192 protein-coding genes and 2 other RNA genes (2 of these 194 running past the window's edge) are annotated in these 230,686 nt (G+C 30.7%); 102 read left to right on the forward strand and 92 right to left on the reverse strand.

Annotation, left to right across the window (positions count from 1 at the left end):
- Together JM80_RS13105 and JM80_RS13110 are read left to right on the forward strand one after the other, a co-directional pair.
- On the forward strand, positions 1-1,627 hold the 3' portion of the coding sequence (locus JM80_RS13105) for a carboxypeptidase-like regulatory domain-containing protein (RefSeq protein ID WP_144710484.1). The gene continues 530 nt to the left of window position 1, outside the view; the window shows 1,627 of its 2,157 coding nt (coding positions 531-2,157); its start codon lies beyond the left edge, outside the window; it ends in the stop codon at positions 1,625-1,627.
- Between the two features lie 112 nt (positions 1,628-1,739).
- On the forward strand, positions 1,740-2,378 hold the full coding sequence (locus JM80_RS13110; protein ID WP_013622312.1) for a hypothetical protein: 639 nt from the start codon (positions 1,740-1,742) through the stop codon (positions 2,376-2,378).
- Between the two features lie 36 nt (positions 2,379-2,414).
- On the opposite strand, the gene JM80_RS13115 is transcribed toward JM80_RS13110, so the two are convergent.
- From JM80_RS13115 to JM80_RS13160, 10 genes are all read right to left on the reverse strand, one after another.
- Complete coding sequence (locus tag JM80_RS13115; protein WP_013622311.1) at positions 2,415-4,001, reverse strand: NADP-dependent glyceraldehyde-3-phosphate dehydrogenase; 1,587 nt, start codon at positions 3,999-4,001, stop codon at positions 2,415-2,417.
- Between the two features lie 156 nt (positions 4,002-4,157).
- Positions 4,158-5,408 carry a threonine ammonia-lyase IlvA gene (gene ilvA, locus JM80_RS13120; RefSeq protein WP_144710486.1) on the reverse strand — a complete coding sequence of 417 codons (1,251 nt, stop codon included), beginning with the start codon at positions 5,406-5,408 and terminating at the stop codon, positions 4,158-4,160.
- A gap of 70 nt (positions 5,409-5,478) precedes the next feature.
- Complete coding sequence (gene ilvC / locus JM80_RS13125; RefSeq protein ID WP_013622309.1) at positions 5,479-6,954, reverse strand: ketol-acid reductoisomerase; 1,476 nt, start codon at positions 6,952-6,954, stop codon at positions 5,479-5,481.
- A 46-nt stretch (positions 6,955-7,000) separates the two neighbouring features.
- The gene (gene ilvN, locus JM80_RS13130) at positions 7,001-7,528 is read right to left on the reverse strand and encodes an acetolactate synthase small subunit (protein ID WP_013622308.1); all 528 of its coding nucleotides are present in this window, start codon (positions 7,526-7,528) and stop codon (positions 7,001-7,003) included.
- A 58-nt stretch (positions 7,529-7,586) separates the two neighbouring features.
- Positions 7,587-9,320: a biosynthetic-type acetolactate synthase large subunit gene (gene ilvB, locus JM80_RS13135; protein WP_013622307.1), complete on the reverse strand. Its 1,734-nt coding sequence runs from the start codon at positions 9,318-9,320 to the stop codon at positions 7,587-7,589.
- Positions 9,321-9,401: 81 nt separating this feature from the next.
- Complete coding sequence (ilvD, locus tag JM80_RS13140) at positions 9,402-11,078, reverse strand: dihydroxy-acid dehydratase (protein ID WP_075695508.1); 1,677 nt, start codon at positions 11,076-11,078, stop codon at positions 9,402-9,404.
- A 410-nt stretch (positions 11,079-11,488) separates the two neighbouring features.
- Positions 11,489-13,252 (reverse strand): hypothetical protein, encoded by a 1,764-nt coding sequence (locus JM80_RS13145; protein ID WP_144710488.1) that lies wholly within the window; start codon positions 13,250-13,252, stop codon positions 11,489-11,491.
- A gap of 10 nt (positions 13,253-13,262) precedes the next feature.
- Complete coding sequence (locus JM80_RS13150; protein WP_089119304.1) at positions 13,263-14,486, reverse strand: DUF4249 domain-containing protein; 1,224 nt, start codon at positions 14,484-14,486, stop codon at positions 13,263-13,265.
- A gap of 6 nt (positions 14,487-14,492) precedes the next feature.
- A complete protein-coding gene (locus JM80_RS13155; RefSeq protein ID WP_144710492.1) occupies positions 14,493-17,261 on the reverse strand; it encodes a TonB-dependent receptor in 2,769 nt (922 codons plus the stop codon).
- A gap of 10 nt (positions 17,262-17,271) precedes the next feature.
- Entirely contained in the window at positions 17,272-18,024 is a 753-nt protein-coding gene (locus JM80_RS13160; RefSeq protein ID WP_089119306.1) for a hypothetical protein, read from the reverse strand.
- Positions 18,025-18,287: 263 nt separating this feature from the next.
- Here JM80_RS13160 and JM80_RS13165 point away from each other — a divergent pair, with 263 nt between their 5' ends.
- From JM80_RS13165 to JM80_RS13200, 8 genes are all read left to right on the forward strand, one after another.
- On the forward strand, positions 18,288-18,731 hold the full coding sequence (locus JM80_RS13165) for a hypothetical protein (protein WP_013622305.1): 444 nt from the start codon (positions 18,288-18,290) through the stop codon (positions 18,729-18,731).
- A gap of 165 nt (positions 18,732-18,896) precedes the next feature.
- Complete coding sequence (locus JM80_RS13170; RefSeq protein ID WP_089119322.1) at positions 18,897-19,541, forward strand: SGNH/GDSL hydrolase family protein; 645 nt, start codon at positions 18,897-18,899, stop codon at positions 19,539-19,541.
- Between the two features lie 4 nt (positions 19,542-19,545).
- On the forward strand, positions 19,546-20,553 hold the full coding sequence (locus tag JM80_RS13175) for a glycosyltransferase family 2 protein (RefSeq protein WP_089119307.1): 1,008 nt from the start codon (positions 19,546-19,548) through the stop codon (positions 20,551-20,553).
- Between the two features lie 53 nt (positions 20,554-20,606).
- On the forward strand, positions 20,607-22,529 hold the full coding sequence (locus JM80_RS13180; RefSeq protein WP_089119308.1) for a BatA domain-containing protein: 1,923 nt from the start codon (positions 20,607-20,609) through the stop codon (positions 22,527-22,529).
- Complete coding sequence (locus JM80_RS13185) at positions 22,526-23,782, forward strand: dihydroorotase family protein (protein WP_144710494.1); 1,257 nt, start codon at positions 22,526-22,528, stop codon at positions 23,780-23,782. The genes JM80_RS13180 and JM80_RS13185 overlap by 4 nt, the downstream gene beginning before the upstream one ends.
- Positions 23,783-23,850: 68 nt before the next feature.
- The gene (locus JM80_RS13190; RefSeq protein ID WP_013622300.1) at positions 23,851-24,273 is read left to right on the forward strand and encodes a hypothetical protein; all 423 of its coding nucleotides are present in this window, start codon (positions 23,851-23,853) and stop codon (positions 24,271-24,273) included.
- An 80-nt stretch (positions 24,274-24,353) separates the two neighbouring features.
- Positions 24,354-24,677 (forward strand): hypothetical protein, encoded by a 324-nt coding sequence (locus JM80_RS13195; RefSeq protein ID WP_013622299.1) that lies wholly within the window; start codon positions 24,354-24,356, stop codon positions 24,675-24,677.
- A 1-nt stretch (position 24,678) separates the two neighbouring features.
- On the forward strand, positions 24,679-25,338 hold the full coding sequence (locus JM80_RS13200) for an alpha/beta hydrolase (protein ID WP_144710496.1): 660 nt from the start codon (positions 24,679-24,681) through the stop codon (positions 25,336-25,338).
- Positions 25,339-25,410: 72 nt separating this feature from the next.
- On the opposite strand, the gene JM80_RS13205 is transcribed toward JM80_RS13200, so the two are convergent.
- Together JM80_RS13205 and JM80_RS13210 are read right to left on the reverse strand one after the other, a co-directional pair.
- Positions 25,411-25,902, reverse strand: a complete 492-nt coding sequence (locus tag JM80_RS13205; RefSeq protein ID WP_144710498.1) for a hydrolase — start codon at positions 25,900-25,902, stop codon at positions 25,411-25,413.
- Between the two features lie 11 nt (positions 25,903-25,913).
- Positions 25,914-26,663, reverse strand: coding sequence for an MBL fold metallo-hydrolase (locus JM80_RS13210; protein ID WP_232228758.1), 750 nt, complete (start codon positions 26,661-26,663; stop codon positions 25,914-25,916).
- 106 nt (positions 26,664-26,769) lie between these two features.
- Between JM80_RS13210 and JM80_RS13215 the strand changes: the two genes are divergently transcribed.
- On the forward strand, positions 26,770-28,215 hold the full coding sequence (locus JM80_RS13215) for a hypothetical protein (RefSeq protein WP_013622295.1): 1,446 nt from the start codon (positions 26,770-26,772) through the stop codon (positions 28,213-28,215).
- Positions 28,216-28,254: 39 nt separating this feature from the next.
- On the opposite strand, the gene bcp is transcribed toward JM80_RS13215, so the two are convergent.
- Positions 28,255-28,707 carry a thioredoxin-dependent thiol peroxidase gene (gene bcp / locus JM80_RS13220; RefSeq protein WP_013622294.1) on the reverse strand — a complete coding sequence of 151 codons (453 nt, stop codon included), beginning with the start codon at positions 28,705-28,707 and terminating at the stop codon, positions 28,255-28,257.
- Between the two features lie 52 nt (positions 28,708-28,759).
- Here bcp and nth point away from each other — a divergent pair, with 52 nt between their 5' ends.
- The gene (gene nth / locus JM80_RS13225) at positions 28,760-29,422 is read left to right on the forward strand and encodes an endonuclease III (protein ID WP_013622293.1); all 663 of its coding nucleotides are present in this window, start codon (positions 28,760-28,762) and stop codon (positions 29,420-29,422) included.
- A 228-nt stretch (positions 29,423-29,650) separates the two neighbouring features.
- On the opposite strand, the gene JM80_RS13230 is transcribed toward nth, so the two are convergent.
- The gene (locus JM80_RS13230) at positions 29,651-30,232 is read right to left on the reverse strand and encodes an RNA polymerase sigma factor (RefSeq protein WP_013622291.1); all 582 of its coding nucleotides are present in this window, start codon (positions 30,230-30,232) and stop codon (positions 29,651-29,653) included.
- Positions 30,233-30,486: 254 nt separating this feature from the next.
- On the opposite strand from JM80_RS13230, the gene uvrA reads away from it, so the two are divergent.
- Positions 30,487-33,264 carry an excinuclease ABC subunit UvrA gene (gene uvrA, locus JM80_RS13235; protein ID WP_144710500.1) on the forward strand — a complete coding sequence of 926 codons (2,778 nt, stop codon included), beginning with the start codon at positions 30,487-30,489 and terminating at the stop codon, positions 33,262-33,264.
- A gap of 118 nt (positions 33,265-33,382) precedes the next feature.
- Positions 33,383-34,591 (forward strand): hypothetical protein, encoded by a 1,209-nt coding sequence (locus tag JM80_RS13240; RefSeq protein ID WP_144710502.1) that lies wholly within the window; start codon positions 33,383-33,385, stop codon positions 34,589-34,591.
- Positions 34,592-34,653: 62 nt separating this feature from the next.
- Here JM80_RS13240 and JM80_RS13245 read toward each other — a convergent pair whose 3' ends face one another.
- The 4 genes from JM80_RS13245 to JM80_RS13260 all read right to left on the reverse strand — a co-directional run bounded on the left by JM80_RS13245 (position 34,654) and on the right by JM80_RS13260 (position 40,204).
- Positions 34,654-36,123, reverse strand: a complete 1,470-nt coding sequence (locus JM80_RS13245) for a lipopolysaccharide biosynthesis protein (RefSeq protein ID WP_034644612.1) — start codon at positions 36,121-36,123, stop codon at positions 34,654-34,656.
- The gene (locus JM80_RS13250) at positions 36,107-37,393 is read right to left on the reverse strand and encodes a glycosyltransferase family 4 protein (RefSeq protein ID WP_144710504.1); all 1,287 of its coding nucleotides are present in this window, start codon (positions 37,391-37,393) and stop codon (positions 36,107-36,109) included. Before JM80_RS13250 ends, JM80_RS13245 begins: the two co-directional genes overlap by 17 nt.
- The gene (locus tag JM80_RS13255; RefSeq protein WP_144710506.1) at positions 37,393-39,831 is read right to left on the reverse strand and encodes a YfhO family protein; all 2,439 of its coding nucleotides are present in this window, start codon (positions 39,829-39,831) and stop codon (positions 37,393-37,395) included. Before JM80_RS13255 ends, JM80_RS13250 begins: the two co-directional genes overlap by 1 nt.
- A 103-nt stretch (positions 39,832-39,934) precedes the next feature.
- A complete protein-coding gene (locus JM80_RS13260; protein ID WP_013622285.1) occupies positions 39,935-40,204 on the reverse strand; it encodes a DUF4834 family protein in 270 nt (89 codons plus the stop codon).
- Between the two features lie 103 nt (positions 40,205-40,307).
- Here JM80_RS13260 and JM80_RS13265 point away from each other — a divergent pair, with 103 nt between their 5' ends.
- Both JM80_RS13265 and JM80_RS13270 read left to right on the forward strand, forming a co-directional pair.
- Positions 40,308-41,330: a transporter gene (locus JM80_RS13265; RefSeq protein WP_144710508.1), complete on the forward strand. Its 1,023-nt coding sequence runs from the start codon at positions 40,308-40,310 to the stop codon at positions 41,328-41,330.
- 84 nt (positions 41,331-41,414) lie between these two features.
- Positions 41,415-42,533, forward strand: a complete 1,119-nt coding sequence (locus JM80_RS13270) for a hypothetical protein (protein ID WP_013622283.1) — start codon at positions 41,415-41,417, stop codon at positions 42,531-42,533.
- Between the two features lie 57 nt (positions 42,534-42,590).
- Here the strand turns inward: JM80_RS13270 and JM80_RS13275 are convergent, their stop codons facing one another.
- From JM80_RS13275 to JM80_RS13285, 3 genes are all read right to left on the reverse strand, one after another.
- Positions 42,591-43,850 (reverse strand): aminotransferase class I/II-fold pyridoxal phosphate-dependent enzyme, encoded by a 1,260-nt coding sequence (locus JM80_RS13275; RefSeq protein WP_013622282.1) that lies wholly within the window; start codon positions 43,848-43,850, stop codon positions 42,591-42,593.
- Between the two features lie 123 nt (positions 43,851-43,973).
- The gene (locus JM80_RS13280) at positions 43,974-45,014 is read right to left on the reverse strand and encodes a PLP-dependent cysteine synthase family protein (protein ID WP_013622281.1); all 1,041 of its coding nucleotides are present in this window, start codon (positions 45,012-45,014) and stop codon (positions 43,974-43,976) included.
- A 74-nt stretch (positions 45,015-45,088) separates the two neighbouring features.
- The gene (locus tag JM80_RS13285) at positions 45,089-47,227 is read right to left on the reverse strand and encodes a S9 family peptidase (protein ID WP_144710510.1); all 2,139 of its coding nucleotides are present in this window, start codon (positions 47,225-47,227) and stop codon (positions 45,089-45,091) included.
- Between the two features lie 69 nt (positions 47,228-47,296).
- Here JM80_RS13285 and JM80_RS13290 point away from each other — a divergent pair, with 69 nt between their 5' ends.
- The gene (locus JM80_RS13290) at positions 47,297-47,623 is read left to right on the forward strand and encodes a YbaB/EbfC family nucleoid-associated protein (protein ID WP_013622279.1); all 327 of its coding nucleotides are present in this window, start codon (positions 47,297-47,299) and stop codon (positions 47,621-47,623) included.
- A 41-nt stretch (positions 47,624-47,664) separates the two neighbouring features.
- Positions 47,665-48,120 carry a thioredoxin family protein gene (locus JM80_RS13295; protein WP_144710512.1) on the forward strand — a complete coding sequence of 152 codons (456 nt, stop codon included), beginning with the start codon at positions 47,665-47,667 and terminating at the stop codon, positions 48,118-48,120.
- 227 nt (positions 48,121-48,347) lie between these two features.
- Here JM80_RS13295 and JM80_RS13300 read toward each other — a convergent pair whose 3' ends face one another.
- Positions 48,348-49,448: an OmpA family protein gene (locus JM80_RS13300; protein WP_013622277.1), complete on the reverse strand. Its 1,101-nt coding sequence runs from the start codon at positions 49,446-49,448 to the stop codon at positions 48,348-48,350.
- 240 nt (positions 49,449-49,688) lie between these two features.
- Here JM80_RS13300 and JM80_RS13305 point away from each other — a divergent pair, with 240 nt between their 5' ends.
- A complete protein-coding gene (locus JM80_RS13305; RefSeq protein ID WP_013622276.1) occupies positions 49,689-50,012 on the forward strand; it encodes a YegP family protein in 324 nt (107 codons plus the stop codon).
- Here JM80_RS13305 and JM80_RS13310 read toward each other — a convergent pair.
- The gene (locus JM80_RS13310) at positions 49,998-51,020 is read right to left on the reverse strand and encodes a low specificity L-threonine aldolase (RefSeq protein WP_144710515.1); all 1,023 of its coding nucleotides are present in this window, start codon (positions 51,018-51,020) and stop codon (positions 49,998-50,000) included. The two genes, JM80_RS13305 and JM80_RS13310, sit on opposite strands and share 15 nt — an antisense overlap.
- Positions 51,021-51,038: 18 nt before the next feature.
- On the reverse strand, positions 51,039-53,438 hold the full coding sequence (locus JM80_RS13315) for a zinc-dependent metalloprotease (protein ID WP_144710517.1): 2,400 nt from the start codon (positions 53,436-53,438) through the stop codon (positions 51,039-51,041).
- 89 nt (positions 53,439-53,527) lie between these two features.
- On the opposite strand from JM80_RS13315, the gene prfB reads away from it, so the two are divergent.
- The 4 genes from prfB to JM80_RS13335 all read left to right on the forward strand — a co-directional run bounded on the left by prfB (position 53,528) and on the right by JM80_RS13335 (position 58,076).
- A protein-coding gene (gene prfB / locus JM80_RS13320; protein ID WP_013622273.1) for a peptide chain release factor 2 occupies positions 53,528-54,626 on the forward strand; the annotation gives its coding sequence in 2 pieces (ribosomal slippage) (positions 53,528-53,590 and positions 53,592-54,626; 1,098 coding nt in all).
- 17 nt (positions 54,627-54,643) lie between these two features.
- On the forward strand, positions 54,644-54,985 hold the full coding sequence (gene arsC / locus JM80_RS13325) for an arsenate reductase (glutaredoxin) (RefSeq protein ID WP_013622272.1): 342 nt from the start codon (positions 54,644-54,646) through the stop codon (positions 54,983-54,985).
- A gap of 107 nt (positions 54,986-55,092) precedes the next feature.
- Positions 55,093-55,566: a hypothetical protein gene (locus JM80_RS13330; protein ID WP_013622271.1), complete on the forward strand. Its 474-nt coding sequence runs from the start codon at positions 55,093-55,095 to the stop codon at positions 55,564-55,566.
- Positions 55,563-58,076, forward strand: coding sequence for a TonB-dependent receptor domain-containing protein (locus JM80_RS13335; RefSeq protein ID WP_144710518.1), 2,514 nt, complete (start codon positions 55,563-55,565; stop codon positions 58,074-58,076). The genes JM80_RS13330 and JM80_RS13335 overlap by 4 nt, the downstream gene beginning before the upstream one ends.
- A 169-nt stretch (positions 58,077-58,245) precedes the next feature.
- Here the strand turns inward: JM80_RS13335 and JM80_RS16460 are convergent, their stop codons facing one another.
- Positions 58,246-58,419: a hypothetical protein gene (locus tag JM80_RS16460; protein ID WP_013622269.1), complete on the reverse strand. Its 174-nt coding sequence runs from the start codon at positions 58,417-58,419 to the stop codon at positions 58,246-58,248.
- Positions 58,420-58,689: 270 nt separating this feature from the next.
- Between JM80_RS16460 and JM80_RS13340 the strand changes: the two genes are divergently transcribed.
- The gene (locus tag JM80_RS13340) at positions 58,690-61,122 is read left to right on the forward strand and encodes an outer membrane beta-barrel family protein (protein WP_089118837.1); all 2,433 of its coding nucleotides are present in this window, start codon (positions 58,690-58,692) and stop codon (positions 61,120-61,122) included.
- A 113-nt stretch (positions 61,123-61,235) separates the two neighbouring features.
- A complete protein-coding gene (gene fumC, locus JM80_RS13345) occupies positions 61,236-62,633 on the forward strand; it encodes a class II fumarate hydratase (protein ID WP_013622267.1) in 1,398 nt (465 codons plus the stop codon).
- A 73-nt stretch (positions 62,634-62,706) separates the two neighbouring features.
- Here the strand turns inward: fumC and JM80_RS13350 are convergent, their stop codons facing one another.
- On the reverse strand, positions 62,707-63,594 hold the full coding sequence (locus JM80_RS13350) for a hypothetical protein (protein WP_013622266.1): 888 nt from the start codon (positions 63,592-63,594) through the stop codon (positions 62,707-62,709).
- A gap of 166 nt (positions 63,595-63,760) precedes the next feature.
- On the opposite strand from JM80_RS13350, the gene JM80_RS13355 reads away from it, so the two are divergent.
- Positions 63,761-64,228: a GNAT family N-acetyltransferase gene (locus JM80_RS13355; RefSeq protein ID WP_144710520.1), complete on the forward strand. Its 468-nt coding sequence runs from the start codon at positions 63,761-63,763 to the stop codon at positions 64,226-64,228.
- 6 nt (positions 64,229-64,234) lie between these two features.
- The gene (locus tag JM80_RS13360; RefSeq protein WP_144710522.1) at positions 64,235-65,023 is read left to right on the forward strand and encodes an MBL fold metallo-hydrolase; all 789 of its coding nucleotides are present in this window, start codon (positions 64,235-64,237) and stop codon (positions 65,021-65,023) included.
- A gap of 70 nt (positions 65,024-65,093) precedes the next feature.
- Here JM80_RS13360 and ettA read toward each other — a convergent pair whose 3' ends face one another.
- The 3 genes from ettA to JM80_RS13370 form a co-directional block, all read right to left on the reverse strand.
- Positions 65,094-66,785 (reverse strand): energy-dependent translational throttle protein EttA, encoded by a 1,692-nt coding sequence (ettA, locus tag JM80_RS13365; protein WP_144710524.1) that lies wholly within the window; start codon positions 66,783-66,785, stop codon positions 65,094-65,096.
- Between the two features lie 87 nt (positions 66,786-66,872).
- Positions 66,873-67,049, reverse strand: coding sequence for a CAL67264 family membrane protein (locus JM80_RS16465; protein ID WP_013622262.1), 177 nt, complete (start codon positions 67,047-67,049; stop codon positions 66,873-66,875).
- Positions 67,050-67,114: 65 nt separating this feature from the next.
- Positions 67,115-68,098, reverse strand: a complete 984-nt coding sequence (locus JM80_RS13370; protein WP_034644622.1) for a Gfo/Idh/MocA family protein — start codon at positions 68,096-68,098, stop codon at positions 67,115-67,117.
- Positions 68,099-68,190: 92 nt separating this feature from the next.
- Here JM80_RS13370 and JM80_RS13375 point away from each other — a divergent pair, with 92 nt between their 5' ends.
- Together JM80_RS13375 and JM80_RS13380 are read left to right on the forward strand one after the other, a co-directional pair.
- Entirely contained in the window at positions 68,191-69,819 is a 1,629-nt protein-coding gene (locus tag JM80_RS13375; protein WP_013622260.1) for an acyl-CoA carboxylase subunit beta, read from the forward strand.
- 23 nt (positions 69,820-69,842) lie between these two features.
- Complete coding sequence (locus JM80_RS13380) at positions 69,843-71,105, forward strand: MFS transporter (RefSeq protein WP_144710526.1); 1,263 nt, start codon at positions 69,843-69,845, stop codon at positions 71,103-71,105.
- 41 nt (positions 71,106-71,146) lie between these two features.
- Here JM80_RS13380 and JM80_RS13385 read toward each other — a convergent pair whose 3' ends face one another.
- The 15 genes from JM80_RS13385 to JM80_RS13455 form a co-directional block, all read right to left on the reverse strand.
- The gene (locus JM80_RS13385) at positions 71,147-73,237 is read right to left on the reverse strand and encodes a von Willebrand factor type A domain-containing protein (protein ID WP_144710528.1); all 2,091 of its coding nucleotides are present in this window, start codon (positions 73,235-73,237) and stop codon (positions 71,147-71,149) included.
- A 5-nt stretch (positions 73,238-73,242) separates the two neighbouring features.
- Positions 73,243-73,839 carry a carboxypeptidase-like regulatory domain-containing protein gene (locus JM80_RS13390; protein WP_144710530.1) on the reverse strand — a complete coding sequence of 199 codons (597 nt, stop codon included), beginning with the start codon at positions 73,837-73,839 and terminating at the stop codon, positions 73,243-73,245.
- Positions 73,840-73,931: 92 nt separating this feature from the next.
- Positions 73,932-74,987, reverse strand: coding sequence for an AMP-binding protein (locus tag JM80_RS13395; RefSeq protein ID WP_144710532.1), 1,056 nt, complete (start codon positions 74,985-74,987; stop codon positions 73,932-73,934).
- The gene (locus JM80_RS13400) at positions 74,974-75,912 is read right to left on the reverse strand and encodes a CPBP family intramembrane glutamic endopeptidase (RefSeq protein WP_144710534.1); all 939 of its coding nucleotides are present in this window, start codon (positions 75,910-75,912) and stop codon (positions 74,974-74,976) included. The genes JM80_RS13395 and JM80_RS13400 overlap by 14 nt, the downstream gene beginning before the upstream one ends.
- The gene (locus JM80_RS13405) at positions 75,903-76,952 is read right to left on the reverse strand and encodes an o-succinylbenzoate synthase (protein WP_144710535.1); all 1,050 of its coding nucleotides are present in this window, start codon (positions 76,950-76,952) and stop codon (positions 75,903-75,905) included. The genes JM80_RS13400 and JM80_RS13405 overlap by 10 nt, the downstream gene beginning before the upstream one ends.
- Positions 76,953-76,963: 11 nt before the next feature.
- Entirely contained in the window at positions 76,964-77,644 is a 681-nt protein-coding gene (locus JM80_RS13410; RefSeq protein WP_034644629.1) for a metal-dependent hydrolase, read from the reverse strand.
- A gap of 22 nt (positions 77,645-77,666) precedes the next feature.
- Positions 77,667-79,697, reverse strand: coding sequence for a sensor histidine kinase (locus tag JM80_RS13415; protein WP_144710537.1), 2,031 nt, complete (start codon positions 79,695-79,697; stop codon positions 77,667-77,669).
- 403 nt (positions 79,698-80,100) lie between these two features.
- Positions 80,101-80,847, reverse strand: coding sequence for a LytTR family DNA-binding domain-containing protein (locus tag JM80_RS13420; protein ID WP_013622251.1), 747 nt, complete (start codon positions 80,845-80,847; stop codon positions 80,101-80,103).
- 36 nt (positions 80,848-80,883) lie between these two features.
- Positions 80,884-81,789: a 1,4-dihydroxy-2-naphthoate octaprenyltransferase gene (gene menA, locus JM80_RS13425; RefSeq protein ID WP_089118829.1), complete on the reverse strand. Its 906-nt coding sequence runs from the start codon at positions 81,787-81,789 to the stop codon at positions 80,884-80,886.
- A 1-nt stretch (position 81,790) separates the two neighbouring features.
- Positions 81,791-82,399 carry a sporulation protein gene (locus JM80_RS13430; protein WP_013622249.1) on the reverse strand — a complete coding sequence of 203 codons (609 nt, stop codon included), beginning with the start codon at positions 82,397-82,399 and terminating at the stop codon, positions 81,791-81,793.
- 149 nt (positions 82,400-82,548) lie between these two features.
- The gene (locus JM80_RS13435) at positions 82,549-83,376 is read right to left on the reverse strand and encodes a S1 RNA-binding domain-containing protein (RefSeq protein WP_013622248.1); all 828 of its coding nucleotides are present in this window, start codon (positions 83,374-83,376) and stop codon (positions 82,549-82,551) included.
- A gap of 87 nt (positions 83,377-83,463) precedes the next feature.
- Positions 83,464-83,808, reverse strand: a complete 345-nt coding sequence (locus tag JM80_RS13440) for a DUF2853 family protein (protein WP_013622247.1) — start codon at positions 83,806-83,808, stop codon at positions 83,464-83,466.
- 41 nt (positions 83,809-83,849) lie between these two features.
- Complete coding sequence (menD, locus tag JM80_RS13445; protein ID WP_144710539.1) at positions 83,850-85,607, reverse strand: 2-succinyl-5-enolpyruvyl-6-hydroxy-3-cyclohexene-1-carboxylic-acid synthase; 1,758 nt, start codon at positions 85,605-85,607, stop codon at positions 83,850-83,852.
- A gap of 65 nt (positions 85,608-85,672) precedes the next feature.
- Positions 85,673-86,782: a chorismate-binding protein gene (locus tag JM80_RS13450; protein ID WP_144710541.1), complete on the reverse strand. Its 1,110-nt coding sequence runs from the start codon at positions 86,780-86,782 to the stop codon at positions 85,673-85,675.
- A gap of 4 nt (positions 86,783-86,786) precedes the next feature.
- Positions 86,787-87,212, reverse strand: a complete 426-nt coding sequence (locus JM80_RS13455) for a PaaI family thioesterase (RefSeq protein ID WP_144710542.1) — start codon at positions 87,210-87,212, stop codon at positions 86,787-86,789.
- 92 nt (positions 87,213-87,304) lie between these two features.
- Between JM80_RS13455 and JM80_RS13460 the strand changes: the two genes are divergently transcribed.
- Together JM80_RS13460 and JM80_RS13465 are read left to right on the forward strand one after the other, a co-directional pair.
- Positions 87,305-87,952: an alpha/beta hydrolase gene (locus JM80_RS13460; protein WP_034644634.1), complete on the forward strand. Its 648-nt coding sequence runs from the start codon at positions 87,305-87,307 to the stop codon at positions 87,950-87,952.
- Positions 87,949-88,515 (forward strand): GNAT family N-acetyltransferase, encoded by a 567-nt coding sequence (locus tag JM80_RS13465; RefSeq protein ID WP_034644635.1) that lies wholly within the window; start codon positions 87,949-87,951, stop codon positions 88,513-88,515. The genes JM80_RS13460 and JM80_RS13465 overlap by 4 nt, the downstream gene beginning before the upstream one ends.
- Positions 88,516-88,518: 3 nt before the next feature.
- Here JM80_RS13465 and JM80_RS13470 read toward each other — a convergent pair whose 3' ends face one another.
- The gene (locus JM80_RS13470) at positions 88,519-89,421 is read right to left on the reverse strand and encodes a hypothetical protein (RefSeq protein ID WP_144710544.1); all 903 of its coding nucleotides are present in this window, start codon (positions 89,419-89,421) and stop codon (positions 88,519-88,521) included.
- Positions 89,422-89,586: 165 nt separating this feature from the next.
- Entirely contained in the window at positions 89,587-91,491 is a 1,905-nt protein-coding gene (dnaK, locus tag JM80_RS13475) for a molecular chaperone DnaK (protein ID WP_013622240.1), read from the reverse strand.
- A 235-nt stretch (positions 91,492-91,726) separates the two neighbouring features.
- Here dnaK and JM80_RS13480 point away from each other — a divergent pair, with 235 nt between their 5' ends.
- The 3 genes from JM80_RS13480 to JM80_RS13490 are packed head-to-tail and all read left to right on the forward strand — an operon-like array spanning position 91,727 to position 95,516.
- Complete coding sequence (locus JM80_RS13480) at positions 91,727-93,151, forward strand: L-serine ammonia-lyase (RefSeq protein WP_144710546.1); 1,425 nt, start codon at positions 91,727-91,729, stop codon at positions 93,149-93,151.
- Between the two features lie 25 nt (positions 93,152-93,176).
- Positions 93,177-95,021, forward strand: coding sequence for a Xaa-Pro dipeptidyl-peptidase (locus JM80_RS13485; RefSeq protein ID WP_144710548.1), 1,845 nt, complete (start codon positions 93,177-93,179; stop codon positions 95,019-95,021).
- A 3-nt stretch (positions 95,022-95,024) separates the two neighbouring features.
- Positions 95,025-95,516, forward strand: a complete 492-nt coding sequence (locus tag JM80_RS13490) for a hypothetical protein (RefSeq protein WP_144710550.1) — start codon at positions 95,025-95,027, stop codon at positions 95,514-95,516.
- A gap of 2 nt (positions 95,517-95,518) precedes the next feature.
- On the opposite strand, the gene JM80_RS13495 is transcribed toward JM80_RS13490, so the two are convergent.
- Positions 95,519-95,971 (reverse strand): nuclear transport factor 2 family protein, encoded by a 453-nt coding sequence (locus tag JM80_RS13495; RefSeq protein WP_144711220.1) that lies wholly within the window; start codon positions 95,969-95,971, stop codon positions 95,519-95,521.
- Between the two features lie 115 nt (positions 95,972-96,086).
- Between JM80_RS13495 and panB the strand changes: the two genes are divergently transcribed.
- Entirely contained in the window at positions 96,087-96,905 is an 819-nt protein-coding gene (panB, locus tag JM80_RS13500) for a 3-methyl-2-oxobutanoate hydroxymethyltransferase (RefSeq protein ID WP_013622235.1), read from the forward strand.
- A gap of 40 nt (positions 96,906-96,945) precedes the next feature.
- On the forward strand, positions 96,946-97,644 hold the full coding sequence (locus JM80_RS13505; RefSeq protein ID WP_034644638.1) for an RluA family pseudouridine synthase: 699 nt from the start codon (positions 96,946-96,948) through the stop codon (positions 97,642-97,644).
- Between the two features lies 1 nt (position 97,645).
- On the opposite strand, the gene JM80_RS13510 is transcribed toward JM80_RS13505, so the two are convergent.
- Positions 97,646-99,190, reverse strand: coding sequence for a hypothetical protein (locus JM80_RS13510; RefSeq protein ID WP_013622233.1), 1,545 nt, complete (start codon positions 99,188-99,190; stop codon positions 97,646-97,648).
- Positions 99,191-99,336: 146 nt separating this feature from the next.
- Between JM80_RS13510 and JM80_RS13515 the strand changes: the two genes are divergently transcribed.
- A complete protein-coding gene (locus tag JM80_RS13515) occupies positions 99,337-100,509 on the forward strand; it encodes a 2-isopropylmalate synthase (RefSeq protein WP_144710552.1) in 1,173 nt (390 codons plus the stop codon).
- Between the two features lie 2 nt (positions 100,510-100,511).
- Positions 100,512-101,630, forward strand: coding sequence for a 3-isopropylmalate dehydrogenase (leuB, locus tag JM80_RS13520; RefSeq protein WP_144710554.1), 1,119 nt, complete (start codon positions 100,512-100,514; stop codon positions 101,628-101,630).
- Here leuB and JM80_RS13525 read toward each other — a convergent pair.
- Positions 101,623-102,864, reverse strand: a complete 1,242-nt coding sequence (locus tag JM80_RS13525; protein ID WP_144710556.1) for a peroxiredoxin — start codon at positions 102,862-102,864, stop codon at positions 101,623-101,625. The two genes, leuB and JM80_RS13525, sit on opposite strands and share 8 nt — an antisense overlap.
- 126 nt (positions 102,865-102,990) lie before the next feature.
- Here JM80_RS13525 and pheT point away from each other — a divergent pair, with 126 nt between their 5' ends.
- Positions 102,991-105,417 (forward strand): phenylalanine--tRNA ligase subunit beta, encoded by a 2,427-nt coding sequence (gene pheT / locus JM80_RS13530; protein ID WP_144710558.1) that lies wholly within the window; start codon positions 102,991-102,993, stop codon positions 105,415-105,417.
- A 13-nt stretch (positions 105,418-105,430) separates the two neighbouring features.
- Here pheT and JM80_RS13535 read toward each other — a convergent pair whose 3' ends face one another.
- Both JM80_RS13535 and JM80_RS13540 read right to left on the reverse strand, forming a co-directional pair.
- Positions 105,431-105,985, reverse strand: a complete 555-nt coding sequence (locus JM80_RS13535) for a fasciclin domain-containing protein (RefSeq protein WP_034644641.1) — start codon at positions 105,983-105,985, stop codon at positions 105,431-105,433.
- A 123-nt stretch (positions 105,986-106,108) separates the two neighbouring features.
- The gene (locus JM80_RS13540) at positions 106,109-107,731 is read right to left on the reverse strand and encodes an ABC-F family ATP-binding cassette domain-containing protein (RefSeq protein WP_013622227.1); all 1,623 of its coding nucleotides are present in this window, start codon (positions 107,729-107,731) and stop codon (positions 106,109-106,111) included.
- 169 nt (positions 107,732-107,900) lie between these two features.
- On the opposite strand from JM80_RS13540, the gene JM80_RS13545 reads away from it, so the two are divergent.
- Positions 107,901-109,295 (forward strand): hypothetical protein, encoded by a 1,395-nt coding sequence (locus JM80_RS13545; RefSeq protein ID WP_013622226.1) that lies wholly within the window; start codon positions 107,901-107,903, stop codon positions 109,293-109,295.
- Positions 109,296-109,378: 83 nt separating this feature from the next.
- On the opposite strand, the gene fsa is transcribed toward JM80_RS13545, so the two are convergent.
- The 3 genes from fsa to ffs all read right to left on the reverse strand — a co-directional run bounded on the left by fsa (position 109,379) and on the right by ffs (position 111,099).
- On the reverse strand, positions 109,379-110,032 hold the full coding sequence (gene fsa, locus JM80_RS13550) for a fructose-6-phosphate aldolase (RefSeq protein WP_013622225.1): 654 nt from the start codon (positions 110,030-110,032) through the stop codon (positions 109,379-109,381).
- A 77-nt stretch (positions 110,033-110,109) separates the two neighbouring features.
- Positions 110,110-110,919 carry an SDR family oxidoreductase gene (locus tag JM80_RS13555; protein ID WP_013622224.1) on the reverse strand — a complete coding sequence of 270 codons (810 nt, stop codon included), beginning with the start codon at positions 110,917-110,919 and terminating at the stop codon, positions 110,110-110,112.
- Between the two features lie 82 nt (positions 110,920-111,001).
- Positions 111,002-111,099: signal recognition particle sRNA small type (gene ffs, locus JM80_RS13560), an RNA gene on the reverse strand.
- 88 nt (positions 111,100-111,187) lie between these two features.
- On the opposite strand from ffs, the gene JM80_RS13565 reads away from it, so the two are divergent.
- The 7 genes from JM80_RS13565 to JM80_RS13595 all read left to right on the forward strand — a co-directional run bounded on the left by JM80_RS13565 (position 111,188) and on the right by JM80_RS13595 (position 117,940).
- On the forward strand, positions 111,188-112,240 hold the full coding sequence (locus JM80_RS13565; protein ID WP_144710560.1) for a glutaminyl-peptide cyclotransferase: 1,053 nt from the start codon (positions 111,188-111,190) through the stop codon (positions 112,238-112,240).
- Positions 112,241-112,243: 3 nt separating this feature from the next.
- Complete coding sequence (locus tag JM80_RS13570; RefSeq protein ID WP_013622222.1) at positions 112,244-112,636, forward strand: thioesterase family protein; 393 nt, start codon at positions 112,244-112,246, stop codon at positions 112,634-112,636.
- Between the two features lie 460 nt (positions 112,637-113,096).
- Complete coding sequence (locus JM80_RS13575; protein ID WP_013622221.1) at positions 113,097-113,828, forward strand: LytTR family DNA-binding domain-containing protein; 732 nt, start codon at positions 113,097-113,099, stop codon at positions 113,826-113,828.
- Positions 113,829-113,966: 138 nt separating this feature from the next.
- Positions 113,967-114,383, forward strand: a complete 417-nt coding sequence (locus JM80_RS13580) for a hypothetical protein (RefSeq protein ID WP_034644643.1) — start codon at positions 113,967-113,969, stop codon at positions 114,381-114,383.
- 90 nt (positions 114,384-114,473) lie between these two features.
- Positions 114,474-116,453: a sensor histidine kinase gene (locus tag JM80_RS13585; protein WP_013622219.1), complete on the forward strand. Its 1,980-nt coding sequence runs from the start codon at positions 114,474-114,476 to the stop codon at positions 116,451-116,453.
- A 23-nt stretch (positions 116,454-116,476) separates the two neighbouring features.
- Entirely contained in the window at positions 116,477-117,142 is a 666-nt protein-coding gene (locus tag JM80_RS13590; RefSeq protein ID WP_013622218.1) for a response regulator, read from the forward strand.
- 153 nt (positions 117,143-117,295) lie between these two features.
- Entirely contained in the window at positions 117,296-117,940 is a 645-nt protein-coding gene (locus JM80_RS13595; protein ID WP_013622217.1) for a hypothetical protein, read from the forward strand.
- A gap of 57 nt (positions 117,941-117,997) precedes the next feature.
- Here the strand turns inward: JM80_RS13595 and glyA are convergent, their stop codons facing one another.
- On the reverse strand, positions 117,998-119,269 hold the full coding sequence (gene glyA / locus JM80_RS13600) for a serine hydroxymethyltransferase (protein WP_013622216.1): 1,272 nt from the start codon (positions 119,267-119,269) through the stop codon (positions 117,998-118,000).
- Positions 119,270-119,380: 111 nt separating this feature from the next.
- Here glyA and fahA point away from each other — a divergent pair, with 111 nt between their 5' ends.
- Positions 119,381-120,664: a fumarylacetoacetase gene (gene fahA, locus JM80_RS13605; RefSeq protein ID WP_013622215.1), complete on the forward strand. Its 1,284-nt coding sequence runs from the start codon at positions 119,381-119,383 to the stop codon at positions 120,662-120,664.
- Between the two features lie 218 nt (positions 120,665-120,882).
- Entirely contained in the window at positions 120,883-122,067 is a 1,185-nt protein-coding gene (locus JM80_RS13610) for a hypothetical protein (protein WP_144710562.1), read from the forward strand.
- Positions 122,068-122,128: 61 nt separating this feature from the next.
- Here JM80_RS13610 and ytxJ read toward each other — a convergent pair whose 3' ends face one another.
- A complete protein-coding gene (gene ytxJ / locus JM80_RS13615; RefSeq protein WP_013622213.1) occupies positions 122,129-122,521 on the reverse strand; it encodes a bacillithiol system redox-active protein YtxJ in 393 nt (130 codons plus the stop codon).
- Between the two features lie 168 nt (positions 122,522-122,689).
- Between ytxJ and clpB the strand changes: the two genes are divergently transcribed.
- The 3 genes from clpB (at position 122,690) to JM80_RS13630 (ending at position 126,641) form a co-directional block, all read left to right on the forward strand.
- Positions 122,690-125,278 carry an ATP-dependent chaperone ClpB gene (gene clpB, locus JM80_RS13620; RefSeq protein WP_144710564.1) on the forward strand — a complete coding sequence of 863 codons (2,589 nt, stop codon included), beginning with the start codon at positions 122,690-122,692 and terminating at the stop codon, positions 125,276-125,278.
- A gap of 100 nt (positions 125,279-125,378) precedes the next feature.
- Positions 125,379-125,975 carry a TetR/AcrR family transcriptional regulator gene (locus JM80_RS13625; protein WP_013622211.1) on the forward strand — a complete coding sequence of 199 codons (597 nt, stop codon included), beginning with the start codon at positions 125,379-125,381 and terminating at the stop codon, positions 125,973-125,975.
- A 120-nt stretch (positions 125,976-126,095) separates the two neighbouring features.
- Positions 126,096-126,641, forward strand: coding sequence for a phosphoglycerate mutase family protein (locus tag JM80_RS13630; protein ID WP_144710566.1), 546 nt, complete (start codon positions 126,096-126,098; stop codon positions 126,639-126,641).
- Here the strand turns inward: JM80_RS13630 and JM80_RS13635 are convergent.
- Positions 126,628-127,365 (reverse strand): DUF6503 family protein, encoded by a 738-nt coding sequence (locus JM80_RS13635; RefSeq protein WP_255436806.1) that lies wholly within the window; start codon positions 127,363-127,365, stop codon positions 126,628-126,630. The genes JM80_RS13630 and JM80_RS13635 overlap by 14 nt on opposite strands.
- An 85-nt stretch (positions 127,366-127,450) precedes the next feature.
- Here JM80_RS13635 and smpB point away from each other — a divergent pair, with 85 nt between their 5' ends.
- Complete coding sequence (smpB, locus tag JM80_RS13640; RefSeq protein ID WP_034644707.1) at positions 127,451-127,912, forward strand: SsrA-binding protein SmpB; 462 nt, start codon at positions 127,451-127,453, stop codon at positions 127,910-127,912.
- On the opposite strand, the gene JM80_RS13645 is transcribed toward smpB, so the two are convergent.
- A complete protein-coding gene (locus JM80_RS13645) occupies positions 127,909-128,550 on the reverse strand; it encodes a protein-L-isoaspartate(D-aspartate) O-methyltransferase (RefSeq protein ID WP_013622207.1) in 642 nt (213 codons plus the stop codon). The two genes, smpB and JM80_RS13645, sit on opposite strands and share 4 nt — an antisense overlap.
- A gap of 173 nt (positions 128,551-128,723) precedes the next feature.
- On the opposite strand from JM80_RS13645, the gene JM80_RS13650 reads away from it, so the two are divergent.
- Both JM80_RS13650 and JM80_RS13655 read left to right on the forward strand, forming a co-directional pair.
- Positions 128,724-129,302 carry an alkylphosphonate utilization protein gene (locus JM80_RS13650; protein ID WP_144710568.1) on the forward strand — a complete coding sequence of 193 codons (579 nt, stop codon included), beginning with the start codon at positions 128,724-128,726 and terminating at the stop codon, positions 129,300-129,302.
- 30 nt (positions 129,303-129,332) lie between these two features.
- Entirely contained in the window at positions 129,333-130,073 is a 741-nt protein-coding gene (locus JM80_RS13655; RefSeq protein WP_075695474.1) for a tyrosine-protein phosphatase, read from the forward strand.
- Between the two features lie 52 nt (positions 130,074-130,125).
- Here the strand turns inward: JM80_RS13655 and JM80_RS13660 are convergent, their stop codons facing one another.
- The 4 genes from JM80_RS13660 to JM80_RS13675 are packed head-to-tail and all read right to left on the reverse strand — an operon-like array spanning position 130,126 to position 136,399.
- Positions 130,126-132,504, reverse strand: a complete 2,379-nt coding sequence (locus JM80_RS13660; protein WP_144710570.1) for a tyrosine-protein kinase family protein — start codon at positions 132,502-132,504, stop codon at positions 130,126-130,128.
- 34 nt (positions 132,505-132,538) lie between these two features.
- Complete coding sequence (locus tag JM80_RS13665; RefSeq protein WP_038506539.1) at positions 132,539-133,324, reverse strand: polysaccharide biosynthesis/export family protein; 786 nt, start codon at positions 133,322-133,324, stop codon at positions 132,539-132,541.
- Between the two features lie 16 nt (positions 133,325-133,340).
- Complete coding sequence (locus JM80_RS13670; RefSeq protein ID WP_075695473.1) at positions 133,341-135,275, reverse strand: nucleoside-diphosphate sugar epimerase/dehydratase; 1,935 nt, start codon at positions 135,273-135,275, stop codon at positions 133,341-133,343.
- Positions 135,272-136,399, reverse strand: coding sequence for a DegT/DnrJ/EryC1/StrS aminotransferase family protein (locus JM80_RS13675; protein WP_144710572.1), 1,128 nt, complete (start codon positions 136,397-136,399; stop codon positions 135,272-135,274). Before JM80_RS13675 ends, JM80_RS13670 begins: the two co-directional genes overlap by 4 nt.
- A gap of 443 nt (positions 136,400-136,842) precedes the next feature.
- On the opposite strand from JM80_RS13675, the gene JM80_RS13680 reads away from it, so the two are divergent.
- Genes JM80_RS13680 through JM80_RS13730 form a run of 11 tightly spaced genes read left to right on the forward strand, consistent with a single transcriptional unit; the run spans position 136,843 to position 148,893 of the window.
- On the forward strand, positions 136,843-137,841 hold the full coding sequence (locus JM80_RS13680) for an SDR family oxidoreductase (protein WP_051456053.1): 999 nt from the start codon (positions 136,843-136,845) through the stop codon (positions 137,839-137,841).
- A gap of 22 nt (positions 137,842-137,863) precedes the next feature.
- Positions 137,864-139,150 (forward strand): nucleotide sugar dehydrogenase, encoded by a 1,287-nt coding sequence (locus tag JM80_RS13685; protein WP_144710574.1) that lies wholly within the window; start codon positions 137,864-137,866, stop codon positions 139,148-139,150.
- A 40-nt stretch (positions 139,151-139,190) separates the two neighbouring features.
- Entirely contained in the window at positions 139,191-140,714 is a 1,524-nt protein-coding gene (locus tag JM80_RS13690) for a lipopolysaccharide biosynthesis protein (RefSeq protein WP_186439771.1), read from the forward strand.
- 6 nt (positions 140,715-140,720) lie between these two features.
- Positions 140,721-141,887, forward strand: a complete 1,167-nt coding sequence (locus JM80_RS13695) for a glycosyltransferase (protein WP_144710578.1) — start codon at positions 140,721-140,723, stop codon at positions 141,885-141,887.
- Positions 141,888-141,890: 3 nt separating this feature from the next.
- Positions 141,891-143,000, forward strand: coding sequence for a polysaccharide pyruvyl transferase family protein (locus tag JM80_RS13700; protein ID WP_144710580.1), 1,110 nt, complete (start codon positions 141,891-141,893; stop codon positions 142,998-143,000).
- Between the two features lie 3 nt (positions 143,001-143,003).
- The gene (locus JM80_RS13705; RefSeq protein WP_144710582.1) at positions 143,004-144,116 is read left to right on the forward strand and encodes a glycosyltransferase family 4 protein; all 1,113 of its coding nucleotides are present in this window, start codon (positions 143,004-143,006) and stop codon (positions 144,114-144,116) included.
- On the forward strand, positions 144,113-145,231 hold the full coding sequence (locus JM80_RS13710; RefSeq protein WP_144710584.1) for a glycosyltransferase family 4 protein: 1,119 nt from the start codon (positions 144,113-144,115) through the stop codon (positions 145,229-145,231). The genes JM80_RS13705 and JM80_RS13710 overlap by 4 nt, the downstream gene beginning before the upstream one ends.
- Before the next feature lie 6 nt (positions 145,232-145,237).
- Positions 145,238-145,810: a serine acetyltransferase gene (locus JM80_RS13715; RefSeq protein WP_144710586.1), complete on the forward strand. Its 573-nt coding sequence runs from the start codon at positions 145,238-145,240 to the stop codon at positions 145,808-145,810.
- Between the two features lie 2 nt (positions 145,811-145,812).
- On the forward strand, positions 145,813-146,901 hold the full coding sequence (locus JM80_RS13720; protein WP_144710588.1) for an EpsG family protein: 1,089 nt from the start codon (positions 145,813-145,815) through the stop codon (positions 146,899-146,901).
- A 10-nt stretch (positions 146,902-146,911) separates the two neighbouring features.
- The gene (locus tag JM80_RS13725; RefSeq protein WP_144710590.1) at positions 146,912-147,805 is read left to right on the forward strand and encodes a glycosyltransferase family 2 protein; all 894 of its coding nucleotides are present in this window, start codon (positions 146,912-146,914) and stop codon (positions 147,803-147,805) included.
- Positions 147,802-148,893, forward strand: coding sequence for a glycosyltransferase (locus JM80_RS13730; protein ID WP_144710592.1), 1,092 nt, complete (start codon positions 147,802-147,804; stop codon positions 148,891-148,893). Before JM80_RS13725 ends, JM80_RS13730 begins: the two co-directional genes overlap by 4 nt.
- A 1-nt stretch (position 148,894) precedes the next feature.
- Here the strand turns inward: JM80_RS13730 and JM80_RS13735 are convergent, their stop codons facing one another.
- Positions 148,895-149,953 carry an acyltransferase gene (locus JM80_RS13735; protein WP_144710594.1) on the reverse strand — a complete coding sequence of 353 codons (1,059 nt, stop codon included), beginning with the start codon at positions 149,951-149,953 and terminating at the stop codon, positions 148,895-148,897.
- Positions 149,954-150,098: 145 nt separating this feature from the next.
- A complete protein-coding gene (locus JM80_RS13740) occupies positions 150,099-152,177 on the reverse strand; it encodes a right-handed parallel beta-helix repeat-containing protein (protein ID WP_144710596.1) in 2,079 nt (692 codons plus the stop codon).
- 389 nt (positions 152,178-152,566) lie between these two features.
- Between JM80_RS13740 and JM80_RS13745 the strand changes: the two genes are divergently transcribed.
- The 17 genes from JM80_RS13745 to JM80_RS13825 all read left to right on the forward strand — a co-directional run bounded on the left by JM80_RS13745 (position 152,567) and on the right by JM80_RS13825 (position 172,645).
- A complete protein-coding gene (locus tag JM80_RS13745; protein ID WP_186439772.1) occupies positions 152,567-153,721 on the forward strand; it encodes a glycosyltransferase family 4 protein in 1,155 nt (384 codons plus the stop codon).
- A 105-nt stretch (positions 153,722-153,826) separates the two neighbouring features.
- Positions 153,827-155,137: a phenylacetate--CoA ligase family protein gene (locus JM80_RS13750; protein ID WP_144710598.1), complete on the forward strand. Its 1,311-nt coding sequence runs from the start codon at positions 153,827-153,829 to the stop codon at positions 155,135-155,137.
- Between the two features lie 20 nt (positions 155,138-155,157).
- Positions 155,158-156,186, forward strand: coding sequence for an ATP-grasp domain-containing protein (locus JM80_RS13755; protein WP_144710600.1), 1,029 nt, complete (start codon positions 155,158-155,160; stop codon positions 156,184-156,186).
- A gap of 184 nt (positions 156,187-156,370) precedes the next feature.
- Positions 156,371-157,432: a hypothetical protein gene (locus JM80_RS13760; RefSeq protein WP_144710602.1), complete on the forward strand. Its 1,062-nt coding sequence runs from the start codon at positions 156,371-156,373 to the stop codon at positions 157,430-157,432.
- Between the two features lie 39 nt (positions 157,433-157,471).
- Entirely contained in the window at positions 157,472-158,086 is a 615-nt protein-coding gene (locus JM80_RS13765) for a sugar transferase (RefSeq protein ID WP_034644672.1), read from the forward strand.
- Between the two features lie 105 nt (positions 158,087-158,191).
- On the forward strand, positions 158,192-159,886 hold the full coding sequence (locus JM80_RS16610) for a NeuD/PglB/VioB family sugar acetyltransferase (RefSeq protein ID WP_084470693.1): 1,695 nt from the start codon (positions 158,192-158,194) through the stop codon (positions 159,884-159,886).
- A 5-nt stretch (positions 159,887-159,891) separates the two neighbouring features.
- Positions 159,892-160,923, forward strand: a complete 1,032-nt coding sequence (locus JM80_RS13775; RefSeq protein WP_144710604.1) for a GNAT family N-acetyltransferase — start codon at positions 159,892-159,894, stop codon at positions 160,921-160,923.
- A gap of 46 nt (positions 160,924-160,969) precedes the next feature.
- On the forward strand, positions 160,970-161,794 hold the full coding sequence (locus JM80_RS13780; protein WP_051456056.1) for a cupin-like domain-containing protein: 825 nt from the start codon (positions 160,970-160,972) through the stop codon (positions 161,792-161,794).
- Positions 161,795-161,851: 57 nt separating this feature from the next.
- Positions 161,852-163,012, forward strand: coding sequence for a GNAT family N-acetyltransferase (locus JM80_RS13785; RefSeq protein WP_034644674.1), 1,161 nt, complete (start codon positions 161,852-161,854; stop codon positions 163,010-163,012).
- A gap of 247 nt (positions 163,013-163,259) precedes the next feature.
- The gene (locus tag JM80_RS13790; protein WP_246864764.1) at positions 163,260-164,591 is read left to right on the forward strand and encodes an MBOAT family protein; all 1,332 of its coding nucleotides are present in this window, start codon (positions 163,260-163,262) and stop codon (positions 164,589-164,591) included.
- Positions 164,592-164,595: 4 nt separating this feature from the next.
- Entirely contained in the window at positions 164,596-165,543 is a 948-nt protein-coding gene (locus tag JM80_RS13795) for a hypothetical protein (RefSeq protein WP_144710606.1), read from the forward strand.
- 22 nt (positions 165,544-165,565) lie between these two features.
- The gene (locus JM80_RS13800; protein WP_144710609.1) at positions 165,566-166,816 is read left to right on the forward strand and encodes a GNAT family N-acetyltransferase; all 1,251 of its coding nucleotides are present in this window, start codon (positions 165,566-165,568) and stop codon (positions 166,814-166,816) included.
- Positions 166,817-166,824: 8 nt separating this feature from the next.
- Entirely contained in the window at positions 166,825-167,769 is a 945-nt protein-coding gene (locus JM80_RS13805) for a GNAT family N-acetyltransferase (protein WP_144710611.1), read from the forward strand.
- A 25-nt stretch (positions 167,770-167,794) separates the two neighbouring features.
- Positions 167,795-168,988, forward strand: coding sequence for a GNAT family N-acetyltransferase (locus tag JM80_RS13810; RefSeq protein ID WP_144710613.1), 1,194 nt, complete (start codon positions 167,795-167,797; stop codon positions 168,986-168,988).
- Between the two features lie 2 nt (positions 168,989-168,990).
- On the forward strand, positions 168,991-170,172 hold the full coding sequence (locus JM80_RS13815; RefSeq protein WP_144710615.1) for a GNAT family N-acetyltransferase: 1,182 nt from the start codon (positions 168,991-168,993) through the stop codon (positions 170,170-170,172).
- An 80-nt stretch (positions 170,173-170,252) separates the two neighbouring features.
- Positions 170,253-171,461 (forward strand): GNAT family N-acetyltransferase, encoded by a 1,209-nt coding sequence (locus JM80_RS13820; protein ID WP_144710617.1) that lies wholly within the window; start codon positions 170,253-170,255, stop codon positions 171,459-171,461.
- Positions 171,462-171,481: 20 nt separating this feature from the next.
- The gene (locus tag JM80_RS13825; protein ID WP_038506481.1) at positions 171,482-172,645 is read left to right on the forward strand and encodes a GNAT family N-acetyltransferase; all 1,164 of its coding nucleotides are present in this window, start codon (positions 171,482-171,484) and stop codon (positions 172,643-172,645) included.
- Positions 172,646-172,659: 14 nt separating this feature from the next.
- Here the strand turns inward: JM80_RS13825 and JM80_RS13830 are convergent, their stop codons facing one another.
- From JM80_RS13830 to JM80_RS13875, 10 genes are all read right to left on the reverse strand, one after another.
- Positions 172,660-173,610 (reverse strand): hypothetical protein, encoded by a 951-nt coding sequence (locus tag JM80_RS13830; protein WP_144710619.1) that lies wholly within the window; start codon positions 173,608-173,610, stop codon positions 172,660-172,662.
- 4 nt (positions 173,611-173,614) lie between these two features.
- Positions 173,615-175,063 carry an MBOAT family protein gene (locus JM80_RS13835; protein ID WP_144710621.1) on the reverse strand — a complete coding sequence of 483 codons (1,449 nt, stop codon included), beginning with the start codon at positions 175,061-175,063 and terminating at the stop codon, positions 173,615-173,617.
- Positions 175,064-175,083: 20 nt separating this feature from the next.
- Positions 175,084-176,265 (reverse strand): OmpA family protein, encoded by a 1,182-nt coding sequence (locus JM80_RS13840; RefSeq protein ID WP_144710623.1) that lies wholly within the window; start codon positions 176,263-176,265, stop codon positions 175,084-175,086.
- A gap of 109 nt (positions 176,266-176,374) precedes the next feature.
- The gene (gene bshA, locus JM80_RS13845) at positions 176,375-177,520 is read right to left on the reverse strand and encodes an N-acetyl-alpha-D-glucosaminyl L-malate synthase BshA (protein ID WP_144710625.1); all 1,146 of its coding nucleotides are present in this window, start codon (positions 177,518-177,520) and stop codon (positions 176,375-176,377) included.
- An 18-nt stretch (positions 177,521-177,538) separates the two neighbouring features.
- Positions 177,539-180,475, reverse strand: coding sequence for a glycoside hydrolase family 3 N-terminal domain-containing protein (locus tag JM80_RS13850; RefSeq protein WP_144710627.1), 2,937 nt, complete (start codon positions 180,473-180,475; stop codon positions 177,539-177,541).
- 88 nt (positions 180,476-180,563) lie between these two features.
- The gene (locus JM80_RS13855; RefSeq protein WP_013622166.1) at positions 180,564-181,046 is read right to left on the reverse strand and encodes a hypothetical protein; all 483 of its coding nucleotides are present in this window, start codon (positions 181,044-181,046) and stop codon (positions 180,564-180,566) included.
- Between the two features lie 68 nt (positions 181,047-181,114).
- Entirely contained in the window at positions 181,115-181,906 is a 792-nt protein-coding gene (locus JM80_RS13860; RefSeq protein ID WP_144710629.1) for a (Fe-S)-binding protein, read from the reverse strand.
- A 19-nt stretch (positions 181,907-181,925) separates the two neighbouring features.
- Positions 181,926-183,260: a (Fe-S)-binding protein gene (locus JM80_RS13865; protein WP_034644694.1), complete on the reverse strand. Its 1,335-nt coding sequence runs from the start codon at positions 183,258-183,260 to the stop codon at positions 181,926-181,928.
- A gap of 17 nt (positions 183,261-183,277) precedes the next feature.
- Entirely contained in the window at positions 183,278-184,243 is a 966-nt protein-coding gene (locus tag JM80_RS13870) for an MlaD family protein (RefSeq protein WP_089119059.1), read from the reverse strand.
- A gap of 33 nt (positions 184,244-184,276) precedes the next feature.
- Positions 184,277-185,545, reverse strand: a complete 1,269-nt coding sequence (locus tag JM80_RS13875) for an N-acetylmuramoyl-L-alanine amidase (RefSeq protein WP_144710631.1) — start codon at positions 185,543-185,545, stop codon at positions 184,277-184,279.
- 103 nt (positions 185,546-185,648) lie between these two features.
- Between JM80_RS13875 and JM80_RS13880 the strand changes: the two genes are divergently transcribed.
- The gene (locus JM80_RS13880) at positions 185,649-188,348 is read left to right on the forward strand and encodes a putative LPS assembly protein LptD (protein ID WP_255436815.1); all 2,700 of its coding nucleotides are present in this window, start codon (positions 185,649-185,651) and stop codon (positions 188,346-188,348) included.
- 62 nt (positions 188,349-188,410) lie between these two features.
- Positions 188,411-188,791 (forward strand): RidA family protein, encoded by a 381-nt coding sequence (locus tag JM80_RS13885; RefSeq protein WP_144710635.1) that lies wholly within the window; start codon positions 188,411-188,413, stop codon positions 188,789-188,791.
- An 81-nt stretch (positions 188,792-188,872) separates the two neighbouring features.
- On the opposite strand, the gene JM80_RS13890 is transcribed toward JM80_RS13885, so the two are convergent.
- From JM80_RS13890 to JM80_RS13905, 4 genes are all read right to left on the reverse strand, one after another.
- Positions 188,873-189,724 carry a hypothetical protein gene (locus tag JM80_RS13890; RefSeq protein ID WP_013622159.1) on the reverse strand — a complete coding sequence of 284 codons (852 nt, stop codon included), beginning with the start codon at positions 189,722-189,724 and terminating at the stop codon, positions 188,873-188,875.
- Between the two features lie 86 nt (positions 189,725-189,810).
- Entirely contained in the window at positions 189,811-190,812 is a 1,002-nt protein-coding gene (gene gap, locus JM80_RS13895) for a type I glyceraldehyde-3-phosphate dehydrogenase (RefSeq protein WP_013622158.1), read from the reverse strand.
- Positions 190,813-190,833: 21 nt separating this feature from the next.
- Entirely contained in the window at positions 190,834-191,820 is a 987-nt protein-coding gene (gene pfkA / locus JM80_RS13900; protein ID WP_144710637.1) for a 6-phosphofructokinase, read from the reverse strand.
- A gap of 206 nt (positions 191,821-192,026) precedes the next feature.
- Positions 192,027-196,409 (reverse strand): translocation/assembly module TamB domain-containing protein, encoded by a 4,383-nt coding sequence (locus JM80_RS13905; RefSeq protein WP_144710639.1) that lies wholly within the window; start codon positions 196,407-196,409, stop codon positions 192,027-192,029.
- Positions 196,410-196,491: 82 nt separating this feature from the next.
- Between JM80_RS13905 and tsaD the strand changes: the two genes are divergently transcribed.
- The 5 genes from tsaD to JM80_RS13930 are packed head-to-tail and all read left to right on the forward strand — an operon-like array spanning position 196,492 to position 201,226.
- Complete coding sequence (gene tsaD / locus JM80_RS13910) at positions 196,492-197,520, forward strand: tRNA (adenosine(37)-N6)-threonylcarbamoyltransferase complex transferase subunit TsaD (protein ID WP_144710641.1); 1,029 nt, start codon at positions 196,492-196,494, stop codon at positions 197,518-197,520.
- A gap of 27 nt (positions 197,521-197,547) precedes the next feature.
- A complete protein-coding gene (locus JM80_RS13915) occupies positions 197,548-198,255 on the forward strand; it encodes a 16S rRNA (uracil(1498)-N(3))-methyltransferase (protein ID WP_013622154.1) in 708 nt (235 codons plus the stop codon).
- A gap of 34 nt (positions 198,256-198,289) precedes the next feature.
- Entirely contained in the window at positions 198,290-198,940 is a 651-nt protein-coding gene (locus JM80_RS13920; RefSeq protein WP_013622153.1) for a DUF4159 domain-containing protein, read from the forward strand.
- 7 nt (positions 198,941-198,947) lie between these two features.
- Positions 198,948-200,036 (forward strand): AI-2E family transporter, encoded by a 1,089-nt coding sequence (locus JM80_RS13925; protein ID WP_013622152.1) that lies wholly within the window; start codon positions 198,948-198,950, stop codon positions 200,034-200,036.
- Positions 200,037-200,044: 8 nt separating this feature from the next.
- Complete coding sequence (locus tag JM80_RS13930; RefSeq protein WP_144710643.1) at positions 200,045-201,226, forward strand: class I SAM-dependent methyltransferase; 1,182 nt, start codon at positions 200,045-200,047, stop codon at positions 201,224-201,226.
- 2 nt (positions 201,227-201,228) lie between these two features.
- Here the strand turns inward: JM80_RS13930 and JM80_RS13935 are convergent, their stop codons facing one another.
- The 3 genes from JM80_RS13935 to JM80_RS13945 all read right to left on the reverse strand — a co-directional run bounded on the left by JM80_RS13935 (position 201,229) and on the right by JM80_RS13945 (position 204,486).
- The gene (locus tag JM80_RS13935; RefSeq protein ID WP_144710645.1) at positions 201,229-201,957 is read right to left on the reverse strand and encodes a M15 family metallopeptidase; all 729 of its coding nucleotides are present in this window, start codon (positions 201,955-201,957) and stop codon (positions 201,229-201,231) included.
- Between the two features lie 99 nt (positions 201,958-202,056).
- On the reverse strand, positions 202,057-202,764 hold the full coding sequence (locus tag JM80_RS13940; RefSeq protein WP_013622149.1) for a gluconate 2-dehydrogenase subunit 3 family protein: 708 nt from the start codon (positions 202,762-202,764) through the stop codon (positions 202,057-202,059).
- Between the two features lie 3 nt (positions 202,765-202,767).
- Positions 202,768-204,486 (reverse strand): GMC family oxidoreductase, encoded by a 1,719-nt coding sequence (locus JM80_RS13945; protein ID WP_013622148.1) that lies wholly within the window; start codon positions 204,484-204,486, stop codon positions 202,768-202,770.
- Positions 204,487-204,926: 440 nt separating this feature from the next.
- Between JM80_RS13945 and JM80_RS13950 the strand changes: the two genes are divergently transcribed.
- The 6 genes from JM80_RS13950 (at position 204,927) to JM80_RS13975 (ending at position 214,215) form a co-directional block, all read left to right on the forward strand.
- Positions 204,927-207,731, forward strand: a complete 2,805-nt coding sequence (locus JM80_RS13950; protein WP_144710647.1) for a pitrilysin family protein — start codon at positions 204,927-204,929, stop codon at positions 207,729-207,731.
- Positions 207,732-207,734: 3 nt separating this feature from the next.
- On the forward strand, positions 207,735-209,111 hold the full coding sequence (locus JM80_RS13955) for a TlpA disulfide reductase family protein (protein WP_144710649.1): 1,377 nt from the start codon (positions 207,735-207,737) through the stop codon (positions 209,109-209,111).
- 131 nt (positions 209,112-209,242) lie between these two features.
- A complete protein-coding gene (locus tag JM80_RS13960; protein ID WP_144710651.1) occupies positions 209,243-210,637 on the forward strand; it encodes a TlpA disulfide reductase family protein in 1,395 nt (464 codons plus the stop codon).
- A 228-nt stretch (positions 210,638-210,865) separates the two neighbouring features.
- Entirely contained in the window at positions 210,866-212,848 is a 1,983-nt protein-coding gene (locus tag JM80_RS13965) for a cytochrome c biogenesis protein CcdA (protein ID WP_144710653.1), read from the forward strand.
- A gap of 46 nt (positions 212,849-212,894) precedes the next feature.
- Positions 212,895-213,344 (forward strand): protein-disulfide reductase DsbD domain-containing protein, encoded by a 450-nt coding sequence (locus JM80_RS13970; protein WP_034644350.1) that lies wholly within the window; start codon positions 212,895-212,897, stop codon positions 213,342-213,344.
- 157 nt (positions 213,345-213,501) lie between these two features.
- A complete protein-coding gene (locus tag JM80_RS13975; RefSeq protein ID WP_013622143.1) occupies positions 213,502-214,215 on the forward strand; it encodes a YebC/PmpR family DNA-binding transcriptional regulator in 714 nt (237 codons plus the stop codon).
- A gap of 76 nt (positions 214,216-214,291) precedes the next feature.
- Here the strand turns inward: JM80_RS13975 and JM80_RS13980 are convergent, their stop codons facing one another.
- The 7 genes from JM80_RS13980 to JM80_RS14010 all read right to left on the reverse strand — a co-directional run bounded on the left by JM80_RS13980 (position 214,292) and on the right by JM80_RS14010 (position 220,792).
- Complete coding sequence (locus tag JM80_RS13980) at positions 214,292-214,828, reverse strand: 1-acyl-sn-glycerol-3-phosphate acyltransferase (RefSeq protein ID WP_034644485.1); 537 nt, start codon at positions 214,826-214,828, stop codon at positions 214,292-214,294.
- A 50-nt stretch (positions 214,829-214,878) separates the two neighbouring features.
- A complete protein-coding gene (locus JM80_RS13985; protein WP_144710655.1) occupies positions 214,879-216,012 on the reverse strand; it encodes an FAD-dependent monooxygenase in 1,134 nt (377 codons plus the stop codon).
- A gap of 92 nt (positions 216,013-216,104) precedes the next feature.
- The gene (locus JM80_RS13990) at positions 216,105-217,184 is read right to left on the reverse strand and encodes an iron-containing alcohol dehydrogenase family protein (protein WP_144710657.1); all 1,080 of its coding nucleotides are present in this window, start codon (positions 217,182-217,184) and stop codon (positions 216,105-216,107) included.
- An 80-nt stretch (positions 217,185-217,264) separates the two neighbouring features.
- A complete protein-coding gene (locus JM80_RS13995; RefSeq protein WP_089119234.1) occupies positions 217,265-217,969 on the reverse strand; it encodes an HAD family hydrolase in 705 nt (234 codons plus the stop codon).
- Entirely contained in the window at positions 217,960-218,688 is a 729-nt protein-coding gene (gene kdsB / locus JM80_RS14000; protein ID WP_013622138.1) for a 3-deoxy-manno-octulosonate cytidylyltransferase, read from the reverse strand. The genes JM80_RS13995 and kdsB overlap by 10 nt, the downstream gene beginning before the upstream one ends.
- 12 nt (positions 218,689-218,700) lie before the next feature.
- Positions 218,701-219,270: a DUF4126 domain-containing protein gene (locus JM80_RS14005; RefSeq protein WP_144710659.1), complete on the reverse strand. Its 570-nt coding sequence runs from the start codon at positions 219,268-219,270 to the stop codon at positions 218,701-218,703.
- Positions 219,271-219,352: 82 nt separating this feature from the next.
- Entirely contained in the window at positions 219,353-220,792 is a 1,440-nt protein-coding gene (locus tag JM80_RS14010; RefSeq protein WP_034644359.1) for an ATP-dependent RecD-like DNA helicase, read from the reverse strand.
- Between the two features lie 103 nt (positions 220,793-220,895).
- Between JM80_RS14010 and JM80_RS14015 the strand changes: the two genes are divergently transcribed.
- From JM80_RS14015 to JM80_RS14025, 3 genes are read left to right on the forward strand one after another with little or no spacing between them, the layout of a single operon-like run.
- Entirely contained in the window at positions 220,896-221,549 is a 654-nt protein-coding gene (locus JM80_RS14015; protein WP_013622135.1) for a hypothetical protein, read from the forward strand.
- Complete coding sequence (locus JM80_RS14020; RefSeq protein WP_013622134.1) at positions 221,527-222,354, forward strand: DUF3822 family protein; 828 nt, start codon at positions 221,527-221,529, stop codon at positions 222,352-222,354. The genes JM80_RS14015 and JM80_RS14020 overlap by 23 nt, the downstream gene beginning before the upstream one ends.
- Complete coding sequence (locus JM80_RS14025) at positions 222,354-222,905, forward strand: RsmD family RNA methyltransferase (protein ID WP_013622133.1); 552 nt, start codon at positions 222,354-222,356, stop codon at positions 222,903-222,905. The genes JM80_RS14020 and JM80_RS14025 overlap by 1 nt, the downstream gene beginning before the upstream one ends.
- Here JM80_RS14025 and rnpB read toward each other — a convergent pair.
- Positions 222,905-223,217, reverse strand: an RNA gene (rnpB, locus tag JM80_RS14030) — RNase P RNA component class A. The two genes, JM80_RS14025 and rnpB, sit on opposite strands and share 1 nt — an antisense overlap.
- 120 nt (positions 223,218-223,337) lie before the next feature.
- On the opposite strand from rnpB, the gene JM80_RS14035 reads away from it, so the two are divergent.
- The gene (locus JM80_RS14035) at positions 223,338-225,137 is read left to right on the forward strand and encodes a DNA polymerase III subunit gamma/tau (protein WP_144710661.1); all 1,800 of its coding nucleotides are present in this window, start codon (positions 223,338-223,340) and stop codon (positions 225,135-225,137) included.
- A gap of 191 nt (positions 225,138-225,328) precedes the next feature.
- Complete coding sequence (locus JM80_RS14040; protein WP_144710663.1) at positions 225,329-226,720, forward strand: hypothetical protein; 1,392 nt, start codon at positions 225,329-225,331, stop codon at positions 226,718-226,720.
- A gap of 65 nt (positions 226,721-226,785) precedes the next feature.
- On the opposite strand, the gene JM80_RS14045 is transcribed toward JM80_RS14040, so the two are convergent.
- Positions 226,786-227,511, reverse strand: coding sequence for a ThuA domain-containing protein (locus JM80_RS14045; RefSeq protein WP_144710666.1), 726 nt, complete (start codon positions 227,509-227,511; stop codon positions 226,786-226,788).
- Between the two features lie 455 nt (positions 227,512-227,966).
- Between JM80_RS14045 and JM80_RS14050 the strand changes: the two genes are divergently transcribed.
- The gene (locus JM80_RS14050; RefSeq protein ID WP_013622129.1) at positions 227,967-228,548 is read left to right on the forward strand and encodes a tRNA-(ms[2]io[6]A)-hydroxylase; all 582 of its coding nucleotides are present in this window, start codon (positions 227,967-227,969) and stop codon (positions 228,546-228,548) included.
- 3 nt (positions 228,549-228,551) lie between these two features.
- Here JM80_RS14050 and JM80_RS14055 read toward each other — a convergent pair whose 3' ends face one another.
- A complete protein-coding gene (locus JM80_RS14055) occupies positions 228,552-229,448 on the reverse strand; it encodes a Ppx/GppA phosphatase family protein (RefSeq protein WP_013622128.1) in 897 nt (298 codons plus the stop codon).
- Positions 229,449-229,458: 10 nt separating this feature from the next.
- Positions 229,459-230,686 carry the 3' portion of a polyphosphate kinase 1 gene (gene ppk1 / locus JM80_RS14060; protein ID WP_013622127.1) on the reverse strand. It continues 848 nt past the right edge of the window, so 1,228 of the gene's 2,076 nt are visible here — the last part of the coding sequence; its start codon lies beyond the right edge, outside the window — the gene reads right to left on this strand; the stop codon is at positions 229,459-229,461.

Genomic DNA, 230,686 nt, shown 5'->3' on the forward strand with positions numbered 1-230,686 from the left:
TCCTTACTCACCTACAGCAAATAATATACCTACAAGAGGTAGGCTGTCTCCTTTTTTATTTAAAGGAATAACTTTTTCTACTGGCGGATACTCTGCAGAATACGGACAAGCATTATCTAGTGTTTTACTTTTAAATAGTATTGATGAGCCAGAGGAAGAACGTACAGACATATCTTTAATGACTGTTGGTTTAGGCATAGGAAATACACAAAAATGGGAGAAAAACTCTTTAAGTGTTAATGCTTCTTATATAAATCTACAGCCTTACCAAGAACTTTATCCAGATAATAATGAATGGCATAAACCGGTACAGTCTTTTGGTGGTGAAGCTGTATACAGACATAAAATTAATACTGATGGTTTACTTAAGCTATATGGAGCTTTTAGCACTGTAAATTTTGATTTAACACAAGAAGATATAAACATACAAGAAGGTATACTCTTTGGTATGAAAAATAGAAATTTATACTTTAATGCATCCTATAAAGACTTTTTAAAAAATGATTGGAGCATACAAACTGGCTTGTCTTATGCCAATGATTATTCTGATTTAGATATTATAGAAGATACTGTAAAAGACACAGAAAACGCTGCTCATTTAAAATTAAAGTTAAGTAAATTTTACAACAGCAGATTTCGTTTAAATTTTGGAGCAGAATATTTTATTACCAGTTTTAATGAAGACTATACTGCATTAAATGAGGATACTTATAATTATACGTTTAATAACAATATTACTGCATCTTTTGCAGAAGCAAATATTTTCTTTTCTAAAAAATTAGCCGCAAATATTGGTTTACGTGGCGAGTATTCTAGTTTATTAAATGAGTTTACCGCCTCACCTAGAGCTTCTGTAGCATATAAATCTGGTGCTAACTCTCAGGTATCACTAGCATATGGACAATTTTACCAAAACCCTAAAAATGAATATTTAAAATTTAACACCAATTTTTCTGCAGAAAATACATCACATTTAATTGCCAATTATCAATATGTAAAAAACAAGCAAATATTTAGGGCTGAAGCTTATTACAAAGATTATAATAACCTTGTTAAATACAACACAGAACAACCACTACCCACAGCAAAATATAGCAATAATGGTGGTGGTTTTGCAAAGGGTGTAGATTTATTTTGGCGAGATAATAAAACAATTAAAAATACAGAATACTGGGTTTCTTACTCGTATTTAGATACCAAACGAGATTATAAAAATTACCCAACCAAAGCTACACCAAGTTTTGCATCACAACACAATGCTTCTGTAGTTCTAAAACACTTTATAAGTAATTTAAAAAGTCAGGTTGGAGTAAGCTATAATTTTGCTTCTGGGCGTAACTATACAGACCCAAATAAAAGTGGTTTTTTAAATAGTAAAGCAAAAAATTACAATGCTGTAAATGCCAATTGGGCATACTTAATTAGTCCTCAAAAAATACTTTATTTTTCTGTTAGTAATGTTTTTGGTACTCAAAATGTAAACGGATATCAATTTAAAAACCAAGCAAATACCAACGGCGTTTTTGAAAGTAGAACTATTAAACCTGCTGCAGACCGTTTCTTTTTTGTTGGTTTCTTTTGGACCATTAGTGATAATAAAAAAGATAACCAGTTAGACAATTTATAAATATACATTTCAGCTACTTAATACTACAGCTGAGTAACTTAAAAATGCATAACTAGCCAAAGGTTATGATATTTGAATAAAGAAATAAACAACAATATAAAACCTTAAAAAAATGAAAAAGATTGCCTTATTATTAGCCTTTATATGTGTAGCAAGTTTAAGTGCACAAACACAATATGAAAAAGGAATGACCAAAGCTTTTGAACTATGGAAAAATAACGAGAGTGCAAAAGCAGTACAAATGTTTGAGCGTATTTCTAGTGTAGAAAAAGACAATTGGTTACCGCCATATTATGCAGCTACCGTAGAAATTATAAGTGCTTTTGGTATAAAAGATGAAGCAGAACTAACTGCTAAACTAAACAAAGCAAAAACATTTTTAGATGCTGCTGACAAACTATCTGAAAATAACCCAGAAATATTAATGTCATATGCGTTATTAAACACAGCATATATTGCTTTTGACGGACAAAAATACGGAATGACATTATCTGGTAAAAACGTAGCTATTTATAACAAAGCATTAGCAATTGCACCAAATAACCCAAGAGTAGTTTTAGGTAAAGCAGAATGGGATATGGGAGCTGCAAAGTTCTTTGGACAACCACTAGAACCGTTTTGTAAAGATGTAAAAAGAGCTATAGAATTATTTAAAAAAGAAGAACAAACAATTAAATTTTACCCGTATAGTGGTTTAGAAAGAGCTAAAGAGATATTAGAAAACTGTGAAAAAAAATCCTCTCAAAATTAATTGAGAGGATTTTTATATAACTTAAAACCTTAGGTCTTATAAAATATAATCTGTGCTAATAAAGTTAGATAATCTAGTCTCTAACAATTGCTCTATAATTTCATTATTAATATCATTGTCTTTAGACGCTACAAACGTACGTACAGAGAAAGAACGCAAAGCATCATGTACACTTAATGTTGCTTGTGCAGAGTCTTTACGGCCTGTAAAAGGGTAAACATCTGGTCCTCTTTGGCAAGAGCTATTTAAGTTAACTCTACATACCAAGTTTACCAAAGTATCTATTAACGGAGCTAATGTATATACATCTTTACCAAACAAACTAACTTGCTGTCCGTAATTAGAGGCAGCCATATCATCTAAAGGTTCTTCAATATTACTAAAAGAAACTACTGGTACAACTGGTCCAAACTGCTCTTCTTGGTACACACGCATATCTTTAGAAACTGGATATAATACTGCTGGCCAAATATAATTATCTGTAGTTTTACCTCCTTTTTTATTTAAAATTGATGCTCCTTTTGCTTTAGCATCATCTATAAGTTCTTGTATGTAAGCAGGCTTATTTGGCTCTGGTAATGGTGTTAGTTTAGCGCCATTATCCCAAGGGTTACCAAATTTAAGCTCGTCTACACGTTTAGCAAAACGTTTATTAAACTCATCTGCAATACTCTCGTGTACATAAACAACTTTTAAAGCTGTACAACGCTGACCGTTAAAAGACAACGTACCAGCTATACATTCATCTATAGTTAAATCTAAATCTGCATCTGGTAAAATAATTGCGGGGTTTTTAGCTTCTAAACCTAAAACCAAACGTAGCCTGTTACTTTTTGGGTGCTGCTCTTGTAATGCATTTGCAGATTTACTGTTACCAATTAAAGCAAGCACATCTACCTTTCCTGTTTTCATAATAGGACTAGCAACTGCTCTACCTCTACCAAAAATAATATTTACAACACCATTAGGGAAAGATGATTGAAAAGCCTCTAACAAAGGAGTAATTAATAAAACACCATGTTTAGCAGGCTTAAATATTGTAGTGTTTCCCATTATTATTGCTGGTATTAGCAATGCAAATGTTTCATTTAACGGGTAATTGTAAGGCCCTAAACAAAGTACTACGCCTAGTGGCCCCCTACGTATATGAGCATAAACACCATCGTTTTTTTGAAACTTAGCCGCATCCCTATCTAACTGTTTATAGTCTTCAATAGTATCTTTAATATATATTACTGTACGGTCAAATTCCTTTTCTGAATCTGGTAAAGACTTACCAATTTCCCACATTAAAAGTTTTACAACTTCATCACGCTTAGTAATCATTTTTTCTACAAACTTCTCCATACAATCTATACGCTCTTTAACACGCATAGTTGGCCAAGCACCTTGACCTTGGTCATACGCCTTTAAAGCAGCATTTAATGCATCTAAAGCTTCTTCTTCTCCCATATCTGGAATACTACCTAATAATGTAGGTTTGTATTCTTCTGTAGATGATATTGTAGAAAATACTTCTGTTGTTGCGCCATCCCATTTTTTAAGATCGCCACCAACTAAGTATTCTTTTTGCTCTATTAACTCTGTAATTTTATATTCTTCAGGTATCGTTGTTGTGCTCATTTTTATCAATTTATAGACTATTTCTAGTATCTTGAATAGTGAATTTACTAAATCTTACGCTTAAAATTGAGGTTCTAAAGCAATATATTTATTGCTTTAGATACGAAAACGTTTTCAATTTCATTTTTTAATAAAAATTTAGTAAAATGTGTCTTTTTATACTAAATATTGAAACAGGTCTGGTTTATTATTTAAGTAGTCGCCAAAGAAATTATTTTCTTTCATTCTAGCAATTAATGGCTCTAAATCCTCAGGTTTTTTCAACTCTATACCAACTACAGCAGGAGCATTTTCTTTACTAGATTTTTTAGAATACTCAAAATGAGTAATATCATCTGTTGGTCCTAAAATTTCTGCAACAAACTCTTTTAAAGCTCCAGGACGTTGCGGAAAACGTACAATAAAGTAATGCTTTAAATTGGCAAATAACAAAGCACGTTCTTTAATTTCTGCTGTTCTAGTAATATCATTATTACTACCGCTTACAACACAAACCACATTTTTACCTTCTATTTGTTTTGTATATTGGTCTAAGGCTGCAATAGTTAAAGCTCCCGCAGGTTCTACAACAATAGCATCTCTATTATACAAGTCTAAAATAGTTTGACATACTTTACCTTCTGGTACCGTAATAACAGCATCTAAATAATCTTTACAAATCTCAAAAGTTAAATCGCCCACGCGTTGTACTGCAGCACCATCAACAAATTTATCAATTTGTACAAGCTCTGTATTTACTCCGTTTTCTATACTGGTTTTCATAGATGGTGCACCAGCAGGCTCTACTCCTATAATTTTAGTAGTAGGAGATAACGCTTTAAAAACACCACATAAACCAGCAGCTAAACCACCACCGCCAATAGCCACAAAAATATAGTCTATTGTTTTTTTAGATTGATGAATGGCTTCTAAACCAACTGTAGCTTGCCCCTCAATAGTTTTTGGATCGTTAAAAGGGTGTACAAATACCTTTTGATGCTCCTCACAAAATTGAAGAGCTGCTTTAGAAGAATCGTCAAAAGTATCGCCTTCTAAAACAATAGTAACCCAATCTCCACCAAACATTTCTGTTTGCTCTACTTTCTGTTTTGGCGTAACTGAAGGCATATAAATTGTGCCTTTAATTCCCAAATGGTTACACGCAAAAGCTACACCTTGCGCGTGATTTCCTGCACTTGCACAAACAACACCTTTTTGTCTTTCTTGTGCAGATAATGAGCTTATTTTATTAAAAGCTCCTCTTATTTTATAGGATCTTACACGGTGCAAATCTTCTCTTTTTAAAAGAATATTAGCATTGTATAACTTTGAATAACGTATACTGTCTAATAATGGTGTGGTGTCTGCAACTGCACTTATAGTACCAGCCGCTTTGCGGATGTTTTCTATGTTAGGAAAATAGTTCATTTTTAATAAAAAATAAAAACCTGCCTAGTTTCTAAAAAACCAGACAGGCTATAGAATAGTTTGGTTGGGTTTACACTATAGGTTTCATTGCAGTCATAGATGCTCTTAATCTTGCACCAACAATTTCTACCGGATGCTCTCTTAATGCCTTGTTAACTGCAATTAATTTAGCATTATCTACACCATTACCTGCATCTGCAGCATATGGTTTGCCAATAACAGAAGTATTCACTTTAGCCATAAAATCTTTTAATAAAGGCTTACAAGCATGATCAAATAAATAACAACCGTATTCTGCTGTATCAGAAATTACTCTGTTCATTTCAAATAATTTTTTACGGGCAATGGTATTGGCAATAAGCGGTGTTTCATGTAACGACTCATAGTACGCAGATTCTTCAATAATACCAGAATCTGTCATAGCTTCAAAAGCAAGCTCTACACCAGCTCTAACCATAGCAATCATTAACACTCCATTATCATAAAATTCTTGTTCAGAGATTTCTACATCACTAGCCGGAGTTTTTTCAAAATTAGTTTCTCCTGTAGCAGCTCGCCAATCTAGTAAGTTTTTATCTCCGTTAGCCCAGTCTTCCATCATAGTTTTAGAAAACTCACCTTCCATAATATCATCCATATGTTTTTGGAATAATGGACGCATAATATCTTTTAATTCTTCTGCTAACTCAAAAGCTTTTATTTTGGCAGGGTTAGACAAACGATCCATCATATTAGTAATACCACCATATTTAAGACCTTCTGTAACAGTTTCCCAACCATACTGTATAAGTTTAGAAGCATAACCTGCATCTATACCTTCTTCAACCATTTTATCAAAACAAAGTATAGAACCAGTTTGTAACAACCCACAAAGTATGGTTTGTTCTCCCATTAAATCTGACTTTACTTCTGCTACAAAAGAAGATTCTAAAACACCAGCTTTATGTCCGCCTGTAGCAGCTGCATATGCTTTAGCCTGAGCCAAACCTTTGCCCTCTGGATCGTTTTCTGGGTGTACAGCAATAAGTGTTGGCACACCAAAACCTCTTTTATATTCCTCTCTAACCTCTGATCCTGGAGACTTTGGTGCCACCATTATAACAGTTAAATCTTTACGTACTTGTGTACCTTCTTCAACAATATTAAAACCGTGAGAATAGGATAATGTAGCACCATTTTTCATTAAAGGCATTACAGTATTAACTACGTTAGTATGTTGTTTATCTGGTGTAAGATTAATTACTAAGTCTGCCGTAGGTATTAACTCCTCATAATTACCAACAGTAAAACCATTTTCTGTTGCATTGTTGTACGATGCTCTTTTTTCTTTTATAGCAGCATCACGCAAAGCATAAGAAATATCTAAACCAGAATCTCTCATATTTAATCCTTGGTTTAAACCTTGTGCTCCACAGCCAATAATTACTATTTTTTTGCCTTTTAATGCTGTTACCCCATCAGAGAATTCTGCAGTATCCATAAATCTACATTTACCCAGTTGGGTTAACTTGTCTCTTAATGATAAGGTGTTAAAATAATTTGACATTTTCTGTACTCTTTTTTATCTCAGTATATAAACTAAGAATGATTAATTAATTATGTTGAAATTCTTCTAATAAACTACTAATACGCATTTCTGCTTTACTCACTGCAATTCTACCAGAGCGTACAAATTGCATTATACCATAAGGCTCTAACTGCTCATGCATTTTATTTATTTCTTCTCTTTTTCCTGATTTAGAAAGCACAAAAAAATCGCGTGCAACAGTAACTATTTGCGAGTTATTTTCTTTGATGATGTTTTGAATATTACGCTCATCAAACAATAAATCTGATTTAATTTTAAACAAGGCAGACTCTTGATAAATAATTTCTTCATCATTATGATAAAATGCCTTAATAACCTCTACTTGTTTTTCTATTTGACCAACAATATTTTTAACCCATTGTTCTGTTGTATTTACAACAATTGTAAATTTAGAAACGCTATTAATTTCAGATTTTGAGACATTTAAAGCCTCTATATTTATATGTCTTTTTAAAAATATGCCCGATATTCTGTTTAACAACCCAACGTTGTTTTCAGAATAAACCGATATGGTATACCAATTATTTTCCATTTTTTTATTGCCCCAATTTCACTTAATTTAAAGTTCCTTTGGAATTTTTTAATTAAACTTATTTTAACCTAACGTCTGATACTGAAGCTCCTGAAGGAATCATAGGAAACACATTATCCTCTTTTTCTACCTTAACTTCTAAAAAATACGGATCTTTTGATGCCAACATTTCTTCTATAGTAGATTTTAATTCGCTACGCTCACTAACTCGTTTAGATTTAATGTGATAGCCCTCTGCTATTTTTACAAAATCTGGATTCACCATTACGGTAGATGCATACCTTTTATCAAAAAATAACTCTTGCCATTGGCGTACCATTCCTAAATGATCGTTATTTAAAACAATAATTTTTACAGGTACATTGTGCTGAAAAATTACGCCCAACTCCTGTATTGTCATTTGATAGCCACCATCACCAATAATAGCAACCACTTCCCTATCCATAGCTCCCATTTTTGCCCCTATAGCAGCTGGTAAGGCAAAGCCCATAGTACCTAAACCACCAGATGTAATGTTACTTTTTGTTTGGTTAAACTTTGCATATCTACAAGCTATCATTTGGTGCTGACCAACATCACTAACAATAACAGCACTGTTGTTAGAAGCAATATTAATTTGCTCTATAACCTCACCCATTGTTAATTTTTCTTTAGTAGGATGAATATCTTTTTCTATAACTGTAGTAAATTCTACTTTGTATTTTTCTTTAAAAACGTTGTGCCAGTCTGTATGTTTATTGTCATTTAAAAGCGGAATTAATGCTTCTAAACTATCTTTAGCATTACCCAATACAGCAACATCTGTAGGAACATTTTTATTTATTTCTGCAGGATCAATATCAAAGTGTATAATTTTAGCCTGTTTAGCATAGCTATCTAAATTACCAGTAACACGATCATCAAAACGCATACCAATAGCAATTAAAACATCGCACTCATTAGTTAATAAATTTGGCGCATAATTACCGTGCATACCAACCATACCAACGTTTAAAGGGTGCTCACTATCTAAAGCTGCTACACCTAAAATTGTCCACGCTGCTGGGATTCCTGCTTTTTCTATAACTGTTTTTAATTGAGCTTCTGCCTCTCCCAAAATTACTCCCTGCCCAAATACTATAAATGGTTTTTTTGCTGAGTTAATTAATGCAGCTGCTGCCTTAACTTGGTTAACATCTACCTTAGGGTACGGATTATAACTACGCACACCTGTACAGGCTTCATAGCTAAAATCTAACTCATCAAATTGGGCATTTTTTGTAATATCTACAAGTACTGGACCAGGCCTACCAGATTTAGCAATGTAAAATGCTTTTGCCAGTATTTCTGGAATTTCTTCTGCCCTAGTAACTTGATAATTCCATTTAGTAACAGGAGTAGATATACCAATAATATCTGTTTCTTGAAAAGCGTCTGTACCTAACAGTTGCCTAGGAACTTGTCCTGTAATACAAACCATAGGAGTAGAATCTATCTGTGCATCTGCCAGCCCTGTAACTAAGTTTGTTGCTCCCGGACCAGAAGTTGCCATAGCAACACCTACTTTACCAGAAACTCTTGCGTAACCTTGTGCAGCGTGTGTTGCTCCTTGCTCATGACGAGTAAGAATATGTGTTAGTTTATCTTGAAACTTGTATAATTCGTCATAAACAGGCATAATTGCTCCGCCCGGATAACCATAAATTAAATCTACACCCTCTGCTAATAAACAATGTATAATAGCTTCTGCTCCACTAATTTTTATGGTTTTATTATTTTTTGATGTTATCTTTTGTTCTTTTACTGTTTCCATTTTCAAAGAGTTAAAGTAAAAAGTGTTATTGTACTGTTTTAGAGCTTAGACAATAGTACTTTTTCAATTTTTTATTTTTTATTAAAACTCATCTGTAACACAACCTTGGGCTGCAGATGATACTGAACGAGCGTACTTGTACAATACACCTTTTTTAAATTTTAATTCTGGAGCCACCCAAGCAGCTTTACGTTTAGCCAATTCTTCTGGTGTAACATCTACATTAATAGCATTAGTTTCTGCATCTATTGTAATAATATCACCGTCTTTTACAAGAGCAATAGTACCACCATCTTGAGCCTCTGGCGCAATATGACCTACAACAAAACCGTGCGTACCTCCAGAGAAACGACCGTCTGTAATTAAGGCTACGTCTTTACCCAAACCAGCACCCATAATTGCAGCTGTTGGCTTAAGCATTTCAGGCATTCCTGGTCCGCCTTTTGGTCCCTCATACCTTATGACGACTACATCACCTTTTTTAACTTTACCATCTCTAATACCATCATTAGCATCATACTCACTATTAAAAACCTTTGCTGTTCCTTTAAAAAGTAATCCTTCTTTACCTGTAATTTTTGCTACAGAACCATTTTCTGCCAAATTACCATAAAGCATACGTAAGTGACCAGTTGCTTTTATTGGATTTTCTAGAGGACGAATAACATCTTGTCCGTCTATTAAGCTTGGTACATCTTCTAAGTTTTCTGCTAGCGTTTTACCTGTAACAGTTAAACAATCGCCATGTAATAATCCGTTTTCCAATAAATATTTTAATACTGCCGGAATACCACCAATACGGTGTACATCTTCCATTAAATATTTACCACTAGGTTTTAAGTCTGCTATAAAAGGCGTGGTATCACTAATTTTCTGAAAATCCTGAAGCGTAAAATCAATGTCTGCAGCTCTTGCAATAGCTAAAAAATGTAATACTGCATTTGTAGACCCACCCATTATAGTTACCAAACGAATAGCGTTTTCTAAAGATTTCCTTGTAACGATATCTAAAGGTTTTATATCATTTTTTAGTAAGTGATACATTTGTTTACCAGCTGCTACACACTCTTGCTTTTTTTCTTTTCCAATAGCTGGGTTTGATGAATTAAAAGGTAAAGACATACCTAAAGCCTCAATTGCAGAAGCCATAGTATTTGCAGTATACATGCCACCACAAGCACCCGCACCAGGAATTGCTTTTTTAATAATACAGCCAAACTCCTCTTGTTGCATTGTACCTGCTACTTTTTCTCCCCATGCCTCAAATGCAGAAACAATATCTAGTTTTCTATCATTGTGGCAACCAGATGCAATTGTACCACCATAAACTAATATAGATGGTCTATTTAAACGAATCATTGCCATTAAGGCACCTGGCATATTTTTATCACAACCTACAACAGTAACTAAACCATCATAAGACATACCTTGTACAACAGTCTCCATAGAGTCTGCAATAATATCTCTAGATGGTAAAGAAAAACGCATACCAGGAGTACCCATAGATATACCATCACTAACACCAATTGTATTAAATATTAGACCTACAGATTCGTTTGTATTAACACCCTCTTTAACCTCTTTAGCCAAATCATTTAAGTGCATATTACACGGGTTACCTTCGTAACCAGTACTTGCAATACCCACAATTGGTTTACTAAAATCTTCATCTTTAAAACCTATACCATACAACATTGCTTGTGCGGCAGGTTGCGTAGGATCTTGTGTTACATTTTTACTGTACTTATTTAACTCCATTTGGCTATATCTTGTAATTCTTATTGTTTATTGAATATAATTTACTATTCAAATATAATTCTTTCACTTTCTTCATTTTTTTAACATTGTTTTTTAGTATAAATTCAACTTCCTATATATTAATTTAATTAACTGATTTACAGTAATATAAAACCATATTTTGTATCACATTCAGCTATTTTATTTCCTTTAATAGTTTAATTAGATAATGGTTGTAATAAAGTTGAAAACAAAAAAAAGCCTGTGTCAATTTTATATGACACAGGCTTTTCTTAAAATCAATATAAGACCGTATCATCCCCAGAGAGAGATAATAATGACTAATACGATAATAATTATGTTGTTTGCTTTCATTCTTGGAACAATATTAAATATAATTTTTTAAAATATTACCTAATATTTTAAAAATATTATTCAACTATAAAATTCTTTTCTATAGAAACTTCCTTGCCATTTTCTGTAAACCCTTTAAGAGTAAGTTTAAAATTTCCTTTTACGTCTGACGTAAAGAACTCTATTTCTTTAGTTTTTAAATCTTGAAAAGTAATGTTTGGTTCCCATAACAATTGATATCTAAAATCCGGAATATGCTTATTAGTATCTAATTCATCATACTTAGGCTTGTAATAAATTATGTGTTTTGTAGGAGTAGGTAAATCATAGTTTAAAATACCTAGCTTTGAGTAAGGCAATTTAAAATCTCCCTTTTTTGTAAAAATTTCAATTATTCCCTGGTAAATTTCTTCTCCATAAACATACTTATTTCTAACAATTTTTATACTTTCTATGGTTCTTGCGTCATAATTCATTAGTATAGTATGGTCCTGAACCATTATACCATCAACAATTACAAGTGCTTTTATATTAGAATAATCAAAATAATCATTAGTACTATTTTCCATTCTTACTTGAAAAATATATTTATCATTATTTATTTTTTTAGACCATACATTGTTTACTATTTCAACTAATGTTTCTCTTAAGGTTTTAAAACGAGTATAATCATCTAACTTATAAACAAGTTTATTTTTCATAGTAAACTGCATACTCTTGTTTCCTACTAAAATAGAATCTGGTTTTAATTCAAAATATGCATTTTCTATTTGATTATGAACACTCCTACTACGAATAAATGGAATAGAAGAATATGGTATTGATAATTTTTTATAAATCAAAGATGATGACTCTATACCTTTATGCTGGTTAATACTTATGGTATAGTTTTCTTTATTCTCATTAAAAACTTGAATGATAGCCTTAGACTCATCATATTTTTTATCTAAAATAAATTTAAACTCTCCTAAATTATTAGTTTTAGAATTTTTAAAGAAATATCCGTTGCTATTTGGTATAGATATAGAAACAGAAATATTATTAATTGGTAGAGTATCAATAATTGATCTTATACTTCCCTCTATAATTTCTCCTCGTAATTCTGGTAAAGTAATTTTTTTTTCTTCTTTTAAATTTACATAAGCATCTTTCTCATCTTTAAAGTCGTTATAATTATTTGAATACTCTTCAGGATTTACAATAATAGAATTGGTTTTATGTATAGACAAGGAATACGTGCCATTAATATGCTTTTTTTGGGGATATAGTGATAATTTTACTTTTGACCTTTTCTTGTATACATTATTGGCTAACTCTACATTCAATTCTCCTTTGTCTACATTATTTTTAATAACAGAAAAATTGTTAGAAGGTAAACTATCTTTTAAAAGAAAGTTTACCTTTTGACTATCTTGGTAGGGATTAATAATGTTAATGTCTCCTGAAAAAAAAGTTGAGGCCTTGTTATTTTTCATCCAATTTGTATAACCAATAATCTTATAGTTTCCACTAGCCACATTAATTGGTATAAAAAAATCTCCTCTTCCTATACCGTTTTCTAAATAAACTTTTTGACTTACAATTACAGTATTACCTTTACCTATTAATTCTACATAACCTATTTTACTAATTTTACTAGGTTTTTGATCTTTTAAATACGTGCAATACATAGTATAATGTGCATACTCACCAACAAATAGCAATTTAGAATTATAATGAATGTAAACTTTTTCTTTTAAAGCTATAGAAAGATTTTTGTCTCTATTATTTTCTTGACTAACTAAAACATTACAAAAATGAACTAGAAAGCAGAAAATAAAAATTTTGTATATTTTTTTCATTAACTATTTTTTATTCTTCCCAAAAATCTGGGACTATACCACTACTAAAAACTGTACAATCTCCACAAGCAATAGAAACATATACATTAGGACCTGAGGCTATATTACCATAGGGGCAATATTCAATAGCACAAAGTTCAGGCTCATCTGTAACCCATGCGTGTGTTTTGTTCTTAAGAATATTAATAACCCCACTTATTTCTTCCGGAGCAATAAAAGAACAGCTAAAAGGATATTTTGCTCTTGAAACCTTGTCGGTAAAAATATCGTTATATTCAAAAAAAATTCTTTTAGCAGATACAGAGGAAACCTCAAAGAAACCTATTACTTTTTCACTTTCATCATTGATGTTTTCTATATTTCCTTTTAAGAAACCGGGTTGAATTTGAGAAAATAAATTATCTGAACTAGAAAAGTCGTTTAGGGTTTTATAAAAAGTATGTGCTTCTCTAGATATAACATATTGTTTTGCTAAAATTGAATAACGGTTAGAAATCTTATAATCATCTCTTTCTAAAAATCTTAATGAGAAATCAACCAATTGTCCATTATTTAATCCTTCTGTTGACCCCAAAATCAAAGAAGAAGACTTATTTGTACTATAGCAAACTTTACCTATTTCATCTGGTTTATATTCGATTTCTATCTTAGGAGGATCCTCAGATACTATTACAGCTTTTCTATTTCTATACCAAGGTGCAATTATCTTATGAGTTTCTTCATACTCATATCTATAATATTTTGCTGCTCCAGAAGTTTCTTGAACATTAACAACAAAAGAAACTCCTTCTTCTTGATTTGAATTTGTTGCTATTTTACCAAATAAGTTAGTAATACCGTTACCTGTATTTAAATTAGTTGGTGTAGATTTATATTCATCTCCATTAGCCGTCTTTATATACAATTGATAGTCTTTTTTTTCTGCTTTGAAAGCTATATCAGATACATATTCTCCAGGTTCTATTTCACTATAACTATACTTATTATTTAAATTATCTGTAATAAAAATTTCAGCTTTCTCTTCTCTTTTAGCACCTTCATCTTCAAACTTAAAAGTTCTACTTAATTTTATTTTTTGATACTTGTATTCATCTGTTAACACTGCCTCAACTACTAAAAGGCTCTCATAGTCTTTTGTTTCAGGAGTAAATTCTTCTATACAACCAACTAATAAAACGCCTGTAATTAATAGTGAGTATATGACTTTATATTGTTTTATGATATTACTTTTCATTAAACTTTAAAATTTTATATTATAAGTTATTGTTGGAATTGGAATAGAAAAAATTGAGCTTTTGTATGCTTTCACTTCTCCATTTTCTGTAACAAAATAAACAGAATAGGGATTGTTCCTTCCTAATACATTATATATAGATATATTCCAAAAACTGTGACCTAATTTTTTAAGTTTATGATTTCCCTCTACGTTAAAACTTAAGTCTAATCTATAATAATCTGGTATTCTAAATTTATTACGTTCACTGTAGGTTGTATAATTAGACCCTTGATATGTAAAATTACCTGTAGGATAGGTTACTGGCCTGCCTGTTTGATATGTAAAATTACCCGAAAAACTAAATCGTCTCGTTATTTTATAATTAGAAACTAAATTAAAGTTATGAGGTTTATCATAATTTGTAGGAAAATAATCACCTCCATTAACTTCTTCTTCTGAATACTCGCTGTTTAGCTTTAAAAAAGATCTAGAATATGTATAGCTTAACCAACCATTTACATCTCCTGCATTTTTACGTATTAAAAATTCTACTCCGTATGCTTTCCCTTTTCCTTGTAAAATTTCAGTTTCTATATTTTCATTTAAGTTTAACTGAGCTCCTGTTTTAAAATCTGGCACATTATTAGATAATTTATAATAACCTTCTAAACTAATTTCATAATCATTACCATCTATATTTTTATAAAAACCTAAAGCAAACTGTTGCGCTTTTTGTGGTTTAATGTTATAGTCTGACAATTTCCAGGTATCAATGGGAGAAACAGTTGTATTGTTTGACAAGGTATGTATATACTGAAACATTTTATTATAACTAGCCTTTACTGACAAATTATCTTTTAATAAGTATCTAGCAGCTACTCTAGTTTCTAACCCTCCATAAGTTTTTACTTTTTCGTTATTGCTGAAATTTAATTCTTTATCTACTGTTTCATCACTTTTAGGCTCTCCTTCTCTGTAAACCCTTGTGGTGTTTTTGCCTAAAGCTGTAAAAGTTGAATATCTAACTCCTAAATTAAACATCAATTTATTATTTACTTCAAAATCATCCGCTAAGAAAATGGCAGATTCTAGTCCTTTTTCTTCATCTAAATTAATTTTTTCTATATCAGAATCCTCTCCTAACGGTTCTTTATTACCAGGGTTTACATTATATAACTTACTAGTAATACCATAATTAAATTTGTGCTTGTTATTATATAAATAAGTTATTTTATATTTAAACCCTGTTTCTACTATTCCATAGTCATAAGCAAAATCATTATTTGTATCTCCATCATAATCTATATTAAAACCATAATGAGTATTAAATAGAGATAAACTTCCTATATTTTTACTATTAAGCTTATTATCCCAATTTAAAGAAAATACAGCATTATTATAACTATATAATGAATCTGAAGTTATACTAAAAACATCTTTACTGTAATATGCAGTAGTTTTAATATCATTCTTATCATTAATTTTATGGTTATATTTTACTATTAAATCATAAAAATTTGCCTTACTTTTTTTTAAGTCATCATCATCTAATGATTTAAGAACCCAATCTGAATATGTAGACCTACCACCAACCATAATTGATGATTTACTCTTAATAACAGGGACCTCTAATGCAATATTATTTGTAATTGGACCTATAGATGCCTCTCCTTTGAATTTATCTACACTACTTTCTTTAGATTTTATATCAAAAACAGAGGACAAACGCCCACCAAATTCTGATGGAATACTACCTTTATAAACTTTTAAACTTTTTGTAGTAAATGGATTTAGGGCTTGAAAAATGCCAAAAAAATGAGAGGGATTATAAATCACTGCATCATCTAAAAGTATTAAATTTTGATCTGTTTTTCCTCCTCTAACATTAAAGCCTGTAGCTCCTTCACCTGCTGTTGTTATACCAGGCAATGTAGCTGCTACTTTTAAAATATTTCTTTCTCCTAATACTAAAGGTATGTTTTTAGACTCTTCAGAATCTATCTCAGAAGTACCCATTAAAGCTTCTTCTATATTTTCATCTTGCTCACCATCTAAAACTATTTCATCTAATTCTTCTACATCTTCAAATAAATTAAAATTTAATTGTCCATCATTAAACATTAAAACTCTTTTCACTTGTTTTTTAACTCCTATAGAGCTAACCTCTATTAAGTTTTCTCCTTTAGGCAATTCCAATTTATAATACCCATTAGTGTTGGTAGAGACTCCTACATTTCTATTTTTAACATAGACAGTTACATTAGGTATTGGCAAATTACTTGATAGTTGTTTAATGTAGCCTGTTAAGATATATTTGCTTCTTAAGTTTTTTAAATTAGATTTTCCAATCCTAACAGTTTCAATAAAACTATTATCTAGATCACTATTTTTTTTATTGTAAAAAACAGGGGTTATAGTATTAGTTTTTTTCTCTTTAATGCTAGCAGTATCACTTATTGGAGCAGAAAAACTCTTAGGTAGCTCATTGTATACAATTCTATTCTGTAAAACATAAACATTTGTTTTATCAATGAAATAATTTAAATCAGTATTTTTAAAAATGTCTTCTAAAATGGTTGTTAATTTTTCGTCTGTATAAGTGCCAGATACTTTTCCATTATTAAACCATTTAATAGAAAAATAAAATGTATACTGGGAGGTGTTTTCTAATTTTTTTAAAGCTTCTTCTATTGATAAATCGTTAATTTCTAAAGAAAACAAATTTTCTTTTTCTTGCGAATAAATTGAACCGTAAAAAGTAAATATTAACACTAAAATTATATATTTTTTCATTTATAAAGAATTAGTGTTTAACCATTAATAAGCTTAATCTTTTCAATACAGCTATATTATTCTCTTCATTATTTCTTTTACCATTTAAATACTCTCTAATAGTACTTTTATATTCAGGAAAAATTTTTAATAATTGCCTCTTGTTTTTTAACTTTATCAATGCATTCTTGTAATATAAAAAATCTAGTGTTTTATAAGTAAATTTGTATTCTAACTTACCACTAGACCAAATTTCATTTTTTTGTTTAAAATGTTTTCTATAAAAATTAAAATTCTCTGTTTCTAATAACACTTCAACATACCCTTTTTTCTGTATACCCTCATTTTGTAAATAGTTAAGGTTTATAAATTGCTTTTCATCAATAAAAAAACTTTTTACTTTATTATTTAATGGTTTAATAGTTCTTAAATTATTATTACTATTTTTTAAAGTAAGTAGTAAACTTTCTTCAAATAAATCATATTTAATATTAATGTTATTAAAGAACTGATTATCATAAATTAATGATCCTTCATAAAAATCAAACTGATTATAGTACCTATGACTATCCTTATAAGCATTTTCTTTCTCAAAATAACCATCACCATCATCTAAATATCCATTATATAATACTGTATTTTCTAGCCCAATTTGTTGATCAAACCATCGGTAAATAGCCTCATTGTGCTTTGTAAGTTTACTACTTGATGACTGACTGTATAGGTGAAGTGGAACAGTAAACATAGTAATAAACACTATGTATAGTGTGGTTTTATAATTCATTTGTATACTAATAAATTTGGTTGGCTATTCAAATATAAATTTTCAATAATAATTTAGCTTATTTTTAACAAATATTCATAATAATTTAACAATAATCACTATTTTATATTTCATTAGAATCAGGCATAAATTATATGTTAATACCTAAAAAGTGTGCATTTCATCTAAAAAGCAAAAACTTGTGTGTATTTCATCGAAACGTAAATAATAAACCTAAAAAAGCACGGTTATAATAATCCCAAACCTTATTAAACCTACTATTAATGACATGTTTAGAATGTAAGAAAGAGCTAAGCTATATTGACCATAAAAATGCTATTGATGCATTTGGAGTTGAGTTATGTGCAAAGCATCAAGTGAGATTAAACAGGCTTATTATAAAAAACAATACGCCTAAAGAAGCTATACAGTTATACTATGGTCTTAAAGAAAGAGGCTTAACACCAATGTTAGAATGGTGGGATGGTAAAAAATCTATAGACATTGCTATTTCTAGAGTTAAATTAAATATAGAAATAGATACAGAGTACCATATGCTAACTCATGAACAGGCAATAAACGATTTAGAAGAAGCAATGCATTCTTTTAAAAATGGCTTTACAACTATTCGCATCCCCAACGATTTAATTAAGCATCATTTTACAGAAACTATAAACAACATTCTTGGTATAGTTGAAGGTTTAAATGCTAACATTAAAAAAATATAATAACATATATTCTTATAAAAACTGTATATAAATAGTAATACGTACCTACACCTATTATTTATTTATATACAGTTATTTTTTTCATTTTTTAGTACCTTGGTACTTTAATTAACCTATAAGATGAAAAAAGTAACTACACTTTGTTTTTTAATTTTATGTTTTTTTATGTCATGTACCTCTCAAGCTCAAGACTGGGCCAATTTAAATAAATATAAAAAAGCTAATAAAGAACTAAATACTACTACACCTACAAATAATAATAGAGTTGTTTTTATGGGTAACTCTATTACAGAAGGCTGGAGTAATGCAATGCCTAGCTTTTTTGAAAATAAAAATTATATTAACAGAGGTATAAGCGGGCAAACCACACCCCAAATGCTTATACGTTTTAGGCAAGATGTTATAAACCTAAAACCTAAAGTTGTTGTAATACTAGCTGGCACAAATGATATTGCTGGTAACACAGGCCCTACCACATTAGATGAAATTACCAACAATATAAAAAGTATGGCAGAACTTGCCATTACTAACAATATAAAAGTAATTATTTGCTCTACACTACCTGCTTTTGATTACCCTTGGTCTCCTAACAAAGAGCCTAACATAAAAATACCTGCCCTAAATAAAAAGCTTAAAACCTATGCTAAAGAAAACAATTTAATTTATTTAGATTATTTTTCTGCTATGGCTACTACAGAAAACGGATTACAAAAAGAACACTCTGGTGATGGCGTGCACCCTAATAAAAAAGGATATCAAATTATGGCTCCTTTAGCAAAAACTGCTATAAAAAAAGCACTTAAACAATAGTGCCATGAACACCCCTTTGGTTAGCATTTTAATACCGTTTAAAAATGTTGAGAAATTTTTTGATGACTGCATAACGTCTATAATTTCTCAAACCTATACCAATTGGGAGGTGATTGCTATTAATGATCATTCTACAGACAAAAGTGCTAAAATATTAGAAAAATACACTGCTAAAGATAACAGAATAAAAACTACTTTAAATACTGGAAAAGGCATAATTAACGCGTTGCAGTTAGCTTATAAATTATCTAATGGCAGCTATATTACCAGAATGGATTCTGATGATATAATGAAGCCTGAAAAGATTGAGGTTATGCTTTCTTCGCTTTTAAAAAGTGGCAAAAAACATATTGCTGTTGGTAAGGTTAAATACTTTGCAGAAAACGGCGTTAACGAAGGCTATAAAAAATACGAAGAATGGCTAAATAAATTAACTTCAATTGGTACTAATTACACCGAAATATACAAAGAGTGTGTTATACCTTCTCCTTGCTGGATGGTACATAAATCTGACTTTGAAAATGTAGACGCATTTAACCCCAACACATATCCTGAGGATTATGATTTAGCATTTAGATTTTACAAGCACAATATACAATGTATACCTTGTAAAAGGGTTTTGCATATGTGGAGAGACTATACCACCAGAACATCACGAACCAGTGAGCATTATGCACAAAATTACTTTTTAGATATAAAGCTTGACTATTTTTTAGAGTTAGAATATAGCAAAAACAAAACACTACTTGTTTGGGGTGCCGGTAAAAAAGGAAAAGAAATTGCTAAAAAACTAATTAAAAAAAATATTAACTTTAAATGGGTATGTAACAACCAACAAAAAATAGGTAAAGACATTTATAACATAAAATTACAGCATTTTACAGTCCTCACAGATGTTAAAAACCCTCAAATTATAATTACAGTTGCTAACCAAGAGGAGCAGAAAAGTATAAAAACCTACCTTAATTCTTTAAAAATTAATACAATAAAAGATTATTTTTTCTTTTGCTAAAGTATTATCTGCTTTGCTGCAATTTCATTATATTTGAAAAATCAAATTAAGGAATGCAGTTTAAATATCCGGAACTTCTTTGGGCTTTATTTTTACTATTGGTTCCTCTATTTATTCATCTTTTTCAACTCCGTAGATTTAAAAAAACTCCTTTTACCAACGTTGCAATGTTGCAAAAGGTAAAAACGCAATCCAAAAAAGCTAAAAACTTAAAAAAGTGGCTTCTTTTAATAACTAGACTTTTACTATTTACAGCTTTAATTATAGCCTTTGCTCAGCCTTATTTTGCAAAAAAAGATGTTTTTAAAAAGAGAGAAACTGTCATTTACATAGATAATTCTTTTAGTATGCAAGCTCCTAATAACGGCACAAGTATTTTACAAAGTGTAGTACAAGAGCTGGTAAAAAATACACCAAAAGAAAAAGTATTTAGTCTTTTTACAAATACAAGCACCTACAAAAATGTAGTTTTAAAAGAAATACAAAATAATTTACTTTCATTAGAGCACAGTAGTAATCAGCTGCATTTAAATGATGTTTTATTAAAGGCAAACACACTATTTAGTTCTAATAACAATAGTATTAAAGATTTAATTATTGTGTCTGATTTTCAACAGAAAACTAATGCTGTAAGTTTAGATAGTACAAAAAATATAAATGTTTACACTGTTAAACAAAAAACCAATAATTTTAATAATATTAGTATTGATAGCATCTATATTTCTAACACAGATGCCAGCAATATAGAGCTAAGTGCTAACCTAACAGCTAATAACAATGTAGAAAACACAGCGGTTGCGCTTTATAATAACGATACATTAATAGCAAAAACATCAGCATTATTTAATTCTTCTAAAAAAGCTGAAGTAAATTTTACATTACCAAAAGACGTTAAAATTAATGGTAAAATAGAGCTTACAGATACAGGTTTACTTTATGATAATAGTTTCTTTTTTAATATAAATAAAAGAGAAAAAATAAAAGTGTTAACTATTTCTAATACAGACAACACCTTTTTAAATAAAATATTTACAGAAGATGAATTTACAACTACTACAACAACAATAAACCAATTAAATTACAGTAAAATTCCTAGCCAAAATTTAATTGTTTTAAACGAAGTAGACTTAATTCCTGAATCTTTAAAAAATGCTATAGTTTCATTTACTAAAAATGGAGGAAGTTTATTAATAATTCCTTCTTTACAAACAGATGCTAATAGCTATAATAATTTACTATCAAACTATTTTAAAACAAACATTAAAGGAACAACTAAAATAGAACGCAAAATTACTGGTATTAATTTTTCTCATACATTATACAAAAATGTATTTCAAAAAAGGGTAACAAACTTTCAGTACCCTACGGTTAATAGTTCTTTAATTGTAACCAGTTCTGCTCCTTCAATTTTAAGCTACCAAGATGGCTCTCCTTTTTTATTAGGAGCAAACGGGGTTTATTTCTTTACCAGTAGTTTAACTACAAAAAACTCTAACTTTAAAGGCTCTCCCCTAATTGTACCTACTTTATATAATATAGGATATAGCAGTTTTAATATACCTAAACTATATGCTATTTTAAATAAAACAACTAATGTAGATGTAGAAACAAAACTAGATAAAGATGTTGTTCTAAAAATAACAAAAGGTAAAACTGAAATTATTCCGCAACAACAAGCATTTACTAATAAGGCAACCTTAACATTTACTAACACGCCTAAAAAAGCTGGTATTTACAAAATTAAAAAAGCAGACATAGAGCTAGGTTCTATTAGTTTTAATTATAATAGAGATGAAAGTAAATTACAGTATATAGATACTAACACTATAATTAACAGTAAAAATAACGATAGTATTGGTCAATTATTAATCAAATTAGAAAATAACCAAAAGGTACATGAGCTTTGGAAATGGTTTGTTATTTTTGCGTTGTTTTTTTTAGTACTAGAAGTTCTTATTCAAAAATATTTTAAATGAATATATTAATAAAATCTGCCAAAATTTTTGATAAATCAAACAAAGATATCCATCTAAAAACTAAAGATATTTTAGTTCTAAATGGTGTTATTAGTAAAATTGCAGATACTATAACTCCAGAAAAAAATACATCTGTCATATCTAAAAAAAACTTATGCATATCTATTGGCTGGTTAGATACTAGCGTATCATTTGGAGAACCTGGTTTTGAAGAAAGAGAAACAATAGCAAACGGATTAAAAACTGCTGCTAAAGGCGGCTTTACAGACATTATATTAAATACCAACACAAATCCAATTCCGTATACAAGCTCTACTATTGCTTTTATAAAAAATAAAGCAAGCCAAGAAACAACAAGTTTACATCCGCTAGGTGCATTAACTGTAAATAGTGAAACTGTAGATTTAGCAGAATTGTATGATATGAAAAACGCTGGCGCAGTTGGGTTTTCTGATTACAAAAAAGCAACTAGCAACTCTAACCTATTAAAAATAGCATTGCAGTATGCTCAAAATTTTAATGGATTAATTTATTCATTTCCGTTAGATACTAAAATTGCTGGTAAAGGGATAGTTAATGAAGGAGATGTTTCTACAAGTCTTGGATTAAAAGGAATTCCTGCATTAGCTGAGGAGCTACAAGTAGCCAGAGATTTATTTATTTTAGAATACACAGGCGGTAAATTACACATTCCAACAATATCTACTGCAGGGTCTGTAAAATTAATATCAGACGCTAAGAAAAAAGGACTAGATGTAAGTTGTAGTGTTGCTTTATATAATTTACTTTACACGGATAGCAAGCTAACAGAATTTGACACAACATATAAAGTATTACCTCCATTACGAACCAAAAAAGACAAAACAGCACTAATTAACGCTGTTAAAAATGGCACTATAGATTTTGTAACTACAGATCATACGCCTTTAGATATTGAACAGAAAAAAATTGAGTTTGATAATGCAGCTTACGGCACCATAGGTTTAGAGTCGTCATTTGGTTTATTAAATACTATTTTTGATACCGAAACAACTGTAGAAATTTTGACAAAAGGCAGAGAACGCTATGGTTTACAAAAACCAGAAATAAAAGAAGGCAAAACAGCTTGTTTTACTTTATTTGATGAAGATACACAATATTTTATAAGTAAAAACACATCTATAAGTACTGCTAAAAACTGTATGTTTTTTGATGAAAAGTTAAAAGGTCAAGTTTTTGGTATTTTAAATAAGGATAGGGTAAAAATACTTTAAACTATTTAGTTGCGTTATTAAAAAGACTAATAGATAGTCAACTTTTTTAACCAACTAATTAATAAATTATGATTTTTGGAATTACGTTAATAATACTAGGTATTTTAGCCGCACCATCTTTACTATTATCTAGAAAACCTGATGCACAAGAACTTTTAGACAAAATTACACCTTACCAAGGCTGGATAGGTTTAGCATTTTGTGTTTGGGGAGTTTGGGGAATTATTTCCTCTATATTAAACCTTGGGTGGCTTACCACTTATCCTATTTATTGGGCAACTTTTTTAGCTGTAAATGTACTTTTAGCTGCTTTAGGATTTATTTTAGGTTACGGAATGATAAACAAACATTTATTATCTAAAAATGAAGAAGCAAAAGCAAAAGGGGAACTTTTATTAGCAAAACTAAGACCTTTACAAGGTAAATTAGGTATTGCCGCAATTGCTTTAGGAGTTTGGCAAATTATTACTAAACTATTATTCTTTGTGTAATTACAATATAATATATAAAAAGAGGTCTTAATTAGACCTCTTTTTTTTTGCAAAATTTTTACCTTGCACAAAAAAATATAATGAGTACAAATCCTAAAGGAAAAACTACAGCAATAGTGTCTTACTTAACTGGTGTAGGTACATTAATAGCAATTACAATGAATATGGATGACAAGCACGACTTTGCTCGTTTTCATATTAGACAAAACTTTGGTTTAAACTTATTTTTTTTAGGTTTTGCGTTATTTATTAGTCAATGGTTAAACCTGTATGCTTCGGCCGGTTTATACATATCTTACATAGTACTATGGACCTATGGGTTTATTGGTATGTTAAACAACAAAAAACAAGCAATTCCATTTATTGGAAAAGCATCTCAAAAATGGTTCACTTTTATAAATTAGTATGACTACAGCACCTTTATCCTTAGAACACATAATAAAACCAGCAACTATAGAGCAAGATAAAACCCCTGTTTTATTTATGCTACACGGTTACGGTAGTAATGAAGAAGATCTTTTTTCTTTTGCTCCAGAATTACAAAAAGAACTTTGTATTATATCTGTACGTGCTCCCTACCCTATGCAGCCTTACGGCAATGCTTGGTATGCTATAAATTTTGATGCAGAAAAAGGAAAATGGAGTGATGATGAACAAGCTGCAGAGTCTGTACAAAAAATACTAAATTTTATAGATGAAGCTTGTAATACTTATAACTTAGATAAAGATAATGTTACACTTTTAGGATTTAGTCAAGGTGCAATTTTAAGTTACGCAACGGCAATTTCTTATCCTGATAAAGTAAAAAATATAATTGCACTAAGTGGTTATATTAATGAAAACTTAATAGATAAACTTAAGACAGACAAAGATCCTAGTAAACTAAACATTTATGCCTCTCATGGCAGTGTAGACCAAGTAATACCAGTAAGTTGGGCTCAAAAAACACCAAATTATTTAAAAAACTTAGGCATAACTTGCACTTATGAAGAGTACCCTGTTGGGCACGGTGTTGCACCACAAAATTTTTATTCGTTTAAAGAGTGGTTGTCTACTAAAATATAGTTTTAAATTTTAGTAAAAAATAAAGCCCCTGAATTGTAATTCAGGGGCTTTATTTTAAATTCTGCAAATACATTAATCTCTACGGTACAATAAATGATCCATCATAGTAAAGTCTACACCCAAATCATCTTTAAGGTCATACTTAATAAGTAATTCTCCCCAATATTTACCATCAGAAAAATCTGCAATAATCCATTTATGGTTTAAAACTTTAATTTTATTTATTTTAAAATCTCCTTCCATACCTTCATAAGGCACTAATGGGTTATCTCCCTTAGCTTCATTGGTTTCAATTAACTTATCTTCAATATATCTTGTAGGGTTTTCTAATTTTAAGTGATCAAAATTAGTTAATGCGTCATCATTATTTTCTAGTAAAAAATATTTAAGATCTAGCTCTTTAATAGTAGCCTTTTGTATAGAGTCTTCAAGCGTTTCTATTTTAGTCTGTAATTTAGCAAATTTAGTGTTTGTAGCATCTATCATTTTATTTGCACTTACAAACTGATATAATGCAATTAATGCTGCAAAAATAAATAGGTATAAATATAAATACTTTTTCATTTGGTATTATTCTAAATGTTTATGGTTAAATTATCGTAGGCCAAATGTACATTATTTGGCAAAGATTTTTCTACTTCTTCATGAAAACCTAATAAATGGCTTATGTGTGTTAAATACGCTTTTTTAGGTTTAACAACAGCAATAAACTCTAATGCTTCTTCTAAATTAAAGTGAGAGTGATGCGCCTCTAAACGTAACGCATTCACCACCAATACATTTACATCTTTTAACTTTGCTATTTCTTCTTTAGAAATACTTTTTACATCTGTTAAATACACAAAATCATCTATTCTAAAACCAAAAACCTCTAATCTATTATGTAATGCTTTAATAGGTATAGCTACTTTGTTTCCTATTTTAAAAGGTGTGTTTTCTTTAATTTCATGTATAGCTACAGCTGGTGCGCCAGGATACCTGTTTATATCAGCAAAAATGTATGCAAATCTTTTTTTTAATGCTTGTATTACCTGGTTATCTGCGTATATGGGTATATCTCCTTGTCTAAAGAAAAATGGTCTTATGTCATCTATACCCGCAGTGTGGTCTGAGTGTTCATGGGTAAACAAAATACCATCTAAATTAGGAATGGGGTTTTGCAGCATTTGCTGTCTAAAATCCGGACCACAATCTATTACAAAGTTATAGTTGTCCCATGAAATTAAAACAGATACTCTTAATCTTTTATCCTTTGGATTTTTACTTAAACATACAGGATGCTTACTACCTATAACTGGTATTCCTTGAGAAGTTCCTGTACCCAAAAATGTGATTTTTAACAATTCGGCCTTTTTTATCAAATTTATAACATATTTATTTAATAGATAAATCTATCTTGTTAACTTTGTATACCGTAAAAAACAACAAAGAATGTCATCAGTCTTAAAAAAAGATTTTGCTTTTGAGAATATTCCTTCTACTAAAGCCAAAACCCTAAGAATAAATTTAAATCCTGATATCTACGGTACTTTTGCAGAAATTGGTGCCGGACAAGAGACTGCCAGACACTTTTTTAGATCTGGTGGCGCATCTGGAACCATTGCCAAGGCAATGAGTGCTTATGATAAAGATTTTAGTGACGCCATTTATGGTGTAGAAAACGATGGTAGATACGTTACCCAAGCCCGTTTAAAAACGATGCTTTCCCACGAAATGGGACTTATGGAGGAACGTATTAGTAGAGAAAAACATCCAGAGCGTTTATTTTTCTCTTATGCAAATACTGTTGCTACCATAGATTTTGCTAAAAAATACAAAGGTCACGGTTGGGTAGGTATCCGTTTTCAGCTAGATCCAGATCAAAAAGAATTTGACGAAATAATTATGCATGTTCGTTTTAAACAAAACGAAGCTAGATTACAACAAGAAACTTTAGGTATTTTAGGTGTTAACCTTATTTATGGTGCTTTTTACAAATATCATAAACCTCGTAAGCTACTTAAATACCTTTATGACCATATAGACAAGGATACTGTAGAAATTGATATGATTAATTTCTCTGGTCCTAATTTTGAAAAAGTAGACAACAGGCTAATTAGCTTACAGTTAATTAAAAATGATATGACGGATGCCGTTATGTTTGGCCCAGATGGCAATAACCTTTTACCTGCTGCTGTACTTTACAAAAAAAATATATTAGCATTACGTGGTAGTTATAGACCAGTAACCAAAGTTAATATGGATATGTTTGAAAAATCTCATAATATTTTTATGAATGAACAAACAGTTAATCCAGATAAAACTATTGTAATTTTTGAAATTACGCTGGCAAACTTAAAAGCTAGCGGAGAAATAGATGAGCAAGACTTTATGGACAGAGCAGAACTTTTATGTTCTCTTGGCCATACTGTAATGATTTCTAAATTTCAAGAATACTTTAGACTTGTAGAGTATTTTAGCAATTATACAAAAGCTAAAATTGGTTTAACAATGGGAGTTAATAACCTTGTAGAGGTTTTTGATGAAAAGTATTACAGACATTTAAGTGGTGGTATACTTGAGGCTTTTGGTAAATTATTCTTTAAAGATTTAAAGGTATACTTATACCCAATGAAAAACGAAGAAACTGGCCAGATAATGACAAGTAACAACGTTAAAGTACACCCAAGAATGAAAGAGCTTTACAAATTCTTTAAGTATAACGGTAAAGTAATGGATATTTTTGATTATGATCCGGAGATTTTACATATTTTCTCTAGAGATGTATTAAAGAAAATCACCAACGGAGATAAAGACTGGGAAAAAATGTTACCAGAAGGTATTGCCGAAATTATAAAACGAAAAGAGTTATTTGTACGTAAGGCAGATAAAAAATAATTAAAAAAGCCACATTTTAAATGTGGCTTTTTTTTACTATTATTCTAATATTTGTGCAGCGTGGTCTTTGGTTTTAACTTTATCTATAACCTTAGTTACTACTCCTTCTTCATTAATAATAAATGTTTTTCTATGAATACCATCATAAACCTTACCCATAAACTTTTTTGTGCCCCAAACGCCAAAAATATTTAATACAGTATGGTCTTCATCTGCTAATAAAGGAAAAGGAAACTCATACTTTGTTTTAAAATTAGATTGTCTTTTAGCGGAATCTGCACTAACTCCTAAAAGCTCATAACCTTGCTCTTGCAATTCTTTGTAATTGTCTCTTAAATTACAAGCCTCTGCAGTACAACCAGGTGTACTTGCTTTAGGGTAAAAAAATACAATTAACTTTTTTCCTTTATAATCTGATAAGCTTACAGCATTACCATCTTGATCTTTTGATGTAAAATCTGCTACTTTGTCTCCTACTTTTAAAGTATTCATAAGTAATTTATTTAAATTCGTTTTTTCTAATTTTTAGTAAAGCTAATCAAAAATGACCAAGGCAGAAAAAGTTACTTTTACAATAAACAAACTTAAGGAACTATACCCAACAATACCAGTTCCTTTAGACCATAAAGATCCGTATACATTATTAATTGCTGTTTTAATGTCTGCACAAAGCACAGATGTACGTGTAAATAAAATTACGCCATTATTATTTGCAAAGGCAGACAACCCTTATGATATGGTTAAATTAACAGTAGATGAAATTAGAGAAATAATAAAACCAGTTGGCTTATCACCTATGAAAGCAAAAGGTATACATGGCCTATCACAAATGTTAATAGATGAGCACAATGGTGTTGTACCTAAAGATATGGAAGCTCTAGAAAAGTTTCCGGCTGTTGGTCACAAAACTGCTGGTGTTGTAGTATCGCAAGCCTTTGGTATACCTGCATTTCCGGTAGACACACACATACACAGATTAATGTATAGATGGGGATTTACAAACGGTAAAAATGTAACTCAAACAGAAAAAGATGCAAAAAGATTGTTTCCTAAAGAATTATGGAACGATCTGCATTTGCAAATTATTTGGTACGGTAGAGACTACTCGCCAGCCAGAGGTTGGGATTTAGATAAAGATATAATTACAAAAACAATAGGGAGAAAAACAGTGATTGAAGAATATTATAAAACCAAAAAGAGCCGTTAAGGCTCTTTTTTTAGTTCAAAATGTTTTCAAATTGCATCTCATTGTATGTAATTACATTCATCGATTTAGAATAATTCAGTAAAAACTGAACTGTACTTTTTGATGTTGCCATTATTGCACAAGAGTTGTTTTGTTGTTTAGAGTAAATTTTTTCCATATAAAATAGTATTGTTATAGTAAGATAACGCTACTATTTTAGATATATTATACTCTTAGGTTAAAAACCTATTAATTCGTTAAAACGATATTGTGCTTTTCTATTATTTTTCTCATATTAATTAAAGCATATCTCATTCTTCCTAATGCAGTGTTAATACTAACACCCGTATTTTCAGAGATTTCTTTAAAACTCATATCCTTGTAGATACGCATTAATAAAACTTCTTTTTGATCTTCTGGTAATTCCTCAATTAAAACTTTAAGGTCAGAATCGATCTGATTTTTTATTAATTGTTTTTCTGCGTTTAATTTATCATCACTTATTACAGAAAAAATATTAAAATCATCGCTACCTTCAAACATAGGCATACGCTTATTTTTTCTAAAGTGATCTATAATTAAGTTGTGCGCAATTCTCATCACCCACGGTAAAAACTTACCTTCTTCACTATAAGAACCCTTTTTTAAAGTTTTAATCACTTTTATAAAAGTATCTTGAAATATATCCTCAGTAATGTCTCTATCTAATACTTTAGAATAAATAAAACTACTAATTCTTTGGTTATGTCTGTTTATTAATACTTCCAAAGATTTTTCATCTCCGTTAATATACTTTTTTACTAATACTGAGTCTTCAATTTGTAGATCCATTTCGAGTTACTTTTTTTGGTTATTTAATGCGTACCCCTTCCCTATATGGGAATAAGTTCATTTAATAGTGTTTAATAATTTTAAAAAAGTAATGTTCGCTATATAGGCCTATAAGTTTAATTACACTTCAAATATATATAAAATAAGAGGTTCGCAAAAAATCTATGTTGTGATTACCCCTATTTTTGATGTAAAAGCGTCTTTTATGGTTATTAAAAGGTACAAATTGTATCTTTACAGTATTAATTACGGATATGAATACACTTTTAGACGTCGACCCAAAACACAATATAATTATTAAGGGTGCTAAACTCCACAACCTCAAAAATATAGATGTTGTAATTCCTAGAAATAAACTTGTTGTTATTACAGGTTTATCTGGTTCTGGTAAATCTAGCCTTGCTTTTGATACACTTTATGCAGAGGGCCAACGTAGGTATGTAGAAAGTTTATCTTCATATGCACGCCAATTTTTAGGTAAATTGGACAAACCTAAAGTAGACTATATAAAAGGTATAGCTCCTGCAATTGCTATAGAGCAAAAAGTAAACTCTACAAACCCACGTTCTACTGTAGGTACTACAACAGAAATTTATGATTATTTAAAGCTATTGTATGCTAGGGTTGGTAAAACCATATCTCCAGTATCTGGTAAACAGGTAAAAAAACATACTGTTACAGATGTTGTTAACTATATTAAAGAGTATAGTAGTAATACCAAGCTATTATTATTAGCACCTATTAAGGTAAAAGAAGACAGGGAGCCTTTAAAAGCTTTAGAAATGTTTTCTAAACAAGGGTATGCCAGAATAAAACACAAAGGTAAAGTTATACGTATAGATGATTCTATTACTCAAATGGACAGAGAGTTTTATTTGGTGGTAGATAGAATTATAACTAAAGATGATGAAGATTTTTATAATAGATTAGCAAATGCTGTTGATACTGCTTTTTTTGAAGGTGAAGGTAATTGCATTATTGAAGAGTTGGAAACAGGTAAACAAACTCCTTTTAGTAATAAGTTTGAACTAGACGGCATTAAATTTATAGAGCCAAACGTACACTTGTTTAGTTTTAATAATCCCTTTGGAGCTTGCCCAACCTGCGAAGGTTATGGTGATGTAATTGGTATAGACCAAGATTTAGTTGTGCCAAATACTGCTTTGTCTGTATATGAAGGTGCTATTTTTCCTTGGAAAGGAGAAAGTATGGGCAAATATAAAGATGAATTTATAGCTGCTTCTTATAAGTTTGATTTTCCTATACATAAACCTTGGTTTGAGTTAACAGATGAGCAAAAACAATTAGTTTGGGATGGTAATAAATATTTTACTGGCTTAAACAAGTTTTTTGCAATGCTTGAAGATAAGAGCTACAAAATACAAAACCGAGTAATGTTATCTCGTTACAGAGGTAAAACAAAGTGTGGTACTTGTAATGGCAAACGTCTACGCCCAGAGACAGATTATGTAAAGGTTAATGATAAATGCATATCAGAACTAGTAGAACTACCTATAGATACACTAACAGAATTTTTTAACTCGGTTAAGCTAAGTAAACATGATGCACAAATTGCAAAACGCTTGTTGGTAGAAATAACTACAAGACTTAGTTTTTTAAACAAAGTTGGATTAACTTATTTAACACTAAACAGAAAATCTAATACCTTATCTGGAGGTGAGAGTCAGCGTATAAATTTAGCTACATCTTTGGGTAGTAGCTTAGTTGGGTCTATGTATATATTAGATGAGCCAAGTATTGGCCTGCACCCAAAAGACACAGAAAACTTAATAAATGTTTTAAAGTCTTTACGTGATTTAGGTAACACTGTTATTGTAGTAGAACATGATGAGGATATTATGAATGCTGCAGACCAAGTTATAGATATAGGTCCGGAAGCTGGTACGCACGGTGGCCAGGTTGTTGCTAATGGTACAATGACAGATATTTTAAAATCATCCTCATTAACCGCAAGTTACCTAAATGGCAAAAAACAAATAGAGGTTCCTAAAAAAAGAAGAAACTTTACCAATTTTATTAGAATAAATGGTGCTAGAGAAAACAACTTAAAAAATATAAATGCAACTTTTCCGCTTGGCATACTAACCGTAGTAACTGGCGTATCTGGTAGCGGAAAAAGTACGCTGGTAAAAAAACTACTCTATCCTATAGTATTAAAGGAAATTGGAGGCTATGGAGAAAAAGCCGGACAATTTACTTCTGTAGAAGGTGAATTTAAAGATATTAAAAATGTAGAGTTCGTAGATCAAAACCCCATAGGTAGGTCTTCTAGGTCTAACCCTGTAACTTACATAAAGGCTTATGATGATATTAGGGCATTATTTGCTTCGCAAAAATTAAGCAAACTTAGAGCGTACCAAGCAAAACACTTTTCTTTTAATGTAGACGGGGGCCGTTGTGAAAAATGTAAAGGAGAAGGAGAAATAACTGTAGAAATGCAGTTTATGGCAGATGTACATTTGGTTTGTGACGCTTGTAATGGTAAACGTTTTAAAAAAGAAGTATTAGAGGTTAAATTTCAGGATGCAAGTATAGATGATGTTTTAACTATGACTATTGATGATGCTATTTCATTTTTTGAAGAGCATCAACAAACAAAAATAATGAACAAGCTTAAACCTTTACAAGATGTTGGTTTAGGATATGTAACTCTTGGGCAATCTTCCTCTACTCTTTCTGGTGGTGAAGCACAGCGTATTAAATTAGCTTCGTTTTTAGTAAAAGGCAAAACAACTAACAAATCTTTATTTATTTTTGATGAACCTACAACTGGTTTACACTTTCATGATATTAAAAAATTACTAAAATCATTTAACGCTCTTTTAGCAAAAGGCCATTCTGTAGTTGTTATAGAACATAATATAGACCTTATTAAATGTGCAGATTTTATTATTGATTTAGGGCAAGAGGGAGGTACAAAAGGCGGTCAGCTAATTGCAGAGGGAACCCCAGAACAAATTGCAAAAAGTAAAAAATCTTTTACAGCTAAATATCTCAAAGAAAAACTATAATCTTATTTCGCATTGATTATCAGTTAGTTAAGTTAGTAAACTGTTTTTTGGCACGCTGTTTGTAATATAAATATCAGAATGTAAATAGTTGCATTCAGAATTTATAAAACCTTATAGTATGAAAAAATCAGTACTACTTTTTACAGCTCTTTTAATAGGTACATTTAGTACAATGGCTGTAACTACAGAAAACACAGAGAATAAGGTTGCAAGCAGCAATACTTTTATACAAAACAATTCTTTCATCTTTGTAGAGAACGGCGTAACATTTTCAGTTTTCCCTGATGGTGAATTTGATTTCTTTATTGATAATAGAGTAAATGTAAATGCTAATATAAATTTAGGAAGAAACGCAAATATTACATTTAATACTGGCTACAACTATAATGCATATGTACAGTATGATGATTATGGAGCTGTTATACAAGTAGAAAATGTTCCTATTTATTATGACTATTACGGTAGAGTTGAGAAAATTGGAAACATAAACATTAACTACAGAAACAATAGAGTTCATAGGTTAGGTGGTATGTATGTATACTACAATAATAGAGGATTTTATGATTACCATAGAGGTTACATAAATAGGTACAACAGAAATTATACATTTAGAGCTTACCACAACTATTTTCATAGACCAGCTGTTAACTTTTGTTTAGTACAACCAAGACCGTACAGAAGATATTATGCTCCTGTTAGATATACTTATTACAGACCTTATAGAAATAACTATAGAAAATCTTATGTAAGAGTTGGTAAGTCTTATAAAAATAACAACAGAAATAATTACAGATCTTCTAAAGTTTATAGAAATGATAATAGAGTAACGCAAAGAAGCAACAGAACTGTTGGTATTTCTAGAACAAACTCTAGAGCTGTTGTACAAAACTCAAGAAAAAGTAACAGAACTGTTATAGACAGAAATAACAGAGCTAATACTAGATCTACAACTGTTACCAGAACAAGTAGCAGAAACCCTAACACATCTAGATCTGTAACAAGATCTACAACATACAAAACTCCTGCAAAAAGCAGAACAAATAGCAGAGTTGGTAATACAAGAAGTACTACAAGTAGAAGTACTGCTAAAACACCAGCAAGAACCACTACTAAAAGAACTACAACGGTTTATAAAAAACCACAAAGTACAAATAGTAGAGCAACAAGAACTACTACCAGAACAACTAGAAGCGTAACAAAAGCTCCTAGCAGAAGTAGTTCTTCTAAAAGTAGGGTTGCAACAAAAAGTAGTTCTAGAACGTCAAGTAAAGTAAAAGCTCCTTCTAGATCTAGTAGAACTAGCTCTAGCACAAGAAGCAGAAGATAATAAAGACAGTTTTTTAGGTTGTTAGTTGTTAAAGTCCTTGAAGAATTTATTCTTCTGGGGCTTTACTTTTTTGTTTCCTTTTTACTTAGGTAAGAAGACACTATACTATACACATCTTCTGAAACTCTGAGTTTATAAAGTACAAAAATATAAACAACTCCTATAAATATACTTTTTATAGCAATATTTAATATAGGATGAAAATTAAAGTTTATAAAGAAAAATACCCCACCTAATAAACACAGTAATAATAGTACTTTTAAAGTGTCTAAAGTAAACGGATGCATTTTAAACTTAGCGTATACATAACCAATTTTTACTGTATTAAAACTTGCAATAGCTATAAACGTTGCCCACGCAGCACCACCTAAACCATAAGCAGGTATTAACATATAGTTTAAAAGCACTACCACTATTGCTAACAAAACGCCCATTACCAAAATTGCTCTGTAATAGTCAGAATTAAAAAGAATAGAATTACTATTACCCAAAAGAGCATCTAACACTTTTGTTAAACCTATTAAAAATACCACTAACATTCCGCCTCTGTAGGCAACTGGCATTAATTTGTATAATTCTTGTAAGTTTAAAATAATCAACAAAAAAATAATTCCGGATATTATAAATAATGTTAAAGATGATTTCTTATACAATTTACGAAGCTCTGGTTTGTCTTTACTGTTTAATAATTTAGCAGTTAACGGATGTGTAATTTGGTGCATAGCTCTAGAAGGTACCGTAATTACAGTTGCAATAAATACAGAAACTCCATAAAAAGCAACATTTTCTATTGCTAAATATTGATTTAGCATAAACTTATCTATCTCTAAAAGTATTACAGCTGCAGAACCACCTAATATTATAAGAGCACTGTATTTTATAATTGAACTATAATTTTTGGGCAATCTAAATTTTAAACTTGGTATTTCTAAACTAAAGGCATAAAGTTTCATTACAACCATACGTAACACATAAACACCAACCAAGGACTTTAAAAATAAATCTACAGTTATTACATTATAATGTACCAATACAAGTAAAATAGCAATACATAGTCTTCCAAAAACTTCTTTCATAAAGTTTCCAAAAACAGATTTCATATGCACTTTTACCCAAGAGTAAAATATTTCAAAATAAGACATTGCCAGTCCCACAAAATAAATGTACCAAACATACCCTTTGACCTCTTCGTTTTTTTCTGCTAAAAAATCGCCTATAAAATCAGTCCCAAAATAACTAAACAGTGTAAATGGTATAATTGTAAGTAATGGCAAGTACAACATTAAGTTTAAAAAATACTTAACATCATCACTATCTTTATAACTACTATAAAATTTTACTAACGTATTTTGCACTCCAAAAGTTAACAATGGCATTAATAAAGCTGCTGTAGCAAGTATAACTGTAACTAAACCATAATTTTCTTTAGTTAAAAAATTGGTATATAAAAAAAGTGTATTAATAGCACCAATACCAAACCCTACAAAGGTTACTATAGTATTACTAAATGTTTGTTTAAATACAATACCCATATAAATGATTGGCTAATTTAGCTGTACGCTCTTTTCTACTATACGTATTTATATTAGTAGAATTTACACTTAATTCTTTTGTTTTGTATTTAAAAAACCAATCTAAAAGTAAACTTTTTATGTTAGATGTATCATTATAATTAAAAGCAACACCTGTATTTGTCTCTTTAATTATATTACTCACCTCCCAACCTTTTGGTCCTATTGCCAAAATTGGTCTTTTTGCTCGCATATACTCAAATAATTTACCCGCAATAATACCTACTGTATCTGGTGAATTTATTTCTGAAAGTAATAGTACTTGTGATTTTTCTTGATACTTTAATGCTTCAGTATGTGATACGTAACCAATTAAATTTACGTAAGACTTTAAATTGTATTTGTATATTGTTTGTAACACATCTTCACTTACAACACCAATAAACTGTAGCGATAAACTATTTTTAAAAGCTTCATTTTCATTACACAATTCTTCTAATGCAAGCCATAAATTCTCAGGATTTCTACCCGTAAGCAAAGATCCTATATGAGAAATGGTAAACTTATCATCTAAAGCCACGTCACTAGCTATATCACCATCAAATCCATTTGTTATCACTTCTATAGGCTTATTGGTAATATTTAAAAATTCGTTTTTAGTTGTTTCACTAGTAACCACAATACTATCTGCTCTATTTAAAACCAAATGTTCTAAATACTTATGCTTTTTAGCAGATGCTTTACTTAAACGTAATTTTTTATGGTATCCAATAGAAGTCCAAGGATCTCTAAAATCTGCAACCCAGCTAACACCTAACTTCTCCTTAAGTTTAAGGCCTATTAAATGCATACTGTGTGGTGGGCCAGTTGTTATTATTGTATTTATATTTTCTTCTTCTACTACCTTAGTTAAATAATTAACAGAAGGTTTAACCCAATTTTTACGAGCATCAGGTATAAAAAAATTACCACGTAGCCAAAGCAAAATTTTTTCTGTCAAAGATTGATTTTTACTTTGTATTAAACCTGAACTTATTTTTTTTGTTTTATTTTTTGATAAAAAACTTGCCAAACCATAAGGCTCATTAATTTTTTGCTTGTAAATTTTTACATCTTTTGGAATTTCATTTACAAATGATGCATCTATTATAGGATAATTAGGATTTTGTGGTACATACACCACTGGCTCAATACTATAATCTTTTAAATATTTTACAAATTTAAGCCAACGTTGTACACCTGGCCCACCAGCTGGAGGCCAATAATAAGCTATAATGAGCACCTTTTGCATTAGCTATTCTCTTTTTTAGCTGTTGGTTTTTTAAAACTATATACAATACCTCCTATAACTATTAACGCCAAAAGAATATTACTTGCTAGTGCTATTTTACTTCCTTTTTTAACTACTTCAGGTTCAAATTTAAATTCAATTTTATGTTCACCTGCAGGAACTTGCATTGCCCTAAGTGTATAGTTAACTTTAAAGTAACTAGACTTTTTTCCATCTATATAAGCATTCCATCCATTTTTATAATACATTTCTGAAAACACAGCTAGTGCATCAGAATTGGTAGTAGATGTGTAAGTTAAATGGTTAGGCTCATAGTTATCTAAATTAATAGTAGCTGTAGAATCTTTAGTAAAAGTAAACTTAGATAACGAAGGAAACTCTGTTGTATTAACCACAGCATCTGTTTTAATATTTAAACTATCTAATGCCATAATTTCTTCATTAGCCGAAGATACTTTTTTAAGGTTCTGCACAAACCAGGCATTACCCATTGCATTAGGGTTTAATGCTGGGTAAGTACGTCCTTCTTCATCTTCCTGAATAACATATTTAACGTTAAGCATACTTAAAACCCTAACATTATTTTTGTAAATATGAAAATCAAACAAGTCTTGCATAGTAGCGGGTTTAGCTCCATGATAACCACCAATAGAATTATGGTAGTATGATGTGCTTGCTCCGTTTAAACCTTCTCTTGGGTTATAAACGCGGTATACAGAAGTATCTTGATTAATTTGTTTATCTGTATTTGTTAAAGGAAATGGTTGTTCCATTTGTCTAGCGTGCACAAAATCATCTTCTGTAACATATCTTTTAGCTACAGGTACCAAATCTGCTAAAATTAACACACCTATTACCGCTATAAATACATTATTTTTTAACCTTTTATGTATAAATAAAGACAATGTAGCTGCTGTAAGTAACACATATATTAAAGAACGTAAAACATCACTTGTATAAGCCTCTTGGCGGTCTAACTTTATCATTGTTAATACTTCATCTCCAAAGTATTTTCTGTAGCTATCATCGCTTAAACCATCAAAAGTAAAAACACCTTTAAATACAAATAAAAGTATTAATGTACCCAAAACTATCCCAGCACTTATAAGCAATGGCATATTGTACTTTGCCTTATTCTCCTTTTCTTTAAACAAGGTCATTAAAGCTAAAACACCAAGTAGAGGTACGCATAATTCTAAAACTACTTGTATAGATGAAACTGCTCTAAATTTATCATACAAAGGAAAATTATCTATCATAAAATTAGTTAAACCACTAAAGTTTTTACCCCAAGAAAGTACTAAAGACATTACAGCTCCTGCTAAAAGCCACCATTTTACTTTTCCTTTTACTATAATTAAACCTAAAATAAATAAGAAAAATAATACTGCTCCTACATAAGCTGCGCCAGAAACACCTGGTTGGTCTCCCCAATACAAAGGCAAACCCTCTGCAAAATCTAACGCTTGTTTTCTAGATAATCCTTTACGAACTAAAAACTCATATGTTTTAGATTCCTCTCCTAAATTTTCAGAATTAGACCCTCCAAATAATCTTGGTACAAATATGTTTAAAGACTCTGCTATTCCGTAACTATATTGTGTAATATACTCTTTATCTAAACCTCCAGTATTTTCTCTTTCAGAGCCATCATTATTAATAGTTAAATTAGACTCTCCCCTAGTGCTCCAGTCAGAGTACTCTTTTGTAGCCATTAAATTAGTAGCATTGGTTGCAATACCTATTAATACTGCAACAAAAAGCAAGCCTACAGAAACAAAATAATGTTTTAGTTGTTTTTCTACAATAGCATAAACCAAATAAATAACACCTAATATTAAAATTAGCAACATAAAATAATAGGTCATTTGGTAGTGGTTGGCATTAACCTCTAAAGCCATTGCAAATGCTGTGAGTATAAATCCTAAAATGTATTTTTTTCTAAACATTAAAATTATACCGCCTAACAACATTGGTATATACCCCAAAGCGTGCGCCTTTGCATTATGGCCAACACCTAAAATTATAATTAAATACGTACTAAAACCAAAAGCTAATGCACCAACAACGGCCAACCTATAATCTACTTTTAGACAACATAATAAAATATAAAAACCTAAAAAGTATAAAAATAAATAATCTGCTGGTCTAGGTAAAAACCGTATTAATTTGTCTAACTTTTTTATGTAATTATGAGGGTAATTAGCTCCTAACTGATATGTTGGCATACCACCAAAAGCACTGTTTGTCCAATAAGGCTCTGTATTTGTTTTTTCTCTAAAATTATTTTGCTCTTTTGCCATTCCTGTATACTGGGCAATATCTGACTGAAATATTTTTTTACCCTGTAAAACAGGAGTAAAATAAGCCAAAGAGGCAACTACAAATAAAACAAGAACAAAAAAGTTGGTTAAAACAGATCTAAAATTAATTTTCATTATGTTGTTGGTGTTGTATTAAATTTTCATACGTAAGTTTAGCAAAATAAGCATTTTTTGGTTGCCTAAACTCTAAACTTAATAAAGGTTGGTTGTTATTTTTTTATTCTACTTCTTCAAAATCTATATATTCTCCTACTTTTTTAGAAGGGTTAGATTTGAACTTAGTCTTATTTGTTTTTGAAGAAGACTCATCTGTTGTATTAGTATATCCCTGATTAGGGTTTTGCGCAAACTCTTCAAATTTTTTCTTTAAATGTTCTTCAGTTTTTTTAGCTGCATAATTCATCATTTTAGGCGCATACAAGCGTATCAAAAACTTTAATAGGTAATAAACCGCAACAATTACAAGAATAGCTATTAAAAAATCCATATTTGTTCTAAAAATTTATATCAAAAATACAATTCTACCGTTGTATATAAAGATTATATCTCTTAAAATAATAATAAAAGTATATTTAGGTAAGCTTACAGGTATGAAAAAATTAAAAAATATATTCTCTTTATTTCTTTTTACACTTCCATTTTTAGGACTTTCACAATACACAGACGTTATAAACTCTAACAGACCAGGACAATCTGTAAGTGCATATGCAATTGGCACAGGAGTTTTACAGGCCGAAGCCGGAATGTCTTACGAAAAACAAAGTCATAACACACTAAAAACTGATTCTAAATTACTGGGAGTAGATTTAGCTTTAAGGTATGGTTTGTTTTTTGAAGAATTAGAAATTATATATGAAGGGACATATACTAATGAAAACAGAACATATTCTACCATTGGTTTTCCTGATCAAAAGTATACAGATTTTAAAAGAAATAGAATTGGATTAAAATATTTAATTTTTGACCCTTACAAGAGTGAAGAAGCAAACAAGCCAAATTTATATAGCTGGAAAACTAATAACACATTTCAGTTAAAAAATTTAATACCTGCAATATCTGTTTATGCAGGTGCCAACTTTGTTTTGGGTGACAATCCATACTACCCTGGTGAAGCTACAGTATCTCCAAGAGGTATGATTGCTACACAAAGTAGGCTTTCTCCAAAATTTGTGCTTATTACTAACGTTGCTTATGACCGCATAGGAACAGATTTTCCTGAATGGAGCTACATTGTTTCTTTATCTCATGCATTTAGAAACCCTAAATGGAGTGTTTTTGCAGAAAACCAAGGTATTAAAAGCGACAGATATTCTGATGTAATTTTTAGAGGTGGTACTGCTTATTTAATTGATGAAAATATGCAAGTAGATTTACATTTGGGTGCCAATATAAAAGATACTCCTACCCGCCTATTTTTTGCTGCTGGTTTTTCATATAGGTTAGATATGCATAAAGATAAAGTAATTGCTATTGAAGATCAGAATGCAACAACTAAGGATGGAAAAATTAGAAAGAAAGACCTTAAAAAGAAAAGAAAACAAGCAAAAAGAGATGCTAAAGGAAAAAAAAGCAAGAAAAAGAAATCTAAAGATGATGAACCTATAGATTTTTAAAAACAACTTCTAATTTTTACAAGCTTAAAACTTTCTCTTATTAATTAATATCCCTAATATTGATGTAGAAAAAGATATTAGAATATGATTACCATTGTTGAAGCTAAAACCAAAGCAGAATTAAAGCAATTTGTAAAATTTCCGTTTAGTATATACAAAAATTCACCTTACTGGGTGCCACCAATTATTAATGATGAATTAGATTCATTTAATAAAGACAAAAATCCTGTTTTTAAAGATGCAGAAGCCTGGTTTTTATTAGCTTACAACGGACCTAAACTTGTAGGTAGGGTTGCTGCAATAATTAATTGGATAGAAATTAACAACCAAAAAGTTAAAAAAATGCGCTTTGGTTGGTTTGATTTTGTTGATGATACAAACGTATCTGAGGCTTTACTAAAAAGGGTTGAAGAAATAGGTAGAGAGCACAAATTAGAGTTTATGGAAGGCCCCGTTGGCTTTTCTAATTTAGATAAAGTAGGTGTTGTTACAGAAGGTTATGACCATATTGGTAGTATGATAACTTGGTACAACCACCCCTATTACGTTAAACATTATGAACGTTTAGGTTTTGTAAAAGAAAAAGAATATTTAGAAAATAAATTTCCGTTTGCCAATGCCAAACCAGAATTTTTTGAAAGAATACAGGGTTTAATAAAAAAGAGATACAACCTAAGAGAAATAAATTTTACAAAAACTAAAGATGTAATGCCTTTAGCAGATAAAATGTTTGATTTGTTTAATGAGTCTTACGCTTCCTTATCTTCTTTTGTCCCTATAAACGACATACAAAAAGAACACTTTAAGCAAAAATACATAAGCTTTATTAACCCAGAGTACATAAAATTTGTGGTAGATAAGGATGATAATCTTGTTGCTTTCTCTATAGTAATGCCTTCTTTTTCTAAAGCATTACAAAAATCTAAGGGGAAATTATTTCCTTTTGGCGCTTACCATTTACTTAAAGCTAAAAAACAGAGTAAAGATGTTATTTTTTATTTAATTGGTGTACACCCAGAATACCAAAACAAAGGAGTAACAGCTATTATTTTTAATGAATATTATAAAACATTTAAAGATAAAGGTATAGAAAATTGCATAAGAACACCAGAGTTAGAAGAAAATACCGCTATTAGACAGCTTTGGAAAAATTTTGATCCAAAAATATTTAGAAGACGCAGAACATACCGCAAAAACTTATAAACTAAAAAACCCAAGCATAATTTGCTTGGGTTTTTTAATATAAAATAAAAAGATTTTTTACTCTCCCATTGCAGCTGCAACAGCGGCAGATAATCTTTTGTATGTACCATTTGTTAAACGCTCACGTATTGCATCAAAAGCATTAAGCGTTTCATTTACATCTTCTAAGGTATGAGAAGTTGTAGGAATCATTCTTAATAAAATAAGTCCTTTAGGAATTACAGGATAAACCACTATAGAGCAGAAAATACCATAGTTTTCTCTTAAATCTCTAACCAACGCCATAGCTTCTGGTATACTACCATTTAAAAATACAGGAGTAACACAACTAGTAGTTGTTCCTATATCAAAACCACGTTCTTTTAATCCACTTTGCAATGCATTTACATTCTCCCAAAGTTTATTTTTTAACTCTGGCATTGTTCTAAGCATATCTAAACGCTTTAATGCACCTACAACCAATTGCATTTGTAATGACTTTGCAAACATTTGCGAACGCAAGTTGTATTTTAAGTAATCTATAATTTCTTGATCTGCTGCTATAAATGCACCTGTACTAGCTAAAGATTTTGCAAAAGTAGCAAAGTACACGTCTATTTCATCTTGCACTCCTTGTTCTTCACCTGCTCCAGCACCAGTTTTACCTAATGTACCAAAACCGTGAGCATCATCTACTAAAAACCTAAAGTTGTACTTTTTCTTTAAAGCTACAATCTCTTTTAATTTACCTTGCTCACCACGCATACCAAAAACACCTTCAGAGATAACTAAAATACCTCCACCAGTTTGTTCTGCCATTTTAGTAGCACGCTCTAAGTTTTTTTCTAAACTCTCAACGTCATTATGCTTGTAAGTAAAACGTTTACCCATATGCAAACGTACACCATCAATAATACATGCGTGCGAGTCTACATCATAAACTATAATATCATCTTTAGAAACCAACGCATCTATAGTAGATACCATACCTTGGTAACCAAAGTTTAATAAGTAAGCTGCATCTTTTTTAACAAATTCAGCCAACTCATTTTGTAATTGTTCGTGTAAATCTGTGTGTCCAGACATCATACGTGCTCCCATTGGGTAAGCAGAACCATAATCTGCTGCTGCTTGTGCATCTACTTTACGCACTTCTGGGTGGTTTGCTAAACCTAAATAATCGTTAACACTCCAAGTAATTACTTCTTTCCCTTGGAATTTCATTCTATTAGAAATAGTTCCTTCTAATTTAGGGAAAACAAAATATCCCTCTGCTTGCGATGCCCATTTTCCTAATGGTCCTTTGTTCGCTAGTATTCTATCAAATAAATCTCTCATCTAAGCTATTTTGGCTGTCTGCAAAAGTACAGAATTTCAGCAAGGTTTCATAACAATTTTATGAACAAAAAAAAACAATGAACTAAAATTCATTGCTTTTTTATTTTATATTTTCTAAGTTTTTTACTTAACAAATTGAATTTCTGGCTTTTCCTGTTCTACAACAGCATTTAAAAACCCTTGTGCCTCCATCCATTCATCACTATAAATTTTACTCATATATCTAGATCCGTGATCAGGAAATATAACAACTACTTTACTATTGGCATCAAATTCACCATCTGCATGTAATTGTTTTACAGCTTGCATTGCAGCACCACTAGTGTACCCAACAAACAAACCTTCTGTACCAGAAATTTGTCTTGCAGTATGTGCGCTTTCTTCATCTGTAACTTTTACAAATTTATCTATAACATCAAAATCTGTTGCTCCTGGTATTAAATTTTTACCTAAACCTTCTATACGGTAAGGGTAAATTTCATTAGCATCAAACTCACGTGTTTCATGGTATTTTTTTAATACAGACCCAAAAGCATCTACTCCAATAACTTTTACATTTGGGTTTTGCTCTTTTAAATACTTTGCTGTACCAGAAATAGTACCACCTGTACCACTACATGCAACTAAATGGGTAATATTGCCATTTGTTTGTTCCCAAATTTCGGGCCCTGTAGAAGCGTAATGCGCAGCTCTATTAAGTTCATTAAAATATTGATTAATGTATATTGAACCTTCTGTTTCTCTGTGTAACCTTTTAGCAACCTCATAATAAGAACGAGGATCATCTGCACTTACGTGCGCAGGACAAACATATACTTGTGCTCCCATAGAGCGCAACATATCTATTTTATCTGGAGATGATTTAGAACTTACTGCTAATATACATTTGTATCCTTTAACAATACTTGCCATTGCAATACTAAAACCTGTATTACCAGATGTTGTTTCAATAATTGTACTGTCTTCGTGTAATAATCCTTTACGTTCTGCTTCTTCAATTATATGAATTGCTATTCTGTCTTTTGCAGAATGTCCCGGATTAAAAGCCTCTACTTTAGCGTAATATTCTCCTTTAAAGGAATTAGTAACATTATTAATTTTAATTAACGGAGTGTTACCTATTAACTCTAAAACATTGTTATAGGCATTAATTTTATTTTCCATGCGTATTTGGTTATAAAATGATAAGACTTTGTTGGTTTGCTTATCAATTACGTGACAAATTTAGGTTTTTTTTTTTACTTATCGATTTTTCCCTCTAAATCTATTAAAAACGCATAGTCTTTTGCTACTTCTTTTAATGCCTCAAACCTTCCTGAAGCACCGCCATGGCCAGCATCCATATTAGTATCTAAAAATAGTAAATTACTATCTGTTTTAAGTTCTCGTAATTTTGCAACCCATTTAGCAGGCTCCCAATATTGTACTTGAGAATCATGCAGTCCTGTTGTTACTAAAATTGCTGGGTAATCTTGTGCTGTAACATTATCATAAGGAGAATAAGATTTCATATAATCATAATACTCTTTATCATTTGGGTTTCCCCACTCATCATACTCACCTGTTGTAAGTGGTATAGAATCATCTAACATTGTTGTAACAACATCTACAAATGGCACACTTGCAATTACACCGTTATATAACTCTGGCGCCATATTAAGTACGCCACCCATTAACAATCCTCCGGCAGATCCTCCAGAGGCATACAAATGTTTTGTACTCGTATAATTATTATCAATTAAATATTTAGAGCAGTCTATAAAATCTGTAAAAGTGTTTTTCTTTTTTAAAAGCTTTCCGTCCTCGTACCATTTTCTTCCCAAATACTCTCCTCCTCTAACGTGTGCAATTACATAAATAAAACCTCTGTCTAATAAACTTAAACGTACTGTAGAAAAATATGGATCTATTGTATAACCGTATGAGCCGTATGCATATTGCAGTAAAGGGCTAGTACCATCTAACTTAGTATTTTTATGGTAAACTACAGACATTGGTATTTTAACACCATCTCTGGCGGTTGCCCAAACTCTCTGAGATCTGTAATTTTCTTTTTTAAACTTACCTCCTAATACTTCTTGTTCTTTTTTAATTTCTTTGGTTTGGGTATCCATATTAAAATCTATAACAGAACTTGGTGTTGTTAAAGAATTATAACCATACCTTAGTATAGATGTATTAAAATCTGGATTAGTACCTACATAAGCCGTGTAGGTTTCACTCTCAAAAGGCAAGTAATATCCTTTATTAGTATCCCAACGAACAATTTTTAATTTATTTAATCCATTTTCCCTTTCAGATAATACATAATAATCTTTAAATATATCTAAATCTTCAAGGAGTACATTTTCTCTATGAGGTATAAATTCTTTCCAATTTGTAGCTGCCGTTGCAGACTCATTACAAGTCATTAATTTAAAGTTATAAGCTTGGTCTTTATTGGTTAAAATAAAAAACTTATCTCCATAATGTGCTATAGAATACTCTAATCCTCTTTCTCTAGGAGAAAATATTTTAAAATCTGAATCTGGCTCATCTGTATTAATAAATCTATACTCAGATGTTAATGTACTAGAAGACCCAATTACTATGTATTTTTTTGACTTGGTTTTATATATGTAAGTATTAAAAGTTTCGTCTTGTTCATGATACACTAAAACATCTTCAGAAGTTGGTGTACCCAGTTTATGTATGTAAATTTTATCAGACCTTAATGTTACAGGATCTTTTTTAGTATAAAAAAGTGTTTTATCATCTGCAGCCCATACGCTACTACCTGTGGTTTTCTCTATAACATCTTTATAAACTTCCCCTGTTTCTAAATTTTTAATTTTAATTGTATATTCTCTTCTAGAAACAGTATCTACACCAAAAGCTGCTAATTTGTTATTAGGGCTAATTGCAATACCACTTAAATTAAAATAATCATGATCTTTTGCTAAATCATTACAATTAAAAATAATTTCTTCTTGGGCAGATTCCTCACCTTTTTTTCTAGAGTAAATAGGGTATTCTTTACCAACTTCATATCTAGTTCCATACCAATACCCGTTTAACTTGTAAGGTACAGAGGAATCATCTTCTTTTATTCGCCCTTTCATTTCACTAAAAAGTGATGCTTGAAACTCTTTAGTATGTGCGGTTAAGGTATTATAATAAGTGTTTTCTTCTTCTAAATATGTAATAACTTCTTTATCTTCTCTGTTGTTTAGCCAATAATAATCATCTACTCTAACATCATTATGTTTAACTAATTCTTTTGGAACTTTTTTTGCAACAGGAGTTTTTATAGTAGCCATAGGCTTATTTATATTTTTACATGAAGCGACAAAAATAATACTAACTAACAGAACAATACCTTTTTTTATGACTTTCATTTTTTTTTAAGATTGATTGAGCTACAATTTAGTAATTTTGAAAAATAATAACTATAATTTATAAATATTATGTTTGGAGATATGATGGGTATGATGGGAAAACTAAAAGAAACCCAGCAAAAAGTTGAAGAAACAAAGCAGCGCTTAAATACTGTTTTAATTGACGAAAAATCTACTGATAACGCTATTAAAGTAACAATTACGGCTAACAGAACAATTAAAAGTATTGAGATTGATGAAAGTATTTTAAATGATAAAGAACAGCTTGAAGATTATTTAATAATTACATTAAACAAGGCTATAGAAAAAGCTACACAGGTAAATGAAACCGAATTAGCTGCTGCTGCAAAAGACGGTTTACCCAATATTCCGGGAATGGATTCGTTATTTAAATAAAAACTGGCAAGTTTTTTGTATCAACAATAAAAAAGACAAAGATGAAACACTTATTAATTGCCTTAATTTTTCCTTTAATATTTGGTTTTGCACCAGCTAATAAAGTTATTGGAGATGTAGAATGGAACACAGATTATGAAACTGTGCTAAAAAAGGCTAAAAAAGCAGATAAAAACATTTTAGTTTACTTTACGGGGAGTGATTGGTGCGGACCTTGCAAAATGCTAAAAAAGGATTTGTTTGCTACAGCTGAATTTAAAGAAATATCTGAAAATTACGAGTTATTATATATAGATATTCCTAGAAACAATGACTTATTAACGGAAAAGCAATTAAAACACAATATGGATTTAATGGCTAAGTATAATAAAAAAGGAGTATTTCCTAACTTAAAAATACTAGATAGTAAAGGCAGAGAAAAAGGTGCTTTACACGGTTATAGTATGAACGGCGAAGTACAACACCATATTAAGTTTTTAAAGAAGTATATGAAATAGTTTCATCTTACAGTAAAAAAGCAAACAAGACCTTTAATTTATATTAAGGGTCTTTTTTTTACATCTACTTAAAATTGTTGCCCCTTAAACAACACTACTTAACATTTGTAAACAAATTCCCAAATAACAACAAACCAAAATAGGATTATTTAAAAAGTAAAAGAGCCTTCAAAATTAATTGAAAGCCCTTTTTATTGGTTAGTGATTAACTATAATAGATTTTACTACTAGTTGTTAATTAATCTAAATTCAGTTCTTCTGTTAGCAGCGTGCTCTCTTTCTGTACAAGAAACACCATCTTTACATCTGTTCTTTAATTTGTTTTCACCGTAACCGTTAGCTACTAATAAGCTAGAGTTTACTCCTTTAGAAATTAAGTAATCTGCAACAGACTTAGCTCTTCTTTCTGATAAACTTTGGTTAGATACGCTATTACCTCTAGAATCTGTATGAGAAGCAATCTCTAATTTAACACCTGGGTTTTGGTTTAAAACTGGCATTAATCTAGAATCAATAATTCTTTTTGCTTCAGCAGTTAAAGTAGAGCTACCAGTATTCCAGTTAATTGGTAAAGCTTGGTATTGTACTAAAGAACACTCAACCTCGCTCCAAGTAGTAAGACCACCTTTTTGCTTTAATACCTCTTTAGTAATAGTTTTAGTTACAGCAGGTACAGAAACACTTGTAGTAAAAGCATCCTTATCTAAAACAGTTTTAGTAATTTCTTTGTACTCAGCAGGAATTATAGTTTCTACAACTGAAGGACCAGAAACTAAAACAGTTTTCTTGTAAGTTGCGTTTCTAGAACCAATTGGTGTTTTAGATACAGTAGCGTCTGAAGCTAATTCTTGAGTTTGAATAGTTGTAAACTCTGCTGGGTAACCTTTGTAACACCAGTATCTACAATCATCTGGGTTGCTAGAAGCACAATCAGGAGCAGGAGCACCTAATTCCCAAACTGCATATGCAGGCTTAACCTCTATAGTTTGTGAGCTTGGTGTAAAACTTGCTGGAGTAATGCTTAACGTGTTACCACCTTCTTTAGCTACATAACTAACAGTTTCTGTTCCCCATTTAGCAGGTACTATTTTTAAACTTTTACTTTCATCTTTAATCAAAACACGCTCTGTAACAGTTTTAAAAGTTGCAGGCACTGTTTTTAATACAGAATATGCAGGTTTAGTAGTTATTGTAATAGATTCATTAACGTATACGTCTGGAGTTGTACAACGTACGTAACATTTACCTGGTTCTGGATTTGTAGGCAAATCTTGAGCCATAGTAACAGATGCAGTCATTACTGCAAATAAGAATAATAATTTTTTCATTTTTGGTTAATGTGTTTAATTAATGTTAAAATATGTTAAATAATTATACTGCAAATATAATTTTTATGTTCAACTAATCATAAAAAAAGAGCATTAATTTATAAAAAAACCTTATTTTACTAGTGTTTTAGGGCTTAACAAGCGTTAATTAGTAAATAAACCACTAATCTTAACAAAGTCTTAAAATTAATTTTACCATAACTTTAAAAAAATTCTTATATTTAATAAAAATGTGTAGGTATGTTAGATATTGAAAAAAAAGAGGATAATACTTTTACTTTTAGTTTAAAAACAAAGAACAATGTTGTGTTACTGCAAGGGAACAGTTTTAAAACAAAAGAAGAGTTACATAGTGCCATAAAAGAAATAATGCCATCTATAAACAGTCTTAACGTTTTTGAACGTAAGACCGCTTACAATGGCAAGTTTTTATTTAATTTAAAAGGTTTAAACGGTAAGGTTATTGGTAAAAGTCAGTTTTACTCATCAGAAGCTGGTATGGAAAATGGTATTAAAAATTTAAAAAACAGCTTTTTATCTATGCCCAATTTACAAACTCTTTAAAACAGACAAAAAAGTGCTATGCATAGTATTTGTGTAGTCTAAATGAGTAACTATACGTAATTTTCCTTGTCCCATTCCTATAATTTCTACTCCTTTTTTAAGTAATTTATCTAAGAATTGTTCTTGGCTTAATTTATTTTCATCAATAGCAAAAATAACAATATTAGTTTCTATAGGCTCTACAGTTTTTACATAGCTTAAGTTTTGCAATACCTCTCCTATCTCTTTTGCTTTTCTATGATCTTCTTTTAATCTATCTATGTGATTATCTAAAGCATATATAGCTGCACCAGCTAAATAACCTGCCTGCCTCATTCCGCCACCAAATAGCTTACGTACCCGGATAGCTTTTTCTATATCCTCTTTAGAGCCTATTAATACAGACCCTACAGGACATCCTAAACCTTTACTTAAGCAAACACTTATGGTATCAAACAAATCTCCATATTGTTTTGGAGTTTCATTTTTAGCTACCAATGCATTCCATAAACGAGCCCCATCTAAATGGTATTTTAAGTTGTGTTTTTCACAAACCATCTTAATTTTTTTTAGCTCTTCAAAATCCCAACAAGCTCCTCCTCCTTTATTAGTTGTATTTTCTATACAAACTAGTGTGGTAAGCGGACTATGATAAAAATCTGGCGGATTAATTGCTTCCTCTACCTGTTTTGCAGTCATCATACCTCTGTGGCCATCAATAAGCCTACATGACACACCGCTATTAAAGCTAACACCACCTCCCTCATAATTAAAAATATGAGCATATTTATCACAAATTAATTGCTCTCCTGGTTGTGTATGTAATTTTATTGCTGTTTGGTTTGCCATAGTTCCACTAGGAAAAAATAAAGCTGCTTCTTTACCAAACATTGTTGCTAGTTTTTCTTCTAACGCATTAATAGTTGGGTCATGCTTAAAAACATCATCTCCTACTTCAGAGGCAAACATTGCATTTAGCATTTCTGGGGTAGGCTTTGTTACCGTATCACTAATAAGGTTTATTTTCATTTTTAGATATTCTTTTTTTTAGTTTGATAGACATTCCATTCCTATAGGAGAACCATCAGGAATTTTAGGAGACGTAACTACCTTAAATAATTCTGGGTGTTTTTGATAATAATTTATTCTTGTTACAATTTCTAAAGCATAAGGCGTACTTACTGCATTATACTTATTTTTTAATTCGTTTAGCTTAAAATTAGCAATAGCATTTACTTGCGGATGTACGTTTTTACTTAACGCTAATTTTGTGATATAATATAGAGCTCTAAAGTTAATATTCTGTTGTACACCATTTAAATAAGAATCTTTATAATTATAATTTAGTGTAGTATTAACTAATTGGTTTAACACATCTTGTAGTCCTAGTTGTTTGGAGTCTAAACTTTTTTGCTGTATTAATCTAGATGCTCTTTGCGGATGCAATAAAAAAGAAAGTGTCATATCTGCAGCTGTTTCTGCAGCAGAAAGCGCATCAAAAGAAATTCCTGTTTTTCCGCTAAAAGATTCCCTACTGCTACCATAACCTAAAGCTCTAGGAGGAAAAAGAGGTAGTTTATTTTTAGGAATTGCAATCTGTTCTGCTTTTAATGTTTTTAATAATGCATCTAAGGCGTATTGTTGCTCTTTACTAGATACTGTTTTAACTGTAAATTGCCCATCTCCTTTTACTGCATAATTATAGTCTAAACCAGCAATTAGTTTAGTTACGGCTTCAGTTTGGTATCTATGAAAAAAATACAATGGAGCAAAAACATCTTCTAGAACTGAATTTGGTTGTCCTTCCTTAATATTATCTATAGAAAAATTAGAAATACCTACTGCTCTAATTTTTAACACCTTATTTAATTCTTCTGTTGCATTACCTCCATTGTCCCAAAGGTGTGCATATGCATGTGCACCTCCACTGGCTCTGGCATCTCTGTCTGATATAAACCTATATCCTTCTTTATATGCCTTTTCAATATTTTTTTTCAATTCTTTTTCTTCGTCTACACCATCTTTAAAATCTGAATAAGAATAAGCTACTGTATATTTATCCCACTCACCTATACCTTCTGCATATGCACTAGAAAAATCTATATTTTTTCCTTTCAACTTAAATTGTGGGTGCGGATAATCCATAACAGATGCTCTGTTGTTGGTACTAGCTGCAAAATTATGAGCAAAACCTAAGGTATGTCCAATTTCGTGTGCAGACAACTGTCTTATACGTGCTAGTGCAAGTTCAAGCATTTTGTTATAGTTATCATCACTCTTTGCAAAAGGTTTATTTGTTAAGGCTTGCGCAATTAAAAAATCTTGACGAATTCGTAAACTTCCTAAACTTACGTGCCCTTTTATAATTTCTCCGGTTCTAGGGTCTGTAACACTAGCACCATAACTCCACCCTCTAGTAGATCTATGTACCCATTGTATAACGTTATACCTAACATCCATTGGGTCTGCATCTGCTGGTAATATTTTTAACTGAAAAGCATTTTTATAACCAATAGCTTCAAAAGCTTGGTTCCACCACCTACCACCTTCTAACAGTGCAGAGCGTACTGGTTCTGGTGTGCCATTATCTAAATAATAGACAATTGGCTCTACTGCCTCACTTATTGCCGCATTAGGGTTTTTCTTTTCTAATCTGTGTCTAGTAATAAATCTTTTCTGTATGTCTTTTTGTACTGGAGTAGCATAATCATAATAAGAAAACATAAAGGAACCACTTTGTGGATGATAACTTCGTTTTTTATAATTGTCATCTGGCAACTCTATAAAAGAATGATGCTGTGCTACTGTTACTAGGCTAGATGTTGGCGTTACAGAACTAATATACCTACCCTTTGCAGTTCCTTTAAAGGTTAAAAAAACATCAAACTCTATATTTTTAGGAAAAGCCTTTGTACGCTCTAAATTAAAAGCACTTTTACTAGCATCTAAACTATAACTACCTTGAGCAGAATTTTTTAATTTAGCGGCAACACCGTGTGTATCTTGTATTAATAATGGGGTAATATCTATTATATATTTACCTTCTTTTTCTTCTTCAATTTTAAAACCACCCAAAATAGATTTTGCAAAAGCTTGCTCTACAGATTGTTTTTCTAAAACATTATTAGTTAACGCTCTATATTTTAAATTTGGTTGTACTAATACTAGTTTGTTTCCTGCTTTTTTAAAAAATACTACTCTAGTTTTACCTAACTGGCCCCTATCTAAACCAATATCATTACTACCAATACCACTACTTAAAGAATTTACATATAAAAATTCTTTTTCCAATTCTTCAACTTCTAAATATACCTTATCTTTTTTGTCATCGTAATAAAACGAAAAATAGCCAGAGTATTTTTTAAAATCCTTTTTCTTACTTGTAAATTGTGCATTTATAGATAAAGAATAAGTTATCAATAGTAGGAATATAGAAATATGCTTCATAGGTTGGTTTTTTAGATTTTCTAAATTTATATAAAATAGATTGTACAACCATAGTTTAGTGCTATTTTTGCTTTTAAATTAATTTAAGAATGATAACAACAGATCAATATAAAGATCTTTTAGATCGCCTTGGTGCGTTAAGGAGGTATCTTTGACATAGATGCCAAGCTTATAGAAATAGAAAATGAAGAAGAAAAAACACTAGCTCCAGATTTTTGGAATAATGCGCAAGTTGCACAAGCGCAAATGAAAGTTCTACAATCTAAAAAAAAATGGGTTAAAGATTTTGATGATGCAAAAATACTTATTGCAGATTTAGAGGTTCTGCTAGAGTTTTTAAAAGAAGGCGATGTTACTGCTGAAGAGGTAGAGAACCACTACAACAAAGCAAAAACTCATATTGAAGACTTAGAGTTTAAAAATATGCTTTCTGATGAAGGAGATGAACTCACTGCCATTTTACAAATAACAGCAGGTGCCGGCGGAACAGAAAGTTGTGACTGGGCTGCTATGCTTATGCGTATGTACTTAATGTGGGCAGAAAAAAATGGTTATAAAATTAAAGAACTAAATTACCAAGAAGGAGATGTTGCTGGTATTAAAACAGTTACTTTAGAAATTGAAGGTGATTATGCATTTGGCTGGCTAAAAGGTGAAAACGGAGTACACCGTTTGGTACGTATTTCTCCTTTTGATAGTAATGCTAAAAGACATACTTCTTTTGCCTCTGTATATGTATACCCACTTGCAGATGACAGTATAGAAATAGAAATTAACCCTGCTGATATAGAAATTACAACAGCACGTTCTAGCGGAGCTGGTGGACAAAATGTTAATAAAGTAGAAACCAAAGTACAGTTAACTCACAAACCAACAGGAATACAAATTTCTTGTTCTGATTCTAGATCTCAGCATGACAACAGGGCTACAGCTATGAAAATGCTTAAATCTCAATTATACGAAATTGAATTGCGTAAAAAACAAGAAGCACGTAGCGAAATTGAAGCTGGTAAAATGAAAATTGAATGGGGATCACAAATACGTAACTATGTTATGCACCCATATAAATTAGTAAAAGATGTGCGTACAGCCGAGGAAACGGGCAACGTAGATGCTGTGATGGACGGACAAATAGACCCATTTTTAAAAGCTTATTTAATGATGATGGGACAAAAAAATGAAGATTAATTTTTAATAATATAATAATGATAAAAATTTACCATAACAACAGATGTAGTAAATCTAGAGCAGGAGTAGCTTTTTTAGAAGAAACTGGTAAACCTTTTGAAATTGTAAAATATTTAGAAAATGTACCTACAAAACAAGAGCTACAAAACATTATTAGCCTTTTAGCTATAGAACCTATAGCTTTAGTACGTAAAAATGAGGCTATTTGGAAAGAGAACTACAAAGGCAAGCAACTATCTAATAATGAAATTATTGATGCTATGATTGCCAATCCTAAACTAATAGAAAGACCAATTGTTATTAACGGAAATAAAGCCGTTATAGGAAGACCTACAGAAGCAATAAAAACTGTAATTTAGTAACAGTTTAATTTTTGGCATTTTTATTGCTAATTCTTTTAACAAATCTTTAACCAAACCAGATTAAACCTTCTTTAATTTTTAAACTCTTACTAATTCAGAAAGTTATGAAAACTAATAAAATATTTTTTTATGCAACAATAGTATTTGTATTGTCTTTTTCTACTGTAGAAGCGCAGTATGGTTACGGTAACGGTTATAATAATGGGTACGGAAACGGACGTGTTAGAAACCAAATGCCACAAACACAATCTAATGAAAAACCAGAGCCTTTAACAGCTGAAGAAATTGTAGACTTACAAATGCCTAAAATTTTAGAAGTTATAGATCTTAATAGTTTTGAAGAAGCAGTGCTAAGCACAACTTTAACCAAATACATTAAAAAGTATATGGAACTGCAGATTTTAAAGCTAGACGGTGAAAAAATGAAAGAAAGCATAGAAAAATTAAAAGAACAACAATCTGAAGAATTAAAAGCTGCACTGCCTAAAGAAAAATATGAGGCCTATGTTGCTTTAGAAAAAGAAGGCTTTAAAAAAGCCAAGAAAAAGAAAAAGAAAAAAACTAAACGAAAAGAATGAAACAACTACTTTCCTTAGTACTAGTATTTGCAACCGTAATTACGTACGCTCAAGGTCCCAATGCACAATCTAAAAACCCTAAAAAAATTAAAGTCACAGGTACTGTGGTTGATGATGAAACAGGAGATCCGTTAGAATACGCAACACTAATATTAGAAAGTGTTAAAGACCCATCTGTAGTTACAGGAGGTATAACAAATCAACAAGGAAAATTTAATGTTACTGCAGACGCAGGGCTTTACAATATTAAAGTAGAGTTTTTATCTTACAAAACATACACACTTAACAATCAAAACCTAACCAAATCTATAGATTTAGGTGTTATTAAATTAGCTTTAGATGTAGAGCAGTTAGATGATGTTGTTTTAGTTGCTGAAAAAACTACCGTAGAACTTAGATTAGATAAAAAAGTTTACAACGTGGGTAAAGATTTAACCGTAAAAGGTGGTTCTGTTACAGACGTTTTAAACAATGTACCATCTGTAGATGTAGATGTAGAAGGAGCTATTAGCTTGCGTGGTAATGAAAGTGTTAAAATATTAATTAACGGTAAACCGTCTGCCCTATCTGGTTTAGACAATGCTGCACTAAAATCTTTACCTGCAGATGCTATTGAAAAAGTAGAAGTAGTAACAAACCCATCTGCTAGATATGACGCAGAAGGTACTGCTGGTATTTTAAACATCATTTTAAAACAAAGTAAAACTGCTGGCCTAAACGGATCTGTATCTGCTACAGTTGGTGATCCAGAACAATACGCTGGTTCTGCAAATATTAACTTAAGAAGAGATAAATTTAACCTTTACACTAACTTAAGTTATAGAGACAGAACAGGACCTGGAAATGCTACTTTTGAAAATGAATACCTTAATGATGACGGTACAACTGCAAGTTTTGAAAACGAATACAGAAATTACGATCGTAACAGTAAAAATTACAACGCAAATATAGGTTTTGAATATTTTATAGACGAAACTAGTAGTATAACGAACTCTGTTTTATATAGAAACTCTAACGGTTTAGATAAAGCAGATGTTAACTTTTTTAATTTTGATGGTAATATGAATCCAACCATTGAAAGACAAAGAAACACAGTAGAAGATGATGATGAAGAAACTGTACAGTATTCTTTAAACTATGTAAAAAGGTTTAATGATGATGGTAATAAATTAACTGTAGACTACCAATACTCTAGATCTAATGAGCTAGAAAATGCTAGTATTGAAGAATTAGTTAGTGGTAATGCTAGCAGCAACCCTTTAGAACGTACAATTTCTGACAACAAACAAATAGATCAATTAGTGCAGGTAGACTATATTTTACCTTTTGGTAAAGATTTAGCCTCTCAGTTTGAAGCAGGTTATAGAGGTAACTTTAACTTTTATAATACAGATTATGATTTTGGAGAAGAAGTTAATGGTAACTTCACTAGTAACCCAAATTTTAGCAACGAGCTTTTTTACAGAGAAAATATAAATGCTGCTTATGTACAATTAGGTACTAAATTTGATAAGTTTAGTTTACTTGGTGGCTTACGTATGGAATCTACAGATATAGAAATTGAATTAGCAGAAACTAATGAAATTAACACCAAAAATTACACAAACTGGTTCCCTTCTGTATTTTTAGGGTATGAGTTATCGGAAATGGAACAATTTACACTTAGCTACAGCAAAAGATTAAGAAGACCTCGTTCTAGGTTTATAAATCCTTTCCCTTCTAGATCTAGTAATACAAACTTGTTTTTTGGTAATCCAGACTTAGATCCAACTTTTACAGATGCGTATGATTTAGGTTACTTAAAAAGATGGGACAAAGTTTTATTTAACATTTCTGGTTACTACAATCATTCTACTGGAGTTTTTCAATTTATTTCACAAGAAACAGGTGACTTTGTAAGCATAGAAGACCCTGCTAACCCTGGAAGTACTGTAGAAATTCCTGTACAAGCTAGAACACCAATTAACTTAGCTACAGAAACTAGATACGGTTTAGATATTACATCTACCTATACACCAATACGTAACTGGAGATTTAGCTTAAACCTTAACTTATTTCAACAAAGCTTAGAAGGTGAACACACCTATACTAATTTCTTAAACGAAGAAATTACTCAAAATTTTGATGCTGATAACTTTAGCTGGTTTTCTAAATTTAGTGCAAAAATACCATTGCCTGCAGAAATAGACTTTCAAACAAACTTAACTTATAGAGGTCCATCTAAAAATGCACAAACTGATACTAAAGGAATGTTTGGATCTGACTTAGCATTAAGTAAAGATATATTAAAGGAAAAAGGTACTTTATCTTTAAGTGTTAGTGACATTTTTAATTCTAGAAAAAGAAGATCTGAAAGTAGAACTGAAAATATCTTCTCTAACAGTGAATTTCAATGGAGAGAAAGAAGTGTTGCGTTAACTTTTACATACAGATTTAACCAACAAAAAAACCAACGTAACAAAGGTGAAATGAGAGATGGTGGCGGTGATGATATGGATATGCAAGGATAAATTGCATAATTAAATAACCACAATAAAAAAAGGATGTTGTTAAACAACATCCTTTTTTTTATTTTATAACTAAATTATATTATACACTAAAATACACACCTAAGTAAATGTATATTTTATTAAATATAGGGTACAAAAAAAGAGACTTAAAAGTCTCTTTTTTTGTTTTTTATTCTAAACGCTTTGCTTTTTTAGCTTCTCGTTTTTCTTTCAGAAATTCTATAAGTGATCCGCCCAACCAATAAGGTATAACAAATGTTAATAAAAATATCATTAGCCAAAATCCTATTGTAAGGATAGTTAAAAAAGCTAAAAAACCTAAATACTGGTCAAATTCAAACATAAGTAATTTATTTTAACGGTTACAAAGATACTTGTTCAAATGAATAGAACAAATCTAAATCATAAAAAAATAATAATTATTTTAATATTTTTTTATATTTGTAGTATAAGACGTACTAATTTTACCTTAAAATACTTGTAAGTAACCAAGGAAATACAAAGCGTTTTTTTAACTAACATACTCAACCAAATAACCTACGTTAAACTTATGCATAAGAACACTTATAATTTCCTAGTCTTTTTTACCCAAATTACAAAAGGCTAACCATAAATGAAAAATATTTTATTTTTGTTTTTAGCCCTAACAACAGCTATTAACGCTCAACAAAACCAAGTTAACAATAGCAATAGTTCTGTAAAGTTAACCGGTACAATTGTAGATTCTGAAACAAAGAATCCGCTAGAATTTGCTACATTAATTATACAAGATAATAATAACCCTAGTTTTATTTCTGGAGGTATAACCAATAAAAATGGCAAGTTTATTATAAATGATATTCCTAAAGGAAATTATAATATTAAGGTTGAGTATATTTCTTACAAAACCTATTACCTAAATAATGTTACTATAACAAAGTCTAAAAACCTAGGACAAATATTACTAGACTTAGATGTAGAAGAGTTAAACGAGGTTGAGCTTATTGCTGAAAAAACAACTGTAGAGCTAAGGTTAGATAAAAAAATATACAATGTTGGTAAAGACTTAACTTTAAACGGAGGGTCTGCTTCTGACGTATTAAACAATATCCCCTCTGTAGCTGTAGATGCTGAAGGTACTATTAGTTTAAGAGGTAACAATAATGTAAAAATATTAATTAATGGCAAACCTTCTACATTATCTGGTGTAAGTCCAGAGGCTTTAAAGCAAATGCCAGTAAGCACAATACAAAAGGTAGAAGTTATTACAAACCCTTCTTCTAAATATAGTTCCTCTGGTACTGCAGGCATTTTAAATATAATACTTAGAAAATCTAAAAAAACAGGTATTAATGGTTCTGTAACTGCAACTATTAAAGACCCTGAATATTATAAGTTAGGATTGTCTTTAGGTTTAAAAAGAAAATTATTTAATATTTTTTCTAATGTAACTTATACAGACAGGGAACGACCTGGATACTCATTATTTAATAACGATTTTTTTGATAATAGTAATACCAAAATAGGTTATGAAAATGAGTACAGATCATTAGATCGTAATTATAAAAACCTTACTATTAATGCAGGTATAGAGCTTTTGTTAAATAAAACCTCTAGCATCACTAATTCTGTTGCTTATACTAAAGCATCAGGTTTAAACTATACTGGTATAGATTTAAATAATTTTAATACCCTAAACAATACAACTATTAACAGAAGTAGAAATACTGAAGAAGATAGTAATGAAGAAAACATACGTTATTCCCTAAACTATAAAAGAAAATTTAATTCTAAAGGTCATATTTTAACTGCAGATTACCAATACTCTAGAAGTTTTGAGCTAGAAGATAGAGCTATTAACGAGGTTATATTAGGCAATAACAACAATGGCTTGTTTGAAGAAGCAATTACTGATGACCATCAAATTAGTCAGCTTGCCCAATTGGATTATACCTTACCTTTTGGAAAAAATTACAATTCTAAAATAGAAGTTGGTTACAGAGGTGTTTTTGATAATTATAATATAGATTATACAGAAGGTTCTATAATTAACAATCAATTTATAAAAAATAATATCTACAGCAACAATTTAATATATAGTCAAGATGTTAATGCAGGATACTTACAATTTGCACAAGGTTTTAATAAATTTAGTGCCTCTTTAGGTATGCGAGTAGAACATACAAATTTAGCGGTGTTACTTACCAATAATAACAGTACAGATAATAAATCTTATACAAACTGGTTTCCCTCTGTTTTTTTAAGTTATGAGTTTACTAATAAAGAAAAGATTAGTTTAAATTATAGCAAAAGAATTGATAGACCTACAGCAGGTAATTTAAATCCTTTTCCTAATAGAGTTAGTAAAACCAACTTATTTTATGGTAATCCAGATTTAGACCCAATGTTTACAAACTCATTTGAGTTTAACTATTTAAATAAATGGGATAAAATAACTTTTAACACTGCCCTATTCTATTCTAAAACAGAAGATGTAATACACAATGTAATAATAGAAACAGGCGAAACAGAGATTATTACAAACAGCACTAATACTATAGCTGCTCCTATAATTGCAAAAACTAAGCGCAACATTGCAGAGGAAGACAGGTATGGGTTAGATGCTACTGTTACTTATGTTCCGCGTAAAAAATGGCGCTTGTCTTTAAACCTTTTTATGTATAACCAAAAATTAAATGGCAGTTATAACTACACCAATAATAACAACCAGTTAATTAATGTAGACTTTAATGCCAACCAATTTAGATGGACAGGTAGCGCTAGTGCTAGATTACCTTTAATGTACGATATTAATTTTCAGACAAACTACTATTACATAGGCGCAAACAATAACTCTCAAACAAAAACAAAAGCACTAGACAGGTTAGACTTTGCGTTTAGCAAAAACATATTTAAAAATAAGGTATCTGTATCTATAGGCGTAACAGATATTTTTAATGCTTACAGAAGGTATTCTACCAGCAATTTAGACAATTCTATTTCTTATAATGAACTTCAATCAGACCAAAGAAACCTAAGAGCCACATTTACATATAAATTTAATTAACAATATTTTTAATTAAAGTTCATATTTACTCTAAAATAAACCAAAATCATCAAATAAATAGGCATTAAAAATTTTCCAAATTCTTACCTTTGTATCTATAAAAAATTAGTACAATGAGCTTTAGAATAGAAAAAGATACAATGGGTAAGGTAGAAGTACCTGCTGATAAATATTGGGGAGCACAAACAGAGCGCTCTAGAAACAATTTTAAAATTGGTCCTGCTGCATCTATGCCATTAGATATTGTTTATGGTTTTGCTTATTTAAAAAAAGCAGCAGCATACACAAACTGTGAGTTAGGTGTATTATCTACAGAAAAAAGAGATTTAATTGCACAAGTTTGTGATGAAATTTTAGAAGGCAAACATAATGATCAGTTTCCATTGGTAATATGGCAAACTGGCTCTGGTACACAGAGTAATATGAACGTAAATGAGGTTATTGCAAACAGAGCTCATGAAATAGCTGGTAATGTTATCGGTGAAGGCGAAAAAACAATACAGCCTAATGATGATGTAAACAAATCTCAATCATCTAACGATACGTTTCCTACAGGAATGCATATTGCTGCATATAAAAAAATTACAGAAGTTACTATACCTGGAGTTAAACAACTAAGAGATACTTTAGAAAAGAAATCTAAAGAATTTGCAAATGTTGTAAAAATAGGACGTACTCACCTTATGGATGCTACTCCTTTAACTTTAGGACAAGAGTTCTCTGGTTATGTATCTCAGCTAGATCACGGTTTAAAAGCTTTAGAAAACTCATTGCCGCATTTAGCAGAGCTTGCTCTTGGTGGTACTGCTGTTGGTACAGGTTTAAATACACCTGCCGGTTATGATGTTCTTGTTGCAAAGTACATAGCAGAATTTACAGGATTGCCTTTTATTACTGCTAAAAATAAATTTGAAGCATTAGCTGCCCATGATGCCATAGTAGAAAGTCACGGAGCGCTAAAACAACTAGCTGTTTCTTTAAATAAAATTGCTAATGATATTAGAATGATGGCTTCTGGGCCAAGATCTGGTATTGGCGAAATAATTATACCTGCAAACGAACCAGGAAGTTCTATTATGCCAGGAAAGGTGAACCCTACACAAGCAGAAGCTATAACTATGGTTTGCGCACAAGTTATGGGTAATGATGTTGCTGTAACTGTTGGTGGTACACAAGGCCATTATGAGCTAAATGTATTTAAACCTATGATGGCTGCTAACATATTACAATCTGCCCAATTAATTGGTGACGCTTGCGTTAGTTTTGATGTTAATTGTGCGTCTGGCATACAACCAAATCACGATGTAATTAAAGAATTATTAAATAACTCTTTAATGCTTGTAACAGCTTTAAACACTAAAATTGGTTATTACAAAGCTGCAGAAATTGCAAATACTGCACATAAAAATGGTACTACATTAAAAGAAGAAGCTATTAATTTAGGCTACGTAACTGCAGAGCAATATGATGAATGGGTAAAACCTGAAGAAATGGTAGGTTCATTAAAATAAAAACCTAACTACTATAAAACAAAAAAGGTGCAATTTTTAAATTGCACCTTTTTTATATGTATTAAAATAAGTATTACTTAAGGGTAAACTCACTTTTACCTAATATCTTTAATTTAGAATCGTAAACTATAGCCATATAGTTTCCTTTTTGAAAATCACCAACTGGCTTATTTACGTAATCACAAATGTCTAAAGTTCTGTTTTCATAATAAAAAGCTGTAGCCTTACTATACGTTAAAGAAGCTCCTGTTTCATTAGACTTTGTAGTTCCTTCTCCTAAAACATTTCCTTGAGGATCTAAAACTTCAATATAAAACTCTCTGTCACCAGCTTGTGCAATTGCATTATCTGCTACAGTAAAACAAATTTTTAATTTATCTGCTCTACTAGCTCTAGTTGTAGAAACTAATTTTCCGCTATTACGCTCTTTAACTGCATCTACAGAAAATTTAGCCAAGTTTAATGCAGAACCTTTTTCTACAGCATCAGCCAATTGTGTGTTTTGTACAACTAAAGAATCATTAAAAACTGTTTGTCTAGATAATTCTTGGTATGTACTATCTCTTTCCATAGCTAACATAGTGTTAGATGTAGTTAAAGAATCAACCTTTTTAAGTAAAAAAGCTCTTTCTTTCTTTAACAAATCAACCTGTCTTCTATATCTAGATAAAGAAGAAATATCAGTTTTCATTGTCTTAACAGAGTCAATATACTTAGCAATTCTGTCTCTTGCCTCAACTAATTCTTCATTTGTAGCATTACTTTCCATAATAGCCTTGTCATACTCAGACTGTAAGCTAGTTAAATCATTAACTACATATTCTTTCTCTTGCGTTAAAACAGTTTTGGTTTTCTCTCTGTCTTTGTATAAAGACACTGTGTAGGCAATAGAAGCTAATAATCCTACTCCCAATAAAACAGCAAGTACCTTTAATCCTGTATTACTCTTTTTCTCACTCATAACAATACTATTAATTCAGTTTAATTTATTAACTTGACTAAGTTAATCTTTTGGTTCAAATTTATATACGTTTTGGTTTAACATTTAGATTATATGCACTTAAAAATTGGTTTAAGTCCAATATTAATCGTCTAACGGAAATAATTACCTAAAATTATAATTTATAATGAATAATTTAACATTTATTCCCTTTCAGCCAAAATACGCTAAAACCTTTAAAAATCTAAATTTAGAGTGGATAAAAAAGTTTTTTGTGGTTGAAAATAAGGATATAGAGCTTTTAGACAATTGCGAAGAGAATATAATTAACAAAGGAGGCTATATTTTTTTTGCTAAAATTGATACTACCATTGTTGGTTGTGTAGCCTACATTAAAATTGAAGACAACGTTTATGAATTAGGTAAAATGGCAATAAGTGAAGCCTATCAAGGAAAAAAAATTGGACAAGAACTATTGACCTTCGCCATTAATTTTGCCAAAGAAGAACAATGGAAACAAGTAATCCTATACTCTAGTGTTAAGCTAACAAATGCACTACATATTTATAAAAAAGTTGGTTTTAAAGAAGTACCGTTAGAGCCAAACGTTGTTTACAAAAGAAGTAGTATAAAAATGGAACTAAATTTAAAATAGAAACTAATGAAAAAACTAATGGGTATTGCTGTTTTTTGCTTATTTATAGTGAGCTGTAAAGACGGTAAAAAGAAAGAAACAGCAACAAATAATGCTACAAAAGAAATTACTAAGGAAAATGACAGCAACTTCCAAATTACACCTATAGAACACGCTACTGCTGTTTTTAAATGGGGAAATACAACTATTTATATAGATCCTGTTGGAGGAGGAGATATGTTTAAAAAACAAGACGAACCAGATTTAATTTTGGTTACAGATATTCATGGTGATCATTTAAATGTTGAAACTCTAGAAGCCATTAACACCAAAAAAACAACAATTATTGCCCCACAAGCTGTTGCAGATAAACTGTCTGAAAACTTAAAAACGAAACTTACTATACTTAATAACGATGCCTCTGTAGATTTTGCCAATATAAAAATTACAGCAATACCAATGTACAATTTAAGAGAGGAAGCTATTAAATTTCATAGCAAAGGACGCGGAAACGGTTATTTATTAGAGAAAGGTGGAGAGCGTGTTTATTTTTCTGGTGACACGGAAGACATACCAGAAATGCGTGCTTTACAAAACATAGATAAAGCATTTATTTGTATGAACTTACCTTACACTATGACTGTTAAAAGCGCCGCAAGTGCTGTTTTAGAATTTAAACCAAAGCAAGTGTATCCATATCATTACCGTGGCAAACCAGATGTTAGTGATATAGCTAAATTTAAACAATTGGTAAACGATGGTAATAAAGACATTGAAGTTATACAGTTAGACTGGTACCCTAACGCATCTTACTAAAAAAATGAAATAAAAAAGCTCCTTACAACTAGTAAAGAGCTTTTTTTTATTTTGAATTAATTAAATAGAACTACCTAATTAATTTTTTATACTTAATACGTTTTGGCATTAAATCGCCACCTAAACGTTTTTTCTTATTCTCTTCATAATCAGAGAAAGATCCTTCAAAGAAATATACTTGCGAGTCTCCTTCAAAAGCTAATATGTGTGTACAAATACGATCTAAAAACCATCTATCGTGAGAAATAACTACAGCACAACCCGCAAAATTATCTAAACCTTCTTCTAATGCACGTAATGTATTTACATCCAAATCGTTTGTAGGTTCATCTAAAAGTAAAACGTTACCTTCTTCTTTTAACGTCATAGCTAAGTGTAAACGGTTACGCTCACCACCAGATAACATGCTTACTTTTTTGTTTTGCTCACTACCAGAAAAATTAAACCTACTTAAATAAGCTCTAGAATTTACTTGCTTACCTCCCATCATAACCAACTCTTGCTCATCACTAAAGTTTTGCCAAATTGTTTTTTCTGGGTCAATGTTAGAGTGACTTTGGTCTACGTAGGCAATTTTAGCAGTTTCACCAACACTAAATTCTCCTTTATCTGGAGTTTCTTCACCCATTATCATTCTAAAAATTGTGGTTTTACCAGCACCGTTAGGGCCAATAATACCTACAATACCAGCTTGTGGTAGTTTAAAGTTTAAATCTTCATAAAGTAACTTATCATCAAAAGCTTTGCTAACCCCTTTAGCCTCAATTACGTTTGTTCCTAAACGCGGACCATTAGGTATGTAAATTTCTAATTTTTCGTCAAGTTGCTTTTGATCTTGACTCATTAATTTATCATAGTTTTTTAAACGTGCCTTTTGCTTGGTTTGTCTTCCTTTAGGACCTTGACGCACCCATTCTAACTCTCGTTCTAATGTTTTTTGACGCTTAGACGCTGTTTTACTTTCATCTGCCATACGTTTAGATTTTTGGTCTAACCAGCTAGAGTAGTTTCCTTTCCAAGGAATGCCTTCACCTCTATCTAACTCTAAAATCCAACCAGCTACATTATCTAAAAAGTATCTATCATGCGTTACTGCAATAACAGTACCTTTGTACTGTGCTAAATGGTGCTCTAACCAATGTACAGATTCTGCATCTAAGTGGTTGGTAGGTTCATCTAAAAGCAAAATTTCTGGTTCTTGTAACAACAGTCTACATAAAGCAACTCTTCTGCGCTCACCACCAGATAATACACTTATTTTTTTATCACCATCAGGAGTACGCAAAGCATCCATAGCAATTTCTAATTTAGTATCTAACTCCCAAGCATTGCTAGCATCTATTTGGTCTTGTAAAACTGCTTGCCTAGCCATTAGCTTGTCCATTTTATCTGCATCAGAATACACTTCTTCTAAGCCAAACATATCGTTTATCTTATTGTACTCTTCTAAAATGGCTACAGTTTCTGCTACACCTTCCTTAACTATTTCTAAAACAGTTTTATCTTCATCTAGCTTAGGTTCTTGTTCTAAATACCCAACTTTATAACCGGGAGAAAAAACTACATCACCTTGGTAATTTTTATCTAAACCAGCTATAATTTTTAATAAAGTAGATTTACCAGATCCGTTAAGACCAAGAATACCTATTTTGGCTCCATAAAAGAAACTTAAGTATATATTTTTTAACACTGGAGTATTGGCCGTTTTAAAGGTTTTTGTAACTCCAGACATTGAAAAAATGACTTTTTTATCGTCAGACATATCTTGTATTATTAGTTGTTATTATTTTGAATTAAAAAAAGGCAAAACAGCATAGAATTATGCCGTTTTGCCCACATATATTTTGTTTTACACTCTACCTTTAAGTGCATTAAAAACCCATGCAATAGCAAAAAAGCCAATTCCTACGGCTGCAAAACCCCATCCGGCAACATCATCATATCTAAATGCACCAAGTGCAATTAATGCTAAGCCTACAAGTATCATAATAAATGTAGCCCAAGCTAAAACTGTATTTTTATTCATCTTCTATTATTGTTGGTTTATTAGATGCCAAATATCGTAATTTTAAAGGTAAAATACCTAATAAATTAAGCTTCAAAAGGAAAAACTATACCTGTTTGATCTCTAATTTGATCTAATAAATGTATTAAATCTAAACTATTTTGATGAGACCATAGGCTACTTTGTATTTGGTTGTTAGCAATGCATTTGTGCACTTCTTCTATTTCATATGTGTAACCAATTCCTTTTTTGGCTGTTTTATAATACTCTTTCTCTCGAGCCTTTTCAATATAATACTCTTCAGCCTCGTGCCATCTAGTTTCTAATTTTAACGTTGCATTTTCACCAGATATTTCTGAGCTTGTTTCTGTGCTTGCCGTTAAACCACTATACAAATGCGCCTGTGCGTTATCATATTTAAAAATAATAGAAATTTGTTTTTCTATTCCGGTTTTATAAAAATTAGCTGTCGCTAATATTTCATTTGGCTTTCCTAACAAAAGGTACGATAAAAATACAGGATAAATTCCTATATCTAATAAAGAGCCACCTGCTAAATTTGGATTTAAAAGTCTACTCTCCTCTGCCCTATCTAAACCATAAAAAGCAAAATCAGACTTAATATAACTTATAGTTCCTAACTCATTAGCATCTACAATTTGCTTTACTTTTTGTATAGATGGTAAAAACCTACTCCATAAAGCTTCCATTAAAAAAACATTGTTTTTAACAGCAGCAGCAATCATACTTTGCACTTGCTCTTTGTTAACTCCCATTGGTTTTTCGCACAAAACGTGCTTACCACTGTTCATAGCTTGTATACTAAAATTAATATGCAAGGTATGCGGAGTAGCTATGTAAACAACATCTACATCTGTACAATTAAATAAATCTTGGGCATTGGTATATCTATTTTTTACATTGTGTTTATCTGCAAACGTATTTGCTTTTTCTTCACTTCTAGAAGATACTGCAACTAAATTTGCATTTTTAACCAAAGCTAAATCTTTAGCAAACTTATCTGCAATATTCCCTAAACCAACTATACCCCAACCTATTTTTTTGCTCATCAATCAACTATTTTTTTAAACTTTTATCAAAGTTAATCAATATCATATATATTATTCCACTTATCTTTATGGTCTAAAGCAATTTTTACAGAATGGATATAAATTTCAATAAGAACGAAGATCACAACAAACTCCTTTTATCAGATTTAAAACATAAACTGACCAAAGTAAAGTTGGGTGGTGGCAAAAGTAAAATTGAAAAACAACACGCCAAAGGCAAAATGACAGCCAGAGAGCGTATAGACTATCTTTTAGATAACAATACAGATGTTATAGAAATAGCTGCTTTTGCAGGAGAAGGAATGTACAAAGAACATGGCGGGTGCCCATCTGGAGGAGTTATTGTTAAAATAGGATATATACAAGGCAAACAATGTATTGTTGTTGCTAATGACGCCACTGTTAAAGCTGGTGCTTGGTTTCCTATAACTGGCAAGAAAAACTTAAGAGCCCAAGAAATTGCAATAGAAAATAAATTACCAATAATTTATTTGGTAGACAGTGCTGGTGTTTATTTACCAATGCAAGATGAAATTTTTCCTGACAAAGAGCATTTTGGACGCATTTTTAGAAATAATGCGGTAATGAGTAGTATGGGAATTACCCAAATATCTGCAGTAATGGGAAGTTGTGTTGCAGGTGGTGCTTATTTACCAATTATGAGTGATGAAGCTTTAATTGTAGATAAAACAGCTAGTATATTTTTAGCCGGTAGCTACCTTGTTAAAGCTGCTATTGGAGAAAGCATTGATAACGAAACTTTAGGTGGCGCTACTACACATTGCGAAATATCTGGTGTTACTGATTACAAAGCTAAAGATGACGCAGATGCTTTAGATAAAATAAAAAAAATAGTAGCTAAAATTGGTGATTTTGACAAGGCTGGCTTTAACAGAATTGAACCTAAAAAACCAAAATTAGACCCTAAAGATATTTATGGTATTTTACCAAAATCTAGAAGCGACCAGTATGATATGCTTGAGATTATTAAGCGTTTGGTTGATGATTCTGAGTTTGAAGAATACAAAGAAGGTTACGGAAAAACTATAATTACAGGTTATGCTCGTATAAATGGTTGGGCTGTTGGTATAGTTGCTAACCAACGAAAGTTGGTAAAAACCAAAAAAGGAGAAATGCAATTTGGAGGTGTTATTTATAATGACAGCGCAGATAAGTCTACCCGTTTTATAGCAAATTGCAACCAAAAGAAAATACCGCTTGTATTTTTACAAGATGTTACCGGCTTTATGGTTGGCAGTAAAAGTGAACATAGTGGTATAATTAAAGACGGAGCAAAAATGGTAAATGCAGTTAGCAACTCTGTAGTTCCAAAATTTACTATTGTTATTGGCAACAGTTATGGTGCTGGTAATTACGCTATGTGCGGTAAAGCATATGACCCAAGGTTAATTGCTGCTTGGCCTAGTGCAGAGCTTGCTGTAATGAGTGGTAATTCTGCTGCAAAGGTTTTAATGCAGATTGAAAAAGCTTCATTGCTGAAAAAAGGTGAAGAAATAGACGAGAAAAAAGAAAAAGAATTATTTGATAAAGTGAAAGCAAGATATGACGAGCAAATATCTCCTTATTATGCTGCTTCTCGTATTTGGACAGATGGTGTAATAGACCCACTAGATACCAGAAAATGGATCTCTATGGGTATTGAAGCCGCTAACCACGCTCCTATTGAAAAACCTTTTAACTTAGGAGTAATACAGGTTTAATTTTCACACTCAAAGTTCTATTTATCAACACTAAAAAAAAACATAATTGGCTATATCTGTTTCTCCTAATTTTATCAGGGGAAGCAGTTTTTATATTACCGTTTGTTTTAGCTAGAGTTTTTAGACCTACAGTTTTAGAGGTTTTTAATCTTACAAATTTAGAGCTAGGCACTTGTTTTTCTGTTTATGGTTTTGTTGCTATGGCTTCCTATTTATTAGGCGGACCAATTGCAGATAAATTTCCTCCTAGAAAACTAATTGCTGTAGCATTATTTGCTACTGCTTTAGGCGGATTGGTACTTGCAAGTAACCCTAGTTATTTTATTCTTAAAATATTGTATGGTTATTGGGGATTTACAACCATTTTTTTGTTTTGGGCCCCAATGATAAAAGCTACACGCGTTTGGGGAGGAAACCACTCCCAAGGTAAAGCATTTGGTTTTTTAGATGGCGGTAGAGGTTTAGTTGGTGCTAGTTTTGGTGCTTTAGGTGTTTTTATATTTTCTTTATTTATAATTGGTTCTGTAGAAACTGCTAGCTTAGCAAATAGAGCAGAAGCATTTAATTATATTGTATGGGTAACTTCTGCAATAATTATTGTAATTGGAATTGTTGTTTGGTTTTTCTTAAAATCTAAAGAAATTAAAGAAGAAGAAATACAAATACAATCCATATCTACGCATCAAATAAAAACAGTTTTAAAAATACCATCTGTTTGGTTGTTAATGGTGATAATATTATGTGCTTATGTAGGCTATAAAATAACTGATGTTTTCTCGCTCTACGCAAAAGATGTAATGTTATATAATGAAGTAAAATCTGCTGAAATAGGCACAATTTTACTATTTATTAGACCGTTTATTGGAATTTTAATAGGTTTTATTGCAGATAAAAGCAAAACTACACTTTGGCTTATTATTAGTTTTATTCTTAGTATTTTAGGTGCTCTACTATTTGCATCAGGAATTATTAATCCTACCAGCACAACACTATTTATGACTTCTATTTTAATTACTGTAACCGGAGTTTACGCGGTGCGTTCTTTATATTTTGCTACAATGCAAGAAGGTCACATACCTTTACTATTAACAGGAACTGCAGTAGGACTTATTTCTATTATAGGCTATACACCAGATATTTTTGCGGGTCCGTTAATGGGGATATTATTAGATAATTCTCCTGGTGAATTAGGTCACCAACACGTATTTATTATGCTGGCTATTTTTTCTTTTATTGGTTTAGTTGCCTCTATACTATTTTACAGATTACAGCAAAAAAAGTGTTAACCATTGCTAGTTAACACTTAAAAATACAACCACTATTAACACTACAACTCTTTATGTGCAGCGTTTACTAAACGTATAAACTCTGCTCTGTAACCTTGTGCATCTTCCCCTCTGCCCTGTTCTGCTAACTCAATTATAGTAGTATAACTAGCATTATTTGTAAACTGAGATTTACGTAATTTAAGTCCGAATAAAGCAACTGCAGAAGCAAATTTAAAATCAGTAGACATTTCTGTTTCTTCATTTTTTTGAATGTGAACCATTTCTATACTTGTATCTTCATTTGGTTTCTTATACCTAAACTTTACCGTAAACAACTCATCCGTATAGCTATCTGCTGCTGCTACATTTGTGTATTTTAATGGTGACACTTCTTTTAAATAATCACTTTTTACACCAACAGGTATCACCTCATAAAGTGCCGTTACCCTATGTCCGCTTCCCAACTCACCAGCATCTTTAGTATCATCTACAAAATCTTCATCTGCTAAAAGTCGGTTTTCATAACCAATTAAACGATATGCCTGTACTTTACTAGGATTAAACTCAACCTGAATTTTTACATCTTTAGCAATAGTATACAGCGTACCTCCAAATTCACCACCAAATACTTTTTGTGCCTCTTGCATAGTATCTATATAAGCGTGGTTGCCGTTTCCTTTATCTGCTAGGGTTTCTAACTTAGAGTCTTTATAATTTCCCATACCAAAACCTAAAACAGATAAGAAAACTCCTGAAGCTCTTTTTTTCTCTATTAATTTTTCCATAGCTGTATCACTAGATGCGCCAACATTAAAATCACCATCTGTAGCAAGTATAACTCTGTTGTTTCCGTTCTTTTTAAAATTCTTTTCTGCTAATTTGTATGCCAATTTAATACCTTGTCCGCCTGCGGTAGAGCCACCAGCTTCTAATTTTTGCAATGCATTTATTATTTTTTCTTTTTGATCTCCATTAGTTGGAGGTAAAACTACACCAGCAGCTCCAGCATAAACCACAATGGAAACTTTGTCTTTTTCTCTAAGTTGATGCACCAACAATTTAAAAGCAGATATCAAAAGCGGTAACTTATTATGATCTTCCATAGAGCCAGAAACATCTATTAAAAAAGTTAAATTAGAAGCTGGCAACTCCTCATTTAAATACTCTTTTCCTTGTAAACCTATACGAACCAATTGTGTTTGTGTATTCCAAGGCGTTTTAGCTACATCTGTAGATATAGAAAATGGATGTTCGTCTGTTGGTTGCGGGTAATCATAATCAAAATAATTTACCATTTCTTCAATCTTAACAGCATCATAAGGTATATTGTCTCCGTTATTTATCATTCTTCTTACGTTACTATAACCTGCCTTATCAACATCTATAGAAAAAGTAGAAAGCGGATTTAGCGTAGCCTTTTTAAACTGATTTTCTGATAATTTAGCATATTCTTCATCATAATTAATTGTATTTGTATATCCTTTAGTGGTAATTACAATACATCCGTTTTTGGCTGAGTCTCCAAACAATACTCTTGCTTTAGGAGATTTAAAAACTTTCATAGATGTAATTTTTGATGGCTTAATTTTATAAATAGCTCTGTTACCCTCTTTAGCAGGAACTCCGTTTACAATATACAATGGATCCTTAGCTGTGTTAATTGATGATACACCTCTAATCTGAATTGGCTTACCTCTCTTTTTGGCTCCCTTTGTAACCTGTACACCTGCTACATTACCTGTTAATTGGCTAGAAATATTGTTTTGTATTTTTTCTCTCTTTGTTACCTTTCTGACATTACTACCTGTATATGATTTTCTTGAAGTTGTGCCATATGCCACAACAACCACTTCTTCTAAAGTTGCATTATCCTCTTCTAAAACTACATCTATTTTAAGACTATCTTTTACTACAACCTCTTTGTATTTATAGCCTATGTAGGTATATGCTAACGTATCTCCTTTTCTTGTTTTTATAGTGTATAAACCATCAAAATCTGTGGTTGTTCCGTATTTAGTCCCAGAACTAATGATATTTACTCCTGGCAAAGGACCAGTAACATCTGTAACTGTACCCGTAATTGTTAGTTCTTGTGCGTTTGCTTGTATGCTACATACAATTACGCAAAGTATAAATAATAGATTTTTCATAAGGTTTAGTTTCTTTTGGTTAGTAAATAGTTAGATGCTGCAACAGAATTAGCAACGTACACCTTTTCAATATCTGAAGGGTTTATGGTTTGTAAGATTGAAGTATCTGAATAGCGAATACCGTCTATAATAACAATGGTATTACTATCGCCACGCATTGTAATTTTTGGTGTATTATTAGTTTGAGTGTTTGTTATTTGTACACCCGGAACTTTTGCTCTAATTGTATTGAATAAATCTTGCTGTATATTAATATTTTCCGCTCCAAACTCATAGATAGTAAACGGAAGATTATCTGATAGTTTAGCAAAGCAAATTGTAAAATCTTCTTGTAAGTTAACTGTTGACTTTATTTTTTTCTGTTTAATTTCTTTAGGTTTATAACCTAAACAGGTAAAGACAAGTTTATCATTCTTCTTAGAGTTTATTGAAAAATGACCATTAAAATCTGTTAATACGCCTTTGTTTGCTCCTTTAACAACAACATTTACTCCGGGCAAAGGGTTGTTATCACACATTACAGTTCCTGTAACTGTTTTTGTCTGAGCACTTAATTCTGTGCTAAAAAAAATGATACATAAAGCAATTAAAAAGTTTTTCATAATGATTGGTTTATAAGTTTAAAACAAACCTACAATAGAGTCATTAGTAGAAAAACACAGAATTAGGGAAGTGTACTTTTGAGTGAGTGAAGTTACTTTTTAAGTAATTCTAAAGTTTTAGTACGTTGAATTTTACCTGATTCTGTACGTACAAAATTAGTAATGTAGTTTACCTCCTTTGGTATTTCATAAGAGGTAAATGCAGTAGATTTTTTTAGCGTAGTAATAATATCTTCATTTTTTTGCTCCCCTTCTATTAGCAAAACAAGTTTGTTTTCTAAAACAGGGTCTGGCAAGCTTGTAATAAAAAAATCAGAATTAATATAGTCAGATAATTTAGCTTCAATCTGTTCTGGATTCAGTTTTATTCCTCCAGAGTTTATAATATTATCAAACCTACCCAACCATTTAAATTCGTTTTCCGTTATAAGTTTTACAACATCATTAGTAGTTATAATAACATCTGAGACTTTTGGCGCATTAATAACTAAGCAATTACGATTATCTAAAGAGACTGTAACGTTTGGTAAGGTTTTAAAAGAATCAGATTTAATTTCTTTTACTGCAATATGGGTAATGGTTTCCGTCATCCCATAAGTTTCAAACAAATGTGTAGACACGCTTTTTAATTTCTCTTTTAAATCTAATGAAACAGATGCACCACCAATTATAAGCGTATCTATAAAGTGTAAATTATGCAAACAATTATAAACCTGCATAGGAACCATTGCAGAGAATTTATATTTTTTATTTATTTCTTTTAAAGGATTAGAACTGGGGTCTACAAAATCTATTTCTAAACCCAAAACCAATGCTCTTACAAGCATCATTTTACCAGCAATATAACTTGCGGGTAAACATAATAAAGCTGTGTCACTTTCTTTTAAATTAAAGAAAGAACCTGTTGCTAAAGCAGAATTTACCATCTGCTGTTTTTGTAGTATTATTGGCTTAGGTGTGCCTGTAGAGCCAGAAGTATGAACAATTAATGTAGGCGAATTAGAAAGCCAATCTTGCAAAAAAGAGCCTATTTCTTTTTTAAAATTTTCTTTTTCTGCCAATTCTACAGCTAAAGAACACAATTGATCCTTAGCATATGAAATGCCGTTTAATTTAAACTTAGGATTAATGCTACTAAAATGCTTCATCTGTAAGCTGTTCTGCAGTCAATTCTTCTTCTTTAAAAACTTTACCAGTTAGCTTTTCTTTCCAGTTTGCCCATTTGTATTTTTTAGCAAAAAGGAATATTAGTATTGGATATATTACCAAAACTGGCACAAAAATATCCCAACCCAACTCTGGCTTACTAACATCTACATAAATAGAATCTGTCTGAAAAACGGTCCAATCTGCAGTAACAAGTAGTGCTCCTATTAAATTATTAGCAGCGTGAAAACCAAGAGCAAGTTCTAAACCGTCATCCATTAGCGTTATAATACCTAAAAAGAACCCCGTACCAATGTAGTACACCATTATACCATAACCAAGTGTTTCTACCTCTGGGTTTGCCATATGCATAACACCAAACAAAACAGATGTAATAATTAAAGGCACTAACCTATTTCCTGATAAAATACCAAGACCTTGCATCATATGTCCTCTAAAAAGGTACTCCTCAAAACTAGTTTGTAACGGAATTAAAAGTATGCTAATAATAGCTAAAGTTATAAAAGGCCCTAACTTAAAATTAAAAACAAAATCGTCTGGAGAAAGTACAAAACCAATAGCAAATAAAAATATGGTTAATAATCCCCAAAAAGCAAAAGAAAATCCAATACGTTTAAAATCTATCTTCTTTCTTGCGGTAGTTAAAGATGTTACAGATTGCCCATGCACAAGCTTTGTCCAACCTAAAACCACCAACAAACCAAATGCTAAAGGCATTAAGTTAATAGCAAACACTGGATTTCTTCCAAATTGTTCTATTAACTTATTCATTAGCTCATCTACAGGAATTGGAGAGGTTTTTACAGAGATATAATTAAATATCATTAAAATTATAAACCCAGTTGGAAGTACAAAATACTTCCACATACCTCTTGTTTTTGCTTTAAGCCCTTGTTCTATATACATAAATCTTCTATTAAATTTTGTTGCCAATTTAAGGTTTTACGGTAACTAATAGCACCATTACTAACCTCTAAAGGACTATTAAAATTGTTGGTATACAAACTACCAGTGCCTAAACCTTGCGGCATTTTACTTTGCAAACCATAGGTCCATTGTGCAATTGCATTTAACCCTATATTACTTTCTAATGCACTTGTAACCCACCAACCAATATTATATTTTTCTGCTACGGAAATCCACTCTTGTGACCCTTTAAAACCACCAACTAAACTGGGTTTTAAAATTATATATTGCGGTTGTATTGTTTGTAGCAGTTCTTTCTTTTTTGTTACACCAAACACACCAATTAATTCTTCATCTAAAGCAATAGGTAATGGTGTAACTGCACACAAATTTTTCATTTTTGCGTAATTACCTTGTTTAATTGGCTGTTCTATAGAGTGTAAGTCCAATTCTGCTAAAATTTTAAGCTTATCTAAAGCATCTTCTTTAAAAGCACCGTTAGCATCTACACGCAGCTCTATTTCTTCTTTTTTGTATGTTTTCCTAATCGATTTTAAAAGCGAAACTTCTTTATCAAAATCTATTGCTCCAATTTTCATTTTAATACAACTAAAACCATCTTGCAGTTTTTGCTGTATTTGTTGGTGCATAAAAGATTCCTCTCCCATCCAAATTAATCCGTTTATTGGAATAGGAGCTTCTTTGGTTGAAAAATTATTTTCAAATAAAATAAAAGGATTATCTGCTGTTAATGATAAAAATGCTTGCTCTAAACCAAATTGTATGCTAGGAAACTCTGTTAAATCATTTAAAAGAACCTCTAAGCCTAAATGAATGTTGTTACACACCCAATTTAGCTTTTCTTCATAGTTTGGAACATCGTCTATACTTAAACCTCTTAAAATTCCGCATTCACCAATTCCTGTTTTATTATTGTTTTTTAAAATAATAAACCAAGTTTCTTTTTGGGTAAGTACACCACGGGAAGTACCACTAGGTCTTTTAAAATCTAGCGTGTATTTTTTATAAATTGCTTTCATAACAGTAAAAATTATACTGTAAGAGAATTGCCTATTGGCAATAAATGCAATAGTTTACCTGACGCTTTAAACTTTTCTATAGCTTTGGCCTCATCAATCTCTATAAAACCAAAAGTATCAAAGTGGTAGCCTAATATAGTATTACATTCTATAAAGTCTGATGCAATAATAGCATCATCTACACCCATAGTAAAGTTGTCTCCTATTGGTAAAACGGCTAAGTCTAACTTAGTAAACATTGGTATAAGTTTCATATCCATAGTTAAGGCTGTGTCGCCAGCTATGTAAACACTTTTGTTTGCTGATGTGATAATAAATCCTCCAGGAAGACCACCCTCTGTACCATCTGCAAATGAAGATGTGTGTATAGCATTAACGTATTTTACAGTTCCAAAATCAAAAGACCAACTACCACCATGATTCATTGGGTGTACTTTTAGTCCTTTATTTTCATAATACGTAGCAATCTCGTAATTACTAACTATTACTGCATTGGTTCTTGTAGCTATATCTTCTACATCTAAAACGTGGTCTTGATGTGCGTGGGTAACAAAAATGTAATCTGGGTTTAAAGAGTCTTTATCTACTTGATTATTATTCTTTGGATTACCAGAAATAAATGGATCTACCAAAACAGTTTTGCCTGCTACCTCTATTAACAAAGTTGCGTGACCAAGGAATGTAATTTTCATAGTATGTTATTTTAATTCAAATTTATTTAAAATTGAACCAAAAACGAACTCCTTCTACAGATTTATCTATATTAAGTGTAGATTGTAATTGATTTACCAAACGGTTCATTAAACGAATTCCCATTGAAGATTTAGTTCTCTCATCTGTATCTTCTGGTAAACCAACACCGTTATCTGTATATTCAAAATAACCACCAGTTTCTGTATTTCTTAAATGAATGTATATTTTACCATTTTCATCATTATCTGGAAAAGCATATTTAAAAGAATTAGAAACAAGCTCATTTAGTATTAATCCAAAAGGAATTGCTCTATCAATATCTAACTCTACACCTTCTGCATCTATGGTAATGTTTATATTGTGACCTCCTTTTTTAAATACAGATTGTACACTGTTTACCAAACTCTCTACGTAGCCTTGCATTTCTATTACAGATAAATCATCATTCTGATATAGTTTTTGATGAATTAAAGCCATAGCTTTAACTCTACTTTTGCCTTCTTCTAAAGCCATAATTGCAGCTTTACTTTTAGTATTTTTAGTTTGTAGACTTAACAAACTAGATACCATTTGAAGGTTGTTTTTTACTCTATGGTGAATTTCTTTTAAAAGCGAATCTTTTTCTGTTAACTGACTTTCTATAATATTATTTTGCTTAGCAATAACGCGTTGGTTTTTTATACTTTTGATGTAAGCAAATACCAAACCACCTAAGCCTAATAATGTAAATATTAACGATATTAAAATAAGACTCATACGCTCATCACTAGCCTGTGCCTCTATTTTTGCATTTTCTAATTCTATTTTCTTTTCATCTAATCTGTCTTCAGAATTTTCTAATTCTTTTTCAAAAACAGTTGCAATTTGCTGATGCTTTTTAAGCGTTTCATTAACTCTAATAGAATCGTTAATTTTTATATTGTTATTTAAATAGTAGTTAGCTTTTTTATAATCGTTCATTTTTTGATAATAAACAGCCAACAATTGATTTTTTCGTAATACGTTAGATACTTTTATTGCACGTAAGTCATCATTAATAAGCTCTAAAACCTTATATAATTTATTAGTCTGTAAATAGCAATTAGCTAAGTCTAAGGTGTTTTCTACTGCGTCTTGTGAATATACTTCTACGTTAAATTCTCTAATTTTAACCAAACTAGAGTCTAACAATGGTATAGCCTCTTCATACCTTTTTAAAAGCATATAGCATTTACCTATATTGCCCTCTATAACACCTTTTAAAAGAGCCCCTTTTACCAACTCATCTTCAGTTTTTGGTCTGGCAATAGTATCTAAATACGTATTTATGTATTTGCGTGCTTCTTGATATTTTTCTAAGGCAACTTGTGAAGATTTATCTAACCTTAAAAAATCTCCTATTTTATTATTATAAACAGCTTGTCCGTAATAATCATCACTACTAACAACATTGCTTTTTTCTCTTATGTATTCGCTTCTGGCTTTTTGGTATAGGCCTTGGTCTGCATAAATATCATAAAATGAAATATTGTCTGCTAAACCTAGTTCTTTCTTTTCTTTACGTATTGCAATTTGTTTTTCATATAGTTTAAGCTGAGAATAATTCTCATCCATAATATCTAACAATGCACTTTTAAGGGTGTCACTAAGCTTTGTTTTATCTATATATAACTCATTGGTAATAGCAATACTTTTATCATACTGCACCAAGTCTTGATGTATGTGTGCTTGCAAAATTCTATAGTATTCTACAGAGCCATCATCCTGAGCATTTCTGGCCTTAGTTAACATAGAGTCTATACGCTCTAACCACTCATAGCTAGAGTTTTCTTTATATCTATTTGGTGTTTTATAAAAGTAGGCAAACTTATCTTTAGCAGACGGTATTTTAACAAAACTGTCTAAAACAGTTTGCTGTAATTGTATTTCTTGCGCATTAGACAGATTAATAAAAACAAACGAAAAAAAGAATACAGCAATATATGTTTTAAAAGAAAATATGCTGTTGTTTGTTTTTAAAGTGTACTGTGTATTTTTATTGTTGCTTAAAAATTTAGCAATTTTTGTAATCATATTACGGGTCTGTTATAAAAAATTCTTGCCTTACTTGGGTATAAGTAAAAGAGCGTAGTGCCCCAAAACACTCCTTTTTCTTAAGTTTTTGTTAAACTCTAGGGCAAGTTATGATTTTCTTAATAATTATAAGCTGAAAATAGTAAAAATAATAAGGTAAAACCTCTTAAAATGTATAAAAGAACTATAGTTATGTAAGAATTGCACCATTCTAATTATACTTAGCAAGTTTAATATTAAAATAAATAATTTATTTACTCTGTTTAATTACTGGTAAATTAAAATATTACAAAAAAATGATTCTAATTAATAGCAAAAGAATATTATTTTTTGCAATGTGATATAAAAAAAAGCCTTACTAAATTATAGTAAGGCTTTACACGTTTGTAGTTGCTGTATTATTTTATGAATTCATAGAAGAAATAATAAATTCTTTAAACTCTTTAGATATTGGAATTAATTTATCATTAATCATAACATCTTTAGAATTTACCGCTCCAATATGATCTACATTTACAATGTATGATTTATGAGCTCTATAAAACTTATCTTTAGGTAATTTTTCTAAATAATCTTTTAAAGGAGATCTAACCAAGAACTTTTTATCTACTGTATTAACCTCTAGGTAAACATTATCTGCCTTTATGAACTGAATATCTGTAAAGTTTATTCTGTAATATAAATGTTGTTTTTTAACAAAAATAGAATCTTTTAAAACCGAATTAGACATTGGTTTTTCTACATCATCTTCTGTTAAACCTTGTTTATCTAAGTAGTTAAAGTTAGATAATGCAATTTCTATTGATGTGTATAAATCTTGTTGCTCAAATGGTTTAACTAAATAACCGTTAGGCTTAACAATTTTTGCTTTTTCTACTGTAGCTCTGTCAGAGTTAGATGTAACAAAAATAAAAGGTATATTGTAATTATCTCTAATATGCTTTCCTAAATCTATACCTGTTTTGTCTGACGCTAGTATAATATCTATAAGTACCAAATCTACTTCTGTAGTTCTTAATACTTCTTCTGCTTGCTCGTAAACAATAACATTACCAACTATTTCATAGCCAATTTCTTCTAGCATAGATTGCATATCATCTGCTATAATAACGTTATCTTCTACAATTAAAATTTTAATGGGTTTTTCCAATTCAGTTGGTTTTTTATGGACTTAATCTATGCTAATTTACAAAAAATTATTAAAACTAAAATAAAACAAAATAGCGAATAAAAAACTACTTAAAGCCACTACTTTTAGTTCTGGGTCCATTGTTAAAGAATCCTTCATTTTTAATACTTTTATAAAGTGTTTAGCTATAGGAATATAAGCTAACAACCACATAAAATTTAGTACGTTAGTATAATTATATATTGTAAAAATTAATACACTTATAAAACTAGTTATAAGTATTGAATAATGGTACTTTTTTCCGTTTAAAAAACCCATTTTAACAACTATAGTGTTTTTTCCTGAGTTTTTATCAGATATAATATCTCTTAAATTATTAAGATTTAAGACAGCTACACTTAACAAACCTATTGTAATAGCTGGTAAAAAAGCCATTGTAAAAAGTGTTTTTGTTAGTAAAAACATTGCGCCTAATACACTTACTAAGCCAAAAAAGATAAATACAAAAACATCTCCTAAGCCTCTGTAGCCGTAAGCAGATTTACCTACAGTGTATTTTATTGATGCCCAAACAGCACAAAAACCAAGTATAAAAAACAATGTTATGTATATAATACTATCTGCTGTAAATGCTGTAAATATTAAACCTGCTATTAGTAGCAAGCATAATACAATAGCTACTATAATTCCTTTTTTAAGTTCTTTACGGGTTAATATACCACTTTGCAAAGCACGTTTTGGACCTATTCTGTCATCATTATCTGTACCTTTTACACCATCTCCATAATCATTAGCAAAGTTAGAAGTTACTTGCAGTGCTACTGTAGTTAAAAGTGCTAGTATAAAAATTGTACTGTTGTTAAAACCATATAAACTAGCCAAAGCATAGCCTACAATAATTCCGGATATAGATAAAGGTAAGGTTCTTAACCTGGCTGCATTTACCCAAGCTTTTAATTTCATTTTAATTAGGATTCTCTATTTTTAATCTTTTGCCATTTTTATATGAAGCAACAAAGGCATCTTCAAAACCCATTTTTACAAGCTGTAACCTAAAAGTTCTAGCTTCTTCAATAGTCTCAAAATTTCCAATAGAATATGTATAAAAAGGGTTATTTTTTACAAATAACGTGTTTGCTAATGAGTTAGATACTAAGGTTACATTATTATCTACAAACGTTTTAACTTGTACAGAGTATATTACTTTTTTCTCTAAAATGTTACGTGCTAAGTAAAAGTCGTTTACAAAATTAAGTTCTTCGTTTTGCTCTTTTAAGTTATTAATACGTGATTTAATTACGTCTAAACTGTCTATAGATACTAGTATATTATTATTTTCTGCAGAGTTAAAAGCTCTTGCCCTTGTAGATAAGCCGGCAGAAAAAGAGGTAAAAACTAATGTTCCTAAGAAAAAAACAGCTGCTATTACACCCAGCACATTACGCTGCCTTTTTTTTCGTTTTAACTCTTTGTTTTTATATTTTATTTGATCTAATAAACGCTCGTTCATTAATTGAGCCTTATCTATATCCTTGTGTAGTTCTAATAAATCTACTTCTTCTATAAATGGCATATTCTTAATTTACAGGTTGGTTAATGTTTGCTTATAGTTATGGTATATGCAATTTAACGTTTTTTACACTAAAATAAAATAATGAATAACTTAATTTATATAACAAAAATAGCGCTGTAGGTTTTATTTTACAAAATAACGCTAATTATTTAACTCAAATATATTCCGTCTGACTTAATTTCTATTTTTCGTTCTCTGTATAATGTTCCTATTCCTTTTTTAAATGCTTTTTTACTTAGCTCTAACTCTCTTTTAATATCTTCTGGATCAGATTTATCATGTAAACCTAAAAAGCCTCCATTTTCTTTTAATTTTTCGTAAATAGCATTAGCTACTGGTTCTAAAATTAAATGACCTAATGGCTGTAATGAAACATCAATTTTATTATCTGGTCTAATATTTTTTATATACCCTATTTGTTTATCTCCAATGGCAATATCTTTAAAAACCTCATTAGCGTAAACTAATCCTTTATGTAAGTTGTTAATTATTACCTCCCAACCAAGGTCTGTTTTTCGAGTAAACAAAATATTAACCTCATCATTATTATCTACGGTTAACTCTTCATTAGATAAAAACTTATCTAATTTGTTAGATGCTACCAACCTATCTGTTTGTTCATCTAAATAACAATAAACAATATACCATTGGCCGTCTACCATTTTTGTACGTTGTTCTCTAAAAGGCACTAACAAATGTTTTTCTAAACCCCATTCCATAAACGCACCAAAATTATTAACCTCAGCTACACGTAACAAATGAAAATCGTTACGTATAATATAGGGCTTTAAGGTTGTAGCAATAGGTCTTTCATCATAATCTAAATAGCAAAATACAGTAAGCATATCACCTATTTCAAAATTCTCTGGCACATACTTATTTGGCAATAAAACATCATTACCATCTGTATCTCCTAAAAACAACCCAACACTGGTGTCTCTTAATATTTCTAAAGTGTTATATTTTCCTAATTCCATTTTAACTATTGTATGCTTGCAAAAGTACAGTAAAAAAAAGAGGCTACCTTGTTTAAGGTAGCCTCTTTTACATAATTCTTTAAAATTCTATTTATCGTAAACAGACTCCTTTTTAAAGTGCTGAGCTAATTTATAATAAACTACAGCTCTATGCTTATTTTTGTTAGATGATCCGTATTTGTCCATAACAGTTTTAATACCCTCCATTAATTTTGGGTCATCACTCATTCCTAATTTTTTCATTAAGAAGTTTTTCTTAACTGTTTCTAATTCTTTCTCATCAGAACCAGATACTTTAGAAGAGTCTTTATTATAAATAGAAGGACCTAATCCAATAGTAACCTTTGTTAATAAATCCATATCTGCCGTTTCTCCAAATTTATCTTTTAAATCGGCAGCGTACTTTGCAATTAAATCATCTCTTTGGCTCATAATTTTAATATTCTTTTGTATAGTTAATGTTAATAATGCTTCTAAGATATAAAATCAAAATAACTAAGCAAAATTTTATTGTTTATAATTCTAGGGGTTTTTACCTCCAATAAAATTGCCTTGTCAGATTCTTTATAAAAATCTTCTAAATGTTGGTTTAATGTATTTTCATCATTAGCCAACTTATAATCAACATTATACATATTACACAAGTTTTCTATTTCTAAATTGTGTGCCGTTTCAAAATAGGTTTTATACTTTTCGGTTTCTTCTTGTCCTGGTAAAATTCTAAAAATACCACCTCCACTGTTATTTATTACTATTATCCTAAAATTTGGTTTTACATAGTTGTTCCAAAGTGCATTACTATCATATAAAAAACTTAAATCTCCTGTAACTAAAAGGGTTGGCTTTTTATTATATATTGATGCACCCACTGCTGTAGAAGTACTACCATCTATACCACTGGTTCCGCGATTACAATACACTTTTAAAGTATTTTTTAAGGGAAATAACTGTGCATACCTTACCGTAGAACTGTTAGACAAGTGTACTTGGTAACCATCTGGGATACTTGGTAGTATTTGAGAAAAAGCCAACATATCTGAAAACGGAATAGTTTTTAAATATGCTTCTCTTTTTTCTTCATAATTTAATTTAACCTTAGACCATTTAGCGTAGTATGTACTATCTACAAATTTTGTTTTATCTAAAAAAGCATTAAAAAAAGTATTTGTATCTACTTTAAAATGATGAGATAAGCTATAAAATGTATTGTATGCTTTTTTACCATCTATATGCCAGTGGTGTTTTGGCTTGTACGTACGTAAAAAATGTTTTATTTTTTTTGATACTATTAAACCTCCAAAGGTTAGTAAAATATCTGGTTTTAAGGCTGTAAATAATTCTTCTTTGTTTTCAGATTTTTCAATAGGTGCTAAAATGCTATCTATACTATTAAAAAAAGTAGAGTGATGTATGTTAGATGTTGTCTCTGTAAAAACAATAACAGATTCATCTTCTGCAACCTCATCTAAAAATTGCTGTTCTACAACATTAGGCTTATTAACTCCTACTAAAATCATTTTTCTGGTAGACGTATTCCAAATAGAAGCAAAATCATCTAATTTAGAGCAACTTTCTGGTATAGTCTCCTCCTCTTCTTTAACCGTTGGGTATACACAACTATACTCTTCTGTATTGTACAACGGCTCTTCTAAAGGTACATTAATATGTACTGGCGCATACTCATTTACAGCATAGTCTATTGCATTTTGTAGCTCTGCGCTATTAAATGTATTAATGTCTTTTTGCTGCTCTTCTACTGTTTTTTTTGCAGACAAAAGTTGTTCTCCAAATTTTTGTATAGTAGTTGTTGCATGAGAAACATCTTGTTTTAAATTAGCTTGGTAGCCTATATGGTTTTTAAAAACGTTTTCTTGTCTAATAGTTTGTCCGTCTCCAATATCTATTCTGTAACTTGGCCTGTCTGCAGAAATAACCAATAAAGGAATATCACTATAAAAAGCCTCTGCAACTGCTGGGTAGTAGTTTAACATAGCACTACCAGATGTACATACAACGGCAACTATTTTACCTGTATTTTGTGCAATACCTAATGCAAAAAATGCAGCACAACGCTCATCAACTACGCTATAACATTTAAAATATGGGTCTTCTGTAAAACCAATGGTTAATGGTGCGTTTCTAGAACCTGGTGATATTACTATATCTTTTACCCCTTTTGCCTTACAGTGTAATATTACAGATTGGGCAGTAGGTATGCTAGAGTATCTCAAATTATAAGAATATTTATTAGTAAATAACTAGTGCAAAAGTACTGCGTAAACCGTTGTTTACCCAATTATTTTAAAATAATACGCAACATAGTACCACTTTTGGCTACAGTTTCTTCCCATTCTTTTTCTGGGTTAGACCCAATGGTTATACCGCCACCCACATATACTTTTACTACATCTTGGGTTAACTCTGCGCAGCGTAGATTAACATATAAGTTACTAACTTTTGTTATGGCTGTATAAGCTCTATTTTCTATATTTCTTTTAGTTTTAGCCCTAAACTGCTCTTTACTAAAATTTAGTTCTCCCAAAAAGCCAGTATAAAAACTTCTGTTGTAATTTTCATGTGTTAGTATAAACTCCTTTGCAGCAAGTTTTGGAAATCCACAAGTAGCTGGTGTTGGGTGTAGTGCTGTTAAAATCTCTTTTAAATTGTTATGCATTACTCCCGTTATTTTTGTGCGCAAGTGCCAAAGTTTACCTGCTCTTACAGATGCTACACTACCTGCCTTTAAATTAACAACCTTATCTGCTAGCTCATTTTTAATAAACTGCGTAACTACATCTTGCTCATTATACTCTTTTTCTCCCCAAACAGGCTCCTCGCCTTCTTTGTAAACTTGTGTACCTGCCAATGAAGAAGTCTCTATACGTTGGTTTGTAGTTTTTAGCAATACTTCTGGTGTAGCCCCCAACCACATCCCTACTTTAGGGTGGTACCACAAATAACAAAAAGCGGTTTTGTAAGTAGCCAACAACTCCTTAAATAATGCTAAAGGTTCCTTTTGGGTTATTTTTTCTATACTACGTGATAAAACAACCTTTGTTAACAGCCCTTTAGAAATAGCACTAACACCATTTTTTACAAGTGCTATATGTGCCTCTTTTTCTGTTTGGATTGATGTATTAACAGTACTAGCATCTGCAGTAGATTTTGTTTGTTCTTCTGCACTATAATTTGTTATTATTATAGTTTTATTTGGAATTAAAATTGATGCAGAATTACTATCAAAAGGAGCAAATACAAAGCCAGACTCCTGATAATCTTTTACATAGTGTAAAACAGCATCTTCTTGCAACACAGCAGTAACTACATCTTCATTAGGTTTTCTGTACACTACAAAAGGTTTTTGTGCATTAAGTTGCTCTTGTAGTTGATCAAAAAATTGATTCATTAAATTACTTTTTTCTTGGTAAAGAAATAGTTGTTAGTTTACATAAAGACACCAACTCTCCAGCATCATTAGTAATTCTAATTTGCCAAAGCTGCGTAGTTCTTCCTTTATGCATAATGCTGGCTTTAGCATACACATTACCATCTTTAACACTCTTAACGTGGTTTGCGGTAATTTCTAATCCGCGTACAAAATATTCTTGTCCGTCTAAAAAAATATAAGACGCTGCACTACCAACACTCTCTGCTAATGCTGCTGTTGCTCCTCCGTGTAAAATTCCGTCTGGTTGGTATACCTTTGGTGTTACTGACATTTTTGCAACTAAAAAATTCTCTCCTACTTCTACATACTCTATATCTAATGTTTCCATTAGCGTATTTTTAGAGTTTTCATTACAAATACGTAGTATTTTTTCTTGAAATTCGTTCATCTCATATTTTTTTGTAAAAATAATCAATCCAAATACAACAAAAGCTATAACTTTAAATTTTGATTTTTTTACACATTTGAAACTACTGTTTTATGCAGCCTACAGAAAAAGAAGTAACATACACAACCACCAACTCTTATGCTACACTTAACTCCCTAACCAAAGACACTAAAAACATTTGGCTTGTATGCCACGGCATAGGCTATTTAAGCAGATATTTTTTACGCTATTTTAACGAACTTAGTAGTAAAGAAAATTATATAATTGCTCCACAAGCTCCTTCAAAATACTATTTAAATAATAAGTATACTCATATTGGAGCTAGTTGGCTTACTAGAGAAAATACAGTTACAGAAACTAAAAACGTTATTGCCTATTTAAACAAAGTATACCTTGCAGAAAATATTCCTGAACATTGCAATTTTATTGTTTTAGGATATTCCCAAGGGGTATCTGTGGTAACAAGATGGCTAGCTCAAGAAAAAATTGAATGCAGCCACATTGTTTTATATGCTGGCACTGTGCCTAATGAACTCTCTAAAACAGACTTTACATATTTAAACAACAATAAAACCAAAACAACTTATATAGTTGGTGATGAAGATGCCTTTTTTGATGAAGACCGAAAGAAAGCAGAAAAAATAAGAATTAAAAACATTATAGACCCAAACACCAATTTTATAACCTTTAAAGGTGCACATGAGGTTAAAAAGGAAATAATAAACTCTTTAGTAGAATGATACACAATGTAGACAATTTAAAGGATAACGTTGTACAACTAATTCCTTTAAAAGAAAAACATATAGATCTGTTATGGCCAATTGCACAACAAATTGATGTATACAAATATGGTTCTAATGACATATCTACACTAAAAAAACTAACTAATTATATACATACAGCAATAGAAGACAAAAACAGTATTCCTTTTGCTGTATTTGATATGAGAACATCTGCTTACGTAGGTTCTACCCGATTTGGTAATATAGATGATAAAAATAAAGTTTTACATATAGGTTGGACGTGGATTTCTCCTAATACTCAAGGTACCGGATTAAACCACAAAATGAAATACCTTATGCTTACCTATGCTTTTGAAAATTTAAATTTTAACAAAGTTGAATTTCGTATAGATGAAAGAAACATTAAATCTAGAAAAGCCGTAGAAAAACTTGGAGCATCCTTAGAAGGTATATTAAGACAAAATGTTATTACTAAAAATAACATTAAAAGAAACTCCTGCTGCTACGGTATATTAAAAGAAGAATGGGCAATAATAAAGCAACAGTTTTTTAATACATAAAAATTATTGCTTAACAGTTTTCTCTTCAGCAGGTATTTCTTCCTCTGGGTAATATTCTATTTTACGTGTAGTATAGGTGTTATCTGGTGATATAACTTGTTTTATCCAATTTCCTTTATCCCCATCAAATTGATGCATATAGGTTATATCATAAGTAGTTTTTTCTTTTTTAACGGTTATTTTATCTACAACTTTGATATCATTTTTATAAGTATATATTTCCTTTTTATCTAACATAAACTTATTTCCTGTAGCGTCTGCAACAAAATAATCTTTATAAACTATTGTTCCATCTTCTTTAGTAACTACTTCTTCTGCCTTTAAAGGTTTGCCATCTAAAAACTGTTTCGTTAAAGTTATTTTTAATTTCTCTTTTTTTGCATTTGTTTTGTAAGACTCGCGTATGGACTTTTGTATTTTTCCGTTTAAGTAAAATGTTTGTTCTTTTTCTGTATCAGTAGTTTTATAAGTTATAGTTGTTTCATCTACCTCTTCATTATTAATACGCTTAATAACCTTTAATTTACCCTGCTCATCAAACTCATACTCATATTGGTCTAAAAACTTTTTACTGTATGTAAGTATTTTTTCTGTTATATGTTTATTACCTGTAGTATCAATAGAAAAAATATGCGCTATAGATGTACTTTTATCAAAGGCACCATCTCTGTAGTTTTCTAATCGTTTTTCTAATATTTGATTGTTTTTGTATTTGTAGTAAGTTATACTATAATCTTTATCTGTATAGCGAGTTATAGATTTTGTTAATTTCCCATCTTTATTAAAGTAAAACTCTTCTTTACCGTAATTTGTAATTACAGTATTTTTTTTAACATTACCAATTAAGTTAAAATCTGCTTTAGTAAAAATACGCAGTTCTTGTGCCATTGTTAAAAATGGCAGCATAAGAATAGTTAGTAAGTATAGGTTTCGCATGGTTAAAGTCATACTCCAAAATTAGGTTATTTATTACTCATAAAAAATAAAATGCAACGTAAAAATTGTAGTTATATGTACTAAAAAACCCACTAAAAATTAATTTAGTGGGTTTTAATATAGTTATAAAAAATGTTATTTTACTTCTTCAAAATCAACATCTTCTACGTCATCTCCTTCTTTTGCTTCTGCACCTGCAGCTGCATCTGGTCCTGGAGCTGCACCACCCTGAGCTTCTGCTTGAGCTTTGTACATTTCCTCAGAAGCACCTTTCCAAGCTTCATTAATTTTATCTAAAGCAGGAGCAATAACTGCTAAGTCTTTTGTTTCATAAGCTTTCTTTAACTCTTCTAAAGCTTCTTCTACTGGTTTTTTATTAGCATCAGATATTTTATCTCCAAACTCTTTTAATTGCTTTTCTGTTTGAAAAATCATTCCATCTGCTTCATTTAACTTATCTGCAGTTTCTTTAGCTTTTTTATCTGCTTCTGCATTAGCTTCAGCTTCAGCTTTCATTTTTTTGATTTCTTCTTCAGTTAAACCAGAAGAAGCTTCAATTCTAATGTCTTGAGATTTACCTGTAGCTTTATCTGTTGCAGATACTTTTATAATACCGTTTGCATCAATATCAAAAGTTACCTCAATTTGCGGAACACCTCTTTGTGCTGGTGGAATACCATCTAAATGAAAACGACCAATTGTTTTGTTGTCATTAGCCATTGGACGCTCTCCTTGTAAAACGTGTATTTCTACAGATGGCTGATTATCTGCTGCTGTAGAGAATACCTGCGATTTTTTAGTTGGTATTGTAGTGTTAGCCTCAATTAACTTAGTCATTACACTACCCATAGTTTCAATACCTAAAGATAATGGTGTGACATCTAATAATAATACATCTTTAACATCACCAGTTAAAACACCACCTTGTATAGCTGCACCTACTGCAACAACCTCATCTGGGTTAACACCTTTGGATGGTTTTTTACCAAAGAATTTTTCTACTGCTTCTTGTACTGCTGGGATACGTGTAGAACCACCAACTAAAATTATCTCATCAATATCACTCTTAGATAAACCTGCAGATTTTAAAGCAGACTCACAAGGTGCTATTGTTCTTTTTACTAAATCATCAATTAACTGATTAAATTTAGCTAAAGTTAATGTACGTACTAAGTGCTTTGGCCCAGAAGCTGTAGCAGTTACGTATGGTAAGTTAATTTCTGTTTGTGCAGAAGAAGACAATTCAATTTTAGCTTTTTCAGCAGCTTCACGTAAACGTTGTAAAGCCATTGCATCTTGACGTAAATCTATGCTTTCTTCACTCTTGAATTCATCAGCTAACCAATCTATAATTTTTTGATCAACATCATCACCACCTAAGTGTGTATCTCCGTCTGTAGATAATACTTCAAAAACACCATCTCCTAATTCTAATATAGATACATCATGTGTACCACCACCAAAATCAAAAACTACTATTTTTTGGTCAGTATCTTTTTTGTCCATACCGTATGCTAAAGAAGCAGCAGTTGGCTCGTTAATGATACGCTCTACTGTTAAACCAGCAATTTCACCAGCTTCTTTAGTAGCTTGTCTTTGCGCATCATTAAAATATGCAGGAACTGTAATTACAGCTCTAGAAACATCTTGTCCTAAATAATCTTCTGCAGTTTTCTTCATTTTTTGAAGAATCATTGCAGACAACTCTTGTGGAGAGTATAAACGTCCGTCTATATCAACTCTAGGCGTATCGTTATCTCCTTTTACCACTTTATAAGGTACTCTATCTGCTTCTTTGCTAGACTCAGAGTATTTGTTCCCCATAAAACGTTTTATAGAATATATGGTTTTATTAGGATTTGTAACCGCTTGTCTTTTAGCAGGGTCACCAACCTTAATTTCTCCACCTTCTACAAATGCAATTACAGATGGTGTTGTTCTTTTCCCTTCTGCATTTGGAATAACAACCGCTTCATTCCCTTCCATTACAGAAACACAAGAATTGGTTGTACCTAAATCTATACCAATAATTTTACTCATATTATATTACTTAAATAAATTAGCGTTTATATTTATATTTTGCTTTTAGATAGACAAACAATATGCCAAGCAAACAAAATATGACAAGGTGGCAGTGCCACTTCTATTTTTTTAAAATTCTAAGTATATTTAACCAAAGACCACATTATAACTGTAAACAAACAAAAACTATAAAAAGGTATAATATATGATTCCAAAATGTATATTTGTCCACAGTAATAAAACGTTTTCGTAAATGGAATGTATCAGTGTTTTTGATATGCTTAAAATTGGTGTGGGGCCATCTAGCTCACACACTCTAGGACCTTGGAGAGCTGCAGAGCGATTTTTGCAGGAATTACAAGAGAAGCACCCTATAAATAGTGTAAAAACTATACATACAGAATTGTATGGCTCATTATCTTTAACTGGTAAAGGGCACGCCACAGACCTTGCAGTTATGTTAGGACTCTCTGGTGAAGATCCTGTAACTATGCAAGTACAAAATATTGGTATTATTATAGACACCATAAAAAAAAATAACCAATTATTATTACTTGGTAAATATGCCATTACATATAATACTAAAGAGCATATTGTGTTTTTAAAAACTTCTTTGCCATTTCATGCAAACGGTATTAAGTTTTCTGCCACTTTAGAAAACGGTACCATTTACGAGGATACTTTTTATTCTATTGGTGGCGGTTTTGTTGTTAAAGAAGAAAGAGTACACGCCAAAGAAAATATACAAGTATTTAAAACTTTTCCGCATCCTATAAATTCTGGAGTTGCTCTTTTAGAACACTGTAATGAGGGTAATAAATCTATCTCTGACATAGTTTTAGAGAACGAACTGTCTTTACGTACACCAGAACAAGTAGATACCGACTTAAAAGCTGTTTGGGATACTATGCTAGAGTGTATGCATATTGGCTGCCACACACAAGGTACTTTACCTGGTGGTTTAAATGTTCGTAGACGTGCTTTTGATATGCATGAAAAACTAAAAGGAGACCTTAGTTACAACTCTCCTGAAGAATGGTTGCAAACTATACGTAAAACTGAAGTTAAGTTTAGACAAATACTTAAATGGGTTAGTTGTTTTGCACTAAGTGTTAACGAGGTTAATGCCTCTTTAGGAAGAGTAGTTACCGCACCTACTAATGGTAGTGCTGGTGTAATACCTGCCGTTTTAATGTATTATATGGTTATTGAAAACCATAATGCAAATTTTAGTCACATAAAAAAGTTTTTATTGGTAGCCGGAGAAATTGGTAGTTTATTTAAAAAAGGAGCTACAATATCTGCCGCTATGGGTGGTTGCCAAGCAGAAATTGGCGTGTCATCTGCAATGGCAGCTGGTGCACTAACAGAATTACTAGGCGGTACACCAGAACAAGTTTTAATGGCTGCAGAAATAGCTATGGAACACCACTTAGGCTTAACTTGTGACCCTATAGGTGGTTTGGTACAGGTACCTTGTATAGAACGTAACTCTATGGGAGCCATAAAAGCAATTAACGCTGCAGAACTTGCCTTAGACACAGATCCTGCAAATGTAAAAGTACCTATAGATAAAGTAATTAATACAATGTGGGAAACTGCAAAAGATATGAACTCTAAATACAAAGAAACATCTACAGGTGGTTTAGCTGTTGGTGTATTTTTAAGTGATTGTTAAACACTTGTAATGCAAAATATTTATTATGAATAAAAGACAACCTAGCGTAAGCAATATTTTTAAATTTTTATTTTTTTTAATATCGATTGTTGGTATTGCACAAACCCAAAAAACTACTCCTGTTTTTAAAGATGGTGAAGCACAAATTGTAGAAGGTTTTAATAATCCTGATAAATGGATACGTCATGATCTATTTGTAGAAACTACTTTTGATACTGATGGCGATGGCAAATTAGACCGTATGCATGTTAGTGTTACAAGACCAGAGCAAACTGAAACGGAAGACCTAAAACTTCCTATTATCTTATGTTCTAGTCCGTATTACGCAGGCACAGCTACTGGCGCTGAAGAAGGTTTATTTTGGAATGTAAAGCATGAACTTGGTGAAAAAGCTCCAGAACGTTCTCACCCAGAGGTAGTACGTAAAGGCAAACGCCCAATAATATCTAACTCACATATAAAAAAATGGGTTCCTAGAGGATACATTGTAGTACATACATCTGCTCCAGGAACAGGATTCTCTCAAGGTGCGCCTACAGTTGGCGGTCCAAACGAAGCTCTTGCTCCAAAAGCTGTTATAGATTGGCTTTGCGGACGCGCTAAAGGATACACCTCTCCTGATAACAATGAAGAAGTTAAGGCTTTTTGGTCTACTGGAAAAGTAGGTATGACGGGAACATCATACAACGGTACAATTCCACTTGCTGCTGCCACTACTGGAGTTGATGGTTTAGAAGCTATTATACCTATTGCTCCAAATACATCATCATACCACTACTACCGCTCTAACGGTTTGGTTAGGAGTCCTGGAGGTTATTTAGGTGAAGATATAGATGTTTTATATGATTTTATACACAGTGGAGACCCTGCCAAACGTGCTTATAACAATAAAACTATTAGAGATACCGAGCTAAAAAACGGTTTAGACAGGGAGACCGGAGATTACAATGAATTTTGGGCAGGACGTGATTACCTTAACAAAATGGGACCTATGAAAGCAGCTTTATTAATGTCTCACGGCTTTAACGACTGGAATGTTATGCCTGAACATAGCTACCGTATTTACAAAGCTGCTAAAGAAAAAGGATTACCAACACAAATATATTACCACCAAAACGGACACGGAGGTCCGCCACCTATTAAAATTATGAACCGTTGGTTTACTCGTTATTTACACGGAGTAAAAAATGGTGTTGAGAACGATAAAAAAGCGTGGATTGTTCGTGAAAATGATAGTCCAAATAACCCAACTCCTTATGATGCATACCCAAACCCTAATGCATTTAACGTTACTTTATATTTAAAAAATGGAGCACCTAAACACGGAGAACTAGTATTAAATCCTCTAAAAAAGCAAGCTCCAGAAACCTTAGTTGATGACCACAACATATCTATGGAAGAATTGGCGCAAGCTACATCATCAAAAAACAGATTGGTGTTTACTACCCCTACGTTAACAAAGGACATTCACATATCTGGTATAGCATCTATTACCATAAAACTTGCAAGTAGTAAACCAGCTGCAAATTTATCTGTTGCTTTGGTTTCTTTACCTTGGAACACAACTGAAGGCACTGTTATTACAGACAATATTATTACTCGCGGTTGGGCAGATCCTCAAAACCACAAATCTATATCTAAAAGCAAGCCATTAAAGCCTGGTAAATTTTATACTATGACGTTTAATTTACAACCAGATGACCAAATTATAAAAGCTGGTCAGCAAATAGGCTTAGTTATTTTTTCTAGTGATAACCAATTTACTATTTTACCAAAACCTGGAACAGAACTAACTGTAGACACTAATGCTACAAAGATAACTTTACCAATTGTTGGCGGACAAGAAGCATATAAAAAGGCAGTAAAATAAACTATGGAGGACAGAAACTCACTAACATTTAAAGGATTTTTAAAGGTAATGTCTGTAATGCACATTGCCTTTTCTGTTGGTTTAATATTTTTTACAGCTGTTATGTATTATCAACAACAAAAATGGGAATTTAACATACCAACCAACAGTATTTATATTGTACTAGTACCGCTTGTAGCTATTACAGGTATTTTTTTAGGCAACTATGTTTTTAAAAAGAAGATAGAACCTGTTTTAAATAAAAAATCATTAAAACAAAAACTAGACGTTTACCAATCTGCTCTATTGTTTAAATACGCTTTTATAGAAGGTGCAGCTTTTATTTGCTTACTATTTTCTTTATTTAAAAGCAACTTACTTTACCTAGCCATTACCGTAGCTATTATTGTTTACTTTTTATTTTTAAGACCAACAAAAAATAAAATAGAACAACAGTTACAATTTAAGGGAGAACAAAGAGAACAGTTTAAAAGAGAAAATGATGTAATAACTTAACATTAATTACATCCTTTTTTACGTCTTGTATCTATTAAATAAATAATTTTCCACTCACCATTATCCTTAAATAACTGAAAAGAATTTACACCACAGTGACTAAATTTTCCATTTAGCCAAAATTCATACTCTGTCCAAGCATTGGCCATATCTCCATCTATCTTAATGGTATATGAAGTTAACTTTTCTTTAAAATTTACTTCTTCAGGTATACTTACAATGTTTTTTATAAAATCTGAATAACTCTCTGTTTTTACAACTGTATTACCATCTTTATCTGCTCCTATAGTTTGTAATATAACAGTGTTAGTAGCTACCGCTTTTAATTGCACCGAATCTTGCTTATGAAAAGCGTCAAAAAACAAGTTTATTGTATTTTTAACATCAACTTCGTTAGCTTGTGCAGATACAAAAGCACTAAATAAGATTTCAAATGTGAGTAAAATATTTTTCATCATATTAATTTTTATCAATTTATAAAAAATATATCACATTCTTAAGTTTGATAAACACAGTAATTCTTAATCTTTTTTCATAATTTTAACCCATCTAAACTAAATAAAACTTACAATGTCAGTTGCCAAAAAAGAATACAAACGAGTAACCGTTAAGTCGCTCGTAGATATGAAGAAAAACGGAGAACGCATTTCTATGCTTACTGCCTATGATTACTCTATGGCTAAAATTATAGATGACGCTAATGTAGATGTAATTTTAGTTGGTGATTCTGCCAGTAATGTTATGGCTGGTCATGAAACTACTTTACCTATTACATTAGACCAAATGATATACCACGCTTCTTCTGTAATAAGAGCTATTAACAGATGTTTAGTTGTTGTTGATATTCCTTTTGGTAGTTACCAGAGTGACCCAAAAGAAGCTCTGCGTTCTGCAATACGTATTATGAAAGAAAGTGGTGCACACGCTATAAAAGTAGAAGGAGGTATAGAAATTAAAGATTCTGTAAAACGTATACTTAACGCTGGCATACCTGTTATGGGACATTTAGGGTTAACACCACAATCTATATACAAATTTGGCACATATACAGTAAGAGCTAAAGAAGAAGCAGAAGCTAAAAAGCTTAAAGAAGATGCTTTATTACTTCAAAAATTAGGGTGTTTTGCTATTGTTTTAGAAAAAATACCAGCTACACTTGCTAAAGAAGTTGCAGAAAGTTTAACTATACCTGTAATTGGTATTGGTGCTGGTGGTGATGTAGATGGGCAAGTATTAGTTATACATGATCTTTTGGGTATGACAAAGGAATTTAACCCTCGTTTTTTAAGGCGTTATATGAATTTGTATGAAGAAATGGGTTCTGCAATTTCGCAATACGTAGATGATGTAAAAACTAAAGACTTCCCTAATGAAGAGGAACAATACTAAAAAAGTTTTGCTCTTACATTTTTTTAAATAACAATCTATTTTGCAAAAAAAAGAAGTTTCTACTCCTCAAAATCTTCAGGTATTGTATGAAGACAACCACATTATTGCTATTAATAAGCGTGTTGGAGACATTGTACAAGGAGACAAAACGGGTGATGCCCCACTAAGTGATATTGTAAAAGCGTATATAAAAGAAAAATATAATAAACCGGGCAATGTATACCTTGGCGTTGCACATAGGTTAGATAGGCCCACTACAGGTATTGTAGTTTTTGCAAAAACATCTAAAGCATTACCACGTTTAAATAAACTATTTGCAGAAAAAGATGCTAAAAAAACATATTGGGCTGTTGTAAAACAGCAGCCCAAAAAAAATAATGATACTCTTGTACATTACCTAAAACGTAACACCAAACAAAACAAGTCTTACGCTAACATAAAAGAAGTACCAGACAGTAAAAAAGCTATTTTAGACTATACAATACTTAAAAAGTTAGATAATTATTACTTGCTAGAAATAAATTTACAAACAGGAAGACATCATCAAATTAGATCACAATTATCTGGTATAGGATGCCCGATTAAAGGCGATTTAAAATACGGATTTAATCGTAGTAATACTGATGGCGGTATACATTTACACGCTCGTAAACTTTCTTTTATTCACCCTGTAAAAAAGGAGCCATTAGAAATCACAGCTCCTTTACCTAAAGATCCTATTTGGGATGCTTGCTCTTAATTTATCGTGTTAATTTTTTAGCTTTTTCTCGTACAATTTCTCCAACTGGTTTGTTATATAAATGACTCTCTAACCAAGAAATAATATCTAAATACAAAAAGGCTCTTTTTTCGTATGGATGATTTTCATACTTCTTTAGCTCGGTATGCAATTTTTTAAATTCGTTGCGCAAATCTGTAGGATAAATATCTCGTAAGTTTCTAAGAAATTTTATCATCTCCTTTTGCACAGCGTGCATATCATTCATTTTAATTAAAAACTTATAGGTGCTTTTAAGTTGTACTTCTAAATGGTAATCCATACCTGCTTCATAATGCGCAACTAAACTTAATACTCGAGAAAAGCACATTAAATCTTCTCTCATTTTTAAATTTTTGTTATTAATTATCTTTTTCAAGTATTGTATACACATTTTATTATCTCCTATACCAAAATACAAACAAGCGCATTTGTAGTATAAAAGCATAATATGATGCTGGTCTATACGGTCTTTATGCTTATTTATACCGTACTCCACAATACGCACCAAATACAAGCCTTTTTCAAAAGTACCCTCTAAAAAGTGCTGATTTAATTTATTTGAATTCAAATACAAAAATGCTAACGAAGAAATATTATCGTTTTTTGGAAAACTCTTACTCTCTATCATAGCTTCCATTTTTGTTAATGTAGCTTTAAATTGAGTGCTGTATTTTACATAAAATAATGACTCTAATAAGTAATGATTTCCCTTTAGAAAGAAAACAGGATTTAGGTAAATCATTTCTTTATTGTCATAAAAAAGATCTACCCATTTGTTAGCATATTTGTAACAAGATAAAAAATCTTGTGTTAAAAAACTGTACCACAAATAAGCCTTGTATAACCACAGTTTTTCTCTAAAACCTAAATCTTCAATATTGTAAATAGGTAAATGATCATTAAAGTATGTTTTCACTTTCTTTAAATCTTCATCACTACGTACATAACCCACTTTTAACATCATACCGTACAACTGCAGAGACAAGTTACTAAGTTTACTTGTCATTACATTATGTGCAGATAATTCTTTAGCTTGTATAGCAAGCTCATTAGCCCTGTCTGGTATACTACGCGTTATGTATTGAGTTTCTATAATTTTTTCTAACTCAACAATTTCATAAGCAATATTTTTTTCTTCGTTTTCTATTGCTATGCCTTTTACTTTATCTAAAAGCTTTAAGCTTTGCTTATACAGCCCTTTTTGATATAAAATAGTTGCAAAATCTAGTTGCTCTCTAATTTGTACACGTATATTTTGGTTTACAGGGTTTAACCTTAAACTAACTAAAATTTGTTTGTAAAGGTGTGCTTTAAGGTTAGATAGTTGTGCTTTTTTAACTATACCACTATCTAAAATTACTTTTTCATTATATGTTTTAGCCTTATCTAAAAGATTAAAAAGAGACAAAAATTTTGCATCTGTGTTAACTCCTAAGCGACCTACATACAACTTAAACTGTCGCTTTTCTGACTTAGAAAGCGACTTTACCAATACAAACAAGGCATCTTTATGAGGAGTTGTCATCGTAAAAAATTCAATTTAAATAACTGATTATCAAATAATTAATATTTACAAAAACCACTTAAACGTTGTAAATGTTTTTTTGTTGATTCAATATTAATAATAAAGGACTATATATTCGTATAGCAGCCCAAAATTAAATAAATAAAATGAGTAAAGATAAAGTTCAAATATTTGACACCACGTTAAGAGACGGAGAGCAAGTCCCAGGATGTAAGTTAGACGCTAAGCAAAAGCTAATAATAGCAGAGCGTTTAGACTTATTGGGAGTAGATGTTATTGAAGCTGGTTTCCCTATATCTAGTCCAGGAGATTTTAATTCTGTAATGGAAATATCTAAATTAGTTAAAAATGCAACAGTTTGTGGATTAACAAGGGCAGTGAAAAAAGATATAGAAGTTGCTGCTGAAGCTGTAAAATATGCTAAAAGACCAAGAATACATACAGGGATTGGCACATCTGAATCTCATATTAAACACAAATTTAACTCTAATAAAGAGCAAATTATAGAACGAGCTGTAGCAGCTGTAAAATATGCAAAAACATTTGTAGAAGATGTAGAGTTTTATGCAGAAGATGCTGGTAGAACAGACAATGAGTTTTTAGCAAAAGTATGCTCTGCTGTTGTAAAAGCCGGTGCAACTGTATTAAATATACCAGACACCACAGGATATTGTTTACCTGAAGAATATGGTGCAAAAATGAAATACTTATACGAAAATGTAGAAGGTATACACAAGGCTATTTTATCTTGCCATTGCCATAACGATTTAGGCTTAGCCACTGCCAACTCTATTGCCGGTGTTATGAATGGTGCAAGGCAAATAGAATGTACAATAAACGGTATTGGAGAACGTGCCGGTAACACTTCTTTAGAAGAAGTTGTTATGATTTTAAGACAACACCCTAACCTTAACTTAGATACAGACATTAACAGCAAGTTATTGTATGACACCAGTTTAATGGTTTCTAACAAAATGGGAATGCCTGTACAACCTAACAAAGCTATTGTTGGTGCAAATGCTTTTGCTCATAGTTCTGGTATACACCAAGACGGAGTAATTAAAAATAGAGAAACGTACGAAATTATAGACCCTGCAGATGTTGGTGTTAATGAATCTTCTATAGTACTTACTGCACGTAGCGGTAGAGCTGCTTTAGCATATAGAGCAAAAAATATAGGTTATGAACTTACTAAAACACAATTAGATATTGTTTATACTGAGTTTTTAAACTATGCTGATAGAAAGAAAGAAGTAGTTGATGAAGACATACACGAAATAATAAGTGTCTGTAAAATAGAAATAGAAACAACGGTATAATTATGAACTTAAAAATAGCTCTTCTTAGCGGTGATGGTATAGGACCAGAGGTTCTTGCACAAGCAGTTAAATGTCTACAATCTGTAGAGACTACTTTTAATCACCATTTCACCTTTTCCCCTGCTTTAGTTGGTGCTACTGCCATAGACCAAACTGGTACCCCATTACCAGATGAAACCTTGGAACTTTGTAAAAATTCTGATGCTGTTTTATTTGGCGCTATTGGCGACCCAAAATACGACAATGATCCTAATGCTAAAGTACGTCCAGAGCAAGGCTTACTTAAACTTAGAAAAGAATTAGGTTTATTTAGCAACATTAGACCTGTACTTGTATACCAAAGCTTAATAGATAGGTCTCCACTAAAAAAAGAAATTGTTTCTGGAGTAGATTTTACTATTTACAGAGAGTTAACTGGCGGCATTTATTTTGGAGAGAAAAAAATAAATGAAAAAGGAACAGTAGCTTCTGACCTATGTGAGTATTCTGAAAAGGAAATAAGCAGAATTGCACATTTAGCATTTAAAGCTGCTAAAAGCAGAAGAAAAAAAGTAACACTTGTAGACAAAGCAAATGTTTTGGAGTCATCTAGATTATGGCGCAAAGTAGTTACAAGAATAGGTGAAAGTTACCCAGAAATAGAGTTAGACTTTCTATTTGTTGATAATGCTGCTATGCAAATGATTTTAAACCCATCACAGTTTGATGTTATTTTAACCAATAATATGTTTGGTGACATTATTTCTGATGAGGCTAGTGTTATTACAGGTTCTATTGGTTTACTTGCTTCTGCATCTGTAGGCGCAGACAACGCAATGTTTGAACCTATACACGGGTCTTTTCCGCAAGCAACCGGTTTAGATATTGCTAACCCTATAGCAGCAATTTTGTCTGCTGCAATGTTGCTAGAACATCACGGTTTAATTGAAGAGGCACAAGCTATACATATGGCTGTAGAAAACGCAATACTAAACAACGTAGTTACACCAGATTTAAATGCAGACAGCACTTTAGGAACAGATTATGTGGGTGACTATATTGCTAATAGCATTGTAGATACAGATGAGTATTTACATTTAAACAATGAAAACATAGGCTTAGGAAAATCTACTATTATTTAGTAGATTTTTCTTTTAATAGTCTATTTATTGTATTTGTAAAATCGGTTTTAAATTCTTTATACTTTTCTCCTGTAGCAGGACCATTAAAACCTGTATGTATTTTACGCACATCTCCATTTCTATCTATTAATATGGTTGTTGGGTACGATAAAATATGGTTTAACATAGGTAATTTTTGCTGCGCTTGCTGCTTGCTAGAGTTCCCATATTGAGCAAGTAAAATTGGGTAAGGTACATTTACTTTTTCTTTTAGCCTTCTTATTTTGTTAAAAGCACTTTCTTTAGTTTTAGCATACTCAAAAGCTAAAGAAATCATCTCTAAATCTTTATTCTTGTGCTCAGTTAAAAACTCGGTTAAAAATTTTGTTTCATCTAAACAATTAGGACACCAAGTACCCATAATTTGTACAATTACCACTTTGTTTTTATACGCTGCATCTGTTAAAGAAATTAAATTATTATTTTCATCAGGAAATGAAAAATCTAATTTTTTATATCCCTCATTTAAATATGTAAGTGAAGTATCCGCAGGCAATTCATAACTTTTATTTCTTTTTGCAATAAAAGGCTCTTTAAAATGATTACCAGAATAAAAAGTCCCTTCTAAAACAGAATCTGTAGCTTTAGCTGTAAATAAAAATGCGTGTGCACCATCAAAAGTAGAAAGCTTTAAAGAATCGCCATCTACTACACCTTCTAAATACCTATAATCTCCTGTTGTAGTTCTAAAAGTACCTGTTACCTTAGCATCAACCTGCTTAAAAATACCTTTAGCTATGTAACTCTCATTTGTATTAGGACTAAAAACAGTTTCCCATATACCTGTTACATTTACTTTTGGAGAATTGGTGGTTGCAAATCGTTCTAAAATATTATTAGTATATATAGCTGTAAAGGGCACTACCCTATCTAAACTTTCTTTTACAAAATTGCCTGTAATTTTATGAGGTGTAAATTCCCCCTTTAAATACCCTTCAAAAACAGGCATTTTAATAGTTATAGAGTCATTTTTTACTACAATTTCATCTACAGTAATTACTTCTTCAGCATTAAAAACCTGTATTTCAATTTCGTTCTGGTCATTATAATCTATCAAAAAAGAAAAAGGTAGGTCTTTATTATCTTGTACTTGCAATTTTGCTAACCAATTGCCCTTTTGCAGTGTTATTTTTTTGGGTTCTGAACAAGAAATAACAAAAATTGAAATAATAAATAAAATTCCTAATTTCTTCATAATAAAGCGGTTTTTGTAAAAATCGTAATATAATTGAAAAGCTTACAATAAAAAAAGGCAATTGATGTAAATATGTGTTGAATGTCTATATTCATTGTCCTATCTTTGGGGTTTTAAATTTTTAAAATGAAAATATCTTACAACTGGTTAAAACAGTTTTTACATATTGATTGGAAAGCTGATAAAACAGCTGAATTATTAACAGATTTAGGTTTAGAAGTAGAAGGCATTTCTGAATTTGAAAGTGTTAAAGGCGGACTAAAAGGTATTGTGGTTGGGCACGTATTAACTTGTGTAAAACACCCTAACGCAGATAAACTTAAATTAACAACTGTAGATATTGGAGCAGATGCTCCTGTACAAATAGTTTGTGGTGCTCCTAACGTAGACAAAGGGCAAAAAGTACCAGTAGCAACTATTGGCACTACTTTATATACTGCTGAGGGTGAAGCCTGGAAAATAAAAAAAGGAAAAATACGCGGCGAAGAAAGTCACGGAATGATTTGCGCCGAGGATGAACTTGGTTTAGGACAAAGCCATGAAGGCATTATGGTTTTAGCAGATGACTTAACACCTGGCACACCTTGTGCAGATATATTTGAGGTTGAGTTAGATACTGTTTTTGAAATAGGCTTAACTCCTAACCGTGCAGATGCAATGAGCCATTTTGGTGTTGCAAGAGATTTAAGAGCCGGTTTAATTCAACAAGAAATTAAAAAAGAATTAATTACACCTCCTGTAACAAACTTTAATGTAGAAAATAGATCATTAAAAGTTACTGTAGATGTAGATAATAACGAACTAGCACCAAGGTATTGCGGTGTTACAATTAGTAATTTAGAGATTAAAGATTCTCCAGATTGGTTAAAAAATAGATTACGCTCTATAAGATTAACACCTAAAAACAATGTTGTAGATGCTACAAATTATGTTTTACATGAATTAGGGCAACCACTACATGCTTTTGATGCTAATAAAATTAAAGGTCACAAAATAGAAGTTAAAACAGTTGCTGCTGGTACTAAGTTTACAACTTTAGATGATGTAGAAAGAGAACTACACGAAGAAGACTTAATGATTTGTGACGAAGAAAAACCACTATGTATAGCTGGTATTTTAGGAGGAAAAGATTCTGGTGTTACAGAAAATACTACAGCAATATTTTTAGAAAGTGCTTACTTTAACCCGGTGTCTGTACGAAAAACTGCAAAAAGACACGGTTTAAATACTGATGCTTCTTTTAGGTTTGAAAGAGGTATAGATATACAAAATGTTGAGTATGCGCTACGCAGAGCTGCATCATTAATTAAAGAAATTGCAGGGGGTGACATAACATCTGACATTGTAGAGCTTTATCCAAAAAGAGTTGAAGACCACGAAGTGTTTTTAACCTATGAAAAAATAAACAAATTAATAGGACAAAACATACCCGGAGAAACCATAAAATCTATTTTAACATCTTTAGATATTAAAGTTAAGAATGTTTCTGAATCTGGAATGGGACTTGCTATTCCTTTTTACCGTGTAGATGTACAAAGGCAAGTAGATGTTATTGAAGAAATACTTAGAGTTTATGGTTACAACAACATAAACTTTACAACAAAACTTAATGCATCTATAGCTACAACATCTAGGTTTGAAGATTACAAATTGCAAAATGTAATAGGGAACCAATTAGCTAGCCAAGGTTTTTACGAGATTATGGCTAATAGTTTAACCACTATAGATTACAATAAACACTCAGAAAACTTAAAAGATAGTAATTCTGTGGCAATGCTTAATCCACTTAGCTCAGACTTATCTGTACTAAGACAGTCTATGCTATTTAGTGGCTTAGAGGCAATATCACACAACATTAATAGAAAAAAGTTAAACCTTAAGTTTTTTGAATTTGGTAAAACTTACCACAACTACTTAGACAAAAGAATAGAGAACAAACACTTGTCTCTGTTTTTAACAGGTAAACAAGAAGATGAAAACTGGTACGCAACTCAAAACAAATCAGATTTCTTTTATTTAAAGTCTTGTATAGAAACTGTGTTTAGCAAACTTGGTATTCGTAATACAAGTTCTTCTCCTGTAGAGAACGATGTTTTTCAAGAAGGTTTATCTCTAAAAGCAAATAAATTAGCTGTGGTAGAGTTTGGTGTTATTAAACCATCTATAACAGCAGATTTTGACATTAAGCAAGAGGTTTTATTTGCAGATTTTAACTGGGATAATATTATAAAATTAGCCAAGCAAAACACAATTGTTTTTAAAGAAATTAGCAAGTACCCAAGTGTTAAAAGAGATTTTGCGTTACTATTAGATACAAAAGTAAACTTTAAAGATCTTTATGACATTGCTTTTGAAACTGAAAAGAAATTTTTAAAAGAAGTAAACTTGTTTGATGTTTACACTGGTGACAAGTTACCAAAAGGTAAAAAATCTTACGCTGTAAGCTTTACATTATCTGATGATAAAGACACGCTAAAAGACAAACAAATAGACAAAATTATGTCTAAACTTAGAAATAACTACGAGAAAAAATTAGGAGCAGAATTACGTTAATGTATTAACGTAATTAAATCTGCTTTGGTAAAATTACGCTGTCTATAAGATGCATAACACCATTACATTGTTCTGCATCTGCAGCTGTAATTTTAGCAGAGTGCCCTAATGCATCTGTAAGTATTATATCTGTACCCTTCATAGTTGCAACAATTTTTTTACCCTGTATGGTAGTGTAAGTTGCTACTCCATTTCCTTGGCACATTGCTTTTAAAATTTTAGAAGCAGATATTTTTCCGGCAATAATATGGTATGTAAGCAAAGAGGTTAAGTCCTTTTTATTTTCACTTTTTAACAACTCAGTTAATTTCTCAGAAGACATTTTACTAAATGCCTTATCACTAGGTGCAAATACAGTAAAAGGGCCATCGTTACGCAACAAATCTTCTAAATCTGATCCTTGCATAGCCGCTAATAAAGTTTTGTGTGTTTGTGACTGCTGTGTATTTTCTACAATAGAAAAATTAGGGTTCATCCCTTGGTTATTAATAGTTGCAGAAGTGTTTTGAGCTGATAAATAGCCTGCAGATAGCATAGCTATTACTAGATGAATTAGGGGGAATTTCATACGAATGTAAAAGTAAATATCATTTTAATTGTCGGTGAACGGCTTAAGTTCACCGACAATATACAACTTTTACATTACTATACAACTATAAAATGTGCATTTTATCGGTAAAGTAACAATTTATTAAGATTGGTATAACTTTGCTCTTTGTTCTTTTATAGACTTATCAGACATATACTCATCAAACGTTAAGTACCTATCTATAGCTCCATTAGGCGTTAACTCTATAATTCTGTTAGCAACAGTGTTAGCAAACTCATGATCGTGTGTTGTAAACAAAACTGTTCCTTTAAAGTTTTTTAAAGAGTTATTAAAAGCTGTAATACTTTCTAAATCTAAGTGGTTTGTAGGCTCATCTAACATTACTACATTAGCTCTTAGCATCATCATTCTACTTAACATACAACGTACTTTTTCTCCTCCAGATAATACAGTACATTTTTTAAGTCCTTCTTCTCCACTAAAAAGCATTTTCCCTAAAAACCCTCTAATATGTACTTCTTCTCTTTCTTCCTCTGTTTTTGCCCATTGGCGCAACCAATCTACTAGGTTTATTGGTTTATTAAAAAATTCTGAGTTGTCTGCCGGTAAATATGACTGCGATGTTGTAACACCCCATTTAAACTCACCAGAAGCAGCTTGTTTATTATTATTTATAATTTCATAAAAAGCAGTACTAGCCCTAGAATCTTTAGATATTATAGCAACCTTATCTCCTTTTGCCAAATTAATATTTACATTTTTAAATAGTAAATCACCATCTTCAGATGTTGCCGAAAGGTTTTCTACATTTAAAATTTGATCTCCCGCCTCTCTTTCTCTTTCAAAAATTATTGCAGGATATCTTCTACTTGATGGCTTAATGTCATCAATCTTTAATTTAGAAAGCATTTTTTTTCTAGAAGTAGCCTGTTTACTTTTAGCAACATTGGCACTAAAACGCATAATAAACTCTTGTAGTTCTTTTGCTTTTTCTTCTGCCTTTTTATTTTGCTGAGCTCTTTGTCTTGCTGCAAGTTGACTACTCTCATACCAAAAAGTATAGTTACCAGAGTACAAGTTTATTTTACCAAAATCTATATCACCTATAGAAGTACAAACTGCATCTAAAAAGTGTCTATCATGTGATACTACAATAACTGTATTATCATAACCTGCTAAAAAGCGCTCTAGCCAGTTAATAGTTTCATAATCCAAGTCGTTGGTAGGCTCATCCATAATTAAAACATCTGGACTACCAAATAATGCCTGAGCCAATAAAACACGTACTTTAAGTTTAGAATCTAAATCTGCCATTGAAGAGAAATGAAACTCCTCCGATATACCTAAGTTAGATAACATTGTAGCTGCAGCACTATCTGCATTCCAACCATCCATTTCTTCAAAAAGCACCTGTAACTCTCCTATTCTGTCTGCATTTTCATCATTATAATCTGCATATAGTGCATCAATTTCCTTTTTAATTTTATACAATGGTTTGTTACCCATAACCACTGTTTCTTGTACCGTATACTCATCATAAGCATTGTGGTTTTGTTCTAAAATAGACATTCTTTTACCCGCTTCTAAATGCACGTGTCCAGAAGTAGGGTCTATTTGTCCAGATAACACTTTTAAAAAGGTAGATTTACCAGCACCATTGGCACCAATTATACCATAACAATTTCCTTGAGTAAAAGTTACGTTTACATCATCAAAAAGGACTCTTTTTCCAAATTGAACAGATAAATTAGATACTGATAGCATATTTTTATTTTAAAATTTGTGCAAAAATAGTGAATTTAAACCCCTAATGCCAATACATTTTAACCAATAAACCGTGTATTTCATCTTTCTAATATTTTTTTTAACGACACATTAACAATAGTACACCTTAAGGTTCATTAAATTTGTGTGTAACGTTAGCTATTACTATATGAATAAATTTTTACTCTTTCTTTCCATTTCTTTACTAATAAGTTGCGGCGAGAAACAAAAAAACTCCCCCTACATATACTTTGCTGGTGAAATTGTAAACCCTAAAAACGATAGTGTTGTTCTTTACAAAGATGATCGTAAGGTTTGCTCTAGTAAATTAGACAACAATAACAGGTTTGCTTTTGAATTAGATTCTTCGGCTGAAGAGGGTCTATACCATTTTGGTCACAAAGAAGTACAATACATTTATCTAGAAAAAGGAGATAGTTTATTAATTAGAGTTAATACTGTAGATTTTGATGAATCTCTAGTTTTTGATGGTATTGGACAAGAAATAAACAACTTTTTACTTGAAATGTTTTTAACTCATGAAAATGAAGAATTGAACATTTTAGACAAAATGTACATTTTAGAACCTAATGAGTTTAGTAAAAAAGTAGATTCTTTACACGACATAAAAATAAATGCATTAAATAATTTAAAGGTTGATGCAAATTTGTCTGATGATGCCGTTACAATAGCAAAAACAGGTATAGATTACACTACATATTTATACAAAGAAAAGTACCCTTTTAAACATAGAAGAGCTTTAAAAGAAAAATCATTAAAACAGCCACCTGAAGATTTTTATGCTTACCGTAAAGACTTAACATATAATAACTCTAACTACACTTATATTACTCCATATTATAATTTCATGAAGCAACACTTTGGTGGTATGTCTTATATAAATTGTAAAGAAGGTTGTGAAATAAACGGAAGTTATTATGTAAATCAGCTACATTTTAGTGAGCACCAACTAAAACTAATAGATAGTATGGTTGGTGAAAAGAACTTAAAAGACAACTTAATAAGAAACGTTGCTTTAAATTACCTTTTACGTTCTGATGACACATACGAGAATAATAAATTGTTTATGACCGGCTTACATAAAATTGCAGGTAAAAATAAACATATAGCAGAAATAGACTCATTATTTGTAAATATAGAGCGTTTACAGCCAAACAATAGCTTACCAGCTATTAGCTTAGAAGGTTTTAACGGAAAAGAAAAAACATTAAAAGCTATTAGTGAAGACCAAAAAAATGTTGTTTTTTACTTTTGGATGGGAGAAAATAGTAAGCATTTTAAAAACATTATTAATCGTGTAAATACATTAAAAAGTAATCCTAATAATAAAAATACATTTATTGGTATAAGTTTAAGAACAGACAAACAAAGTTGGGAAAACATTATTAAGTCTAACAATTTAGACCAAGATACACAGTACAGAGCAAAAAATCTTAAAACTATAAATAATGCCTTAATAATTAACGGTAAACTAAACAGGGCAATTGTTACTAAAGAAGGCAAAATTAAAAATGCTTTTGCTAATATGTATGGTGAGTTTTAACTGTTAATATAGCTCTTGTATGAAAAATAAAAATCCCCTAAGATAATTTTAGGGGATTTTTTTATACTTAAAAATTTTAGAAACTAGTTTCCTTTTTTGTAATCTTCTAAAAATTTAGCTAAGCCACTATCAGTTAAAGGGTGCTTTAATAAACCTTCAATAGAAGATAAAGGACCAGTCATTACATCTGCTCCAATTTTAGCACAATCTATAACGTGCATTGTGTGTCTAACAGATGCTGCTAAAATCTCTGTAGAAAATGCATAGTTATCATATATATGTCTAATCTCAGCAATTAAGTTTAAACCGTCTGTAGAAATATCATCTAACCTACCAATAAAAGGAGATACATAAGTTGCACCTGCCTTAGCAGCTAATAAAGCTTGACCTGCAGAAAAAACTAGTGTTACATTAGTTCTTATTCCTTTATCAGAGAAATACTTACACGCTTTTACACCGTCTTTAATCATTGGTAATTTTACAACAATTTGCTCGTGCAATTCAGCCAGCTCCGTACCTTCTTTAATCATTGCTTCATACTCTGTAGCAATAACTTCTGCAGAAACATCACCATCTACAATGTTACAGATATCAACATAATGTTTTAAAATATTGTCTTTACCAGTAATGCCCTCTTTGGCCATTAAAGAAGGGTTAGTTGTTACACCGTCCAAAACACCTAATTCTTGTGCTTCTTTTATTTGTGCCAAATTTGCTGTGTCAATAAAAAATTTCATCTTTTGTTATTTTAAAAATTATGTTTTAAGTAAATATGGTTTTACAGTTAATCTGCTATTTTACAATTGTTACAAAACTACAATTTGTAATGATTCAATAATAATTTTTCATATGTTTTATCTGGTAAAATTTTCTTTAAAAACAATGAAAATTTCTGCATAAAAGCTCCTACTCTGTAATGCACTTTAGGTTTTTTAGTATTCATAATTTTAAAAACCATTTCTGCAACCTGTATTGGATCATTACCAGAGTCTACGTGCTCGTTCATTACATTTAAAGTATTACCGTATGGTTTTTTATAAGGAGAAGAATCTAAAAGAGGGGCATGATACCTACCTGAAGCAATATTTGTTGCAAAATCTCCTGGAGCCACTGTTGTTATATGCACACCAAAATCTTTTACCTCCATACGCATTGCCTCTACAACAAGCTCCAGAGCTCCTTTACTTGCAGAGTAAATTCCTCTGTAAGGCAAGCCCATATAACCCGCAATAGAGGTAATATTTATAATTAGTCCGTTTTTTTGTTTTCTCATCTGCGGTAACACAGCCTTCATGACATGAATAGGGCCATTTAAATTAACGTCAAAAGCATTAATAATTTCTTGATTAGGAGTTTCTTCTATTGGTCCAGTAATACCAACACCAGCATTATTAACCAAAACATCTAAACGACCTTCTTGCTCTATAACATAAGATACAGCTTCATTAATAGTTTCTGTATTTCTTACGTCTAGGTTAACTAAGTTAAAATGATTAAAGTTTGGATATTTAGCTTTGTCACGTGTAGTACCATACACAGTATAGCCTTTAGCAGTTAAAAAAATACCTATAGATTTACCTATACCTGAAGAACCGCCTGTTATTAAGACTACTTTATTACTCATATTATTAAAATAATTACGAGTGCAAATTAACAAATAAATAAAGGATAGTGGAAATTATGCTTTGCTAAATTTAGCGCATAAAAAAAGGCAAGCTACCTACATCGCACCGCTCAACCGCGTACCCTTGCTGCGTTCCCACCCTGGGGGATTAAGCAGGAGCTGGTCGTGTAGGACTTGCCGGGTGCAAATATACAATCTTTTAAATTTTTCGCAATCATTTTTCATTCTAATTTTAATTAAATACCTTGCTAATACTAATACCATTATTATGAAAACACTTAAGTTTTTAACTTACAGCGCAATAACAATATTATTAATTTCTTGTGGAGGAGCAAATACACCTGCTTCTAAGTTATTTGAAATACAAATAACCGGTAAAAAAGCAAAATTTCATCAAAATGAAACTGTAGATATTACTGTAAAAAACAAAAAAAACAAAACTATTAATGCCGTTTCGTATACTTTAGATGGTGAAAAAGTTAATGTTAAAGACAATAAATTAGTCTTAAAAACAGAAAAAGTTGGCAAAAAAACTGTTACAGCAGAAATTACCTATGATGATGATACCGTTGTAGAAGTTTCAAAAAAAATAACCGTGTTTGCAAGTACCGCTCCTAGTATATACACTTATGAAATTTTAAATGAATATCCGCATAACCCAAACTACTTTACACAGGGTCTGGAGTTTTATAAAGACACCTTGTATGAAAGTACTGGTAAAAGAGGAAAATCTGTTTTAGTAAAGTTAGATTATAAAACTGGTACTATTTTTAAAGAGCACAAATTAAAGGATACTCAGTTTGGAGAAGGCATTACTATTTTAGACAACAAAATATACCATTTAACATGGCAAAGTAATATTGGTTTTGTTTACAACGCAGATACTTTTAAAGAAATAGATCAATTTACATACGGAAAAAGTAAAGAAGGCTGGGGATTTTGTAATGATGGTGAAAAACTATATAAGAGTGATGGTTCTGAAAAAATTTGGACACTAAATGCAGAAACTTTAATAGAGGAAAGTGCTATTGAAGTGTACACAAATAGTAAAAAACTAATTAAAATTAATGAGCTAGAATATGTAGATGGAAAAATTTACGCTAATACTTGGCAATCTGGGCAAGATGTAGCAGTTATAATAAATCCAAACAGTGGTATAGTAGAAGGCATAATTAACTTTAACGGTTTAAAGGATAAAGTTACCAAAACTGATAATGTAGATGTTTTAAATGGTATTGCTTACAACCCTACAACAAAAACGTTTTTTGTTACTGGTAAAAACTGGGATAAAATGTTTGAAGTTGCCCTTATAAAAAAATAACGTTTGAAAGTATATCACAAAACTATTACCGTAACTAAGGATGATTTAGATGATTTAAATCACGTTAATAATGTCAGGTATTTGCAATGGGTACAAGATATATCTAAAGAACATTGGCAAGCCTCTGCAAGTAAAGAGGTCCAAGACAACCATATGTGGGTAGTTAGCACTCACTATTTAGAATACAAATCTGCTGCGGTATTAAATGATGTTATTGAATTAAAAACCTATATAAAAAAATCAGAGGGAGCCATATCTATACGTATTGTAGAAATGAAAAATGCAAAAACCAATAAACTTATACTAAAATCTAAAACAGAATGGTGCCTCTTAAACTCTAAAAGCTTACGCCCTATTCGTGTATCTGAAAAAATAAAGAATATTTTTATTGACTAATATGCTATTATTTTAGCAACTTTTATACCTTATTATATATGGCCTTATTTACTAACTTAAATAAGTAACAAAATAATATGATACCTTTTTTTTATTCATAAGTATACACATCAGCTTTATATACAAAAGCTCTCATAACTTACTAAGTAATTACACGTATAAGGATAATATAAAAAAAGTACCCTCTAAACTACTTACATGTAAATTTAGTTTCTAATTTACTTCTACAGCTATCCTTAAAAACACATCAAAACTAATCTTATATATAAACTACAAATAATAGAGGTTAGAAATACAGATAAAACAATAAGCTAATTTATTTTCTTTTCTATTTGTAAGATAATACATCTAATTAGCAAGAAAACGAACATTTTAACACTTAAAACCACAAAAAATTAGAGGTTTACCTATAATCAATATTGCTTATGTATATGTAATTTTATACAAGAGAACATTTGCAATGAATTATTCATATACAATTATAGGAAACTCTGCTTCTTCTAATTTACAGCTTCAGTATTATTTAGAAGAGTACAAGGATTTTATGTGCGTAAATATTTCAGAAAATTCTAATACTGCATTAAACAGTATACTTAAGTATGGTCCCGACATCATTTTTATAGATCTTCAAAAAAATGCTTTAGAGTATTTTCAAATGGTTTCAGATTTACATCAATACATAAATCAAATTCCTTTAATTATAGGTGTAAGCAAAAATAAAGAATATGCGTATGAGGCAATCAAAAATGGTTTTTTTGATTATTGGTTGCTACCATATAATGAGTTTGATATTAGAAAAGCTGTTTTTAAAATTAGAAAGCAAACTCCCAAAAAAGAAACTTCACCAACATTATGCCTTCAATCATATAAAGATTACCAATACATAGAAACATCAGATATATTATACCTTAAAGCAGACAATAATGCTACAGATATATACCTTAATAGTGGTAAAAAAGTAAGCGCCTTTAAAACTCTTAAGACTTTTGAAAACAAACTACCTGAAAACTTTATAAGAATTCATCAAAGTTACATTATAAATAGCACATATGTATCTGGCATTAATTATGGTAAAAATGTCTGCGTTATTAAAAAGAGCGATGTTAAACTACCATTTTCAAAATCATACAAACAAAAAATAGATATTATTAAAAATAAGATAAGCAAAAATACAATTTCTACTCAGAATTGAACAAAAACTAACAAAACCACCCCAAACACTAACAGATATATGACTTACACTAATAGATATAATTTCTTACTTATACAGACAGTAAATAATTATAATTTAGCAAAGCAATAAAAATATATTTAACCAAAAAAAATGATTATGAAAAATTTAATTAACCTACTTGTATTATTTATCTTTAGCCTATTATTATTCTCTTGTGATGTAGACAGTGCATCTGATGACGCTTTATATGAAAATATTAATGCTACTGATGATGATGAAGTTGAATTTCCAAAAGGTAGTGGCGGTGAAGTTGGTACTGATGACGATGAAGTTGAATTGCCAAAAGGTAGCGGCGGTGAAGTATCTACTGATGACGATGAAGTTGAATTGCCAAAAGGTAGCGGTGGTGAAGTTAGTACTGATGATGATGAAGTTGAATTTCCAAAAGGTAGCGGCGGTGAAGTTGGTACTGATGATGATGAAGTTGAATTGCCAAAAGGTAGTGGTGGTGAAGTTAGTACTGATGACGATGAAGTTGAATTGCCAAAAGGTAGTGGTGGTGCAGTAGACTAAAAACTTAAAAAAAATAAAAATATTTTAAAGCCTTAAATTTAACATTTAAGGCTTTTTTTATACCTTGGGGTATTTAAAAACCCAATCTACGTGCAAAAATTATATACGCTACTTATTATTACGGTATTACTATTTTCTTGTAATCAAAAAAAGGAGAAGCAACAGCTTGTAGAAGTTACAAAGCATCAACAAAAAACAAAAGATACTACAAACCTTTTGCAACATAAAAAGGATTCTGTTTACAGAAGACAACTACACTCACTTGCATACACTTATTTAACACAAGACGACTCCTTAAATTTCAGAGAAACCAATAAAAAAGTAATGGAGTTATCTCTAAAACAAAAAGACTCTACATTATTAGCTTATGCTTATTGGGATCTGGGATATTTTTTCCACGAAAAATTAAAAGTAGACAGTAGTTACGTTTACTACTTAAAAGCACAAAACATTTTTGCTCTTCAAAAAAAGAAGAAAAAAGAAGGTACAGTTCTTCAATCACTCTCTATTTTACAATCACATGTAAAAGATTATAGAGGTAGTGAAATATCTACCATAAAAGCTATTGAATTATTTGATGATGTTGAAGACTCAGATTTAGAACTATATAGTTCATACAACAATTTAGGATCAGTTACTAATGCACTAAAAGAACATGATAGAGCTTTAGAGTACTATAATAAAGCACTAGAATATTACAAAAAGATTAAACCTAAAAGTAAAATAAATACAACCTTAGTAAACAATATTGCTAATGTATATAGAGATAAAGAAGATTATGATAATGCAATAGAAAACTATGAAAAAGTGTTAGCCGTAGACAGTTTGTATGAAAAAAAAGCATTATTCTACGCTAAAGTTTTAGACAACCTAGCCTATACTAAGTTAAAAATTAAAGATACAATTAATGTAGAAAAACAATTAATACGCGCCTTACAAATTAGAGATAGCTTAGGAGACAACACAGGATTAGCTATTAGTCATTATAATTTAGCGGAGTTTTACATTTTAAAAAAGGATACTTCTAAAGCGTTAGAAAACGCTAAAAAATCTGAAGAGTATTCCTTAGCAAACAAAAACAATAAACGATTATTACAAGCATATGACATTTTAACATCTATAGACCCCATAAATGCAAGTAACTATGCTCATAAATATATTGTTTTAAATGATAGCTTAATTGCAGAGGAGCGTATGATACAAGATAAATTTACTCGTATTAAATATGAAACTGACGAGGTAATTGAAGAAAAAGAAGAATTAGAAGAACAAAAACAAATTCTAATATCTTTTGTAATTGGTGCCCTCCTATTGGCTTTTGCTATTTTTATAATTGGTAGTCAGTATATAAAAAATCAGAAATTAAAATTTGAACAAGAACAGCAAGAAACCAACTTAGAAACATTTAACTTAATGTTAGATCAAAAAGGAAAACTTGCACAAGCCAAACAAGAAGAGCAACTACGCATATCTCAGGAGTTACATGATGGTGTACTTGGCAGCTTAACTGGTATAGGTTTAATTTTAAAAGCCACAAACAAAAGAGCAGATGAAGAAGCAATTGCAGAGCGTTTAGATCTTATAAAGCAATTACAAGAAACTGCAGAAGAAATTAGAACAATATCACATACATTAAGTGCTGCATCATCCAAAAAAATGCAAAACTTTACAAATTCTATTATAGAACTTTTACACAATACCAGTAAAGCATCAAATATAAAAACAAGCTTTACGTTTGATAAAAAAATAGATTGGGATTACTTAAATGCAGAAATTAAAATTAACCTATATAGAATAATACAAGAAGGTGTACAAAACTGTGTAAAATATTCTAAAGCAGAAAACATTTTATTAGATTTAAGTATGAAGAATTCAAATTTATCAGTAATTTTATCTGATGATGGTGTAGGTTTTAACCTCCAAAAGAAAAAAAGAGGTATTGGACTTAAAAATATTTACTCTAGAGCTAATAAAATTAATGCAAACGTTAATATAGAGAGTAAAATTGGTGAAGGAACAAAAATCTACATTACCATACCTGTAGAAGATAAAAAAGTATTTAATTCATAAACCAGATCAAAGTTTAACAAAATATGCGAACCCTAAAAATATTAGCTGTTGATGATCATCAACTTATACTAAAAGGATACCAGTATACATTTGCAGATATAAACCCAGCTAAATATAATATTAACTTAACCACCGCAAATAGCTACCAAGAGGCTAAAAAAATAATTGAAAGTAATATTTTTGATGTTGCATTTTTAGACATACAAATTGAAAAACCAGACAAAGAAAATATTGATGGAAACAAAACTGGAGAACATTTAGGGATGCTTTTAAGAGAGATATCTCCTAAAACAAAAATAATATTTCAATCTTCATTTAGCGACAGTTTGCGAATTAGTAATATATTTTCTTCTGTAAACCCAGATGGCTACATTGTTAAAACAGAAGTTAATGAAGAAGTGATTGAAAAAGCATTAGATAATGTTTTAAATGATAGTACATACTATTCTAAATCTGCCATTGATGTTTTTAGAAAAACAATGACTAACAATATAATGATTAATGAAGATGATAAAGAAATACTATATCGTTTATCATTAGGAATTAAAACAAAAGACTTAGTAGATTACGTTAATTTATCTGTAACAGGTATAGAAACCAGAAAGCGTAAACTTAAATTTATTTTTGATATTGAAAACGAAAATGACCTTGCCTTAATTAACGAGGCAAAAAGGAGGGGCTTTATTTAAAAGAATGTAAGTAGCAACTTACGCTGTTAAAAACTTTAACATTTTTTTGCCCATTTAAGATAATAACCTCAAAAAATCCAAGGTTTACGTATAATCCAAACTCAAAAAATCATCATAGCTTTGTAGTAAGTATAACCACCTACAATTGATACTATGATGTCTAACCCATCGCAATACAATGATATACGTTATTCTAATAATGTCCCAGAGTGTATATTAGAACAACTAGAAATTTTTAGAAACGAACTAGAAAAAGCATATTTTTCTAGAGTTCTTATTAGGATCTTAAACAATAAACCTGATGCTTTTGAAATAGGTATTGAGTTCCAATCTAACTTTTGGCTATCAGAAGGTGTGTGTTTTTACAACAACTCTAATTGGTTAAAAGATAAATTAGATGTAAACTCATCTAGATTAGAGCAATTTTACAAAAGTTTAGAAAAGTTAAGGTGTAATACAGAACAATTTGTAGATATAGCTGAATGTGCTATTTATTTAGCAGATACATCTGTAATTATAAGTAAAGTATGCAACAATAGTATAGTTAATAGCTTAGATGCCATTTTAGATACGTTAGTTACTAATGTAGAATGTTTAATGACTGAAAATTTAGAATTACCTACAGAAATACATTTGCCAATTTTATCTGAAGATAATATAAGCTTAACCAATATAACTGAAAAATCTTACTTTGGATTCTGGGGACTTTATTATGAGTCTGAAGAAGATGCCGTTATTTATGATGTGCGCAACAACAGCACTAATAGAGGTGATCTGTTTATGATAGATCATATATAAAAAATGGAAAACCTGTATAGGTTTTCCATTTTTTTAACGGTTATTATAAGTTTACTATTAATTAAACAATGCTCTACCTTCCATTAGAGCATTTACTTTTTCTCTAACATTTAAAATAACCTCTTCATCTTCTGGGCTATTAATTACAGCATCTACAAAATCTACAATAGTTTGCATATCATCTTCTTTTAAACCACGTGTTGTAATAGCCGCAGTTCCAAAACGGATTCCTGAAGTTACAAAAGGAGATTTATCATCAAAAGGAACCATATTTTTATTTGCAGTAATATCTGCTTTAACTAAAGCATTTTCTGCGTCCTTACCTGTTATATTTTTATTTCTTAGGTCAATAAGCATCATATGGTTATCTGTACCTCCAGAAATTATTTTATAATCTTTTTTAACAAAAGCTGCTGCCATAGCTGCTGCGTTTTTCTTAACCTGAATCATATAATGTAAGTACTCATCTGTTAAAGCTTCTCCAAAAGCTACAGCTTTGGCTGCTATAATATGCTCTAATGGTCCGCCTTGGTTACCAGGAAAAACTGCTAAATCTAATAAAGCAGACATCTTACGTAAATTTCCATTTTTAAGTTTTATCCCAAAAGGATTTTCAAAATCTTTCCCCATCATAATCATTCCTCCTCTAGGACCACGTAATGTTTTGTGCGTAGTAGTAGTAACAATGTGGCAATGTGGCATTGGGTCATTTAATATACCCTTTGCAATTAAACCTGCCGGATGCGAAATATCTGCTAACAACAAAGCACCAACACTATCTGCAATAACTCTAAAACGCTCAAAATCTATATCTCTAGAGTAAGCAGAAGCACCTGCAATAATCATTTTAGGCTTTTCTTTAGTTGCTATTTCTTGTATTTTATCATAGTTTAAAACTCCAGTTTCTTCTTCTACTCCATAAAAAACCGGATTATACAAACGCCCAGAAAAGTTTACAGGAGATCCGTGAGTTAAATGCCCTCCATGAGATAAATCAAAACCTAAAATAGTATCTCCAGGCTTTAAGCACGCATGATATACAGATGCATTTGCCTGTGACCCCGAGTGTGGCTGTACGTTTACATATTCTGCTCCAAAAAGCTCTTTTGCTCTATCTATTGCTAATTGCTCAATTTCATCAACAACCTCACAACCACCATAATAACGCTTTCCAGGATAACCTTCTGCATATTTATTGGTAAGCACAGAACCTGCTGCCTCCATAACTTGTGGACTTGTAAAATTCTCTGAAGCTATTAATTCTATTCCTTCTAATTGACGTTGTTTTTCGTCATTAATTAAATCAAAAATTTGGTTATCGCGTTGCATAGATATTTTATTGCGTTAATAAAGTGTAAAAATACAAATTGAGATTCTTTAATCAGAAGAAAATAATATATTTGAAAAGAAATTTATCAAAAAAAAATTAACACGTACAATATGCCTATAAAAACTAACGATCCTTCAAAAAAATCTTGGATTTCTGTTGATTCTACTTCAGACTTTCCAATTCAGAATATTCCTTTTGGTGTATTTTTAACCAGGGACGATATTATTACCATAGGTACTCGTATAGGAGACTATGCAATAGATTTAGGTGCTCTGCACCAATTAGGGTATTTTGATGGTATACCGTTAACAGATGATATTTTTTTACAAGATTCTTTAAATGATTTTATATCAGACGGTAAAAAAACATGGCGCTTGGTTCGCAACAGAATTAGCGAAATTTTTGATATTAACAATCCTGCATTACAAAATAATGAAGAGCACAAAAAAATTGTACTTTTTACTATGAATGAGGTAGAAATGCAATTACCTGTACAAATTGGTGATTACACAGATTTTTACTCTAGTAAGGAACATGCTACTAATGTTGGTACAATGTTTAGAGACCCTAACAATGCTTTATTACCAAATTGGTTGCATATACCTGTTGGTTACCACGGCAGAAGCTCTACAATTATACCAAGCGGCACTCCTGTACATAGACCAAACGGACAAACATTACCTAAGGGTGAAGAAACTCCTGTATTTGGCCCATCAAAATTAGTAGATTTTGAACTAGAGACTGCTTTTATTACTACAGACGCTAACCTATTAGGTGAACCTATACCTGTTGATGAAGCCGAAGATTATATTTTTGGTATGGTAGTATTTAATGATTGGAGTGCCAGAGATATTCAAAAATGGGAATATGTACCTCTAGGCCCGTTTTTAGCTAAAAACTTTGCTTCTTCAATTTCTCCTTGGATAGTTACATTAGATGCTTTAGAACCTTTTAGAACAGCGAGCCCTGCACAAGAACCTAAACCACTACCCTATTTACAACAAACAGGAGATAAATCTTTTGATATTAATTTAGAAGTAGATATTACACCAGAAAATGGAGAACCTACTACTGTTTCTAAATCTAATTTTAAATACATGTACTGGACAATGGCTCAACAACTTGCTCACCACACCATAAATGGTTGTAAGGTTAATAGTGGTGATATGATGGGTAGCGGAACCATATCTGGTCCAACTCCAGACTCTTACGGATCTATGCTAGAGTTGTCTTGGCAAGGAACTAAACCAGTAGAATTATCTAACGGAGAAACCAGAAAATTTATACAAGATAATGACACTGTTACCTTAAGAGGTTATTGTAAAAAAGACGGTGTGCGTATTGGTTTTGGAGAAGTTTCTACTAAATTACTACCTGCAATATCCATTAAATAATTTACATATACATTTAAAAAATTCCCTTTTAAAGGGAATTTTTTTTGCTCAATAATTATACTATTAATCAAAATATTAGACCATAATTATATTCTAACAAAAAAAATATTACGCTATTACCCCTTGTAAAATATACTATTTAACCACTGTAAGCGTTTTCTCTTTTGTATGTTGGCACGACTATTGAAAACATACCTACAATATTAAATTTAGATGTTATGAAAAAAATTTTACTATTAACCGCAGTATCAATTTTTTTAGCCTCCTGTAGTGGAGTTAAAAAGACTCAAGAAGCAATAAATACAGGTAACTATTTATCTGTAATACAAACTTCTATTAAAAATTTAGCTTCTAATAAAACTAAAAAAAGCAACCAACCATATATCTCATTATTAGAAGATGCATTTAAAAAAAATACAGAAAGAGAATTAAGTAATATTGCCTTTTTAAAGAAAGACGGCAACGCTGCTAACTACGAAAATATTTTTAATGCCTACACACGACTTAAAAATATACAAGAACAAATTAAGCCATTACTACCATTAAGGATAGTAGATGAAAACAGAAATGCAGATTTTAATATTGTTAATTATAATGATAAAATATTGTCTTCTAAAAAACAGTTAGCAGACTATTTATATAGTAACGCTAGTAATTTACTTGCTAACGCAGTGAGCAAAGATGATTACAGAAGAGCATATGATGATTTTAATTATCTAAACGAGTTGAGTCCTAATTATGAAGACAGCAGAATAAAAATTGAAGAAGCACACAACAAAGGAATAGATTATGTTAGAGTAAAGCTTATAAATAGTACAGATAAAATTATTCCGGTACGTTTAGAAGATGATTTACTAAACTTTAATACCTATGGCTTAAATGATTTATGGACAGAGTACCACGCACAACCAATGAGTACTGTTAAGTATGATTATGAAATGGAAGTAGACTTTAGAGAAATAAATATTTCACCAGAACAGATTAGAGAAAAAGAACTTGTAAAAGAGTCTCAAATTAAAGATGGTTACAAATATGTACTAGATGAAGATGGTGAAGTTGTTGTAGATGAAGATGGCAACAAAGTAAAAACAGATAAATTTAAAACTGTAAGGTGTAATTTTTACCAATTTACACAATCTAAGTCTGCGCAAGTAACTGGTGTTGTAAGCTTTATAGATTTAAATACAAGGCAACAAGTAAATACATACCCTTTAGCTAGTCAGTTTGTTTTTGAACACAACTACGCAAATTATAGAGGTGATAAAAGAGCTTTAACAAGTGATTTAATTTCTATGTTAAGCTTAAAATCTGTGGAGTTCCCTACCAACGAGCAAATGGTTTATGATGCTGGTGAAAGTTTAAAGGCCAATTTAAAAAACATTATTATAAGACATAAGTTCTAATAATAAGTTCTAATAATAAGTTCTAATAAAAACGCCCTTGCAAATGCAAGGGCGTTTTTATTTATGAATATTTTTCTAAATCTAAGTCTGTTATAGAACCGTGAGAAGCATCAGCAACCGCAACTCCATTTTTTACAACCAACAATTGTGGTGATTGATGAATTACCTGAAACTTATACCCTGTTTCATTAGAAACTTCTCTGTATTGCAACAAATCTAAGTAGTATAAGTCTGCTTGGTCTTCTGTAAAATTGTATGTATCTCTAAACATTTTTATAACCATACGGCTAATACCACAAGTGGTAGAATGCTTAAAAATAAACTGCGTTTTTGTTTTAGATTTTTCTTCAATATCTTGCAATTGCGCAACAGTAGTTAAGGGTATCCAAGGTAAATCTTTTTCCTCTTTTTTATTTTCTTCCTTACCACCAAATAAACCTGTAAATATTCCCATTATAAATATTAATTTTATAGTTAAGTCGATCTAAAAACACAACCTTACAACTGACTAAATGTCTTGCAAAACCCCGTAAAAACAGTCATTTTGTCTGTATTACTGTTTTGGTAAGGTAATTGTCTTTAACTCCGTAAAAATACTAATACTATAAAATATACAACATATATGAACATTAATAATTTCACAATAAAATCTCAAGAGTCCTTGCAGCAAGCCCAACTGCTAGCTCAGGAGCTTGGCAATCAACAAATAGAAAACGAACATTTATTTAAAGCATTAATTAAAGTAGATGAAAATGTAATGCCTTTTATATTAAAAAAGCTAAATGTAAATGTTGCGTTATTAACACAAATTGTAGACAAAGAATTGCAAAGTTTACCAAAAGTAACAGGCGCAGATATAATGATGTCTCGTGAAGCAGGTAAAACAGTTAACGAAGCTATAATAGTAGCTAAAAAAATGAATGATGAATACGTGTCTACAGAACATTTGTTATTGGCTATTTTTAAATCTAAAAGTAAAATTTCTCAGATCTTAAAAGATCAAGGGGTAACAGAAAAAGATTTAAACGCAGCTATAGCAGAGTTAAGAAATGGTAACAATGTTACATCACAAAGTGCAGAAGAAAATTACAATTCACTTGAAAAATATGCTAAAAATTTAAACAGATTAGCAGATGAAGGCAAACTAGACCCTGTAATTGGGAGAGATGAAGAAATACGAAGAGTTTTGCAAATTTTATCTCGTAGAACAAAAAACAATCCAATGTTAGTTGGTGAGCCTGGGGTAGGTAAAACAGCAATTGCAGAAGGTATTGCACACCGTATTATTCAAGGAGATATTCCTGAAAACTTAAAAGGTAAAATTATATACTCATTAGATATGGGTGCCTTAATTGCTGGTGCAAAATATAAAGGTGAGTTTGAAGAACGTTTAAAGTCGGTTATTAAAGAAGTAACCTCTGCAGATGGTGAAATTGTATTATTTATTGACGAAATACATACACTAGTTGGTGCTGGTGGCGGAGATGGTGCTATGGATGCAGCAAACATACTTAAACCTGCATTAGCACGTGGAGAATTACGTGCTATAGGTGCTACAACTTTAGACGAATACCAAAAGTATTTTGAGAAAGACAAGGCCTTAGAGCGTAGATTTCAAAAAGTAATAGTAGATGAACCAAGTACAGAAAGTTCTATTTCTATATTAAGAGGAATAAAAGAAAAATACGAAGCACACCACAAAGTACGCATTAAGGATGAAGCAGTTATTGGTGCCGTAGAATTATCGCAACGCTATATAACAAACAGATTTTTACCGGATAAGGCTATTGACTTAATGGATGAAGCTGCTGCAAAATTACGTATGGAAATTAATTCTAAGCCAGAAGAATTAGACGTTCTTGACCGTAAAATAATGCAATTAGAAATTGAAATTGAAGCTATTAAAAGAGAAAATGATAAGGATAAGCTAAAAATTTTAAACGTAGATCTTGCTAATATTAAAGAAGAACGTAATGAAATTTTTGCAAAATGGGATAGTGAAAAAACAGTTGTAGATAATATACAACAAGTAAAACAAGATATAGAAAATTATAAGTTAGAGGCAGAACGCGCAGAACGTAATGGTGATTATGGTAAAGTTGCTGAAATTAGATACGGTAAAATTAAAGAAGCCCAAGAAGCATTAGAAAAACTACAAAACACACTTGCAGAGCAACAAAGTAATGGTACTTTAATACAAGAAGAAGTTACCTATGAAGACATTGCAGATGTTGTTGCTAAATGGACCGGTATACCGGTAACAAAAATGCTACAAAGTGAAAGAGAAAAACTATTAGACTTAGAGGCTGTATTACACAAGCGTGTAGTAGGGCAAGAAGAAGCTATAGAGGCTGTAGCTAATGCTATTAGAAGAAGTAGATCTGGTTTACAAGATGCTAAGCGTCCAATAGGCTCATTCTTATTTTTAGGTACAACAGGTGTAGGTAAAACAGAACTTGCTAAAACACTTGCTTCCTACTTGTTTGATGATGAAAATGCTTTAACCAGAATTGATATGAGTGAGTACCAAGAACGCCACTCTGTAAGCAGATTGGTTGGTGCACCTCCTGGGTATGTTGGTTATGATGAAGGCGGACAATTAACAGAAGCTGTAAGACGTAGACCTTACTCTGTTATTTTATTAGATGAAATTGAAAAGGCACATCCAGATACTTTTAATATTTTACTACAGGTTTTAGATGAAGGTAGATTAACAGACAACAAGGGTCGTGTTGCAGATTTTAAAAATACCATTATTATTATGACAAGTAATATGGGAAGCAGTATAATACAAGAAAGTTTTAACACTCATAAAGATGCTACAATAGCTACTGAAGCAGCTAAAACAGATGTGTTAGGCTTGCTAAAAGCAAGTATTAGACCAGAGTTTTTAAACAGAATTGATGACATTGTTATGTTTACACCGTTATCTAAGGATAGCATTAAAAAAATTGTACGTTTACAATTAAACGCGCTTAAAAAACTTGTTGCCGAGCAAAATATTACAATAGATGCTACAGATGAGGCTGTTGGCTTTTTAGCATTAAAAGGCTATGATCCGCAATATGGTGCAAGACCTGTAAAACGTATAATACAAAAAGAAGTACTTAATAATTTATCTAAAGAAATATTATCTGGCAATATTACCACAGATAGCATTGTTTTAATAGATAGTTTTGATGATAAATTGGTATTTAGAAACAATAATTAATATAATTTAATAATAAAAGCAAAAAAGCTTCCTTTATGGAAGCTTTTTTTATGGTTCTATTTTATAGATTTTATATATTCGTAGAAACAACAAATAGCATATGTCCACCAAGGCAGAAAAAACCAAAGAATTTATCATTAAAACTTCTGCGCCAATATTTAGCAAACAAGGCTATGTTGGTACAAGTATGAGTGATATTACAAATGCAACAGGCCTAACAAAAGGCGCTTTATATGGTAATTTTAAAAACAAAGAAGAAATTGCTTTAGCCGCTTTTAACTATAACACTACTAAACTTTTAAATAAAATTGATGAACGCCTAAATATAGAAGGAACATCTTTAGACAAAATATACAACCTTACTAGTTTTTATAGACAATATGCTGTTTTTACATTAGATATGGGAGGTTGCCCAATAATAAATGTTGGTGTAGACGCAGAATACAACAACAAAACACTTTCTAGTGCCGCTAAAGAAATTGTACGCACTATAGAAGGTAAAATTGCTGCTGTTTTAGAAACGGGTGTTAATAATAACGAATTAAAGCTACCTGTAACTCCATTACAATTTGCTAAGCAACTTTATACAATGCTACAAGGTTCTGTTGCAATGGCAACAATAACACAAGACCGAAAGTATCTTTTAAACACTGTAAACTACATTAATCATCTTATAGAAAAAGAGGTTAAACTATAATACTTATAAGCTACTATTTTTAGTAAAATAAAAGGCGTTACAAATACTATTATTGTATACTTTTTTTACAAAAAGTAAGTTATACTATATACAACAACATCAAAATAAATTAGTAAACAGATGAAATTTTTAAAACCTATTCTTTTAATCATACTTTTTACTGTAACACTAGCGTGTAAAAACGATAAAAATAATGCCGCAGATGAAGAAATAAACAATACTGTCTCTACTTTTTATTTTATTAGGCACGCAGAAAAGGATAGATCAAATTCTGAAAATCAAGATCCAGAATTATCTCAAGAAGGCTTAGGTAGATCTATATTTTGGGCAAAGGTTTTTGAGCCTGTTGCATTAGAAGCTATTTACTCTACAGATTACCAAAGAACACAAATGACAGCTGCCCCTACATCTGTACAAAAAGGAATTTCTGTTACCAGTTATGACCCAACTACTATAGAACCACAGCAATTTGTAACAGATAATTATGGTAAAAAAGTTTTAGTTGTAGGCCACAGTAATACTATTCCTAAATTTGTAAATGCTATAATTGGCGAAGAAAAATTTGAACAAATTGATGACTATGATAACAGTGGCTTATTTGTAGTAACAATAATTGGCACACAAGCCACTGCTATTAAACTTAATTTAGATATTAGTAGACAATAATATTATCTAACTCTATTTTAGATAACAATTTCAACTCATTATTCTGGAACATTTTATCTATCTCTAAAATATTCATAGATTCAGATTTAGGTTTGTAGTTTTCATAATCTACAAACCTAATTCCGTTTACATAACGCTCATTGTAAGCTACTCTAAAACGCATACCACCATCATTAACAAAAAACTTATACGCTAAATAATCTGGTTTTGCTGTTTCTTTATTAAACCAATACAAATAAGTATCCTCAAAATCATCACCTCCATTTGCCTTACTAAAAGTAACTTTAACTTTATAGTACTGCTTATTTTTAATTGTAACTTCTCCTAAATATTCTTTTTTAACAGCGGCATCATTTAAACCATAAGGTAAAAGAGCAAAGTAAAAAACTGAATTAATAGCATTATCATATTTACGAGCAGTAGAATCTGCAACTGCAACAACACTATCGTTTACTAAACGTGTAAACTTAGCAGCCTTTACATCTGTAACAATTGTAGAATCTTGTTTAAAAATACGTTTCATTATACGCTTGCCATTTTCTTGCAATAAAACATACTTTTTATTTCTAAAATCAAAAGACATCTTTTTAGTTTTATACAAGCTATCTCCAGAAACGGCTATGGCGTTATCTACAATACTTTGTGCGCTAATTGCTACTTTTTTTTCATTCTTACACGCTGCAAAAGCAATCAGTAATAAGAAAAACATACTTTTTTTAATCATAAAATAAAATCTTTTGTGCATTAGTTGTAATGTTTTTAAAATCTTTACAAAGTTGGTTTAAAATATTCTATTTTTGCACTCTATGATGCAGAAAAAAATCAATATTAAAAATAAAAGAGCTAGGTTTGAGTATGAACTAATTGATACTTATACAGCTGGCTTAGTTTTGTCTGGTACAGAAATAAAATCTATAAGAGAAGGTAAAGCCTCTATAACAGAAAGTTTTTGTGAATTTAATGACAGAAACGAACTTTTTATAATTAATATGCAAGTAGATGAGTACTCTCACGGATCTCATTACAACCACCAACCAAAAGCATCTCGTAAATTACTACTTAACAGAGGAGAGCTTAAAAAACTAGAGAAAGAAGTTAAAAATACTGGTTTAACAATTGTACCGTTAAATATGTTTTTAAATGATAAAGGTTTAGCAAAAATAAACATTGCTTTAGCTAAAGGTAAAAAACTACATGATAAAAGAGACTCTATTAAAGATAGAGACAACAAGAGAAATTTAGATAGAATAAAAAAGAGTTTTAATAACTAGTTTTTATTTTCTAAAAGCGGTACAAATTTAAAAGATCCAAATTCTTGTTTCTCAAACTCTAGCTCAGATTTACGTACAAACAACGTCATTATTTGATCTTCTACACCAACTGGTATAACTAACCTACCTCCTATTTTAAGTTGTGCAAGTAACGGTTTTGGCACTATAGGCGCGCCAGCTGTAACTATAATACCATCAAAAGGAGCTTCCTCTGGATATCCTTTGTAGCCGTCTCCTAAAATTGCTTTTTTAGGTCTAATCCCCATTTTAGGAAAAAATAATTTATTCTTTTTAAACAACTGAGATTGTCTTTCAATAGTATAAACTCTAGCTCCTAATTGCAATAATACCGCAGTTTGGTATCCGCTCCCTGTACCTATTTCTAGTATTACATCATTTTGCTTAACTTCTAACAATTGAGACTGAAAAGCAACAGTATAAGGCTGAGAAATGGTTTGCTCTGCACCAATAGGAAAAGCTTTATCTTGATATGCATGATCTTCAAAACTACTATCCAAAAACAAGTGTCTTGGAACCTTTTTAATAGCTTCAATAACTTTGGTATCTTCAATACCTTTTTCTATTAAAATGTTAGCCAAAAGATTACGTTTACCACGATGTTTTAAGGTGTCTTTCAAGAGTAAAAATGGGTTTGGTTTAGGTTACAAATTTAAGAATAAAAACAAGATCTAAAGGCAAAAATAGGCAGTAGATATAAAATAAAAATAAGTCTAAATTAAACTTATAAACTTAGTAAGCTTAGAACAAACATTATACGTATTTTTGGCGTTAATTAATAATAAAATACCTTATGAGCATCGAAAGAGAATTAAAAAAAAGAAGCCAAAACAAATGTGAACTTTGCTCCAATGAAGAAAACTTAAGTCCTTACCAAGTTTTACCTGCAAAAAATAGTGATTTACAAGACAATATACTAGCCTGCAGTACCTGTATTACTCAAATAGAAGACCCAGAACAAACAGAACCAAATCACTGGAGATGTTTAAATGATAGTATGTGGAGTGAGCATATACCTGTACAAATTATTGCTTGGCGTATGCTAAGTAGGTTACGTAGTGAAGGATGGCCAGAAGACCTGCTAGATATGATGTATTTAGAAGAAGATAATTTAGAATGGGCTAAAGCTACTGGAGAAGGAGAAGATCCTGAAGATAAAATTGTACACAGAGATAGTAATGGTGTTATAATTAACGCCGGCGATAGTGTTGTATTAATTAAAGATTTACCCGTAAAAGGCTCTAGTATGGTAGCAAAAAGAGGAACTGCTGTACGTAGAGTATCTTTAGATCATGAAAATGCAGAATATATAGAGGGCAAAGTAGACGGACAACAAATTGTAATTATTACCAAGTACGTTAAAAAAATATAATTTTAGCAATACAAAAAAAGTAAAATTACTATGTTTCATTTTTTTAGTAAAAAATATTTTTTAGTTGATTATCTAGAAGGGTATACAGATATACACAACCATATTTTACCTGGCATAGATGATGGTGCAAAAACACCAGAAGAATCATTAGAAATTTTAAGTGGTTTTAAAGATTTTGGTGTAACTAAATTTATATGTACACCGCATATTATGAGTGGTTACTACCCAAATACTTCAAAAAGTATAACAACCTCTTTAGCAACATTACAAAAAGAACTAAAAACTAAAAACATAAACGACTTTACAATAGATATTGCTGCGGAGCATATGGTAGACCCCTATTTTGAAGAGCTTATAGACTCTAAAGAGTATATGTCTTTAAATAATGACTATATTTTAATTGAAATGTCTTTTCTACAAGAGTCAATTAATTTAAAACAAGCTGTTCAGAAGTTAAATAAACTACCTTTATCCCCTATTTTAGCTCACCCAGAACGCTATGCGTTTGCACATAATAAATTTAAAGATTATAACTATTATAAAGAGCTTGGTACTTTTTTTCAGCTTAATTTATTGTCATTGTGTAATTATTACGGTCCAGATGTGCACAAAGCAGCTTTAAAACTACTAGACAATAAAATGTATAACTTTATAGGGTCTGATGTACATAACATAAGACAATTAAAAGTCTTAAAGGAAATCAAGCTCCCGCTTAAAACAATAGAGTTACTAAAACCTATTATAGAAAATACCAACTATAATTTTGAATAAAAAAAGTCCCAGTGAAAAACTGGGACTTTTTAATTTAATATTCTTGGTAACCTTATTTTTTAAATAAATGCCACCAACGTTTTTTATTTACTCCATAACCATAACCATACTTACCTCCATAGCCTAAATCTGCTTCTGGCACATCATTAACTATAAAGCTTAGATTACTTATTTTACCTTCTTCTTTTAAATGAATTGGGTGCTGAATAACCTTATTTTCTGTAGAACCAGCTCTGGTAACATATAATAACTGGTCTGCATACTTACTTATTAATAATGTATCTGTAACTACAACCATAGGAGCAGTATCTACAATTACGTAATCATAAATTTCAGATACTTCTTTTAATAATGATTCCATTTTAGTGCTCATCAATAATTCTGCTGGGTTAGACGGAATTTTACCAGAGTAAATAATATCTAATTCAGTTTCACCATAAACTGTTGGCTTTACAATATCTTTTATTTTAATATCAGAAGTAAGGTACTCTGTTAAACCTGTATTTTTAGCACGTTTATTCCCTTTTTCTTCTGAAGCATCAAAAAATGTATATAATTTGGGGTTTCTAATATCTGCACCTACCAACAATACTTTTTTACCCGTATTAGCAAAAATTAATGCTAAGTTAGATGCTAAAAAAGTTTTACCTTCTCCAGATACACTAGAAGTTAAATAAACTATATTATTCTTTTTACCCGACGACTTTTTACTAGTATTTATTAAATAATCAATATTAGTACGTAAAATTCTAAAAGATTCTGCTAAAACCGATCTGTCATTCTTTTGAACCAAACCTGGTTTTTTACCTAAGCTAGGGATTTCTGCAACTACAGGTATAGACCCAACAATTTTTTCTAAATCTAATTTGTTATGAATTTTATTATCTAACAAATCACTAACATATATAAAACCAAATGGAATGAATAAACTTGCAACTATAGCTAGTAAGTATATATTTCTTTTTACAGGATACACAGGCCCATATCCGTAATTATAGGCGTTATCTATAACTTTTAACTTAGGAGTAGCGGAAGCAAATGCTATTTGAGACTCTTCTCTTCTTTGCAGTAAAAACAAATAAATTCCTTCAATACTGTTTTGTTTTCTTGCTATATCTGTTAATTTTCTTTGATTTATTGGTGATGTATAAAGCTTAGACCTAAATTGACTCACCTGTTTACTTAGGTTATTAACCTGTAAGCCTAATGCATTTTTAGTACTAGACAAACTAGAAGCCACCCCTTGTTTAATACCTGCCAATTGACTATTTAATGCAAGAACTGCAGGATTATTTGCACTAGCATTTTTTAATAAGTTCTTTCTAGTAATAACCAGTTCATTATACTTACTTACAGCACTAGTTATAGATGGGTCTTGCGTAACACCAGTTGGCAAAACATCAAATCCGTCTTGGTTTTCTACTTGGTCTTTCATTGCTTCAACTATACCCAGTTGTATTCTAGCACTTTCTAATTCCTGACTACTAGATGTACTCATACTATAATTTAAGCTTGTTTCACCTTGAATATCCGAGACTCCTTTTTGACTTTTAAAATCTTGCGCCTCTTGATCATAATTTGATAAACTAGATGCAATAACTTTTATCCTCTCATCAATAAAATTAGAAGTTTTATCTGCAATAGCTTTTCTAGAGTCTAAAGCGTTTTTGTTGTATATTCTAATTAATTCATTTAAAATATCCTTTGCTTTTTGCTGGTCATTATCTGTTAAAAATAAATCTAACATTTTAGACCCTTTCTCCGTTGGCGCAATATTTACCTTTGCTCTATAACTCTCTGCAATAAGTTCTACAGGACTAACTACAACCTTAAATTTTCTTCCTTTATAATTTTTTACATCTTCAAAAGATGGTGTAATAACAACATCTCCTGCAGGAGTTTCTACTTTAGAACCAAAAGTATATTTTTCTACATTAGCTTCTTCAGTTCTTGAAAAACCAAACATATCTTCCGTTAAATAATTTATATAAAAAGAAAAATTAGCCTTGTCTACTATAGAATCTTGCTCTAAAAAATTAAACGTAAAAGGCGTTTTTTTATAGACTTCTGTTTCTAAAATTCTACCTTCAGTATATACCTTAACATTTAAATTTAAGCTTTTAACTACTTCAATAAAATTTGATCTTGATTTTATTGACAGTATTTCATCTAAGACTTCAACGTCACTACCTGACGAAAAACCTCCCATATCCTTTAATACACTCAATTCACTTTTAGAGCTCTCTTCAGATAATATTTGAATTTTAGCTATAGCAGAGTATTGGGGTGTTGTATACCTCAAATACACAAAAGCCAATACTAAAGCCAAGATCATAGCTACTAAAAACCACTTCCAGTTTTTTGTGTAATTTTTAATTATTTCTTTAATATCAATACCATTTTTGATATTAGTTGTAGAGTTTAAATCCATAAACGTATAATCAATTCTTTGTAATTGTTCTATTTTAGTTTCTTAATAGTACAACTACGGTAGTTGTTAAAGTCAATAGTAATGATGCCACAGATAATGTCAATGCTCTGTTGCTAGATTTAGATTCATTTACTTTAGACTCATTAGGTTCTACATAAACCACATCATTTTGAGTTAAATAGTAAACAGGTGAATTTAAAACTTCTTTTTTGGTTAAATCTATCCTTGTAGAAACTTTAGTACCGTTAAAATCACGCATTACCAAAACGTTATCTCTTTTACCTGAAATATCTAAGTCGCCAGCCATACCTAAAGCTTGTAAAATAGTAATACGTTGTCCTGGAATATAAAAGGTTCCAGGAGACCTAACTTGACCTAAAATAGTAATATAAAAACCATCTAAAGAAACCAGAACCTGTGGATCTTTTAGCAACCCTCCTTCTATTAATTTTTTCTTTATTAGAGATTTAATTTCTGGAACAGAAGCACCTTTAACTTGAATACTTCCTAAAACAGGAAGTGTTATATTTCCTTCTACATCTACCAAGTAATTAGAAATACCACTAGACTCTTCACCTGATGCACTAGCGCTTGTGGTTAAATTAAAAGGGGCACTTGCTATTGGGTTTTCACTTGTAATTGCAATTCCTACTTTGTCTCCAACTTTTAATCTTGTGGTATACGTATCTGTATCTACCATTGTTTCAAAAGCTGATAAATTTTGAAAATACACAACATCCTTTTTAGATGCACATGAAATAGTCATCACAACTGCAAATATAGGTAGTACTTTATTTAAAAAAGTTTTAATGGTTCTCATAGGATTGTTTTACTTGTTATTTAGTTAATGTTTGTAGTATCTTTTTTTCTTCGTTTTTCTCTTTCTCAATATCTATTTTGCATAAATCTGAATTACTAGAAATAAACTCAGGTACAATATCTTTCATTAGACTTACAGTGTTAGATTTAAAGAACATATTATTAACACACAGCTCATCAATTAATGAACGCGTTTTAACATAATCTAACTCCCTCACCTTGCTTATCATTATTTTTTTATGATACGTAGGCATTGTATTTTCTCCGTTAGCTAAAAGTTCTTCATATAACTTTTCTCCTGGTCTTAAACCAGTAATTTTAATATCCATTTCTTCAGGATATTTTAAACCACAAAGTTTAATCATATTTTTAGCTAAATCAAATATTTTAACTGGCTTACCCATATCAAATATAAAAATTTCTCCTCCTTCTCCCATTGCTCCAGCTTCTAAAACTAACTGAGACGCTTCTGGAATTGTCATAAAAAAACGAGTCACATCTTTATGGGTTACCGTTAATGGCCCTCCTTTATCTATTTGTCTTTTAAACAATGGAATTACAGAACCATTAGATCCTAAAACATTACCAAACCTTGTAGTAATAAACTTAGTTTTGTTTTCTTGTTGCATACAACTAATATACATTTCTGCTATACGCTTGGTACCCCCCATTACATTAGTAGGGTTAACAGCTTTATCTGTAGAAACAAACACAAACTTATCTACATTATGTTGTATAGATAAATCTGCAAGAACCTTAGTTCCTGCAACATTAATTTTTATAGCTTCATAAGAGTTGTACTCCATTAAAGGAACATGCTTATAAGCAGCAGCATGAAACACAATATTAGGTTTATGTTCTGTAAAAAGATAATTTAACCTGTTTTTATCCCTAATATCACCAACTATAGGGAAAAAATTATGGTATCCATTTTGTTTTAATTCTTGCTGCAAATCATAAAGAGCAGACTCTGCCTGGTCTATAACTATTAATGATTTGTAATTATATTTACATATTTGCCTTACTAGTTCACTACCTATAGAGCCAGCCCCACCAGTTACAACTACCACTTTGTCTTTTAATTCACCAGATATTTTAGAGTTTTCAATAGTAATTGGGGCTCTATCTAGTAAATCTTCAATTTGAACTTGCTTTATTTGTGAAAAATTTAGCTCTCCGTTAATCCAATCCTCAACAGGAGGAACAATTTTAACCTTAACAGGATAATCAACCATACCCTCTACCAATTCTCTAAGCGCGGTTGGATTAATGTTCTGAATTGAAAAAATAACTTCAGAAATACCATTGTTTACAATAAACTCCTCATTCAAATCACTTTTAGCATAAACATTAACTCCGTTTATACTTTTACCAACCTTTTTACTATTATTATCTACATAACCAACTACTTTTACATTAGATTTAGAGTGGTTTGTAATAGCACTATGCGTTATAATACCAGATTCACCAGCGCCATAAATTAAAACCCTTTTAGTATTGTATAAACTTTTATTTACTATGGTATTGTAAAGCGTTTTAAATAAGTACCTAGATGCAGATAACGCTAAAAAAGCAATTAAACTATGTACAATAATAATTTGTAATGGTATGGTTGTCCAACTAAACAGGTCTAGTTTTTTGTTTGCTAAAACCAATAAAATCATTAAAATACTAGACAAACATATTGCGTTAAAAATATTATACACATCTTTAACACCTGTATGCCTAACTACTCCTTTGTAAGATCCTGTAATTAAAAAAGCTAAGGCTGCAACAACAGCAACAATAGGAATTTGAAATGGCAACTGAGCAACATCAAACTCTAATGTTAAGTTATATCTAATAAAGTAAGATAAGATAAAAGCAATAATCATTATTACTACATCTATACCTAAAACTAACCATTTAGATGCGTACCTTGTTACATTATTATTTAAGTAATTCTTAATCATATAAATTGAGACTTTATTGTACGTACAATTCTTTCCAAATCTTTTTTCTCTAAATTAGACCCACTAGGTAAGCAAAGTCCTCTTTCAAAAAGATCCTCAGAAGTTCCGTCCATATAACTTGCACAATCCTTAAATACAGGCTGTGCATGCATTGGCTTCCATAATGGACGTGACTCTATATTTTCATTTAATAATGCTAACCTAATTTTTTCTCTAATTTTAAAGGAAGGTGTTAAAATACAGCTTAACCACCTGTTAGAAAAAACTCCACTAGGCTCATTTAAAAACTCAAGCTCTTTTATTAAATGTAAATTATCATAATAGTATTGATAATTAGCTCTCCTAGCTGCTACTCTATCGTCTAAAACTAACATTTGTCCACGACCAATACCAGCTAATACATTACTCATTCTATAGTTATATCCAACAACATTATGTTGGTAGTGTGGTGCATCTTCTCTTGCCTGCGTTGCTAAAAAAACGGCTCTGTCTTTTATAGCTTTATCTTTTGTTACTAAAGCCCCTCCACCAGAGGTTGTTATTATTTTATTCCCATTAAAAGACAAAATTCCTACGGTTCCAAAACCTCCACATTTTACACCATTGTACGTACTTCCTAGTGCTTCTGCACTATCTTCAACTACTGGTATATTGTATTTTTCTGCTATAGCGTTAATTTCTGTTACTTTATACGGCATACCATATAAATGTACTGCAACAATGGCTTTAGGCTTAACTCCTTTAGCAATTCTATCTTCTATTGCTTCTTCTAACAACTTAGGAGACATATTCCACGTATCTTTTTCACTATCTACAAAAACAGGAGTAGCTCCTAAATATTTTATAGGATTAGCAGAGGCAGAAAACGTAAATGTTTGGCATAAAACTTCATCTCCAGACTTTATTCCCAAAATCTCTAAGGCTAAATGTATAGCTGCTGTACCAGAACTTAAGGCTGCAACGCTAACATCATTTTTTACATATGCTGCAATATCATTCTCAAAAAAAGTAACATTTGGTCCTAAAGGAGCTATCCAATTGGTATCAAAAGCTTCTTTTACAAAATTTTGTTCTTCACCGCCCATGTGCGGAGAGGATAACCATATTTTACTTTCTTGTGACATATATGTGTATTAATGCTAATAAAGTTCTTACAAACAATTCATCAATTTTCAAATTTATCTTAATTATTTTCATTTTAAGAGTACTGGTTTAATAAATCGGTAAACATGTATAAAAATCGTTTAAATACGATATTAAACCATAATTCTACACTTCAACTTTTTTCATTTAGCAATCACCACATACAATGCCAAAAATCAAATCTTTAATAAAACAATAGTATTTAAGTGAATACAGCGCATATATACATCTGTTACATATACTAATTATTAAAAAATTTTACCTAAAATTAAACGTAAAACAGAATGATAAAATGCTCTAAAAAAACGTAGAAGAAAACTTTAACCACTATAAATTACAATTCATCGGAAATAACATTGTTCTAAAACAAAAAAGCAGTTATTTCGTACTTTCAATTATACCTTTGAATTTTCAAAAAAAATAAATGGATATTACAACATTCAACTTAAATCCAAACTTTCATATTTTAGTTACTGGCGGAGCTGGTTTTATTGGCTCTAATTTATGTGAGGCATTATTAAAAAACGGAAATACAGTAACCTGTTTAGATAATTTTGCAACTGGCCATAAAAAAAACATAGCACAACATTTTAACAATCCTAAATTTACTTTAATAGAAGGTGACATTCGTAATTTAGATGATTGCCATAAAGCTTGTAAAGGGGTAGACTATATAATGCACCAAGCTGCACTTGGGTCTGTACCAAGATCTATTAATGACCCTATTACTAGTAACAACGTTAATGTATCTGGTTTTTTAAACATGCTAGTTGCAGCAAGAGATAATGGGGTAAAACGTTTTGTTTATGCAGCAAGTTCTTCTACTTATGGAGATTCTAAAGGTCTTCCTAAAGTTGAAGATAAAATTGGAAAACCATTATCTCCTTATGCTATTACAAAATATGTAAATGAATTGTATGCAGAAATTTTTTCTAAAACTTACGGTATAGAAACTATAGGCCTGCGTTATTTTAATGTTTTTGGAAGAAAGCAAGACCCTAAAGGAGCTTATGCAGCCGTAATTCCTAAATTTGTAATGCAGTTTATGGATTATGAATCTCCTGTTATTAATGGTGATGGATCTTTTTCTAGAGATTTTACGTATATAGACAATGTAATACAAATGAATGTTTTAGCTGTTGTTACTACAAATAAAGATGCTGTTAACACGGTATACAATGTTGCGTATGGTGAGCGTACAGATTTAAATGAACTTACAACTTTACTTAAAGAGTACCTAAGTGAGTTTGACTCTAAAATTAAAGATGTAGATGTTACATTTGGACCAGAGAGACAAGGTGATGTACCGCACTCATTAGCATCTATAGACAAAGCAAAAAACTTGTTAAATTACAACCCTCAGTACAATATTAAAAAAGGCTTAAAAGAAGCCGTAGATTGGTATTGGGAAAATTTAAAATAATTTAATAAAAGAACACTATATTATGAATACCTCAAAAATTGCAATTATTGGTCTTGGCTATGTTGGCTTACCTTTGGCCCGCTTATTTGCTACAAAGTACCCAGTTATAGGTTTTGACATAAACCAAGAAAGAATTGCAGAATTACAATCTGGCACAGACAGTACGTTAGAAGTAGATGATGCTGTTTTACAAAGTGTATTATCACAAACACCAGATATAAAAGATACTGGTTTGTATTGTAGTAGTAATTTAGATGATATAAAAGATTGTAACGTTTACGTAGTAACCGTACCTACGCCTGTAGATAAAAACAACAGACCAGACTTAACACCATTATATAAGTCTAGTGAAACAGTTGCTAAAGTTTTAAAAAAGGGAGATATTGTAATTTATGAATCTACTGTATACCCTGGTGTTACAGAAGAAGAGTGTATTCCTGTATTAGAAAAACACAGTGGTTTAAAATTTAATGTAGACTTTTTTGCTGGGTACTCTCCAGAGCGTATAAACCCAGGAGATAAAGAACACACTGTAGAAAAAATATTAAAGGTAACTGCTGGTTCTACACCAGAAATAGGTATTAAAGTAGACAATTTATACAAGTCTGTAATAACTGCAGGTACACACCTTGCTCCTACCATTAAAGTTGCTGAAGCTGCAAAAGTTATAGAAAACTCTCAACGAGACATTAATATTGCTTTTGTTAACGAGCTGGCTAAAATTTTTAATTTAATGGACATAGATACCCACGCTGTGCTAGAAGCAGCTGGCACTAAATGGAACTTTTTACCATTTAAGCCAGGTTTAGTAGGTGGGCATTGTATAGGTGTAGATCCTTATTATTTGGCACAAAGAGCCCAAGAGTTTGGGTACCATCCAGAAATTATATTAGCTGGTCGTAGGTTAAATGATAGTATGGGCGGCTATGTTGCTGCAGAAGTTATTAAATTAATGCTTAAAGCAGACATAAAAATTAAAAATGCCAACATTTTAGTACTAGGGGTTACATTTAAAGAAAACTGCCCAGATGTACGTAATACACGTGCTGTAGATGTTATACAACAATTAGAGAGTTACAGTGCTAATGTTACTATTTATGATCCTTGGGCAAACCCAGCAGAGGTTGCTCATGAGTACAATTTAGAAACTACAACAGCACTACCAATTAAAAAGTATGATGCTGTGGTACTAACCGTAGCTCATAAAGAATTTTTAGCCTTAGACCTGCAAAGTTTACTGCAACCAAATGGTATTTTGTATGATGTTAAAGGCATTTTAGATCCTAAAAAAGTTAACGGAAGATTATAACTAGTACCAAACCTCTAGTAAACTATAAAAACTAACCATTTTGAGTCAACTAAAAAAAGGTGTTCTACTAAATTATTCTACTATTTTATTAACTAATATAGTGGGCATCTTATTAACTCCTTTCATCCTAAAACATTTAGGATCATCGGAATACGGAATATACTTAACAATTGGAGCCTTTGTTGGTACTATTTCATTGTTAGACTTTGGTCTAAGTAATACCGTTGTACGTTTTGTAGCAAAATACCAAGCTGAAAAAGATAAAGAGGGTGAGGAAAACTTTTTAGCAACCACTATGCTAATTTATCTTTTTATATCATTAGTCATTGTTATTATTGGTGTTGTCTTTTATACTTTTTTTTTAGATTCCTACTTTACAAAAATGAATAGGGAAGAAATTAAAATTGCCAAAGCAATATTTGGTATTTTAATTTTCAACCTGGCAATAGGTCTTCCTGGCGCTGCTTTTTCGGGTATTTGTTACAGTTATGAATCTTTTGTTTTCCCCAAAGCGTTAAACATTATTCGGTATATAACACGTTCTCTTACTGTTGTTGCTGTTTTATCTCTAGGAGGAAAATCAATAGCGTTAGTAATTATTGATACATCCTTTAATATATTGATAATATTAATTACTTCAATTTTTGTGTTTAAAAAATTGAAAGTAAAATTTAAATTACATAAGTTTTCATTTAAGTTTATAAAAGAGATATTTAGTTATTCTGGATGGATTTTTATTTTTGGATTGGTTGCTCTATTTCAATGGCAAGCAGGTTACTTTGTTCTTGGCCGTCTAAGTACTTCTGAAATCATAACTATTTATGGACTAGGTGTAACTTTAGGCTCCTACTATGGTGCTTTTTCCACGGCTATTTCCAGTATGTTCTTACCAAGAGCTACAAAAATGTCTGTAAATAAAGTTTCTAGTGCAGAGCTTACTAATGAAATGATTAAAGTAGGTAGACTTTCGTTTATTGTTCTTATGTTCATTTTTGGGGCTTTTTTACTTTTTGGTAGACAATTTGTTTTTCTATGGGTTGGATCTGAATTATCTATTGCAACAACTAACACAATATGGCTTATAGCTTTATTAATTATGATTGCCTACACTGTACCTTTAGTACAATCTTTTGCTAATTTAATATTAGAAGCTCAAAATAAACTTGCTTTCAAGGCAATTTTATATTTATCCTCACTTATAATTGGAACAGGAATTGGAGCATATTTGGTTAAAGATTTTGGAGTTTTAGGAATGATTTCAGGAACACTAACAGGCTGGGTAACTGCTCAAGTAATTATGAACTTTTATTATGTAAGAGTTGCTAAACTGAATATTCTAACTTTTTTTAAAAAACTATTGAGTAAAATATTACCTGCATTGATTATTTCATTGATTCTAGGACACCTTCTTAATTACATTCCGTATGATGGGGCAATTAACTTTGTAATCAAAGCCGCAATATATACAATGGTTTACTCATTAATAACTTTTAAAATTGGACTTAATAACTACGAAAAAGAATTATTTCAAAACGGAATAAATAAAGTGTTTAAGAAAAAATAACACATTATGAATAAAACGAAATCAATACTTTTTATAATTGAATCTTTACATTGTGGTGGTGCAGAAAAAAGTCTTGTTACCTTATTAAATAATATAGATTTAACCAAATATAACGTAGATCTATTAATTCTTAAAAAGGGAGGTGAATTTGAAAAATTTGTTCCTAAAGAAATTGAAATTAAAGCTATAGAGGTTAAAGAATCTAATTTTCTAGGTAAGTTTTTTCTTAAAATGAAGTTTTTTATTTTAAGAAAAATATTTGAGAATGTACATAATGCGCAACTCTTTTGGAAAGCTTACTCTAATCAATTCATTAATCAAAAAGAAGAATATGATATAGCTATTGCATACAATCAAGGTTTTTCTACATATTACACAGTAGAAAAAGTACAAGCAAATTCTAAATTTGCTTGGTTAAATACAGATTATAAAAAAGCTGGTTACACTATATCTAAAGATATATACTTTTATAAAAAATTAAACAAAGTTGTTTGTGTATCTAAAGAAAACGAAGCTTCTTTTATAAAAGAGCTAAATACTGTTAACACTACAATTGAAACGACAGTTATCAAAGATATCACAGACAAAAAAGTTATAGAAAAATTAAGCAGAGAAAAGACCCCTGAGAACATTTCAAATGAAAATATCACATCTATAGTTACTGTTGGTAGGTTGGCAAAAGCTAAGGGCTATGAATTAGCTATAGAGGCTTGTTCTATTTTAATTAAAAGTAAACTCAATGTTAAATGGTATGTTATTGGGGAAGGTCCTGAAAGAGTTAATTTAGAAAAATTAATAGCAACTTATAAACTAGAAGAACATTTTATTCTTCTAGGCTTTAAAGAAAACCCATACCCTTATATTAAAGCAGCAGATATTTATGTACAAACTTCTTTATTTGAAGGTTTAGGCTTATCTGTAATAGAAGCTTCTTTTTTAAACAAACCAATTGTAGCAACCAATTTCCCTAGTGTATACAACATCATAGATGATAAAAAAACTGGATTAATAACAGATATGAAACCTAGTGCTATTAGTGCTGCCGTTAAACTATATATAAATGATGATGAATTTAAAACAACCATTGTTAATAATTTGTCTTCTATAGAAAATACAGATAAAGAGAAATCTATAGAAAAAATAAATAATTTTATTTTGAATTTAGAAAAGTAAATTATGAAAATAAAAACCATTACCTGCCATGAAGTGTATAATCATGGAGCTAGTCTTCAAGAATATGCATTATTAACTTATTTAGAACAACAAGGACATACTGCAGAAACCATACATTACAAACCCCATTTTTTAAGCAATCATTTTAGATTGTGGTATACTAACAATCCTAAATTTGATAAGAATATAGTACTGCGTCTTATATACAATACTCTTAAGCTTCCAAAACGCTTAATTAAACGTAGGCGTAAAAAAGCATTTGATGCTTTTTCTGACAAATACATTAAAGCTACCACAAAGCTTTATAAAACCAATGAAGATTTAAAAAAGGATTTGCCTGAAGCTGATGCATATATTTGTGGTAGTGACCAAATTTGGAATTCTTTTTTTGAAAATGGAAAAGATCCTGCTTTTTACTTAGATTTTGTTCCTGATACTAAATTAAAATTATCGTATGCCGCAAGTTTTGCTATAGATAAATTAGAAGAAGATATAAAACCATTTGTAAAAGAAAAAATAAGCAGATTAGACCACGTAGCGGTACGTGAGTCTTCTGGTAAATTAATATTAGAAGAACTAGGGTTTACTAATGCCCACCAAGTACTAGATCCTGTGTTTTTATTAGACCCTAACAGTTGGTCTAAATTAGAAGACGGTAGTAAAGAAGATAATAAGTATATTTTTATCTACGATTTTGATTCTAACCCCTTAATTAAACAAATGGCTTTAAAGCTAAAAAAAGAAAATGGTTGGGATATTATTACTGTTAATGAGTTGATTAATTATGCCGATAAAAATTATTTTTTTAAAGGCCCAGATAAGTTTTTAAGTCTTATAAAAAATGCAAGTTTTGTAATTTCTAATAGCTTTCATGCAGTAGCATTTTCTATAATTTTTCAAAAAGACTTTGTCGTTTTTAATAGATCTTACAAAATTAATACACGTATGCGAGATATGTTAGGGTCTATTGGTTTAGATCAGCTATTAATTTTAGATGAAAAAATGGTTCAAAACCATAAAACTAATGCTATCAATTTTTCGGAAGCGCAAGAAAAACTAGATGTTTTGATAAATTCTTCTAAAACATACTTAAACAACGCTTTAAAACAATAAGTAATGCCTAAATTAGTCTATATCACAAACGGAGTGTCTGGACCTGGCGGTTTAGAACGAGTACTTTCTATTAAGGCGAGTTATTTTGCAGATGCTATGCAGTACAATGTGCATATAATAGCATTGAATAATGACAGTTCCGATTTGTTTTATAACTTTAGTAAAGCCATAACTTTTCATAACGTAAAAGCAACGGGCAATCCGTTTTCATACCTAAATCAGTACAAAGAAGGATTAAAAAATTGCTTAAATAAAATTAATCCTGATATAGTATCTGTTTGTGATGATGGCTTAAAAGGGCTACTACTACCCTACATTATTGGCAAACCTTGCCCTATGATATACGAGAGACACGTATCTAAAAATATACAAATAAAAAAAGGTGCTTCTTCTTTTTTAGGCCAACTTAAAAATAAAATTACGTTTAAGTTAATGGATCTAGGAGCTGCAAAATATAATAGTTTTGTAGTTTTAACCAACGGAAATACTAAGGAGTGGCAACTAAAAAATATGTCTGTAATTGCTAATCCATTGTCTTTTTTTCCTGAAGAAAAAAACCTCAGTTTATTAAACACCAAGAAAGTACTGGCTGTTGGCAAGCAAAGTTATCAAAAAGGGTATGATCGTTTATTGCAAAGTTGGAAAACTGTAGCTGAAAAACATCCAGATTGGGAATTAGACATTTATGGTACCATAAGCGAAAAAGAGCAACTACCAAAACTAGCTGAAGAATTAGGCATTACAAGGAGTGTACATTTTTATGCACCTGTAAAAAACATTGCTGAAAAATACCAAGAGGCTTCTATTTATGTCATGTCTTCTAGATACGAGGGTTTTGGTATGGTATTAACAGAGGCTATGGCGTATGGTGTACCTTGTGTTTCGTTTGATTGTCCGCATGGACCGGCGGATATTATTACTCACAATAAAAACGGTGTTTTAGTACCTAACGACGATTGTGATAAACTTGCTAACGGACTTTTACAGCTTATAGGAGATGATGGCAATAGGCAAAAAATGGGCACTGCTGCAAGAAGAGATGTACAGCGCTATTCTATAGAAAAAATAGCGATGAAATGGGATATGTTATTTAAAAAAATAATACGCACTACATGAAAATTGTCTTTTTAATAGATCAGGTCTACCTACACGGTGGTATAGAGCGCGTATTGTCTATAAAGGCTAACTATTTAGCTAAAAACGACGCCAATGACATACATATAATAACAACAGAGCAACAACAAAACTCCCCTTGTTATGACTTTAATAGCGCTATTCATTTTTTAGATTTGGGTATTAACTACTCAAGAAACAAATCTTATTTTCATCCAAAAAATTTACTGAAATTACCAATACATATTTCTAAAATAAAGCACGTTTTAAAACAAATTCAACCAGACGTAGTTGTTGTCTGTAGCCACAGTACGGATACGTATTTTATGCCCTTTATAGCCAAGCATATTCCTAAAGTGAAAGAATTTCATTATTCTAAATCTATAGAGGTTGAAAAACGTAAAAATCCTAAAAGTACGTTTAAAAAACAGTTTTTGAAATTTGCAGATTACGTAGAAACAAAATATGATTCTCTGGTTGTTCTAAACAAAGATGAACAAGCATATTACGCTTCTAACAACACAACTGTAATACCAAACCCTTTAACATTTTTTCCTGAGACCAAAACTACATTAGAAAAAAAAATAGTAATAGCAGCTGGTAGAATAGCTCAAGTTAAAGGTTTTGATTTACTCATTGATATTTGGGCTCTGTTTGCGCAACAAGATCCCCAATGGCAATTGCATATTTATGGAGACGGACCAAAAGAGTACGTAGCTAGTCTACAGAAACAAATAGATGCTAATAATTTAAGTGAAGTCGTTCTTTTAAAAGGCAGCACAACACAGGTAAAGAAAAAAATGTTAGACGCTTCTATTTATGCCATGACATCGCATAATGAGTGTTTTCCGCTGGTATTGTTAGAAGCACAAGCTTGTGGTTTGCCTATTGTAGCGTACAACTGTCCGCATGGACCTAGCAATATTGTATCTAAAGAAAATGGTATATTGGTAGAGCATTACAATAAAGAACAATTTGCTGAAGCACTTTTAAAGCTAAGCAGAAATAAGGACTTGCTACAATCTATGAGTACAGAAGCAGTAGAAAACGCAAAAAAGTACACTATAGAAAAAGTAATGAGTAAATGGATTAATTTATTTACTACATTAAAAAAATAAAGTATTATGAGGAGCTTACTAAATACGTTATACAAATTGTTGCTATGGCCACACGTTTTACTCTACCTAAAAAGTGCCAACAAAACAGACATAGACAAAGATCTAACACGTTGGGCAACAGCTAAAAACATACAAAAAAGTAATACAGGACTCTTATTGCATTTTTTAGCAGTTTCACCTGATTTTAGAACACTGTTCTATTATAGAACAAGAAGTTTTACTTCACATATTTTAAATTTATATTGTAGAAAACAGAACAACTTTACTATTGACGTTACTACTAAATTAGCTGGCGGAACCTTAACAGGACACCCGTATTGCACCATATTAAATGCCAATAGCATTGGAGAAAACTTTTATGTAAACCATTTGGTTACCGTAGGCGAGGTGAACGGCAAAAGACCTACCATAGGTAATAATGTCTCAATTTATACAGGTGCTATAGTCATAGGCGATATTACAATTGGTAATAATGTACAAATTGGCGCAGGTACTGTAGTGGTAAAAAGTGTGCCAGACAATTGTGTTGTAGTGGGTAACCCAGGAAGAATACTAACTCCTAACGCTAAAAAAAATTAATTATGGGCTCATTAATTCCAATGGAAAGCTACTATGATGTGTTTATGAATGCATGCCTATTTTTAGTACTGTTTACACTTCTACATACAATAGTATTAAAGTTAGATGCTCAAAAAAACTTAATTTTCATTCAGTTTGCAGGCATTACACTGTTGGTTTTACTAATTTTATTTATAGGACAACGCCCTATAAGTGGTATTTATTTTGGAGATACTATTAATTATTACAGATCTTATGTTGCCTACCAATATGGAGCAGAAATAAAAGAGAATGCAAATGATTATGGCTGGCATTTATTTATGAAAGGATCAGCACAACTTATTTCTGTACATAACTTTTTTACAATTATTACATTCATATACATATATCCTATGTACCGCATCTCTAAAGAGTTTTTTAAAGAGTATTGGTACTATGCTTTTTTATTATTTGTGGTTTCTTTTTCTTTTTGGACCTATGGTGTAAATGGCATCAGAAATGGGGCTGCCGCCTCTTTGTTTTTATGGGGCGTAAGTTACCATCGTAAAAGAGCGCTAATGATAGTGCTGTTTTTAATATCCATACAATTTCATAAAACATTACTATTACCAATCGCCGCTTATGGCATAACATACATTTACAACAACCCAAAAACCTATTTAAAAGCTTGGGTAGTAGCAATACCACTTTCTTTTATATTGGGAAGTCTTTTTATTACATTGTTTACAAGCCTTGGTTTTGGAGACGACCGTTTGGCAGGATATTTAACAGGAGAAGCAGAAGCAAACAGTGGCTTCCGATGGGATTTTATTTTTTACAGTGGTTTTGCTGTATTTGCCGCTTGGTATTTTATTATAAAACGGAAATTTAAAGATCAAGTTTATTTTCAATTAGTTAACACCTATTTAATATGCAATGCATTTTGGATCTTAGTCATACGTGCCAATTACTCCAACCGTTTTGCTTATTTATCGTGGTTTATGATGGCTATTGTTATTATATACCCTATGCTAAAAAAACAGTTTTTTAAGAATCAACATTTTATGATTGGAAAAATAACACTTGCTTATTTTGCCTTTACCTATTTAATGTACAAAATATATTACGCCTAATAAACTTATTATGACAAACACTAAAACCATAACCGTATTTACCCCTACCTACAACCGCGCGTATTGTTTAGACCAGGTGTACCAAAGTCTACTGAAACAAACCAATAAAGATTTTTTATGGTTAGTTATAGATGATGGCTCTACAGATACAACCAAAGAGTTAGTAGCAAGTTGGATTGCAGAGGGCAAAATTGCCATACAATACCATTACCAAGAAAATTTAGGGATGCATGGCGGACACAATGCAGCTTATAAATTAATTACTACCGAGTTAAACGTTTGTATAGATAGTGATGATTTTATGCCTGTAGACGCTATAGAAAAAATACTATACCACTACCCTAGCATTAAAGACAATCCTAAATTTGCAGGTTTGGTTGGTTTAGATGCAGATAAAAAAGGGGACATTATAGGGTCTAAAATGCCTGAAAGCTTAGAAGAAACCACTTTATCTGAAATTTACAACGTACACAAAGCTAGTGGAGACAAAAAATTAGTCTATAAAACAAAAGTGGTAAAAAAATACCCTGCTTATCCTATTTATAAAGGAGAGCGTTTTGTACCTCTTGGGATACTTTATTTAATGATTGATCAAGACTATAAATTAAAACCTATTAATGAAGTTTTATGCATAGTTGAATATTTAGAGGATGGTTCATCAAAAAACATATTAAGACAATATAAGCTACATCCTGAAGGTTTTTTATATTCACGCATCATAGAAATGAAATACTCTAAAAGTATTAAATATACCTTTACCAGAGCTATCCATTACATATCGTCATGTCTCTTTTTAAAAAGAGTTAATATTTTTAAAAATAACCCTAAAAAGATAATTACTTTCTTTGCCATACCATTTGGAGTATTAATGCACATCTATATCTTGTTAAAAATAAAAAAATGAAAATCCTTCAAATTATAAACAACCTACAAACAGGTGGAGCGGAGAAACTTTTACTAGAGTCTATTCCTCTTTTTAACAAAGATGAGAATATAACTATGGATTTAGCTGTTTTAAATAATAATGATGCTCCTTTCTTAGAACAATTGAAAAAAAAGAGTCCTACTAAAATATTTATTTTATCAAAAAAAAGCCCTTACAGTCCTAGCAACATTCTAAAAATAATTCCATTATTAAAAAAATACGATGTAGTACACGTACATTTATTCCCAAGTCTATATTGGGTAGCTTTAGCCAAACTAATAAGTTTTTCTAGAACCAAATTAATATATACAGAGCACAATACCTCTAATAGAAGAAGGGATAAATTACTATTTAAAATAATTGATAAATTAATCTATTCTCAATACTCAAAAATTATTACCATTTCTAAAGACGTAGATACTAATCTTAAAAAGCATTTAAAATTTAAAGAGTCTAAATTTGAACTTATACAAAATGGAGTTAATTTAAGTACCATTAAAAGTGAAACAGGATATTTAAAATCAGAATTAGCCAAGGGCATTAATGACAACCATAAAATACTTGTACAAGTTTCTTCTTTTACAACTCAAAAAGATCAACAAACTCTTATTAAATCATTAGAATACCTTGACAAAAATGTAATAGCCGTATTAGTTGGCGATGGTCCTTTAAGAACAGAATGTGAAGAATTAGCACGCAAGTTAGACTTAACAGACAGAGTGTTTTTCTTAGGCATACGTATGGCTGTACCAAAAATTTTAAAAACAGCGGATATTGTTGTTTTATCATCCCATTATGAAGGTCTATCATTAGCCTCTATTGAAGGGCTTGCTTCTGGCAAACCGTTTATAGCTTCGGATGTTCCCGGTTTAAAAGATATTGTTAAAGGTGCTGGCTTATTATTTCCTGATACTGACTATAAAGCATTAGCACAACAAATTTCTTTAATATTAGAAGATGAAGCATTATACTTTGATCTTATTAAAAAATGTTTAAAAAGATCGCAAACATATAACATTAATAAAACAATAGACAAACAAGTAAACCTATATAAAAATAATCATTAATTTAACTTCCTATCAAGTATCTACTGTATTTTGGAAATTTCTTTTTTATCAGATATGTTACAAATAGTGATAAATAAAAGATTACAATAAAATAAATGATGTATATATAAAATTGATTGATTGAAAATGTTAAGTTTAGCTTTGGCTTAATAACTTCAATAACCCATATTATGATTCCGTGAATAAAATATATTCCGAAACTGCATTCTGCTATTAAATTTAAATGCGTCGACTTAAAATTTTCAAAACGCTTCAGCCATATTAAAAAGAATAGACTAAATACTATTTTCTGAATTAACATTAAATCTAAACCTTGAAATAAAAATGGAGCTTTTTCATAAGTTCCTAATTTCCCTAAATAAGATTGAGAAAAAGCCAATAACAAGACAATAACAAGCAAGTAAGAATCTTTTCCTTTTAACTTACTATAAATTATATCCTTTCTTTCTGACAAAGTAATTCCAAGTAAAAAAACTGGTATATAGAAGACTACATTTTGTAGTATAGCATAAAAATCCTGACTATCCCCTCTATGTAAGACAAAGGAAACTAACAAAAGACTGGTAACAATTATAATTTTTGAGGTTATTTTTAATCTTACAAAAGACACAAATAAAGGTGTTAACAAAAAAAGAATCATTACAAAGGGTATGTACCAATAACCAATAAAGAAATGCATTCCGGTAAAATAATATTTTGAAATATTAATATTAGAAAAACAAAGTAATAAATTTTCAAATGAATTTAATTTATAAAGACATTTAAAAAACACTATACTAACTGCTAGTGTAGTAAGTATTATATAAGGTATTAACACATACTTTATTTTTTTTAAATAAAACTTTTTAAACTGAAATTTCCTATAATAAACGTGGTGGAACAGAAATCCAGATATTATCACAAATAATGTTGAACCACCTAAAATAAGGTTTAAAAACATTCTAGATATTAATGTATTGTTGGATAAAATTGATATGTTACCGAAAAAAACGAAACAATGACCTGCCACTATAAAGATTATAGATATTGCGCGAAAATTATTTATTGAATTTAAAAACATTATAGTCTTATTCTAATTAAATTAATGCAAACCTAATTTAAGTTCTTAGAAAAGCAATTAATTTTAAATAAAAAGTGCTTAATATTAATCTTTAATCAGATTAATACTAAGCACCTTGTAATTTTATGACAATTGTAATAAAAAATTACATTTCAATCACTGTATTATTTTCTAAAACAACATTACCAGATAACTTTACATCCTTATAAACCTTAATTGGCTCTATTTTTAAAGGTGTTTTTGTAACATATAAATAAATTTTATTTCCTGAAAAAATACTATTGGGAGAATCATCATAGAACAAAATTCCACTAGCTCCTATATTAGCATCTATTTCATTATTTCTTAATATTACATTACTGGCACCAGTATTTAACTGAACATCTCCAAACTTATTATCAATAATCTCAATTGAATTCCCTACAATCAAACTAGGTGGGGCTCCTGTCTCTGAATCTGTTTTAACTCCAGTAATAGTGTTGTTTTTTATAATAAAATTAGAATCTGTATCCATTTCCCATTTATTTCCTATTGCTAATGAAAAATTAGCTCCTTCTTGCATTTCTAGAGTATTATCTTCAATAGTAACATTTTCCATAGTATTCATAGAAGTAATTCCTCTGCTGTAGGCTTTAATACTATTATTATATATTTTAGTGTTGGAAACACCATTACTAGAAGTTTTAGCTCCTGCTCCCAAAGCAATTCCAACAGTAGCTTCTACATCATTTTCGTAAACAATAGTTCCATTACCTGCAATATTTATAGCTACACCTTCTGTTTTAATAGTATTTCCATATACTTCATTTCCATACACAAAATCGGTTCTATTAAAATTTTGAGCACTACCCGCAGAAATACTACCACCAGTTATTGTATTATTTCTTATTACCAACCCTTCAACTGTATGAAATGATATTCCACAATCTATAATTTCATTATCTTCCACAATAATTGGTCCGTTTCCGTGAGAGAAAAAGAACCCTCCTGCTCTAGGATTAGCTTCAACATCAGTAATTACTTGTTTATTTCCTCTAAAATAAACATGACTTACCCTTTCATATTCAATTAAAGCTCCTGTTACTGCATCTCTACCCCTAACTGGCTCCATATTAAAATTAGAAGAAGGTGCTGTTCCTGTAGAATTTTCTGTATCAATACCTCCATCAATAAATTCATTATTTTCTACATAAATATATTCTCCATTTACAATAACCAAATTGGTTCTTCTAGCCCTAATAAATTTATTATCTCTTAATGTGATATCTTTAGAACGTATATGTCTTGAATCATTATAATGATATATACTACTAATAGCTAAACAATCACCTGCAGCATCCATAAAAGTAACACCGTCTATAGTTACTTCCCTACCACCTTTTATTGACATTACATTTACCCACTCATTTGTTTTTCCGGTAGCACCATCAGAATCCACAAAGCCTGAATTGTAATTATGTTCATCTCGTTCACCATGTAAATAACCTCCAGAAACTTTTATATTTTCAGCATCGTAAATAGATAACAAAGCCGCTCTAAAATGACCGTGTGGTTGCATACGTAAATGTGTATTTTCACTCATTGCTAAATGAAAGTTAGAAGGTAAATTAATTGCATGTAATTCAGGAACAGAAATATTTAAATAACCATCAGTTTTAAAGTATGCATCAAAAACATCTACTTTGAACTCAAAACCACCTAATTCATTTATTTTGTTAACTAAAATCTTAAAATTAGTAGTATTAAGTATTGCTACTTCATCATTAACTTTTCCTTGTACAATATCCCAACGGCTTGGGTGAAATTCAAAGGTTTCGCTTATAAGGCTAACATTACCTTCTACAGTTAAGTTTTGGTTTAATAAATTGCCATCTATTTTACCACCTGCGGTAAAATTTAAAGTACCATTAATAATTTCTCCTCCTTTATATTCTAAAGTTACACCTGTTGGTAAACTTACTGTTTTACCATCTAAGTCTAATTGGCATTCTATAGCCAAAGTAGTACCTGCTGCAATACCGTCTAAAGTATAGTCACAAGGTGTGGTATTAATATCTAAATCACCTATAGGTTGTACATCTGGTTCTGTATCTGGCTCTTCTTCAGCTGCGTTTTCTGCTATTACATTTGCTAACAAATCTTCTTGAGAACATGAGACTAGTGTTGTAGCTATAAATAAGCTAAAAACTAGAACTTTAACTAGGGTTAATGGTTGCTTGTGCATATTACTTTTTTAATGGGGTTTAAAGATACTATTTTAATGTAATAATCGATTAAATGTTAATAAAAATCGACAACTAACTTATTCAAATACGAAACAAATTCAGTTTTGGACGTTAACACGCTCATTTTTAACAAAAAAACGTATAAAATATTATTTTTGTAGTATTCTACTTTACATTAACAAAGCATATACTTTAAATTAAACTCATTTTATGCCCTTTTTAGTATAACCGTTACCGTTAAAATTTACCTTTTAATAGATTAATTGCAAGAACAAAGTGCTTTTATAAGTAGATTTGCTAGGTTTTTAACTTAAAATAGGCACAGATAAGTGTCTTATAAAAATAAGAATAATACCTATAAAGTATTCTACAGGAGATTTCCATTATTATGAAAAAGAAAATAATACGTGTTACAACAATTCCCAATTCACTAGGTAAACTACTTACTGGGCAACTACGTTATATGAGTAAGTATTATGACGTAATTGGTGTGTCTAGCGGAGGAGATGCTCTTACAAATGTGCACATACAAGAAGGTGTTCCTGTTATTGCGGTAGAACTAACCCGTAAAATAACACCTATTAAAGATTTAAAATCTGTATACGGGCTGTACAAAATATTTAAAAAAGAAAAACCTTTTATAGTACATAGTCACACGCCAAAAGCTGGTACTGCTGCTATGTTAGCTGCTAAATTAGCTGGTGTACCACACAGGTTACATACTATTGCTGGTTTGCCATTATTAGAAGCTACTGGTACAAAAAGAACCATTTTAAATCTTGTAGAAAAAATAACTTATGCTTGTGCTACTAAAATTTATCCTAACTCTTTTGGGTTACAAGACATTATTATAAAAGAAAAGTTTACACGTAAAAACAAGCTAAAAGTAATTGGTAAGGGTAGTTCTAACGGTATAGACACCAACCATTTTAATCCTGACTTGTATACTGCAGCAGACAATTTAAAATTAAGAACAGAATTAGGTTTTGCGCCAGAAGATATTGTGTTTACGTTTGTTGGCAGATTGGTGGCAGACAAAGGTATTAATGAGTTAATAGGTGCTTTTAAAAAATTAGCAGCTATAAAAAAGAATGTAAAATTACTACTAGTTGGTACTTTTGAAACAGAGTTAGACCCACTTAACAAAGCGTCTTTAGACTACATTTACAATAATAAAACGGTTATGGGCATTGGTTGGCAAGAAGATGTACGCCCTTATTTTGCAATATCTGATGCATTAACGTTCCCTAGCTACAGAGAAGGCTTCCCTAACGTAGTGATGCAAGCTGGCGCTATGAAACTATATAGTATTGTTACAGATATTAACGGGTGTAATGAAATTATAAAAGAAGGTGTTAATGGCACAATTATACCTGTAAAAGATGCAGATGCGTTGTTTACAAAAATGCTTGAATTTTACAACCACAAAGACAAACTTTATAACCCAAATACCTGTAGAGAAGTTATGATTAATAATTACGAACGATCTTATATTTGGGAACAATTACGTAAAGAGTATGAGTCTTTAGAAAAAGAAAAATAATTTTTATAAGTATTAACGAAAGTTTTTTAACTAAACAGCGACTTTTATAAGAAAAAATGTTCCCCTACATTTATAACCTATTAAAAATTAATACATTAATAACGTATGGGATTAGCTTCTGACTGTAGAAATTTTGCTTTCTGGACTTTAGATATGTTAAAGGGAGGCAAAATAAAAAAAGATGTAAATGCTATTAGGAACTTTAATAAAGCCACCAAAGAAATACAACTACAACAACAAACACAGGCATTAGATTTTTTACTAAACTTTGCAGTTAATAATACTAAATATTACCAACAGTATGCTAATTTTAGTACGCTTCAAGATTTTCCGGTAGTAGATAAAAATAGTATTAAAACTAATTTTGATGCTATTACAAGCGCTAATCAAAACAAAGATAAATTTACTTTAGTTAGTACTAGCGGATCTACGGGTACTCCTTTTAAAATATACCAATCTAGCAGAAAAAAAACCAGAAATACTGCAGACACTATTTATTTTGCAAAACTTGCCGGTTATACTATTGGCCAAAAACTGTTATATCTTAGGTTTTGGGCTGCCTATTTTAAAAAACCCAAGCTAATTGCCTTTTTACAAAATACAGAACAGTTAGATGTTACCCAACTAACTGACAAGTATATTAAAGATCTACTGAGTAGACTACAAAATGATTCCTCTGAAAAAGGGTTAATAGGTTATCCTTCTGGTTTTGAAACCATATGTAAATATTTAGATAAAGTAAAAGCAGCACCGTTAGACTGTAATATGAAATCTATAATTGGTATTGCAGAAGGTTTGAGCCCAAAGGTTAAATCAAAAATGGAGTATTATTTTAAAAACCCTACAGTCTCTAGATACTCTAATGTAGAAAATGGTATTATAGCACAACAATTACCTAATGAGACTAGTTTTACTATTAACTGGGCCAGTTATATTGTAGAAATTTTAGATTTAGAAAGGGATCTGCCTGCTAAAGATGGAGAAATAGGCCGTATAGTTATTACAGACTTGTACAATACTGCTACACCAATGATACGTTACGACACTGGTGATGTTGGCTGCTTACAAACAGACAATGAAAATACTTTGCCAAAATTAAAAAACATAGAAGGCAGAAAAATGGATGTTTTGTATAAAACCAATGGAGACACACTAAACTCCTTTACAATGCACGCTTATGTTTATGATTTTCATGAACTAGAGCAACTGCAGTTTATACAAACTGATGAAAAAAAATATATAATAAAAATAAATTGCAAGTCTACATTTATAAGAGAACAAGAACTTGTTTCATTATTTAAAAGTGATATTGGTGAAGATGCAGAAGTAGTTGTGGAATATGTAAATGAAATTAGAGCCCTAAAATCTGGTAAAAGAAAAATATCTGTAAATCTTTACAAAAAAACCTTGCAGTAATCTGCTCAAAATATTAAAACATGAAACCAACCAATATTCTTTTTACTTGCGCAGGCAGAAGAAACTACCTAATTAACTACTTTAAAGAAGCTTTAAATAATGAAGGTCTAATAATTGCAACAGATATGAGCGCTAATGCTCCTGCCCTAGCAGATGCTGATATTGCTATTACTGTACCTAGTATTTATGATGAAAACTACATTAGTACCATAAAAGACATATGCCTACAACATAAAGTAACAGCTGTAATTTCATTAAACGATTTAGAGTTGCCTTTGCTAGCCAAACACAAAAGTAATTTTAATAATATTGGTGTAAAAGTTTTAATTTCTAATGAAGATGTTATTGATATTGCTTTTGATAAATGGAAGTTTTATCAGTTTTTAATGAAAGAAAAATTAACTACTCCAAAGACTTTTATACATATAGATGAAGCTATAGCTGAAACAGAAAATAATACCCTGAGTTACCCTTTAATACTTAAACCAAGATGGGGAAGTTCTTCTATTGGTATAGAGACAGTAGATACTAAAGAAGAATTAATACTTGTACATAAATTGTTATTGATTAAATTAAAAAAAACAATATTATACAAGGCCAGTGAAAAAGAAATTAACACTGCTATTTTAATTCAAGAAAAAATAAAAGGTTCTGAGTACGGGTTAGACATATTAAATGATTTTAATGGTAATTATTACGGAACATTTGCCCGAGAAAAACTTGCTATGAGGTCTGGAGAGACAGACAAAGCTATTTCTGTAATTACCCCTGAAATATTAGCTATTGGAGAAAAAATATCCTTATTATTAAGGCATTCTGGAAATTTAGATTGTGACATTTTTATTGCTGAAAATAAAATATACATTTTAGAATTTAACCCCAGATTTGGTGGTGGATATCCGTTCTCACATGAAGCAGGTATTAATACTGCTGCAATTTATATAGCATGGCTTAAAAATGAAAAAATTAAAGCGTCGTTTAATAATTACAAAAGCAACATCACCTTTGCTAAATGCGATAGATTATTAAAAATAAAGAGTAATAGTTAACTACACAAAAGTTCCTGTTTTTATTAACGTTAACAACAAATTGTTCTCTTTAAATAAATAAGAATAGGACGTAAAAGTTACGTTTGTCTAGTATTTACTACACTACATCCATATATCTGCATATATTAATTTAAGCGCACTTTTTTAATTATTTTTGAACTGTAATTATTAAGTAGGAAAATTAATGGAAAACAAAGCAGGTATAGGTTCTTTTTTTCACAGTACAGATGCTGATGCTATAACTAATTTTAATACGCAAGACTATATTACTAATTACAACTTATTTTATACAGGAAGACACGCAATAAAATATATTTTTGACAAACTTATTGCAGAAGAAAATATAGCAAAAATTTGGCTTCCAAAGTATTACTGCCAGCACGTAACAAGTTGGTTACAAAAATGTTATTCTACTATTCATTTTTATACATTAGATCCTTTTAATCCTGAACACCAATTAAATGTGTTAGATTTTGCAACGGATAAAGATATAGTATTACTAAATAATTTTTGGGGATTGTTCCATTATAACATTCCTACAACGGCCAACAAACCATTTTGCATAGAAGATCATTCTCATGGCTGGCTTAGTTCTGGATGTTTAACAAGTAAAGCAGATTACTGTGTAGCATCATTGCGTAAAACATTGCCTATACCATTAGGAGGAATTTTATGGCAACCAAACGGAAAAACACAAAATAATAACACAAGTATTGGTAACGTAGATCCTGTATTTTATGATAATTGGGATTTGGTAAATAAAGCTATGCAACTAAAGCAAAATTATATTTACAACAATAGCGTTAATGATGACACTTTAAAACAAAAATATTTAAATCTAATTTCTGATTCTGAAAATTATTTACAACACCAATACCAGGTAATTTCTGTTAAGGAAGAACACCGTAAATTAATTGGTTTATATTTAAATAAGAATTATACGCATTATAAAAAGCATAATTTAGAATATTTAATACAAAACCTTAATAAAAATGATAATTATCTTATCTTAAAAAATAATAAAAACACAACGTTTGGATTGCATTTAGTTTTTAAAGATTTAGATACATTACAAAGTGTAAAAAAGCATTTAATACAAAAAGGGATTTACCCGTCTGAATTGTGGCCCGGTAATGAGCAAACCAATAGTTGGTCTTTTTTATTAAATATACATATAGATTTTAGATATACAATTAAAGATATGGCTTATATAGCCACCTCACTTAACCAATGGGGAAACTATTAATACACAAGCTAAACACAAGAACCAAAAACAACCAAAAGTATGTACATTAATTTTTTTAAAAGAATTCTAGATTTTATACTAGCATTTATAGGCTTTGTATTTTTATCCCCTTTTTTCTTTACTGTTGCTATTGTTTTATTTTTCTCTAACAATGGTAAAATTTTCTTTTTTCAGCCTAGACCTGGTAAAAATGAGAAAATTTTTAAAGTGATAAAGTTTAAATCTATGAATGATAAAAAAGATGAAAACGGAGAACTACTACCTTTTCATTTACGCGTAACCAAATTTGGTAATTTTATTCGCAAATATTCTTTAGATGAAATACCACAACTGCTTAATGTTTTAAAAAACGATATGAGCCTTGTTGGTCCTAGACCATTACTTGTAGAGTACTTACCTCTCTATAACGATTTTCAAAAACAAAGACATTTAGCAAAGCCAGGAATTACAGGATGGGCTCAAGTTAACGGTAGAAATGCCATTTCATGGGAACAAAAATTTGAACTAGATGTATGGTATGTAAAAAACAGATCTTTTAAAACAGATGTTAAAATTTTACTACTAACAGTAAAAAAAGTATTTGTAAAAGAGGGTGTAAATAGTAGTGACAACTTAAATATGTCTACATTTACTGGTACACCAACTACTAATTAATACTTAATTAAAAGCTTCCCCCGTTTAAATTTTAATAATTTTTATAATTAGCTGTATAAAAGTTATTAGTAACTAAATAGCATACTTAATCTTATTTTTTGCAAAATGGATGAATCTAACAAAATAAAAGTTCGTTTATACGGTGCTGGTGGTCATGCACACGTAATTATTGACACCTTAAAATCTAATGGTTATGAAATTACAGATGTTTTTGACAATGCACCAAAAAATAGCCTATTTGCTTCTTTAAAAGTAGAAAAAATTGATTCTAACTTTAAAAATTTTCCAAATACTGGTAATCCATTAATTATTGCAATAGGAAATAATAAAATACGAAAAAAAATTGCTGCGTTATTAGATGTAGATTATATTTCAATAAAACACAACTCGGCTATAGTATCTACTAGTGCTAAAATTGGTAAAGGTACGGTAATATTTGCAGGAGCTATAGTACAAGCAAATAGCGCTATTGGTGAACATGTTATTATTAATAGTGGCGCTAGCGTAGATCATGATGCAAAAATTGAAGACTATGTACATATAGCACCGCAAGTAACTTTATGTGGTGATGTATACATAAAAGAAGGAGCTTTTATTGGAGCCAACTCTGTTATTATACCTAAAATAACTATTGGTAAATGGGCAACTGTTGGTGCTGGATCTGTGGTATTAGAAAATGTACCAGACTATGCTACTGTTGTTGGTAACCCTGGTAAAATTATTAAGAGGAAAAAAAATGGTAAAAAGTACGATTTATATGTAAAAAAAATAAACACGTTAGAAGAAATTGAAACATACAAAGAACTACTAAACAATTACTGGGACAATAATGTTTATTACACCTATGAATATTTAAAATATTACGAAAATGAACATGACCAATTGCGTTATTTTTTATTAAATATAGATGGTATTCCTAATACTATTATGCCATTTTATTTAAGAGATATAAAAGATAAAACCTATAAAGATGTAATTACTCCTTACGGTTACGGAGGACCATTATGCAAAAACTGTGATGACACTAAAGTACTAACTAAATTTTGGGAATTAGTAGATAAATGGTATTGTAAAAACAATATAGTATCAGAGTTTGTACGCTTTAACCTAAATGGAAATCACAATAATTATAGTGGTGAATTAACCGAAACACTATTGAATGTTAAAGGTGAAATAAAAGAAACTGAAGACGACCAATGGACTGCCTTCTCTACAAAAGTTAGAAATAATTACAGAAAAGCAAAACAACATAACTTAACGTTTAAATTATACGAAGGAAATGAAATTACAGATAGTGTAATAGAAAATTTTCATAAAGTATATATTGAAACTATGGATCGTAATAATGCTAAAGAAATCTACTATTTTCCAAAGCAATATTTTGAAAATTTAATACACGCAAATCCAAATAGTTTTGCCATAGCCAAATCATATAAAGACAATGTAGTTGCATCTGTAGAACTTATTATTATAAATAAAGCTACATTATACGCATTTTTAGGTGGTACTAGAGCTAAATATTTTGAGTGCAGGCCTAATGACTATTTAAGAGTAGAAATTTTAAAATGGGCCACAAAAAACAGTAAAAAATATTATGTTTTAGGTGGCGGACTTACCAATGGTGATGGGCTCTATAAAAGTAAAAAAGTATTTTTCCCTAAAGATGAAGATGCTGTATTTTACACAGGTAGAAAAATTATAAATAAAGAAGTATATAATTTATTATCTAATAAAACCTATAGTTCTTCTAAGGACTGTAATGAAGAATGTAATTATTTTCCAGCATATAGAAGACCATAACAATTATGCTAAAAATTATAGGAAACAAAAAAGAGTGGGATACATTATTAGAGACTGTAGCAGGGTATGATTTTTACCATACCTATGACTATCACATTAATTGTGCTAATGATAATGAAGATATAGCACTTATTTCCTATACAACAAAAGACATTATTATTGCATTTCCTATACTCATAAGACCAATTAAAAACAGTTCTTTTTTTGATGTTACTTCTGTGTATGGGTATGGAGGCCCCTTAAGTAAAAACATTACAGCCAACACCAATCTTACTCCGTTTTACAACAAGCTACGTATTTATTTTCAGCAAAAGAATATCATTTGCGCCTACAGTAGTTTAAATCCATATATAGACAATCAAAAAAGAATTTTGTCTGGTCTTGGAAAAATTGAAAATGTAAGCAAAGTTGTAAATATTAATCTTAAGCAAACTTTAGAAGAGCAAGAGTCTAATTTTTCTAAAACAACAAAACGATATATTAAAAGAAATAAAAAATTATTCTATTCTAGGGTTGGTAAAACAAAAGAAGATGTAGCCATTTTTATTGATTTGTACTATAAAACGATGTCTAGATTAAACGCTAGCAAAAACTATTTTTTTAAAGAAGAATACTTCTATAATATTTTAAAAAGTAAGCAATATAATGCAGAGATTATTTTTGCGGTTACTAAAGACACAAACATTAATGCTTCTGCTGCTCTAATTATAAAAACAAATAATACCATTATACAATACCATTTATCTGGCACTCTAGAAGAATACAAACACTTATCGCCTATAAGATATATTTTAAATGAAGTACGTGTACAAGGTACACTACAAGGCTATTCTTATTTTAACCTAGGTGGTGGTTTTGGCGGAAATCACGATTCTTTATTCGACTTTAAAGCTTCGTTTTCTAATGATTATAAAAAATTTAAGGTTTGGAAATACGTATTAAATAACAAGGAGTATAACAACTTATCTGGTAAAAATAAGAATTTAACTCCTTTAGCTAAAACTTCTTTTTTTCCGTTATATAGGTACAATAAATAGTGCTTTGTATAAATCTTATTATATTTAATTAATAAACAGGACTCTTATGGATATTTTAGATGAAATTTTGGAGTTAAGTAAGCCTGTAGAAGAACTAGCTACGGTTGACGCTAACTCATTTAAAAACATTCTTTTTAACAAAAAAAAGCCTGTAGTTATAAAAGGATACGCAAAAGACTGGGGTGCTACTAAAAAATGGGATTTAGAATATTTAATACATTTAGCTACAAATGAAGAAGTAAGTCTACTCTCTGGAAATTATATTCAAGGAGACAGTAAATATCAAAAATCTACATTAAAAGAATATTTACAAAAATTAAAAAATATAAACACTAACTCTAATTTTACAGACTACTTAACCACATTAGATATTTTTAAATACTTACCAAATTTAAACGGAGACACAGATTTTTCAATTTTTGAACAACATACTGCCGTTAATGATGTTGCAGCTTGGATTGGCCCCAAAGGTACAATAACGGGGTTTCATAACGATTCTGGAGATAATATGTATGCACAAGTAAAAGGAGAAAAATTATTTATAATTGTACCTCCTAAATATTCTGCACAAATGTATCCCAGTACCAAGTATATTAATGGTGCTATAGCTAGTAAGGTAAATATTACTAACTTTAATGCTACAAAATACACAAACTTTAAAAGTATACCCTTTTACAAAGTAGTGCTACAACCAGGAGATGTTTTATTTTTACCAAAAAAATGGTGGCATTATGTACAGGCTTTGGATAGCTCTATTAGTATTAGCAACTTTGGTTATACAAAATTAGAAATATTAAAAATGAGAACCCTTAATTTTTTACATAGAAGAGGGTATTACAAAACAAATAATTGTTACTGTTGCTCTAAATAAAGACACCTTACTGCTTAAAAAAATAATTCTCCTATTCTCTATTTTATTATAAAAGTTATGTTACTTACTACTAAAGATTTTTATACAGAGTTTACCGAAAATAGACATATACTCCCCTACTACACTAAATTAGAGAGCAACTACAATAAAAAAATATTTTATAGTGCAAAAAGGGATACCTCCACCATTTATAATCTTAAATGTATATCTATTAAGCTATTTCCTAAGTATTTAACCCCCTATTTTTATACAGACACTAACATAGGGGTAAAAAAGATATTCCAAAAGGATGTAAATGGTTGTGCTATACTGATTAAAGAAAAAGTAACTATAGCATTATTTTTAAGAAATGAATATTCTAAAAAATTTAGAACTAGTATTAATAGATCTGTAAATAGGTTTGAGCTTTGTTTTAATTACAGCTATAAAATGATAACTGAAAGCATTACTGCAAAGCAATATAAATTTTTAATGGGTGCATTACACAAAATGCTAGTGTATCGTTTTAACCAAAGAAATGAACCTAACGATGTACTTGATAACTGGGATTATTACTACAATTTAGTTTTTAATTTAGTAAACACTAATAAGGCTTCAATACTTGTTATTTATAGTAATGACGAGCCTATAAACATTTCTATAAATTATCATTTCAAAAATATTCTATTTATTTCAATCTCTTCATTTAATCATAATTTTTCTAAATTTTCATTGGGAAATATTTCAATATACAAAACTATAGAATGGGCCCTTAGCAATAATTATAATTTATTAGATATGGGATATGGAGACCTAGAATACAAAAGATTTTGGAGTAATTATATGTATGAGTATGAAAACCATATTGTTTACAAAAAAACACATATTACTAATGCTATAGCAAGTATTGAAGCATCAAAAATTAAAATAAAAAATACGTTAAAAAAATACCCCATAGCTAAAAAGGTCGCTAAATTTAAAACACTTTTTAGAAAAAATAAGAGCTCATTAAACCATTCTATTAATTACAAAACAATAGATGTTTTAAACCCTATAACTGCTAATTTAAGTGAAGTACATTTTGGTGACAGGAACTTTAATTTAATAGCAAAACCATTATATGATTATCTTTTTTTAAACTCTATACATTTAGATTGTATTAGAGTATACGAAATAGAATATTCCAAAGAATATTTAATAGTGGGATCTAAAAAAACACAAAAAGTAAAACTGAACTAAATAGGTTACACAGCAAAGCACATGTAACTTATCTTATATTTTTACATTTAATCATTTTTAAAGGTAATCTTATTGCTAAATAGCTAATTTAGTACACTATACCAACACCTTAAATAAGTAATACAACCACATGTTATTTAATTCTTTTGAGTTCTTATATTTTTTACCGCTCATAGTTGTGGGTTTTTATGTTTTACCCCATAAATTTAGATGGATATGGCTGTTATTAGCTAGCTACTATTTTTACATGAAGTCTGAACCTAGTCTAGTTTTACTACTAATTACCTCTACCCTTGTAGATTATTTTTGCGCTCTACGAATTTATGCTGCCAAAAGTCAAAAAATCAAAAAAATATATGCTGCAACTAGTATTTGTATAAATGTAGGTATATTAATAGCCTTTAAGTATTTATTCTTTTTTTCATCATCATTGGCTAGCTTACTAGAATTTTTTGGAATATCAATCCCTATTGATGAAGCTGAGCAAAGTTACCATATTAGTCAAATTTTATTACCAGTAGGTATTTCCTTTTATACTTTCCAGACAATGAGTTATACTATTGATGTGTATAGAGGAAGTATAAAACCTGAGAAACATTTGGGTATTTTTGCGCTATATGTTGGTTATTTTCCTCAATTAGTTGCTGGCCCTATAGAACGTGCATCTACATTATTACCGCAATTAAAAAAGAAAATAAATATTAACATTAAAAATATAGAACAAGGTCTAATTATGGTGGCCTGGGGATTTTTTTTAAAAATTGTAGTTGCAGATAGGTTAGGTATATATGTAGATGAAGCTTATGCTACGCCAGAAAGTCCACACGGTTTTGCTTTAACCTTAGGTGCTCTTTTTTTTATGTTTCAAATCTATTATGATTTTTCTGCTTATACAACTATTGCCATAGGTACTGCTAAAATATTAGGCGTAGATTTAATGCAGAATTTTGATAGACCAATTTATGCTAAAAACAGTTCTGATTTTTGGCAACGATGGCATATATCTCTAATGTTATGGCTTAAAGATTATATATACTTGCCTCTAATAAATAAGGTAAAACTTAACAAATTAACAGCTACATTAATTGTATTTTTTACTGTTGGTTTATGGCACGGAGCCAACTGGACTTTTGTTGTTTGGAGTATGCTAAATGCCTTGTTAATTATACTAGAAGTACGTATTATTAAACCATCTAAAAAAGCACTAATTACAAAATTTAACTTTCTAGAATTTTTCTTAAATAAAATTCATTGGTTTTTTGGTTTTGGTTACTTTTTAATATCTCTAGTATTTTTTAGATCTTCATCTATATCTAGTGCCATACTTTATATAAAAAGTATGTTTAATTTAAGAAGTTTACATATTAATCTGCTTAACAATTACCTAGAGTTATTTTTGTGCGCACTTTTTGTAATCATTGTACAAATAATTCATTATTACAAAGGAAATAATAAAGTTTACGAGCTAGTTTTAAACAAACCAAATTATTTAAAATGGCTTATTAGTTTTGTATATATTTTAGTTATTGTATTGTTTGGTATTAACAGACAAAACTCTTTTATCTACTTTCAATTTTAGTCTTATGAAACATTTCTTATTAAAAATAATTCTATTTTGTACCGTGTTTATAGGCACTTATTTTTTCTTTATAGATAAATTATCTAAGAATTTTGTAGATGAAAATTATGCCAAATTCACTTATAAAGCAGAAGGTTTAGTTATGGGGTTATCACGCGCAAACCAAGGTATTAGTCCAGAAATATTAACACACACATTAAAAGGTGAGAATAGTAGCTACTCTATAGTAAATTTTGCTTTTGATGGTTACCAATCATTCTATGGTAAAGTTTATTTAAATGCCATCAAAAAAAAACTTAAAGATAATAGTACTAACGGAATTTTTATTTTATCTGTAAATCCTGGAAGTTTTTCTGTTCAAAAAAATATGGAAAATGATACGATATTACAAATGGATGAAAACCTTATTCTAGGAAAAATATCTAGATTTAATGACAATCCTAATTACAATTATATAATTAATTGCTATTCTAACTCACTATACAACTGTTTTTTAAACGACAATAAATTTAGTAACCTAATTGCTCACAGCAACGGTTGGAAAGAGATTAAACAACAAACTAAAGAGTATACCATAAGCTCTACTGAGGTTGCACAATGGAAGAATGAAACATTAAAAAAATATTCTGAATTAGCAAATACTAAATCTTTTAATAAAACTAGGTTTAATTATTTAATTAAAACGATTGCATATTTAAAAGGAAAAGGAAAAGTTTTTTTAGTTAGAATGCCAATAGATAAAGAAGTCTTAAGATTAGAAAATAACAATTGGAAAGATTTTGATTTTGAATTTGATAGTATTGCTAAAGCAAATAATATCCCTTATTTTAACTATTCAGCAAACAATGCTAATTTAAAAACATATGATGGATCTCATTTGTTTTCTAAAAGTGCAAAAGACTTTTCAAATATTTTAAGTAATGACATAAAAGCTTACTTAAATATTAACTAGGCTATTTTTTTAAAATTTTAAAATGATACAGAACAATCCTTTTCTTTGTTTTAACTTCTTAAAAAAGTGGATGATTCATTTTTCTTCTAAGAAAAAAGAATACTCAACATCCCTACTACCTGATTTTACTTTTATAAAAACATTTATTCCTTTATTATATACCAATATTGCTAAAACAAATACCAAAGGACTAACGTATACTATTAAAAATAAACAAGAGAAAAAAAAGAATTCCAAAACATTTCTAATTTACGATATACATACCTATTTTAACACAATATCTATAAAGGATGATAATAAATATAAAATTAAAAAAACAATACAATATCCTGGATATTTGTGTGAATTAGAAAATTTTTTAAGTGTTAATGAGTATATGAAAAAAAGGCTTAGTAAAAGCAGTAATTACAAATTTAATTTATACAAAAGAAAGCTAGAGCACTCTTTTGAAATTAGTTATAAAATGTATTATGGAGCCATTACTAAAGAAAAATATAATTTTCTTTTTTATGCTTTTAAAAAATTACTTATAAAACGTTTTAATGACAAACAAGAGACTAATAATAATTTAAATCCAAAAGAATGGGACTTTTATTTTGATGTAACTTACCCTATGCTGTTAGAAAAAAAAGCTGCATTGTTTGTTACCTATAACAAGAAAACACCAATTGCAATTACCTTATTGTATTTTTCTGATACTATTGCTTTTGATACCATTAGAGTATTTGATATTGATTACGCACCCTTTAGACTTGGCACTATTAGTATTATTAAACAATTAGATTGGTGCATCACCAATGGTATTAAGTTTTTAGATTTTTCTAAAGGTTATTATGAGTACAAAGAACGTTGGGCTACAACAAAATATAATTTTGAATATCATATTATTTACAACTCTAAGTCGTACGCTTCTAAAACTATAATGTATTTAACATTGGCTTTTTTCAATTTTAAAAACTATTTAAGAAATAAGAACATTCATAAAAAATTTCATCAATTTACATTTGCGCTTAAGAAAAACAATACAAAAAAAATAGAGAAAAAAGTTCCCTTAAAAAACTTTAAAGCTCCTAAAAAAGAAAACTTAAAAGAAATATCTGTTTTTGACATAAAAAACACAAGCCTATTAAAATATGTATATGATTTTTTATATAGGAAATCAGAAAAACTAAATCACGTAACGCTATATAAAATAACAAACCATCAGAATTGTTATTATATTAAAGGTTTACAAAACGCTGATACTTTTACGGCTTATAATTTAAAAGAATAAGTTACTGTATGCTTGAAAAATATTTCTCAAAAAAAATAACAAACTTTGTTTTCTGTCTATTTATAGAGAGAAGGAAGCCTTCATTTTTTGATGAAATAATATATAATTCGATTACAAACACACCTATTACATCTACCAAAAATTTAATTCTTGATAAATCTAGTAGACACCTTATTATAAATATACCTAACTACATACACATAACAGAGAATAAAGAAAATATTGAAAAATTAAAATTTATAGATGTACCGCAATACAAAGGCTTTTTAGTTAACCTAAAAAACCAGGTTAGTACTGCTAATTTTTTACAAGAACAACTAAGTAAAAGAAATCAGAAAAATTTACGTTCTAAACAGAAAAAACTAGAAAACAACTATAGAATTACACACAATGTGTTTTTTGGTAATATTGAAAAAGAAAATTACGTACTAATTTTTAAAACATTTTATAGTTTATTAAAAAGCAGGTTTGATCAAAAAAAAATACATAACAGATACCTTGCAGATTGGGATAACTTACAGTCCAATTTTTATAACAAAATTTTAAAAAAAGAAGCCTCACTATTTGTTTTATACGACAATGAAAAGCCTATTGGAATTACATTAAATTTTCACATTAATGATATTGCTTTTAGCCACATACAAGCTTTTGATGTAGACTATGCCATTTATAATATAGGAGACATATGTATGGTAAACCATATTACATGGTGTATACATAATAATGTTAGTATTTTTGACCTATCTATGGGAGAGACGTATTACAAAGTAAAATGGAGTAATCACCATTATAACTTTTACAATAGACTTTATTACAATAAAAATGCTGTATTAGATATAATTTGGGTAAAAAAAACCAGTCTAAAATTTAAATTATTACAATATTTAAGAGATAAACAAATTTTAGGAAAGTACTTTTCTCTAGATAGACTATTATACAAATTAAATAACTAAGCTTACGCTATAGCAAATTAATAAGATGTTAATAAACATAGACTTTTTAGATCGCATCCTTTTAAAGCCAAAAGCTTTAGCTTTGTTTTACGCTGAGCTTAAAAATAAGCTTACTAAAAGCACCATTTATATAAATAAAAAATCTAATGTCTTAGATTTTAATAAAAAAACATACTTTTTTAATGATGTTCCAGATTATATAATACCGTCTATCGGCTCCAATAACAACATAAAACTTATTAAACTAAATACCTACAAAGGTTCTATGATTAATTTAAGTGACTATGAAAGTGTTGATCAGTATTTAAAAGCAAATTTTAGCTCTGACAGAAGATCTAAATTTAACACATATAAAAAAAGATTAGAAAAGTGTTTTAACATAACATACAAGGTATATTTTGGAAGTATAGATAAAGTAGAATACGACCGTTTATTTGTTTTTTTTCCAGAAATGATCAAAAAGCGCTTTGATTTGCTAGGTAAAGACCATTACGATTTAACTGTCTGGGATAGATATGAGCAAAACGGTTATGATTTAATAAACCAAAAAAGAGCGTGTTTATTTGTTATTTATGATAATGACAAGCCAATTAGTATCTCTTTAAACCCAGTTATGGGAAATATTCTTTATGGCTTTGTTAGAGGTTTTGATGTTGATTACTCTAAATTTTATATTGGTTTTATAGACTTAATTTATCAACTAGAATGGTGCTTTAACAACAATATAAAAGTTTTTGATTTAGTTAAAGGTTTTTTTTCATACAAAGCTAAATTTACTACTAACACCTACTATTTTCAAAGCCATATTGCATATGATAAAAAATCAATAGCATCTACTTCTATTGCCTTAACAAAAGCATTGAAAATAAAAAGCTTTTACACAATGGTAAGGTTATTAAAAAAACTTAACGTAGATACACTATATCACTACTATATCACAAAAAAAAATAAAGAAAAAGAAGAGGCATTAAAACAAACAAATATCAATTATAAATATAAAACTATACCGCTAAATATTGATGACGATATTTCTAAATTAGATATAGTTATTGACTTATTTAGAGAAGAATATGATTTTTTAAGAAAGCCTGTTTATGATATTCTATATACTTTGCAAGAACCCATTACTTCTATTACTATTTATAAAGAAAATGAAGAAATTTTCATTTTAAAAGGAATAAAAAAAAGCTATAAAATAACAGTTGCTAAAGTATTTTAACTATGGCTAAACATAATAAAACTGTATTTTTAAAAGGCTTATTTTTTAATGATAATACCATACCCTTTTTTGAAAAAATAACATACCAAACAAAAACTTTATACACTATAAAAAGCACTAATATAAAAAACACCAAAAACACATTTTATGAGGTGGTTGATGTACCAGGTTACTTAGATACATACATAACTAACGAGGCTAGAAAATTAAAAAAAATACAATTAAAAACACTAAAAGGGTATTTAGTTGAAACAGAAAAATATACAACTGTAGAAGAATATCTTACTGCTAATTTTGGAACTAAAAGTAGGTCTAATTTAAGACGCTATAAAAATAGGCTAGAAAAGTGTTTTAACATTACTTACACTTGTTATTATGGAGATATTACAAAAGAAAAATATAACAGCTTATTTATAGCTCTTAAAGCTTTATTAATTAGACGGTTTGAAGAAAAAAAAGAAAACAACTATGAGTTGCGTCATTTTGATGAATACCAGGATACCATCTACAATTTAATTTTAAAGAAAGAGGCTAGCATTTTTGTTATTTATAATGACCAAAAACCTATTAGTATACGTATTAATATGTTTAAGAAAACACTTGGCTACTACATAATGAGCTGCTATGATATAGATTACTCTAAATTTCATTTAGGTTCCTTAGACATGCTTAAAAATATAGAATGGTGTATAGAAAACAACACTGCAACTTATGATCTTCTAAAAGGTTATGATTATTACAAAAAAGATTGGAAAACCACTACTTTTGATTTTTACAACTGCATAATTTACGATCCTAGCTCTATACAAGCTAGTTTTAATGCTTATGCTAAAAAAACAAAAACAAAAGGCACTTATCTACTGTACTACACTCTAAAAAAAATAAATTTTATTACGTACTATAAAAGAGTAAAGCAAAAATTATATAAACAGACACATAACGCTATCACGGAAAAAAAAATAACGCACACTAAAATAGAAGAGAACCAGCTAACTGCGAACAGCATTCAATTAGATTTTGAAAAGAATGAAGCTTATTCTTATTTAAAAAGAACTATTTTTAATTTACTCTTTACGTCTAAAGAACACTATAAAGACATTAAAGTTTATAAAAATTTAGATAATAAAAATAATTTTTATGTAGTAGCTAAAAATAATAAATGGTCTTTAAATATTATAGATTAAAGAGTTATTACGCAACTACTATTACAATACTTATTTTAAACAAAGCGTTACAATTATAGATCGCGTTATAATAAACACTTATGTTAAACAATTTGGAGCCACACACTAGATTTTCTTTTTTTCTTGATCTCTTTTTTAAAGACAAGACTTTTCCGTGGTTTTACAATAAAATAACAAATAACTACCTAAAAACTGTTGTTTATAATACTACTGACACTCCAAATAAAACATCTAATATAGAAACGTGTATTGTATATGATATTCCTAATTATTTAGACATAAAAACTACAATACAAGAGACAAACTTAAAAGAAATTAGTTTTCCTCTTTACAACGGCTATGCTGTTTACTTTGGCAACCACAGTACCTGTGATGCTTTTTTAAATGACCAAGTAGGTAAATCTAGAACAAATAAACTTAGAAGACACCAAAACAGACTAGACTTATCTATTGCGCCAACATATACTATGTACTATGGAGCAATTGAAGAAATAGAATATAAAAGGTTATTTAAAGAATTAAAACGAATAACGGCCTTACGATTTACCCAAAAAGAAGAGCATAATTTTGAATTACCATATTTAAACTACTATGAAGAAATAATGTTTAAAATGATTTTTGAAAAAAAAGCAAGCATCTATGTAATTTATGACAAAGATAAACCCATAAATATTACGCTAAATTTTATAGACGGACAAACGATGCTTCATTTTAATAGTTGTTTTGATGTAGACTATAGCATGTATAACCTAGGACATCTAAACACCATAAAACACATACGCTGGTGCTTTGATAATAATATTAAGTTATTTGATATGGGAAGAGGAGATTTTTTTCATAAACGCCAGTGGGTAAATAAAACATACCTATATCAAGAACATATTATATATAATTCCAAATCTATTACCGCTAAACTAAAAGCAAAAAAAATAATCGTACTTTACAAATTTCGCTTTAGAATGGTCGCAATTTTAAAAAAAATGAAGTTTCATTTAGCTTATGGAAAATATATTAAATTTAAATATAGATTATCTAATAAAAAAGTCGAGAAAGACAATACTACCTACAACATAAGTAATGGCGTAGTTATACCAAAAGATAAAAAAATAGTAAAGATTAATTATTTAGATAAAGAATACAGCAATCTCTTGTTTTATGTAAATGATTTTTTACACAAAAATTTTGAAAAAAACTCAGCCATTAGCGTATACAAAGACACTAAATTAGCGAGCATTTATTATATAAAGGGAGAAAAAAACACTCAAAAAATAAGTATTAAATCATCATAAATATTTAGAATAAGTTTCTAATGACTTCAACCAATAAAATAATATTTAACACACACTTATTCAAAGGTAATTCTATCCCTTCTGTAGTTACTTCTCTTAACTATTTTAACGAGCAGGTAGACAACACTACTATTAACAATGATATAAACACTAAGAACTTATCTTTAAGTTTGGTCCCAAGTTATATTAAACTACATATAAAAGACGCAACAATAGCGCATAAAATAATAGCCCAGAACAATTGGGGTTATGCTATACATTTAAATTCAGATTCTACAATTGACACTTATTTACAACGTCAATTTAAATCTAAATACAGAAGTATAATTCGTAGATATGTAAACAGATTAGAAACCTGTTTCTCTGTAGAGTATAAATTGTATTACGGTGATATTTCTAAAGATAATTACGAGTTTATTTTTAACTCATTAAAAGAAATGATCGTAAATAGATTTAAGCAGCGAAATGAAGAAAACAAAGAACTGCATAAATGGGATATTTTATTAAATGAAACTTACGAGAAAATTAAAAATAAACAAGCTTCTCTTTTTGTTATTTATGATGAAGATAAACCTATAGAAATTTCATTAAACTATCATTTTGGTAAAATGTTATTTAGCACTATTTCTTCATACGATATTAACTATTCAAAATTTGGATTAGGCCATGTTGAAATATACAAGCAAGTAGAATGGTGCTGCAATAATAATTATGTACTTTATGAAATGGGAGTTGGCGGTATGGATTACAAAAGAAGATGGAGCGATACAATTTATAATTTTGAACACCATATAACCTATTCTAAAGCTAGTCTCCTGTCTAAAGTTAAAGGAAAAACAGAGATCTTTAAAATAAAGCTTAAAGAAAGTTTAAAGGCGAAAAAAATAAATGAAATAGTCCCTAGACTTAAAAACAAATTTCTAAAAGGAAAACAATTTAAAGAAACGCATAAAAACATTACTGTTTCTGCAATAACAAAAACCAAAGGTACAGAACAATTTAATTTAAATAGTTCAAAAGAAATTGTAATTGATACTACGGACTATAATTTTTTAAAAAAATATATGTATGACTTTGCTTATACAACTACAAAACACGTAGATACTATAAAAATATATCTAATAGCAGAGAACAATTACCTAATTATAAGTGAAAATGAATATCAAAAAGTTAGCAAAAAATAAAATAGTAATGACTATTATTTCACTAACTCAATATTTTCATTTTTAATGTAATTTACAATTTCGTCTGCTATAATTTCTCTTCCTAGATTATTCCAGTGCTGATCATAGATTAAAGTTTTAGGTTCTTTACTCTTTATAAAATCGGAACTAAAATCAATTGTTTTAAAGTTGTTTTGTTTTAAATAACTCAAAAATTCACTAGAACAAAGACTATAATCTAACAATAAAACATTTTTTTCTTTGTCGTAATTATATGTTTTTATTAGTTTTTTAAAATTCGCATGATATATAGCATCCTTATTAGTTTCTTTCACCTCAGGTGTTTTTACACCCTTTACAAAGTTAATTGTCGCTGCAATTTTATCTTTAATAGGGTCAAAAGCACCTATATCTTTTGCATAGACAATTAACTTGCTTTTTTTAAGCAATCTATTTACCGGTGTATCTAAAGATAATCTACCAGATACCTTATATTCCCCTGTAATTAAATCGTCTGTATACCTCATATAAATAACTACTCTGTCTATATCTTTAAACAGATGATTATAAGATGCTATTAAATTCAACTCCTCAGATAAATTATAGCCTGCATATCCAAATTCTAATACTTTTATATTGGGCAACTTTTTTTCTACCTTTCTACTAATTGAGTTTGTATAATTTTGATGAAATCCTTCAATAAACGAATCTCCAACAATAGCGACCTCTATACTGTCTTTAGATACTGTATAATCATCATAAACAGAATTAAATCCAAAATCATTAATTCTGTATGCTCCCACATTTTGTTTTCTATTTCCTGTAACCGAATATCCTTTTTGGTTTGGCACCCATTTTTCAACGCCATACTCATCTAAATATCGTTCTGGTCTTTCATTATGTAAATGAAAAACACGAACTAACAATTCTAAAGCAAGAACTAGCACTAAACTATATATTACAAATTTTAATATAACTCTTTTCATACTTCTAAAATTGAAAATAAATAAATGATCTATCTACACCATCGTCATAAAACAACAACATTAAAAACACCAATAGTACATAAACAAACAAACGAACATATCTATTTTTAAAGCCAATTGGCTTTCTCTCATTATTTCTTATAATGTATTCATAAACTATAAAAAATACAAGTAGCACTATATAATCTACTAATCTATATCCATTAGGATGTATGTATGGTATTCCCGAAAAACTTGATCCAATTCGTTTTAAATAAATAAAAGAGTCTGTAATAGTTTCACTTCTAAAAAAGACCCATCCAATTGTAACTAATATAAAAGTTAGCAATGTTCTGTATACATTAGATATCATTGCCAACACATTTAAACGGGTGTTTTTAACTTCTGCATATTTTCTATTGGTTCCTATTAAAAAACTAGGTAAAAATAATAATGCGTGAAAAAGTCCCCAGAAAATAAATGTCCAATTTGCTCCGTGCCAAAATCCACTAACCAAGAAAATAGCAAATACATTTCTTATTCCAACCATTTTAGAGCCTCTAGAGCCTCCTAACGGAATATAAAGATAATCTCTAAACCACGTAGACAAAGAAATATGCCAGCGTCTCCAAAACTCTCCTATGTTCTTAGAGAAGTAAGGGAATTTAAAGTTTGACATTAGCTCTATACCAAATAATTTAGCCGTACCTATAGCTATGTCTGAATACCCACTAAAGTCTCCGTAAATCTGAAAAGCAAAGAAAATAGCTCCCATAATTAATACCGGAGAAGATAAGGTACTATAATTAGAAAAAATATCATTTACTATGGGAGATAAAGAATCTGCTATTACCACTTTCTTAAACAAACCCCATAACATTAAGCGTAACCCATCTTTAGCTTCGCAATAATTAAAGCTTCTTTTTTTGAGTATTTGAGGTAGTAAATTAGAAGCTCTTTCTATTGGACCAGCAACCAGCTGAGGAAAAAAACTAACAAAAGCGCCAAATGCTATAAAATTCTTTGTGGGCTCTAAATTACGTTTGTACACATCTATTGTATAACTCAACGTCTGGAAAGTATAAAAACTAATACCAACTGGTAATATTATATTTAAAGTACCTATCTCTATTTCTTGTCCAAAAAAAGTAAATGCATCTACAAAACTTTCTACAAAAAAATTATAATATTTGAAAAAACCTAAAAAACCTAAATTAACAATAATACTAGTCCATAAATAAACTTTACGTTTACTTTCCTTTTCTTCCTTACCTAATAAAACACCTAAAGAATAATCTACCAAGGTACTAAATGCTATTAAGGATAAAAATCGCCAATCCCACCAACCATAAAACACGTAACTTGCTACTAATAACAAAAAGTTTTGTAATTGTAAGTTTTTATTTACTACAACCCAATACAGGAAAAACACTATTGGCAAAAAAATAGCAAAATCAATGGAATTAAAAAGCATTTAAATGTTGGTTTAGGTTACTATATTTTATCTACTGTAATTTCTATTCTACGGTTTATTTTATGTTCTTGTTCTGTGCAATAAACACCATCCTCACAATTATTTAAAAGTTCTTCTTCGCCAAATGCAGTGGCGTTTACTTTTTCTGATGACACGCCTTTAGACTCCAGGAAATCTAAAGATCTTTGCATTCTACGTTGAGATAACCACAAATTGTATTTGTCTGTACCTCTAGAATCTGTATAAGCACCAAGTTTAACAGTTACAGTTGGATTCTCAATTAGTAACTCTGCTATAGCTGCTAATATATTTTTAGAATCAGGATTTAAATAAGAGCTATTTAAAGCAAAAATTACACTTCCAAAACTATTAATTTTTGCTTGTAAATCTTCTCTTCTTTGTTTTTCTGCTGCAGCTTTCTCTTTTTCTACTTCTGCTAAACGTAATGCTTCTTGCTCCTTTTTAAGTCGCTCTGCAAGCAACCTAGCCTCTTCTTCTTGCTTTTTAGCTGCTGCTGTAGAATCTGCAACACGTTGCTGCTCTTTTAAAATTTCTTCTATCTGAGCTTGTTTTTCTAACCCTTTTTTAGAAAGACCTTTTTCTGCTTTAAATTGATATACAACACCAACTGCATGTTGCAAATGATTTGTTACCCCATCACCTTTATCCATTGCCCACTTACCAGAAGAGTTAAAGTCTAAACCAATACGTTCTGTAATCCAAGTTCTAAAACCTACAACTCCGTTATAAGTACCTCTTCCTTTGTTGTTTGCATCTGTGTAGCCTAAACCTACACCAATGTAAGGATCAAACCAAGCGGTTTCTCCTATAATTTTATTTAAATCGTAACTTACTCTACTATCAATAGCAAAATAATCTGTCTCCTCTAGGTTTACTGCCCCGTCTACTGTTTTACCTACTTTATATTTATTATAACTTCCTATAGCTTCAACACCAATTCCACTATTAAAATATTTTCCAATACTAATCCTAGAAGGAAAAGCTACTGCATTCCATTGCTTATCTAAATCTAATAATTCATCAAAAACATCTCCTGAATCATCTACAAAATTATATCCTAGACCAAACATCCAAGAATTTTTAACTATGCTATCTTTTGCTGTAAGTTGTAAATCTTGAGCCCAAATAGCGCCTACAGTGTGTAATAAAATAACAAATAAACTAACCTTAATCTTTTTCATAATCTAATTTTCTCAAATAAGATTATGAAGTTATTCTGTTACTAAACTACGCACAATAAAATCGTGTAAACAGTAGCTTTCATCGATGTAAAACAGCTTTTAACAAAACTTATTGATGTGTATTTTTGTAGTACTTTTTAAAGGCATCTTGGTAGATGTTTTCATAAAGCGGAAGAATATTAACTATATCAAACTTATGAGCTTCTTTTTCTGCATTGTCTTTAAAGGTATTTAAAGTTTCATCATCCTTTAAAATTTTAAGTGCATTAAAAGCCATACTATCTACGTCTCCAACATTGCTCATATACCCAGTAACACCATCTACATTAACTTCTGGTATACCTCCAGTATTACTAGATATTACAGGCACTCTATGCATCATTGCTTCTAAAGCTGCTAATCCAAAACTTTCTGTTTCTGAGGGCAATAAAAACAAATCTGTAAAACATAAAATACGATCTACTTCATTACTATTACCTAAAAATACCACCTTATCTTTTATTCCTAAATCTTCTGCCAATTGTTCTGCCTTAGCCTTTTCTGGCCCCTCACCTACCATAATTAACTTGGCAGCTGTTACATCTACAATTTTTTTAAATATTTGAACTACGTCTGGTATTCTCTTAACTTTTCTAAAATTACTAATATGAGTTATAATGCGCTCATCATCATTAGCCATTAAAGAACGTTGACAATCTGTATAATCTGCATTATAATTGCTCTTATCTATAAAATTAGGTACTACATTTATTTCTTTTTTAATATGAAAAAGATCTAATGTACTCTGTTTTAAATTTTCTGAAACTGAAGTAACAACTTCTGACTTATTTATACTAAATGTTACTGCTGGTTTGTAAAACGGATGCTTACCTACCAAGGTAATGTCTGTACCGTGTAATGTAGTTACCATAGGTATATAAATACCTTCCTCCTCTAACATTTTTTTAGCCATATAGCCTGCATATGCGTGCGGAATAGCATAATGTACATGCAACATTTCTATTCCAAAGAACTTAACCGTATCTACCAACTTACTAGACAAAGCAAGCTCGTAAGGTTGGTATTTAAATAATGGATATTCTGGTACATTTACTTCATGAAAATGTATACGTTCGTTTAACAACTCTAGCCTAACTGGCTGTCTATAAGTTACAAAATGTATTTCATGACCTCTATTTGCAAGGGCAATTCCTAACTCAGTGGCAACTACACCACTTCCCCCAAAGGTTGGGTAACAAACTATAGCTATTTTCATTCTAGCAAAATTAATATTTTAATTTAGTATAGCGTCGTAAATTATCTGCTGAATTCTGGTTCTTAACCCAGATTTAACTAAAAGATTGTTGTTTTGGGTAGGATAAGTTCTGTTTGATAAAAATACATACACTATTTCTTCTTCTGGATCTGCCCATGTATAAGTACCTGTAAAACCACTATGTCCAAAACTTTTTCTGGAAACACAGCCACAAGTAGAACCAGATCCTTTTAACTGTGGCTTATCAAAGCCTACACCTCTACGGACATCCTCATCACAAAAGTAACATGTATTAAACTTCTTTATTGTTCGTTCGTTAAAGTACCGTTTACCACCATAATAACCACCTTGCAAGTACATTTGCATAATTTTAGCCACATCATTAGCGTTACTAAACAAACCTGCATGACCTCCTACTCCACCTTGCATAGCTGCTCCCATATCATGTACATATCCTTGTACGGTTGCGTAACGGTAATAATTATCTTTTTCTGATGGCACTATCATATCTTTAGAAAACTTCTCTAAAGGGTTGTATGCTGTACGGTTTGATCCTATTGGTTGGTACAAAAAATTATCTACCAACTTGTCTAAATCATCATTATAAGTATCTTCTATATATTTTTTAAAAACATAGTAGCCTACGTCACTATATCTATACCTATTAGATTTTAGGTCTTGCCTACCAATTCTATTGTAAATTGAATCTTTATAAGCTTTTGTTAAGTATAAATGATCAAAAACTTTGTACGGATAGTCATCTGACTTTTTACTGCTATAAAATTCTCTAGAGGGTTTTCTATGATCGTCTAAAGTACTTACATAAAAAGCAATCCAAGCTGGTAGCCTACCGTAGTGAGACAAAGCTTTTAGTACCGTAACATCTTTTAACTCTGTATCTGCATATTCCGGAATTAGATCTTTAAACGTATTATTTAACGCTATTTTATTCTCTTCTTCCATTTTCATAATCATAGGTAGTGTTCCTAAAATTTTGGTTACAGAGGCAAGGTCATATATATAATTATTTGTTATTTTTTCATTAGACTCGTATGTGGGTTTTCCAAAACTTTTATGGTAAACTACTTTTCCTTTACGAGCTACTAAAACCTGTGCTCCAGGAAACATTAAAGAGTCTATACCCGCAGATACCAGTGTATCTATTCTTTGTAAACCATATGTACTTAAGCCTACACGCTCAGGATAATCATACCCTAACCTTTTTAATGATTCAAATTTTACTCCCGTCCCTACCGGATAAGTATTACTTATAGAAACTGGTAAGCTACCTTTTGCTCCTATAGCTCCAAAAAGCATTTGTGCTGTTTTTTGCTGCGCTATAGCACTATTTTGATACCCCAAAACAACAGCGTCAATTGTAGACAAATCTTTGTTTAAAAGTGTATAGGGTTTAGCAAAATTTACTAAAATAGAATTTGATGTTCTTAATGCTGAAACTGCTTTTACAATTTCGGCATCTTTAGTTGAAAGTTGATACGATTTCCAAGGACTACCATTACTTTTATGATGCCCAATAATTATAAGGTTGTACTGCTGCAACTTTTGAAGTAAAATTTGAAGATTATCTTCCTTTACTTCTGTTACTGTAGTATATTTTTTAAGCTCCTGTAAAAAATCTTCGCCAGAAGCATCTCCTAAACTTAAATAAGCTATTTTTTTGTTTTCTAATTTAACAACTGGTAATAGATCTAACTTATTTTTAACAACTGTAATAGCCTCTTCTATTGCCTCTTCATACACCAAGTCATTACTTAATGTATTTAAATCTTCATACAAATTCTTAAGACTTACCAAATTGTGGTTATGTAAATCTGCTTTATACTTTGCTTTTAATATTTTTTTTACTGAATGTGCTAAACGCTTTTCAGTTATAACCCCATAATTGTAGGCTTCAATTATTTTTTCTTTTCCTTTTGCTACATCTAAGGGCATTAATAAAATGTCATTACCAGCCATAAAAGCTGTTAAATCTGCGTCTCCAGGATCTGTATGGGTTGCAACACCTTTCATATTTAAGGCATCTGTAAAAACTAACCCTTTATACTGTAGTGTTTTTTGCAATAAATTAGTTACTATATTTTCTGATAATGAAGAAGGGTAATTTGGTCTAGTTTCTAGACTTGGAATATTTAGGTGCGCTACCATTACACTACTTAATTTTCCGTGATTTATGAGTTCTTTAAACGGATAAAGCTCTATACTATCTAACCTTTCTTTACTAAAATTGATTACAGGTAATGTTTTATGAGAATCTGTTGCTGTATCTCCGTGTCCAGGAAAGTGCTTACCGCTAGACAATATACCTGCTTTTTCAAACCCGTTTACAAAGGCTATTCCCTTTTTTGCAACATTTCTCTTATCTTCTCCAAAAGATCTATTTCCTATAATTGGATTTAATGGGTTTGTATTTATATCAATATCAGGAGCAAAATTAATGTGCACACCCATACGTTTAGAGTGCTTACCAATTTGCGCTGCTACTTTTTCTACTACTGCATTGTTTTTTATGGCACCAAGAGTCATATTCCAAGGAAATGCATAAGTAGAGTCTAAACGCATTGCCAAACCCCACTCTGCATCCATACCTATTAATAAAGGTATTTTTGCTGCTTTTTGATAACTATTAGTCAATTTAGCCTGCCGTACAGGTCCGCCTTTAGAAAAAATGACACCGCCAATATTTTCTTTAACTATAAGCTCTTTTATTTTATCTGTTTGCTGTTTATTTTGGTTTGATGCAACACTAACCATAAACAACTGCCCTACTTTTTCATCTAAAGTCATTGCATTGTACTGCGCATCTACCCATTTTTTTTGTAAAATAGAATCCTTTGTTAATAAGGGATCTAATGTAGTAACCAAAGAATCTAACTCTTGAGCATTAACTACTAAAAAACTAAAAAAAAATAAGGAAAATGAAACTAATAACCGCATAAACGAATGTAAAACAGGTTTGTTTTTAAGTAAATCTGTAGGTTAAGAACTTTACTTAGTAAGTATAAAAGATTTGGGGAACTTTATATTACATAAACCTACTGTGCCAACTTTCTTCTGCTGGAACTTCCCAGTGGTTTAAATACTCGTGCTTATTAGCTACAAGGTTATTAAATACAATAGTTTTTTTAGAGACCGATTTATTTTTAGCCATCTTTTTAAAGTCTACCAAAGTTTTGTAAGCTACAAATTCTCCTTGTTTGTAAGACACGTTCATCTTATCTAACAAATCTATATTATATTTTTGCTCTAAACTTTGAATAAAACGTACTGAAGCATCTATAGAACAACCTGTTGCCGAAGCATTGGTTTGATCTAAACCTAATACTATAAAACGTTTGTATTTTATTTCATAACCTGCAGTTAGGTTACTACCGTGAGCAGTCCAATCTACTATAAAAGCATCTAAACCCTCTTTTATCTCAGCTAACTCTTCTGGAGTTAAAGACCTATTGGCCTGGTATATCCAAATACGAGATGTATCTGGCAAATCTTTAAAATCTACTAGCATAATTATTTTATTAAAAGTAAATAGACGTTTATTTTTTATAAAACTTCCAATCTACCTAGAAGATTATTTTACAAATCTTCTGCTTTAGCAATAAGTTCTGCAATATCCAAAACTTCTACTTCTCCTTCTTTTTCTTTACTCTTAACACCGTCTGTCATCATTGTATTGCAAAAAGGACACCCAGCGGCAATAATTTCTGGTTTTGTACCCAAAGCCTGCTCTGTACGCTCTACATTAACATCTTTGTTACCATTTTCTGGTTCTTTAAACATTTGCGCTCCACCAGCACCACAACACAATCCTTTTTTCTTGCAGTTTTTCATTTCTACAAGTTCAGCATCAAGCTTACGTATTAGGTCTCTTGGTGCTTCATAAACACCATTTGCTCTACCTAAATAACAAGGGTCATGAAAAGTAATACGTTTTCCTTTATACTGTCCGCCTTCCATAGTAATTCTACCTTCAGCCAATAAATCTTTTAAAAACTGCGTATGGTGAACTACTTCATAGTTACCACCTAACCCTGGGTATTCATTTTTTATAGTATTAAAACAGTGCGGACAAGCTGTAACTACTTTTTTAACTTCATAAGCATTCATTACCTCTATATTGGTAACTGCTTGCATTTGAAATAAAAATTCATTTCCTGCTCTTTTTGCTGGATCACCTGTACAGCTTTCTTCTGTTCCTAAAACAGCAAAACTAACGTTTGCTTTATTTAAAATTTTTACAAATGCTTTGGTAATTTTTTTTGCTCTATCGTCAAAACTTCCTGCACATCCAACCCAAAATAAAACTTCTGGTTGTTTACCCTCGGCAAATAACTCTGCCATTGTTGGCACTTTTAATTCGTTACTCATAAATATTTTGGATTTCTATTTAAGATTCGTTTTTCCAGTTTAACCTATCCATTTGATTAAATGGCCAAGGCGCTCCGTTGTTTTCTATATTCCCCATCATATTATTTAAGTCTGATGGTGCTGCAGACTGCTCCATTACCAAGTAACGACGCATATCCATAATTATAGATAAAGGGTCTATACTAACAGGACAAGCCTCTGTACAAGCATTACATGATGTACACGCCCATAGCTCTTCTTCTGTAATATAATCTCCCAGCAATTGTTTGCCGTCTGCTACAAACTCGCCTTTATTTTTGTCTATATTATTACCTACTTCCTGAAGCCTATCTCTGGTATCCATCATTATCTTTCTTGGTGATAATAATTTACCTGTTTGGTTTGCAGGACACTCACTAGTACATCTACCACATTCTGTACAGGTATATGAATTTAACAACTGTACCCAGTTTAAATCTGTAACATCTGATGCACCAAATTTATCTGGTTCAGCAGCCTCATCTGCTCCTTCAGCAGGTGCTGCAAAAGGATCTGCATCTGGATCCATCATCATTTTAACCTCTGCTGTTACTGCTTCAAGGTTATCTAATTGTCCTTTTGGCTTTACTTTTCCGTAGTATGTATTAGGGAAAGCTAATAAAATATGTAAGTGCTTAGAATAATAAAGGTAATTTAAGAAAAGTAATATACCAATAATGTGCAACCACCATGCAGAACGTTCTACAACTATTAAACTAGCCTCTGACATACCGCTAAAAATTGGAGCTATAAACTGACTAACAGGAAATGACCCTGCTTTAACATAGTGTAGTGCATCTATAGTTTGTAATTGAAAATCTGCTGCATTCATTGTTAAAAAAAGCGTCATTAAAACAAACTCTATATACAATATAAGGTTACCATCTTTTTTAGGCCAACCTTTCATTTCTGGCTTTAAAAAACGTTGAATTTTTATAACATTTCTTCTTACCCAAAAGATAACAACCGAAACAATTACTAAAAACGCTAAAATTTCAAAAGAACCAATTAACACATCATAAACAACACCTAATGGCGCAAAAATACGGTGTGTACCAAGCAATCCGTCTAAAATAATTTCTAGCACTTCTATATTAATAATTATAAAACCAACGTATACAACAATGTGTAAAATACCTGCAACAGGACGCACAACCATTTTGGTTTGTCCTAATGCAATACGTGCCATATTTTTCCAGCGTTGTGGTTTGTTATCACTTACATCTACATCTTTTCCTAATTTAATATTACGAGAAAGTGCTTTTACGTTTTTAGCAAAAAATCCTATACCAGCAACTAATACTAGTAAGAAAATAATGTTGGGAAGGTAATCCATATATAATAGTTAGTTATTTAGTTTTTTAAAGTATCTGCAGGGTCATTTTCTGGTAATGTATATTCTTTTTGTTTTTTACCAAAAACAGAAACATTTACATAACGTTTAGGGTTTAATCTAAAATCTTGTAATAGTAAATCTAACTCTTTAGATGCGCCTGCCAGATTGTTGTAAAGTTCTTCATTGTTCATTAATTTTCCTAATGAACCCTCACCTTTATCTATTTTAGTTAGCAAATTATCTAAGTTAGTAACCGTTTTTTGCAACCCTGCAATGCTTTTATCTAGCTCTGCTTCAGACAATGAGGTAGATATTTTAGCAAAATCATCTGTTATTTTTTTTATATTAGCCAAAGAGCCTTCTAAATCTTCTTTGTTATTGGCCATTAAACTATTTAAAGAGTTTGTAGTTACTTTAAAACTCTTTATTAAATCATTTAAACCAGCTATACTACTTTGTAAATCCTTTTTTGTTTTAGCATCTAAAACATCATTTACATTTATTAAAAGTGAATCTGCATTAGAAATAGCTCCTTCTACCTTTGTTTGCAATGGTGCCAGGTTTTGTTGTACAAGATCTGTTAACCCTGGTTTTGTTTTAGTCACCAAAGTATCACCAGACTCTGCCATTTTTGCGTTATCAAAAACAGGTATTATCTGAATTCCTTTTCCTCCAATAATACCAGTATCATACAATTCTGCTATACTATTTTTAGAAAACTGAAAATCACTATCTACAGTAAAAGTTACCATTAACTTTCCTGTTTTATCTTTAAACCTAATGTCATTTACCTTACCTACAGAAAATCCGTTTATAGAAACCTGCGTACCTGGTTGCAGACCTCCAACATCATCATAAACTGCATAAAATGTTTTACTATTATCAAACAACGGCGTTGCTTTTAGGTAGCTAAAACCTAATATAAATAGCAATATTCCGCCAATAACAATTATTCCTGTTTTTAATTCTCTAGATAGTTTCAATAGAAATATGTTTTACTCTAAATTTAATTAGAATTATTCTTTTAATTGTTTAATAGCATCCTCTACATTAATACGCTTGCCATCTTTATAGGCAACTATGTAAGAAGATGTGTATCCTTTTATATCTGCATTACTCTTTATTAATTTAGCATCATAATACGTTTTAGCGTTACCTGTCATATAACGAAATAAACTATTAACTGGTTCTTTTGTTAACGCATTAAGTCCTTTAAAATTATCTGGTTTTAAAGGTATAGATTTTCCGCTTGCAAAAAGCTGCACTCTAAATTCTATAGTACTTTTTTTTGTCGTTGCTAAGGTTGTTTTAGCTTCTTCTTGTGCTTTTTTTACTATTACAGGTTCCTTAATAGCTGGCTTTTTAGTAACTACTACATCTTTTTCTATAACTTCTTCTACTTCTTTTTTAACAGTAGTTGGTACAACCTCTTTGGTTACTTGTGGCTCTGGCGTATTACCAGTAGCTGCCAAAGCATTAGCCACCAACTGATCCATATAACCAACAACAGCCTCTGCTATTGCAGTTCCCATTTCTAATTGCCCAGATCTAGAATTTAAATAAGCACCTTCATTTTTATTGGTTAAAAAACCTGTTTCAATTAAAACGCTAGGCATAAAGGTTTGGTGTAACACTATAAACCCAGCTTGTTTAACCTTACGGTCTGTTCTTTTTAATTTGTTAGAAAACTTATCTTGCAACAATTTTGCCAAAGCAATACTTTGGTCTAAAAACTCTTCTTGCATTATAGTTAAACCAATTACAGACTCTGGAGAATCTATATTATACTCAGAGTATTTAGCCTGGTAATTATCTTCTAAATAAATAACAGAGTTCTCTTTTTTAGCAATTTCAAAATTTTGCTTATTAGCGTGTAACCCCAAAACAAAAGTACCCGCACCGTGAGCATCTGATGTGTGAGAATCACAATGTACAGAAACAAACAAGTCTGCATTTGCTTTATTGGCTATTTCTCCGCGCTCAAACAAATCTACAAAGGTATCGTCCTTTCTGGTGTATATTACTTTAATGTTTGGGTTTTGAGATAATAACTCCCCTGCCTTTAAAACAATATTTAATGCTATATTTTTTTCTAAGTAACCATTTCCCAAGTTTCCTGGGTCATGACCACCGTGACCAGCGTCTAAAACAACTACAAATTTATCTTGCGCTGTAGTAGAATTGTAATTAATGCTAAAAGATGAAAGTAAAAAAGTAAGCAGCAATAGTCTAATTGATGAAAAGCTGTTAAATTTTAATATATAATTATTAAATGTTTTATTCATTTAGGTTAAATTTATTCTAATGCGTATTTTAAAATAAAAAATATGCGTAAGTTTGAAGCCCAAAACGACGAGCCAAATCAATACAAAAATAGGATTTATAGCCTTGCAATCAAATAAACATCGTTTACTTTTTTCTTTACTCCTGTTTTTAGGGGTTTTAAGCCTATCTGCACAGGAAGATAAGGTAATACCACTAACTATAAAGAAACAAAAAGACACTATAGTAGCACCATTAATTCCTGCAGATATCTTAGGTGCCCCTGTCAAAAAAGATAGTATTATACAAGATTCTACCTCTAAAAAAGAGCCTTTACTTGCAGATATTGTAAAAAGAAAAGCAGAAGGTTATATGCGTTATGACCGTAAAGAGGGTAAAATTTACCTATATGATAAAGCTGAACTTTACTACCAAGATACAGAGTTAAAAGCGGGTATTATAATTATGGATCTTGCTAAAAACGAAGTTTATGCTGGCCGTATTAAAGACTCTACTGGAGTTTACTCTCAGCTACCAGATTTTAAACAAGGAAACCAAATTGTTAAACCAGACTCTATAAGGTTTAATTTTGATACACAAAAGGCACTTATATGGAATTCTAGAACAGAGCAACAAGCTGGTTTAGGAAGCATAGGTAGTGATGCTATGAAAGTGTATGCAGAGAAAACAAAAAAGGAAAACGACTCTGTTTATTTTATGAGTAGAGCTAAAATTACTACATCTAACGATACTATAAATCCAGACTATTATATACTTGTACGTAAAGGTAAATTTGTACCCGGAAAAAAAATGATTGCAGGTTATAGTAATATGTTTATTGCAGATGTACCTACACCAATTGCATTACCGTTTGCTTATTTTCCTATGACAACTGGTAATACTGCAGGCTTAATTTTTCCAACTTTTGGTAGTGATCCAGACAGAGGGTATTTTTTACAAAATGGTGGTTATTATTTTCCTATTAATGATTATGTAGATTTAACACTACAAGGAGACTTTTACACCAATGGTAGTTACGGTTTTAGAGGGCAGTCCGTCTACACTAAACGTTACAAATACAAGGGAAATGTTAATATTAGATTTGAGAACCAGATAAATAGTCAAAAAGGATTTGAAGACTACAGCAGGTCTACAAATTACAACATACAAATATCACACACGCAAGATCCTAAAAATAACCCTAACTCCAGGTTATCTGCAAATGTAAACCTTGGTAGTAGTGATTATTACAGGAGTTCGTTAAACCAATACAACGTACCCAATACCCAAAATAACAACTTATCATCTTCTGTTTCCTATTCCAAAACGTTTCCGGCATACCCGTCTGTAAACCTTAGTTTAACAGCTACTCATAACCAAAACACCAATACAGACGTTATTAACTTAACGCTACCTACAATGCAAGCAAGTATGGAGCGTATTTTTCCGTTTGCAAAAAAAGATGGCTTAAAAAAAGGGATCATACAAAACATCAATTTTCAATATGATGTTAATGCGCAAAACCAAATAACAACAGTAGATTCACTTTTCTTTAAGTCTGAAATGTTTGATGATGCAAGAGTTGGAGCAAGACACAGAATACCTATTAGCACTAATTTTAAACTTTTTAAACAGTTAAGTGTTAGTCTTGGTGGATCTTATGAAGATATTTGGACGCTAGAAACCTATAACAAGTCTTATGATGAAACTACAGAAGAAGTAGTATCTGAAAAAATAAATGGCTTTGACCGCTACAACAAATACAGCTTTAGTGCTAGTTTAGGAACAACAGTGTACGGTACTTGGACTTTTGATGAAAGCAAAAACATACAAGCTATAAGGCATACAATGCGTCCATCTATTGGTTATAGTTACTCTCCTTCTTTTGAAGAAACTTATGATGAGTATATGAATGCTGATGGAGAATACATACAGTACAGTAGGTTTGAAGGAACTTTAAATGGTGCACCTGGCTTAACACAAAGTAGCGCTCTAAGTTTTTCTTTACAAAATACGCTAGAGGCAAAAGTAAAAGATAAAGACTCTACCGCAACAGAGCCTAAAAAAATATCATTATTAAGTAGTTTTAATATTTCTACTAATTATAATTTTCAAGCAGACTCTCTACGTTTAAGTCCGTTTAGGGTAAATGGTGGTACTACTATTTTAAACAAAAAAATGTCCATTAACTTTTCTGCAAATCTAGATCCTTACGCAATAGATAACAAAGGCACCAGAATTAATACTCTAAATATTAATAACGGTGGTAGCTTATTTAGACTTACCACAGCAAGAGCCAACATTGGATACTCTTTAAGTAGTAAAATGTTTGATAAGGATAAAGATAATGAGGATGACAATAAGGACAACGGAGACTCTTATGTTGCCGCCAGTGGTGGTAGAACAGATGACTTATTTGGAACCGCAGATAATTTTAATGGCAGGCCAGGAAACCTTAATGATAATGAAGACGAAGAGGTTAAAGAAAATCCGTTATACAAAAACACAATTCCTTGGGATATAAGGCTTGCCTATGCCGTAAGCTATAGCAACCCCAACAGACAGGATGAAATTAGCAACCACTCTTTAATGTTTTCTGGTAATGTAGATTTAACTCCTAGATGGAAAGTTGGAGTATCATCTGGTTACGATTTTAAAAACCAAGGTTTTTCTTTAACACAATTGCGTTTTGAAAGAGATTTAAAGAGTTTTAGACTTAACTTTAACTGGACTCCTTTTGGTACTTATGAAAGATGGTATTTCTTTATAGGAATTAAGAGCAGTATACTTAAAGACCTTAAATGGGAACAAAGAAGCCAGAGATAAAACAACATTTATTTCTAAAGTATTCTTCTTCTTTTTAAAATAATTAAAAACACTTAATTAAGATGAAAAAAATTATTACAACTACAAATGCACCTGCTCCAATTGGGCCATATAACCAAGCTGTATTAACAGGTAACACTTTATACATATCCGGACAAATACCTATTGACCCAAAAACAGGAAATTTAATAGAAGGTGATATTAAAGCTGAAACTAAACAAAGTATGGAAAACTTAAAAGCTATACTTACAGAAGCTGAAATGACATTTGAAAACGTAGTAAAATCTTGCATATTTGTTAATGATATGCATCAGTTCTCAGAAATTAATGAAGTATACGGTTCTTATTTTAATGCAGATACAGCACCGGCAAGAGAGACTGTAGAAGTAGAAAATTTACCTAAGTTTGTAAATGTAGAAATATCTATGATTGCCGTAAAATAAAATTTAATTAGTAAGTATAAAAAAAGCGCAATCCATTACAGATTGCGCTTTTTTACTTATGTGTTATTTTCACTCTCTTTTTTACAAGTTACTTTTATGAAAATCTACCAATCCTTCAATTGGTCTTCTTCTAATAACTCCTAAAATAAGGTCGTTTCTTTCTATAACTTTAGCCAACTCTTCTCTTAAAAAATAAGATATACTACCTACAAAATTTACAGGTACTTTAGTTGCCAAATCAAACTGCATAACATTATTATTAATAAACTGCTGTAAGCCTTTATTAATAACACCTTTACAATAAGGGTGCTCTTTGTTTTCTATTATAAACTTAGCAAAAGTTGCCAAGTATGTGTTAGGGTTTGGCTGCTTATATAAATTTTCTTTAATAAGATCTGCTTCTAAATCATATTCAGATGCAAATTTGTCTGCCAAATCTTTAGGGATTTTATGAAAATAATAATCTCTCAACAATTTTCTTCCAAAGAAATTACCACTACCATCATCCATTAAAATATACCCTAGAGATGTTACTTTTTGGTGTACTTTTTCACCATCATAATAACTACAATTAGAACCAGTACCTAATATACATACAATACCAGGATCTCCTAACTTAGTAGTAGCGTGTATTGCTGCATAGGTATCTTCTTTTACTTGTGCCTCTGCATTAGGAAAAAAGGATTTAAAAATATCTTTTAAAAACAAACGCATACGCTCTGTACCACAACCTGCTCCGTAAAAAAACAGCTTAGTTACTTTTTCTTTGTTTTTAGATAATTCAAAATTATTTGCCAGTCTGTCTTCTATAACTTCTCTGGTTAAAACTTCTGGACTTAAACCTAATGTTTGCGTCACAAATAACTGGTCACCTTTATCATCTAAGGCTATCCAATCAGACTTTGTAGCACCGCTATCTACAATTAAAATCATACGTTATTACTTAAAATTAATGTATCCTGAAAATAAGTTACTACCTACCAATTCTCAGGATACTATATCACAATTATAAAATGGATTTATAAGCTAGCTACGTGCTGAGCTAAATCTACTAATTTATTAGAATAACCAGCTTCATTATCATACCAAGAAATAATTTTAAAGAAAGTTGAGCTTAACTCAATTCCTGCTCCAGCATCAAAAACACTAGTTTGTGCTTCTCCTACAAAATCTTGAGAAACCACATCTTCTTCAGTATATCCTAAAACACCTGCTAATTCTCCTTCAGAAGCAGCTTTAAATACCTTTTTAATTTCTTCATAAGAAGTCTCTTTTTTAACTCTTACAGTTAAATCTACTACAGAAACATCTGGTGTAGGAACTCTAAAAGCCATACCAGTTAATTTTCCATTTAATTCTGGAATAACCTTACCTACCGCTTTTGCTGCACCTGTAGAAGAAGGAATAATATTTGCCATTGCAGATCTACCTAATCTATAATTTTTTCTAGATGGAGAATCTACAACAAACTGAGTAGAAGTACTTGCGTGGATAGTAGTCATTAAAGCTTCTTCTATACCAAAATTATCATTTAAAACTTTGGCTACAGGAGCTAAACAGTTTGTAGTACAAGATGCATTAGATACAATTAAGTCTGATGCTTTTGCTTCTGTATGGTTTACACCCATTACAAACATTGGCGCGTCTGCAGAAGGTGCAGAAATAACCACTTTTTTAGCACCACCATCAATATGCAATTGTGCTTTTTCTAAAGTTGTAAAAATACCAGTACACTCAGCTACAACTTCTGCTCCAGCTGCATCCCATTTAATATCTTTAGGATCGCGTTCTGCAGTAATACGAACAACTTTTCCGTTTACTACTAAATTACCATCATTTACTTCAACAGTACCATCAAACTTTCCGTGAACAGAATCATACTTTAAAAGGTATGCTAAATGTTCTACATCTAATAAATCATTAATTGCAACAACATCTACGTCACCTCTTTTTATTGTTGTTCTGAAAACCAACCTACCTATTCTTCCAAATCCGTTGATTCCTATTTTTAAATTTGACATTTTCTTACTTTTTGTTATTAATTATGTTGACATTATGTCTGAAACTCTAATGAGTTCTTTATCTATTTTTGTGTGTCCCTTTATAGCTTGTTCTATTGGTGTAAGTATTAATTTGTTGTCTTGTATACCAACCATTAAGTTGCTTTTACCTTCTAACAAAGCTTCTACAGCCCTTACCCCCATTCTACTTGCCAATACACGATCAAAACAAGAAGGTGTTCCTCCACGCTGCATATGACCTAGTACAGATACACGCACATCATATATTGGTAAATTTTCTTCTACATATTCTTTAAGTTCAAAAACATTTTTACCCGTTTTATCTCCTTCTGCAACAATTACAATACTAGAAGATTTACCAGATTTTTTGCTTCGTTTTAAAGACTCTAACAAACGCTCTAAACCAAGGTTTTCTTCTGGTATTAATATTTCTTCTGCTCCTGCTCCAACACCTGCATTAAGTGCAATATGCCCAACATCTCTACCCATAACTTCTACAAAGAAAAGTCTGTTATGAGAACTAGCTGTATCTCTAATTTTATCTATAGCGTCTACAACTGTGTTTAAAGCTGTATCAAAACCTAAAGTATAGGTTGTGCCAAAAATATCGTTATCTATAGTACCAGGTATGCCTATTACAGGAAAATCATATTCCTTATTAAATATCATTGCTCCGGTAAAGCTACCATCACCACCAATTACAACAAAAGCATCTATATTGTTAGCTACAAGATTATCATAAGCTTGCTTACGACCTTCTGGTGTTCTAAAAGAATCTGAACGTGCAGACTTTAATATAGTACCACCTTTATTAATAATGTTATTTACACTACGGGCATCCATTGGTTTAAAGTCTCCCGCAACCATACCTTCATACCCTCTATAAATACCTACACACTCTACTTTTAAATAAGCACAAGTACGTACTACAGATCTAATTGCTGCGTTCATTCCTGGAGAATCTCCTCCAGAAGTAAATACTGCTATTTTTTTAATTTTTGATGCCATTTATTAATTTATTGTAGTAAAGCTAGGAAACTTATTTTAATAAATTAGTGCTAATAACCCTAAATTTTGACACAGCTAAAACTTCAAACGTTTTCGTTAATAAGTTTTACCAAAAGCTCTTAAAAATGTGTGATTTTAAACCGAAAAAAAGGATAAAAATGAAGAAAAAAAATATTTCCCTAGGTAGAATTTAAGTATCTGTAATTTTAGTGTTGAGGTTTTTTTGAGTTTTCTTCTACTTTTGGCTCCTCTTCTTTACGTGCTTTATTAGGAAAAATTTTAGTCATTAATTCCTTAAACGTATCAAAATCTACCTGATAACTTAAACCTACACCTTGAGTATACCCTTGACGTTCTGCTAAAAATTGTTGAATTTCGTTTTCTCTGTTAAATACTTTAGCACTAAGGGTACCTTTATCATTTAAAATAATTTGCACTTCCATATCACCAGCAACTACAGATTCTCCTACACCACCTACAGGAACACCAAATTTACCGTTAAATAATATTTTTTCTCCAAGTTTTGTAGATACCGTTACACCTACTCTATTTTCTGTTTGTATAGCGTTTGGATTTAGGTTTCCTTGCTCATAAACAATACCTAAATCTAAATTTTCTCCGTTACTTTTAAAAACCGAGTTTAGTAGTCCAGATGCTGTTTGTGTTAAGTTACCGCTTAATGCCGTAGCATTTAAACCACTTTCTTCATTTACAAACGTACCTTGCATTAATAAGTAAAATGCATTGTTTTGTTCAAAATTATGATCTAACAATCTATATTCTAATTCAGATTTTACAATAGAACTGGTACTTGGAAACTCTATATTAAAATCTACTTCTGGTTTTTCTAACTCTCCTTGTAAACTTACCACAACATCTACAGGTATACGGTTTGTGTAGTCAGAATTATCTAATAAAGGAGCTGGGTTTGCATCTAAAGAGTAAATAGCACGCATATTAACCTCTGCGTTTAAAGGAGAACCGTCCCAAATAATTGTTCCTCCTGGCTCTACAGTAAACTTTCTGTTTATAATACCTCCGTACTTATAGTTGTATTCACCTGTAGCAACTGCAAATTCGCCATACATATTAAACTTATCATTGGTATTAATTTCCATTAATATAGTGCCACCACCAGTACCTTTTAATGAGCTTTTTGTATTAGGGTCTATTACTATTTCTACTTCTGCTTCTGGCGTAACATCCAAATCAAACATTAACTCTAAGCCTTCATAATTTTGCAACTCTCTTCTTTTATCCTCTTCGGTTTGCTTGGTTACAAAATTAATAAAACTATAATCGCCAACCGTAGCAACATCACTTAATGGTATTTTAAGAGATGTTCCTTTTGCTGTTGCTCCAATAACATCAATATTAAGTGCTTTAGTAGAACCGTAAATTTTACCCGTACCATTTAAATAACCTGTACCATAATACAAACTCTCTTCTGAAAAATCTGTATTTAAAATTAAAAAACGGTTATTGTTTGTGTTTACATTTAAATCTAAATCCCAAGCAGCAAATTCTTTATGACTAATAGTACCATCTAATGTTGCAGTGGTATTTTTAGTTACATCTGTAAGTTGAATGTCTTCAAAATCAAAAGTTTGTTTGTACAAATTAACAACAGAGTTATTTGCAAAACTATAATCTACATTTAAATAATCTATTGCTAAACCTGCTTTATCTAATAATAATTTACCAGAAATATCTGGATTACTTAAACTCTCTGTTATTTTAGCTTTTCCGCTTATAGAGCCCCTAATATTAGACAGTATACCTTCTCCTAAATTAGAAAAAGGCTCCATTAAAAAATCACTAAACTCTACATCTAAATCTGCAGTAGGGCTACTATTTTTATTTATTATTTCACCTGCAACAACTAACCTATCTTGTCCTTTGTTACGTAAGTGTGTTTCTACATCAAATGAAGTTAAATTATCATTACCAACAATTTCTACCCCTAAATTACCTAATCTAATATCATTAACTGTAAAATCTGTCATTGTTAAACTACTAGAAGGTAAATATTTACCTTCTTCTTGGTAAATATTTAAAGAGCCATTAACTTCTCCTTTAAGCTCTAAATTTTTTAGCGCTGGTGTTATTTTATGCAATGACACATCACTAAACTCCAATAACAAATCTTTATAAGTAGAGTCTATTACCTTACCACTTAGGCGTATTTGTTCATTAGCATTATTATTAAAAACAATTTCCTTAATATCTATACTATCTAGTGTTCTGTTAACTATAACTTTATTTTTTTTGTCTCTGTTTTTATTAACCACCCACTCATTACCCTTTAGTAATATAGAAGAACGCTTAAGTCCTATAACTGATCTGTTATTTTTATTAAATGTGTGGTAAAAGTTTAAATAATAAGTATCATCATAACCACGGCCACCTGCAAATTCCGTTCTAAAAAACAATGTATCTTTTAGCTTGGTATTAATTAGTTTAAAATCTTTTACATCATAAAAATTAGTGGTAGCATCATTTACAGAAATAAACGTATTAAAAAGCGGATTTTTATTATCTATTTTTACGTTAATACTATCAAGCTTATTGCCATAAGCCTCTATTTGTGGCGACTTAAAGGTGAGTTTAAAATCTCCTTTATCTGCAACAACTTTACCTCTAATAAATGTATTTGACCCAAATTTTACTTTTGGGAAAAATACATCTACAATTTTATTATAAATATTAAACTTAAAATTTACTTTTTGACCTTCAGATATTTTAAATGGCCTATAGTTGGTATATATACTACCAATAGAGTTTTGTATTAACTTATCTAACTCATTTACTTTAAAATTACCTTCTAAATAACCCGTTATAATATCTGGCGAATTAATGGTTATTTTACGTAGAGAGTCTGTTTCAAAATTAGAGGTAACCTCAAAATCTTCAAAGTAATAGGTGTCGTTTTTATTTTGATAACTAGTTTCTCTAAACTTTATAGCTCCAACAATGTTATCTAACGTATTACCTGTAATATCCATATTAATATTACCCTTAAACACAGATACGCTATCATTAATAAAATTTAAAGCTTTAAAATTAGCATAGTCTACAGACGCTATAAAATCAAACGTGTTGTTATCTGATGAAAAATCTGCAAGACCTTTAAAATTAAGTTTTAAATTAGGATCATTACTTAGTAAAGCACCATCAAAAAACTGTTCTTTTAAAGTACCAGATACCACTTTAATATTTTTGTAGACGTAGTTATTAAATTTAATGCTATAAACTTCACCTGTTATTTCTGTATTCATAGTTTCTGCTACAAACCCATTACCGTCTACATTAATGTCTACAGTAGCTTTACCCAAAGTTTTATTGTCTAAAAACTTACCCAAATCAAAATCTATAAGAGATATAAACCCGTGGTAATTTGCATTATCTATATTGTTTATATTGGTAAGTTCTACATCAGAATAACTACTACCTATAGCTGTATTAATATTAACTTTAGCACTTACTAATGTCTGTGTAATAGATGTTATTCCTCTAACAGTAAATTGTCCAAATTTAGAAAAAGATGATGGCAACACTTTACCCAATATGTTTGGTAATAAAGAGCGTAACTCATAATAACTTGTGGTTACACTTTTCATATCAGCATCTATAACATAGGGTTTACTTAATGTAAATAAATTTTTAAAATTAAAATCTCCTCTAACACCTGTATTATCAGAAAACAGCATTAATTTTTTTGTGCTTAAATCATTTAAAACACCAGTAACATTTGTAGATAAGCTTATTTTTTTACCACTACCAAACTGGTTGTATAGCATATTAATATCATCCAAGGCAATTTCAGAATCTACAAAATTGGCATCTATTTGCACTTTATTAATAAAATCTTTAAAGTCTTTACGGTCATAATTAAAAACCAAGTTTCCTTTTAAGTCAGACTCTTTTGTCTTTATCTGCAATGCATCAAATCTCATTTGTGTTCTAGAGTATTTAAATGCTGTGGTTAAGTTTTCTACCTTTGGCCCTCTTCTGCTGGTAAAAGTTAATGTGTTTATTTGCGTAGATACATCTGGCCCTAAAATTAAAAAATCTGTTGCGCCAATATTTAAATTTTTAAAATCTAATTGTTGTGGTTTTTCTAAGTTTTCATCAATTAACTGAAACCTACTATTACCAATATTTACATTACCAGAAACCATTTTAAAAGGCTTTGCTCCTTCTGCTCTAGGTTTTTTATCATCTAACTTATCTATAAACACCTCTAAATTAGAACTGCTTTCTCCTTTGTATGTTTTTAATTTTAAATGAAGGTTGTCTACATTTATATCTCCAAACTCTAACTGTCCTTTTACTAAATTTTTAATATCTAATATTGATGTAGTAAGGTCTCCTATATAAAAAAGAGTATCTTTTTGCTCATCTTCTGCATAAATACCCTTTGCAGATGTATTCCAAGTAATAAAATTAACTTTTAGCTTATCTATCTGTAAATTTGTCCCAAAATCTTTATTTATAGTATTTGTAGCGTAATTAGCCAGGCGTGTTTGTACAGATGATAATGAGAAAATAAAAGTCGCTAACAGACAAAGCAGTAATAAAACCAGCAATATTCTTAGTAGTATTTTAAATAGTTTTTTGATAGCTCTTTATGTTTTACCTTTGTTACTTCAATATTTATTCCAAAAATACGTGGAAAAAAACAATATCTATATACTTGCAATAGAATCTTCATGTGACGACACATCTGCGGCAGTTTTACACAATAGTAAAATGCTTAGTAATGTTGTTGCTACACAAAAGATTCATGAAGAATACGGTGGTGTTGTTCCTGAGCTAGCCTCTAGAGCACACCAACAAAACATTGTACCTGTGGTGCACCAAGCGCTAGCTAAGGCAAATATCAACAAAAAAGACTTATCTGCAATAGCTTTTACAAGAGGTCCTGGATTAATGGGATCTTTACTTGTAGGTACCTCCTTTGCAAAATCTTTAGCTTTGGGTCTAAATATACCCTTAATAGAGGTTAACCACATGCAAGCTCATATTTTGGCGCATTTTATTGATAATGAAACAGGTAAAAAACCAGAGTTCCCTTTTATTGGAATGACAATTAGTGGCGGACACACGCAAATTGTACTGGTTAAAAGCTATTTTGATATGGAAATCTTGGGTCAAACCTTAGATGATGCTGTTGGTGAAGCCTTTGATAAAAGTGCAAAAATTTTAGGTTTACCATACCCCGGCGGACCTTTAATAGATAAGTATGCACAATTAGGCAACCCAAAAGCATTTCCGTTTCCTAAGTCTAAAGTTGGTGGTTTAGACTTTAGTTTTAGTGGCTTTAAAACAAGTGTACTTTATTTTATACAAAGAGAAACACAAAAAAACCCCAATTTTATTGCAGAAAATTTAAATGATATTTGTGCATCTATACAATACACCATAATAAATGTACTGCTAAGCAAGCTTAAAAAAGCGGTTGCACAAACAGGTGTTAAACAAATTGCTATAGGTGGTGGCGTATCTGCAAATTCTGGCATTAGAAAAATATTGCAAAAAGCAGAACAAAAACACGGTTGGAAAACATTTATTCCGCCTTTTCAATTTTGTACAGATAATGCTGCTATGATAGGTATAGTTGGCTACTTAAAATACAAAGAAGAATTATTTACAACACAAGAAATTACAGCAAAAGCACGTTACGTAATTAACGAATAACAAACAGTAACCAAATTAATATATTTTATGCAATTATTTTATAACAGCACTTTAGACAATAGTATTTCTCAATTTGTTTTTCCTCCAGAAGAAAGCAAGCATATTGTAAAGGTGTTACGTAAGGTAGAAGGAGATGAATTATACATAACCAATGGTAATGGATATTTATTTACGGCTAAAATTATGGTTGCTGATGTAAAAAAATGTAAAGCTCAAATTACATCTAAAGAAAAAAAACACAGACCTATGCATTGGTTGCACATAGCTGTTGCACCAACAAAAATGAACGATAGGTTTGAGTGGTTTTTAGAAAAAGCTACAGAAATTGGTGTAGACGAAATTACACCTATAATTTGCGACCACTCTGAACGTAAAGTACTAAAACTAGAGCGTATGGAAAAAGTATTGCAATCTGCTATGAAACAGTCTTTACAAACATACTTACCTAAATTAAACGCTCCAATACCTTACGCTGAGTTTGTACAAAAAGAGCATAAAGATTTATTATTTATTGCTCACTGCGAAGAAGAAGAAAAAGTAGAGCTTAAAAGAAGAGTTGCTGCAGACAAAGATGTTACTATTTTAATTGGTCCTGAAGGCGATTTTTCTTCCGCAGAAATTAAACAAGCTTATGTAAATGGTTTTATTCCTGTATCTTTAGGAAAAAACAGGTTACGTACAGAAACAGCTGCTATAGTAGCCTGTGCTACAGTTGCTATGATTAATAACGGATAGTATTTTAAACATTTTTAAATCTCCATTTACTTGTATGAAAAAAATTGCGATTTTTTGTTTGTTAGTCTCATTTACTATTACAGCTAATTTACAAGCTCAAGAAATAGCAATTTTAAAATATAATGGTGGCGGAGATTGGTATGCAAACCCAACTGCGTTACCTAACTTAATACAGTTTTGCAATAAGGAAATAGACACAAAAATAAAACCAAAACCAGCAACTGTAGAAGTTAGCAACATAGGTATTTTTCAGTATCCTTTTTTACATATGACAGGACACGGAAACGTTGTTTTTTCTAATGAAGAAGCAGAAAACTTAAAAACCTACTTACTATCTGGTGGTTTTTTACATATTGATGATAATTACGGTATGGAACCGTATATTAGAAAAGAAATAGCTAAATTATTTCCTAATAAAAAACTAGAAGAGTTAGGTGCTAACCACCCTATTTTTAATCAGAAGTTTAAATTTAAAGACGGTTTACCTAAAATACACGAGCACAACGGAAAAAGACCACAAGCCTTTGGAATTACTCACAATAATAGACTTATATTGCTATTTACTTTAGAGAGCGATTTAGGAGATGGCTGGGAAGATCAAGAAGTACATAATGATGATGCAGATGTAAGGTTAAAAGCTTTGCAAATGGGCGCAAATATTATAAAATACGTTTTTAACAACTAAGTAATAAATGAAAGCAAAAACAATAGCAGATGGCATTTTACGTGCACTTGGCATTATAGTAGGCATTGTACTATTGTGCTTTTTTTTATACAAAATTAGTTCTGTTTTAGTATATATTTCTATTGCAGCTGTTGCCTCATTAATTGGTAGGCCTATTGTTTTATTTCTACGCGATAAATTAAAATTTAATAACACTTTAGCCGTTATTATTACTATGTTTTTTTTAATAGGCATTGTAGGCGGTATAATTGCGCTTTTTATTCCGCTTATTATACAACAAGGGCATAATTTAGCTCTGTTAGATATTAATCAGTTACAAGGTAATATAGAAAACTTATACACAGAAGTTATTAATTACTTTGGCGTAAGCACTACAGAATTAGAGGAGAATGTAAAATCATCAAACTTTTTAACTAATGTAGATTTTGCCTTTATACCTAACTTTTTAAATTCTCTTGTAGGTGTACTTGGCAGTTTAAGTATTGGGCTGTTTTCAGTATTATTTATTACTTTTTTCTTTTTAAAAGATCGCAAACTATTTAGTGACGGACTTTTAATGCTAACACCACAAAACAAAGAAGGACGATTTAAAAAATCTATGGACACTATTAGCAGTCTACTATCTAGATATTTTGTTGGACTTGTTTTTCAGATACTAATATTATTTGTTATTTACACCATTGTTTTACTAGTTGTAGGCATAGAAAACGCCATTGTAATTGCATTTTTGTGTGCTTTATTAAACTTAATACCGTATGTAGGTCCTATAATTGGTGGTGCTTTAATGGTAACATTAACAATGTCTAGCAATTTAGGTGAAAGTTTTAGTGAGGTTATTTTACCAAAAACAGGCTATGTAATGATTGGTTTTATTATTGGTCAATTGGTAGATAATTTCTTTTCACAACCGTTTATATTTTCAAATAGTGTAAAATCTCATCCTTTAGAAATTTTTCTTGTTATAATTATTGGCGGACTTCTTTTTGGTATTACAGGGATGATAATAGCTGTACCTGGTTACACTGCAATTAAAGTTATTTTAAAAGAATTTTTTGCAGACAATAAAATTGTAAAATCTATGACTAAAAATTTATAATTTTAAGGTTGAACACTGCTATTTTACATACCCAAGCTCAGGATTTTATTGCCCATAATTTAGACACAGATATTATATCTGTTTTACTAAAAAAAAGCACTATTGCTAATGTTACTAATAAAGAATTAGCAGCACAAATTGAAGCTAAAAAAAAGTGTAAAGATAAATTACCTACCTGGTTTAACACCCCAAATATTTATTACCCTAACAAGTTAAATATAGAGCAAACCTCATCAGAAAAAACAGCAAATTACAAGGCAAGTTTAGTTAGCGGTAATACTTTAATAGACCTTACCGGAGGACTAGGTGTAGACTGTTTCTTTTTTGCTAAAAAAATTACAAGAGTTTACCACTGTGAAATTTCTGAAAACGTATCTAAAATAGCTACACACAACTTTAATACATTAGGCGCTAATAACATAAAAACTTATGCCGTAAACGGACTAGATTACTTAAAAAAATCAACCTTATTTTTTGATTGGATTTACATAGATCCATCTAGAAGAAATGATGCCAAAGGAAAAGTGTTTTTTTTAGAAGATTGCTTACCAAATGTACCAGAACATTTAGATTTAATTTTTAGCAAAGCTGATAATATACTTATAAAAACATCTCCGCTGTTAGATTTTTCAGTTGGAATAAAATCATTACAAAATGTAAAAGAAATACACGTTGTAGCACTTAACAATGACGTAAAAGAATTATTATGGGTTTTAAAAAAAGAATATATTGGAGACATTACCATAAAAACCATTAACCTAACTAAAACTGAAGATGCTCTTTTTTCTTTTAACTATACAGATGAAAAAGAAGTTGCATTAACCTATAGTGAACCTCAACAGTACATTTACGAGCCTAATTCGGCTATTTTAAAAGCAGGAGCTTTTAAATCTGTTGCTGCACATTACAAACTACATAAATTGCATGAACATACACATTTATACACTTCTAACACCTTACTAAATTTTGCAGGCAGATGTTTTAAAGTTGAAAAAAAAATAGCTTTTAACAAAAAAGAAATTCAGCGTTTAAAACTAATAAAAGCTAATATTACAACACGTAATTTTCCTGAAAGTGTAGCTAATATTCGTAAAAAGTTTAAAATTAAAGATGGTGGTAGCACCTACCTATTTTTTACAACAGACTGCAATAACACTAAAATTGTATTGCTCTGCAGTAAAATACAATAATATTACTCACCACAGTCCCACTTAAAATTAGCAACTTTTGCATTAGACATTGCAGACAAATTGTAATGCCACCACTCTGTACGTATAGACCAAAAGCCATATTTTTCCATTGTTTCTTTTAGCAACTTTCTGTTTGCTAAAATTTCTTTAGGTAAATTGGTATTGTCATGGTAAGCTCTTTTTCCAAAAAAATCAAAATCTGTTCCCATATCTACTTCCTCGCCATCTAGAGTTTCTAAAGTTATATCTACAGCACCACCTTTGTTGTGTATAGATCCCTTTTTAGGATTTGCCACATATTGCGGATTAGGAACTATTTTCCACATTTTATACTGTACAGAGTTTGGTCTGTAACAATCAAAAAATTTAATTCGGTATCCAAGTTTTACAAATTCTTTATTTGCCTTTAAAAGAGCCTTAGCAGTTTTAACGCGAGTATAACACTCTGGACAATCATACACCTTAGCTTTTAAAAAGTTATTTGTTGTTGCGTAACGTAAATCATAAGCAAAATCGCCACTATAATCTGCCAAACGCACAAAAGTGGTATCTGCCAAACCAGATAAAGATTTATATTTAATCTCTTGCTTAACTGGTGGTAGCAGAACAGTATCTTTTTTAACTACTGTAGTGTCTTTAGTTACTATATTAATTGCTGCCGTTGTTTTATTGTTTTTACAAGCAATAGTAATACAAATTAGTAATAATAGTAATAAGTGTTTTGGTTTCATTTTTATAAGAATTCAATAATACATCTTCTAAAAACAAAAATTGCCTTTAGATTATAACTCTAAAGGCAATTTAACATTCTTAATTTAAAACCAAATGATTTATGTAATTAAATTCATATCATCATCCCATTCTGCCATAATATTACGTTTGCTTTGGTCTACAAACTTAGGCATCCATTCTTTTGGGTAAGATTTTCCGTGCTTATCTAACACGTCTTGTGGTACACCATCCCATACATTTGGCGTATTACCCTTGTAACCAAGATCTTCTATTCCTTCTTTAGATGTATAATAACCTGTAACAGTTAAATTACGCATTAAAGAAAAGAAGTTTTGCTCATAAGTTGGCTCTTCTTTATCTGGATAAGCAATAGCATCTAAAATAACTTTTTGCTGCTCTGGTGTAGCTTTTTTAAACTCTACTCCATAATCTTTATTACTTGTATGGTCTAACCACATTAAACCTCCCTTAAGCTGTGTTTGGTATGCAGGTATATCTTTAGCCATAAACTCTATAAAATCTGGAACACCAACATCTGTAGCACTACCATATTTTTCATTTGCTGGTAAAATTAAAGCACATAAAACACCTAGGGTTTCCATTTGGTGTTCATTAAAAAATTGTTCTGCATTTAATTTTGCTATTTGCTCTTTTTCTTCTGGTGTACGTCCAAAATACTTTTCATCTACAACTGCTTCTTCTGTACTAGTTGTATCACTATCTACACCTGGTTTACAACCGTTTAAAGCTAAACCACCGGCTACACCGCCAAGAATAATAGATTTTATACTTTTTCTTCTATCCATAACTTAGATATTTTGCTGTTTAAACTGTTCTACAATATAATCTGATGTTCTCCAAGCCAATGCTAAAATTGTCCAGGTTGGATTTTTATCTGCCTGAGAAACAAACGGACCAGCATCTACAATAAAAACGTTGTCTACATCATGCATTTGCTCATATTGGTTAACTACAGAAGTTTTTGGGTTATCTCCCATACGTGTAGTACCAACCTCATGTATAATTTCTCCTGGTTTATTAAGTCCATAATCTTGTTCTGCAGTAGGTGTATCTCCTAACACTTTACCACCCATATTATGAATTATTTCTTCAAACGTTTCTTGCATATGCTTTGCTTGTTTACGCTCATAATCTGTCCACTGGTAATTAAAACGTAATACAGGAATACCAAATTCATCTACTGTGTTTGGGTCTATTTCGCAATAATTAGTTTCTTGCGCTATAGATTCTCCTCTTCCACCAAAGCCTAATGTAGCTCCGTAATATTTTTTAACATCAGAACGCAAACTATTACCATAGCCACCTACTTTTTCTCCAAAATACTCATTAAAGCTATTTGGGTTAAAACCAAAACCGTAGTTTGGCATTCCCATTCCGCCCCATACTTCTATATGATAACCTCTAGGGAAATCTAATTTTTTATTATCTAGCCACCAAGGCGAATATACGTGCATACCACCTACCCCGTCTTCGTTATACATTTTTCGGTCCATCATAGCAGGTATAAATCCACCTCTACTTGCTCCGGTAGAATCATGTAAATACTTACCAATTAAACCACTACTATTACCCAAACCTGCTGGATGTTGCTTGCTTTTAGAGTTTAATAGTATACGTGCAGAACTACAAGCAGATGCTGCCATAACAACCACCTTACCCTTTAGTCTGTACTCTTTACGGTCTTCCTTATTAATGTATAATACACCAGTTGCTTTACCCTCATCATTGGTAGTAACCTCCCTAACCATAGAGTTTACAAACAAATCTATTTGGCCTCCATTATTTTGTGCCGGAAAAATTAAACAACTACCAGATGAGAAATCTGCATAATATTGACAAGATCTGCCGCACTGCCCACAATAGACACATACTCCACGGTCTTTATTTACTTTTTTTGTAACCATAGACATACGAGCAGGTATAACAGGAACACCAGATTTTTTAGCTCCGTCCATATAGTACAACTCGTGCAATCTTGGTTTTGGTGCTGGCAAGAAAAATCCGTCTGGCTCATTAACCAAACCTTCTTTAGAACCAAAAACACCAATTAGTTTATCTACTTTATCGTAATACGGTTTAACATCATCATAACCAATAGGCCAGTTTTCTCCTAAACCATCTACATCTTTATGCTTAAAATCTCTTTCGCTAAAACGTAAAGATATACGCCCCCAGTGGTTGGTTCTTCCTCCAAGCATTCTAGATCTAAACCACGCAAATTTAGATCCGTTTTTTTGCGTGTATGGTTCTCCTTCTATATTCCATCCTCCAAGAGCCATATCAAACTCTCCAAAATCTCTTACGGTATTAGCTCCTCTTCGTGGAGACTCATAAGGCCATTTAAATTGGGTTTGTTGTTTGGGATCTTTAGGATCAAAAAAAGGACCTGCTTCTACTACAGCAACTTTAAGTCCGGCTTCAGACAAAACTTTGGTTGCCATACCTCCACCAGCACCAGAACCAACTATGATAACGTCATACATAGTTGAAGATTCTATTATCTGCATATTATTTTTGTTTGAGTTAATTTGGTTAATTACAATGATTAGAGCTTCTTTTTTGTGCCCTTGCTTTGTTTTTTGTTTGGTAATTACTAAAAAACAGAAGTCACTAATTTAGAATTTTTAATCAAAATACAATTTAAAAATATGTTAATACAACTAATTTATAATGTATTTATAGACGGATAACAAATTATCTTCGACTAGCGTAAAAAAATAAAAAGCAATAGCAACTTACAATTTCTGTAGCGTAAACTTAAGGTTATAGTTGCAAAAAGCACTTGCTAATACAATATAACTTTTTAAAAAGAGTAAAGTAATTTGTAACAAATTACAAACAGACAGACTTACATTTTACCATTTATTTAACAGTATTACAATAAGGGTTGCCCTTTTTATACACGTCTATTATTATAAACTCACAAAAAACTAACAAATTTTTAAAAATGAAGAAAATTACAACGCTACTTTGTTTATTTCTATGCTTAGGCCTTTCTGCCCAAGGGTTAGATTTAAACCAACCATTGCCAGTAAACACCAAATATAAAAAAGGTGTTTTACCTAATGGAATGACTTATTACATTTACAACACAGACGTTACCAAAGGCGTTGCCAGTTACTACATTATACAAAATGTGGGCTCTATACTAGAAAACGATAACCAACAAGGTTTAGCTCACTTTTTAGAACATATGGCCTTTAACGGTACAAAAAACTTTGAAGGAAAAGGTATTTTAAACACATTACAAAAACACGGAGCTGTTTTTGGCAGAGATATTAATGCATACACAAGCTTTGATGAAACTGTATACAATATGGACAATATACCTACTAAAGATGGCTTAATTGATACGTGTTTATTGGTATTACATGATTGGTCTAACTACCTATTACTTACAGACGAGGAGATTGATGCAGAACGTGGTGTTATTAAAGAAGAATGGAGAACACGCCAAAATGGTAGAATGAGGATTTTACAACAATCTTTACCCATTATGTTTAACAACTCTAAATACAGCAAAAGGTTACCTATTGGCTTAATGAATATTGTAGAGAATTTTGAGTACAAAGCCTTAAGAGATTTTTACCATGATTGGTACCGTACAGATTTACAAGCTATTGCTATTGTTGGTGATATTAACGTAGATGAAATTGAACAAAAATTAAAAGATAAATTTTCTAAAATACCAGCTGTTAAAAACCCTAAAGAACGTTTTTATGTAGAAATACCTGGAAATAAAGAAATGCTTTATAATATTGCTATGGATGAAGAAGTATCTACAGCAAATATTAGTTTTAGCATTAATCATCCTAAAAAAATTAAAGAGCAAACTATTGGCGACCTTAAAACATCTCTTTTAAGAAATATAGCAACATCTATGGTATCTACTAGACTTGGTGAGATACAACAACAACCAGATGCTCCTTTTTTAGCCGCAAGAGTTAGGTTTGCAGAAAAAGCAAAACTTAATAATGATTTATCTATTGATATTACCCCAAAACCAGGTAAACAACAAGAAGCTTTTAAAACAGTAATGAATGAGGTTAACAGAGCTTTAAAATTTGGATTTACAGATGGTGAAATAGATCGTATAAAAAAACAATACGCAAACTATTATGAAAATGCAATTAGTAAGGTTGATGATACACCTCACGGACAATTAATAAATGCTATAAAGGCAGATTACTTATCTAAACAAACTATTACTCCTATTGCAGAAGAATATAAAATTGTACAAGCAATATTTTCATCTGTCACTAAAGAAGATTTTAATAATACCCTTAAAGCTCTTTACTCTAAAGAAAACAGAACATTAAGTGTTACTGGTGTTAAAGGAAAAAACAACCTTACAAAAGAAGAAGGACTTGTTATTATCAATGCATCAGAAAATAACAGTGAGTTAACTGCTTATACAGATAAATTTAGTGGCAAAACATTAATATCTGATGTAAATATTACAGTAGGCAGTGTTGTATCTGAAGAAGAAAACAAAGAAACAGGAGCTACAATTTTTACACTAAGTAATGGTGTTAAAGTGTATTACAAATTTGCAGACAAAAATAAAAACGATGTTAAACTAGTAGCTACAAGCTATGGTGGTACTTCTTTATTAGCTACAGAAGATTTACCTTCTGCTAATATTATGGGTAACATAGTACAAATGTCTGGCTTGGGAGATTTTTCTGCTACAGAGTTACCAAAAGTATTGGCTGGTAAAACTGCAAACACAAGTATTAACTTATCAGATTTAACAGAAAGTATTAGTGGCTCATCTACAACTAAAGATGTAGAAACTATGTTACAAATGGTTTATTTACGTTTTGAAAAACCAAGGTTTGATGAAGATGCTTATAAGGTATTACAAGGTAACATTACCAACTATTTGGCTCGTAAAAGCAAAGACATAAATTCTAAAATGCAAGACAGTGTTACTGTTACGTTGTACGGTAACAACAATCCTAAAGTTCGTCTTATGGATAAAGCATATATGGAAGATGTTACTTTTAATAAAATGAAAGCTGTTTACCTAGACAGGTTTAAGAATGCTGCTGATTTTACATTTTTTGTTGTTGGTGATGTTAAAAAAGATGCATTAAAACCATTGCTAGCAAAATATATTGCAAGTATTTCTGCCAATACTACTAAAGAAAATTACAAAGTAGACCCTAAAGTTTGGACAAGCAATGCTATAGACAAAGATATCTTCTTAAAAATGGAAGATGAAAAAGGATCTGTTAGAGTTGGCTACAAAAACGAGATGAAATACAGCTTAAAGAATGCTATTTTAGCAAGTGCTTTAGGAGATATTTTACAATTAAGGGTTACAGAAACTGTTAGAGAAGCAGAAGGTGGCGCTTACTCTCCAAGAGCTGGTGCAAGCTTTTCTAAAAGACCAATATCTGAAGGAAGTATTTCTGTTGGTTTTGATTGTAACCCAGATAAAGTAGACGATTTATTAAAAATTGTTCACGTAGAAATTAAAAAAATAGCTAACGGAGAAATAAATCAGACAGATTTAGACAAAACTTTAACCAACTTTATTAAAGAACGTAAAGAGTCTAAAGACTACAATAGTTATGATATGAGTTTGCTTCAAAATTATGTTTTAGAAGGATATAATATGAACAATCCTAAGAATTTTGAAAACATTATAAGCGCTATTACTACTAAAGACATTCAAAAATTTACAAAAACATTATTAAAAGGCGCAAAAACTTACGAAATTGCGTTCAAACCTAAACAACAATAACTTATGAAAAAATCAATTTATGCGCTTGGTTTAGCTGTAATTAGCTTAGCCTCTTGTAAAACAGAATCTACTCCTGTAGACTATGCTGTAGTTACAGGAAAAATTAAAAATGCAAGCAGTACAGAGCTAATTATTGCTAGTTTTAGCAATAGAAAAGCTATAGATACAGTTACTATTGCTGCAGATGGTACTTTTACAGATACTATTGCAAATCCAAAAGGGCATTATGCAGTTATTAATGATAAAAACAGAACCGATATTTACTTAGAGGAAGGTTTTAATATTGCACTTAATGCAGATGCTACAGATTTTAACAAAAGTATTGTTATAACTGGCAATGGTTCTACAGAAAACAGCTTTTTTAAGGCAAAAAAAGAAAAAGAAGCTACTTTTAAAAGTGACACCAATCCATATACTTTAGATGAGGCAGCTTTTAAGGAAGAAATGACTTCTCAAAAAAAGGCATTAAACTCTTTAGTAGATAATACAGAAGGTTTAACAGAAGCATTTAAAACAACTCAAAAGAACGATAATAATTACAGTTACCTAGTAAATTTATCTAACTATGAAAGATACCACCAACACTATGCTAAAAAACCAGAGTTTAAAGTTTCTGACAACTTTTTAGCAGAGCTAGACGCTATAGACATTACTAATGACAAAGATTTTAGCAACTCTAGTGCTTATAAATCTTTGGTAACTGCCCACTACAGTAAAATTGCAACTAAAAAGGCAGAAAAAGACAGTATTTCTTTTGACTTAGCTATGCTTAAAACTGTTGCTCCAATAGAATCTGATGCTATTAGAAATGGCTTATTAAAAGATGCTATTTTTGGTATTACTATTACAGATAAGTTAGACGAGTACTATAACACCTTTATCTCTGCATCTACAGATGAAGAGATAAACAAGACAGTTAAAGATTATTATACTAAATTAAAAGCAGTAGAAAAAGGCAATCCTTCTCCTAAGTTTGTTGGTTATGAAAATCACGCTGGTGGTAAAACTTCTTTAGAAGATTTAAAAGGTAAATATGTGTATATAGATGTTTGGGCCACTTGGTGCGGACCTTGTTTGGCAGAAATACCTGCTTTAAAAGAAACAGAAGAAGCATATCATAACAAAAACATAGAGTTTGTTAGTATCTCTGTAGATAGACCAGATGCCTATAATAAATGGAAACAAATGGTTATTGATAAAGAATTAGGCGGCATACAATTAATTGCTGATAATAATTTTGAATCTGATTTTATACAAGACTATGTTATACAAGGTATTCCTAAATTTATATTATTAGATACAGAAGGTAATATTGTAAATGCAAATGCTCCTAGACCATCTGACCCTAAGTTAAAAGAAGTTTTAAATAGCCTGCTGTAATACAGCAAACTATACACTTTAAAATATAAAAATCATCTTGGTAGTTTATCAAGATGATTTTTTTTGTAAACACCTCTACATTATAAGAAAAAACTTATTAACTTGTAATCCTCTTATTTAAAATAATTTCTATGAAAAAAAAGATTATTACTCTCGGACTCCTTATTTTAAGTATAGTAGCCTGTAAAGAAAAAGAAGTACATACATTAGATTATGCAATTTTAAAAGGAAATATTACAAACACTAAGGGTAAGAAAATAACACTTATTAAAAAGAATAGTACGTATGCTGACACTATAAGTATTACTGCAAATGGTTTGTTTTTAGATACCATTAAAGCTCCTGAAGGCGAATATTCTTTTATGGTTGACAACAATAAAATTAATCTATACATAGAAAAAGAATTTAATCTTAAAATTAATGCTGATGCAAAAGATTTTGATAATACAATCTCAATCGTTGGCAAAGGTGAACTAGAGAATAATTATTTAAAGTTTAAAAAAGAACAAAATTCTAGTTTTAAAGTTGATGCTGATTTGTTAAAATTAGAAGAGAAATCTTTTAAAGAAAAAATCAATAATCACAAAACAACTTTAAATAATAAATTAGATAAAACTGAAGGACTTTCTAATAAATTTATAGCATTTCATAAAAAAGACAATAACTATAATTACCTTTTAGCTTTATCAAACTATAAAAATTGGCATACGCGCTATGTAAAAAATAAGGACTTTAAAATGTCTAAAGAGTCTTTACAAGAACTTGACCAGGTTAACTATTATAACGATGAAGATTATAAAAATCATAACGGATATAAATCGTTGGCCAGACAAAAATTACAAAATGAAATAGCAAAAGAGACTAAAAATAGTAAGTACCCTGTTTTAGCTGTTGCAGCCAAGTCAAAATCAGAGTTCATTAAAAACGAATTGTTATCAGATGTAGAATATGTAATTACACATAAAATGGATATGCATCAAAACTCTAATCCTAAATTTAATATGGATGAGTATTATGCTAAATTTAAGTCAATTGCTACAGATAAAGAGTTAATAGCTAAAATAGAAAAGCAATATAAAAATTTAAAATTATTAGATAAAGGTAACCCTTCTCCTAAGTTTGTTGGTTATGAAAATCACGCTGGTGGTAAAACTTCTTTAGAAGATTTAAAAGGTAAATATGTGTATATAGACGTTTGGGCTACTTGGTGCGGACCTTGTTTGGCAGAAATACCTGCTTTAAAAGAAACAGAAGAAGCATATCATAACAAAAACATAGAGTTTGTTAGTATCTCTTTAGATAGACCAGATGCCTATAATAAATGGAAACAAATGGTTGTTGATAAAGAATTAGGCGGCATACAGTTAATTGCTGATAATAATTTTGAATCTGATTTTATACAAGACTATGTTATAAAAGGTATTCCGCATTTTATTTTAATAAATCCCGACGGTAATATTGTAAATGCAAAGGCTCCTAAACCATCTGACCCTAAGTTAAAAGAGGTTTTAAATAGCCTGTTGTAATACAGAAAACTATACACTTTAAAGAATAAAAATCATCTTGGTAATTTATCAAGATGATTTTTTTTACTCAATATTTTTATTTTTTTGTCACCCAAACCACTTATAATCTACTCATATATTAAGAAAGCGTAAACTTAACTTTAAAATATTAACCAATTTTAACAACATTAAAGTAAGGGTTCTTTGTTATTTTTACGTCTTATATTATATATCCATAAATATTATATTTTGAATAAACGTACTTTTTATTTCCTACTAGTTATTTTTACTACTGCTTTTAGCAGTACAGTAAAAGCACAGATCTTAGACCCAGTAAGTTGGTCTACATCTGTAGAAAAAATTTCTGATACAGAATACGATTTAGTCATGAAAGCAACTATAGATGCTTCATGGCATTTATATTCTCAGCATTTAGAAGAAGGCGGACCAGTTGCTACTGAATTTACTTTTGTTGAAAGTGAGGACTATACATTAGTAGACTCACCATCTGAAGAAGAAGGACATTCTGCTCCAGAACCTGCTTTTGATAATATGATAGTTAAATATTTTGAAAACTCTGCTACATTTAAACAACGTATAAAACTTGTAAACAAAGAGTTATCTGTAGTTAAAGGAGAAGTAAACTATATGGTTTGTAATGACTCGCAATGCTTACCTCCTACTTACAAAGACATCGTATTTAATATAAAAGCAGAAAAAGCCCCTGCAACAACAGAAGCTAAAAAAGACGAAGCTAATACTAGCAAAGAATCTAAAGAAAAAGAAGGTTCTGAAAAAGGGTTATTCTCTATCTTCTTTATTGCATTTTTATCTGGTTTTGCTGCCTTACTAACGCCTTGTGTGTTTCCTATGATACCTATGACGGTTAGTTTCTTTACAAAACAAAGTAAAACCAAAGCTAAAGGTATACGTAATTCCATTATATACGGTATTTCTATTATTGTAATATACCTATTATTAGGTATTATAGTTAGTGCTGTTTTTGGTGCCGATGCATTAAATGCACTATCTACAAATGTATGGTTTAACATTATTTTCTTTGTACTACTATTAGTATTTGCCGCGTCGTTTCTTGGAGCTTTTGAAATTATGCTACCAAATTCTTGGGCTAATAAAGTAGACAAACAAGCAGACCGTGGAGGTTTAGTGGGTATATTCTTTATGGCACTAGCATTAGCTATAGTATCTTTCTCTTGTACAGGCCCAATTGTTGGCACCTTATTAGTGCAAGCAGCTTCTGGCGGTAGTCAAATAGGACCAATTGTAGGTATGTTTGGTTTCTCTTTAGCAATTGCATTGCCATTTGCTTTGTTTGCCGCTTTCCCTGGTTGGTTAAACTCTTTACCAAAATCTGGCGGATGGTTAAACTCTGTAAAAGTTGTTTTAGGATTCTTAGAACTTGCTTTAGCATTTAAATTTTTATCTAACGCAGATATGGTTTTACAAATGCACTTACTAGAACGCGAAGTATTTATAGCAATATGGATAGCAGTTTTTGGAGCCTTAACACTATACTTATTTGGTAAATTACAACTACCACATGATTCTCCGTTAAAACATATTTCTGTAGGTAGGTTAAGTTTAGGTTTGGTAACATTAGCATTTACAATATATATGATTCCTGGTTTATGGGGAGCACCATTAAACTTAATTAGTGCTTTTCCTCCGCCACAACATTACAGTGAATCTCCTTATGGTGTTGGTAATATGCAAACTGGTGGTGGTACAGCTACACATACTCAAGAAGTACCAGAAGGTGCACATTTAATGGCACCACATAACATACTTGCTTTTAATGATTATGAAAAAGGGTTAGCTTATGCCAAAAAAGTTAATAAACCTGTAATGATAGATTTTACAGGTCATGCTTGTGTTAACTGTAGAAAAATGGAACAAAACGTTTGGGTAAAGGAAAACGTACTAAACGTATTAAAAAACGATGTTGTTTTAATTTCTTTATATGTTGATGAAAAAATTAAGTTTGAAGGAGAAGCTCCAGATTCTAAACTAAGACCGGGCAAAAAATTACGTTATACTGGGCAACAATGGAGTGAGTTACAACAAATACGTTATGGCACTAATGCACAGCCATACTATGTGCTTATGGGCCATGATGAAGAAAGCTTAAACGAACCCGTTGCTTACACACCAGATGTAACCGAGTATCACAACTGGTTAAAAGAAGGTGTATCTAACTTTAAAAATAAATAATATGGTATGCAATTTGCATACTAACTAACAACTTAAAAAATTTACAATGAAAAAATATTTTTTAGCAATTGTTGTATTAGCAATAAGTATTAGCTCATACGGACAAATATTAGAACCAGTTACTTGGAAAACATCAGTGAAAAAAATATCTGCCACAGAGTATGATTTAGTTGCTACAGCTACTATAGATGATGGTTGGCACCTATACTCACAAGTAGTACCAGAAGGCGGACCAATAGCTACGGCTTTCATTTTTGAAACAGGAGATAACTATACAATAGCTGGCAAAACTAAAGAAGGTAAAGGACATACTGTAGATGACCCAGTTTTTAATATGAAAATTACCTATTTTGAAAAAAAAGCTAGTTTTACACAACGTATTAAATTAACTAAACCAGGTAAAACTACTGTTGTAGCTGAAGTAGAATTTATGGTTTGTGACGACTCTAGATGCTTGCCTCCTACTTACGTAGATTTGGATTTTAAAATAGAATAAGAATACCGCATTATTAAAAAAAGAGAGTTACCTAAAAGTAACTCTCTTTTTTTTTTACTAAAACTAAAATAGTTAGCTAAAACACTAACCATCATTTGCTACGGTCTTAATTTTTATTAAATTTGCCTTTATACTAATTTTTATAGCATTTTAATTTATGGGAAGAGCGTTTGAGTTTAGAAAGGCACGTAAAATGAAGCGTTGGTCTGCAATGTCTAAAGCATTTACTCGTATAGGTAAAGACATAGTAATGGCTGTTAAAGAAGGCGGACCAGATCCTGACTCTAATGCACGTTTAAGAGCTGTTATTCAGAACGCAAAGTCTGTAAATATGCCTAAAGATAATGTAGAACGTGCAATTAAAAGAGCGTCAGACAAAAGTTTAGGCGACTTTAAAGAAGTTCTTTTTGAAGGGTATGCTCCACACGGTATTGCAATTTTAGTAGAAACTGCTACAGATAACAATACAAGAACAGTAGCCAATGTACGTAGTTATTTTAACAAATGTAACGGTAGCTTAGGAACTTCTGGTTCTGTAGAATTTATGTTTGACCATACTTGCAATTTTAGAATTCCAGCAGAGGGTATAGACCCAGAAGAGCTAGAATTAGAATTGATAGACTTTGGAGCCGAAGAAGTATTTGTAGATGATGATGGTATTTTAATTTATGCTCCTTTTGAAAGCTTTGGTGCTTTACAAAAAGAATTAGAATCTAGAGGTATTGAAATATTATCATCTGGTTTTGAACGTATACCACAGGTTACTAAAGAACTAGAAAATGAAGAACACGTTGCCGAAGTAGAAAAATTATTAGAAAAATTAGAAGAGGATGATGACGTGCAAAACGTTTACCACTCTATGAAGGAATAATTTTTTACATAAAAATAGAAACAAACAAAGCCCTTAAATTTTCTTTAAGGGCTTTGTTATTTATACTTCTATATAATTACATATTTCTTTTAACTCTTCCTTCAACTCCTTTAAAAAAAGCTTCGTAAGTTTTAAAGTCTAATTCTGTATTACTGGTAGTACTCAAAGCTTCAGAAATTTTTACTTCTTTTTTACCATAATCAAAAGCCACCATAACCACGGGTACATGTGCTTGTTTTGCAATGTAATAAAAACCAGTTTTCCATTTAGATACTTTACTACGTGTACCTTCTGGAGCTAGCGTTAAATGTATTTTAGTAGTATTTTTTATTAAATCTGTACAAGCATCTACAAAGTTATTGCTTTTTGTACGATCTATTGGCATACCACCTTGCCACCTAAAATACCAGCCAAAAGGCCACTTAAATAAGCTTTTTTTACCAACAAAATTAAACTCTTCATTAAGAACTCTTCTAATGAGTAAGCCTAGAAAAAAATCTAAGTTACTTGTGTGCGGTACAACTATTACAACACATTTATCTATCTTAGGAAAGGCCCCATTTAAAGTCCATCCCATTATTTTAAAATATATAAATTTAGCTATCGCATGCATCATCTCTCTATTTCATTAAAAATTTATAACTTTTGTACAGCAAAAATACGTTACTCGTTATCTAATCTGTAAACAAAATGCATTTTTTTATCAATTAAAGATTTAGGAAGGTTTTTAAATACCATATTCCTAATTTTAGAACCAAAACCTAAATGTGCAACTTTACCCGTAATCCAAGACTGGTTTACAATAGAGTTTACTTTTTTATACCTTACCTTCTGAAATTCTTTAAAAGGACTATCTGTAGTATTTGTTGCAATAATTTTAGATAAAAAATAAGCATCTTCTATAGCTTGGGCTCCTCCTTGTCCCATATTTGGTGTTGTAGCATGGCCTGCATCACCCAACAAACAAACTCTATTTGTATGCCATTTTTTTATTGGTTTAAGGTCTATAATATCATTTCTAAGTATAGCATCTATATTGGTATTTGCAATTAAATCTGTAACCACATTTGCATATTTTTTATACTCATTAAGCAAGTCTTCCTTTAAAGTTTCTTTATTATCTGTTAAAAAAGGTTTGCTCTTAGCTACTGCAAACCATGATGTTTTATCCGCAGATAGTTTAGATATTCCAAATCTGGTTTGCTTACCCCACATTTCTATACCACGATGATTATAATCTTCTGGCAATTTAAAATTTGTTACTCCACGCCAACACGTTTGTCCGCTATACCTAATTTTACTTTTAGGAAAAAGTTGTTTACGTACTACAGAGTTTATACCATCTGCACCAATTAGGTAATTTGCAATAGTTGTTGTGGCATCTAAAAACTGAAGTTCTACACCTTCTTTAGTTTCTGTGTAACTCTTTAAACCTTTTCCCCAGCTAATATTAGAACTAGCTACATTGTTAGCCAATACTTTTTGCAATTCTGCCCTATGTATGGCAACGGTAGAATACCCGTACTCTTCCTTTGCTTCATCTTGTTTACTATCTGTAAGTGTTTGTAAATCTGCCGTTGCAATTGTTATACGGTCTATAGAATTACCTGCGTTTTTTACCTGGTCTAAGATACCCAACCACTCATACACTTTTAACGCGTTTGGAGCCAACCATATTCCTGCTCCAATAGCATTAATATCTTCAGCTTTTTCATACAAATGATATGGTATATTTAACTTTTCAAAAGCCAAAGCCGTTGTTAAACCTCCTATACCAGCACCTATTATAGCGTACATTTTATTTTATTTATAGTTATTTATAAAATTACTACAAAAAAAGCCGAAAGCGTATGTACACTTTCGGCTTTTTTAAAATTATATAAAGTCTATTATATTTTTGCGTAGATAGATCTTAATTTTTCTGGAGTTGCAGTTTTTTTCCAATCTTTACCTAATGCATTTTCCCAAAGTGGTTCTAAGCTTAAAGCAACATTTATCATTGTTGTAAACTCTTCTTCAGTTAAATCTTTACAAATACCTGTAGGCAAAGTAATATTGTGTTTATCCATCATTTTATAAAACAATTTTACACCTTCTGGGTAAAACTCTTCTAAATGGTTAAACACTAAACAGTTTCCTATACCGTGTTTTACGCCCAATAAATAAGATAAACCATAACTTAATGCATGCGCAACACCTACTTGTGAGTAAGCAATACTCATACCTCCGTGCCAAGATGCCATCATTAATTTATCTCTAGACTCGTCTTCTGGAATATCTTTTAAATACACATCATTACAAAGTTCCATAGCTTTTTCGCCATAACTTTGACTAAATGCATTTAAAAAAGTACCTTCTAAAGACTCTACACAGTGTATGTAACAATCCATACCTGTATAAAACCACTGATCTTTTGGTACACCCTGTGTTAAATCTGGGTCTAAAACTACCTGATCAAAAGGAGTATAATCTGAGTTTATACCTAATTTACGTTCTGGACCTAATAACACTGTAGTTCTAGACACTTCTGCACCTGTACCACTAATTGTAGGTACACCTACGTGATAAATTGCTGGATTTTTAACCAAATCCCAGCCTTGGTATTCTGCAGAACTACCTGGGTTAGTTAACATTATTGCTACAGCTTTAGCCATATCTAATAATGTACCACCACCAATACCAATAATACCAGAAGGCAACTCATTATACTCTGCCTTAATTTGTTCTACTAAAGCATCTACTTGGTATGTTTTTGGTTCAAATTCTGATGAAACAAATATAGTTTTATCATTCTCTACCAAAGGTATTCTGGTAGCTAATTCTTTTCCTTTAAAAACATCATCAATTAAAAAAATAAAAGGTGCATTTGCACTTTTACGTTTTAACTTTAAAATGTCTCCTATTTGGCTAAAACTACCGTTCCCAAAAATTACTCTAGGTACCATTGGGAAGTTTCTATATGTTGTCATAGTATTATATCTGTTATGTATGATAGGGCAAATTTAAGCAAACCTATCTTGTTTTATGAATTTCTTTTTCTAAAATAATGTTATTTTAAGTACTCTAAAATATCTTCAATTTTATTTAAGGTTAAAAACGAATTAGATTCCTCTTCTTCTTTAGATACGGTTTCATGCACCCAAGTTGTATGAAAAGGAATATGTACAGCCTGTGCACCCAGCTTTACAATTGGTAATACATCAGATTTTAATGAGTTGCCTAGCATTACAAACTCTGATGTTTTAATTTGAAGATGATCTAACAGGTTTTTGTAATTTTCTTCCTTTTTATCACTTAAAACTTCTACGTGATGAAAGTATTTTTTTAATCCAGATTTTTCTAGTTTTTGTTCTTGATCTAGTAAATCTCCTTTAGTTAAAACTATTAATCTGTACTTAGACTGAAGCTTTTGTAAAACAGACTCTACACCTGGTAATAACTCAACAGGTTGGTCTATCATTTGTTTGCCAATGTTTAAAATTTTAGCAATAACTGTATTGCTTACTTTGTTGTTAGATAGTTCTAAGGCCGACTCTACCATAGATAATACAAATGCTTTAATACCGTACCCGTAACGGCCTAAATTTTGCATTTCCATTTTAAATAATTCCTGGTCAATTTTATTTTTTGTCTCGTACCCTTCTAACAATTTAGCAAAGGTTTCTTCTGCTTCTCTAAAATAGGTTTCATTAACCCAAAGTGTATCGTCTGCATCAAAACCAATAACTTTTATATTTTTAAAATCTACTTCCATTCTGCCTGTGCTCTTTCTAAATCTTCTGGTGTATCTATCTCTATACCAGATGTATTATCTACAATCATTTTAATTTTTTTGCCGTACTCCAAATAGCGAATACACTCTATTTTTTCTGATGCCTCTAAAGGTAACATTGGCAGATTGTAAAAATCCATAAGAGCATCTTTTCTAAAGGCATAAACACCTTTATGCTCGTAATATTTTAGTCCAACATTTTTTTCTCTAGGGTAAGGAATTGGCGAACGAGAAAAGTACAATGCAAAATTTCTGTTATCTACTATAACTTTTACATAATTAGGATCTTTAATTTCATTTTCATCTGTCATTTCAGACATAATTGTAGCAAGATCTATTTCTTTTTTATCATCGTTTTTAAATACAGATAATAATTCCTCTAACCCTTCTTTAGGTGTAAAAGGCTCATCACCCTGAATATTAAAAACTATATCTACGTCCATATTTTCTACAGCCTCTGCTATACGGTCACTACCACACTCGTGTTCTTTAATACTCATTATAGCCTTACCACCAGCCTCTGTTATTGTCTTGTAAATAGTGTCACTATCTGTAACCACAAAAACATCATCAAATAAATTTGTTTTTACAGCGGTTTCATATGTTCTAACAATTACGGGCTTACCTGCTAAATTTTGCATTAGTTTACCAGGAAATCTAGATGCTGCATAACGTGCAGGAATCATTGCAATAATCTTCATGTATCTCTTTTTCTATTTTTTTCGTTTAGGCATTAATTTTTTGTACATCCTAAAAATTAATGTTAATATTATAACCACCAAAACAGCACCAATTACAGGGGCTATTATGGTTGCTGTAGACACTACTACAGCAGTACCAGTTTCTACGGTTGCAACAACAGGATTTGCCAAACCACCAGTTGTAGCGGTAGAGGTTAACCTAGTTGCTGCAGAAGTACCTTTTATGGCGCTGGCTGTACCACCACCAGCAATAATTGCTAAAGACCAGGTAATTACCGGATCTAAATTAGCTACTGTAGATACCATAACTGCGGTACCTGCAATTGCAGCCAAGGGTATGGCTGCAGAATCTAGTAAATTATCTACCCAAGGGATAAAATAAGCAAAAATTTCTACCAATGTTGCTACTCCTAAAACTATTAGTGCTGGTAAACTACCTATCCAGACCCAACTTTCATTTAACTCCCAAGCGCCAAAATATGATGCTAAACTTAATGCAAATAAAGGCAAAAAGACTCTAAAGCCAACAGATGTTGCTAAGCCTATACCTAATAAAATACTAATAATGGTTTCTGTTGTCATTTGTAATGGTTTTATGTGTTTAAATTACTTTAATAAAGTAACTATTTGGTTAGTTATACACATATATTGTACCAAAAATAGACTATTCCCAATCAAGAAAAAAATCGTTCTTAAATCCTATTAAATACAGTTGTTTTTTAGCTCTTGTAACTGCAGTGTACAACCAACGTAGGTAATCTTTATCTATACCATTAGGCAAATAGGGTTGCTCTACAAAAACGGTATCCCATTGTCCACCCTGACTTTTATGGCACGTTATAGCATAAGAAAACTTTACTTGTAATGCGTTAAAGTATTTGTTGTTTTTAACCTTTAAAAACTTTTTGTATTTAGAAGTTTCATCTGCATAATCTAACATTACCTCTTGGTACAACCTGTTACTTTCCTCATAAGGTAAAGACGGCGTTTCTGCATCTATAGTATCTAAAAGTAAAACAGTTTCAAAAGCAGGCATATTTGGATAATCTACCATTTTAACGTTTACTTCTGCAAACTTAAAACCGTATAATTCTTTAATAGCAAAAATTTCTAAAATCTCTAAAATGTCACCGTTTGCTATAAAACCCGCCTCTGTAGTTGGCTTAATCCAAAAATAATTATTTTTTACCACCATCATATAATCTCCTGTAGAAATTACATTTTCTAAATACAAAATACGATTTCTAATATTGGCATTATACAAATTGGCACGTTTGTTAGAGCGTACAATAAAAGCTGTTTCTTCTTTTCCGTTTTGTGCATAAGAATCTTCAATAGCTTCTAAAATATCATTACCTTCTATTAAACGCACAATGTCTTTGTACGGATTAACATCAAACTTAAAATCTTCAAAAAAACTACCGTGCAACTGCTCTCTTAAATTAGTTGCATTCATTAAAATACCCGAGTCTTCTGCCTGTCTCATTACTTCATCCAACTCTACCTTAGTAACATCTTTATTATAATTTAAGGATAGTCTGTCTTCATCTAAAGCCGGGCTAATATCTAGTTTAACCGGTGGTAACTGAGCTGTATCTCCAATTAAAACCAGTTTGCAATTTTTACCAGAATATACATAAGACATTAAATCATCTAGTAAAGACCCATTTTCAAACAGCTTAGAATCAGATGGTGCATCTGGTATCATAGAAGCCTCATCTACCACAAAAACAGTATTTGTATGTTTATTAGGTGCCAAGGTAAATTGTATACCTCCACCGCTTTGTTTTTTAGGAAAATATATTTTTTTATGAATAGTTAATGCCTTTGTATTTGAGTAGTTAGACATAACCTTTGCGGCTCTACCAGTAGGAGCCAAAAGCACAGCTTTCATTTTAATATTCCACAAATTTGTAACTATAGTTCCAATAATTGTTGTTTTTCCTGTACCGGCATAACCTTTTAAAAGAAAAAGATCATCTTTATTTTTAGACACTAAAAACTGAGAAAGCTTCTCTAAAGTAATGAGTTGCTTTAAAGTAGGCTCAAAAGGAAATTTCTCTTTTAATATTTTAAAGAATGATGTAGAGGTAGGTAGATTCATAAGTCTTCAAAGATAATGATGAAATTTAAGCTGAAATACTTTTGTGATTAAAAAAAAATTGTAGATTTGTGTCAAACCACTAAATAAAAACAACAGTATACTAATGAAAACCGTAATTAAAATTGTTCTTTGGTTAGCAGCTATCTTTTTTGGATACATGATATACCAATCTGTAAATGGTCCTATAGAATTTAAAAAAGTAAAACAAGAGCGCTTCCAAGCTGTAATTAACTCTTTAAAAGATATTAGAGACATACAAGAAGCTCATAAATCTGCCACTGGTAAATTTGCTCCTAACTTTAATGCTTTAGTGAAGTTTGTAGAAAACGGAAATTACTACATTATACAACAAAGAGACTCTTCTTATATGGAGTATGACAAAGACTTTGGTATTGATTTACAAAGAGACGTAAAAATTGTAGATACTTTAAATATTATACCTGTTAAGGATTCTTTATTTAAGAATGATGACAGATACAAAACATTAAAATATGTGCCTTTTTCTAAAGATGGTAAAGCAGAATTTGATATGAAAACTGCTACTATTGAAAAAGGAGGTAAAAAAGTTTCTGTATTTAAAGCTTCTGTAAAAAAAGATGTTGTTTTATATGATCAACCTAAAGATTTAAGAGACAGAGAAAATGCTTTAAATAGTGTTGAAGAAATAAATTATGATGAAATTATAGTTGGTGACTTAAATGATGTAAGTACTAGCGGTAACTGGCCTCCAATTTATGACAGAAAAACAAAAAAATAATACTTTAGATACTACATCTAATTATAAAAAATTGTCCATTCAAATTAGTTTGAATGGACTTTCTTTTTGTGTTGTTGATACTCTAGACAATACAGTGTTACTATCTAAAAGAAAAGTTTTTGATACAGAACTAGATCCTTTAGAGCTTGAGAAAGAACTTGTTGGTATGTTTAAAGAACATAACATTACAAGTGAATCTTATACAGAAGTGATTGCTACGCACAGAAATACTTTGTTTTGTTTTGTGCCTAAACCTTTGTTTGTAGAAGAAGAAGCACACAATTATTTAAAATACAATACCAAAGTTTTAGCAACAGATTTAATTGCTAATGATGAAATAACAAACTTTGATATTGTAAATGTTTTTGTTCCCCTAGTTAACATTAACAATTACATTTATGACCTGTTTGGAGACTTTACATACAAACACAGTTCTTCTATAATAACATCATCATTACTTAATGCAAATACCAATAACGAAATTACTTGTTATGTATATGCATCAGAAAAACAAATGGATATTGTTATAATAGACAAGAAAAAATTACTCCTTTTTAATAGTTTTGAATACCTAACAACAGAAGACTTTTTATATTATTTACTTTTTACTTGCGAACAATTAAAGTTAAATAATGAAACTGTTTTAATTAGACTATTTGGAGACATAGAAGAAGATGGTACTATTTACAAAAACTGCTATAATCATTTTAAAAATATTTGTGTGTATGCACCAGATAATAGCACTTTTCAACTAGGAGATTACACAAAAAAAAATATAGACTTTACCGTTCTAAACGCCCTATAATGCGCATAATATCAGGAAAATTTAAAAGTAAAAGACTAACAGCACCTAAAAAATTACCTGTTAGACCCACTACAGATATGGCTAAAGAAGCCTTATTTAATATTTTAAATAACCATTATTATTTTGAGGATATAAGCGTTTTAGATCTTTTTGCTGGAACAGGTAATATTAGTTATGAATTTGCTTCACGCGGAACCGAGAATATTATTTGTGTTGATGCAGATTATGGTTGCGTAAAATTCATAAATCAAACCGCTAAAGATTTAGAGGTAAACATATCTACAATTAAAAGTGATGTTTTTAAGTATTTAGAGCGTACAGCTATAAAATCTACAATTGTTTTTGCAGACCCTCCTTATGATTTTTCTACAGAAGATTTTGCAAAAATACCAGAGTTAGTTTTCAAAAACGACTTGCTTACTGATAATGGCTTGTTAATTGTAGAACATTCTAAACACACTAAATTAGATGATTTACCTAACTTTTCTTACCAAAAAAGGTACGGAGGAAGTGTTTTTAGCTTTTTTGAAAAAGAAATCAAAGAAGAATAAAAAAGAGCAGGTCATAAGCCGGATTCTGTAAAGCTAACAAGTAGCTCCTCTATCATTTATCTAGGCTTTTAGTTACCTAAAAGCTCAAACCGCCTACCCTTTAGCTTGGGCGTGTACCCTTATAACGCTAATTTACATGACGTTGCACCGCATAGAGTTTACCTGGTTTCACTACAGCATTACCTGTACATACTTTCTGCTGCACTTGTCCTCGTTTTACAACGGACGGGAATTACCCGCTATGCTACACTATGGTGTCCGGACTTTCCTCTTTACAAAACAAGTTTGCAAAGCGATAGAGTAACCTGCTCGCGGCAAAGGTAATTTAATTGTTGATAAGTAAGTACTATATCTTTGCAAAAAATAAGGTAAAATGAACCCGTATTTTTATATTTGTAATATAACTTTAGTTCACTAAAAAAAGCATAGTAATTGGAACCATTTGTAGTATCAGCTAGAAAATACAGACCACAAACATTTAAAGATGTTGTAGGGCAACAAGCTATTACAAATACTCTTTTAAACGCCATACAAAACAACCATTTAGCACAAGCTTTGTTGTTTACTGGCCCTAGAGGTGTTGGTAAAACTACTTGTGCACGTATTTTAGCAAAAATGATAAATTCTGACGGAGAAGAAAACCCTGAAGAAGATTTTGCTTTTAATATTTTTGAACTAGATGCTGCCTCTAATAACTCTGTAGATGGTATTAGAAGTTTAATAGATCAAGTACGTATACCACCACAAGTAGGTAAATACAAGGTTTATATTATAGATGAGGTACATATGTTATCTCAGGCTGCCTTTAATGCATTTTTAAAAACATTAGAAGAGCCGCCAAAACACGCTATTTTTATTTTAGCTACTACAGAAAAGCACAAAATTATACCTACTATTTTGTCTCGTTGCCAGATATTTGATTTTAAACGAATTACGGTAAAAGACGCTGCAGAATATTTAAAATACATAGCAGAAAACCAAGGCATAGAGGCAGATGATGATGCATTGCATATTATTGCCCAAAAGGCAGATGGCGCAATGAGAGACGCCTTGTCTATTTTTGATAGAGTTGTTAGTTTTTCTGGAAAACAATTAACCAGAAAAGCCGTAACAGAAAACTTAAATGTATTAGATTACGATACTTATTTTGAAGCAACAGACCATATTTTACAAAATGACATACCGTCTTTACTAATACTATTTAACACAACACTTAGTAAAGGTTTTGATGGCCACCATTTTATAATTGGTCTAGCGTCTCATTTTAGAGATTTAATGGTATGCAAACATCCAAACACCGTAAATTTATTAGAGGTTGGTGATGAAGCAAAAAAACGCTATCAAGAACAAGCACAACAAACAAATAATGCTTTTTTACTTAAAGCCATAGATATTGCCAATACCGCAGATTTAAACTACAAAACAAGTAAAAATCAGCGCTTGTTAATAGAACTTGCCTTAATGAAATTAGCCTCTATCACTTATGATGGAGAAAAAAAAAATCCTGAATCTCTAGCATTAAGTAACCAAATAATTACACTAGTACCTGCATCTCATTTTAGAGAAAGCAAACCTAAAACTAGTAATACTGCTGCAAACACCAAACCCAGCGCTAGTAAAACTAATAACGAAGAAGCAAAAGAAACTGTTCCTGTCTACACAGACAACTCTACTATTGCAACCCCTACTAAACCTATAGTTGCTGCAAAAACAGTTACTAAAGAAGTAACTGCTACACCTGCTATAAAAAAGTTAAACATTAATACTCCTAAAAGAGTTTCTGGTTTATCATTATCTAGCTTAAAAGCAAAAGAACAACATAAATTAAACAAAGTAGATGTAGTTGTAGACGAAAGTACATTACCTAATGATGATTTTGAAGTTGAAAGGCTACAGGAATTATGGAACAAATTTGTTGATAAAATAGAAGCTCAAGGTCAGCGTATTTTAGCGTCTAACTTAAATAGTGACACACCTGTTTTAAAAGACAGAACTACAATTAGCATACAATTAGCTAATGACACTATGAAAAAAGAGGTTGAACGTGAAAAGTACGACCTTATGGAATACTTAAAAAAAGAGCTTAACAACTACTTTATAACGCTAGAAATTACAGTTAATGAAGAAGCTGTAAAAAAGTTTGCATTTACACCTGAAGAAAAATACCAAAAACTAAGAGAAAAAAATCCTGTCATAGACTTACTAAGACAAGAATTTGATTTAAGTATTTAATAGTAATTGACTTATTTTTGCTATGAAACGATTATTATAATCAAACTAGGGACAACGCAATAACTCCTCTAAAACAAACAGTTACACTTAATAATTAATAGTTTTTTACTTACAAAATACATCTAATAAACTAATAGAAACAAATTGCTATTAGTACTGTTTTTAATTTGCGAAAAATTAAAAATACACAAATGAAGAAAAACAATTTTAAGTCAATTATTTTTATATTATTAGCAATTAATATAATAACATCATGCTCTAATAAGGATGATGACACCAATGAAAAAGAAGACCCAATATCAAATAACGATCCTCTTGTTTACGTAGGTCAAACTACAAATGATAGATTAACAGATAACGAAGAACGTTTTTATATAGATAAAATTGCAAATAAAGAACTTGTAGCAACCTTAAATGGTAATTGCAATCCATTAGATAGTGGTATATTAAATAATGAAATAGAATCATTATCTAATGATGGTGGCGGCGTTATTAGAATTCCAAAAGGGAATTACTGCTTAAGAGATATTATACTTAGATCTAATATACACTTAAAAATAGATCCTGAAGCTATAATAGAGCCCGATTTAAGAGGAAACATTAAAAACAAAAACATAACCATTTTTGTTGTTGGTGAAGACTTCTATTTAGAAAATGTTTCAATTACAAACTTAGACGAAGATAACACTGACAGAAGCACCTGGTTTCAGTCTAATATTCCTAATGGAGAATATGGTGGTGTTAAATTAGTGGAATTTGGTAATGTGAAAAATTTCAAATTATCTGGCATAACGCTAACAGACAGCTTATCTAAGTTTTCAAATATTGTTTTAAACCTACCTGCTAGTTCAAAAACAAATGAAGTATCTACAAAAGGTGTTATAAAAAATGTTTTTATGACTAATATGCATGTTGGTTATGGAGTTATACAAATGCAAACCGGCAGAAGTATTTTATGTAAAAATATAAGTGGTGAAGGCGGTATTACAATGAGAGTAGAAACTGGTGCTGCAAAAACAAATATGTTTAACGAAAAAACTGTAGACGATATTGTTGTTAGAGATATTACTGTAAAAAATGGCGATGCCGCTATGAACTTTTCTCCACATAGAGTAGATCAAGGACGAGTAGATGTAGAAAGAGTTATTGCTACAAACTCTACGCATGCAGTACAAATAGCTGCTGGCTTTTTAGATAACAATACTAATGGTGTAAATAATTTAGGTACGTTTGACAGTAAATCTTATATTGGAGACGTAACAGTTACTGGTGGCTACGGAGCACAAGTTAAAGGTAAAGATTATAAATATTTTAGCTGTGATAAACGAAAAGAACTAATAGAAAAATGCTATAATCCAGATGATGAAAGTGTTACAGGTACATCTATAAGTGCTGTTAGAAATAATGCTAGCTCTAATGCTGATTGCGCTAATGGTAGTGATGGAGGTTGCTATGAAATAATTATAGGAAGAATTACTAAAACCAATGAAGATTTTGAGCTAAATGACTTTTTTACTTATCCAAGTAGTGAAATAAAAAGCTGTCCTAAAGTTAAAAAACCTGAAGAAGGTAATTGCAACTAAAAAAGTTTAAAAAAAAAGAAGCGTCTAGTTAACAAACTAGACGCTTTTACAATTAAATATTCTACTTACTCCTCTCCCATTGCATATTTTAGACCACCATATAAATGTTCTAAAAAAACAGGATTTTTAAATGTTACGTTAGTATGTCCTAGTCCTGTATAAAAAGCTCTACCACCATCATAATCATGATACCAAGCCATAGGATGGTAATCTCCATTTCTACCTCCGTTATAACTCTTTTCATCTAAGTTTAATAACACATTTACATCTCTATTTAAATCTTTGTAATTGTACCATTCATCAACTTTTTCCCAAGTACCTTTTAGCATTTTAGTAGCCAAATGTGTACTATCTATAACTTGTAGTGTAGCTTTCTGCACCTTAGGGTGCCCATTAAAATAACCTCCAACTAGTTTGTTATACCACGGCCAATTATACTCTGCGTCTGCAGCTGCATGTATACCCACGTAACCACCTCCAGATTTAATATATTTTTCAAAGGCTTTTTGCTCTTCATCATTTAAAATATCACCTGTAGTATTTAAAAACACAACTGCCTTGTATTGTTTTAAATTAGCCTCTGTAAACATTGCAGAATTTGCTGTAGTATCTATTAAAAAATGCTTTTCCTTAGCCATTTTTTCCAAAGCCATAACGCCACTTTCTATAGAACCATGCCTAAAACCAGCGGTCTTTGTAAAAACAAGAACTTTAGGGCTTTGTAAACCACAAGAAAAAAAAGAAATACTTAAAAATAAGAATATAAAAGCTTTAAAAAATATAGATTTCATAAAATAGTTAGTTATAAATTGGTTACTATTAATTTACCGTAAGTTAGTAAATTTATGAAAAGGGAAGTATGTTATTTTTAATCTGTTACCTCACAAGCTAATTACTACAAGTATATAAACAAAAATAAAACACACTTAAATACCTAAAAACAAGAGTTTTAACTAAAAAAAAAGCACGTTAAGCGATTTAACAAATAGTACAAATATGTTACTTTTTTCTATATTTTATTTCATTATTGAATGATTTATGTTACATTTAAGCTTTAGTATAATTTTAACAAATACACCAACTCTTGTAACCTGTTACAATAACAAGTGTTTTTTAAAGTAAATATTATATTTAAAATAACTAATCAACCAAAACCTTTAAAAGGCATATTTTCTACCTTAGAAAATATGTCTTTTTTATTTACATACAAATCAATATTATTATTTTTGCAAACTAAACAAATGCTATGCTAGGCTTAAAACTTCCTACAGACCCAAGATGGGTGAATATTGTAGAAAAAAACATTGATGACATTTTAACGGACCATGCTTTTTGCGAACAAAAAGCTGCTGCAACAGCAATTTCATTAATTGTTAGTTTTCCAGAGTACACAGAGTTGGTACAAGAGATGGTTGCTTTAACTAGAGAAGAAATGGGGCATTTTAAAATGGTTCATGATAGAATTATTGCTCGTGGTAAAACATTAGGCAGAGACCGTAAAGACAAATATGTAGTAGATTTATTAAAGTTTTTTCCTAAAGGAGGTAGTAGAACCACACAATTAGTACACAGACTTTTATATGCTGCATTAATTGAAGCTCGTAGCTGTGAGCGTTTTAGGCTACTCTCTGAAGAATTAGCAGATAAAGAGCTTGCTGAGTTTTACCGAAAATTAATGGTAAGCGAAGCCGGACATTACACTATGTTTTTAAATTTTGCTAGACAATATGGAGACCGTGATGAAGTAGACCAAAAATGGCAAGATTTGCTTGAGTATGAAGCTACCCTAATGAAAAACTTAGGAGCAACTGGTAACGTACACGGATAAACATTAGATAGAGTCTTTGTTTTTCTGATACAAAGTTTTAATCATACCATCTGAAAGGCCTATTTTAGGCACATGTATTTTTTTAGCTCCAGACCACTTTGCTGATGATAAAAATACACGTGTGGCTGGTATAATTACATCTGCCCTATCTTGATTTAAACCCAATTCAGAAACCCTATCTTCATAAGACATACTCTCTAAAAAATGATACTGAGCATTAAGCCAAATATAAGATAAAGGTTCTCCTATTTTTCGGCCAGACATTTTATGTAGCTTATTTATATTACCACCAGAACCTATTATAGACACCTTAGACAAATCCTTAGTATACAATTTTATCCATTCTTCAAGTTGGCTCCATACTTTTGCTCCAACCATATCATTAAGTAACCTAACAGTACCTATTTTAAAAGATTTTGATGCTATTAATTTTCCTTCAGAAAAAACAGTAAACTCCGTACTACCACCACCAACATCTATATATAAATATGCTTGGTCATTATTAATAAGTTCTTTTAAATCTGTAGAAGCTATAATAGCAGCTTCTTTTTTGCCATCTATAACCTCTATATTAACACCAGCTTCTTCTCGTATTTTTTCAATAACCTCATACCCATTATTAGCTTCTCTAATTGCAGAAGTTGCACAAGCCATATAACTTTCTACTCCATTAACATTCATTAATAATTTAAAAGCCTTCATAGCATCTATCATACGCTCAACATTACGGTCAGATATTTCACCAACAGTAAATGAATCTTCACCTAAACGTATAGGAACCCTAACCAAAGAACTTTTCCTAAATTCGGTTTTCTTGTCTTTAGCTTCTATAATATTATGTATAAGCAGCCTTATGGCATTAGAGCCAATATCTATTGCTGCAAGCTTAAAAATCTTCAAAATAAAAAATCTATTTACTTAATTTATTCTTGTAATAATTATATAATTCAAACTGAGATCGTAACTCAGGCGCATCATTTTTACGGTATGCATTATCTTGCTTTTCTGAAAAAATACGAGCTTTTAAATTATCATTCCAAGAAATATCAAACGTATCTAGTAATTCTTTTTTTATGTCTTCATCATAAATAGGGCAACCAACCTCTACTCTAAAGTCAAGGTTACGTGTCATCCAATCTGCAGACGAAATATAAACTTTAGGATTACCATTATTACCAAATACAAATAACCTAGTATGCTCTAAAAACTTATCTACAACACTTATGGCTTCAATATTCTCACTCATTCCTTTTACTCCTGGAATTAAACAACAAACACCTCTAATAATTAGCTGTATTTTTACACCTGCATTACTAGCCTCATACAATTTGTCTACCATTTTATAAGACGTTAGGCTGTTCATCTTAAGTTTTATGTAGGCTTCTTTACCTGCTTTAGCGTTTTCAATCTCTTGATCTATTAACGCTTTAAAAGCATTTTTTGTATAATGAGGAGAAACTATTAAGTGTTTGTACTTATTAATTTTATAGGTAGTTTCAAAAAAATCAAAAACCTTGTTTAATTCTTTTAATATTGATGAATGCGCCGTAAAAAGTGTATAATCTGTATAAATTTTAGCCGTAGACTCATTAAAATTGCCGGTACTTATAAAGCCATAGCGTTTTAACTTTTCATTCTCTTCTCTTTCTATTAAACATATTTTACTGTGTACTTTTAAGCCCGGTACACCAAAAATAAGTTTAACTCCTTCTGCCTGTAAAAGTTCTGCATATTGTATGTTTGCTTGCTCATCAAACCTGGCTTGCAACTCTATCTGGACCGTTACCTGCTTACCATTTTTAACAGCGTTAATTAATGAAGATACTACCTGAGAGTTACTAGCAAGCCTATAAACTGTTAATTTTATAGTTCTTACTTGCGGATCTAAAGCTGCTTCTCTTAAAAATTTAGTAATGTAAGAGAAAGTATGATAAGGAGTATACTGCAAATGATCTTTCTCTGCAATTTGCTCTAATATGCTGCCTTCAAAATTAAAATCCTTAACTAATAAAGGTGTTATTTTATCATACATAAGATCTTTACGTCCTAAACTAGGAAACTTCATATAATCCCTACGATTATGGTAAATACCACCAGGAATAATACTATCAGTTTCTTCAATCCCCATTTTCTCCATC

The sequence above is a fragment of the Cellulophaga sp. RHA_52 genome, assembly GCF_007827205.1.
Lineage (GTDB): Bacteria > Bacteroidota > Bacteroidia > Flavobacteriales > Flavobacteriaceae > Cellulophaga > Cellulophaga lytica.

Bases quoted from the DNA above. Each gene is read 5' to 3' on its own strand.
- JM80_RS13110 (WP_013622312.1), top strand. From the start codon at position 1,740: ATGAAAAAGATTGCCTTATTATTAGCCTTTATATGTGTAGCAAGTTTA.
- JM80_RS13115 (WP_013622311.1), bottom strand. From the start codon at position 4,001: ATGAGCACAACAACGATACCTGAAGAATATAAAATTACAGAGTTAATA.
- ilvA (WP_144710486.1), bottom strand. From the start codon at position 5,408: ATGAACTATTTTCCTAACATAGAAAACATCCGCAAAGCGGCTGGTACT.
- ilvC (WP_013622309.1), bottom strand. From the start codon at position 6,954: ATGTCAAATTATTTTAACACCTTATCATTAAGAGACAAGTTAACCCAA.
- ilvN (WP_013622308.1), bottom strand. From the start codon at position 7,528: ATGGAAAATAATTGGTATACCATATCGGTTTATTCTGAAAACAACGTT.
- ilvB (WP_013622307.1), bottom strand. From the start codon at position 9,320: ATGGAAACAGTAAAAGAACAAAAGATAACATCAAAAAATAATAAAACC.
- ilvD (WP_075695508.1), bottom strand. From the start codon at position 11,078: ATGGAGTTAAATAAGTACAGTAAAAATGTAACACAAGATCCTACGCAA.
- JM80_RS13145 (WP_144710488.1), bottom strand. From the start codon at position 13,252: ATGAAAAAAATATACAAAATTTTTATTTTCTGCTTTCTAGTTCATTTT.
- JM80_RS13150 (WP_089119304.1), bottom strand. From the start codon at position 14,486: ATGAAAAGTAATATCATAAAACAATATAAAGTCATATACTCACTATTA.
- JM80_RS13155 (WP_144710492.1), bottom strand. From the start codon at position 17,261: ATGAAAAAATATATAATTTTAGTGTTAATATTTACTTTTTACGGTTCA.
- JM80_RS13160 (WP_089119306.1), bottom strand. From the start codon at position 18,024: ATGAATTATAAAACCACACTATACATAGTGTTTATTACTATGTTTACT.
- JM80_RS13165 (WP_013622305.1), top strand. From the start codon at position 18,288: ATGACATGTTTAGAATGTAAGAAAGAGCTAAGCTATATTGACCATAAA.
- JM80_RS13170 (WP_089119322.1), top strand. From the start codon at position 18,897: ATGTCATGTACCTCTCAAGCTCAAGACTGGGCCAATTTAAATAAATAT.
- JM80_RS13175 (WP_089119307.1), top strand. From the start codon at position 19,546: ATGAACACCCCTTTGGTTAGCATTTTAATACCGTTTAAAAATGTTGAG.
- JM80_RS13180 (WP_089119308.1), top strand. From the start codon at position 20,607: ATGCAGTTTAAATATCCGGAACTTCTTTGGGCTTTATTTTTACTATTG.
- JM80_RS13185 (WP_144710494.1), top strand. From the start codon at position 22,526: ATGAATATATTAATAAAATCTGCCAAAATTTTTGATAAATCAAACAAA.
- JM80_RS13190 (WP_013622300.1), top strand. From the start codon at position 23,851: ATGATTTTTGGAATTACGTTAATAATACTAGGTATTTTAGCCGCACCA.
- JM80_RS13195 (WP_013622299.1), top strand. From the start codon at position 24,354: ATGAGTACAAATCCTAAAGGAAAAACTACAGCAATAGTGTCTTACTTA.
- JM80_RS13200 (WP_144710496.1), top strand. From the start codon at position 24,679: ATGACTACAGCACCTTTATCCTTAGAACACATAATAAAACCAGCAACT.
- JM80_RS13205 (WP_144710498.1), bottom strand. From the start codon at position 25,902: ATGAAAAAGTATTTATATTTATACCTATTTATTTTTGCAGCATTAATT.
- JM80_RS13215 (WP_013622295.1), top strand. From the start codon at position 26,770: ATGTCATCAGTCTTAAAAAAAGATTTTGCTTTTGAGAATATTCCTTCT.
- bcp (WP_013622294.1), bottom strand. From the start codon at position 28,707: ATGAATACTTTAAAAGTAGGAGACAAAGTAGCAGATTTTACATCAAAA.
- nth (WP_013622293.1), top strand. From the start codon at position 28,760: ATGACCAAGGCAGAAAAAGTTACTTTTACAATAAACAAACTTAAGGAA.
- JM80_RS13230 (WP_013622291.1), bottom strand. From the start codon at position 30,232: ATGGATCTACAAATTGAAGACTCAGTATTAGTAAAAAAGTATATTAAC.
- uvrA (WP_144710500.1), top strand. From the start codon at position 30,487: ATGAATACACTTTTAGACGTCGACCCAAAACACAATATAATTATTAAG.
- JM80_RS13240 (WP_144710502.1), top strand. From the start codon at position 33,383: ATGAAAAAATCAGTACTACTTTTTACAGCTCTTTTAATAGGTACATTT.
- JM80_RS13245 (WP_034644612.1), bottom strand. From the start codon at position 36,123: ATGGGTATTGTATTTAAACAAACATTTAGTAATACTATAGTAACCTTT.
- JM80_RS13250 (WP_144710504.1), bottom strand. From the start codon at position 37,393: ATGCAAAAGGTGCTCATTATAGCTTATTATTGGCCTCCAGCTGGTGGG.
- JM80_RS13255 (WP_144710506.1), bottom strand. From the start codon at position 39,831: ATGAAAATTAATTTTAGATCTGTTTTAACCAACTTTTTTGTTCTTGTT.
- JM80_RS13260 (WP_013622285.1), bottom strand. From the start codon at position 40,204: ATGGATTTTTTAATAGCTATTCTTGTAATTGTTGCGGTTTATTACCTA.
- JM80_RS13265 (WP_144710508.1), top strand. From the start codon at position 40,308: ATGAAAAAATTAAAAAATATATTCTCTTTATTTCTTTTTACACTTCCA.
- JM80_RS13270 (WP_013622283.1), top strand. From the start codon at position 41,415: ATGATTACCATTGTTGAAGCTAAAACCAAAGCAGAATTAAAGCAATTT.
- JM80_RS13275 (WP_013622282.1), bottom strand. From the start codon at position 43,850: ATGAGAGATTTATTTGATAGAATACTAGCGAACAAAGGACCATTAGGA.
- JM80_RS13280 (WP_013622281.1), bottom strand. From the start codon at position 45,014: ATGGAAAATAAAATTAATGCCTATAACAATGTTTTAGAGTTAATAGGT.
- JM80_RS13285 (WP_144710510.1), bottom strand. From the start codon at position 47,227: ATGAAAGTCATAAAAAAAGGTATTGTTCTGTTAGTTAGTATTATTTTT.
- JM80_RS13290 (WP_013622279.1), top strand. From the start codon at position 47,297: ATGTTTGGAGATATGATGGGTATGATGGGAAAACTAAAAGAAACCCAG.
- JM80_RS13295 (WP_144710512.1), top strand. From the start codon at position 47,665: ATGAAACACTTATTAATTGCCTTAATTTTTCCTTTAATATTTGGTTTT.
- JM80_RS13300 (WP_013622277.1), bottom strand. From the start codon at position 49,448: ATGAAAAAATTATTATTCTTATTTGCAGTAATGACTGCATCTGTTACT.
- JM80_RS13305 (WP_013622276.1), top strand. From the start codon at position 49,689: ATGTTAGATATTGAAAAAAAAGAGGATAATACTTTTACTTTTAGTTTA.
- JM80_RS13310 (WP_144710515.1), bottom strand. From the start codon at position 51,020: ATGAAAATAAACCTTATTAGTGATACGGTAACAAAGCCTACCCCAGAA.
- JM80_RS13315 (WP_144710517.1), bottom strand. From the start codon at position 53,438: ATGAAGCATATTTCTATATTCCTACTATTGATAACTTATTCTTTATCT.
- arsC (WP_013622272.1), top strand. From the start codon at position 54,644: ATGATAAAAATTTACCATAACAACAGATGTAGTAAATCTAGAGCAGGA.
- JM80_RS13330 (WP_013622271.1), top strand. From the start codon at position 55,093: ATGAAAACTAATAAAATATTTTTTTATGCAACAATAGTATTTGTATTG.
- JM80_RS13335 (WP_144710518.1), top strand. From the start codon at position 55,563: ATGAAACAACTACTTTCCTTAGTACTAGTATTTGCAACCGTAATTACG.
- JM80_RS16460 (WP_013622269.1), bottom strand. From the start codon at position 58,419: ATGTTTGAATTTGACCAGTATTTAGGTTTTTTAGCTTTTTTAACTATC.
- JM80_RS13340 (WP_089118837.1), top strand. From the start codon at position 58,690: ATGAAAAATATTTTATTTTTGTTTTTAGCCCTAACAACAGCTATTAAC.
- fumC (WP_013622267.1), top strand. From the start codon at position 61,236: ATGAGCTTTAGAATAGAAAAAGATACAATGGGTAAGGTAGAAGTACCT.
- JM80_RS13350 (WP_013622266.1), bottom strand. From the start codon at position 63,594: ATGAGTGAGAAAAAGAGTAATACAGGATTAAAGGTACTTGCTGTTTTA.
- JM80_RS13355 (WP_144710520.1), top strand. From the start codon at position 63,761: ATGAATAATTTAACATTTATTCCCTTTCAGCCAAAATACGCTAAAACC.
- JM80_RS13360 (WP_144710522.1), top strand. From the start codon at position 64,235: ATGAAAAAACTAATGGGTATTGCTGTTTTTTGCTTATTTATAGTGAGC.
- ettA (WP_144710524.1), bottom strand. From the start codon at position 66,785: ATGTCTGACGATAAAAAAGTCATTTTTTCAATGTCTGGAGTTACAAAA.
- JM80_RS16465 (WP_013622262.1), bottom strand. From the start codon at position 67,049: ATGAATAAAAATACAGTTTTAGCTTGGGCTACATTTATTATGATACTT.
- JM80_RS13370 (WP_034644622.1), bottom strand. From the start codon at position 68,098: ATGAGCAAAAAAATAGGTTGGGGTATAGTTGGTTTAGGGAATATTGCA.
- JM80_RS13375 (WP_013622260.1), top strand. From the start codon at position 68,191: ATGGATATAAATTTCAATAAGAACGAAGATCACAACAAACTCCTTTTA.
- JM80_RS13385 (WP_144710528.1), bottom strand. From the start codon at position 73,237: ATGAAAAATCTATTATTTATACTTTGCGTAATTGTATGTAGCATACAA.
- JM80_RS13390 (WP_144710530.1), bottom strand. From the start codon at position 73,839: ATGAAAAACTTTTTAATTGCTTTATGTATCATTTTTTTTAGCACAGAA.
- JM80_RS13395 (WP_144710532.1), bottom strand. From the start codon at position 74,987: ATGAAGCATTTTAGTAGCATTAATCCTAAGTTTAAATTAAACGGCATT.
- JM80_RS13400 (WP_144710534.1), bottom strand. From the start codon at position 75,912: ATGTATATAGAACAAGGGCTTAAAGCAAAAACAAGAGGTATGTGGAAG.
- JM80_RS13405 (WP_144710535.1), bottom strand. From the start codon at position 76,952: ATGAAAGCAATTTATAAAAAATACACGCTAGATTTTAAAAGACCTAGT.
- JM80_RS13410 (WP_034644629.1), bottom strand. From the start codon at position 77,644: ATGAAAATTACATTCCTTGGTCACGCAACTTTGTTAATAGAGGTAGCA.
- JM80_RS13415 (WP_144710537.1), bottom strand. From the start codon at position 79,697: ATGATTACAAAAATTGCTAAATTTTTAAGCAACAATAAAAATACACAG.
- menA (WP_089118829.1), bottom strand. From the start codon at position 81,789: ATGAAATTAAAAGCTTGGGTAAATGCAGCCAGGTTAAGAACCTTACCT.
- JM80_RS13430 (WP_013622249.1), bottom strand. From the start codon at position 82,399: ATGCCATTTATAGAAGAAGTAGATTTATTAGAACTACACAAGGATATA.
- JM80_RS13435 (WP_013622248.1), bottom strand. From the start codon at position 83,376: ATGGAATTAGGAAAATATAACACTTTAGAAATATTAAGAGACACCAGT.
- JM80_RS13440 (WP_013622247.1), bottom strand. From the start codon at position 83,808: ATGAGCCAAAGAGATGATTTAATTGCAAAGTACGCTGCCGATTTAAAA.
- JM80_RS13450 (WP_144710541.1), bottom strand. From the start codon at position 86,782: ATGAATCAATTTTTTGATCAACTACAAGAGCAACTTAATGCACAAAAA.
- JM80_RS13455 (WP_144710542.1), bottom strand. From the start codon at position 87,212: ATGAACGAATTTCAAGAAAAAATACTACGTATTTGTAATGAAAACTCT.
- JM80_RS13460 (WP_034644634.1), top strand. From the start codon at position 87,305: ATGCAGCCTACAGAAAAAGAAGTAACATACACAACCACCAACTCTTAT.
- JM80_RS13465 (WP_034644635.1), top strand. From the start codon at position 87,949: ATGATACACAATGTAGACAATTTAAAGGATAACGTTGTACAACTAATT.
- JM80_RS13470 (WP_144710544.1), bottom strand. From the start codon at position 89,421: ATGCTGCCATTTTTAACAATGGCACAAGAACTGCGTATTTTTACTAAA.
- dnaK (WP_013622240.1), bottom strand. From the start codon at position 91,491: ATGAGTAAAATTATTGGTATAGATTTAGGTACAACCAATTCTTGTGTT.
- JM80_RS13480 (WP_144710546.1), top strand. From the start codon at position 91,727: ATGGAATGTATCAGTGTTTTTGATATGCTTAAAATTGGTGTGGGGCCA.
- JM80_RS13485 (WP_144710548.1), top strand. From the start codon at position 93,177: ATGAATAAAAGACAACCTAGCGTAAGCAATATTTTTAAATTTTTATTT.
- JM80_RS13490 (WP_144710550.1), top strand. From the start codon at position 95,025: ATGGAGGACAGAAACTCACTAACATTTAAAGGATTTTTAAAGGTAATG.
- JM80_RS13495 (WP_144711220.1), bottom strand. From the start codon at position 95,971: ATGAAAAATATTTTACTCACATTTGAAATCTTATTTAGTGCTTTTGTA.
- panB (WP_013622235.1), top strand. From the start codon at position 96,087: ATGTCAGTTGCCAAAAAAGAATACAAACGAGTAACCGTTAAGTCGCTC.
- JM80_RS13510 (WP_013622233.1), bottom strand. From the start codon at position 99,190: ATGACAACTCCTCATAAAGATGCCTTGTTTGTATTGGTAAAGTCGCTT.
- JM80_RS13515 (WP_144710552.1), top strand. From the start codon at position 99,337: ATGAGTAAAGATAAAGTTCAAATATTTGACACCACGTTAAGAGACGGA.
- leuB (WP_144710554.1), top strand. From the start codon at position 100,512: ATGAACTTAAAAATAGCTCTTCTTAGCGGTGATGGTATAGGACCAGAG.
- JM80_RS13525 (WP_144710556.1), bottom strand. From the start codon at position 102,864: ATGAAGAAATTAGGAATTTTATTTATTATTTCAATTTTTGTTATTTCT.
- pheT (WP_144710558.1), top strand. From the start codon at position 102,991: ATGAAAATATCTTACAACTGGTTAAAACAGTTTTTACATATTGATTGG.
- JM80_RS13535 (WP_034644641.1), bottom strand. From the start codon at position 105,985: ATGAAATTCCCCCTAATTCATCTAGTAATAGCTATGCTATCTGCAGGC.
- JM80_RS13540 (WP_013622227.1), bottom strand. From the start codon at position 107,731: ATGCTATCAGTATCTAATTTATCTGTTCAATTTGGAAAAAGAGTCCTT.
- JM80_RS13545 (WP_013622226.1), top strand. From the start codon at position 107,901: ATGAATAAATTTTTACTCTTTCTTTCCATTTCTTTACTAATAAGTTGC.
- fsa (WP_013622225.1), bottom strand. From the start codon at position 110,032: ATGAAATTTTTTATTGACACAGCAAATTTGGCACAAATAAAAGAAGCA.
- JM80_RS13555 (WP_013622224.1), bottom strand. From the start codon at position 110,919: ATGAGTAATAAAGTAGTCTTAATAACAGGCGGTTCTTCAGGTATAGGT.
- JM80_RS13565 (WP_144710560.1), top strand. From the start codon at position 111,188: ATGAAAACACTTAAGTTTTTAACTTACAGCGCAATAACAATATTATTA.
- JM80_RS13575 (WP_013622221.1), top strand. From the start codon at position 113,097: ATGAATTATTCATATACAATTATAGGAAACTCTGCTTCTTCTAATTTA.
- JM80_RS13580 (WP_034644643.1), top strand. From the start codon at position 113,967: ATGAAAAATTTAATTAACCTACTTGTATTATTTATCTTTAGCCTATTA.
- JM80_RS13590 (WP_013622218.1), top strand. From the start codon at position 116,477: ATGCGAACCCTAAAAATATTAGCTGTTGATGATCATCAACTTATACTA.
- JM80_RS13595 (WP_013622217.1), top strand. From the start codon at position 117,296: ATGATGTCTAACCCATCGCAATACAATGATATACGTTATTCTAATAAT.
- glyA (WP_013622216.1), bottom strand. From the start codon at position 119,269: ATGCAACGCGATAACCAAATTTTTGATTTAATTAATGACGAAAAACAA.
- fahA (WP_013622215.1), top strand. From the start codon at position 119,381: ATGCCTATAAAAACTAACGATCCTTCAAAAAAATCTTGGATTTCTGTT.
- JM80_RS13610 (WP_144710562.1), top strand. From the start codon at position 120,883: ATGAAAAAAATTTTACTATTAACCGCAGTATCAATTTTTTTAGCCTCC.
- ytxJ (WP_013622213.1), bottom strand. From the start codon at position 122,521: ATGGGAATATTTACAGGTTTATTTGGTGGTAAGGAAGAAAATAAAAAA.
- clpB (WP_144710564.1), top strand. From the start codon at position 122,690: ATGAACATTAATAATTTCACAATAAAATCTCAAGAGTCCTTGCAGCAA.
- JM80_RS13625 (WP_013622211.1), top strand. From the start codon at position 125,379: ATGTCCACCAAGGCAGAAAAAACCAAAGAATTTATCATTAAAACTTCT.
- JM80_RS13630 (WP_144710566.1), top strand. From the start codon at position 126,096: ATGAAATTTTTAAAACCTATTCTTTTAATCATACTTTTTACTGTAACA.
- JM80_RS13635 (WP_255436806.1), bottom strand. From the start codon at position 127,365: ATGATTAAAAAAAGTATGTTTTTCTTATTACTGATTGCTTTTGCAGCG.
- smpB (WP_034644707.1), top strand. From the start codon at position 127,451: ATGCAGAAAAAAATCAATATTAAAAATAAAAGAGCTAGGTTTGAGTAT.
- JM80_RS13650 (WP_144710568.1), top strand. From the start codon at position 128,724: ATGAGCATCGAAAGAGAATTAAAAAAAAGAAGCCAAAACAAATGTGAA.
- JM80_RS13655 (WP_075695474.1), top strand. From the start codon at position 129,333: ATGTTTCATTTTTTTAGTAAAAAATATTTTTTAGTTGATTATCTAGAA.
- JM80_RS13660 (WP_144710570.1), bottom strand. From the start codon at position 132,504: ATGGATTTAAACTCTACAACTAATATCAAAAATGGTATTGATATTAAA.
- JM80_RS13665 (WP_038506539.1), bottom strand. From the start codon at position 133,324: ATGAGAACCATTAAAACTTTTTTAAATAAAGTACTACCTATATTTGCA.
- JM80_RS13670 (WP_075695473.1), bottom strand. From the start codon at position 135,275: ATGATTAAGAATTACTTAAATAATAATGTAACAAGGTACGCATCTAAA.
- JM80_RS13675 (WP_144710572.1), bottom strand. From the start codon at position 136,399: ATGTCACAAGAAAGTAAAATATGGTTATCCTCTCCGCACATGGGCGGT.
- JM80_RS13680 (WP_051456053.1), top strand. From the start codon at position 136,843: ATGGATATTACAACATTCAACTTAAATCCAAACTTTCATATTTTAGTT.
- JM80_RS13685 (WP_144710574.1), top strand. From the start codon at position 137,864: ATGAATACCTCAAAAATTGCAATTATTGGTCTTGGCTATGTTGGCTTA.
- JM80_RS13695 (WP_144710578.1), top strand. From the start codon at position 140,721: ATGAATAAAACGAAATCAATACTTTTTATAATTGAATCTTTACATTGT.
- JM80_RS13700 (WP_144710580.1), top strand. From the start codon at position 141,891: ATGAAAATAAAAACCATTACCTGCCATGAAGTGTATAATCATGGAGCT.
- JM80_RS13705 (WP_144710582.1), top strand. From the start codon at position 143,004: ATGCCTAAATTAGTCTATATCACAAACGGAGTGTCTGGACCTGGCGGT.
- JM80_RS13710 (WP_144710584.1), top strand. From the start codon at position 144,113: ATGAAAATTGTCTTTTTAATAGATCAGGTCTACCTACACGGTGGTATA.
- JM80_RS13715 (WP_144710586.1), top strand. From the start codon at position 145,238: ATGAGGAGCTTACTAAATACGTTATACAAATTGTTGCTATGGCCACAC.
- JM80_RS13720 (WP_144710588.1), top strand. From the start codon at position 145,813: ATGGGCTCATTAATTCCAATGGAAAGCTACTATGATGTGTTTATGAAT.
- JM80_RS13725 (WP_144710590.1), top strand. From the start codon at position 146,912: ATGACAAACACTAAAACCATAACCGTATTTACCCCTACCTACAACCGC.
- JM80_RS13730 (WP_144710592.1), top strand. From the start codon at position 147,802: ATGAAAATCCTTCAAATTATAAACAACCTACAAACAGGTGGAGCGGAG.
- JM80_RS13735 (WP_144710594.1), bottom strand. From the start codon at position 149,953: ATGTTTTTAAATTCAATAAATAATTTTCGCGCAATATCTATAATCTTT.
- JM80_RS13740 (WP_144710596.1), bottom strand. From the start codon at position 152,177: ATGCACAAGCAACCATTAACCCTAGTTAAAGTTCTAGTTTTTAGCTTA.
- JM80_RS13745 (WP_186439772.1), top strand. From the start codon at position 152,567: ATGAAAAAGAAAATAATACGTGTTACAACAATTCCCAATTCACTAGGT.
- JM80_RS13750 (WP_144710598.1), top strand. From the start codon at position 153,827: ATGGGATTAGCTTCTGACTGTAGAAATTTTGCTTTCTGGACTTTAGAT.
- JM80_RS13755 (WP_144710600.1), top strand. From the start codon at position 155,158: ATGAAACCAACCAATATTCTTTTTACTTGCGCAGGCAGAAGAAACTAC.
- JM80_RS13760 (WP_144710602.1), top strand. From the start codon at position 156,371: ATGGAAAACAAAGCAGGTATAGGTTCTTTTTTTCACAGTACAGATGCT.
- JM80_RS13765 (WP_034644672.1), top strand. From the start codon at position 157,472: ATGTACATTAATTTTTTTAAAAGAATTCTAGATTTTATACTAGCATTT.
- JM80_RS16610 (WP_084470693.1), top strand. From the start codon at position 158,192: ATGGATGAATCTAACAAAATAAAAGTTCGTTTATACGGTGCTGGTGGT.
- JM80_RS13775 (WP_144710604.1), top strand. From the start codon at position 159,892: ATGCTAAAAATTATAGGAAACAAAAAAGAGTGGGATACATTATTAGAG.
- JM80_RS13780 (WP_051456056.1), top strand. From the start codon at position 160,970: ATGGATATTTTAGATGAAATTTTGGAGTTAAGTAAGCCTGTAGAAGAA.
- JM80_RS13785 (WP_034644674.1), top strand. From the start codon at position 161,852: ATGTTACTTACTACTAAAGATTTTTATACAGAGTTTACCGAAAATAGA.
- JM80_RS13790 (WP_246864764.1), top strand. From the start codon at position 163,260: ATGAAGTCTGAACCTAGTCTAGTTTTACTACTAATTACCTCTACCCTT.
- JM80_RS13795 (WP_144710606.1), top strand. From the start codon at position 164,596: ATGAAACATTTCTTATTAAAAATAATTCTATTTTGTACCGTGTTTATA.
- JM80_RS13800 (WP_144710609.1), top strand. From the start codon at position 165,566: ATGATACAGAACAATCCTTTTCTTTGTTTTAACTTCTTAAAAAAGTGG.
- JM80_RS13805 (WP_144710611.1), top strand. From the start codon at position 166,825: ATGCTTGAAAAATATTTCTCAAAAAAAATAACAAACTTTGTTTTCTGT.
- JM80_RS13810 (WP_144710613.1), top strand. From the start codon at position 167,795: ATGTTAATAAACATAGACTTTTTAGATCGCATCCTTTTAAAGCCAAAA.
- JM80_RS13815 (WP_144710615.1), top strand. From the start codon at position 168,991: ATGGCTAAACATAATAAAACTGTATTTTTAAAAGGCTTATTTTTTAAT.
- JM80_RS13820 (WP_144710617.1), top strand. From the start codon at position 170,253: ATGTTAAACAATTTGGAGCCACACACTAGATTTTCTTTTTTTCTTGAT.
- JM80_RS13825 (WP_038506481.1), top strand. From the start codon at position 171,482: ATGACTTCAACCAATAAAATAATATTTAACACACACTTATTCAAAGGT.
- JM80_RS13830 (WP_144710619.1), bottom strand. From the start codon at position 173,610: ATGAAAAGAGTTATATTAAAATTTGTAATATATAGTTTAGTGCTAGTT.
- JM80_RS13835 (WP_144710621.1), bottom strand. From the start codon at position 175,063: ATGCTTTTTAATTCCATTGATTTTGCTATTTTTTTGCCAATAGTGTTT.
- JM80_RS13840 (WP_144710623.1), bottom strand. From the start codon at position 176,265: ATGAAAAAGATTAAGGTTAGTTTATTTGTTATTTTATTACACACTGTA.
- bshA (WP_144710625.1), bottom strand. From the start codon at position 177,520: ATGAAAATAGCTATAGTTTGTTACCCAACCTTTGGGGGAAGTGGTGTA.
- JM80_RS13850 (WP_144710627.1), bottom strand. From the start codon at position 180,475: ATGCGGTTATTAGTTTCATTTTCCTTATTTTTTTTTAGTTTTTTAGTA.
- JM80_RS13855 (WP_013622166.1), bottom strand. From the start codon at position 181,046: ATGCTAGTAGATTTTAAAGATTTGCCAGATACATCTCGTATTTGGATA.
- JM80_RS13860 (WP_144710629.1), bottom strand. From the start codon at position 181,906: ATGAGTAACGAATTAAAAGTGCCAACAATGGCAGAGTTATTTGCCGAG.
- JM80_RS13865 (WP_034644694.1), bottom strand. From the start codon at position 183,260: ATGGATTACCTTCCCAACATTATTTTCTTACTAGTATTAGTTGCTGGT.
- JM80_RS13875 (WP_144710631.1), bottom strand. From the start codon at position 185,545: ATGAATAAAACATTTAATAATTATATATTAAAATTTAACAGCTTTTCA.
- JM80_RS13885 (WP_144710635.1), top strand. From the start codon at position 188,411: ATGAAAAAAATTATTACAACTACAAATGCACCTGCTCCAATTGGGCCA.
- JM80_RS13890 (WP_013622159.1), bottom strand. From the start codon at position 189,724: ATGATTTTAATTGTAGATAGCGGTGCTACAAAGTCTGATTGGATAGCC.
- gap (WP_013622158.1), bottom strand. From the start codon at position 190,812: ATGTCAAATTTAAAAATAGGAATCAACGGATTTGGAAGAATAGGTAGG.
- pfkA (WP_144710637.1), bottom strand. From the start codon at position 191,820: ATGGCATCAAAAATTAAAAAAATAGCAGTATTTACTTCTGGAGGAGAT.
- JM80_RS13915 (WP_013622154.1), top strand. From the start codon at position 197,548: ATGCAATTATTTTATAACAGCACTTTAGACAATAGTATTTCTCAATTT.
- JM80_RS13920 (WP_013622153.1), top strand. From the start codon at position 198,290: ATGAAAAAAATTGCGATTTTTTGTTTGTTAGTCTCATTTACTATTACA.
- JM80_RS13925 (WP_013622152.1), top strand. From the start codon at position 198,948: ATGAAAGCAAAAACAATAGCAGATGGCATTTTACGTGCACTTGGCATT.
- JM80_RS13935 (WP_144710645.1), bottom strand. From the start codon at position 201,957: ATGAAACCAAAACACTTATTACTATTATTACTAATTTGTATTACTATT.
- JM80_RS13940 (WP_013622149.1), bottom strand. From the start codon at position 202,764: ATGGATAGAAGAAAAAGTATAAAATCTATTATTCTTGGCGGTGTAGCC.
- JM80_RS13945 (WP_013622148.1), bottom strand. From the start codon at position 204,486: ATGCAGATAATAGAATCTTCAACTATGTATGACGTTATCATAGTTGGT.
- JM80_RS13950 (WP_144710647.1), top strand. From the start codon at position 204,927: ATGAAGAAAATTACAACGCTACTTTGTTTATTTCTATGCTTAGGCCTT.
- JM80_RS13955 (WP_144710649.1), top strand. From the start codon at position 207,735: ATGAAAAAATCAATTTATGCGCTTGGTTTAGCTGTAATTAGCTTAGCC.
- JM80_RS13960 (WP_144710651.1), top strand. From the start codon at position 209,243: ATGAAAAAAAAGATTATTACTCTCGGACTCCTTATTTTAAGTATAGTA.
- JM80_RS13970 (WP_034644350.1), top strand. From the start codon at position 212,895: ATGAAAAAATATTTTTTAGCAATTGTTGTATTAGCAATAAGTATTAGC.
- JM80_RS13975 (WP_013622143.1), top strand. From the start codon at position 213,502: ATGGGAAGAGCGTTTGAGTTTAGAAAGGCACGTAAAATGAAGCGTTGG.
- JM80_RS13980 (WP_034644485.1), bottom strand. From the start codon at position 214,828: ATGCATGCGATAGCTAAATTTATATATTTTAAAATAATGGGATGGACT.
- JM80_RS13985 (WP_144710655.1), bottom strand. From the start codon at position 216,012: ATGTACGCTATAATAGGTGCTGGTATAGGAGGTTTAACAACGGCTTTG.
- JM80_RS13990 (WP_144710657.1), bottom strand. From the start codon at position 217,184: ATGACAACATATAGAAACTTCCCAATGGTACCTAGAGTAATTTTTGGG.
- JM80_RS13995 (WP_089119234.1), bottom strand. From the start codon at position 217,969: ATGGAAGTAGATTTTAAAAATATAAAAGTTATTGGTTTTGATGCAGAC.
- kdsB (WP_013622138.1), bottom strand. From the start codon at position 218,688: ATGAAGATTATTGCAATGATTCCTGCACGTTATGCAGCATCTAGATTT.
- JM80_RS14005 (WP_144710659.1), bottom strand. From the start codon at position 219,270: ATGACAACAGAAACCATTATTAGTATTTTATTAGGTATAGGCTTAGCA.
- JM80_RS14010 (WP_034644359.1), bottom strand. From the start codon at position 220,792: ATGAATCTACCTACCTCTACATCATTCTTTAAAATATTAAAAGAGAAA.
- JM80_RS14015 (WP_013622135.1), top strand. From the start codon at position 220,896: ATGAAAACCGTAATTAAAATTGTTCTTTGGTTAGCAGCTATCTTTTTT.
- JM80_RS14020 (WP_013622134.1), top strand. From the start codon at position 221,527: ATGACAGAAAAACAAAAAAATAATACTTTAGATACTACATCTAATTAT.
- JM80_RS14025 (WP_013622133.1), top strand. From the start codon at position 222,354: ATGCGCATAATATCAGGAAAATTTAAAAGTAAAAGACTAACAGCACCT.
- JM80_RS14040 (WP_144710663.1), top strand. From the start codon at position 225,329: ATGAAGAAAAACAATTTTAAGTCAATTATTTTTATATTATTAGCAATT.
- JM80_RS14045 (WP_144710666.1), bottom strand. From the start codon at position 227,511: ATGAAATCTATATTTTTTAAAGCTTTTATATTCTTATTTTTAAGTATT.
- JM80_RS14050 (WP_013622129.1), top strand. From the start codon at position 227,967: ATGCTAGGCTTAAAACTTCCTACAGACCCAAGATGGGTGAATATTGTA.